At 65.7% G+C, this 180,381-nt stretch carries 148 protein-coding genes (1 of these 148 only partly in view); 85 read left to right on the forward strand and 63 right to left on the reverse strand.

The window, feature by feature from the left end:
* The 3 genes from ACQR03_RS20660 to waaF all read right to left on the reverse strand — a co-directional run.
* Positions 1 to 359, reverse strand: the 5' portion of a protein-coding gene (locus ACQR03_RS20660; RefSeq protein WP_315753279.1) for a D-glycero-alpha-D-manno-heptose-1,7-bisphosphate 7-phosphatase. 169 nt of this gene lie to the left of the window's left edge; 359 of the gene's 528 nt are visible here — the first part of the coding sequence; the start codon lies at positions 357 to 359; the stop codon falls past the left edge of the window.
* Positions 360 to 899: a D-sedoheptulose 7-phosphate isomerase gene (locus ACQR03_RS20665; protein ID WP_409998677.1), complete on the reverse strand. Its 540-nt coding sequence runs from the start codon at positions 897 to 899 to the stop codon at positions 360 to 362.
* Between the two features lie 63 nt (positions 900 to 962).
* Positions 963 to 2,075, reverse strand: coding sequence for a lipopolysaccharide heptosyltransferase II (gene waaF / locus ACQR03_RS20670; RefSeq protein ID WP_315753276.1), 1,113 nt, complete (start codon positions 2,073 to 2,075; stop codon positions 963 to 965).
* Between the two features lie 148 nt (positions 2,076 to 2,223).
* Here waaF and rfaD point away from each other — a divergent pair, with 148 nt between their 5' ends.
* The 4 genes from rfaD to ACQR03_RS20690 are packed head-to-tail and all read left to right on the forward strand — an operon-like array spanning position 2,224 to position 7,905.
* Positions 2,224 to 3,204 (forward strand): ADP-glyceromanno-heptose 6-epimerase, encoded by a 981-nt coding sequence (gene rfaD, locus ACQR03_RS20675; RefSeq protein ID WP_315753274.1) that lies wholly within the window; start codon positions 2,224 to 2,226, stop codon positions 3,202 to 3,204.
* A gap of 38 nt (positions 3,205 to 3,242) precedes the next feature.
* Positions 3,243 to 4,715 carry a D-glycero-beta-D-manno-heptose-7-phosphate kinase gene (gene rfaE1, locus ACQR03_RS20680; protein WP_315753272.1) on the forward strand — a complete coding sequence of 491 codons (1,473 nt, stop codon included), beginning with the start codon at positions 3,243 to 3,245 and terminating at the stop codon, positions 4,713 to 4,715.
* Positions 4,712 to 5,995, forward strand: a complete 1,284-nt coding sequence (locus ACQR03_RS20685; RefSeq protein ID WP_316201826.1) for an O-antigen ligase family protein — start codon at positions 4,712 to 4,714, stop codon at positions 5,993 to 5,995. The genes rfaE1 and ACQR03_RS20685 overlap by 4 nt, the downstream gene beginning before the upstream one ends.
* Positions 5,992 to 7,905: a polysaccharide biosynthesis protein gene (locus ACQR03_RS20690; protein ID WP_315825085.1), complete on the forward strand. Its 1,914-nt coding sequence runs from the start codon at positions 5,992 to 5,994 to the stop codon at positions 7,903 to 7,905. The genes ACQR03_RS20685 and ACQR03_RS20690 overlap by 4 nt, the downstream gene beginning before the upstream one ends.
* Before the next feature lie 4 nt (positions 7,906 to 7,909).
* On the opposite strand, the gene ACQR03_RS20695 is transcribed toward ACQR03_RS20690, so the two are convergent.
* From ACQR03_RS20695 to ACQR03_RS20745, 11 genes are all read right to left on the reverse strand, one after another.
* On the reverse strand, positions 7,910 to 8,911 hold the full coding sequence (locus ACQR03_RS20695; RefSeq protein WP_316201827.1) for a glycosyl transferase: 1,002 nt from the start codon (positions 8,909 to 8,911) through the stop codon (positions 7,910 to 7,912).
* Entirely contained in the window at positions 8,908 to 10,065 is a 1,158-nt protein-coding gene (locus ACQR03_RS20700; RefSeq protein WP_315768705.1) for a glycosyltransferase family 4 protein, read from the reverse strand. The genes ACQR03_RS20695 and ACQR03_RS20700 overlap by 4 nt, the downstream gene beginning before the upstream one ends.
* A gap of 150 nt (positions 10,066 to 10,215) precedes the next feature.
* Positions 10,216 to 13,089, reverse strand: a complete 2,874-nt coding sequence (locus tag ACQR03_RS20705) for an NF038122 family metalloprotease (protein ID WP_434841817.1) — start codon at positions 13,087 to 13,089, stop codon at positions 10,216 to 10,218.
* Between the two features lie 192 nt (positions 13,090 to 13,281).
* Entirely contained in the window at positions 13,282 to 15,390 is a 2,109-nt protein-coding gene (locus ACQR03_RS20710) for a TIGR04372 family glycosyltransferase (protein WP_434841818.1), read from the reverse strand.
* Complete coding sequence (locus tag ACQR03_RS20715) at positions 15,387 to 16,454, reverse strand: glycosyltransferase family 2 protein (RefSeq protein ID WP_434841819.1); 1,068 nt, start codon at positions 16,452 to 16,454, stop codon at positions 15,387 to 15,389. The genes ACQR03_RS20710 and ACQR03_RS20715 overlap by 4 nt, the downstream gene beginning before the upstream one ends.
* Before the next feature lie 42 nt (positions 16,455 to 16,496).
* Entirely contained in the window at positions 16,497 to 17,246 is a 750-nt protein-coding gene (locus ACQR03_RS20720; RefSeq protein ID WP_315712834.1) for an ABC transporter ATP-binding protein, read from the reverse strand.
* 32 nt (positions 17,247 to 17,278) lie between these two features.
* Complete coding sequence (locus tag ACQR03_RS20725; protein ID WP_315712833.1) at positions 17,279 to 18,121, reverse strand: ABC transporter permease; 843 nt, start codon at positions 18,119 to 18,121, stop codon at positions 17,279 to 17,281.
* A 145-nt stretch (positions 18,122 to 18,266) separates the two neighbouring features.
* On the reverse strand, positions 18,267 to 19,532 hold the full coding sequence (locus tag ACQR03_RS20730; protein ID WP_434841820.1) for a methyltransferase domain-containing protein: 1,266 nt from the start codon (positions 19,530 to 19,532) through the stop codon (positions 18,267 to 18,269).
* A gap of 69 nt (positions 19,533 to 19,601) precedes the next feature.
* Entirely contained in the window at positions 19,602 to 20,342 is a 741-nt protein-coding gene (locus tag ACQR03_RS20735) for an SDR family NAD(P)-dependent oxidoreductase (protein WP_315712830.1), read from the reverse strand.
* Positions 20,339 to 20,875 carry a WbuC family cupin fold metalloprotein gene (locus ACQR03_RS20740; RefSeq protein WP_434841821.1) on the reverse strand — a complete coding sequence of 179 codons (537 nt, stop codon included), beginning with the start codon at positions 20,873 to 20,875 and terminating at the stop codon, positions 20,339 to 20,341. Before ACQR03_RS20740 ends, ACQR03_RS20735 begins: the two co-directional genes overlap by 4 nt.
* Complete coding sequence (locus ACQR03_RS20745) at positions 20,872 to 22,083, reverse strand: methyltransferase domain-containing protein (protein WP_315753253.1); 1,212 nt, start codon at positions 22,081 to 22,083, stop codon at positions 20,872 to 20,874. Before ACQR03_RS20745 ends, ACQR03_RS20740 begins: the two co-directional genes overlap by 4 nt.
* A gap of 380 nt (positions 22,084 to 22,463) precedes the next feature.
* Here ACQR03_RS20745 and ACQR03_RS20750 point away from each other — a divergent pair, with 380 nt between their 5' ends.
* Both ACQR03_RS20750 and ACQR03_RS20755 read left to right on the forward strand, forming a co-directional pair.
* Positions 22,464 to 22,733 (forward strand): hypothetical protein, encoded by a 270-nt coding sequence (locus tag ACQR03_RS20750; RefSeq protein WP_315753252.1) that lies wholly within the window; start codon positions 22,464 to 22,466, stop codon positions 22,731 to 22,733.
* 153 nt (positions 22,734 to 22,886) lie between these two features.
* On the forward strand, positions 22,887 to 24,935 hold the full coding sequence (locus ACQR03_RS20755; RefSeq protein WP_316172940.1) for a TIGR04372 family glycosyltransferase: 2,049 nt from the start codon (positions 22,887 to 22,889) through the stop codon (positions 24,933 to 24,935).
* 150 nt (positions 24,936 to 25,085) lie between these two features.
* On the opposite strand, the gene ACQR03_RS20760 is transcribed toward ACQR03_RS20755, so the two are convergent.
* Positions 25,086 to 27,224 carry a TIGR04372 family glycosyltransferase gene (locus tag ACQR03_RS20760; RefSeq protein ID WP_316172939.1) on the reverse strand — a complete coding sequence of 713 codons (2,139 nt, stop codon included), beginning with the start codon at positions 27,222 to 27,224 and terminating at the stop codon, positions 25,086 to 25,088.
* Positions 27,225 to 27,764: 540 nt separating this feature from the next.
* On the opposite strand from ACQR03_RS20760, the gene ACQR03_RS20765 reads away from it, so the two are divergent.
* The 3 genes from ACQR03_RS20765 to ACQR03_RS20775 all read left to right on the forward strand — a co-directional run bounded on the left by ACQR03_RS20765 (position 27,765) and on the right by ACQR03_RS20775 (position 32,798).
* Positions 27,765 to 29,726 carry an acyltransferase family protein gene (locus tag ACQR03_RS20765; protein ID WP_315753246.1) on the forward strand — a complete coding sequence of 654 codons (1,962 nt, stop codon included), beginning with the start codon at positions 27,765 to 27,767 and terminating at the stop codon, positions 29,724 to 29,726.
* A 71-nt stretch (positions 29,727 to 29,797) separates the two neighbouring features.
* Positions 29,798 to 30,841: a hypothetical protein gene (locus ACQR03_RS20770; protein ID WP_315753244.1), complete on the forward strand. Its 1,044-nt coding sequence runs from the start codon at positions 29,798 to 29,800 to the stop codon at positions 30,839 to 30,841.
* Positions 30,819 to 32,798: an acyltransferase family protein gene (locus ACQR03_RS20775; protein WP_315753242.1), complete on the forward strand. Its 1,980-nt coding sequence runs from the start codon at positions 30,819 to 30,821 to the stop codon at positions 32,796 to 32,798. The genes ACQR03_RS20770 and ACQR03_RS20775 overlap by 23 nt, the downstream gene beginning before the upstream one ends.
* 5 nt (positions 32,799 to 32,803) lie before the next feature.
* Here ACQR03_RS20775 and ACQR03_RS20780 read toward each other — a convergent pair whose 3' ends face one another.
* Positions 32,804 to 33,772: a TylF/MycF/NovP-related O-methyltransferase gene (locus ACQR03_RS20780; protein WP_315753240.1), complete on the reverse strand. Its 969-nt coding sequence runs from the start codon at positions 33,770 to 33,772 to the stop codon at positions 32,804 to 32,806.
* Between the two features lie 538 nt (positions 33,773 to 34,310).
* On the opposite strand from ACQR03_RS20780, the gene ACQR03_RS20785 reads away from it, so the two are divergent.
* On the forward strand, positions 34,311 to 35,216 hold the full coding sequence (locus ACQR03_RS20785) for a TylF/MycF/NovP-related O-methyltransferase (RefSeq protein WP_315753238.1): 906 nt from the start codon (positions 34,311 to 34,313) through the stop codon (positions 35,214 to 35,216).
* A gap of 59 nt (positions 35,217 to 35,275) precedes the next feature.
* On the opposite strand, the gene ACQR03_RS20790 is transcribed toward ACQR03_RS20785, so the two are convergent.
* The 18 genes from ACQR03_RS20790 to ACQR03_RS20875 form a co-directional block, all read right to left on the reverse strand.
* The gene (locus tag ACQR03_RS20790; RefSeq protein WP_315753236.1) at positions 35,276 to 36,250 is read right to left on the reverse strand and encodes a hypothetical protein; all 975 of its coding nucleotides are present in this window, start codon (positions 36,248 to 36,250) and stop codon (positions 35,276 to 35,278) included.
* Positions 36,251 to 36,257: 7 nt separating this feature from the next.
* Complete coding sequence (locus ACQR03_RS20795; protein ID WP_315753234.1) at positions 36,258 to 37,151, reverse strand: hypothetical protein; 894 nt, start codon at positions 37,149 to 37,151, stop codon at positions 36,258 to 36,260.
* A 50-nt stretch (positions 37,152 to 37,201) separates the two neighbouring features.
* Positions 37,202 to 38,290, reverse strand: coding sequence for a GSCFA domain-containing protein (locus ACQR03_RS20800; RefSeq protein ID WP_315753233.1), 1,089 nt, complete (start codon positions 38,288 to 38,290; stop codon positions 37,202 to 37,204).
* A gap of 57 nt (positions 38,291 to 38,347) precedes the next feature.
* The gene (locus tag ACQR03_RS20805) at positions 38,348 to 39,292 is read right to left on the reverse strand and encodes a TylF/MycF/NovP-related O-methyltransferase (RefSeq protein ID WP_315712808.1); all 945 of its coding nucleotides are present in this window, start codon (positions 39,290 to 39,292) and stop codon (positions 38,348 to 38,350) included.
* Between the two features lie 679 nt (positions 39,293 to 39,971).
* Entirely contained in the window at positions 39,972 to 40,634 is a 663-nt protein-coding gene (locus tag ACQR03_RS20810) for a class I SAM-dependent methyltransferase (protein WP_315712807.1), read from the reverse strand.
* A 27-nt stretch (positions 40,635 to 40,661) separates the two neighbouring features.
* Positions 40,662 to 41,699, reverse strand: coding sequence for an aminoglycoside phosphotransferase family protein (locus tag ACQR03_RS20815; protein WP_316192918.1), 1,038 nt, complete (start codon positions 41,697 to 41,699; stop codon positions 40,662 to 40,664).
* Entirely contained in the window at positions 41,686 to 42,303 is a 618-nt protein-coding gene (locus ACQR03_RS20820) for a hypothetical protein (protein ID WP_434841822.1), read from the reverse strand. Before ACQR03_RS20820 ends, ACQR03_RS20815 begins: the two co-directional genes overlap by 14 nt.
* Positions 42,304 to 42,327: 24 nt before the next feature.
* Positions 42,328 to 43,365: a zinc-binding dehydrogenase gene (locus ACQR03_RS20825; RefSeq protein WP_434841823.1), complete on the reverse strand. Its 1,038-nt coding sequence runs from the start codon at positions 43,363 to 43,365 to the stop codon at positions 42,328 to 42,330.
* A gap of 8 nt (positions 43,366 to 43,373) precedes the next feature.
* Positions 43,374 to 44,297, reverse strand: a complete 924-nt coding sequence (locus tag ACQR03_RS20830) for a transketolase family protein (RefSeq protein ID WP_434841824.1) — start codon at positions 44,295 to 44,297, stop codon at positions 43,374 to 43,376.
* On the reverse strand, positions 44,294 to 45,142 hold the full coding sequence (locus ACQR03_RS20835) for a transketolase (protein ID WP_434841825.1): 849 nt from the start codon (positions 45,140 to 45,142) through the stop codon (positions 44,294 to 44,296). The genes ACQR03_RS20830 and ACQR03_RS20835 overlap by 4 nt, the downstream gene beginning before the upstream one ends.
* A 44-nt stretch (positions 45,143 to 45,186) precedes the next feature.
* Positions 45,187 to 46,185 (reverse strand): NAD-dependent epimerase/dehydratase family protein, encoded by a 999-nt coding sequence (locus ACQR03_RS20840; protein WP_315753227.1) that lies wholly within the window; start codon positions 46,183 to 46,185, stop codon positions 45,187 to 45,189.
* A gap of 12 nt (positions 46,186 to 46,197) precedes the next feature.
* Entirely contained in the window at positions 46,198 to 46,806 is a 609-nt protein-coding gene (locus ACQR03_RS20845) for an SIS domain-containing protein (protein ID WP_315712798.1), read from the reverse strand.
* Entirely contained in the window at positions 46,803 to 47,741 is a 939-nt protein-coding gene (locus ACQR03_RS20850; protein ID WP_315712796.1) for an NAD-dependent epimerase/dehydratase family protein, read from the reverse strand. The genes ACQR03_RS20845 and ACQR03_RS20850 overlap by 4 nt, the downstream gene beginning before the upstream one ends.
* 108 nt (positions 47,742 to 47,849) lie before the next feature.
* Positions 47,850 to 48,572: a nucleotidyltransferase family protein gene (locus ACQR03_RS20855; protein ID WP_315753226.1), complete on the reverse strand. Its 723-nt coding sequence runs from the start codon at positions 48,570 to 48,572 to the stop codon at positions 47,850 to 47,852.
* A 9-nt stretch (positions 48,573 to 48,581) separates the two neighbouring features.
* Positions 48,582 to 50,069, reverse strand: a complete 1,488-nt coding sequence (locus ACQR03_RS20860) for a PfkB family carbohydrate kinase (protein ID WP_409977946.1) — start codon at positions 50,067 to 50,069, stop codon at positions 48,582 to 48,584.
* A 481-nt stretch (positions 50,070 to 50,550) separates the two neighbouring features.
* Positions 50,551 to 51,684 carry a hypothetical protein gene (locus tag ACQR03_RS20865; RefSeq protein WP_315753225.1) on the reverse strand — a complete coding sequence of 378 codons (1,134 nt, stop codon included), beginning with the start codon at positions 51,682 to 51,684 and terminating at the stop codon, positions 50,551 to 50,553.
* A 133-nt stretch (positions 51,685 to 51,817) separates the two neighbouring features.
* On the reverse strand, positions 51,818 to 52,954 hold the full coding sequence (locus ACQR03_RS20870; protein WP_315753224.1) for a hydrolase: 1,137 nt from the start codon (positions 52,952 to 52,954) through the stop codon (positions 51,818 to 51,820).
* A gap of 67 nt (positions 52,955 to 53,021) precedes the next feature.
* Positions 53,022 to 54,524, reverse strand: coding sequence for an MBOAT family O-acyltransferase (locus tag ACQR03_RS20875; RefSeq protein ID WP_315753223.1), 1,503 nt, complete (start codon positions 54,522 to 54,524; stop codon positions 53,022 to 53,024).
* A gap of 453 nt (positions 54,525 to 54,977) precedes the next feature.
* On the opposite strand from ACQR03_RS20875, the gene ACQR03_RS20880 reads away from it, so the two are divergent.
* The 3 genes from ACQR03_RS20880 to asnB all read left to right on the forward strand — a co-directional run bounded on the left by ACQR03_RS20880 (position 54,978) and on the right by asnB (position 60,421).
* Complete coding sequence (locus tag ACQR03_RS20880) at positions 54,978 to 56,039, forward strand: hypothetical protein (RefSeq protein ID WP_316172938.1); 1,062 nt, start codon at positions 54,978 to 54,980, stop codon at positions 56,037 to 56,039.
* A gap of 417 nt (positions 56,040 to 56,456) precedes the next feature.
* Positions 56,457 to 58,412, forward strand: coding sequence for a TIGR04372 family glycosyltransferase (locus ACQR03_RS20885; RefSeq protein WP_316172937.1), 1,956 nt, complete (start codon positions 56,457 to 56,459; stop codon positions 58,410 to 58,412).
* A gap of 38 nt (positions 58,413 to 58,450) precedes the next feature.
* The gene (gene asnB, locus ACQR03_RS20890; RefSeq protein ID WP_316192919.1) at positions 58,451 to 60,421 is read left to right on the forward strand and encodes an asparagine synthase (glutamine-hydrolyzing); all 1,971 of its coding nucleotides are present in this window, start codon (positions 58,451 to 58,453) and stop codon (positions 60,419 to 60,421) included.
* 105 nt (positions 60,422 to 60,526) lie between these two features.
* On the opposite strand, the gene ACQR03_RS20895 is transcribed toward asnB, so the two are convergent.
* Positions 60,527 to 61,489 (reverse strand): lysylphosphatidylglycerol synthase transmembrane domain-containing protein, encoded by a 963-nt coding sequence (locus ACQR03_RS20895; protein ID WP_315712786.1) that lies wholly within the window; start codon positions 61,487 to 61,489, stop codon positions 60,527 to 60,529.
* 187 nt (positions 61,490 to 61,676) lie between these two features.
* Here ACQR03_RS20895 and ACQR03_RS20900 point away from each other — a divergent pair, with 187 nt between their 5' ends.
* The 6 genes from ACQR03_RS20900 (at position 61,677) to ACQR03_RS20925 (ending at position 72,303) form a co-directional block, all read left to right on the forward strand.
* Positions 61,677 to 62,960, forward strand: a complete 1,284-nt coding sequence (locus ACQR03_RS20900) for a nucleotide sugar dehydrogenase (RefSeq protein ID WP_315753219.1) — start codon at positions 61,677 to 61,679, stop codon at positions 62,958 to 62,960.
* A gap of 10 nt (positions 62,961 to 62,970) precedes the next feature.
* The gene (locus ACQR03_RS20905) at positions 62,971 to 63,987 is read left to right on the forward strand and encodes an NAD-dependent epimerase (protein WP_315753218.1); all 1,017 of its coding nucleotides are present in this window, start codon (positions 62,971 to 62,973) and stop codon (positions 63,985 to 63,987) included.
* Positions 63,988 to 63,998: 11 nt separating this feature from the next.
* Positions 63,999 to 65,411, forward strand: coding sequence for a mannose-1-phosphate guanylyltransferase/mannose-6-phosphate isomerase (locus tag ACQR03_RS20910; RefSeq protein WP_434841826.1), 1,413 nt, complete (start codon positions 63,999 to 64,001; stop codon positions 65,409 to 65,411).
* Between the two features lie 70 nt (positions 65,412 to 65,481).
* Entirely contained in the window at positions 65,482 to 67,704 is a 2,223-nt protein-coding gene (locus ACQR03_RS20915; RefSeq protein ID WP_434841827.1) for a tetratricopeptide repeat protein, read from the forward strand.
* An 81-nt stretch (positions 67,705 to 67,785) separates the two neighbouring features.
* Positions 67,786 to 69,999 (forward strand): tetratricopeptide repeat protein, encoded by a 2,214-nt coding sequence (locus tag ACQR03_RS20920; RefSeq protein WP_434841828.1) that lies wholly within the window; start codon positions 67,786 to 67,788, stop codon positions 69,997 to 69,999.
* A gap of 84 nt (positions 70,000 to 70,083) precedes the next feature.
* The gene (locus ACQR03_RS20925) at positions 70,084 to 72,303 is read left to right on the forward strand and encodes a tetratricopeptide repeat protein (protein WP_434841852.1); all 2,220 of its coding nucleotides are present in this window, start codon (positions 70,084 to 70,086) and stop codon (positions 72,301 to 72,303) included.
* Positions 72,304 to 72,310: 7 nt separating this feature from the next.
* Here ACQR03_RS20925 and ACQR03_RS20930 read toward each other — a convergent pair whose 3' ends face one another.
* Positions 72,311 to 73,021 (reverse strand): DUF1223 domain-containing protein, encoded by a 711-nt coding sequence (locus tag ACQR03_RS20930; protein ID WP_315753213.1) that lies wholly within the window; start codon positions 73,019 to 73,021, stop codon positions 72,311 to 72,313.
* A gap of 360 nt (positions 73,022 to 73,381) precedes the next feature.
* Between ACQR03_RS20930 and ACQR03_RS20935 the strand changes: the two genes are divergently transcribed.
* From ACQR03_RS20935 to ACQR03_RS20975, 9 genes are all read left to right on the forward strand, one after another.
* Positions 73,382 to 74,389: a Gfo/Idh/MocA family protein gene (locus tag ACQR03_RS20935; RefSeq protein WP_315712777.1), complete on the forward strand. Its 1,008-nt coding sequence runs from the start codon at positions 73,382 to 73,384 to the stop codon at positions 74,387 to 74,389.
* A 55-nt stretch (positions 74,390 to 74,444) separates the two neighbouring features.
* Positions 74,445 to 75,596: a DegT/DnrJ/EryC1/StrS family aminotransferase gene (locus ACQR03_RS20940; RefSeq protein ID WP_434841829.1), complete on the forward strand. Its 1,152-nt coding sequence runs from the start codon at positions 74,445 to 74,447 to the stop codon at positions 75,594 to 75,596.
* Between the two features lie 1,328 nt (positions 75,597 to 76,924).
* The gene (locus ACQR03_RS20945) at positions 76,925 to 77,167 is read left to right on the forward strand and encodes a hypothetical protein (RefSeq protein ID WP_316201839.1); all 243 of its coding nucleotides are present in this window, start codon (positions 76,925 to 76,927) and stop codon (positions 77,165 to 77,167) included.
* A complete protein-coding gene (locus ACQR03_RS20950) occupies positions 77,164 to 77,889 on the forward strand; it encodes a hypothetical protein (RefSeq protein ID WP_316201840.1) in 726 nt (241 codons plus the stop codon). Before ACQR03_RS20945 ends, ACQR03_RS20950 begins: the two co-directional genes overlap by 4 nt.
* A gap of 76 nt (positions 77,890 to 77,965) precedes the next feature.
* Positions 77,966 to 79,003 (forward strand): trypsin-like peptidase domain-containing protein, encoded by a 1,038-nt coding sequence (locus ACQR03_RS20955; protein ID WP_434841830.1) that lies wholly within the window; start codon positions 77,966 to 77,968, stop codon positions 79,001 to 79,003.
* Positions 79,004 to 79,271: 268 nt separating this feature from the next.
* Entirely contained in the window at positions 79,272 to 80,801 is a 1,530-nt protein-coding gene (gene murJ, locus ACQR03_RS20960) for a murein biosynthesis integral membrane protein MurJ (protein ID WP_315753210.1), read from the forward strand.
* Positions 80,802 to 80,953: 152 nt separating this feature from the next.
* Positions 80,954 to 83,263 carry a xanthine dehydrogenase family protein molybdopterin-binding subunit gene (locus tag ACQR03_RS20965; protein ID WP_316201842.1) on the forward strand — a complete coding sequence of 770 codons (2,310 nt, stop codon included), beginning with the start codon at positions 80,954 to 80,956 and terminating at the stop codon, positions 83,261 to 83,263.
* Between the two features lie 129 nt (positions 83,264 to 83,392).
* The gene (locus ACQR03_RS20970) at positions 83,393 to 83,842 is read left to right on the forward strand and encodes a c-type cytochrome (protein WP_315753208.1); all 450 of its coding nucleotides are present in this window, start codon (positions 83,393 to 83,395) and stop codon (positions 83,840 to 83,842) included.
* Positions 83,843 to 83,990: 148 nt separating this feature from the next.
* Entirely contained in the window at positions 83,991 to 84,911 is a 921-nt protein-coding gene (locus ACQR03_RS20975) for a cytochrome c (RefSeq protein WP_316201843.1), read from the forward strand.
* A gap of 27 nt (positions 84,912 to 84,938) precedes the next feature.
* Here the strand turns inward: ACQR03_RS20975 and ACQR03_RS20980 are convergent, their stop codons facing one another.
* Positions 84,939 to 86,099, reverse strand: a complete 1,161-nt coding sequence (locus tag ACQR03_RS20980) for an ABC transporter substrate-binding protein (RefSeq protein ID WP_315753207.1) — start codon at positions 86,097 to 86,099, stop codon at positions 84,939 to 84,941.
* A gap of 236 nt (positions 86,100 to 86,335) precedes the next feature.
* Between ACQR03_RS20980 and ACQR03_RS20985 the strand changes: the two genes are divergently transcribed.
* The gene (locus tag ACQR03_RS20985; RefSeq protein WP_315753206.1) at positions 86,336 to 88,858 is read left to right on the forward strand and encodes a bifunctional diguanylate cyclase/phosphodiesterase; all 2,523 of its coding nucleotides are present in this window, start codon (positions 86,336 to 86,338) and stop codon (positions 88,856 to 88,858) included.
* Here the strand turns inward: ACQR03_RS20985 and ACQR03_RS20990 are convergent.
* A complete protein-coding gene (locus ACQR03_RS20990) occupies positions 88,812 to 89,876 on the reverse strand; it encodes a helix-turn-helix domain-containing protein (protein ID WP_315753295.1) in 1,065 nt (354 codons plus the stop codon). The two genes, ACQR03_RS20985 and ACQR03_RS20990, sit on opposite strands and share 47 nt — an antisense overlap.
* Positions 89,877 to 90,257: 381 nt before the next feature.
* A complete protein-coding gene (locus ACQR03_RS20995; protein ID WP_315712762.1) occupies positions 90,258 to 90,503 on the reverse strand; it encodes an Lrp/AsnC ligand binding domain-containing protein in 246 nt (81 codons plus the stop codon).
* 122 nt (positions 90,504 to 90,625) lie between these two features.
* Here ACQR03_RS20995 and thiD point away from each other — a divergent pair, with 122 nt between their 5' ends.
* Positions 90,626 to 91,426 carry a bifunctional hydroxymethylpyrimidine kinase/phosphomethylpyrimidine kinase gene (gene thiD, locus ACQR03_RS21000; protein ID WP_315753205.1) on the forward strand — a complete coding sequence of 267 codons (801 nt, stop codon included), beginning with the start codon at positions 90,626 to 90,628 and terminating at the stop codon, positions 91,424 to 91,426.
* Positions 91,427 to 91,540: 114 nt separating this feature from the next.
* On the forward strand, positions 91,541 to 91,996 hold the full coding sequence (locus ACQR03_RS21005; RefSeq protein WP_409977945.1) for a nuclear transport factor 2 family protein: 456 nt from the start codon (positions 91,541 to 91,543) through the stop codon (positions 91,994 to 91,996).
* Positions 91,997 to 92,029: 33 nt separating this feature from the next.
* Here the strand turns inward: ACQR03_RS21005 and ACQR03_RS21010 are convergent, their stop codons facing one another.
* Positions 92,030 to 93,079, reverse strand: coding sequence for an AraC family transcriptional regulator (locus ACQR03_RS21010; protein ID WP_315753204.1), 1,050 nt, complete (start codon positions 93,077 to 93,079; stop codon positions 92,030 to 92,032).
* A gap of 140 nt (positions 93,080 to 93,219) precedes the next feature.
* Between ACQR03_RS21010 and ACQR03_RS21015 the strand changes: the two genes are divergently transcribed.
* The 11 genes from ACQR03_RS21015 to ACQR03_RS21065 all read left to right on the forward strand — a co-directional run bounded on the left by ACQR03_RS21015 (position 93,220) and on the right by ACQR03_RS21065 (position 104,084).
* Positions 93,220 to 94,044: an alpha/beta fold hydrolase gene (locus tag ACQR03_RS21015; protein ID WP_315753203.1), complete on the forward strand. Its 825-nt coding sequence runs from the start codon at positions 93,220 to 93,222 to the stop codon at positions 94,042 to 94,044.
* Between the two features lie 15 nt (positions 94,045 to 94,059).
* Complete coding sequence (locus ACQR03_RS21020) at positions 94,060 to 94,572, forward strand: hypothetical protein (RefSeq protein WP_315753202.1); 513 nt, start codon at positions 94,060 to 94,062, stop codon at positions 94,570 to 94,572.
* A gap of 27 nt (positions 94,573 to 94,599) precedes the next feature.
* Complete coding sequence (locus ACQR03_RS21025) at positions 94,600 to 95,244, forward strand: hydrolase (protein WP_315712755.1); 645 nt, start codon at positions 94,600 to 94,602, stop codon at positions 95,242 to 95,244.
* Between the two features lie 14 nt (positions 95,245 to 95,258).
* Positions 95,259 to 95,546 (forward strand): XapX domain-containing protein, encoded by a 288-nt coding sequence (locus ACQR03_RS21030; protein WP_315738868.1) that lies wholly within the window; start codon positions 95,259 to 95,261, stop codon positions 95,544 to 95,546.
* A complete protein-coding gene (locus tag ACQR03_RS21035) occupies positions 95,543 to 97,420 on the forward strand; it encodes an amidohydrolase (RefSeq protein WP_315753201.1) in 1,878 nt (625 codons plus the stop codon). The genes ACQR03_RS21030 and ACQR03_RS21035 overlap by 4 nt, the downstream gene beginning before the upstream one ends.
* A 1-nt stretch (position 97,421) precedes the next feature.
* The gene (locus ACQR03_RS21040) at positions 97,422 to 97,847 is read left to right on the forward strand and encodes a DoxX family protein (protein ID WP_315753200.1); all 426 of its coding nucleotides are present in this window, start codon (positions 97,422 to 97,424) and stop codon (positions 97,845 to 97,847) included.
* Between the two features lie 26 nt (positions 97,848 to 97,873).
* Positions 97,874 to 98,764 carry a glyoxalase gene (locus tag ACQR03_RS21045; RefSeq protein ID WP_315753199.1) on the forward strand — a complete coding sequence of 297 codons (891 nt, stop codon included), beginning with the start codon at positions 97,874 to 97,876 and terminating at the stop codon, positions 98,762 to 98,764.
* A 30-nt stretch (positions 98,765 to 98,794) separates the two neighbouring features.
* Positions 98,795 to 100,198: an alginate export family protein gene (locus ACQR03_RS21050; protein WP_315753198.1), complete on the forward strand. Its 1,404-nt coding sequence runs from the start codon at positions 98,795 to 98,797 to the stop codon at positions 100,196 to 100,198.
* Positions 100,199 to 100,217: 19 nt separating this feature from the next.
* Entirely contained in the window at positions 100,218 to 100,910 is a 693-nt protein-coding gene (locus ACQR03_RS21055) for a YoaK family protein (protein WP_315753197.1), read from the forward strand.
* Positions 100,911 to 101,222: 312 nt separating this feature from the next.
* Positions 101,223 to 102,488, forward strand: coding sequence for an HlyD family secretion protein (locus ACQR03_RS21060; protein WP_315753196.1), 1,266 nt, complete (start codon positions 101,223 to 101,225; stop codon positions 102,486 to 102,488).
* 12 nt (positions 102,489 to 102,500) lie between these two features.
* Complete coding sequence (locus ACQR03_RS21065; protein WP_315753195.1) at positions 102,501 to 104,084, forward strand: DHA2 family efflux MFS transporter permease subunit; 1,584 nt, start codon at positions 102,501 to 102,503, stop codon at positions 104,082 to 104,084.
* A 122-nt stretch (positions 104,085 to 104,206) separates the two neighbouring features.
* On the opposite strand, the gene ACQR03_RS21070 is transcribed toward ACQR03_RS21065, so the two are convergent.
* The 4 genes from ACQR03_RS21070 to ACQR03_RS21085 are packed head-to-tail and all read right to left on the reverse strand — an operon-like array spanning position 104,207 to position 108,899.
* A complete protein-coding gene (locus tag ACQR03_RS21070; RefSeq protein WP_315753194.1) occupies positions 104,207 to 105,058 on the reverse strand; it encodes a fumarylacetoacetate hydrolase family protein in 852 nt (283 codons plus the stop codon).
* A 9-nt stretch (positions 105,059 to 105,067) separates the two neighbouring features.
* Positions 105,068 to 106,390, reverse strand: coding sequence for an MFS transporter (locus ACQR03_RS21075; RefSeq protein ID WP_316167151.1), 1,323 nt, complete (start codon positions 106,388 to 106,390; stop codon positions 105,068 to 105,070).
* Between the two features lie 27 nt (positions 106,391 to 106,417).
* The gene (locus ACQR03_RS21080) at positions 106,418 to 107,974 is read right to left on the reverse strand and encodes a bifunctional 3-(3-hydroxy-phenyl)propionate/3-hydroxycinnamic acid hydroxylase (protein WP_434841831.1); all 1,557 of its coding nucleotides are present in this window, start codon (positions 107,972 to 107,974) and stop codon (positions 106,418 to 106,420) included.
* Positions 107,975 to 108,005: 31 nt separating this feature from the next.
* Positions 108,006 to 108,899, reverse strand: a complete 894-nt coding sequence (locus tag ACQR03_RS21085) for a VOC family protein (RefSeq protein WP_434841832.1) — start codon at positions 108,897 to 108,899, stop codon at positions 108,006 to 108,008.
* 174 nt (positions 108,900 to 109,073) lie between these two features.
* Between ACQR03_RS21085 and ACQR03_RS21090 the strand changes: the two genes are divergently transcribed.
* A complete protein-coding gene (locus ACQR03_RS21090) occupies positions 109,074 to 109,790 on the forward strand; it encodes a GntR family transcriptional regulator (protein ID WP_315828184.1) in 717 nt (238 codons plus the stop codon).
* A 2-nt stretch (positions 109,791 to 109,792) separates the two neighbouring features.
* Here the strand turns inward: ACQR03_RS21090 and ACQR03_RS21095 are convergent, their stop codons facing one another.
* Positions 109,793 to 110,449 carry a TetR/AcrR family transcriptional regulator gene (locus ACQR03_RS21095; protein WP_315753189.1) on the reverse strand — a complete coding sequence of 219 codons (657 nt, stop codon included), beginning with the start codon at positions 110,447 to 110,449 and terminating at the stop codon, positions 109,793 to 109,795.
* Between the two features lie 189 nt (positions 110,450 to 110,638).
* Here ACQR03_RS21095 and ACQR03_RS21100 point away from each other — a divergent pair, with 189 nt between their 5' ends.
* Positions 110,639 to 111,067, forward strand: coding sequence for a CHRD domain-containing protein (locus tag ACQR03_RS21100; RefSeq protein WP_434841833.1), 429 nt, complete (start codon positions 110,639 to 110,641; stop codon positions 111,065 to 111,067).
* Positions 111,068 to 111,097: 30 nt separating this feature from the next.
* Here ACQR03_RS21100 and ACQR03_RS21105 read toward each other — a convergent pair whose 3' ends face one another.
* The 5 genes from ACQR03_RS21105 to ACQR03_RS21125 form a co-directional block, all read right to left on the reverse strand.
* Positions 111,098 to 112,672 carry an EAL domain-containing protein gene (locus tag ACQR03_RS21105; RefSeq protein ID WP_434841834.1) on the reverse strand — a complete coding sequence of 525 codons (1,575 nt, stop codon included), beginning with the start codon at positions 112,670 to 112,672 and terminating at the stop codon, positions 111,098 to 111,100.
* A gap of 162 nt (positions 112,673 to 112,834) precedes the next feature.
* Positions 112,835 to 114,022 (reverse strand): MFS transporter, encoded by a 1,188-nt coding sequence (locus tag ACQR03_RS21110; RefSeq protein WP_316167148.1) that lies wholly within the window; start codon positions 114,020 to 114,022, stop codon positions 112,835 to 112,837.
* 27 nt (positions 114,023 to 114,049) lie between these two features.
* Positions 114,050 to 115,414: an NAD(P)-binding domain-containing protein gene (locus ACQR03_RS21115; protein ID WP_434841835.1), complete on the reverse strand. Its 1,365-nt coding sequence runs from the start codon at positions 115,412 to 115,414 to the stop codon at positions 114,050 to 114,052.
* A gap of 48 nt (positions 115,415 to 115,462) precedes the next feature.
* Positions 115,463 to 115,780, reverse strand: a complete 318-nt coding sequence (locus tag ACQR03_RS21120) for an ArsR/SmtB family transcription factor (protein ID WP_315712726.1) — start codon at positions 115,778 to 115,780, stop codon at positions 115,463 to 115,465.
* A 103-nt stretch (positions 115,781 to 115,883) separates the two neighbouring features.
* The gene (locus tag ACQR03_RS21125; RefSeq protein ID WP_316169667.1) at positions 115,884 to 116,363 is read right to left on the reverse strand and encodes a hypothetical protein; all 480 of its coding nucleotides are present in this window, start codon (positions 116,361 to 116,363) and stop codon (positions 115,884 to 115,886) included.
* 78 nt (positions 116,364 to 116,441) lie between these two features.
* Between ACQR03_RS21125 and ACQR03_RS21130 the strand changes: the two genes are divergently transcribed.
* The 4 genes from ACQR03_RS21130 (at position 116,442) to arsB (ending at position 119,100) form a co-directional block, all read left to right on the forward strand.
* Positions 116,442 to 117,092, forward strand: a complete 651-nt coding sequence (locus ACQR03_RS21130; protein ID WP_434841836.1) for a Crp/Fnr family transcriptional regulator — start codon at positions 116,442 to 116,444, stop codon at positions 117,090 to 117,092.
* 92 nt (positions 117,093 to 117,184) lie between these two features.
* Positions 117,185 to 117,547 carry an ArsR/SmtB family transcription factor gene (locus ACQR03_RS21135; protein WP_315712722.1) on the forward strand — a complete coding sequence of 121 codons (363 nt, stop codon included), beginning with the start codon at positions 117,185 to 117,187 and terminating at the stop codon, positions 117,545 to 117,547.
* A complete protein-coding gene (locus tag ACQR03_RS21140; protein ID WP_434841837.1) occupies positions 117,540 to 118,067 on the forward strand; it encodes an arsenate reductase ArsC in 528 nt (175 codons plus the stop codon). The genes ACQR03_RS21135 and ACQR03_RS21140 overlap by 8 nt, the downstream gene beginning before the upstream one ends.
* A gap of 4 nt (positions 118,068 to 118,071) precedes the next feature.
* Positions 118,072 to 119,100 (forward strand): ACR3 family arsenite efflux transporter, encoded by a 1,029-nt coding sequence (gene arsB, locus ACQR03_RS21145; RefSeq protein ID WP_434841838.1) that lies wholly within the window; start codon positions 118,072 to 118,074, stop codon positions 119,098 to 119,100.
* A 33-nt stretch (positions 119,101 to 119,133) separates the two neighbouring features.
* On the opposite strand, the gene ACQR03_RS21150 is transcribed toward arsB, so the two are convergent.
* Positions 119,134 to 119,391 carry a hypothetical protein gene (locus ACQR03_RS21150; RefSeq protein WP_434841839.1) on the reverse strand — a complete coding sequence of 86 codons (258 nt, stop codon included), beginning with the start codon at positions 119,389 to 119,391 and terminating at the stop codon, positions 119,134 to 119,136.
* A gap of 360 nt (positions 119,392 to 119,751) precedes the next feature.
* Here ACQR03_RS21150 and ACQR03_RS21155 point away from each other — a divergent pair, with 360 nt between their 5' ends.
* From ACQR03_RS21155 to glgX, 8 genes are all read left to right on the forward strand, one after another.
* Positions 119,752 to 120,057, forward strand: a complete 306-nt coding sequence (locus ACQR03_RS21155; RefSeq protein WP_315712717.1) for a PepSY domain-containing protein — start codon at positions 119,752 to 119,754, stop codon at positions 120,055 to 120,057.
* A complete protein-coding gene (locus ACQR03_RS21160) occupies positions 120,058 to 120,723 on the forward strand; it encodes a response regulator transcription factor (RefSeq protein WP_315712715.1) in 666 nt (221 codons plus the stop codon). It abuts the gene before it with no gap.
* On the forward strand, positions 120,720 to 122,138 hold the full coding sequence (locus ACQR03_RS21165; RefSeq protein ID WP_315712714.1) for a sensor histidine kinase: 1,419 nt from the start codon (positions 120,720 to 120,722) through the stop codon (positions 122,136 to 122,138). Before ACQR03_RS21160 ends, ACQR03_RS21165 begins: the two co-directional genes overlap by 4 nt.
* Positions 122,139 to 122,246: 108 nt before the next feature.
* The gene (locus tag ACQR03_RS21170; RefSeq protein WP_316192936.1) at positions 122,247 to 122,795 is read left to right on the forward strand and encodes a cytochrome b; all 549 of its coding nucleotides are present in this window, start codon (positions 122,247 to 122,249) and stop codon (positions 122,793 to 122,795) included.
* A 60-nt stretch (positions 122,796 to 122,855) separates the two neighbouring features.
* Positions 122,856 to 123,551: a VIT1/CCC1 transporter family protein gene (locus ACQR03_RS21175; protein WP_316192937.1), complete on the forward strand. Its 696-nt coding sequence runs from the start codon at positions 122,856 to 122,858 to the stop codon at positions 123,549 to 123,551.
* 970 nt (positions 123,552 to 124,521) lie between these two features.
* Complete coding sequence (locus ACQR03_RS21180; RefSeq protein WP_410052185.1) at positions 124,522 to 124,770, forward strand: DUF3551 domain-containing protein; 249 nt, start codon at positions 124,522 to 124,524, stop codon at positions 124,768 to 124,770.
* Positions 124,771 to 125,424: 654 nt separating this feature from the next.
* On the forward strand, positions 125,425 to 125,697 hold the full coding sequence (locus ACQR03_RS21185; RefSeq protein ID WP_315712707.1) for a DUF3606 domain-containing protein: 273 nt from the start codon (positions 125,425 to 125,427) through the stop codon (positions 125,695 to 125,697).
* 65 nt (positions 125,698 to 125,762) lie between these two features.
* A complete protein-coding gene (glgX, locus tag ACQR03_RS21190) occupies positions 125,763 to 127,997 on the forward strand; it encodes a glycogen debranching protein GlgX (protein WP_316167136.1) in 2,235 nt (744 codons plus the stop codon).
* Between the two features lie 21 nt (positions 127,998 to 128,018).
* Here glgX and ACQR03_RS21195 read toward each other — a convergent pair whose 3' ends face one another.
* The gene (locus ACQR03_RS21195) at positions 128,019 to 128,936 is read right to left on the reverse strand and encodes a LysR family transcriptional regulator (protein WP_315828172.1); all 918 of its coding nucleotides are present in this window, start codon (positions 128,934 to 128,936) and stop codon (positions 128,019 to 128,021) included.
* Between the two features lie 129 nt (positions 128,937 to 129,065).
* Here ACQR03_RS21195 and ACQR03_RS21200 point away from each other — a divergent pair, with 129 nt between their 5' ends.
* The 5 genes from ACQR03_RS21200 (at position 129,066) to ACQR03_RS21220 (ending at position 135,072) form a co-directional block, all read left to right on the forward strand.
* Complete coding sequence (locus tag ACQR03_RS21200) at positions 129,066 to 130,361, forward strand: D-galactonate transporter (protein WP_434841840.1); 1,296 nt, start codon at positions 129,066 to 129,068, stop codon at positions 130,359 to 130,361.
* 21 nt (positions 130,362 to 130,382) lie between these two features.
* Entirely contained in the window at positions 130,383 to 131,456 is a 1,074-nt protein-coding gene (locus ACQR03_RS21205) for a tartrate dehydrogenase (RefSeq protein ID WP_315753175.1), read from the forward strand.
* A gap of 155 nt (positions 131,457 to 131,611) precedes the next feature.
* Positions 131,612 to 133,030 (forward strand): pyruvate kinase, encoded by a 1,419-nt coding sequence (pyk, locus tag ACQR03_RS21210; protein ID WP_315753174.1) that lies wholly within the window; start codon positions 131,612 to 131,614, stop codon positions 133,028 to 133,030.
* 192 nt (positions 133,031 to 133,222) lie between these two features.
* Positions 133,223 to 134,035, forward strand: coding sequence for a UDP-2,3-diacylglucosamine diphosphatase (locus ACQR03_RS21215; protein ID WP_315828168.1), 813 nt, complete (start codon positions 133,223 to 133,225; stop codon positions 134,033 to 134,035).
* A 47-nt stretch (positions 134,036 to 134,082) separates the two neighbouring features.
* A complete protein-coding gene (locus ACQR03_RS21220) occupies positions 134,083 to 135,072 on the forward strand; it encodes a threonine ammonia-lyase (protein WP_315753172.1) in 990 nt (329 codons plus the stop codon).
* A 10-nt stretch (positions 135,073 to 135,082) separates the two neighbouring features.
* Here ACQR03_RS21220 and ACQR03_RS21225 read toward each other — a convergent pair whose 3' ends face one another.
* Together ACQR03_RS21225 and ACQR03_RS21230 are read right to left on the reverse strand one after the other, a co-directional pair.
* On the reverse strand, positions 135,083 to 136,762 hold the full coding sequence (locus ACQR03_RS21225) for a caspase family protein (protein WP_434841841.1): 1,680 nt from the start codon (positions 136,760 to 136,762) through the stop codon (positions 135,083 to 135,085).
* Between the two features lie 205 nt (positions 136,763 to 136,967).
* Positions 136,968 to 138,578, reverse strand: a complete 1,611-nt coding sequence (locus tag ACQR03_RS21230) for a hypothetical protein (RefSeq protein WP_434841842.1) — start codon at positions 138,576 to 138,578, stop codon at positions 136,968 to 136,970.
* Between the two features lie 75 nt (positions 138,579 to 138,653).
* On the opposite strand from ACQR03_RS21230, the gene ACQR03_RS21235 reads away from it, so the two are divergent.
* The gene (locus ACQR03_RS21235; RefSeq protein ID WP_434841843.1) at positions 138,654 to 139,841 is read left to right on the forward strand and encodes an MFS transporter; all 1,188 of its coding nucleotides are present in this window, start codon (positions 138,654 to 138,656) and stop codon (positions 139,839 to 139,841) included.
* Here the strand turns inward: ACQR03_RS21235 and dgcA are convergent.
* Entirely contained in the window at positions 139,823 to 140,818 is a 996-nt protein-coding gene (dgcA, locus tag ACQR03_RS21240) for an N-acetyl-D-Glu racemase DgcA (RefSeq protein WP_316169656.1), read from the reverse strand. The two genes, ACQR03_RS21235 and dgcA, sit on opposite strands and share 19 nt — an antisense overlap.
* A gap of 158 nt (positions 140,819 to 140,976) precedes the next feature.
* On the opposite strand from dgcA, the gene ACQR03_RS21245 reads away from it, so the two are divergent.
* From ACQR03_RS21245 to ACQR03_RS21255, 3 genes are all read left to right on the forward strand, one after another.
* Positions 140,977 to 142,110, forward strand: coding sequence for an ABC transporter permease (locus tag ACQR03_RS21245; protein ID WP_315713623.1), 1,134 nt, complete (start codon positions 140,977 to 140,979; stop codon positions 142,108 to 142,110).
* Between the two features lie 6 nt (positions 142,111 to 142,116).
* Complete coding sequence (locus tag ACQR03_RS21250) at positions 142,117 to 142,887, forward strand: ABC transporter ATP-binding protein (RefSeq protein WP_315753168.1); 771 nt, start codon at positions 142,117 to 142,119, stop codon at positions 142,885 to 142,887.
* A gap of 151 nt (positions 142,888 to 143,038) precedes the next feature.
* On the forward strand, positions 143,039 to 143,911 hold the full coding sequence (locus ACQR03_RS21255) for an MlaD family protein (RefSeq protein WP_315753167.1): 873 nt from the start codon (positions 143,039 to 143,041) through the stop codon (positions 143,909 to 143,911).
* A 283-nt stretch (positions 143,912 to 144,194) separates the two neighbouring features.
* On the opposite strand, the gene ACQR03_RS21260 is transcribed toward ACQR03_RS21255, so the two are convergent.
* The gene (locus ACQR03_RS21260; RefSeq protein ID WP_315753166.1) at positions 144,195 to 149,807 is read right to left on the reverse strand and encodes a methyl-accepting chemotaxis protein; all 5,613 of its coding nucleotides are present in this window, start codon (positions 149,805 to 149,807) and stop codon (positions 144,195 to 144,197) included.
* A 411-nt stretch (positions 149,808 to 150,218) separates the two neighbouring features.
* Here ACQR03_RS21260 and ACQR03_RS21265 point away from each other — a divergent pair, with 411 nt between their 5' ends.
* Both ACQR03_RS21265 and ACQR03_RS21270 read left to right on the forward strand, forming a co-directional pair.
* Positions 150,219 to 150,563, forward strand: coding sequence for an Hpt domain-containing protein (locus ACQR03_RS21265; protein ID WP_315804330.1), 345 nt, complete (start codon positions 150,219 to 150,221; stop codon positions 150,561 to 150,563).
* Between the two features lie 83 nt (positions 150,564 to 150,646).
* On the forward strand, positions 150,647 to 150,967 hold the full coding sequence (locus tag ACQR03_RS21270) for a 2Fe-2S iron-sulfur cluster-binding protein (protein ID WP_172115065.1): 321 nt from the start codon (positions 150,647 to 150,649) through the stop codon (positions 150,965 to 150,967).
* 50 nt (positions 150,968 to 151,017) lie between these two features.
* Here the strand turns inward: ACQR03_RS21270 and ACQR03_RS21275 are convergent, their stop codons facing one another.
* On the reverse strand, positions 151,018 to 151,482 hold the full coding sequence (locus ACQR03_RS21275) for an acyl-CoA thioesterase (RefSeq protein WP_316186962.1): 465 nt from the start codon (positions 151,480 to 151,482) through the stop codon (positions 151,018 to 151,020).
* Positions 151,483 to 151,656: 174 nt separating this feature from the next.
* Between ACQR03_RS21275 and ACQR03_RS21280 the strand changes: the two genes are divergently transcribed.
* The 3 genes from ACQR03_RS21280 (at position 151,657) to ACQR03_RS21290 (ending at position 153,924) form a co-directional block, all read left to right on the forward strand.
* Positions 151,657 to 152,685, forward strand: coding sequence for an NAD(P)/FAD-dependent oxidoreductase (locus ACQR03_RS21280; protein ID WP_434841844.1), 1,029 nt, complete (start codon positions 151,657 to 151,659; stop codon positions 152,683 to 152,685).
* A 172-nt stretch (positions 152,686 to 152,857) separates the two neighbouring features.
* Positions 152,858 to 153,466, forward strand: coding sequence for a DUF2147 domain-containing protein (locus ACQR03_RS21285; protein WP_316167239.1), 609 nt, complete (start codon positions 152,858 to 152,860; stop codon positions 153,464 to 153,466).
* Positions 153,467 to 153,543: 77 nt separating this feature from the next.
* A complete protein-coding gene (locus ACQR03_RS21290) occupies positions 153,544 to 153,924 on the forward strand; it encodes a DUF3551 domain-containing protein (RefSeq protein ID WP_316167123.1) in 381 nt (126 codons plus the stop codon).
* Between the two features lie 203 nt (positions 153,925 to 154,127).
* On the opposite strand, the gene ACQR03_RS21295 is transcribed toward ACQR03_RS21290, so the two are convergent.
* The gene (locus ACQR03_RS21295; protein WP_316192941.1) at positions 154,128 to 156,074 is read right to left on the reverse strand and encodes a hypothetical protein; all 1,947 of its coding nucleotides are present in this window, start codon (positions 156,072 to 156,074) and stop codon (positions 154,128 to 154,130) included.
* 103 nt (positions 156,075 to 156,177) lie between these two features.
* Positions 156,178 to 157,269, reverse strand: a complete 1,092-nt coding sequence (locus ACQR03_RS21300) for a lysylphosphatidylglycerol synthase transmembrane domain-containing protein (protein WP_315712684.1) — start codon at positions 157,267 to 157,269, stop codon at positions 156,178 to 156,180.
* A gap of 371 nt (positions 157,270 to 157,640) precedes the next feature.
* On the opposite strand from ACQR03_RS21300, the gene ACQR03_RS21305 reads away from it, so the two are divergent.
* Positions 157,641 to 158,147, forward strand: coding sequence for a ferritin-like domain-containing protein (locus ACQR03_RS21305; RefSeq protein WP_315753160.1), 507 nt, complete (start codon positions 157,641 to 157,643; stop codon positions 158,145 to 158,147).
* Between the two features lie 76 nt (positions 158,148 to 158,223).
* On the opposite strand, the gene ACQR03_RS21310 is transcribed toward ACQR03_RS21305, so the two are convergent.
* A complete protein-coding gene (locus tag ACQR03_RS21310) occupies positions 158,224 to 158,658 on the reverse strand; it encodes a hypothetical protein (protein ID WP_315738812.1) in 435 nt (144 codons plus the stop codon).
* A gap of 48 nt (positions 158,659 to 158,706) precedes the next feature.
* Between ACQR03_RS21310 and ACQR03_RS21315 the strand changes: the two genes are divergently transcribed.
* Both ACQR03_RS21315 and ACQR03_RS21320 read left to right on the forward strand, forming a co-directional pair.
* Entirely contained in the window at positions 158,707 to 159,297 is a 591-nt protein-coding gene (locus ACQR03_RS21315) for a hypothetical protein (RefSeq protein ID WP_434841853.1), read from the forward strand.
* A gap of 89 nt (positions 159,298 to 159,386) precedes the next feature.
* Positions 159,387 to 159,974, forward strand: a complete 588-nt coding sequence (locus tag ACQR03_RS21320) for a YdcF family protein (protein WP_315753158.1) — start codon at positions 159,387 to 159,389, stop codon at positions 159,972 to 159,974.
* Positions 159,975 to 160,148: 174 nt separating this feature from the next.
* Here ACQR03_RS21320 and ACQR03_RS21325 read toward each other — a convergent pair whose 3' ends face one another.
* From ACQR03_RS21325 to ACQR03_RS21335, 3 genes are all read right to left on the reverse strand, one after another.
* On the reverse strand, positions 160,149 to 160,508 hold the full coding sequence (locus ACQR03_RS21325) for a DUF6404 family protein (protein WP_316167237.1): 360 nt from the start codon (positions 160,506 to 160,508) through the stop codon (positions 160,149 to 160,151).
* Positions 160,509 to 160,624: 116 nt separating this feature from the next.
* Positions 160,625 to 161,050, reverse strand: coding sequence for a universal stress protein (locus ACQR03_RS21330; RefSeq protein WP_315712676.1), 426 nt, complete (start codon positions 161,048 to 161,050; stop codon positions 160,625 to 160,627).
* A 51-nt stretch (positions 161,051 to 161,101) separates the two neighbouring features.
* Positions 161,102 to 161,644, reverse strand: coding sequence for a SixA phosphatase family protein (locus tag ACQR03_RS21335; RefSeq protein WP_315753157.1), 543 nt, complete (start codon positions 161,642 to 161,644; stop codon positions 161,102 to 161,104).
* A gap of 105 nt (positions 161,645 to 161,749) precedes the next feature.
* Between ACQR03_RS21335 and ACQR03_RS21340 the strand changes: the two genes are divergently transcribed.
* From ACQR03_RS21340 to ACQR03_RS21395, 12 genes are all read left to right on the forward strand, one after another.
* Positions 161,750 to 163,177: an NAD(P)/FAD-dependent oxidoreductase gene (locus ACQR03_RS21340; protein WP_434841845.1), complete on the forward strand. Its 1,428-nt coding sequence runs from the start codon at positions 161,750 to 161,752 to the stop codon at positions 163,175 to 163,177.
* A 97-nt stretch (positions 163,178 to 163,274) separates the two neighbouring features.
* The gene (gene msrB, locus ACQR03_RS21345; protein ID WP_315712673.1) at positions 163,275 to 163,778 is read left to right on the forward strand and encodes a peptide-methionine (R)-S-oxide reductase MsrB; all 504 of its coding nucleotides are present in this window, start codon (positions 163,275 to 163,277) and stop codon (positions 163,776 to 163,778) included.
* A gap of 295 nt (positions 163,779 to 164,073) precedes the next feature.
* Entirely contained in the window at positions 164,074 to 165,876 is a 1,803-nt protein-coding gene (locus tag ACQR03_RS21350; RefSeq protein ID WP_315712671.1) for a flagellar hook-basal body complex protein, read from the forward strand.
* Positions 165,877 to 165,920: 44 nt separating this feature from the next.
* Complete coding sequence (gene flgK / locus ACQR03_RS21355; RefSeq protein ID WP_434841846.1) at positions 165,921 to 167,783, forward strand: flagellar hook-associated protein FlgK; 1,863 nt, start codon at positions 165,921 to 165,923, stop codon at positions 167,781 to 167,783.
* A 15-nt stretch (positions 167,784 to 167,798) separates the two neighbouring features.
* Positions 167,799 to 169,670, forward strand: a complete 1,872-nt coding sequence (locus tag ACQR03_RS21360; RefSeq protein WP_434841847.1) for a flagellar protein — start codon at positions 167,799 to 167,801, stop codon at positions 169,668 to 169,670.
* A 92-nt stretch (positions 169,671 to 169,762) separates the two neighbouring features.
* Positions 169,763 to 170,569 carry a hypothetical protein gene (locus ACQR03_RS21365; RefSeq protein WP_434841848.1) on the forward strand — a complete coding sequence of 269 codons (807 nt, stop codon included), beginning with the start codon at positions 169,763 to 169,765 and terminating at the stop codon, positions 170,567 to 170,569.
* 11 nt (positions 170,570 to 170,580) lie between these two features.
* Complete coding sequence (locus tag ACQR03_RS21370) at positions 170,581 to 172,209, forward strand: hypothetical protein (protein ID WP_434841849.1); 1,629 nt, start codon at positions 170,581 to 170,583, stop codon at positions 172,207 to 172,209.
* A gap of 52 nt (positions 172,210 to 172,261) precedes the next feature.
* The gene (locus tag ACQR03_RS21375; protein WP_315753289.1) at positions 172,262 to 173,452 is read left to right on the forward strand and encodes an ATP-grasp domain-containing protein; all 1,191 of its coding nucleotides are present in this window, start codon (positions 172,262 to 172,264) and stop codon (positions 173,450 to 173,452) included.
* A 68-nt stretch (positions 173,453 to 173,520) separates the two neighbouring features.
* Positions 173,521 to 174,957, forward strand: a complete 1,437-nt coding sequence (locus tag ACQR03_RS21380; RefSeq protein WP_315713620.1) for a pyridoxal phosphate-dependent decarboxylase family protein — start codon at positions 173,521 to 173,523, stop codon at positions 174,955 to 174,957.
* A gap of 345 nt (positions 174,958 to 175,302) precedes the next feature.
* Positions 175,303 to 176,853: a flagellin gene (locus ACQR03_RS21385; RefSeq protein WP_315729343.1), complete on the forward strand. Its 1,551-nt coding sequence runs from the start codon at positions 175,303 to 175,305 to the stop codon at positions 176,851 to 176,853.
* A gap of 216 nt (positions 176,854 to 177,069) precedes the next feature.
* Positions 177,070 to 177,465 (forward strand): flagellar biosynthesis repressor FlbT, encoded by a 396-nt coding sequence (flbT, locus tag ACQR03_RS21390; protein WP_315716969.1) that lies wholly within the window; start codon positions 177,070 to 177,072, stop codon positions 177,463 to 177,465.
* Positions 177,466 to 177,721: 256 nt separating this feature from the next.
* Positions 177,722 to 180,381: hybrid sensor histidine kinase/response regulator (locus ACQR03_RS21395; RefSeq protein ID WP_434848915.1), on the forward strand; the 2,660-nt coding region annotated here is incomplete at its 3' end.

Here is a 180,381-nt window from a genome sequence, read left to right on the forward strand (position 1 = left end):
AGGATCATGCCGGGCGCCGGCTTGCGCCAGGGATGCTCGCGCAGATAGCGCTCGACCGAGCCTTCGGTGTGGTAGGGGCAATAGCGGACGTCGTCGATCACAGCCCCCTGCGCCGCGAGCTCGGCCCGCATCCAGTCGTGCAGGTCCGTGACGTCATCCTCCGAGAACAGCCCGCGCGCCACGCCGGACTGGTTGGTGAACAGGAAGACGTGATAGCCGGAGTCATTGAGCCGCCGGATCGCCTGCGCCACGTTCGGCATCCAGCGGATGCGCTCCGGTGAGCCGATGTAGTTGTCGTCGTGATTGATGACGCCGTCGCGGTCGAGAAACGCCGCCGGCTTGAGCTGAGCGGTCGTCATCTAGCCCTCGTCCTGCATCAGCGCCGCCTCGATCATCTCGCAGATGCCATGCGCCGTCGCGAGATGGATCTGCTGGATCAGCGGCGTGTCGTCGCTCGGCGCCACCAGCAGCTCGTCGCACAATTCGCCCATCGGGAGGCCCTTGGCGCCGGTGAAGCCGACCGTGACCAGTCCGCGCTCGCGCGCCTTGCGCAGCGCGTTGAGGATGCTCGGCGAGCGGCCGGAGGTCGAGATCGCCAGCAGCACGTCGCCCGGTGTACCGAGCCCTTCGACCTGGCGGGCGAAGACGTGATCGAAGCCGTAGTCGTTGCCGATCGCCGTCAGCGCCGAGGTATCGGTCGTCAGCGCGATCGCGGCATAGGCGGGCCGCTCCTGCCTGTAGCGGCCGACGATCTCGGCGGCGATGTGCTGCGCGTCCGCCGCGCTGCCGCCATTGCCGACGATCAGCAGCTTGTGGCCGCGACGCAGCGCAGAGATGATTTTCGTTGCGATCCGCCCGGCGCTGGCGAGCATCGCGGCATCGTCGGCCGCGCGTTCCATGGCGGCGCGGGAGCGGGTGAGATGGTTGGCGATCGGGTTGAGGGCGCGGGTCACGCGGGCGGCTCAGGTTACGTCAGGGCCGGTGTATGGGGCGCGGTGTCGCTTCGCAAGCTGGTGCACGACCGGTATTGCCGCGTCGGCAAGGACCTGCTGGGCGATGGCGGCGACATCGGTCGCCGGAATGTCGCGCATGCAGCGGTGGTCGTTCATCCGGCAGACCGGCCGGTGGCAGGGCTGGCAGGGGACCTGTGTCCTGGTCTGGACCGTCGCCGCGAGGCCGTTCAGCGGCGCCCAATGGTATGGGCTGGTCGGACCGAAGATGCCCATGGTCGGCGTCCCCAGCGCCGCGGCGATGTGCATGAGCCCCGAATCATTGGAGATGGCGACGCTGGCCGCCGCCATGGCCAGGATGCCGTTGCGCAGGTCGGTTCCGGTGAGGTCGCGGACGTCCGGGCCGCCAGCGGTGACGATCTCGGCGGCGAGCGCCTTCTCGCCGGGGCCGCCGACCACCCAGACGTCGAGGCCGGCCTCGCGCAGCAGCCGGGCCGCCTCGCCGTAATAGGGCCAGCGCTTGGCGGCACCCACCGATCCCGGTGCCAGCGCCACGGCCGGGCGGTTCCCCAGGCCATTGGCCTCGCGCCAGTGCGCGACGTCCTCAGGCGGCACCCGCAGCTGCGGGAGCGGCCATTCCGGCGGCAGCGGCGCCCCGTCGGGCAGCGCCAGCGCGGCATTCTTGTCGATGAAGCGGGGCAGCGCCTTCTCGCCCCAGCGCCAGCGGTTGAGCAGGCCGAAGCGGATCTCGCCGACGAAGCCCACCCGCTCGGGGATGCCGGCCAGCGCCGGTGCCAGCGCCGATTTCCAGGTCCGCGGCATCACCAGGGCGGTCCGATAGCGACGTTCGCGCAACATCGCGGCGAGCTGCCATTGTCGGCCGAGCGCCAGCCGGCTGCGCGGCAGGTCCCAGACGATGCCGGAGCGGACCCCGGGCATGTAATCGACCAGCGGCGCGCACAGCGACGTCACCAGCAGGTCGACCGGCCGATTCGGCCAGCGCTCCTTGAGCACCCGCACCACGGTGTGGCCGCGCACGAAATCGCCGATCCACATATAGGGAATGATCAGGATCGGGCTGGTGTCCGCCGCGTCCACCTCGACCTTGGCCGAATTCGAATTCATTCTTTGTCTGCCTAGCTCAGGCGCGCTGGTAGCCGCTCGGCCGCCGCAGGTAAAGTGGGCCGAGCGGGCCGTCACCAAAGCGCTTACACTTTGCCGCCGCATGCGCTACGCGAGGGCCGGGGTTTTCGGGATCAGGACGGGTTGCGGAATGTTGCTGGTGACCGGCGGCGCCGGGTTTATCGGATCGAATCTGGTCGCGGCGCTGAACGACGCCGGCCGGACCGATGTCGTGGTCTGTGACACGCTCGGCAGCGAGGGCAAGTGGCGCAACCTGGCCAAGCGGCAGCTGGCCGACGTCGTGCCGCCTTCCGATCTGGACGCCTGGCTGAAGGGTCGCCGGCTCGAGGCCGTCCTGCACATGGGCGCGATCTCCGCGACCACGGTGGTCGACGGCGATCTCGTGATGGAGCGCAACTTCCGCAGTTCCTTGCGCCTGCTCGACTGGTGTACGGCCAACACCACGCCGTTCATCTACGCCTCGTCGGCGGCGACCTATGGCGACGGCGCGCAGGGCTTCGTCGATGAGCCGTCGCTGGCGGCGCTGAAGACGTTGCGGCCGATGAATCTCTATGGATGGAGCAAGCATCTGTTCGACATGGCGGTGGCTGCGCGCGCCGAGCGCGGCGAGAGGCTGCCGCCGCAATATGCCGGGTTGAAGTTCTTCAACGTGTTCGGTCCCAACGAGTACCACAAGGGATCGATGATGAGCGTGCTGACCCGCCGCTTCGACGACATCAAGGCCGGACACACCCTGCAACTGTTCAAGTCGCACCGCGAAGGCATCGCCGACGGCGACCAGCGCCGCGACTTCATCCATGTCGACGACGTCGTCCGCGTGATGCTGTGGCTGTTGGCCTCTCCCTCCGTCTCGGGCCTGTTCAACGTCGGCACGGGCCAGGCGCGCAGCTTCAAGGACATGATGCTGGCGGCCTATGCTACGCTCGGTGCGACGCCGCGGATCGAGTACATCGACATGCCCGAAGCGATTCGCGGCAGCTACCAGTATTTCACCCAGAGCAAGGTCGACCGGCTGTTGGCGGCCGGCTACAACGGCGGCTTCACGTCGCTCGAGGATGCGGTCGCTGGCTATATCCGGAACTATCTCGATTCCGCCGACCGCTTCCGCTAGACGATCTGGTTCCGACCATTGCACCGAGACTGCCGCTGATGTTCGACTTTGACGATCTCTCGCAAGCGATCGCCCGCCAGACGGTGCTGTGCATCGGCGACCTGATGCTGGACGAGTTCGTCTATGGCGAGGTGTCGCGGATTTCCCCCGAGGCGCCGGCGCCGGTCATCGCGGTCCAGCGAAGCGAGACCAATATCGGCGGTGCCGGCAACGTCGCGCGCAACATCGCCGCGCTCGGCGCCCGCTGCATCTTCGTCGGTCTCGTCGGGCAGGATGCGGTCGGCGACCAGCTGGAGGCCGAGCTCGCCAAGGAGGGCGGCATCGAGAGCGTGCTTGTCCGTGATCCTTCGCGGCCGACGACGCGCAAGGTGCGCTTCGTCTCCGAGCATTTCTCCACCCACATGCTCCGCGCCGACTGGGAGCGCGCCGCACCGGCGGCCGGCGAGATCGAGCAGAAGCTGATCGAGGCCATCCTGCCGCTGATCGCGCGGGCCGATATCGTGCTGCTGTCGGACTACGCCAAGGGCGTGCTCACGGCGCGCGTGTTGCGCAACGTGATCGACGCGACGCGCAAGGCCGGCAAGCGCGTCATCGTCGATCCCAAGAGCGCGAATCTCGCGATCTATCGCGGCGCGAGCGTGCTGACGCCGAACCGCAAGGAGTTTTCGGAAGCGACCCGCAGCCGCGCCGAGACCGAACAGGAGATCGCCGCGGCCGCGCAGGACGCGATCTATCTCGCGGACTGCGAGGCGATCCTGGTGACGCAGAGCGAGCGCGGCATGACGTTGGTCCCGCGCGAGGGTGATCCGATTCACGTGCCGGCCTATCCCGTGAAGGTGCGCGACGTCTCCGGCGCCGGCGACACGGTTGTTGCCGTGCTTGCCGCGACGCTCGCGGCCGGCGCCGCCTGGGCGGATGCGTTGCGGATGGCGAGCGCCGCGGCGGCGGTGGCCGTCAGCAAGCACGGCACCGCCAGCGTGACATCGGCCGAGCTGCGCCGAAAGATCCTGCCGCATGCCTATCGTGCCGCTGAGGAGAAGATCATCGAGAGCGATGACGAGCTCGCCGCCCGCGTCGAGGTCTGGCGGGGAGAGGGCCTGCGCGTGGGCTTTACCAATGGCTGCTTCGACATTCTGCATCCCGGCCACGTCAAGGTGCTGACCGCGGCGCGCGCCGCCTGCGACCGGCTCGTGGTCGGGCTGAACAGCGATGCCTCCGTCAAGCGGCTGAAGGGCGAAAGCCGGCCCGTGCAGGACGAGCGCGCGCGCGCCGAGGTCCTGGCCGCGCTCGAGGCGGTGGACCTCGTCGCCATCTTCGCCGAGGACACGCCGCTCCGCTTGATCGAGCTGGTCCGGCCGAGCGTCCTGGTCAAGGGCGGCGACTATACGCGCGAGCAGGTGGTGGGGCATGAGGTCGTCGAGGCCGGCGGCGGCGAGGTGATCCTGATCGACATCCTGAAAGGGCACAGCACGACCGCGCTGGTCGATCGCGCCCGGAGCGAGGCGCGATGAGCGCGCTGGCAGGTCATCCCGGCCCGGCGCTGCTGGCGCGCCGCTGGCGCGATCCGGCGGCGTGGCGGACGACGGTCGATGTCGTGGCGATTCTGCTGGCGGCCTCGCTGCCGTGGTCGACCTCGCTGGTGTCGATCCTCGGCGTCGTCATGCTGATCACGATGGTGCCGTTTCTCGATGTCGAGCGTCTGCTGCAGGTCCTGAAGCGGCCGATCTCGCTGGCGCCGATCGCGCTGTTCCTGCTGGCACTGGTGGGAACGCTGTGGTCGGACGTGGCATGGGGCTCGCGGTTCTACGCGGTGGGACCTGCGGCCAAGCTTCTGGTGCTGCCCGCGCTGCTCTACCATTTCCAGCGGTCGGAGCGCGGCCTGTGGGTCTTCACCGCGTTTCTCGCCTCCTGCGTGCTGATGGTCGTGGTGTCGACCGCGGTCGCGTTCAATCCTGCGCTCGCGCTCAAGGCCAATGCCGATCGCGGCATCTTCGTGAAGAACTACATCGACCAGGGCCAGGAGTTCTCGCTCTGCGCCGTGGCGCTGGCCTATCCGATCGCCCAGTTGCTGCGCGCCCGCCGCTTCCTTCCGGCCGGCCTGCTCACTGCGATCATGATCGCGTTCCTCGCCAACATGATCTTCATCGTTGTCTCGCGTACCGCGCTGGTGACGATCCCGATCCTGCTTGCGGTGTTCGGGCTGATCCACTTGAAATGGCGTGCCAACCTGCTGATCGCGGCCGTTGCCCTTGCGCTGGGCCTCGCGGCATGGACTGTGTCCCCGCAATTGCAGGGCAAGGTGGCGACGTTCACGAGCCAATATCAGGACTACAGGAACGATCGCGCGGTGACGTCGATCGGCGAGCGGCTCGAGTTCTGGCGCAAGTCGTTGCGGTTCCTGGCCGACGCGCCGCTGATCGGACACGGCTCGGGCTCGACGCGTCATCTGTTCGAGCTGGCCGCGAGCGGGTCGCGCGACCTCTCCTCGAGCCAGGTCGTCAGCAATCCGCACAATCAGACACTCTACGTGGCGGTCCAATGGGGGGCGCTCGGGATCGTGATTCTCTACGCGATGTGGGCCGTGCACCTTCTGTTGTTCCGCGGCGACGGGCTGGTGCCCTGGATCGGGCTGCTCGTCGTCGTGCAGAACATCTTCACATCGCTGTTCAATTCCCACATCTTCGATTTCCACGAGGGGTGGATGTACGTGATCGGCGTCGGCGTGGCCGGCGGAATGGTGTGGCGATCGCGGACGCCGCCTGATGCTGGGCAGGGGACGCTCGAACCATGACGCGTCCGTCTCAACTGACCTACCGGAATATGCTGATTGCCGCGCATGACCTCCTGGTCAGCGTCGTCGCGCTGTTCGCGGCGTTCTATATCCGCTTCGAAGGCGCCAGCACCTTCTGGGAGCGGGTGCCGCTGCTCTTACAGATCCTGCCGTACTTCATCGCCTTCAGCTTCGTCGTCTTCTACTTCTCGAGCCTTCTGACGACGAAGTGGCGGTTCATCTCGCTGCCGGACGCGCTGAACATCGTCCGCGTCGCGACCGTGCTGACGCTGGCGCTGCTGGTTCTCGACTACATCATCGTTGCGCCGAACGTCCGCGGCACCTTCTTCTTCGGCAAGCTCACGATCATTCTCTATTGGTTCCTGGAGATCTTTGCGTTGAGCGCGCTGCGTTTCGCCTATCGCTACTTCCGCTACACGCGGGTGCGACGGCACGCGCGGTCCGAGGACGCTGCCCCCGCGCTCCTGATCGGCCGTGCTGCCGACGCCGAGGTCGTGCTGCGCGGCATCGAGAGCGGCGCGGTCAAGCGGATCTGGCCGATCGGCATTCTCTCGCCATCGGCCGCCGACCGGGGGCAGTTGATCCGCGGCGTGCCGGTGCTGGGCGGCATCGACGATGTCGAGGATGTCGCGGCCGACTTCGCCCGCCGCGACCGGCCGATCGCGCGCGCCCTGATGATGCCGACGGCGTTCGATCCGGACTGTCATCCTGAAACCTTCCTGATGCGGGCGCGCCGGTTGCGCCTGATCGTGAGCCGCCTGCCGTCGCTGGAGAGCGGCGATGCGCCGAGGCTCGCGCCGGTCGCGGTCGAGGACCTCCTGCTGCGGCCGAGCGAGAAGATCGATTACGGACGTCTCGAAGCGCTGGTGCGTGGCAAGGCGGTGGTCGTCACCGGCGGCGGCGGCTCGATCGGGGCCGAGATCTGCCAGCGCGTCGTGGCATTCGGCGCGGCGCGGCTGCTCATTCTGGAGAATTCCGAGCCGGCGCTCTACGCGATCACCGAGGTGCTCGCGGCCGATCCCGAGGCTGCCGTCGCCGTCGAGGGGCGCATCGCCGACATCCGCGATCGCGACCGGGTGTTCGCGCTGATCGGCGAGTTCAAGCCGGATCTGGTCTTCCATGCCGCCGCCCTGAAGCATGTGCCGATCCTCGAGCGCGACTGGAGCGAGGGCGTCAAGACCAACATCTTCGGCTCGATCAACGTGGCCGATGCCGCGGTGGCCTCAGGGGCCGAGGCCATGGTGATGATCTCGACCGACAAGGCGATCGAGCCGGTGTCGATGCTCGGCCTCACCAAGCGCTTCGCCGAAATGTACTGCCAGGCGCTCGATCGCCAGCTCGCCGACCGGCCGGTGGGACGGCCGCCGATGCGGCTGATCTCGGTGCGCTTCGGCAACGTTTTGGCGTCGAACGGCTCGGTGGTGCCGAAGTTCAAGGCCCAGATCGAGGCGGGCGGTCCTGTCACGGTGACGCACCCGGACATGGTGCGCTATTTCATGACCATCCGCGAGGCCTGCGATCTCGTGATCACCGCGGCCTCGCATGCGCTGGCGCCGCAGCGCCCGGACGTCTCGGTCTATGTGCTGAACATGGGCCAGCCGGTCCGCATCGTCGAACTGGCCGAGCGCATGATTCGCCTGTCCGGCCTGCAGCCGGGCTACGACGTCGAGATCGTGTTCACGGGCATCCGGCCCGGCGAGCGCCTCAACGAAATCCTGTTTGCGAGCGAGGAGCCGCCGGTCGAGATCGGTGTCGCCGGCATCATGGCCGCCAACCCGAACGAGCCGCCGATGCCGACGCTGAAGGCCTGGATCGCGGCGCTCGATCAGGCGATCGCGCGCAATGATCCAGTGACGATCAAGTCGGTGCTGAAGGATGCGGTGCCGGAATTCGGCTCGAGCGCGGCCTGAGTCTTCAATGGCGCCGCCGCGAGAAGCGGCTCAGCACCCAGGTGACGGCGCCGAGACCGAAGATGAGCAGGATGGCGTCGGCCGTCATGGAACGCTGCGCGACCGAGATGGCTGCGAGCGTCGCAAGCACGACGTTGAGGATGAACACCTCGCTGACGACGCGCGAGACGGTGAAGCCGTTATCGGTGGCCTGTTGATAGAAATGCGTGCGGTGCGCCGCCCAGAATGGCTCGCGCTGCGCCATCCGCCGCAACAGGGTGAAAGTGGCGTCGATCAGATAATACAGCGGCAGCAGCAGCGCCGCTGCGACGTCGCCCTGCCAGGCAAGATGGAGCAGGCCCCAGCCGAGCAGCAGCCCGATCGGCAGGCTGCCGACATCACCGAGAAAGACCTTTGCGACGGGACGGTTGAAGGGCGCAAAGCCGAGCATGGCGCCACCCAGCGCCGCAGTGATGGTGGTCGCCGGCCAGGGCAGTTCACCGGAGAGGCCAAACAGGACGAGCGCCGCCGTGATCGGCACCGCCTCGGCCACGGTCATCAAATCGAGCCCGTCCATGAAGTTGACGAGGTTGACGAACCACAGGCCGGCGATCAGCAGCAGCGCGCGCTCGACCGCCAGCGGGATCGGAAACAGCCTGAGATCGTCAGGCGCGGTGAATACGACGAGGCCGACGGCCAATCCCTGCAGGACCAGGCGCGGCAGCACCGGGATCGGCCTGATGTCGTCGATCAGGCCGACCAGCGCCAGCATCGGCACGGCGATGAACAGCATCAGCAGCGGCGCGAAACCGGCCACGGAGGCGAACGCGCCGCCGACAACGATCGTGGCGCCGATCACGGCAATGCCGGCCCCCTGCGGCGTCGGGATCTTGTGCGACGAGCGCGCATTCGGCCGCGCCAGCGCGTAGCGTTGGAGCACTGGACGCAACAGCACGATCAGGATGGCGCACATCGCGGCCGCGAGCACGGCGATGGCGGCAAGGACCGCGGTGGGATCGGCGATCATCCGCGGACCTCTGCGGCCGAGATGAGGCGATCATAGAGCGCCACCACCGAACGGCCAATGATCCTGGCCGAGAGCTTGTCCTCGACCAGTTGACGGGCCGCCGCGCCATAACGTGCGCGCATCTCGGGCGACGCCGCCAGCTGCGCCATCGCCTGCGCGAGCGCCGCCGCATCCTCGACCGGCACGGCGAGTCCGGTCTGGTCGTGGATCGCAATCTCGCGGCAGCCGGGTGCATTGGTGGAGATCAGCGGCCGGGCGCAGGCGGCGGCCTCCAGCAGGCTGACCGGAAGTCCTTCGCGATGCGACGGCAGCACGGCCACGTGGCAGCGGCGCCAGAGCTCGGTGATGTCCTTGATCTGGCCGAGCAGGGTGATGCCGGGTTCCTTCCGCCAGGCCTCGACCTCCTCGGCCGAGACTGAGGCAGGATTGGCCGGATCAGGCGAGCCGGCGATCAGCAACTGGTCGTCGCGGCCCTGCTGGCGCAGCATGCGGTGCGCAGCGACCAGGGCGCGGACGCCCTTGTCGGTCAGCAGCCGTCCTGCGAAGCCGAAGGTGATCGGCCCGTCCGGTTCTGGCAGCGGCTGGAAGCGGTCGGTATCGACGCCCGAGCCCGGGATCAGCGTGATCTTGTCGCCCCGGACGCCCATGGCTTGAAGCGCCTCGCGATCGTCGGGATTCTGGACCAGCACGCAGCTCGGTGTCCGGTTCATGAGCTGCGGCAGCAGCCACAGCAGGCCCTGCTTGAGCAGACGCGAGCGCCAGCTCGCCGATGTGAACACATAGCCGAGGCCGGTCATGGCGTTGACGACCGGAGTGGTGCGTCCAAGCGCGGCGAGCGAGCCGAGCACGCTCGACTGCAATCCGGAATGATGCACCACGTCGGGGCTGATCGCAGCCTCGACGGCGCGGATCGCGCGGATCGTGGGCAGGGCTGATGACGGCGACAGCCCGCCGCGTTGGAACGGGATCGGATGCAGCACGAACCGCTCGGCGGCGATCGCGGCGGCGCCGGCATTGACGTTGGTCGCGACATGCACCTCGTAGCCGGCCTCGCGCGCCGCGCGCGCCATCGGCAGGCGATGCATCAGGAAGGCGTAATCCTCGTTGGCCACGTAGAGCAGGCGGCGCGGCGAAGCGGAGCGGGGCGGGGGCATCAAACTCACGGTGTAGGATGGTCGAAGCGCCGTATAGGGCAAGAGCGGCCCTCGCGCGAGCCGTTATCTGTCCTGCGGCGGGCGGAAACCGCCCGCCGGGCACCCTTCGCCCGCCGAATGGCGGAGACGACGCCTCGAATGCCGCCGGTCTCAGACCAGATGGAAGCTCGACAGATGAGACAGCAGCTCGGCCGTCGACACGTGCTGAATCGTGATGGTGTCGAGTGCCGGATCGGTGATGACGGCGTTGCCCGCGGCGTCGTCATGGATGGCGGCCTGCAGCGTGGACGGGTCCGCGAAGATGCTCTGGCTGAACACGATCTTGTCGGTGCCGACCGCAAAGTCGGCGATGTTCACCTGACCGAAATGCTCGGCGAACACGAAGGTGTCGTGTCCCTGCAGCGACACCGATGAGGATGCCGCGCCGGAGATCGAGGTCCCGGAGATCAGAGTGCCGCCCTGGCCGTCCGCTGCGAAGTGAAAGCTGTCCTGCGACAATGGGCCGACGAAGTGCAGCGACGCGCTGTTGGGCCCGTCGCTCAGCGACAGCATTCCGCTCGTCTCGTCGAAATGCGTCTGAAGCGATGTGAATGCGATGCTCTTGAGATCGATCTGAGCGGCGGTGCTACCGAATCCGATGAGATTGCCGCTGAAATCCGCCGACGCTGTCAGGTTCTGACCGCCGGCAGGCGTTGCCGATTGTGGAGCTGCCAGCAGCGGGCTGTTGGAGGAGGGAACACCGATCGTGCCGTCGCCGTTGAAGTCCTGATGGAATAACGTTTCGAGGTTCTCAGCCGTCGTACTTGTCCCTGATACCCACCCGCTGAGGTTCGCCTTGTAATTACCATCTCCATCTGCGGTTGTGAAGGTGAATTGACCGGTGGTCGGATCTTTCCAGGCAATGTCGTAGCCCGATCCGATCTGAATAGCGCCGATCGGAATCGTGTTGCCGAGTTGGCCGACGACCACCGGCGCGCCGCCGATCTTGATCGTCGGGCCGGACCCACCGGTGTAGAGACCATAATTGTTGTCGATCTGGACCAAGCTGGTCGATCCATCGGTCTGAATGACCATTGGTGCGGATATGCCGATCACACCGTCGCTATTGAAGTCCTGGTGAAAGGTCGTTTCGAATGTTTTGGCCGTCGCGCTCGTTCCCGACACCCATCCGCTGAGGTTGGATGTGTAGTTGCCGTTGCCGTCGGCAGCAGTGAAGGTGAACTCGCCGGTCGTCGCATCCTTCCAGGCAATATCGTAACCGGACCCGACCTGGATGGCGCCGATCGGGGTCGTGTTGCCGAGCTGGCCGACGACCACCGGCGCGCCGCCGATCTTGATCGTCGGGCCAGAGCCGGCAGTGTAGAGTCCGTAGTTGTTGCCGACCTGGACCAGGCTGGTCGATCCGTCGACCTGGATGACCGTAGCGACCGGCCCGATCGTGCCGTCGCCGCTGAAATCCTGACCGAAGACGATTTCTTCGGACATCGCCGTCGCGCTACTCCCGGACACCCATCCGCTGAGATTGGACGTGTAGTTGCCGTTGCCGTCAGCAGCAGTGAAGGTGAACTGGCCGGTGGTCGAATCCTTCCAGACGATGTCGTAGCCGGACGAGGTGTGAATCGCGCCGATCGGGGCGGCATTTCCCAACTGGCCAACAACGACGGGGGCACCGCCAATCTTGATCGATGGACCCGAGCCGTTGACGTACATGAAATATTGGTCGGCGATCTGGAGCAGACTCGTGTCGCCGTTGGCGTGGACAAGCGACGCAGTGACTCCGACGGACCCGTCGTGGTTGAAATCCTGCCCGAAGGTTGTTTCCTGGAGTTCAGAAGTCAAACTATTTCCCGAGACGATGCCGGAAATGTTCGACGTGTAGTTCCCGTTATTGTCGGCGGTCGTGAAGGTGAACTGATTCGTACCTGCGACCTGCCAAGCGATGTTGTATCCGGAGCCCGTCTTGATGGCGCCTACCGGCGCGACGCTGCCGAATTCACCGACCGTGACGGGCGTGCCCCCGTACTTCATTTCAGGGCCGGTTCCGGTCGTCCTGCTGATGAGATAATAGCGGTTTCCCACCAACGTCAGGCTGGTGTCGCCGTTCGTCTGGATCACCGTGCCGGACGAGCCGGTCAGGTGAAACCCGAGTGCATCGAGCTGCTTGAGATCCACCGCCGTCAGCGTCTGCAGCGTGCTGTAGGTGTAGAACTCGTTGAACGGATCGTTGCCGCCCTGCACGCCGCTGTTCAGGAAATCGCTCGGGTCGGACGACTGGCCGTAATCGGCGAGCTTGGTATAGCCGCCGTCGAGGGAGAAATACGCGGTCGACGCCGTGGCGCCGCCGGTCATCAGGCGCGCGCCTGGGCTCGAAAAACGATAGAAGTCGAAAATGTCCGGCTGCGGACCGTAGGGGACGCGGCCGAACGCATGCGTGAGCTCATGCAGGGCCACGCCGACCAGCAGGCTCGAATTGATATCGGTGGCGAACGTCGCGCTGCCGTCGTCGGTGGTGGCATCGTTGGCGCCGAGGCCGCCCCACAGCTTCAGCTGCGAATTCCACACCGCGACGTAGGACTGTCCCTGGATGCTGGATCCCGCCGGCAGGGCATTGAAGGTGGTATCGCCTGGGCTGGCATAGTTGATCAGGTTGGACCTGACGCTCGAATAGCTCATCCACTGGCCGCCGTCAGGACCGGCCGCCGCGCCGCCGCCGACGCCGCTATAGTCGATCTTGATGTTGACGGTGATATGATCCGAGATCATCGAGGTGAGGATCGCGGCGGCCTGCTGAATGCCGGCGCGAAAGCTCGCCGGTGCATTCATCGCCGCCGTGTCGAACAGCAGATTGATTGTCAGTCCGCCGGCGCTCACCGCGGTGACCGCGCCGATCCCGCCGAAGTCGCCCTGCGCGAGCTGGGCCTGGACCGCCTCGTCGGGCAGCTCCACGGGATTCGACGGCGGAGGGACCCCCGCGTCGTACGGAGGTGAGGTCGTGACCGACTGTAAGGTGGACACTCCGGGCATTGCCTCAGTTCCGGCTAATCGCATGAGCGGCGCATGGCTCGACCGTATCGACGCGCTGCCGAGCCGAATCGCGACCATCCCAAGTTACAGGGCATCGATCTTGCTCGGAGGTTAACGGGAGCCCCGAAGCACTGGAAAACGACCCGCGATGGCCGTCGCGGGCGTTGATCGAACCGAGGCCGGGTTACGCGTTCAATGCAGCAGCTCGGGCAGACGGTCCAGGAACGCGGGGACCGGTAGCGCAGCACCAAAATTGTAGGGGTTGCTGCTGAGCGCTGCGCGATAGCGATCAAGCTGCGGGCCGCCCTCACGCAGGGATCTGCCGGTTCCGTCCAGGCAATCGAGCTTGTAGCGGACGGCTGCCGTGATGTCCTGTGCGGTATTGGGGTGGATTTCGAGCCCGTGACGGGCCAGCACGGCGGTGTCGATCAGCAGCGCCTGCAGCGGCTGGCGGTAGGTCTCTCGCAGCGAGAGGTAGCGCCGTCCACGCCGGTCATAGACCGGCCGCACGGTGAAGTCGGTGCGGTCATGCCAGAACTGGCAGTCGTTGGAGATGCAGTTGACCAGCAGCATCGGCGTTCCCAGCGCCTGCACGGCCGTGGTCAGGCCCGATGTCGTGCCGACGAACAGACGAGCTGCGGCGCAGAGATAGAGGTCCATCTCCGCCGATTTGATGTCGCTGTGCGCGTAGTCGAACACGCCGGCCATGCCGCGCAGCGGCGTCATGCTGCGATCGCCGAGCCTGACCACGGCGCCGCCGCGTGAGGTGATTGCGGCGATGGCGTCCAGGTAATCGCCGACATTGGCGGAGCGATGCTGGCGCGTGGTGCCTGGTCCGTCGCCATGATAGCCGCCCTCGCGGATGTGCATCGCGACGAACCAGTCCGCGGTGACACCTGCGGCGCGCAGCCTGGCAGCCCCGGTGTCCATCAGCTCCGGTGGGACCTTCACGATCGGCAGCCGCCGCTGTTCGGCCCAGGCGACCTGCGCGCGCGACGCCGCGTGGGCCCATGGTTCGGCCAGGCCGCCCTTGCCGCGGACGGCGATGAACTGGTCGCCGACCAGCCGCTGATAGGGCAGCAGGTCGTGGACGAGAGCAGGGTCCTCGACGATCGTGACATGCGGCGCGAACAGCCTGAGGAACGGTTGGTTGACCACCTTGCTCGCCGGAGCAAGCAGGACGTAGTTGGCCCGCGGCAGCATGCCGAGCGCGGCCATGCGCAAATGGCAGTCGATGAAGCCGATGTGGCCGATCAGCGTCACCCATTCGTAGCCGAGCAGCCGGACCGGGAGCGCGGGATCGAAGATGCTGCTGGCGCCGGCAATGCGCCGGATCAGCGCGTCGGGAATCGACCATTTGGCCGCCAAGGCGTCCTGATGGTCGAGCGCGGCCTGATAGCAGCGGAACGTGTCCTCGTAGCGGCCCTGGTGATAGAAGTTCTCGCCGAGCTGGATCAGATTGTCGTAGATCAGGAGCTCGCCGGCATGCTCCAGCTCCCAGGCGCTCGGCGTGTAGGTCGACGGATCGTAGCCGCCGGCATAGTTCTGGTGCGCCATCACCGAGCGGGGATCGCGTGCGACCGACGCCTCGAAGCAAGCGGCGGCCTGGACGTGGTCGCCGGCCAGGGCATGGACGGCGCCGAGCTTGCGCAGCGCGTTGCCGTCGCCGGAGGCCGCAGCCGCTGTCAGGAAATGGGCCGCGACCGGCAGATTGCCGCGATACATGTGGGCGACGCCGACCGCGAAATTGATCGCGAAGCTGTCGATCGTCTCCGGCTGCGGCACGTCGCGCACGATCCGGTCATAGGCGCTGCACAGCGCCAGCGTGGTGAAATAGGCCTGCGCGCCCACACCGGCCCGCGCGCGCACGTTGCTGCGGAAGATCAGGTTCAAGATCCGCACCGCACGCAGCGCACTCGGCTTGCGGCTTGCGGCGAGATGAACCTGCGCGGCGGCGGCCAACGTGGTCGAGGTCGTCAGCGCCAGCAAACGGCCGAGGCGCGATCCCCTTGCCAGTTGCCGGTCCATCAGCCGGAGCAGCGTCGCCCCGGCCGGCGCAACGATGAGCCTGCTGTCGACGATGTTCGCGGCGCGAGTGGTCAGCGGAAGCAATTGCCGGCGCCGCGCGCTCAGGAACGCATAGAGACGAAATGCGGAGGCCGTCAGCCACGTCCGCGGCGACCAGCGGCTGCGCGGCGCCTCCGGCGATGGTGGCGCCGTCGGCGTCGCGCGGATCGGCGCAGGCGCCGCCTTCGCACCGAGGCGGCGCCGGAGCGAGCCGAAGGGGGCGCGGACCGTCATGACGCGCGATAGCCGGGCGTGGCGGACAAGATCGCCCGTCGTGTGGCGGTCTGGGCGAGCAGGCGAGACAGCGACATCGGCCGCGTCCGCAACGTGATCCAAGCTAGCGCAGCAAGGCGGCCGCTTGAGCCGAGGCTCAACATCAGCCCAAGCAGGTGCGTATCGAGCGCATTGCCGTCGAGCAAGGCGGATACGCGCGCAGCCTTGGCCGACGCTGCCGTATCGCCGCCCAGTACCATTCGCGCGGCGCCGAAGCGATTGCGCCGGGCGAACACATCCTCATACCCCTTTGGGAACAGCCTGCTTTGCGCAATCAGCGCGCCGATCTCCGCGAGCTTGGCGTTGAGCGAAGCCGGATCGGTTGCGGTCGCCGTCGAATAGTTCTGGCCGTGAATCCGCCAGTAGCCGAGCGCCTCGGCGATGAAGCAGCAGCCATAGGTCAATGCCAGCCGCCGGGCGAGAAACGCGTCCGAGAACGAGCCGAGCTTGACGTCGAATCCGCCGAGCGCCTGCAAGGCCGTGCGGCGGTAGAGCGAGGTGGTGCCCGAAAAGTAGTTGTCGCCAAAGCGCAGCGCGTGGCGAACGTCGGCCGGCGCCAGCATCGCCGATGCGGAAGCCGGCAGCATCACCGGCCGCAGGATCCGTTTTGCGGACGGTCCCTGAGGGCCGATGATCTCGCAGCAGGCGAAGACGAAGCCGGCTTCGGGATGGGTGGCCGCCTGCGCCATCGCCTTTTCGAGATAGGCCGGATGCAGCGCGTCGTCGGCCCCGAGAAAACCGATCCATTCGGTGTCCGCGATCGCCAGCGCCTCGTTCTGACCGCGCACGACGCCCTGGTTGGTCTCGTGGCGGATCAGTCGCCAGCTCGGCCGGCTCGCCACGAAGCGTGAAATGACCGCGATGCTGTCATCCGTCGAGCAGTCGTCGATGATGATGACGCGGTCGGGGGCGCGGGTTTGGTTCGCGATGCTGCCGAGCGACTCGGGCAGGTAGTGGGCGTGGTTGAAGTTCGGGACGACCAGCGTGACGGTCGGGGAGGCAGCGCGGGCGGTCGTCGTGGTCATGGTTCAGCGAGCTTCCTGCCGCATGCTGTCGAGCCCGGCCGCTCAAACCTTGGGCAGCTCTTTCAGAACGTCGTCCAGGGCGCCGAAGGCCCGCACGCGGCCGCCATCGAGATAGAGCCCGAGATTGCAGGTGTCGCGCAGCAGGCCATGATCATGGGTGGCGAGCACGACGATTCCCGAGCGCATCGTGATGTCCTGCAGCCGGCCGTGAGTCTTCTTGCGGAACTGCGCGTCACCGACCGCGATCCACTCGTCCATCAGGATGATGTCGCCGTGAATCGAGGCTGCGATCGAGAACACGAGACGCAGTAGCATGCCCGAGGAATAGGTCCGGATCGGCAGCTCCAGATAGTCGCCGAGCTCGGCAAATTCGGCGATCTCGGGCACGCGCTGCTCGATCTCCTCGGGCGAGAGCCCGAGGATGAGGCCGCGGGTGCGAATGTTCTCGTAGCCCGAGGCCTCTTCGTCCATGCCGAGACCGATGTCGAACATCGGAACGTTACGCCCTACGGTCCGCAGCGAGCCGCGCGTCGGCTCGTAGATGCCGGCGAGCACGCGGATCAGCGTGGTCTTGCCGGCGCCGTTGTGGCCGATCAGGCCGAGCCGGTCGCCCTGCTTCAGGGTGAAGCTGATGTCATCGAGCGCCTGGACGAACTGGAACGAGCCGTCGCTCTTCGAGACCCGGCCGCCGACGCGCGAGGCCGCCTTGATGGCCAGATGCCGGAATGATCGTGCGTTCGGCGGCGCGACCGGAAATTCGATGCCGATTTGCTTGGCTTCAATGAGAGTCATTCGAGGCGGATCCAGAGCTCCCGGCCATGATGTCAGGCCCAATACACGACGCGCGACCGATAGCGCGTGTAGATATAGATCATGGCGGCGGTCAGGACCGCGACCGATCCAATGGCACCGGCCCAGGTCGCAAGGCCGGGAACGTCGCCCATCAGCGGACCGCGCGTGACCGACAAGAGATAGGCGATCGGATTGAGCGTGACGATGAGCTCGCCGCCGCGGATACTCGACGGTTCCCAGATGATCGGAGAGATGAAGAACAGGAGCTGCAGCACCGCCGCCATGACGGGCGGCACGTCGCGATAGCGCACGCAGATCATCGAGACGATCACCGAGGCGCTGACGACGAAGACGTAGACGATCATCAGGCCGAGGATGGCGAGGACCATTCCGAACCCGACCGACCATGGATAGACGAGCCAGATGAACGGGATCACCGCGATGTTGTGCAGGAAGATGATCAGGTTGCGCTGAACCATGCGCATGACATGGATCAGGATCGGCATGTCGACGGCTTTGATCATGCCGCCTGCATTGATCATCGTGTAGCAGGCCTCGCTGAGCGAAGACGAGATGAAGCTCCAGATGGTCATGCTGACCATGAAGTGGGGCAGGTAGGTCTTCATGTCGGCGCCGAGGAAGCGGCCAGCCACCGTGCCCATGATCAGGGCGGTGATCGCGTTGGTGGCCGTGATCCACCACGGGCCCAGCATGGTGCGGCGGTATTTCGATCGGATGTCACCGGCAGCGAGCGCGCGCCAGGTGACGTGACGGGTGATGAAAGGCGCGATGTCCTCGCGGCAGCGCGCCCAGGAGATGCGACGCCGATCCGCAACCACGAACCGCTCGACCTGTCCATCGGTCAGGGTGGTCATCCTTGTACCTCACGAGAGCCGTAAGTGTTTGTCTTACCAGCTGAATGCGGTTGGACGCCCGCCACGCCGGCGGCCAATCGCCGGGGCTTGCTGGACCATGTTACGAGGGCACTGTCAACCGGTCAGCTCAGGCCGCCGCCGCGGCTCAGATCGCGACCGAGCCCGAGGCGTCGACGATCCGCGGCTCCGGCAGCGGCACCAGGAATCGACCGCCTGCGTCCAGGTAGGCCTGGTTGCGCTTCAGGATCGGGTCCGCATAGATCCAGGCGAGGATGACGACGATGTCGGGCTTGCGCGACGCGAGCTCGCTGGAGGGCAGCACGGGGATGTGGGCGCCCGGGCTGAAGCGGCCGTGCTTGAGCTGGTTGTCGTCGACGATGAACTTGATCCGGTTCTCCAGCTCGAAATGGTAGAGCAGGGTGGTGGTGGTGGTCGAGGCGCCGTAGGCCGCGACCAGCTTGCCCGCGGCGATGGCCTCGTCGAGCGTGGCGAGCACCCGGCGCTTGCAGTTTTCGATGGCGACGAACCAGTCACGGTAGATCTGCGGCTTGGTGACGCCGCGCCGTTCCTCCTCGGCGATCAGCGTCGACAGCTCCGCCGAGCGCGGCCGCTTGCCGGTCGATTTCGGCTGCGCAAAGGCGCGGATCGAGCCGCCCTTGGTGCCGGTGCGTTCGACGTGGAACAGCGTCATGTCGTGCCGGTTCAGGAAGGTCTCGAGCGGGATCAGCGCGTGATGCGAGACGTGCTCGTGGTAGATCGTGTCGAACACCATGTTGTCGATCATGTCGACGATGTAGGAGACCTCGAACACGAAGGCGCCGTCGTCGGCGAGCAGGAGGCGGATGCCCTTCACGACGTCGGACATGTTGTCGATATGCGCAAACACGTTGTTGGCGCAGAACAGCTTGGCTTCGCCCTGCTCCGACTTGATGCGGGCCGCCAGCGCGCTGGTGAAGAAATCCGGGATCGTCGGCACGCCTTCCTTGGTGGCGGTCGCCGCGATGTCGCGGGCGGGGTCGATGCCCTGCACGCGCATGCCCTCGTTCTTGAACGCCTTGAGCAGCGAGCCGTCATTGCTGCCCATCTCGGCGACCAGGCTGCCCTTGGGGATGGCGAGCGAGGACACCACCGATTGCGCATAGCGCTTGAAATGCTCGACGAGGCCGAGCGAGACCGAGGTGCGGTAGGTGTAGTCGCGGAACAGGATGTCGGGATCGACGACGTCGAGATTCTGCAGATGGCCGCAGTCGAGGCAAAGATAGCAGTCGAGCGGGTAGAGGTCCTGCTTCTCGCCCAGCCGGTCCGCCGTCACGAACGCGTCGCCGATCGCGGAAGGCCTGATCGGCAGCACGTGATCGAGCGAGGTCGAGCCGCACAGGCGGCAATCGGTCTTGTGCTTGACGTGCTGCATGAGGTGTCGATCCTGGGTTGGCGATCCCGCAGGCGGGACGGTCGGCCGAAGAGGAATTTGCGGCGGGTTTTACAGGCCGGCGAAGCTCTTGGCGACCTCTTCTTGCCAGACTGTGGACACTCCGCCATCCAGAAACAGGCTCTGCCCGTTGATGAACGAAGCGCGCGGGCTGCAGAGGAAGTCGAGGGCGTCGGCGCATTCCTCGGCCGTCCCGAGCCGGCCCAGCGGGACCAGCTTGCGGTAGGTCTCCATCAGCTTCTCGTTCTGCTCATAGAAAATGCGCGATTCGCGCTTCAGATAGGTCAGCGGCATGATCGCGTTGACGCGGATGCCGCGCCGGCCGAGCGTCGCGGCGTAATGCCGGACCATGGCGTTGAGGCCGCCCTTCACGACATGGTAGCCGACCGGCTGCGAACTGCCGACGAATTCGGCATAGACCGAGCTGACCACGCCGATGGCGCGGTCGCCATCGTCAGCGAAATGGCCGGAAAATCCCTCGATCAGGTCGCGCGAGGCGGTCAGGCCGACCTGGATTTCTCCGGCCCAGGGATCGCCCTGGCCGCGAAAGCGCTGGCTCAGGACGAGGTAGCGGACCGGGCCGTTGGCCTCGGCGATCTCACCCCAGAGCCCGGCAAAGCTCTCGCTGCGCTCGAGATCGGCGGAAAAATGCTTCAAGCCGGGCTGATCGGGAAAATCGGCCGGGCGCTGCCGCGACACGACGCTGACGGCGCAGCCGCGCGCCAGGAAGCGTTCGACGACCACGCGGCCGAGGCCGCGGGTGCCGCCGACCACGACGGCATGGCTGGTCATGCGGCAACGCCCTGCCGTGCGGCGACACGCCGGACGAGATCGGCCTGATAGGCCTCGGCCCCGGCGGCGTCGCTGTCCTCGGGCGCGAAGTCGGCGAACACGCTGGCGCCGGGGCGGAACGGGCCGTTGGTGATCTCGTGCACGATCAGCAGGTCGCTGCGGATGATCAGGGTGTGAAAGAATGCATTCGACATGCGATAGTAGAAGGGGCGCGCACCGCCCGGCGGCCCCAATTCGACGACACGCTCGATCTGGCCGTCATCGTCGAACACCACGATATCGACCTCGCCCTCGATGATGTGGAACGCCTCGCTCTTGCCCGGGTGCTTGTGCGGACGGATGTAGGAGCTGGAATCGATCGCGATGATCATTTCATGCAGGCTGTCATCGCCGTCCGGATGGGCGTTGATGCGGGCCCGCCGCTTCGGGCTGGCCTTCACCGCGGCCTTCAGGGTGTCGATCTCGGCCGCGCCCACCGATGAAATGGGGCCCTCGGCCAGGAATACCTCGGGTGATTTTTGAACGAGGCTCATGGAGCGAGGTCCTTCGTGATTGCGTTGTCGAGCGCGGCGTAGATCGAGCGGAATTCCACGCCCCGCGCAGCGAGGGGAGCGAGCTTCTCGCGCACCTTGCCTTCGATGTGAGGTGCCACGGCAAACAGGCAGGTGGTGATCTGCCCATCAGCCAGCAGGCGATCCGATCCTACCACGGGGACGGCGAAACCCGGTGGAAAAAAGCCCGCTTTGTCGGGGTCGTCATCGACGGCAAGCGCGAACATGTCGGCCACGCCGAAGGCGTTGGCGAACATGATGGCGTGATGTCCGATGCCGAACAGAGCGATTCGATCCCCGTCCGGCCCGGCGAGGGTCGTCAGTTTCCCGCGCAACCGCGCCCGGGTGGGAGCAAAATCGTCACGATAGGCTTGGAACAGGCTGGAAGATCCCCGCCGCGGTGAGACCGCTGCCGGAGGACTGCCCGCGGGGGTCAGGACGGCCGCCAGCGCATCCTCCAGGGCCCCCGGATAGCGTAGCAGGGCCAGCACGCGATAGCCGCTCTCCTCGGCCAGACGGCGCAGCGTTTCCTCGACGAAATAGCAGCTGTGCTCTTCCCATAGGAAACAGTAGTCGCGCGCCGCGAGGAATTTGCTGCTGTCGGGGACCTCGATCAGCAGAAGGCCTTGGGGCGAAAGCAGGGTCTTGAGAGCCTGCAAGGCATCGACAGGGGCTGACGTGTGCTCGATGAGATAGCGGCAGGAGACGATGTCGAATGTTCCGAGCGAGGCGGCTGGAGCTGCGAGATCCGCCGCGTTGAGGCGGGCCTGCCAGGTTTCAAGATAGGGATAGCGCCCTCCGCAACCCTTCTCCTCCAGATCGAGCGACTCGATCTGCAGACCTCGCCGAGCCAGGCGGGTGAGAAGCGGCTGCTCGAAGGGGCCTGTGCCCAGCGCGCGCCCCGCAAGGGGTCTGAACGAGACGAGTCGTTCGACCAACGCATCGAGGTGGCCTTCCGGTTCGCGATATCTGATCCACGGCACCGCCGGAGCAACGATCTCGGGAGGCGGAGACTCACGGAGCTGAACAAGTTGGCAAGCTTCGCATTCGACGACGTCGAGCGCCGACGAGTGATCGACGCGGCCGTCACGCGTGAAGCGGTTGCAGACGGGGAGGACGCCGAGCGTGAGAGGCTGCGTCGTGATCGGCTGGCCGCATAACCGGCAGCCGAACGAGGATCTGGTGGGCATTGGTTCGGCTGGACCGCGAAGGGATATTGCCATTCGGAAGGAGCCGCAATAGCAGTGCAGTTGCGAACAATACAACGTAAAATGTTCAGCTTGCAACAGATGCGCGAGGGGCCAACGGTCGCGGATGCCTGGCTCGCGGATGCTTAGCTATTGGCAAACTCCGTGCCGGAGCTTGCTATTGCGGTCGTTTTCTGGATACCAGATTCGGAATCGCGCCCGGATGTATTCATCGTCGAACTGGTCAGAAAGCTGCGAACCTTCCTGATCAATTTGCCTGGTCGTCACGGCGAGATGCTACATGCGATGCTCAGGGGCTCTTGGCGGCTGTTGCTCCGCCATGCGATTTGGGATTGGCAAGAGGGGGCACGTGCGTGAAAAACATGTTTCTGACGCTCCGGACGATCCTGCGGATCGTCTGTGTGAGCACGGTCTACTTCTGTATTTTTCTCGCGCTCGGCGCCGGATTCCTCTACTCCTTACTGGCGGGGCTGACGGCTTTCGTTTTCCTTGCGGTCGGACTGGGACGGATTGTGCTTGAGCAGCTGGCGCTGTGGTCCACAATTCTGTTCGTTGTCGATAAGTCGGGGTTGTTGCCGATCACCCAGTGGCTGCATGGGATCATTGCGATCATCAGTCGCGGGTTGACTTGACGGTCAGACCGAGATGCCGCCTACGCGTGTGGCTATGATTCGGGCGTCTTGGACGTCCTGCGTGATCGCCTTCCTCGATCTGGATTGTTCCCATGCATCCGTGGAACCGCGAATGGGTTTGAGGGGTTCAAGGAGGCGGAGGACGGTTGGCCGATGCAGCGTTTCAAGGCTTCACTAAGTGTGCTGAGTCCGATGCGCAGATCCGGTATGTTCCAGCCGCCGCCCAGGCAACGCGACCTGCTGGCCGGAATTGCACGCCTTCGAGAATTGACTTTGCTCCAGCCGCAGCGTGCGGCGCGCGCCCTCATCGCAGCGGCAGGCCGGATTCTGGGTTTGCTGCCGCCTCGCCTGGCCTTTTTGATCCTGCTGTTTTCGGAGATCGGGCAACTTCGCGGGCGGCGTCTGCTCGAAAGGGCCTATCAGGTCCATGTGGCTGCATTGCGGGCGAAGAATCCGGGCCAGCAATTCTCTGGACGGCTCGGGTGGTACTTTCCGGTCGAGGTCGCGGAACTTCTGCTTCGGATCGGTGCTGATCGCGAAGCCTATGATCTCATCGTTCAGGATGGGCTCGTCAAATATTCGCCCGCGCTGACCAACATGATGATCCGGTCGCTGTTCGAAGTCGGCGAGTTCGACAAGGCGCATTGGCTGGCATCGCGGCGGCCTCTGCGAGCGGAATCGGAAGCGGAGTGTCATCTCGCTTTCTTCAAGGGGGTGCTCGATATCATCGCGGGGGATGAGGCCGGCGCGATTGAAAGCATGTCGATTGCATGCCGCGGCTTCCCCGGCTACATGCGTCCGCATCAAAACATGGCTTCGCGCCCGGCGCTGAGTTACCAGCCCAACCCGCTCGACTTCGCCTGCGGTGCGGCGGGCAGGCTACATGATCTCTGTAATTTCGCCGGCCAGCGAGTCACTCACGTCGGCCGGGGTGATCTCGGGATTGGATTGTTCACTCGCGCGCTCGCCGCGCAGGAAGATTTGCGCGGCCAAGGATCCCCGGCCGTCTCGGCAGAGGTCAGCCATCTGCTTGGCAGGCTGAACATTCCCCTGGATCAATTGCGGATCCTACCCGAGGAGTGGTCGACCCAGATCGGTCATCTCGGGATGCTCGACATCCTGTTTCGAATGCGCGAGCTGGGGTGGTGGTCCGGAAAGCCACTGATGGTCGTGCGTTTGAACCTTGTCGCCAACAAGCCGTTCATCCGGCTGTTCGAGAGATTTGCCGATATCGTCGTCATCGGGGAGACGGTCTCCGAAGCCGTGGGCGAAGAATTGCTATCCCTGCAGCGCTGGTACGGCATGAACTTCAACGTCTTTCGGCTGCCGAACGGTGAGGTGGTGCCGTGGCAGGAGGCCGGCGCGCTTGCAATCACGCAGTGGGAGCTGGAAGGCCGGGGCCATCCGTTGCGAGACGAGTATGATCGGATCTATGGGGCAAAGCTGCAGGTGCAGCACGATTTCTGGCGGATGCGCAAAGCCTGGGGGATGAAGCCGGACGATTGGTATGTATGCCTGCATACGCGTGATGCTTCCCACTATTCAGAGACGGACGGCACCGGCCAGACCCATCGCAATTCGCCGATCGGAACGTATCTCGACGCAATCCGCGCGATCACGTCCAGGGGCGGCTGGGTCATCAGGCTCGGCGGTCCGAACTCGCCGGCGCTGCCATGCCTCGAGCGCGCGATCGACTATCCGCTCAGCCCATTCCGCTCCGAACTGATGGACATTTGTCTCATTCGGAACGCCCGGATGTTCATCGGCACCACCTCCGGGCTGACGAACGCCGCGATCAGTCTGGGCATTCCAACCGCGCTGCTGAACTGCATCACGACGGACCAGCAGTTGTGGAGCAGTGACGTCCGCTTCGCACTGAAGCCGGTGCGTCTTGCCAACGGAACCATCCTGACCCAGGCGCAGCTCACCTCCAGTCCGTGGCGCTGGCGCCTGTTCGATGCCGGTGTTCTGAGCCGCAGCGGAGCTCAGCCGCAGAACAACACGTCGGACGAGATCCAGGCCGTCGCAGAAGAAGTGCTCGATCTTGCCTCCCGATGCCCGAGGAGTCCCGAGCCACAACTTCTGGCGCGCTGGAAGAGACAGCTTTCAGTATCACACTATTATGGCGCGGGCAGCATCAGCGCCTACTACCTTGCCAAGTACGAGAATGAATTTCTGGCGCCGGACAAGGTCTCGAACTGACGGATTTCCGCGAGCGCTCTCGCATCGATATCTTCGATCCCTTGCGGAATCAGGCCGCGCGCTCTCATACAGACGCCGATATCGAGCTCTCAGGCCCACTCATGGTCGTAGCAAGGTGCTGGCCGTCGCGAGATGTCGATCACGTCGAACTCATTCGCCCCTCAGCAGGTCGCTCGCGTACTTCTCCAGAAAATACCGGCTTGGCCGCGAACTGCCGAAGAAGCCCGGCACCTGGACGTGAGGTTCCCAGCTGCCGTCCACGCCAGGAGCGGGTCCTTTCCGCAGGGGATCGGAGATTTCGAGCACCTCGCGCACGGTTTCCAGAATTTCGTCGGAACTGCTCTCGCTCACGACGAGCTCGGCGCGCGCCACGGATTCATGGGTCGGATAGGCCCAACGATACCGTTCCGAGGTCCATTCGCTCAATGACAGCATCCGGCCATCGGCCCTGTGCACGGGCTTCAGCGCAAAGCGGGTGTCCCTCGACCACAACAGCCCGATCGAACTCAACGCATTCACCATGGCGGTCGGAATGCCGAAGCTGCTTGCCACATAGGCAAAGCCGGAGGTGGTCCCGATGAACATGCGCGCACGGCGCATCAAATGAATGTCCATCTCCGGAAATGCATCGTCGCTGCGGGCATAGTCCACCACACGTTCCATTTGCGGGAACGGGGGCACCTTGCCACCGCCCATCCGGATAACCCAGCCGCCGCATCCGGTGATGTGACGGACCGCATCGAGATAGCTCGCCAGCGATGCGTTGCGGATGGATTCGCCGACCCCGTCGGTATCATTCCGGGTCTGGGCGTCCCGCACGTGCAGGCAGACGAACCAGTCGCCGTCCGCCATGCCCCATCTGCGACGGTAGTCCTGGTAGGTCAGCTCGATGCGGTTGTCGGCGAGCAGCCGGCGGTCGTAGATGTCGCGCAGCGGAAAGGTTCGCTGCCGGCTTTCCCACTGCTTGAGCGCCAGTGACCCCGCATCGTTCCAGTACACCGCACGTCCGTCCTCGAAGCGGAATGCCTGGTGGGAATCGCCGATGAAGGGCGTGAGGCTGGCGAGCTCGTGCCACACGCCGGTGCTGACGTTCTCGCCCAGCGTGAGCGTCGGACAGATGTCCGAGAACAGCGACAGGAACGGCTTGTTGGCTATCCGGTCCTTGTAGGCCAGCAGCAGCGGCTGGCCCTGCCACCACCCCATCTCGCGCATCATCAGATGAACGTTGAGGTGGCCATTATGGCCGATCAACGCGCTCCAGTCCGGAGAGAGCAGCTTGACGTCCGACAGATCGGTGTCGAGCTTCTTGAGAAGGGCCTTGAGCTGAGGGCTGGGAGCGGGAAGGTGGCGGCGCAGGCGCTTCTGTGTCTCCGTCAGCTTGGTGTAGACCTGGGGGACGTGGAACCCCTCGCCGCTGTGGTATGTCGTCAGCAGAAGGTTGCGATAGGCGTAGAACAGGTTGATCTCGGACAGCACCTTGCGCTGCGGATGGTCGGCGGGAAACCGTTCCCAATATTGGCCGCGGTCCTCGCGTGCGGCGAGGATATCGTCGTAGCGGGCAAGGTTCAGCTCAGTGACCAGGGTCTCGATCAGTTCCTTGTCGCAGAAATATTCGTGGACGTAACGGTCGAGAGGGGCCTCGAGCGGCACGGGATCGCCGTCTCTGCGAGCATCGTATTGTCGTCCTTCGAAGGACCTCTGTTCATAACGGAAGTTCCGATGCTCCAGCATGACGTTGATCAGTTCGGCAAACCGACGCAGGTCCCGGGGGCGAAGGGCGATCCAATCGATCGTGTGGGCCTGCGCCAGCAACTCCATGAAATAGCCGGACGTCAGCTTGTTCGTCAGCCTGCCAATCGCCTCCATGAACTCATCGTCAACCCGTCCCCAGTCGATGTTGGGAAACAGCTGGAGAGCATGCTTGTCCTTTTCGCACATCAGAAGGAAGAGGATCAGCTCATTGCAGTATTGATCCGAACGGGGACTGGCGAGCACCCATCCCATTTCCTTGTCCAGATCGGGTCCGCAGAAATAGCGAAACTGCCGGTCGAACTCATTTCGATGTGCATAGCGGTGAAAAACGAGTGCGACCATGAATGCCTGGCGGAACGGCAACAGCGCAAAGATCAGGTCCTTGAGGGATTCGGCCCGCTCGCCGACGACGTTCAGGTACCAGCTGATCGCCTTTACGCCACGCTCAGCCAGGCTCGATTTCAGTGATCGGATCATGCCCTGCCGGCGTGGCGCGGGTTGGCCGGCCGGATCTGGATGGATGGACTCGAAGGACATTCTGGAGCCCCATGCCCGACCGCGACGGCTGCGCAGCTCATGACTATACTGCTCTTCGAATATAGTTCTATTCAGCCGGCCGCAAGCCGTTGAGCGAGCGGCGCTCCGGAGGGGTGCGAGAGGCGGGCGGCATGTAGAACAGCCGACTGACCCGAGGTTGTGATCTCGGTTCGTTCGATGTCGTCGCTCTTGTCAACGAACTGGACGACAGATAGCCTTTGTCCGCATTTTCGTGCGTGATTGTCGATCTGGAGGTGTGACGCAGATCGTGGACCTTCGCAATGGCGAGGCCGCCACCCATGCGAGCCGATCGTAAGCGAAGGGGATGGCGAGGGCGCCTTGAAGACCGTCGACGTCCTGTAGACCACCAACGCGAGGCTGGTCCCGTTGTCAGCGCGTTGCGTGCCATCGGACGGCCGGTGAGGTCCGGGAAAAACTTGTGAATATCTCCGAATTTGTCGGCAGCCGGCGGCCTTACTGCTACGTCCTTTGGACGGATTCAGCTTTTCTGCCGAAGCTGTCCTGGAGCGCCCCGAGCCGATGAACTTTGTCCAGCCGAACCTTGCCCGCGACGAGGCCCGCGCGACGCCCCTCGGTTATCGCAAGGATATCGACGGCCTGCGCGCGGTCGCCGTGCTGCCCGTTCTGCTCTATCACGCATTTCCGACCACCGTTCCCGGCGGCTTCTACGGCGTCGACATCTTCTTCGTCATCTCCGGCTACCTGATCACCGGCATCATCCACAAGCAGATGCTGTCGGGCAGGTTCAGCGTCGCCGACTTCTATGCACGCCGCATCCGCCGCATCTTTCCCGCGCTGATCATCGTCGTGCTCGTCACCTTCCTGATCGCATGGTTCGTGCTGCCGCCACGTGAGATGAAGTCGCTCGGCACCAATATCGCGGGCGGCGCGATCTTCATCCAGAACTTCATCCTGCTCGGCCAGGTCGGCTATTTCGACCTCGCCGCGGACAAGAAGCCGCTGCTGCATCTCTGGTCGCTGGCGATCGAGGAGCAGTACTACGTGGCCTGGCCGCTGTTGCTGATGCTGATCGGCGCGTGGCGGCGCAGGAGCTTTGCGATCACAATGGCGCTCGCCGCGGCCTCGTTCGTCGCCTGCGTTGTCGTGCAGCCGCGGGCGCCCGATTACGCGTTCTATCTTCCGGTCACCCGCGCCTGGGAGCTGCTGGTCGGCTCGGCGCTCGCGTTGTGGGTCGGCGGCAGGGGCGCGGCCAATGCGCCGGGACCGGCGGTGCTCATCGGTCGCGAAATCGCCGCCTGGGCTGCGTTGCTGGCGATCGGCGCGGCGTTCTGGCTCTATGATCGCAAGCTGCCGCACCCCGGCTTCCTCACGCTGGTTCCGGTGCTGGCCGCCGCCGTGCTGATCGGGACCAGCGGCACACTCGTCCATCGCCTTGTGCTGGGCGCGGGCGCCAGCGTCTTCGTCGGCCTGATCAGCTATCCGCTCTATCTCTGGCACTATCCGCTGATGGCCTATGCGCGGACCCATTTCGTCGATGGGGTCGCACCTTCGGTGATGTGGGCCATCATGATCGCCAGCGTCGTGCTGGCCTGGCTGACCTATCGCTATATCGAGCGGCCGATCCGGTTCGGGCGGCGGCTGGTGCTGCTCAAGATTGGAGCTCTTGTGGGCGGCATGGCTGCGCTCGGATTGGTCGGACTGTCCGTCGATCGTACCAATGGCTTCCCCGGTCGGATCCCAGAGAGCATTCGCAGCTACATGCTGACCGGTGGGGAGACATCGATCCACTGGCGTCAGGGCAAGTGCCTGCTGCTACCAGACCAGAGCGCGGCCGATTTCGCCGCCGAATGCGCGGGGGAGGGGCGTCATCCGCTCGTGCTTGTTTGGGGTGATTCGTTCGGCGCGTCTCTCTATCCTGGGCTCAGATATCTTGGTGACGAGCGACGGTTCGACGTGGCGGAATACACCGCTTCTTCCTGTCCACCGCTGATTGGCTTTGTTCAGACGGACAGACCGGGCTGCAAGGGAGCGAATGATTTCGTCGCCGACCGGCTCGCTGAGCTCAAGCCCGAGCTGGTGCTTCTGTATTCCACCTGGAGTTATGGGCCAACTGAATCGGTTCGTGACGGGCTCCAACGAACGGTGTTGCGATTGAAAGCCGTCGGCGTTCCCAAGATCGTTCTGCTGGGGCCTCCGGCCTCTTGGTTAGGCGACGGCTTGCCGACCAATCTTCTTGAGTATTACTTCCGAACTCATGACCTGCTGCCGGCGCGGACGTGGTATCGCTCCAACGATAACTGGACACGCGCTCAGGAGGCGTTTCTCGAGAGCGAAGCAAAGACACTGGAGATCCAGTACGTCTCGACCCGCCAGATCATGTGCAACAATGACGGGTGTCTCGCCCGCATCGGGAAGGATGGATCAGAACTCACGAGCTATGACATCGGCCATCTGACTTATCCCGGCGCGATCTTCGTGGCCGGACGGGCGCTGGACGCTGTGCCCGGTTTTGAAAAATAGGCATGTTGGCCGATCGCCCGGGTCACTCGATGAATCGTCGGACAGAGGAAGCGGGTCTTCCAAGCGGGGATGTGGGCCAAGGCGAACCGGGCCGCGCCGGCCGGCGCTATCTGGGTTGCCTGCTCGGACTGACCGTCGCGATGCTGGGCGGCCTGTCGCTTTGGTTCGCCGTCAAGGGCGGCGACCATTTCAGCGCGATCAGCAGGCCGGGCGACGCCGCGTGGTATCGCGACTTCGGTGGCGACGGCGTCACCGAGATCCAGGACCAGGATCTGTTCTTCCACAATATCGGCCGCTCGATCGAGCATGCGCGGCAGGCGGACATCATCATCCTCGGCTCCTCGCTGGTGTCGTTCGCGATCGATGGCAACGTCATTCGCGACCGCCTCGAATGGACCTATGGCCTGAAATTCTACAACATGGCCTTCGTCGGTGTCGCCAGCGGCGAGTTCGCGCGGCAGGTCGCCCTCAAGCATCATCTTCATCCGCGCCTCTGGATCGTGAATGCCGATGACGGTGGCGGCGGCGGCAGCTTCTTCCACCGCAACCTGACCCGCTCCTTCGGTGCCGACGTCCGTCCGATCCCGAGTACGACGCTCAGCCGCTTCGGCGCACGTTACGAGGTGGTCCGGCGCAATCTGCGCTGGCGGTTCGAAGACGCGACGCGCGATGTCCGCCGCGCCTTTGCGGCGCCAAGGGCAAACGCGATTCCGGCGTTCGAGCGCGACGACCGGACCGGTGCGGCCGACATGCGCGGGTTTCCGCGTTTTCTCGCCGATGGAAATCCCGGCGTGAAGATGACGCGCGATCCGGACTGCCACGCCACGCCGGATCTCGTTGCCAATGCGCGCGATCTGGTGCAGTCGCTCGGAGCGCCCGTCGTGCTCACCCTGGTGCCGAATTTCCACGGCTGTCGGACTCAGGTGCGCGAAATCGCTGACGCCGTCGGCATCGAAACGGCGATGCCGGCGCGCACCGACTATTCGAGCTGGGACGGCGGTGGCCATCTCGATCGCAGGGGCGCCGGCGACTTCACCCGCGATCTTATCAGCGCTCTGGAGACGACCAGTGCGTTTCAACGGATGCGCGAGAATGACGATCGTCGGCAGCGTTGACCACCGAACCGACGGCAGCGTCTCGTCGCCGCAGGCGACCACGGCGCATGCGTTGAAGTACTGGCCAGACATCGACGGGCTGCGTGCGATCGCGGTGATCGTCGTGCTCATCTATCACGCCTTCCCGCAGCTGCTGCCCGGCGGCTTTGCCGGCGTCGACGTCTTCTTCGTGATCTCGGGCTATCTGATCACGGGCATGATCGACCAACAGCGCGCGGACAAGAGCTTCAGCTTCGCGACGTTCTACGCCCGCCGCATCCTGCGGATCTTCCCGGCCCTGATCACGGTGGTACTGGCGACCTTCCTGATCGCGTGGTTTGTGTTCCCGGTGGCCCAGATGGAAGCACTCGGGTCCAACATCACGGGTGCTGCAGCGTTCATTGAGAATTTCATGCTGCACGAGCAGATCGTCGGATATTTCGATCCGGGCGCCGAGCGTCTTCCGCTACTGCATCTTTGGTCGCTCGGCATCGAGGAGCAATACTACATCCTGTGGCCGGCTGCCTTCGTGCTGATCGCCCGCAGGCCGTCGCACAAGGTGGCCATCGTTGCAGCGCTGGGCCTTGGCTCGCTTGCGGTCTGCCTGGCGACCCCCGCCGAGCAGGCGGCCTGGGCCTTCTACGCGCCAACCACGCGAGGCTGGGAGCTGTTGGCCGGATCGCTCCTGGCGGTGTGGTTGCCGCAGCGTCCCATCCTTCGAACGACGGCGGCGAGCGGAAGCCTGCTCGCCGCGATCGCGGCGGCAGGTCTTTTCGCGGCATTCTTCAGCTTCAGCGCAGCCTCGCCCTGGCCGGGCGTCCGGACCATCATTGTCGTGATTTCCGCCATGCTCTTGATCGCAACCGGCGACACGCTGGTTCACCGGATGTTGCGCTGGCCTCCGCTGGTCTTCGTCGGTCTCATCAGCTACCCGCTCTATCTCTGGCACTATCCACTCCTCGTCTTCACCAGGCTGCATTTCGCCGGCGCGGCCCCGGAATGGGCGCTGTTCGCTGTGCTTGGGCTCAGCGCCGTGCTGGCCTGGGTCACGTGGCGTTCCATCGAGCGGCCGCTCAGGTTCGGAGCGGCCCCGGTCGCATGGCGGGTCGGGCCGTTGCTGGCCGCCATGACCATGGTGGGGGCGGTCGGCATCACTGCGACCACCACGCGCGGATTGCCGGTTCGGTTCGCCCCGGAGATCAGGGGATTCATGCTCTCGGGCAGCGAGACGACGTCGCACTGGCGCCGTGGCCGCTGTCTGCTGATCCTGCAACCCGCATCCGAGTTCGGCGCCGACTGCGCGGGGCAGGGAGGCCGGCCGCTGTTGCTGATCTGGGGCGACTCCTACGGGGCCGCGCTGTATCCGGGGCTGCTGCACTTCTCGCCGGAGCGCGGCTACGACGTCGCCCAGTACACGGCCTCCGCCTGCCCGCCGCTGATCGGCTACACGCTCGCAGCGCGCCCATTCTGCAAGAGCATCAACGTTGACGTCGTGCAGCGGATTGGTCGCTTGCGTCCCGATGTTGTCATCCTCGATGCGACGTGGGGCCACGGTGAAGCCGAGCTGCGCGAGGATCTACCGCGCACGGTCGAGCAGCTCCGGGCGCAAGGGGTCGGTCGTATCGTCGTGATGGGTCCGCCGCCCGGCTGGCAAGGCGTTGGTCTGTCGCACAACGTGCTGGAGTACTATCGGCAGACCGGGAAGATATTGCCGGAACGAACATGGTTTCGTTCCAACGATGAATGGACGCGCGGGCGCGACGCGCTGCTTCGCGCGCTCACCCGCGAGCTCGGGATCGATTACATCTCGGTGCGTGATGTCTTCTGCAACGACGAGGGATGTCTCAGCCGCATCGGCCCCGGCGGCTCTCAACTGACGGCATTTGATGCCGGGCATCTTACGGTGCCCGGTTCCATCTTCCTGGCGAGCGACACCCTCGACCGCCTGCTCGGTCCGTCCCGGCAGCGGTCTCGTTGAGCCGGCTATTCCGGGTCCGCCGGGATGCCGCGATAGGAGTGGATGATGAAGCGCTTTCCGGCGATGGAGTAGTCGCCGCAGTCACTGGCTTCAATGTCGAACTCTGCGACCAATTCGCGCCAGGCTCGGCGTTCGCCGGTGCTTGGAAGCGCGCGATTGGCATTCCAATCGTCGAACAGAAGCGCCGCCCCCGTCGAGACCATCCCGCGCTGGAACAGCGGCACCAGGGCGTCCATCGTCGACTGATAGAGATCGCCGTCGAAATGGATCAGCGCAAAACGCGTCTCCGGCGGCAGTGTCTTGACCGTGTCTGCAAACCAGCCGTCATAGATCTCGAAACGATGGGGCGGGATGATCCTGCCGATCCGCTCGCGCAGCTCCGGTGCGGCCAGCACTTTGCATCCGCCCTTCGCCCACGCCCCGGAGACCACATGGGGAGATGACAGGTCCACAGGAGACGTGATTTCCGGCAGTCCCTCGAAACTGTCGAACAATCTCAGAACGCGAAAGGGATTCTCGCCGGATGCGCTCTTGCTCAGCGGCTGACGTTGCAGGTCGAAGACCATCGATGTGGCAAGAGCCTTCGCGGTGAAGCCTCCCATGGTGCCGAACTCGGCGACGTCGCCATAGACGTGTGACCCATTGATGTACTGCACGGAAAGCGTCAGCATCTTTGCTATTTCCTGTGCCGCAACGATGAGAACGTCTTCGTAGGTATAGTAGGAGTCTGGCGAAGGAAGCTGGTGAAGCTTGTATCTCTCGAGTGCGATGTCCTGTATCGGCCGACCATCCTCGCTCGGAGCGGGGGCAGCGATCACAGGCGGGGACGACGTGTTCGTTCCAGGCTCCTGATGGGGGCCACCCGGCCAGGGCAATGGGGGCTCGGACATGATTGCGCGCTTGACCGAGCGCAGCCAGTAGAGCGCCGCCGGCGAGAGTGCATTTGCAAGCCCATTCTTCAACGGGGTAAGCATTCGAATATCTCCGACGCGGTGCAGCCCAGGCGCCATGCGACCTCGAAAGAAGCGGTCATCAAGACCGTTTCGGCCCGGCTATCCCGCTTAACGTTCCCGCGATGGCTGTGCAAGGAAAAGGTCGGTCGGCGACGCCGAGCAGTTCCGTGAAGGCGAGCGCATCATCTCCACGGGGAACAGCGTTGGACGTCGATCTATCAGCGGTCACGATCGGCTGCTACACGGTCCGAGCGTTGGACAACGTGTCGGAGACCTGCCACAACTTACAGGTTCTGTGCGTAGATGCTGGGGATGGCAGATGGGACTGGTCACGGCTGGGAAAGGTATCACCAACCAGATGTTACGCTCGGTTGGTTTGCAGTTGGTGCGAACTGAGACGATCGATCGGTTGGTGGCGGCTCAGCGCGCGGCAGCGTCCGCAGCGCCTCCTGCCCGGGGACCGGACCCGGTCCCCGCTGAGGTGCCGGCCGTTGCGGACCCTGTTGCCAAGCAGGTGGAGGCCGCTTTTCGGAGCAGCGTTGAAGCCAACAAGTTTCGCATGGTGCCACGCGATGGTGAGCCGGTAGAGACGGTCAGCCGGGCCTATCTCACGACGCTGCAGCGTGAATCGGCTGCGCTCCGGGTCCAGGGAGACGAGCTGGTGCAGCTACGCCGCACCGTCGAATTGCTGTCGGCCGGGGGAGCGGCCGTGCAGCAGTCACCGCCGCAGTCCGGACAGGAGGCGCCGGCGGGCGACGGCATCTATGTTCCGATCTACGATTTCGATGGACTGCGCAATGATCCCCACGTGATCCACAATCACGACTTCATGCGCGAGCCGCGCTTCGTTGCCGCCTACAAGCGCGCGGTGCAATCGACGGTCATCGACCATCGCTATTACTGGCGTGTTCACGTCGCGCTGTGGTGTGCCAGCCTCGCCCTGCGGCTCGAGGGGGACTTCGTCGAATGCGGTGTCTGGAAGGGTCTGTTGAGCACGGCCATCGCCTCCTATTTCGATTGGAACAGCGTCGGCAGGAAATTCTTCCTGTTCGATACGTTCCGAGGGGTCGACGAAACGCAGTTGGCGGACGAGGAGCTGATCAACATTCCGCATTTCCGGATCGGCTACGGGGAGGATATCTACGACCACGTCGTCAGGAACTTCGCGGAGTTCAAGGATGTCGTGATCACCCGCGGCAGCGTTCCGGAGACGCTGACCAGCGTCGACATCGGCAAGGTTGCCTACCTCTCGATCGACATGAACAATGCGGCCCCCGAGATCGCCGCCGCGAACTACTTCTGGGACAAGCTGTCGCCTGGCGCTCCGATCCTGCTCGATGATTACGGCTTTGTCCGCTACGAGGCCCAGAAGGCAGCGTTCGACGCCTTCGCGGCCGAGCGCGGCGTTGCGATCCTGGCACTGCCCACCGGACAGGGCCTGATGATCAAGCCTGACGCCTTATGAGAGGCGCGAGCGCATCCCAGCCCCTGCCTCCATTCCTGGTGCAAGCGGGCGGCCATGCGTCAATAGAGGCTGGCAGCCCGGCGTCCGTCGGCCAGCGCGTCGTGGACGTCTGCGGTCCGCTCCTTCGGCAGCTTGACGAAGAACGGGTCCGCCGGCCAGTGGTTCATGCCGGCGACCATGATCGTCATCTCCTCGTCGGGCATGCGGGGCATGAATACCAGATCAATCGCGGAGCGTGTCTTGTGCGACGGCGGGCTGCCGCGATGCATGAGGCGGGTTGCGTCGAACACCAGCAGATCACCGGTCTTGCCCAGAACCGTGTGCTCCCGGTAATTGGCGTCGCGATACTGGAAGGGACCGGTCTGCTCGTCGACATCGCAGAGATAGAGCACGCCGCGAATGACGCCGGCGGGACAGTGGTCGCTATGCCATTCCTGGGGGCCGACGCCCTCGGTCACATGCGGCTTCGAGCGCACCAGCCGGACATTGGCGACCTTGGCCGGGCAGCCGAGCACACCGCGGAAGAAGGAATCGAAATCGCCGCCGCTGAACAGCGCGTGCAGATAGTCGACGAGGGCGGCCGACGGCATCCCGGTCTGCAGATCCTGCGTGTAGGAGGCGACGCTGTTGCCGGCCCAGTCCCACGCCGAGTGGCGATTGCTGACGTCGCGATCGAAGCTCTCCGTTTCCCGGAACATGGTCGCCTTTTCCGGATTCGTGCTGATCACCGTGACGCCGTTCTGCTGGAACGCGACGATCTTGTCGGCGAGCTGGCTCGGCGTCTTGTGCGGATCGAACTTCGGCGCATGGGCCGTGCACAGCGGCGGGGCGCTGTTCGCGGCCGGGAGCAGCGTCAGCCGGCGCGGCTGCGCCGTGCCGTTCTTGTCTGCGGGGGCTGCGTCAGGACTGAGATGTCCATTCAGGCGGTCGAGCGTGTCGGCCCGCACCAGGCGGTAGCCGAGAGCGCCGAGCGCCTGGTTGACGCCGCCCTTGAGCCGCTGCTTGGCGGTGCTGATCATCGATCCCAAGGCCATGCTGTCCTCATGCTGCGTTCGGCTTGGTCGGCTGGAACGGGTCCAGGCCGCACGCCATTCGATAATACAGTTCGTATCGCGGATGATTGGCGACGAGGCCGCGGCTGTCGATCGCGTGATCGATGAGCGCCTCGAGCAGGAGACGGGCGCCCTTCGGCGGCAGATGCACCCCGTCGAAATCGAACTCCGGACGCAACAGATCGCCGTCCGTCAGGTCTGACCAGCGGTCGATCATGAACAGGTTCACCGAACGCACCTTCTGCGCCAGCTTCCAGTTGAACGCCTGGACCAGCTTGGTGCGCACCGACACCGGGCAGTCGTAGTTCTGCAGTTCGCGGATGCGCGCTTCCTGCCGGGTCGGAGGAACCACGCTCTGCACGTAGACGCGCTTGAAGCCGGCTTTGACCAGCTGATCGAGCCCGGCGACGAGCGGCCCGAGCCGGGCTTCGATCGCCTCGTCGATGAGATCCCACGGCACCAGCGGCTTGTCGAGCAGAGGCAGCGTCGTGGCGAACGGCGGAACGAAGTCGTGGGTGTCCTTGAGGAGTTGCAGGAGCGGACCGCGAACGTCGATCTCGCCGACGGTGATCATGATCAGCGGCGGCCGCACGGCCTGGCCGACCGCTTTGGCAATGGCGAAATCGACCTCGTCCATCGACAGATGCGTCGCGCGTCCGTTGCGCACCAGGCCTTCATATTCGAGGAAGGCGATGAAGTCGGGATGAAACTCGCCGGTGGCGGGATCGTAGAACTCCCGCGCCGTGGCGCCGGGGATGTACTTGGTGCGGGCCATCACCCAGGCGCCGGTCCAACGCTCGCGGAACACCATGTTCCGATACGGCAGGGAATGGCTGTCGCCGACGATATAGACCGGCAGAACCGCTTCGAGCTCGGTGTCCACGCTGATACTTCCCCTCACATCACAGGCTCGGCCGCAGCCGCCGCTCGTCCTCAGTTGTTACGGCTCGCGGCCAGTGCGCGGTAGAACTCGTCCTCGTCGCAGATGATCTGCGGCGCGGTCGGAGGAGCCGCCGGTTGCATTCGTTCGTCATCACGTGCGGATCGCACCTCTGCGCCAGCGTCCTCGCCGGTGAACTGCGCGAAGAACAGCTTCATCGCGCGCGCGACGCCCTCGGACGTGACCGAGCGCGCATCGTCGGCGAAATACGCTCCCGCGTTCTTCGCATTGGTGATGATCTCGTAGGATGCGAAGTAATGCACGTTGTCGTAGCGCCGGACCATCTCCTCCGCGGCGACGCGCAGCACGCTCTTGGAATAGGCCGTGGCCTGCAGCACGTGGCGCGGCTCCATGGTGGCCGCAAGCGGGACCGGCGAGACCGTCAGGATGATCTGCAGGCGCGGATTGGCTGCCGACATCAGGTTGATCGCCTCGGCAAGATAGCCGGTGGTCTCCATGACCGAGAGATTGTGGAACGCGTATTTGGCATCGTCGAAGTCGCCGGCGCTGCCGCACCCCGGACAGGTCGGATACACCGTGCCGTCGAGCTTGGACACCCAGCTCTCGGTCAGACCGAGCGTGAAGATGAAGATGTCGGTGGTTTCGAAGAGCCGCCGCACCGCCTGCAAATGCTGCTTCAGATCGACTTCGGCCTCGACCATCGAGACGTAGCCGCGCGGCGTGATGCGGGGGCGCAGCAGATCGAACACCCAGCCGTCGCTGTCGGTCCAGAACTGATCGGCCGGTTGGAAAGCTCCGAACGCCCGCTGCAGCAGTTGCAGCAGTTGCAAGGTGCTGTAGACGTTGCCGTAGCGCGCGGAGAACACGCCATAGCCGAAGCGCTCCTCCTGCTCGGGCGTGAGATGCGGCGGTGCGGGCTCGGTGACATGGTAATTGTAGCCCCGCTCCTTCAGGGCGCGCGAGATGTGCTGCGCGAAGCAACTGCCGGCCGAGGCGACGCGCTGATCTGGACCGAAGCGGAGCCGCGCGGTCAGATGAGGATCGAGATCGGATGGGCTGCGCTCGGCAACGGCCTGACGCCAGAAGCTGCTCGCGGGCAGCGTGGTGTAGGGACAACTCATGCATTCACCCTCTGACCGCACGGGGCCGCGACGCAATGAAAGCGAAGCGCATGCTGCTCAAGCCCTCGGCTTCATTCCGAGATAGGAATGAATGATGAACTTGGTACCCTGGATCGAGTAGTCGCCGGAATGGCTGGCGACGATATTGAAGCGGCTGACGAGGTCGGCCCAGGCCTTGCGCTCGCCGGCCTCGGGGTCGGCCTCGTTGCAGTTCCAGTCGTCGAAGCAGAGCACGGCGCCCTTCGAGATGAAGCCGCGTTCGAAGCACGGCACCAGCGCGTCCATGGTTGACGAATACAGGTCGCCGTCGAAATGGATCAGCGCAAAGCGCGTGTCGTCCGGGAGCAGCTTCACCGTGTCGGCGAACCAGCCCTCATAGATCTCGACCCGGCTGGGCGGGATGATGGCCTCGACCATGGTCCGCAGATCCGCGGCGCTGAGAATCCGGCAGCCGCCCTTCGACCAGGTGCCCGATTTCACGTGCTGCGACTCGAGGTCGACCTGCGCCGTGATTTCCGGCAGGCCCTCGAAGCTGTCGAACAGGCGCAGTTTGCGCAGCGGCTGGTTCGGCTGATAGCGCGGGTCGAACACCATCGCGTTCGCCAGGGTGCGTGCGGTGAAACCGCCCATGGTGCCGAATTCGGCGATATCGCCTTTGACGTCGGCGCTGTTGATGTACATCACGCTCAAGGTCAGCGTGCGCGCGATCTCCTTGGCGGGGAGGATAAGGACGTCGTCGATGTCGAAGAACAGGTACGGTGCGCTGATTTTGTGGGCGTCGAGCCGTTCCAGGGCTTCGGTCTGCCGCGTCCGCGGCTCCGACACCGCTTCGACGACCGGCGCGGGGGCCGGTTGAGGCTCGGGCTGGGGCTCTGGCTCCGGAGCAGCCTGCGGCCGTTCCGGGGGCGGCTGCCCCATCAGCGCGCGCTTGATCGAGCGCAGCTTGAACAGCGTCTGGGGGGGGAGGCCTTCGGCAATCGCCACCTTCAATGACTTGGTCATGACAGCCCCGTTCCCCGCCGTTCGCGATGTCCGCCGCCAATTTGTAGATACATTTTGCAAAGATCGCAAAAGCGGCATGCGGGCTCTGCACTCGTTTTGCGTGGGTGTCGGCCGGCGAGGCGCCGCTGATGGTCGAACCGGTCCGGCGTGCGCGTCAAAGACGAATTGGTCCGCATCTTCAGGTGCATCACCCCTGTCCAGTCCTGCCGGGAAAGATATTCTTCTTTCGTTTTATCGGAAAATATGGTTCTCTCGCGTCATCCCGCCTCATGCAGAGGGACGTACGCGTCGTCACGATACGTGGAGGTGGGCTGCGATGGACGTGACGGCTGCGCCAGACGAGCGCAATCGGCGCGGACGGCGAAGTCGTGTGGTCCTGGCCTCTCGACGCTGAGGTCTGCGCAACGCGCCAAAGGCGCGTTGTCGCAAAATGGGGGCAAGAACGCCGATCCCCAGGGAGAGCACGGAGGACACCGTTAAAACCAGTCGCGCGGGGAAGGCCGGGATGTCCCAGCCGAACCTGTGGTACCTGCCGCCTGCACTTCTTTCTGCAGGCGGGCCATGGGGGCGGCAGGCTCCCGGCCTTCCCCGCGCCCTCTCGTTCGAGAGAGCGATCGTCGACTGATAGCTCGGATGCCAATGCGTCGCGAGAGCGCCTGTCGACGCTCTCAGCTCACACTCATTCGAAGAAGATGAATTCGTGGTCGCCGGTGTAGCCGGAGCGCTTGAATTCGAAGGCCCATTCCTCGGGGGTGTGGAAGATGCGGCAGGTGAGCTGCCAGTACATCAGGTTCACCTTCTCGCGCTCGTTGCGGTAGCCCTCGACGCAGAGATACTTGGCGCCGCGGCTGACGCGCTCCATCTCGCGCAGGGCGGCATCGAGATCGTAGTTGTAGAGGTTGTGCAGCGTGTTGATCGAGATGACCAGATCGAAGTGCTTGTCGGGGTAGGGCAGCTTGGCCGCGGTGCCGACCTGGCAGAACGGCTTCACGCTCTCCATCGTGTGCTCGATGCCGTAGGAGGAGACGTCGATGCCGGCGACCTCGAGATCCGGGATGGCTTCGCGGAAATCGTGCAGGATGAAGCCCTTGCCGGAACCGACGTCGAGCACGCGCATGCCGGGCTTGATGCCGTAGGTCGCGATCATCGCATCGGCGACCTTGCGCCAGCGGCCGTCATATTTGTAGCCGCCATAGCCGGTCTCGCGGCTGCCGTCCCAGTAGTCGTAGTCGTACTTGATCGCCATCTCCGCGACATCGGCCTTGTCGCGCTGGGTAACGCGCGCGAGATAGTCGCGCTTGGTCGATTTGTGGACGAGACTGACGAACTCGCGATAGGCCATGAAGATCTCCGGGCGTTACGATGTCGGTTAGTCGGATGTGGCGCCGATGAGGTCGAGCTTGGCGTCGGCCTTGGCGAGCTGCGCGGCGCAACGCTGCGCCCAGGCGCCTGTGTCGGCGAAGGCGCGCCTGGTGGCGCCGAGCGGCAGGAAGTCGTTCAGGATGATGCAGGTCCACTTGACCTGGTAGGCGTCGAGCAGGAGCCGGCAGCGCGCGACGCTGGCCGCGTCCAGTCCGAGGCCGTCCGTGAGCCGGTCGATGAAATGCTCGTGCACCGCCAGCGGCACCGGCACCTCCGGCTGGCAGAAGAAGTCGGAGACGAGCTTGGCCGGATCGTCGCGGCCGGCATATTCGAAGTCGAGGAAGGTGAGCTTGCCCTGGTCGTCGATCAGTGCGTTGTGGAAGCCGAAATCGGACGGCGACAGGCAGACCTGATCGGCGGGGATGGCGGTCTCGAAGGCGAGCCCTTCGGCCGCGGCGCCGCGCAGAATGGTCGCCTTCACCTCTGCCCAGGCCGGCTGCAGCCGTGCGGTCACGAACTGTCGGGCGTCGGCCACATGGGGCACGTCGCCATCGAGCGTCGCCAGCCGCGCCACCCGGCGCTCGACGGTGGCGAGGTGCTCGGCGAGGGAGAAGCAGGCCTCGGATCCGGCCGCCAGCGCCGGGCGGGGCGGAGCATTCACGGCGAGCACGAAGTCGATCGCGGCATCGACATGAACGGGCGCCAGCTCCGCGACCGTCAGCTTGCGTCCCTCGACGAAGCTGTACAGGCCAGCCTGTTCGGCGCGGTCGCAGGCCAGGGGCTCCGGCACGACACGGACCCCGTGCGACCAGGCATGGCTGACAAAACTCCATTCGGCGCCGAGCCGGTCGCGGGTGTCGCGAGCGTCGGTGAAGTAGCGCTTGAGGACCAGCGGGCCGTCGGCCGTGTCGAGACGGAAGACCTGGTTGTTGCGACCGCCGGCCAGCCGCGTCAGTCCCGTAGGGCTGGCCTTGCCGGCCTGCGCGGCGAGGCGCTGGGCGAGCGCCAGCAGGGCGGCGTCGGCGTTGGCCTCAGCCGCGGTCACGGACGACATCCGCCGCGATCTCGGCCCACGAGGCGCGGCGCTCGTAAGGGACGGCCGTGGTCGCGAACTGGTTCTCCGGGTCGAACAGCACCTTGCGCATCCCTTGCGGGAATCCGGTCATGCCCAGGATCTCCGGCAGGTCGTCGACGAACACCTCGCAGGCCAGCGCATGGGCGCGGGCGACCTTCTCGTCCTTGGTCAGCTCGAAGAACACCCTATCAGGCGCGATCTGGCTGGCGGCCGATCCCATCAGACCGCGGTCGGTCAGGAAGCCGCGCGCCGCGGCATGCATGTCGTGCTTCGGCCCGAGAATGGGGTGCTTGGTCTTATGGCTGACGATGAACAGGTCATGGCCGGCGGCGCGGGCCGCGGCGACGAACTCCGCGAAGCCGGGGTAGGGCGACACCAGGTCCATGCGGGCGCCGTAGACGTAGCCCTGCAGCTCGGTGAAATCGTCCTTGCGTCCGGAGCCGTTGAGATGGTCGCGGACGCTGTTCTTGTCGCGGCCGAGGTCGGCCGGGATCAGGCCGCGCTCGAGCGCGGCCGCATGAAACACGCCGTCATAGCAGGCGATCGTGTTGTCGAAGTCGATCCCGATCCGCATGGCTTGTACTTAAATGGCCTGGGCTTAACGCAAGGACATGTCGATCAGCGGACGGCCGACCTTGCCGGCGGCGAGATCCTGCAGCGCCTGGTCGGCCTGGGCGAGGCTGTAGGGCTTCGACAGGAGGTCCCGCACCGGGAAACGGCCCGAGCTCAAGAGCCGCCCGTAGCGCCCGTAATCGCGATCCGGGACGCTGTCGCCACCCCAGGTGCCGAGCAGGCTCTTGCCCTGGTTGAAGACGCCGGGATTCAGCGTGAGCGCCGCACCGTGCTTGGCATTGCCGATGACGACCGCGCGGCCGCCCTGCTGGCGGGTGGAATTGATCGCCTGATCCATGACGCCGGGAATGCCGGAGGATTCGACCGCGAGATCAACGCCCTGCGGCACGATCTTCTTGATCTCCGCCAGCACGTCGCCGGCCGCGTCGATGACGTGGGTGGCGCCGTAGATCTGCGCGAGCGCGCGTCGGGTCGGGTTGGGATCGATGCCGATCACCGGCATGGCGCCAGCGAGGCTTGCCGCCATCAGCGCATTGAGGCCGATGCCGCCGGTGCCGAACACGGCGACCGCATCGCCCGGCTGCACCTTCAGCACATTGTAGACCGCGCCCATGCCGGTCGGGGCGGCGCAGCCGAGCAGCACCGCGACATCCATCGGCAGGTCGGGCGGCAGCAGGGTCAGGCGATTCTCGCTGACGACGGCATGGCGCTGGAAGGTGGTGACGCCGCCGGCGTTGACCTTCTTGCCGTCCCAATCATAGACGGCGCCGCCGGCCTCGATGCCGGTGCCCTTGATCCAGGACAGCACGACCTTGTCGCCGACCTTGACCTTGGTGACGGCGCTGCCGGCCTCGATCACGGTGCCGGTGCCCTCATGGCCGAGGCAGTGCGGGACCCATTTGTCCTCGCCCTTGTCGCCGCGCCACTCCATCACCTGCGTGCCGCAGGCGCCGGAATAGGCGATCTCGACCAGGACCTGCCCGGGCTTCAGGGCCGGGGTCTCGATCTCGGCCAGGACGAGCGGCTGGCCGGTCTGGACCAGGAGGGCAGCTTGGGTCTTCATGTGATGTCTCAGCTCAACGCGTGGATGATCTTGTCCGCGATCTGGTGGCCGGTCAGTCCCAGCACCTCGCGGGCATATTCCTGTTCGCCTGACTTCTTGAAGAAGGCATCCGGCGTGCCGAAGCGCAGAAACTTCTGGTGCTTCGTCTCGGTATCGGCGAGCCATTCGGACACGGCGGAGCCGAAGCCGCCGATCAGCGAATGCTCCTCGATGGTCGCGACCAGCTTGAAGCGGCTGAAGGCCTGCTTGAGCTTGTCCTCATCCAGCGGCTTCACGGTGTGGAAGCTGACGACCTCGGCGGAGATGCCCTTCTCCTTCAATCTATGTGCGGCTTCAATGACTTCGGGCAGCATGTTGCCGGTCGAGAGCAGGCAGACGTCGCTGCCTTCTTCGATCGTGATCGCCTTGCCTATCGTGAAATCCGTGAGGGGGCCCTTGTGAACGACCGGCTCACCCTTCTTGCCCATGCGGATGTAGACCGGACGGTCCTGCTGCATCGCCGCGCGCAGCGCGCCGCGTACCTCGAAGGCGTCGCCCGGGCAGATCACGACCATGTTCGGGATCGAGCGCAGGAACGAGATGTCCTCGCAGGCGTGATGGGTCGGGCCGAGGCCGGAATAGGCCAAGCCAGCGCCGACCGCGACGATCGTCACGGGCGCCTCGTGATAGCAGACGTCGGTGCGGATCTGCTCCAGGCAGCGCGTCGTCACGAAGGGGGTGATGGTGTAGGCGACCGGGCGCAGGCCGTTCATGGCCATGCCGGCGGCGACGCCCATCATGTTGGCCTCGGCGACGCCGCAGTTGAAGAAGCGGCTCGGGTGCTTGTCCTTGAACTTGTCGAACAGGCGGTTGCCGATGTCGCCCGACAGCATGACGACGCGGGCGTCCTCGTTGCCGAGCTTGGTCAGTTCGTCAGCGAAAGCGTTTCTCATGACAGGCCGAGCTCCTTGAACGCCTTCGTGACTTCGTCTGCAGTGGGGGCGCGATAGTGCCAGTTGTTGTCGTCCTCCATGAACGACACGCCCTTGCCCTTCACGGTGTGGGCGATCAGCGCCACCGGCTTGCCCGAGCCGTTCGGAATGTTCTGCATGGCTTCCGCCAGCGCGCCGACGTCGTGGCCGTCGATCTCGTGCGCATCCCAGCCGAAGGCGGCCCATTTGTCGCGCAGCGGCGCCAGCATCAGGGTCTCGTTGGAGCGCGCGGTCGCCTGCCACTTGTTGTAGTCGACGATGACGCAGACATTTTCGAGCTTCTGGGCGGCCGCGAACATCGCCGCTTCCCACACCGAGCCCTCGTTGTTCTCGCCGTCGGAGAGCAGGGCGAACACGCGGTAATTCTCGCCCTTGATGCGGCCGGCCAGCGCCATGCCGCAGCCGAGCGGCAGGCCGTGGCCGAGCGAGCCGGTGGCGGCCTCGACGCCGGGCAAGAGGTTCGCCGGCGGATGCTCGGCGAGCCGGCCGCCGTCCTGGCAGTAGGTCTCGAGCTCCTCGATCGGGAAGTAGCCCTTCATCGCCAGGGTCGCGAACAGCGCCGCGGCGGCGTGGCCCTTCGACAGGATGAAGCGGTCGCGCAGCGGATCCGTCGGGTTCGCCGGGTCGATATTCAGCACGTGCCAATAGGCTGCGGTCATCGCATCGGCGCAGGACAGCGACGAGGCGAGATGGGCGGCCTGGGCCTTGTGCGACATCTCGATGATCTTGCCGCGCAGCTTTGCCGCCTGCGCCTTCAGGGCGGCGGCGTCAGGCTTGGCCGCTGGGCTCCGGACTGCCACGTTCATCGTGCTCTCCAGTCGCGCTCCCCCGGGGAAGCGCAGGGTCTCGATCAGGGTTTATGTTCGTACTTGGTCGGCAGCTTGGCCATGACATCCTCGAAGCGTCGCGCCCAGGCGATGACGTCGTCGATGCCCTGTTCCAGCGAGAACGTATCGCGCCAGCCGAGCTCAGTGCGCAGCTTGAAGCTGTCGAGCGTATAGGCGGTATCCTTGCCGGGACGCTCGGGTCCGATCTCGACGCAATCCTCGAACGACTTGCCGAGCCTGGCCAGGATCATCTCGACCAGGGTGCGGATCGAGACCAGCTCATAGCCCGAGATGTGATAGGTCTCGCCGAGCTTGCCGCTGCGCCCGATCTTCACCGTCGCGTCCGAGACGTCGGTCATGTGGATGAAGACGCGGATCGACTTGCCGCCGCCGTCGAGCCGGAGCTTCTGCCCGGTCATCGCGGCCACGATGGTGCGCGGCACGATGCGGTAGAGCTGCTGACCCGGACCGTACACGTTGGCGGCGCGCGTGAAGACCACCGGGAACTGGTAGTTGGCGAAATAGGTCCGCAGGCTCATGTCGCCAGCCGCGCGCGACACCGCGTAGGGCGTCGACGGATTGAACGGCGCGTCCTCACGGACCCAGCCCTCGGTCGAGCCGTAGACCTCGGGCGTCGTGACGTGGACGTAGCGGTCGAGGCCGTCATAGTTGCGCAGGATGTCGTGCAGCCGGACCGCGGAGACGACGTTGGTCATCATCCAGTGGTCCGGATGCAGCCAGCTCTCGCCGACCATGCTCTGCGCAGCGAAGTTCACGACGTGGGTCGGCCGCTCGGCTGCCAGCAGCGCCTTCAGCGCATCGAGATCGTGGTTGAGGTCGACGCGCTGGAAGCGGACCTTGCCGGCCCGCTTCTGCCATTTGTACGGCAGGAACGCGTCATGCGGCTCGTCCGAGCGGCTGGTCGCGATCACGTCGTGACCGGCCGCAGCCAGGAAGTCGACGAAGGTTGCGCCCGAAAACGAGTTCGAGCCGAGGATCAGGTACTTTTCGTTCGCAGCCATCGTCCTTGCCCGTCAGACCTCGCGCGTCGTGATGATGTCGCCGCGCTGGGCGTACAGCCACTGCATGATCATGTGGCCGATCACCATCTGCGCGTCCTCGGCGATCTGCATGTCGTCGACCGCGAAGTGGATCGGAACGTCGGCGAGCGCCTTGGCCTTGCCGCCGGAGAAGCCCAGCACGGCATAGCTGGTCATGCCGATCTTCTTGCCTTCTTCCAGCGCCTTCAGGATGTTCGGCGAGTTGCCGGAGCCGGAGAAGGTGATCAGCACGTCGCCCTTGCGCGCGAGCACCGCGAGCTGCAGCGAGAACACCTGGTCATAGCCTTCGTCATTGGCGAGGCAGGTGATCACGGACGGGTTCGACGACAGCGAATGCACGCGCAGGCCGGAGCCGGGCGTCTTCGACAGCGCGTAGAGGAAGTCGTTGGCGAGGTGGTTGGCGTTGCCGCCGCTGCCGCCATTGCCGCAGAAGAACACCTGCCGGCCGGTCTGCCAGCAGTCGCGCAGATCATAGGCGAGCTTCTCGACGGGGCTCCAGTCGAAATCCTTCAGCACGGTGCTGAAGCGGCTGGTGTAGTCGGCGAACAGGCTGCCGGGGGTCTTGAAGGCCAGGACGTTCATTTCACGACCTCCTTCTCCATCCATTTCAGATTGTACCAGCGGTCGTCGTTCTTGAGCTGGCCTTGCGAGTACATGCCGATGATTTCCTTGATCGCGTCCTCCACCGTCTTCTTCGGCCGGAAGCCGGTCGCGAGCAGGCGATCGGAGTTGACGCGATAGCTGCGCGGGTCGTTCGAGGGCGTCACGATGACCTCGGCCGGCACGTGCTTGGTGACGAGCCTGGCGATGTCGAGGATCGAGATGTTCTCGAAGCCGGCATTGTAGATCCCGGTGTGCTCAGGATGATCGAGCAGGAAGAGATACAGATCGGTGATGTCGTCGATGTGAATGTTCGGGCGAGTCTGGTCGCCGCCGAACACGGTGATGCGGCCGTTCATCAGCGCCTGCATCGTCAGCATGTTGACGGAGACGTCGAGCCGCTGGCGCGGAGAGTAGCCGCAGACGGTCGCGGGGCGCACGATCTGCACCACCATGTCGTCCTTGTAGGACAGCACGATGCGCTCGCCGCACATCTTGGTCTTGTTGTACTCGGAGATCGGCAGCAGCTCGAGATCCTCGGTGACCTGCTCCTCTTCCTTGACGCCGTAGACGCTGCCGGAGGAGGCGTAGATGAAGCGCTTGATGCCGTGGCGATAGGCGCGATCGGCGAGCTGCATCGTGGCGAGGCAGGAGATCTCCCAGGTCAGCTTTGGGTCGAGATCGCCGCAGGGATCATTGGCGACGCTGGAGAGATGAATGATGGCGTCGACCCCGGTCAGGTCGATGGCGTCGGGATTGCGGACGTCGCCCTGGACGACGGTGAGATCCGGATGCGGCTCGAGAAAGTTGCCGAACCACATGATGTCGAATGCAACGACCTTATGGCCGGCCTTCAAGAGCTTCGGCACGAGCACGCTGCCCTTGTAGCCGCACGCTCCGGTCACGAATATCTTCATCTGAGCAATCCCCGTGGCTCGCCTGTCGTGTCGCCGGCTGGCGCGTCGCGCGCACCTTTATACAAATTGGCAGAAGAAGGTGACCAGCCCGGCGGCGAAACCCGCCCGTCAAGCGTCCCCGCCACGGCGTGGTTCGTGATTAAACTCCAAATGGGCCCGGCGCAAGCTTTCCGGGTTGCCGATGTCCCGATGATAACCGCTGGTTTCCACGCAGAAAATGCGTCCCAAATAGTTGGGGATGATTTCCGTGGAGAGATCGACGATCGGCTTTCCCAGCGCGGCGATGTCGGCGATGACGGCGGGATCGAATACATAGACCGCGCCATTGGCGAGGTTCCCGGGCGGATTCTTGACCTTCTCGTGGAAGGCGATGACCCTGTGCTGATCGTCGAGCTCGAGAATCCCGCACGAGCTCGGATCATCGGTGCGGAATGCGAGCATCGTCATGATGCAGCCGGGCGGGCGGTTGCGATGGGCGGCGAGCAGCCCCGCGACGTCGAAATCCGTCAGATTGTCGGCGTGAGCCACGAGGAAGGGCTGGTCGCCGAACCAGGCGCGGTTGGCAAGCACGGTGCCGCCCGTCCCGAGCAGTTCATCTTCGTGAACAAGATCGATGCGGTCCCGCCAGCGCGATTGCGCCACGTGGGCGCGCACCTGTTCGGCGAGCCAGTGTGTGTTGAGCAGCGCGCGCTCGATGCCGCCTTCGAACACGAGATCGAGCCAGTAGTCCAGCAATGGACGGTCGTGCACACGCACCAGGCATTTCGGCGTCGTATTGGTCAGCGGGCGCAGCCGGCTTCCGATCCCCGCCGCGAGCAGGAGGGCACGCATGACGACATCCTACTCCTGGCTGAATCCGGTCTCGTCGATTTCCCGCACCAATTCCGCCGTCGTCAACGGCAGATTGCCGACGCGGGAAACCTGGAGGGCAGCCGCCAGCGATCCGAGATAGGAGGCCTGCCAGATATCGGCGCCCGCGCGCAGGCCCATCGAGCAGGCCATGAAGAAGCTGTCGCCGGCACCGGACACGTCCTTCGGGGATGGATTGAACGCCGGCAGGCGGTCCGAGGTGAAGGTGCCGTCCGCCATGGTGTTGATCAGCGCGCCCTCGGCGCCGAGCGTGATCACGAGATTCTTGGTGCGGGCCCGTTCGACCAGCCGCTCGCTGATCACGGCGAGACCCGAAATGAAGTCGTTCAGTGCGACGCGCGCCTCCCGCTCGGTCGGCGTCAGCAGGGTCATGCCCTTGAAGCGGGAGACGTCGCCGGTCTGCGACGACACCTGGCTGTCGGCCGCCATCATCACGCCCTGGGCGCGGGCGCGATCGGCGATCGCGTCGACCAGATCCTGCGGCAGGCAGCCGTAGTTGAAGCAGGAGAACAGCAGCAGATCGCAGGTCTTCAAGGCGCGCTCGACCGAGGTCAGCATCTGCCGCTGCAGGTCGGCATCCGACGCGTGCTGGCGCAGATGATTGACGCGCAACAGCGTCTTGTTGAGCGCGCGAAAACGCTGCTTGCGCGTGGTCGGCCGGCTCTGGTCGGTGAAGGCGTTGAAGTTGACGCCATGCTGTTCGAGCGTGTTGCGGGCGAACCGCGCCGCTTCGTCGTCGCCGACCAGGGTGAAGAATTTCACGTCGGCGCCGAGCCCGTGCGCATGCGCCGCAACCGCACCCGCGCCGCCGACGAAGGTGCGGGTCATCAGCGGCGTCACGACGATGGTCGGGTCCTCCTGGGACATGCCGACCGCATCGCAGGTGACATATTCGTCGACGATCAGGTCGCCGATGACGGCGACCCGCATGCCGGACAGCTTGCGGAGCAGATCCTTCAGATTCGCGATCTCGAAGCCGTGGCGCCTGGGAAATTCCTGCGGCTTGCGGACCGTGGAGATGTCGATGTTGGCGTCGCGTTCCAGCAGCGACAGCGACGCAAAGCGCAATTCACCGGACGAGAAGATCAGCCGTCCGCCATAGGCGTCCACGGCCTCCTGCTCGGGATTGGCGCGATCCTCGAACTCCTTGCCCTTGACGACGACCGTCGGCTTCAGATGCGCGATGAAGTCGGACGCCGATGTTTCCAAGCGCACGACATGGTGCACAAAGGCGATGGAACGCACATTTTCGAGGCGCATGTCCTGCGCCAGGGTCACGCCAGGCGTCGAATCGGGATTGACGCCCACGACCAGCACGTCGGCCTGCTCGGCGGCGAACTTCAAAAGCCGTAAATGTCCGGGGTGCACGACGTTGAAGTTGCCGGACACGAACGCAATCGTCTGCCCGGAGTCGCAGGAGGCGCGAACAGTCTGACAGGCCAGATCCATCTCACTCATATCGATCACCTGATCCAAGGAATTCGCCTCCGGTTCGATCGGGCTGAGGTCGGATAATCGGCCACCGTGTCATTCGCGGGCCGAGGAACTCCGATGCAAAGCGTCGCTGTCGCCCGGCACATCTGCACCGCGAATCCCGTTCCGATCTGCATCTTTCATGCTCGACATTGATTTCGTTGCGAAAAAACAAGCACGGTCCCCCGATCGGAGCGATGGAGGGGCCGGCGGCGGTCATTTCCAGCGGTCTCTTTATCAGGTGTGCGCAGCAGCACAAACAGTCCTGTTAGCTTACGGTTGTGTGGTCGCGTTGGAATGCGGCTTCCGGAGAGCTCATCATCCTTTCTCCGCGATGCTCAGCATCTTTGCTGACGAATCAGGCGGAGGATGGATCCGAGGATGCTCCGACGAGAGACGAACTGCTTCGCTGGTGGGCGGGCCAATCGGAAAAGCCTCGGAGGACGCAAGTCTCTCGCAGCATGCCTCAGTGATAGAGATCGAACTGTTCACCCTGTCCCTTTTCGAGATCGGCTGCCAAGGCGCTGCGGTCGATCCGCGGAAACAGCTTGCTGAACTCGGTCCGGTCCAGCAGGGCGAGGTAGGTCTTGAGCATGCCCCTTTCCGAGGGATGCGCGGGATCGAAGAAGTTGCCGGAATCGCGCGATATCTCGGTGCGGCTCATATCGAAGAACTGGATGCCAAGCTGCGCAAATCTTTCGACGGTCTGTGGACTCCTGATCTCGCGCCAGTGACCAGAATAGGGCCGGTAGGCTTCATCGGTATCGAGGAAGGCTGCCGCGCTTTCCAGGAACGGATATTGGATCGCAACCACCGAAAAGCCTCGTTCGCGAGACAGTCGGGCCAAGCGATCGACTTCCAGGAACTGCCTTTCGCTGAGGTGGGATGTACCCCAGAACGACAGGATGTATTGAGCGCCTCTAGACATCGTCTCGGCCCATGCGCTTCGATAGGGTGGGGCAACTATGACCGAGCCGTCCTTGCGGAATCCGAACTTCCCGCGAATCGCCTCTGGACCGACCAGTTTGTTGTTGTCCACAGGATCGAACTGCGGAATCAAGAGCGCGGACCGGATTGCTTCGATGTTTCCCCCAGTCCGGATCACGAACTCTACCACGCTGTGCAACTCTCGCCGGTGTGCATCGAGCCCCTGTGCGAAGTCCATCGTGCGTTCCTTTGTCCAGGCATCGGCAAGGGAATCGTCGAACAGGAAGTAATCCAGCGCCACGACGACGACGCGCGGTTTCGCAGCTTTGGTCGCGCGATCGACGAAATCTACGACGTGCGCGAGAGGCCAAGCCGTCAGGCAGGCGTTATAGCTGCGATAGGGGCGAAACATCTGTTCGCGGGCTTGGCCGCAGCGGGAACTTCCCACCAGCAAGATCTCAGGGCGAGTTCGCCTAATTCGCTCCAGCTTGTAAGCGGCATAGTCCTTGAACGTCCCAAGCCAGACGAGCCGGTCGCTTTGTGACTGCTCCGCCGCGATCACTGAAAGCGGAACCGTGGCGCCCAATTGCCAGCCCGCCCATTCCAACATCGCCAGCAGCGGCACGAACGCGGCAGCGAACAGCGTTATGACTATCGCGATATACCGGGTCACGGGCTTGTATCCATTCCGTCTCCTGCCGCAAAGCTCGGCCATCTTGGCCCCCAACAAGCAACATTCGGACGTTGACTGTCCACGTGTCGAGCTGACGACTCAGAGGTGCTGGCCAAAGAGCGTTGTATGGTGCTCAGGTTTGCGGTGAAGAAGCGAGTGATCGCCGGATCTCTGAGGGGTCGATCCTCGGAAACTCAGCTCCAAAATCCGGATCATTCAGCAAATGCAGCATCGTTCGGGCGGCGCCGGCCTCCGCCAAATGGTAGGCGTCCACGAAACTGGCCGTCTCATGCTCCATCGTTAGGCGCGCCAAATCGAAGAAGCGGATTCCCATCTCCTGCATCCAGTCCCGAGTTTGCTTGCTCGCGAACTCTCGCCAAGCACCGAACCTCTGAGGACCGTCCTGTTCGCGATCTAGAAGATCAACGCCAGCCCGAATGAACGGCAACTGAACGCCAATGAGCTTTACCTTGCGAGATTTCGCGATTTCCGCGAGTCGAGCGATCGGCTGTTTCAGCCGTGACGACACGCCTGGCGCGCGAGGAAGGCTCCCGGCGAGCGTTTCGGCATTCAAGTAACGTGAGCGCGCATCGGCAATATGTGCCGGTGAATAGAGGTAGGATCCGTCACTGCGGAAGCCTTCCCCATGAAGGATGGACTGGGTGCCGACGAAGGCCGTCGGCGAGCTGGCGTAGTTCCGGAATGGCGCCGGATTGCGCGCTGCCGTCCGCGCGAAATCCAAAAGGCTTGATCTCACATAGGTGAGCGCGAGATCGTAACGCATCTTTCGTGGAAGAGCGAACCATTCTTCCCAACGCTCGGCAAACAAGAAGTGATCCAGTGAGAGAATGGCGACCCGGGGAGGCGCGAACCGTGTGGCGCGCTCGAACAGATCGACCATCTGGTCAGTCGTCCAAGCCGTGAACGAGAGATTGTAGAAGCTGTATGGAACAAAATGGGCGGAACGAAACGACCCTGCGCGCGATGAACTGATCCAGATGACTTCGGGACGCTCCTGCTCGAGCCTCGCCAACTTGAACGCTGCATTGTAGCGCAGATCAAAGGGAAGCACGATTTGCCCGGGGTTCTTTCGCTGGGACTCAGCCAGATCCTGCAGAGTTTTCGTAGCGCCGAATGGCCGGGCTAGTTGAAAAAGAGTCGCGGGAAGCAGGTAGCCGGCCAGCGCGGAGGTCGCCAGAACCGTCGTGACGTAACGCCGCGTGCAATCCATCGACTGCACTGAAAGCGGTGGCCGCGGTTGATCATCCATGCAGCGGTCGTCTGAAACCATGCTCATTAACATCAGCGCAAAGCACTGCGGTGCACGCGGTGATAGCTTAGAACTGGAAGTAGAGGAACTGGGAGGTGTCTCCGGCGATGATGTTCATCAGAACCGCCGCCACCAGCGCGATCGAAGTTCCGATGGCCCACGGCAGGGACGGTCGCCACTTCAGGTTCAGAATGCTCCAGGGACGAGGGTTGTGGTAGGTGTCCAGTCCGACCTTCCAGCGCTCGAACATCGTGTTCACGTTGGGCAGGGTGAAACAGGCGACATAGCCTGCCAGGATTGCGATCATGAGGCGCGGATCGACGAGGTTCGTTGCCGTGATCTTCTCCGGGTTGGACAGGGCGAGCATCCCCTTGATGAGCCTGACCGCGGCATTCGGATTGTCGGCCCGGAAGAAAACCCACGCCAGAACCACGACGAACTGTGTCAACAAGAGCGCCGCCACCGCATACCAGGCGGTCGCCGACAGGCGGGTGAGGGCCGGTCGCTGTGCGACGAATTTGCCCCAGCGATGATTGACGATCAGAAACAGCCCGTGCAGCGCTCCCCATATGATAAAGGTGAAGCCTGCTCCGTGCCAGAGACCGCCGAGCAGCATGGTGGCGAAGAGGTTGGCGTTTCTCCGGTGCTCGCCGTAGCGATTGCCGCCAAGCGGGATGTAGAGATAGTCGCGGAGGAAGCGCGACAGCGAGATGTGCCAACGGCGCCAGAACTCGACGATGCTCAGCGATTTGTAGGGGGAATCGAAGTTGAAGGGCAGCCGGATCCCGAACATGATCGAAATGCCGATCGCCATGTCGGAGTAGCCCGAGAAATCGAAGTAGATCTGCAGCGAGTAGGCGAGCGCGCCGCCCCAGGCGTCCATCAGGTGAAGGTGGCTCGAATTGGCGGCGTGGAACACGGGATTCGCGATCAGGCCGAACCCGTCCGCGATGAACGACTTCTTGAAAAGTCCGATGGTCAGAATCGTAAGGCCGACCGCGACCTTCTCGATGGAAATCCGTCGGCTCTCCTCCGAGCCGAATTGCGGCATCATCTCGCGGTGATGGAGAATCGGGCCGGCGACCAGATGCGGAAAATACGTGACGAACAGGCCGTACTTCACAAAGCTTCGTTCATCGGAATACCCGCCATAGACGTCGGCGAGGTAGGCGATCTGGGTGAAGGTGAAAAACGAAATGCCAAGCGGGAGAACGATCGCAAGCGAGGGGTGCTTCGACGCGGTGATCGCATTGAGGATCTGGATGCCGAAATTCGTATATTTGTAGAACGCGAGCGCGGCCAGGTTGAGCGTGATGGCAGCGGAAAACAGGCCGGTGCGGAGCTTTCCGGTCTGTCCGGCAATCAGCAGACCCATCGTATAGTTGAAGGCGATGGAGATTAGGATGATCGGGACGAAGTGGATGTCCCAATAGCTGTAGAAGGTGAGCGACGCCGCGGCGAGCCAGCTGAGGCGCACGACAGGGGCGGCGAAAAAGCGAGCCAGCAGAAAATAACCGACCAGAGTCACCGGCAGGAACAGGAACAGAAACTCAAACTGCGTGAAGAGCATAACAAGTTTCTTGATGTTGCTGCATATTGCGCTGCTTTATCAATGATTGAGGGCGCTGCCAAGTTGCGTGCGCCTCTCCAACTGCGAATTTCGGGGGATGCCGCCTGCTGACGGTGGCGACGTGCGGCCGGCCTCTCGAACAGGGCGGACCCTTTTCGATCAATGATTCTTCTGCTATGGCAGCTCAAAATTCGACCCAACGACGCCAATCCAACGCCGCCGTGACGGGGGGCGCGCAATCACTCTTGCCGACGACCGCAGCGGCGAAGAAACCCCTCGATGGATCATGCAGATGACATCCCGATAGGTCTGCGCTCCCGCGCAAAGCAAACTTGGGAGGAGTGGGAAGCCCTCTGTTCCACCGGCTGACGTCGTGTCTAGACTCTCGTCGTCGGAGCCGAAAGCAGCTGCCACGACACCCACCGAGACAACCTATCGAGCGGAAATTGCGTCATGTCGACAGTCGGCCGGTCTGCACCGGAAAAGTCAGCTGAACCGGCCGGATTCGGGCGCTATCTCATCGCAGTCGGAATTGTCGGCCTGGCGGCCGCGTTCGCGTTTTCGCTCGGCTTGTCGCTCTTCTCATTCGACGCGTGGACGTTGCGCGATGGGCTGTTGCAGATTCCGCGCCAAAGCGACACCAACTGGTATCGTGATTTTGGAGGCCGCAGCATTCCGCAGATCCAGGACCAGGATATCTTCTACAGCAATCTGGGAGGATCGGTCGGAGCCGCCGAGCAGTCTGACATTGTCTTTCTCGGTCCGTCCTTCGTCAGCTATGCCGTAGACCGGCAGACGCTCGCGCAATCGCCGGTGCTCGGTCGATTGGGGATCTACAACATGGCCTTCGTGGGCATTCGCGGCGGTGAGTTCTCGCGGCTCGTGATCCAACGCTGGAAAATCCGTCCGCGTCTGTGGATCATCAATGCCGACGATCAGTTCGTGCACTTCTTCAGCAACGACCTCAACGTCACTCTTGGTCCGCAGAAGCAGCCCATTGCCGCCGTCCAGCGCAACCGACTACGGGGGTACCTGACGGTGGTCGGCCGCAATCTGCACTGGCGTATCGAGGACTTGATTGCGGCGTATCAGAACGGCCATTTCTCGCCCACCGGCCTCTATCGCAACATCGCTGATGGTGACATGGGGCTGGATGACAATCCGGGCTATGTCGCCTTGGGCAACAAGCCGATGCTGTCGGCCCGCGATCCCGACTGCCATACGACCCCCGCGATTGTCGACTATGCGAAGAGATTTCTCCAGGAAGTGGGCGGAGAGGCCGTGCTCACATTGGTCCCGCATAGCCAGTCCTGCGTCCAGCAGGCCGCAGAACTGGCGAAGGAATTGAACATCGAACTGATCGCGCCGCCATTCGATGGCCTGACGACGATCGACGGCGGCGGCCATTTGGACAGGCACGGAGCGCAGATCTTTACGAGCTATCTCGCTCGCGAGATCGTCAAGACGGCGGCTTTCAAGCGGGCATTTCCCGTTGGAGTTGGCGACGGCAAATGATGCCGATTTTGCTGAATTCCAACCAAGGAGGAGCCGCCGCCTCCACGCGGGGTCGTCCGACACGCTTCGTCCGAGCCCTCGCTCATCAGGTGGGACTCCCCGAGACCAATCGGCGCCGGGCTTAAGATTCTGAATCCTCATTTCATCCGGTTTTGCTCGCGTTCATCCCCATGTTCGGCTTGGAAAATTCCCGGGACCTCTGTTATAGCTGCGATCCAATCGGCTCAATCCTTGGTTGGCATTTGCGGCGGCGATGTCTCCACGGGGAATTCTCCCATTGGACCCGGCGAGCGTATTGTCCTTATCCTGAGACGTGATCCTTGGCGCGCAGGCGACTTGAATGGCCGGTCGTCCAGGCTCCGCCTTGATCCGAACGCGCGGAATCCGGGATTTCAAGGTTGTGTGGAACTTGGTCGTATGAAACTGCAAAAGCAAAGGCCGATGCGCGGCGGCCGCCGACGGTTTGTCTACCAGGTCTTCGTCATAGTCGGAGCGACCCTCAATCTGCTGCCGCGACGCGCGGTGTTCCTTGGTCTGGTCATCGCTTTCGCCGCGAGACTTCCACTCCGGCGGCGCCTTGCTCAGGCCTATTTTCCCTATGCGACGTCGCATCTTGCAGCTCGGCCGGAGTTTCGTTTTTCGACGGCTCTCAGCCGATATTTCCCCGGCGCTTCGATTCAAGCCCTGAGCAGCATCGGTGCCTATCGCGAGGCGGCCGGGACTGTCGGCCGCGAAACCTTGGCGTTCGATGATGCGGACACCAGATACGCGCTGGTTCGATCCTTGTTCGAACTGGGCGAGTTTTCGGAAGCGCGCGATGCCGCGGCGGGAGCGAAGCCCGAACAGCTCGAAGCGATGGTCGATCTCGCCTTCTACAAGGCCATGGTCGACGTGATCGAAGGGGATGAGGCGGCGGCGCTCGACGCGATGTTCTGGGCGGGTCGGAGCAGCCTGCATTTTTTCCGTCCCCACCAGAACATCGCAGCTCGGAATTCACCGCGCTATGTTCCCAACAGCCTCGATTTCCTCTGCGGCGCTCCCGGCCGGCTGTTCGACCTGTGCAACTTCACGGGCCAGCGCGTGATGCATGTCGGTCGCGGCGAGATTGCAATTCGGTTGTATGAGCGCGCCTTGGATGCGCAGCGGGAACTGCGGGCATCGCCGCCACCGCTTTCTGATGAGTTGAAGCGTCTGCTCGACCGGCTCGGCCTCACCTTCGATACGCTGCGGCTCGTTCCTGAGGAATGGGCGACGCAGATCGGCCATCTCGGCATGCTCGACATTCTGTTTCGGATGCGAGAGCTGGGCTGGTGGTCAGGCGAAGCCGTGATCGTCGTCCGTCCCGATAGCATCGCCAACGCGGTCTTCTTCAAGCTGTTTGAAGGTTTCGGCAAGGTCGTGGTGATCGGCGAAACCGTATCGGAGCGACTGGGTGAGGAGCTGCTGTCCTTGCAGCGCTGGTGCGGGTTGAACTTCAACGCGTTCAGGCTGCCGGATGGGCGGGTCGTGCCCTGGCAGGACGCGGGTGCGATCGCCATCGAGCAATGGGAGCGTGAGGGCAGAGGGCATCCGTTGCGTGATGCCTACGACCGGAGTGCGGCCGCCGCTGCGGCTCGCTTCGATGCGTTCCGTTCCAGGTACGGCATGAAGCCCGACGACTGGTATGTGTGCCTGCACACCCGGGACGCAGCGCATTATTTCGAGTTCATGGGCACAGGGCAGACCCACCGCAATGCGCCGATCGAGACGTCTTTGGACGCCATTCGTCTGATCGCCTCCCGTGGCGGATGGGTCATCAAGCTCGGTGGTCCGAACTCGCCGAGGCTTCCGCCGATGGCTCGCACGATCGATTACGCGCTGAGCGAATTCAGATCGGAGCCGATGGACATCCACCTGATCCGCCACGCCCACGCCTTCATCGGGACGACGTCCGGGTTGACGAATGTCGCTGTCAGTTTCGGCATTCCTTGTGCGATCGTGAATGCGATCACGACCGACGCCCAGCTATGGAACAGCAACGTCCGTTTTGCCCTCAAGCCCGTCAGACTGGCAGACGGCACCGTGCTGACGCAGCACCAACTGACGACGTCGCCCTGGCGCTGGCGCGTGTTCGATGCGGCCGTGCTGGGCCGGAGCGGCGCGCATCCGGAGACCAACTCGGCGGACGACATCCGCCACACGGCGGATGAGGTCCTGGCCATCGCCGACGGTCGGTTGGCTGAATTCGAAGGCGATCACGATGGCGCACGACTGCTGTCGCGCTGGAGGCGTGCGCTGGGGCTGCCCTATTACTACGGCACCAGCCGTCCGAGCCTCGGTTTCCTGGCCAATCATGAGACGGAATTGCTGCACGACGCTGGTGAGGGTCACTGAGCCATGCAGATGGGGGACGAAGCGGCGGAGAGGGGACCATGTGCGGCATAGCCGGCCTGTTTCGCCTCGGCGGAGCCGACCAGGCCCAACTGGCCGGGATCGTCGAACGGATGACGGCAGCGCTGGCGCATCGCGGCCCCGATGCGTCCGGCAGTTGGATCAGTGCTGCGAAGGGGCTTGCCTTCGGACATCGCCGTCTGGCGATCCTCGATCTCTCCGAGGCCGGGGCGCAGCCGATGCACAGTGCCTGCGGACGCTACACCGTCACCTTCAACGGCGAGATCTACAACCATCTCGATGTCCGTGCAGAGCTGGAGGCCGCCGGCGCCGCGCCGAATTGGCGCGGTCATTCCGACACCGAAACGCTGCTCGCCGCGATCAGCCGATGGGGCGTTGAGCCGGCGCTTCAGCGCCTGATCGGCATGTTCGTCTTCGGGCTCTGGGACGCCGAAACTCGGCAGTTGATCCTGGCGCGCGACCGCTTCGGCGAAAAGCCGCTGTTCTACGGCTGGAGCGGCGCCGATCTGGTGTTCGGCTCCGAGCTCAAGGCGCTGGCGGCGCATCCCTCCTGGGCGCCGTCGCTCGACCGCGCGGCGCTCACGGCGTTCATGCGCTATTCCTACGTGCCTGCGCCTGCCACGATCTGGACCGGCATCCGCAAGCTGCCACCGGCGTCGTTCGTGAGCTTCGCCTTGGATGCGGCTCCCGGCGGCTGGCCACTGCCGCAACCCTATTGGTCGCTGCGCGATCGCGTCGCTGCCGCCCAGGAGGATCGCATCGCCGACGAGCGCGAGGCCGTCGATCGGCTGGAGCAGTTGCTGTCGGTCGCCGTGAAGCGGCAGTGCCTGTCGGACGTGCCGCTCGGCGCGTTCCTGTCCGGGGGCGTCGACTCATCGACCATCGTGGCCTTGATGCAGGCGGGGGCGAGCCAGCCGGTCCGCACCTTCAGCATCGGCTTTGCCGAAGGTGGCTACAACGAGGCCGAGGACGCCCGCAGGGTTGCCCAGCATCTCGGCACGGATCATACCGAGCTGTACGTCGATGCGCGGACCGCGATGGACGTGGTGCCGAAGCTGCCGCGGATCTATGACGAACCGTTCGCCGACTCCTCGCAGATCCCCACGCATCTGGTCGCGCAGCTCGCGCGCCGGCATGTGACCGTCGCATTGTCAGGTGACGCGGGCGACGAGCTGTTCGGCGGCTACAACAGGCATGTCTGGGGCGGCGCGCTGCAGGCGCGTCTTGGTCGCGTGCCGATGCCGCTGCGGCGTGCCATTGGCGCCGTTCTCGGCGCGATCGCCCCAGAGCCGGCCGAGACGGTTCTCAGGGCGCTGCAGCCGGTGTTGCCGGCCCGATTGAAGGTTCGGCATGCCGGCGATCAGGTGGCCAAGCTCGGCCGCGTCATTGCCGCCGACGGCTTTGATGGCCTCTACCGGGCGCTGTGCTCGATCGATCAGGATCCGGCCGGGACGGTGGTGGGTGGCACGGAGCAGGAGAGTTGGGCGGGGAGCGAGATGCGGCAGCTCGCGGCGCGGCTCGATCCGCTCGACCGCATGACCCTGGCGGATTCCCTCAGCTATCTCAGCGACGACATCCTGCAGAAGGTCGATCGCGCGGCGATGGCGGTTGCGCTGGAGACGCGTGTGCCGTTCCTCGACAAGGACGTCGTCGAGTTCTCCGCCAAGGTGCCCGCCGGCATGAAGGTGCGGGACGGCCGCGGCAAATGGCTGGTGCGGCAGGTGCTGTATCGCCACGTACCGGCCGAGATGATCGATCGGCCGAAGACGGGCTTCAGCATTCCGCTCGACGCGTGGCTGCGTGGGCCGTTGAAATCCTGGGCCTCGGACCTGCTGTCGCCGGAGCGGCTGAGGCGGCAGGGCCTGTTCGATCCGGTGCGGGTGACGCGCATGTTCGACGAGCATCTCAGCCGCCGCCACAATCATTCCTACTGGCTGTGGAACGTGCTGATGGCGCAGGCCTGGCACGACGAATGGGCGCGCGCCGCTTAGAGCATGATGATCCGGAAAAGTGGAAACCGGTTTTCCGAAAAGATCATGCTCAAACAAAGAGATGAGATCATGATGCGATTCCGTGGAATCGCATCATGATCCAGGTCAGTCTTCGACCGTCGCGGGAACGGCGAGGCGGCCGGCGCCTTTTTCGGCGCTGAGAATCCACACCAGCCCGCCCATGCCGCCGACGATGAAGTAGACCGCGCCGAACAGGATCGAGACCACGGTGCCGTCCGCCGGCGCCAGGCCGGCATAGCCGAAAGCCACCATCATCGTCGCCTCGCGCACGCCCCAGCCGGCGATCGAGATCGGCAGCATCGTGATCAGCATGATCGGCGGGGTCAGCAGGAACAGTTGTTCGAATGCGGCTGGCGCCGCGATGGAGCGCACCGCGCACCAGGCAATGACGACGGCCAGCACGTGAATTGACAGTGACAGCGCGGCGATCTTCGCAGCCGTGGTTCGGCCGAAGATCACCTTGTTCGCGATCACCGAGCAGGCATAGACGTGACGCGTCGGCCACCACGCCTTCATCCACGCCGCCGGCAGATGGCCGATGGTGAGGAAGCCGACGCCGGCCGCCAGCGCGGCGGCGTCGACCAGCACCAGGGCCAGCCGCCCGTGCTCGTCGGCGATCATGCCATAGCTCCACGGCAGGCTCGAGACGATGATCAGCGCCAGCGCAATGAAGCCGACGGCGCGGTCGGTCAGGATCGAGTAGCTGGCCGCGCGCCAGCCGGCGCCGGTGCGCCCGATCAGCCAGAGACGCACGGCATCGCCGCCGATCGAGGACGGCAGGGTCTGGTTGAAGAAGGCGCCGATCATGTTGTAGCGGAACGCCTGCAGGTCCGTCAGCGGCGCGCCGCACAGCGCGGAGATCTCGCGCCACCGCAGGGCGCCGATGAAGATCTGCACCAGCGTGATGGCTACCGCCAGCCCGATCCAGCCGATGTTGATCTGGCTGAGCCGTTCGCGGATCGCCGCAAAGTTGATCCCGCGCAACGCGAGATACAGCAGGGCCAGCGACACCACGATCCGGAGGAGAAGAATCAAAAACGCACGCATGCCAGGCTGGCTTCGCTCTTGGTTGAAACGGTCCAAGCCGAGTGCGATACGCGCAACTCCCGTCCTGGCAAGGCCGGACCCCGGTCGAGGGGGAGCCTTAGCCGCCCCTTGCGGTCCTGATGCACCGGTGGCTAAACAGTCGCAGGGGTGGCGTCAATGGCCTCCGAAACGACCGGAATATCAATTTATGTCTCATGGCCGGAAGATTGCGGTGATAGGCCTTGGCTATGTCGGCCTGCCGGTCGCGGCTGCGTTCGCGCGGACAGGCTGCCCGACGATCGGGTTCGATATCGATGCGGTCCGGGTCGCGGAGCTGAAGGATGCAAGGGACCGGACCTGCGAGGTCGATGCGGCCGACCTGCGCCGGCCAGGCCTGCGCTTCACCAGCGAGCCGGATGATATCGCGACTGCCGATTTTTTCATCGTCACCGTTCCGACCCCGATCGATAGCGCGCGGCGGCCCGATCTCGGCGCCATGCTGGCCGCGACGCGCACGGTGGGGGCCGTTCTGAAACGCGGCGACATCGTCGTCTATGAGTCGACCGTGTACCCGGGCGCCGTCGAAGAAGACTGCGTCCCGTTGCTGGAGAGCTGCTCGGGACTGAAGGCGGGGACGGATTTCAACGTCGGCTATTCGCCGGAGCGCATCAATCCCGGCGACAAGACGCATCGCTTCGAGACCATCACCAAGGTGGTCTCGGCACAGAATCCGCAGACGCTCGCGATCGTCGCCGCCGTCTACGGCTCGGTCGTCACCGCTGGCATCCATCGCGCGCCATCGATCAAGGTCGCCGAGGCGGCCAAGGTGATCGAGAACACCCAGCGCGATCTCAACATCGCCTTCATGAACGAGTTGTCGCTGATCTTCCAGGCACTGGAGATCGATACCGGCGACGTGCTCGCGGCTGCCGCGACCAAGTGGAACTTCCTGCCGTTCACCCCCGGCCTGGTCGGCGGCCACTGCATCGGCGTCGATCCCTATTACCTCACCTACCGCGCCGAGAAGGCGGGCTACCATCCCGAGGTGATCCTGGCGGGCCGCCGCATCAATGACGAGATGGGCCGGCGCATCGCGCGCGAATGCATCCGCGGATTGCTGCGGCGGAAGGGCCGGGGGGGCGTCGTCACCATTCTCGGCATGACGTTCAAGGAGAACGTGCCGGACATCCGCAATTCGCGGGTGATCGACATCATCAGCGAATTGCAGTCGTTCGGCGTCGAGGTGCAGATCGCCGATCCCCTCGCCGATGCAGCGGCGGTGCACGAGGAGTATGGCATCGGCCTGACGGCGATCGAGGCGCTGCGCCCAGCCGACGCGGTGGTGTTGGCCGTGTCGCACGATCAGTATCTCGCCGGAGGCTGGGCTCTCGTGCAGGGCCTGCTGCGCGAGGAGAGCGGCCTCGTGCTCGACGTGAAGATGAAGCTCGACCGCGCGAGCAAACCCGCCGCCATCGAACTGTGGCGACCCTGACGGAGCGACCATGGCAGATCATCCCATCCTCGTGACCGGCGCCGCCGGCTTCATCGGATTCCACCTGTCGCAGCGGCTGCTTGCGGAGGGGCGCCGGGTCATCGGCATCGATAACGTCAACGCCTATTACGATCCGAAGCTGAAGGAGGCGCGCCTCGAGATCCTGAAGGCGCAGCCGGGTTTCGTTTTTCATAAGCTCGATCTCGTCGACCGCGCCGGCATCAAGGCGCTGTTCGCCCAGCATCGCTTTCCGGTCGTGGTGCATCTCGCCGCTCAGGCCGGCGTGCGCTACTCGCTGGAAAATCCGCACGCCTATGTCGACGCCAATCTCGAAGGCTTCATCAACGTCCTCGAAGGCTGCCGCCATCATGGCTGCGAGCATCTGCTGTTCGCCTCGTCCTCATCGGTCTATGGCGCCAACACCAAGCTGCCGTTCTCGGTCAAGGACAATGTCGATCATCCGATCAGCCTCTATGCGGCGAGCAAGAAGGCCAACGAACTGATGGCGCATTCCTACAGCCATCTCTACCGCCTGCCGGCCACCGGGCTGCGCTTCTTCACCGTCTACGGCCCCTGGGGCCGTCCCGACATGGCGATGTTCATCTTTGCGAAGGCCATCCTCGCCGGGCAGCCGGTCAAGCTGTTCAATCAGGGCCGGATGCGGCGTGATTTTACCTATGTCGACGACATCGTGCAGGCCATCGTCCGCCTGATCGGCCGCCCGCCCCAGGGAAACCCGGATTGGGATGGAAACAGGCCCGATCCGTCGAGCAGCCGGGCGCCATGGCGGATTTACAATATCGGCAACAATCATCCCGAACAGCTGATGGACGTGATAACGTTGTTGGAGAAGGAATTTGGGCGGCCGGCCATCAGGGAAATGCTGCCGATGCAGCCCGGCGACGTCGAGGCGACCTATGCTGATGTCAGCGACCTCGAACGCGACATCGGCTTCCGGCCGGCGACGTCGATCGCCGACGGCATCGGACGTTTTGCGAAATGGTACCGCGACTATCACCGAATTTAACGGGTTGATTCATGACCGGACGCATCATTCCTCTCATCATGTGCGGCGGCGCCGGGACCCGGCTCTGGCCGGCCTCGCGGGAGGTTCGCCCGAAGCAGTTCCTGCCGCTGTTCGGCGCCCGTTCCACGTTCCAGGACACGCTGCTGCGCGTATCCGATGCCGACTTGTTCGAACGGCCGATCATCATCACCAATCTGGCCTATCGCTTCATGGTGCTGGAGCAACTGGCCGAGATCGGCATCGAGGCGGACGTGCTGCTGGAGCCGATGCGGCGCGATTCGGGCCCGGCCATCGCCGCCGGAGCGGCGTTCGCCCAGTCGCGCCATCAGGACGCTGTCGTGCTGGCACTCGCGGCCGATCACGTCGTCCGTGACACCCCCGCTTTTCTCGCGGCGTGCCGGCAGGGGCTCGCGGCCGCCGAGGCCGGCCGCATCGTCACCTTCGGCGTCAATCCGGAGCGCGCGGCCACCGAATATGGCTATATCAGCCCGGGTGCATCGGTATCCGGGGAAGTGCGGGCCGTCGCGAAGTTCGTCGAGAAGCCGGATCAGCCGACCGCCGAGCGCTACATTCGCGAAGGCTATCTCTGGAACAGCGGCAACTTCATGTTCCGCGCGTCGGTCCTGCTCGATGAATACCGCAAGTTCGATGCGGGCAGCGTGCAGACGGTGATCGACGCTGTCTCCAAGGCCGGCCGCGACCTCGGCTTCATCATCCTGGACTCCGATGCCTTCGCGGCGGCCAAGCCGATCTCGATCGACTATGCCGTGATGGAAAAGACCGAACGTGCCGCCGTGGTGGCGGTGTCGTGCGGTTGGTCTGATGTCGGCTCCTGGCATGCGGTCTGGGAACTGTCCGACAAGGACGAGCAGGGCAATGCCGCGCGCGGCACCGCCGTGTTCGAGGATTCCCGCAACTGCAACGTGGTCACCGACAAGGCGCTGGTCGCGCTCGAGGGCGTCGACGATCTCGTCGTGGTGGCGGCGCAGGATGCCGTGCTGGTGTCGCGCCAGCGCGATGCCAACGGGTTGAAGCGGCTGGTCGCCAAGCTCAAGACCGTCGCGCCCGAAGTGACCGAGGCGCACATCAAGGTGCATCGGCCCTGGGGCAGCTATCAGTCGGTCGACAATGGCGAGCGTCATCAGGTCAAGCGCATCATCGTCAAGCCCGGCCAGCGGCTGTCGCTGCAGAAGCACTATCACCGCTCCGAGCACTGGATCGTAGTGCGCGGCGCGGCGCGGGTCACCGTGAACGAGACCGTCAAGACCGTGCACGAGAACGAATCGATCTACATTCCGATGGGCGCGGTGCACCGGCTGGAGAACCCGGGCAAGATCCTCTTGGAACTGATCGAGGTCCAGACCGGGTCCTATCTCGGCGAGGACGACATCATCCGCATCGAGGACGATTACCGCCGCGAGTAGGGCGGGGTCTCGCCGCGAATCACGCGAGCCGTGCTAGACAGCCCCGGACGTCGTCCGCCGGAGAGCTTCCTTGCAAAGCACGATCGGATCGCGCGCGTTCCAGAACGCGCGCCTGCAGAAGAAGAACCGCAAGCAGGCCGACGGCCTGCTGCCGAAGGCCGTCGAGGCCTACCGGGCGGGCCGGCATGCCGATGCCCAGGCCATCTGCGGTCAGGCGCTGGCCCTCGTGCCCGATCATTTCGACGCTCTTCACCTTCTCGGCGCTTCCGCGCTCGACAGCGGTCGGCTCGACCTCGCCGAGCAGGCCCTGACCCGCGCCGTCGCGGTGGAGCCGCGCAATGCCGAGGCCCTGGCCAATCTCGGCCTCGTGCTGTTCAGCATGAAGCGCTACGAGGAGGCGCGCGCGGTGCAGGAGCGCGCCGTCACGCTCAAGCCCAATTTCGCCACGGCGTTGACGAGCCTCGGCAACACCCTGATGAACATGCAGCTGTTCGCGCAGGCGATCGAGGTGCATGACCGCGCCATCGCGCTGAAGCCCGACTTCGCCGACGCCTACTGCAATCGCGGCATGGCGCAACTGCTCCTGCTGCGCAACGAAGAGGCGAGACAGAGCTTCGACCGCGCCTTGGCGCTGGCGCCGCGGCACATGCAGGCGACCTTCGGCAAGGGGTTGGTCAGCGTCAATCTGCGGCACCTCGAGCAGGCGCTCGCCGCCTTCAACGCCGCGCTTGCCATGAAGCCGGGCACGGCGGCTGTCATCGCGCAGCGTGGCCGCCTCTATGTGCAGATGGGACGGTTCGCCGAGGCCGAGGCCGATTTCGATGCCGCGCTGGCGACCGACCCCGGGCTCGAGGCGGCGCTGCTCGGCAAGGCGCATGTCTGCGTGCTCACCGAGCGGATCGCTCCGGCGATGCTCGCCTGCAAGCGGGTGCTGGAGCAGAATCCGGCGTCGGAGGTCGCGCTGATCTGGCTCGGCACGTGCCTGGCGAAGCAGGGCGACACGGCCGGCGCCATCCAGCACTTCGACCGCGCCCTCGAGATCAAGCCGGATTTCGAGGATGCAATGATGAAGAAGATCTTCGCGCTCGATTTCTATCCCGGCGCCGACGTCGCCGTGCATCAGGCCGTCCGCCGCGAATGGTGGGAGCGGATCGGCGCGCACATCCCGCAGCGCCAGCTCGCCGCCGTCGACCGCGATCCGGATCGCCGCATCACGGTCGGTTACGTGTCGTCCGACTTCCGCAGCCATTCGGCCGCGCTGACCTTCCTTCCGGTGCTGCGCCATCACGACCACGCGGCGTTCAAGGTCATCTGCTACTCGTGCTCGCCGCTGGTCGATTCGGTCACCGAGCAGTGCAAGGCGGCGGCCGACGGCTGGGTCGACGGATCTCAGCTCTCCGACGATGAGTTGGCCGATCGCATCCAGGCCGACCAGGTCGACATTCTCGTCGACCTCTCCGGTCATTCGGCCGGCAACCGGCTCACCGTGTTCGCCCGCAAGCCCGCGCCGATCCAGGTCACCGCATGGGGCAATGCGACCGGCACGGGATTGCCCACGATGGACTACTTCTTTGCCGATCCGGTGACTGTGCCATCGGCGGTGCGGCCGCTGTTCGCCGAGCAGGTCTACGATCTTCCGGCGCTGATCACCACGGATCCGCTGCCGGACGCGCAGCCGACGCCGCTGCCGATGCTGCGCAACGGCTACGTCACCTTCGGTGTCTTCAACCGCGTCGACAAGATCTCCGACGAGGTGCTGAGGGTGTGGTCGGCGCTGCTCCAAGCGTTGCCGGACGCCCGCGTCGTCATCAAGAACGGCGCGCTGGAGGATGCATTCCTGCGCGACACGCTGATCGCCCGCTTCGCCGCGCACGGCGTCGGCGAGAGCCGCCTCACCTGTCTCGGCGCTTCGATGCGCCATGAGCACATCGCGGCGTTCGCCAACATCGACATCTCGCTCGATCCGTTCCCGCAGAATGGCGGCGTCAGCACCTGGGAATCGCTGCAGGCCGGCGTTCCCGTGGTTGCCAAGCTCGGCAACAGTGCAGCGTCGCGGGCCGGCGGCGCGATCGTCAAGGCGATCGGGCTCGACGACTGGGTGGCCGAGGACGACGAGGGGTACATTGCGATCGCCCTGAAGCACGCGGCGCGGCCGGCCGAGCTCGCTCAGCTCCGTGCGGAGCTGCCGATGCGGGTGGCCAACTCGGCCGCCGGCAACGTCGAGACCTACACGCGCAAGGTCGAGGGGGGGTATCGCCAGTTCTGGCGCCGCTATTGCGCTACTGGCGGCTGAGGCCCATCCGTCGCGGCCTGAAGCAAGGTCGCGCGTGAACAAGCCCGATATGTAGATCCACGCGTTATTCGGAGGCCGTCTTTGGCAAGCGATGTCGGTTCCCGTGCGTTTCAGAATGCGAGGCTGCAGAAGAAACACCGCAAGCAGGCCGACGCGATGATGCCCACGGCCGTCGCCGCCTATCGCGGTGGTCGGCGGGCCGAGGCCCAGGCGATCTGCGGCGAGATCCTGGCGTTGCTGCCGGACCATTTCGATGCCCTGCATCTGCTCGGTGTGACGGCGCTCGACGGTGGCCAGATCGATCTCGCCGAGCAGGCCCTGACCAGGGCCGTGGAGATCGAGCCGCGGCATGCCGAGGCGCTCTCCAATCTCGGTCTCGCGCTGTTCAACCGCAAGCGCTTCGAGGAGGCGCGCAAATGCCAGGAGCGCGCCGTCGCGCTGAAACCGAATCTGCTCGTGGCGCTCACGGGCCTCGGCAACACGCTGATGCGCCTGGGCCGGCCGGAGGAGGCGATCGCGGCGCATGACCGCGCGATCGCGCTCAAGCCCGACTATGCCGACGCCTATTGCAACCGCGGCATGGCGCTGCTTCCGCTCAGTCGCAACGCGGAGGCCAACGAGAGCTTCGACCGCGCGCTGTCGCTCAATCCGCGCCACATGGAGGCGATGTTCGGCAAGGGGCTCGCCAGCATCAATCTGCGTCACGTGACCGATGCGCTCGCGGCCTTCGATGCGGCGCTCGCCATCAAGCCCGGTGCACCGCAAGTGCTCGCCCAGCGCGGCCGGCTGCATCAGATGGCCGGGCGTTTCGACCAGGCGAAGGCGGACTACGAGGCGGCGCTGGCGCGTGATCCGATGCTGGAGATGGCGTTGCTCGGCAAGGCCCAGCTCGGCCATTTCAAGGACGTCGCCCAATCCGTCGACGCCTGCCGCAAGGTGCTGGAGCAGAATCCGCGCTCCGAGGAGGCCTGGCTGTGGCTCGGCGTCTGCTATGGCAAGCAGGGCGAGGTCGCCTCGGCCGTCGCACATTTCGATCGCGCCCTCGAGATCAGGCCCGATTTCGCCGAGGCGATGACCGCCAAGATCTTCACGCTCGAGTTCATGCCGGAGGCCGATTTCGCGCTCCAGCAGGCGGCGCGGCGCGAATGGTGGCAGCGGATCGGCGCCCACATCCCGCGCCGGCCGGCGGCCAAGCGCGATCTCGACCCGGAACGGCGCCTGACGATCGGGTACGTCTCGTCCGACTTCCGCAATCATTCGGCCGCGCTGACATTCCTGCCGGTACTCAGGCATCGGGATCCGCAGAATTTCGCGATCGTCTGCTACGCCTGCTCGCCGGTGCAGGACGGTGTGACCGCGCAATTCCGTGCCTGCGCCGATCTCTGGGTCGACGCCGTGCAGATGTCGGACGACGAACTCGCCGACCGCATCACGGCCGATGGCGTCGATATCCTGGTCGATCTCTCCGGCCACTCCGCCGGCAACCGGCTGCCGCTGTTTGCCCGCAAGCCCGCACCTGTCCAGGTCACGGCCTGGGGCAGCGGCACTGGCACCGGCCTGCCGACCATCGACTATTTCCTGGCCGATCCGGTGACGGTGCCCGACGCCGTGCGTCATCTGTTCGCCGAGCAGGTCTACGACCTGCCGGCGGTGATCACCACCGAAGCGTTGCCTGACATCGCGCCGACACCGCTGCCGATGCTCAATAACGGCTTTGTCAGCTTCGGCGTGTTCAATCGGCTCGACAAGATCTCCGACGCTGCGCTGATCGTCTGGACCCGCATCATGCAGCAGCTGCCGGACTCGCGCATCGTGATCAAGAGCAGCTCGCTCGATGATCCCTTGTTGCGCGATCGTCTCCTGGCGCGCTTCGCCGCCCATGGTGTCGTGCCGGAGCGCGTCGTCTGTCTCGGCTGGTCGACGCGCGAGCAGCAGATCGCGCAGTTTGCCGAGGTCGACATCTCGCTCGATCCGTTTCCGCAGAATGGCGGGGTCAGCACCTGGGAATCGCTGCAGGCCGGCGTGCCGGTCATCGCCAGGCTCGGCTGCAGCGCGGCGTCGCGCGCCGCAGCCGCGATCGTCACGGCGGTCGGGCTCGGCGAGTTCGTCGCCGAGGACGACGAGGGGTATGTTGCGCTCGCCGCGAAGTGGGCCTCTCAGCCGGCGGAGCTCGCCAAGCTGCGGGCTGCTCTGCCGGCGATGGTGGCAAGCTCGGCCGCGGGCAATGTCGAGACCTACGCGCGCAAGGTCGAGGAGGGCTACCGCCTGTTCTGGCGCCGCCATTGCGCCGGATAGTTCTTGTGTCGCGGCATCCGCTCGTGCCGCATGTGAGTTCACCGCGTTCCCGCGATCTGCACGCTCCTCATGGAGGCAAGTCTTTTGGCAAGCAATGTCGGCTCTCGCGCCTTCCAGAATGCGAGATTGCAGAAGAAGCATCGCAAGCAGGCCGATGAGCTCATGCCGCGCGCCGTGGCGGCGTATCGTGCCGGCCGTCACGCCGAGACGCAGGCGATCTGCGGCCAGATTCTGGCGCTGCTTCCCGACCATTTCGATGCGCTGCACCTGCTCGGCGTCACGGCGCTCGACGGCGGCCAGCTCGACCTCGCCGAGCAGGCCCTGACCAGGGCCGTGGAGATCGAGCCGCGGCATGCCGAGGCGCTCTCCAATCTCGGTCTCGCGCTGTTCAACCGCAAGCGCTTCGACGAGGCGCGCAAATGCCAGGAGCGCGCGATCGCGCTGAAACCGAATCTGCTCGTGGCGCTCACGGGCCTCGGCAACACGCTGATGCGCCTGGGCCGGCCCGAGGAGGCGATCGCCGCGCATGACCGGGCGATCGCGCTCAAGCCCGACTATGCCGACGCCTATTGCAATCGCGGCATGGCGCTGCTTCCGCTCGCCCGCAATGCGGAGGCCAATCAGAGCTTCGATCGCGCGTTGTCGCTCAACCCGCGTCACATGGAGGCGATGTTCGGCAAGGGACTCGCCAGCATCAATCTGCGCCATTCCGACGAGGCGCTCGCGGCATTCGACGCCGCGCTTGCGATCAAACCCAACGCCGCGCAGGTGCTGGCGCAGCGCGGCCGGCTGCATCAGCAGGCCGGACGTTTCGACAAGGCGATGCCCGATTTCGAGGCCGCGCTGGCGCTCGATCCGCGGCTGGACGTCGCGCTCCTGGGCTTCGCGCAGCTCAGCGCCATCAAGGACAATATCGCGCCGGCGATGGATGCCTGCCGCAAGGTGCTGGAGCAGAACCCGCAGTCGGAGGTTGCCTGGACCTGGCTCGGAGAATGCTTCTGCAAGCAGGGCGATCTCGCGACGGCCTTGCAGCACTTCGAGCGTGCGCTCGAGATCAAGCCGGATTTCGGTGATGCGATTACCGCGAAGATCTTCCTGCTCGACTTCATGCCGGATACCGATTTCGCTCAGCATCAGGCGGTACGCCGGGAATGGTGGACCAGGATCGGCAGCAAGATCACGCGCCGGCCGCCGCCGGTCCGCGACCGCGATCCGGAGCGGCGGCTCACCATCGGCTACGTCTCGTCCGATTTCAGGAATCACTCGGCTGCCCTGGTGTTCCTGCCGGTCCTGCGCCACCACGACCATCAGGCGTTCAGGGTCGTCTGCTATTCCTGCTCGCCGCTGCAGGATGGCATGACCGAGCGATGCCGTTCCGCCGCCGACCTCTGGGTCGACGCCTGGCAGATGTCCGATGAGGAACTGAGCGATCGCATCGAGGCCGATCAGGTCGATATCCTCGTCGACCTCTCCGGCCATTCCGCCGGCAACCGGCTGCCGGTGTTCGCGCGCAAGCCGGCGCCGGTGCAGGTCACGGCGTGGGGCAGCGGCACCGGCACGGGGCTTCCGACCATCGACTACTTCTTCGCCGATCCGGTGACGGTGCCGGAGGCTGTGCGTCCGCTGTTTGCCGAGCAGGTCTATGATCTGCCGGCCGTGATCACCACCGATCCGTTGCCGGGATGGCAGCCGACGCCACTGCCGATGCTGCGCAACGGCACCGTCACGTTCGGCGTCTTCAACCGGATCGACAAGATCTCCGAGCCTGCGCTCGCGCTCTGGTCCCGCCTGATGGGCGCGCTGCCGGGCTCGCGGATCGTCATCAAGAACGGCGCGCTCGATGAGCCCTTGCTGCGCGACGGCCTCGTCGCGCGGTTCGTGGCGCATGGCATCGCGCAGGAGCGCATCACCTGCCTCGGCCTGTCGACGCGCGACCAGCACATCGCGCAGTTCGCAGGCATCGACGTGTCGCTCGACCCGTTCCCGCAGAATGGCGGCGTCAGCACCTGGGAGTCGCTGCAGGCCGGCGTCCCCGTCATCGCCAAGCTCGGCCACGGCGCGGCGGCGCGCGCGGCGGCGGCGATCAACACGGCGGTCGGGCTCGGCGACTTCGTGGCCTCCGACGATGACGGCTACATCGCCATCGCGCTGAAATATGCTGCCGCACCCGCGACGCTGGCGAAGCTGCGTGCTGAACTGCCGGCCATGGTTGCCAACTCGGCCGCCGGCAATGTCGAGACCTACACGCGCAAGGTGGAGGAGGGCTACCGCCAGTTCTGGCACCGGTACTGCGCCTCCTCCTGACCGCATACTACAATCGCGCCGCGCCGACGATGCGCCCGTCCGCCGCTTCGAGAATCACGGCGGCATCCTCGCCCTCCGGCATGGGTTCGGTGAGGCGCAGCGCGGTGCCGCTCCAATCCCCGAGCGGACGCACCGAGCGCACCACGTTGAGCTCCTCCAGCGTGCGGCCGCCATTCTCGCCGCGGCGGATCGCCGTTTCATGCCGATGATCGAAGCCGACCAGGAGGAGGCGTCCGCGTCCTTCGCCGCCGTCGACCTCGACCGTGAGCCTGTCGCCATCGCGCGCGAGCTTGAGCCGCGCCGCCGTCGCGCTCGCGCCCCTGGCGCGATCGATCGCGGCTCCCACCTCGGCCCTGTTGGAGCCGACATGACCCGTCACCCCGTCGACGACGATCTCCGGCGTGTAGGAGCCGTCGCCGAAGCGGCTGCCGTAGCGGGCCTGGCGATCGGTGGCGGCCGGCAACGAGAACGGATCCTTCCAGCCGAGCCGGTCCCAATAGGTGACGTGAAAGGCGAGCGGCAGCACGTCGCGGCGCTGCCGCACCAGCTCGTTCAGATAGGCATTTGCAGGCGGGCAGGAGGAGCAGCCCTGCGAGGTGAAGAGCTCGATGACGACAGGCCGATCCACCGCGGCCACCGACGGCGACCACGGAGCAAGCGAGGCGAGCAGCACGGCGAAGGATGAGGCGTAGCGGAGCGAGGCAAGGCTGAGGGTCATGGGTGTTCTCCCGCGATGTGACGTGATCTCCTTCGCCGGCGGGATCCACCGTGTTACCTCCCGCCGTAGCCAACACGCAGGCGTGAAGACGCATCGACCGTTACCTTCGCGGCCTGTCGTGACGCGTGAGCAGGGCGCTCGCCACACGTGAAGGGCATCGTGCACGCCGTTCAAAAGACAGCGCTTTTCGTCCGCACCCGATGTAACTTTCTGAATCAAATCGTGTCCTGAAAAGGGTTTCCGCATTCGCCTCGCTTCAAGCGGCATGCTAGGAGAGCTTCGACCGGTGATTTGCCGTTCGTTAACCGTTGCGGCCAATCCGTGACGTCGCAATCCGGGGACATTGATGGGGTCGATGACATGAGTTCCAAGGGGGCGGGCCACAAGGCCGAGCTGAGGCAGGCGCTGCGAGTCGGCGTGATCGGAGCCGGCGTGATGGGCAGCAATCATGCCCGCGTGCTCGCCGGTCTGCCCGACGTGCACCTCGTCGGCGTCGTCGATCCGCTGCCGGCGCATCGCAGCCGCGTCACCGAGCTTGCGAACTGCCCGACCTTCGAGACGCTCGATGAGCTCGTCGCCGAGGGCGTCGACGCCGTGACGATCGCCGCTCCCACCCATCTGCATCACGAGCTCGCGCTCGCCTGCATCGCCCGCAAGGTGCATCTGCTCGTCGAGAAGCCGATCGCCTCCACGGTCGAGGAAGGCAAGGAGATCGTCTCGGCCGCGCACCGCGCCGGCGTCACCCTGATGATCGGCCATGTCGAGCGCTTCAATCCGGCGGTTGCCGCGATCAAGAAGGCGATCGCCGGCGAGGACATCCTGTCGATCGCGATCACCCGCGTCGGCCCGTTCCCGCCGCGCATGTCCAATGTCGGCGTCGTCATCGACCTCGCCGTGCACGACATCGACCTGATCCGCTGGTTCACCGAGTCCGACATCATCGAGGTGCAGCCGCAGCTCTCCAGCGCGGTCGCCGAGCGCGAGGACATCGCGCTTCTGCAGTTCCGCACCGCCTCGGGCGTGCTGGCCCACATCAACACCAACTGGTTGACGCCGTTCAAGGCGCGCAACGTCACCGTGGCGACGCGCGGCAAGTACATCATGGGCGACCTGCTCACCCGCCAGGTCACCGAATGCTTCGGCTTCAAGCCGGACGGCAGCTACTCGATGCGGCATCTCCCGGTCGGCCATGACGAGCCTCTCCGCGCCGAGCTGATCGCGTTCCTGCATGCGGTGCGCTCGGGCACGTCGCCCGCCGTCACCGGCGACGAGGGCGTCGCGAGTCTGGCGATCGCCACGCAGTGCCTGGAAACCTCGAGCCATCGTCCGGCCGAGGCCGCCGCCACCAAGCTGCGTGCGGCCGGCTAGCCGGCCCGGCCTTCGCTTCATCCTCATTTCCGTTTGCGAACATGTGTCAGAGCTCATGAACCAGCACCTGCGTCATCAGCCCATTCCGTTCATCGACACCGCCGCGCAGCGCCAGCGGCTCGGCAAGTCGCTCGATGACGCCGTCGCCCGCGTGCTGGCGCATTGCCAGTTTCTCGGCGGCCCCGAAATCATCCAGCTCGAGAAGGAGCTGGCTGAATTCTGCGGCGCCAAATACGCCGTGAGCTGCTCCAGCGGCACCGACGCGCTGCTGATGGTGCTGATGGCCCAGGGCATTGGCCCCGGCGACGCGGTGCTGTGCCCGTCCTTCACCTTCTGCGCCACCGGCGAAGCGGTGGCGCTGACCGGCGCCACGCCGGTGTTCGTCGACGTGCTGGAGGACACCTTCAACATCGATCCGGCCTCGCTCCGCCGCGGCATCGCCACCGCGAAGCGGCTTGGCCTGAAGCCGAAGGCCGTCATCCCAGTCGACCTGTTCGGGCAGAGCGCCGACCACGATGCGGTCGCCGCGATCGCGGGGGACGAATGCCTGTTCGTGCTCGACGACGCAGCCCAAGGTTTTGGCGCCAGCTACAAGGGCCGCCGCATCGGCACCTTCGGCCTCGCCACCGCCACCAGCTTCTATCCGGCCAAGCCGCTCGGCTGCTTCGGCGACGGCGGCGCCATCCTCACCGACGATGCCGGCCTCTTGGAGCGCCTGCGCAGCGTGCGCGCCCATGGTGGCGGCAGCGACAAATACGACAATGTCCGCCTCGGCCTCACCGCGCGGCTCGACACCATCCAGGCTGCGGTGCTGATCGAGAAGCTCAAGATCTTCGAGGACGAGATCGCCGCGCGCAACGCGGTGGCCGAGCGCTACACCGCGGCGCTGGCCGACGTCGTGAAGGTGCCGCGCCTCGCCGAGGGCTGCACCTCGGTCTGGGCGCAATACACCATCCGCCTGCCCAAGGGCGTCGACCGCGACACCTTCGCTGCCGCGCTGAAGGCGCAGGGCATTCCGACCGCGATCTACTATCCGAAATCGATGCATCAGCAGACCGCCTACCGCATCTTCCCGAGCGCCGATGGCGGCCTGCCGGTCAGCGAGCAGCTGTCCAGCGATGTCATCAGCCTGCCGATGCACGCCTATCTCGACGAGCCGACGCAAGGGCGCATCATCGACGTCGTCCGCGGCGCCGTCCGCGCCTGAGGCCTTACGCATCCTTGACGTCACGCCGCTTGCTGCGGCGCGGCTCACAGCGCCGCGGGCGATCTGCCCCGTTGGCAGCCCCAAATCACACTGTCGTCCCGGCGAACGCCGGGACCCATACCGCGTGATCTCTGAAACGGGCAGGCGGCCCGATCCACGCGCCCCATCGGCCGCACGGCGTATGGATCCCGGATCAGCGCCCGCCGCCGCTTTGCGTCGGCCGGCTTGTCCGGGATGATAGCGGAGTGCTTGGCACGCATCTCGCTCCTTCTCCGGTGTTGTTCGTGCTGACGCCGCATCGACACACTCATCGTCATTGCGAGCGAAGCGACTTGTCCGCCATAGCCCGAAGGGCGACGGCGGAAGCAATCCAGAGCCCCGGGTGGGACTCTGGATTGCTTCGTCGCTTCGCTCCTCGCAATGACGGCGGTGAGACATAACTCCGCTCTCTCGCGGCGCTGATCGCGTCCGAGCTTTGCTGTTCGTCCTGCCCTCTCCTCGAAGAGGGCACGGGGAATGCCGGGCGCTGGCCGCACCCATGGCCCGCCTGCGAAAAAAATGCAGGCGGCAGGAACCACAGGTTCAGCCGAGACATCCCGGCATTCCCCGCGCGATGGATGGAACGGCTGCTTCGCGTTCTCCCCGGTGCTCCGGGCTTTTTGGCCACCGTCATCGGCACTGCGCTTTGCGCATCAGCACCAACTTGGCATCAGCGTCGGGATGCCAGGACCACGCGACTTGACCGTGCGCATCGACGTCGTTCGTCGGCATGGAGAACCACGCTGCAATATCGACACGCCCACCGCATCCCGCCTCAACGTCCGTGACGACCGCGAAGCGCCCCTCTGATCGAGACGGGACGGCGACATACAATCATGATTTCTGATAAAAAGAAAGCGGAATATTCTTCCGGCACGGGGCGGATCGGGGGATGCGCTTGAAGTGGTTCGCGAAATGAGTTTTTTGGCGCGCGCGATTTGGACGACGCAACGCGGGTTCAGCAGGCGGGGCGATAGACCGCATCGCACTATCAACCGAGTTGGCTGGAAAGCTGGTCCCCTGCTTTGGCTTTCCTCGTGTTAGCCCGCTGACTGACCTGCCTCCAGCCTCGATCAGCATGTCACTCAGGCTGCCATCTGAATTCCGGCGGGACAGATCCGGTCCGCTAGTTCACCCCTGCGTGCTGAGACGCCCCATGCCGGAGCGAAAGCCGCACGCTCGGCGCTAAGGATGGATCGGACGGGCCGTCGAGCCTGCATTGGGCGAATATTGGACTCCAAAGCGGCATCTCATGCTACCTTAGGATGATGGTCGCAGAGGAGGGACGCATGCCGTGGAAGCTCACGACAGTCGCTGATACCCAGGTGCCCAATGGGCAGATCCTGCCTGGCTTCAACCTCCAGCAAGAGCGAAAATCCCCGTCCGTAAGGCCACACTTCGAGGATACGACGAAGGCGAGCAAGGCTCGCGACCTGATGCAACAGATTCTCGATAGCGAAATCGCTCAACGCTTCCGCGGCCTGAAGTCCTCGAGTGACGTCTCTCTCGTCCGGATGCCGGTGCAGCTATGAAATTTCCCACGAAGTGGCTTACCTACAAGCAGCGTATCCAGGCAGACGTGCGAGAGGCGCTCACTCAACATGGGGCCGACGACTTCTTCGATCATTCGTTCGTAGAAGCCATTGCTGGACAGGTAAAGCAGCAGGAGGAATGGCTTCTAAAGCTGTTCGCGCTGCAAGCTGCCGTCATCGCCTTTTTAATTGTAGGCTTCGTGTCTCCGGATGCCAAGAGCTCGCTCTTCAGCGTTGAATTGAAAAGCATCCAAGGAATTCGTGAAGTACTCTTGGCGGTCTCTTCCACCGCGGCTGTCTTCATGGCTGCACTGACTTACTCGCGAGATGCTGCGCTACATGTCGCTTCAGCGGTAGCCGAAGGAACCGTAGCATCCGAACTAAAGCACTTCGGCGTGTTTATCATCCCAACCGCGTTCAACGTGAGGATCTACATTCCGCGCGAGCACGACCGCTGGCAATTTGGATTATGGCACGGAAAAGCGTTTGTCATTGTTGCTGCGCTTCTCATAGTTGTAATGGTTTGCATCGCGATCGCAGCTTCCTTCGCGGTTCATTGGGCTCTCATCTATGACATTTGGCAGCATCCATCCCTTGGACGTTGGTCCACAGTGGCACTGATTTATGTGTTATTGACCTACGTCTTCAATCTCGTTCTCATGCTCCGGATGACGTTACCCTTCCCGTACGTCGACAAGGGGGCGCTGAAAGCGAGGCGCTGATGCTCGCAGCGAGTAGGGCGGATGGCAATTCGCCCTACGGGCTACTCCAGTGTCTTGCTGCGGCGATGGGGATCGCATGAAAATCTTGAAACTCTTCTGGCGGCAGCAGCAAGACGGCGCATACGCCATTGTGGATATGAAAGGGCTGGATCTCTTGGGACCAGAACGATCTGGACAGGAGTTTTTTGCTGTTCGTGACGACGTTGTCTTAACCCAAACACCCCCTGTCGGCGGAACGATCAGGTCCGCCTTAGGCGAAAGCATTGTGCCGGTCGTCGCCGTCGCCAATGGCGAACGTAGAGTACGATGCGTAGGCACTGCGTTCTTCATTAGTTGCTCAGGGTTGTTGGTCACCGCAGCGCATGTCATCACCGATCCGATTGATCGACGGTATGGAAATGTGCGCGAGGCTGAGGGGCAAGTCATTGAGACGCAAGGACTCGCTTTCGGCGTGCTCGTGCCGAACAATCCGCTGTTCCAAGCCCCAGGCTTCGCGTTCTATCCCTTCGAGTGGTCGATGCTCATGGCGCAGTCTCGCGACGCGCCATTCTCGTTCAGAGGTGTTGATGTCAAAATCACTTATGACATTGCGATATGTAAGGTGCCGGCGCGGACAAACACGAATTATCCGCACCAGCCTTTGACGCTCGTGCAGTCGGGCGTGATCGGCGTAGGCATGCGCGAAGGATCGGAAGCGCATGCGCTTGGTTATGCAGACATGTCGGATTTCGAACTCAACGTGAATGCTGCAGGGCAGATTTTCATCTCACAGCCACAGTTCGATCTGCATGGCTCGGTGGGCAAAATCATTCAGTTCTTTCCGGACAATTTGATCAAGCGGGATGTATCGACGCCGGGGCCATGCTTCTCATTCGGCGCCAAAATTCCAGGTGGCATGAGCGGTGGCCCAATTTTCGATAAGGAAGGCGTTTATGTCTATGGAGTAATTAGCAAGGGCTGGGAAAATCAAGAAGGGCCTGAGAATTTCAGCTTCGGGTCGATGCTGCGCCCCTCGATGGGTATCCCAATTGCGAGAATGGGCGGGAAGAGCCTCGACGCAATGCAGATGGCTCAGGCGGAAGGGATAGCCGTCCTGCGTGGGGCAGGTATGTAGTGTTGTACGGACTTGAGCTGGCTGAAAAGAGGCCGCCGGGGCTGAAGCGAGGGGCAGCCATACCTCGTTTCATGATATGCGATTGTCCTGCCGCGAGCGGGGAAGGTTTTGGGCCGACGCCCTCGCAGGTGGGAGATGATCTTAACCAGCCTTGGGCTCGCAAGCGGGCAGAGGGGGCCAGCTGCCGTGTCGCCACACTTTGGCCCCAAGCGGCCATCGCCCACGTTCTCCGCTTCAAACTCTCCCCCCAATGCTCTAGAAGCCCCCCATGCTTGGACGTATCTTCACCGTCGGCGGCTATACGCTGCTGTCGCGCCTCACCGGCTTTGCCCGCGACATCATGCTGGCGGCGATTCTCGGCGCTGGGCCGGTGGCGGATGCGTTCTTCATTGCGTTCCGGCTGCCTAATCATTTCCGGGCGATCTTCGCCGAGGGGGCGTTCAACGCGGCCTTCGTGCCGGCCTATGCGCATGTCCATGGCGAAAAGGGGCCGGCCTCGGCGAGCCTGTTTGCCGACCGCATCTTCACCCTGCTGCTGGCCTCGCAAATCGTGCTGCTGGTCCTCGCCTGGGTGTTCATGCCGCAGGCGATGACGATCCTGGCGCCCGGCTTCACCGACGATCCGGCGCAGCGGGACCTGGCGATCACGCTGACCCGGATCACCTTTCCGTACCTGCTGTTGATCACGCTGGTGACGCTGTATGGCGGCATGCTCAACGTGATGCAGCGTTTCGCCAGCGCTGCGGCGGCGTCGATCTTCCTCAATCTCGCGATGATGGGGACCTTGGCGCTGGCGGCGTTCTTCCCCGGCGTCGGTCATGCCGCGGCCTGGGGCGTGCTGATCTCGGGCTTCCTGCAATATTTCCTGCTCGCCGGCGATCTCGCCCGTCACGGCGGGCTGCCGCGCTTCGCGCCGCTCAAGCTCGACGACGACATCCGCGCCTTCTTCAAGGCGCTGGGGCCGGCCACGCTCGGCTCGATGGGCACGCAGGTGGCGATGTTCGCCGACACCATCATCGCGACGTTCCTCCCCGCGGGCGCGATCTCGGCGCTGTATTATGCCGACCGTCTCAACCAATTGCCGATCGGCGTGATCGGCATCGCCATCGGCACCGTGCTGCTGCCGGAAATGTCGCGGCGGCTGACGGCGAACGATCATGAAGGGGCCATGGAGCAGCAGCGCCGCGCCTTCGAGTTCACGCTGCTGTTCTCGGTGCCGTTCGTCGCCGCCTTCCTCGCGGTGCCCGACGTCATCACGCGGGCGATGTTCGCGCGCGGCGCCTTCACCAAGGGCGATGCGGCGGCGGCGGGTGCGACGCTTGCCGCCTATGCCGTCGGCCTCATTCCGTTCGTGATGATCCGCAGCGCGGTCTCGACCTTCTACGCTCGGAAGGACACGGCCACGCCGGTGAAGGCCTCGCTCACCGGGCTGACCGCCAACGTCGTGCTGAAGGTGCTGCTGATGGGCTCGCTGGCCCAGGTCGGCCTCGCGCTGGCGACGGCCGTCGGCGCCTGGATCAACCTGCTGCTCGTGCTCGGCTTCGCCGTGCACAAGGGCTATCTGCGCTTCGATCGGCGGCTCACCATGTCGCTGCTGAAATTTGCCGGAACCGGCGTGGTGCTCGCGGCGGCGCTGTGGGCGACGGCGTTGGTGGCATCGGCCCATCTCGCTTCGCTCGGCCGCTTGCAGGACGAAGCCGTTCTCGGCCTGTTGATCGTGGTGGGGGCCGTCATTTATGCCGGCGCCATTCTGGTGCTGTTCGGCCCGCGCTGGCTCAAGGCCCTCGTGCGGCGCTGATGTTTGCGCTGCAGCATCGAGCTGGTGGCATGCCTGCGGAGAGTTGACCGCACGTGGGTCCAGGGGCGGCCATATGGCGTTTGCGCGAGTCTTCGTTCCGCTGCAATATGCCGTCCAATATTTGCGACAATGCAAGCGGGAAGTGAAACCAGATGGCAGCTCCTATCAAGTTCGGCGTCGGACAAAGCGTTCTCCGGAAAGAGGACGACGCGCTGATTCGCGGCAAGGGCCGCTATACCGATGATCTGGCGCCGGCTGCCGCCTTGCATGCGCTGGTGCTGCGCTCGCCGCATGCCCATGCCAAGTTCACCATCGATGTCACCCAGGCGCGGCTCTTGCCGGGCGTGGCGCTGATCCTGACCGCCGCCGACACCGCGGAGCTCGGTGGGCTGCCCTGCCTGTTCAATCTCGAGACCGATCCCTTCACCGCGCCGCCTTATCCGATCCTCGCCAAGAACGAGGTGCGCCACGTCGGTGACGCCATCGCCTTCGTCGTCGCCGATACGCTGGATCACGCGCGCGACGCGCTGGAGGCGATCAAGGTCGAGTGGACGACCTTGCCGGCCGTGACCGGCGTCGTGAACGCGATCAAGCCGGATGCGCCGCAGGTGTGGGCCGAACACAAGGGCAATGTGCTGTTCGACGTTTCGATCGGTGACAAGTCCGCGACCGAGGCGGCCTTCGCGAAAGCGCATGCGGTGGCCGAGATCCGCATCGTCAATCCGCGCGTGGTGGCGAGCTTCATGGAGACGCGCGCCGCGGTCTGCGAATACGACACCAAGCGCGATCATCTGACCCTGACGGCGGGCAGCCAGGGCAGCCACCGGCTGCGCGACATCCTCTGCCAGAACGTGCTGAAGATCCCGACCGAGAAGATGCGGGTGATCTGCCCCGACGTCGGCGGCGGCTTCGGCACAAAATTGTTTCCCTACCGGGAGTATGCGCTGCTCGCGGTCGCCGCGCAGCGGCTGCGCAAGTCGGTGCGCTGGGCCGCCGACCGCTCCGAGCATTTCATGGGCGACGCGCAGGGCCGCGACAACGTCACCACGGCGAAGATGGCGCTGGCCGAGGACGGCAAGTTCCTCGCCATGGACGTCGACCTGATGGGCGACATGGGCGCCTATCTCTCGACCTTCGCGCCGTACATCCCGCATGGCGGCGCCGGCATGCTGCCGGGCCTCTACGACATCCAGGCGTTCCACTGCCGGGTGCGCACGATCTTCACCCACACCGTTCCGGTCGACGCCTATCGCGGCGCGGGCCGCCCCGAGGCAGCGTACGTCATCGAGCGCCTGGTCGATGCCTGCGCGCGCAAGCTCGACATGAGCGTCGATGCGATCAGGCGCAAGAACTTCATTCCGCCGCGCGCGCTGCCCTACAAGACCGCGACCGGCAAGGTCTATGATTCCGGCGACTTCAATGCGCATCTCAAGCGCGCGATGGAGATCGCGCAGTGGAAGGAGTTTCCGAAGCGCGCCAAGGCTGCGAAGAAGCACGGGCTGATCCGCGGCATCGGGCTCGCGAGCTATGTCGAGGTCTGCGGCACCATGGGCGAGGAGACCGCGAACGTGCGGCTCGATCCCAACGGCGACGTCACCATCCTGATCGGCACGCAGTCGAGCGGGCAGGGCCACCAGACCGCCTACGCCCAGATCGTCGCCGAGCAGTTCGGCCTGCCGCCGGAGCGCGTGCACATCCACCAGGGCGACACGGCCGAAATCGCGACCGGCCTCGGCACCGGTGGCTCGGCCTCGATTCCCTCCGGCGGCGTCAGCGTGCAGCGCGCCACCCATGAGCTCGGCGACAAGCTCAAGCAGATCGCGGCGGAAGCACTCGAGGCCGGCCTCGGCGATCTCGAGATCGCCGACGGCGTGATCCGCGTCGCCGGCACCGACCGCGCGATCTCGTTCGCCGATCTCGCCAAGCGTCCGGGCACAGATCCCGCCAAGCTCAACGGCAGCGCCACCTTCGCCAGCGCCGATGGCACCTATCCGAACGGCACGCATGTGGCCGAGGTCGAGATCGATCCGGCGACCGGCATCATCAAGATCGTCAACTACGTCATCGTCGACGATTTCGGCGTGACGCTGAATCCGCTGCTGCTGGCCGGCCAGGTGCATGGCGGTGCGGTGCAGGGCATCGGCCAGGCGCTGATGGAGCAGGTGGTCTACAGCAACTCCGACGCTCAGCTCGTCACCGGCAGCTTCATGGACTACGCGCTGCCGCGCGCCGCCGACGCGCCGTCCTTCACCTTCGAGACCCACAACGTGCCCTGCAAGACCAATCCGATGGGCGTCAAGGGCGCCGGCGAAGCGGGCGCGATTGGCTCCTGTCCGGCCGTCGTCAATGCGATCGTCGAAGCCCTCTGGCGCGAGTACAAGATTGATCACATCGACATGCCGGCGACCCCGGAGCGCGTCTGGATCGCGATCCGGGAGCAGCATCGCCGTCATAGTCTCTGAGTACTCTCCCTCCGGATCTCCTCCGATATCCGCCTCAATTCCGGAATAACCCGCCGGCTGAGGGGTTGACCACCCAAGCGACCCGTCCAGGTGGGCTGGACGGGATTGTGACAACAAAGGAGCGAATTGATGAAGCGGACTGTCGTGGCTGTCGCAGCTTTGCTGCTAGGGGCCGGCGCCGTGATGGCACAGCAGGATCTGGTCAAGCATAGCCAGGACACGATGAAGGCCAACGCCAAGAACCTCGGCGGTGTCCTGATCGCGATGGTCAAGGGCGAGAAGCCGTATGATCAGGCCGCCGTCAATGCCGCTCTGGCGCAGCTCGAGGAGACCGCCAAGAAGCTGCCGACGATGTATCCGGCGAGCCTGAAGGGCGCCAAGTTCGAAGGCGACTACGGTCCGTCGCCGAAGATCTGGGAAGACCAGGCCGGCTTCAAGGCCAAGATCGAGACCTTCGGCAAGGTCGTCACCGAGGCCAAGGCCAAGATCAAGGATCTCGACAGCCTGAAGGCGACCGCGCCGGGCATCGGCAAGGAATGTGGCGGTTGTCACGAGACCTTCCGTCTCAAGAACAGTTGATCTGACCAGCCATCAACGGGGGCGGACGCGACATGGCGTCCGCCCCCGTTTGTTTGCGCCGCGCGGGCGTCCTGACGTATCACGGCGCCGCCGAGCTCCGGTGATGATCGCCGGGCCGACGATATCCTCCTGCTGTGACGGAGCCACCATGCTACGCCGCCTCCTGCTTGCTCTCTGCGTGCTCGGCGCCGCCGGCATGGCGGTGTTCTGGTGGCTGACCCAGCCGTCGACGATCACGCTCGCAGCGGCGACGCGCGCGCCGGATCTCGCCAACGGGCAGGAGATGTTCAACATCGGTGGCTGCGCGTCCTGTCACGCGGTGCCGAACCAGCCGGATCGACTGAAGCTCGGCGGCGGTCTGCCGCTGAGCTCGCCGTTCGGCACCTTCTATGCGCCCAACATCTCGCCCGACCCCACTGACGGTATCGGGCGCTGGAGCGAGGCCGAGTTCGTCAATGCGGTGGTGAGCGGCGTGTCGCCGGACGGCAGCCACTACTACCCGGCGTTTCCCTATCCCTCCTACGCGGCGGCGAAGATCGACGACGTCCGCGATCTCTTCGCCTACATGAAGACGCTGCCGCCGGTCGCCGGCGCCTCGCGCGCGCACGACATGCCATTCCCGTTCAACATCCGTCGCACCGTTGGGGTCTGGAAGCTGCTGTTCTTCGACGACAGGCCGTTTGCCGCCAACGCCGCGCGCCCGGCGGAGTGGAATCGCGGCGCCTATCTGGTCAATACGCTCGGCCATTGCGCCGAGTGCCACAGCCCGCGCAACGCGCTCGGCGGCATCGTTTCGGCGCAGCGTCTGGCGGGTGGGCCGGATCCGGAAGGTCAGGGCTTCGTGCCGAACATCACCCAGAAGGGCCTGGCGGACTGGAGCGAGAGCGACATCAGCTATTTCCTCGAGACCGGACAGCTGCCCGACGGCGACAGCGCCGGCGGCTCGATGGCGCGGGTGATCCGCAACACCTCGCAGCTCACGCCCGAGGATCGCAAGGCGATGGCGGTCTATCTGAAATCGCTGCCGCCGGCGGAAGGCCCGCCGAAGCCGAAGAAGCCGGCAAGCTGATCAGTTCGGCGAGCGCGCGCACGCAGGTCAGATCGGCTTGAAGCTGCCGTCGCTCTGGATCACCGTCAGCGATACCGGCGGTGGATTCTCCTTGCGCGCGTTGCCGAAGCTGACCACCAGTCCGCCGATGTCGAACTGGCCGACCTCGTTGATGATGCGGAGCAGCTCGGCGCGGGTCGGGTTCGGCCCGGTCATCGCCAGGGCGCGGGCCACCAGGCGGCCGGTGATGTAGCCCTCGAGCCCGATGAAATCCGGCGTCTGGCTCGGATCGAGCGTCTTCATCGCGGCCTGGTAGTCGGCGACGACGCGGAGGTCGGTGTCCCACGGAAACGGGACCACCTCGGAGACGATGACGCCGCGTCCCTCCGGACCGAGCTCCTTTGCAAGGGCATTGCCACCGACAAAGGACACCGCCGAGAACGTCGGGTTGAAGCCGCTGCGATGCGCCATCTTGATGAACTCGGCGCACGGGCCGTAGGTGCCGACCAGGATCACCGCTTCCGGCTCCGCGCGCCGGATGACCTTGAGCGCCGCGCCGACCGCGCGCGTGTTGCGCTCGAACGTGCCTTCGGCCGCGAGCTCGAGGCCGCGGCGATCGAGATGCGTCTTCACGCCGGCCAGCACGTCGCGGCCGAACGAGTCATCCTGATAGAAGATGGCGATGCGGGTGAGGTGAAGCTCTTCGGTGAGATGCTTGATCGTGGCTTCGGCCTCGGCCGCGTAGCTTGCGCGGATGTTCACGACGTTCTGGAATTCGGGCGCCCGCAGGAATTCGGCGCCCGAGATCGGCCCGATGAAGGGGACGTCGTTCGACGCCGCGATCGGCGCGGTGGCCATCGCGGTCGGGGTGCCGACGGCGCCGATCAGCGCGAACACCTTGTCCTCGTAGATCAGCTTGATGGTCTCGACCACCGAGCGATCGGGGTCGTAGCCGTCATTGCGGCTCGCCAGCTTCAGCCTGCGGCCGTAGACGCCGCCCTTGGCGTTGAGCTCGTTGAAGGCCGCCAGCAATCCCTGGCGCGCCGCCTGGCCCAGCGCGGCCGACGGGCCCTCCAGCGCCGCCACCTGGCCGAACATGATGGAGTCGTTGGTGACGCCGAGCTCGTCGGCGCGCGCAGACCCGGGCGGGAGCACGCCGGCGATCAGGGCGAGAACGATGGAGATCCGAAGGCTTGAAAACCAGTTCATTGCGATCTTCGATGCACGAGTACGCTTGATGACAACTCAGTCTAGGCGTGTTGAATGAAGACCTCGCTAAAGACGTGGCCCGCGCTTGATCGCGTTTTGGGCGGCCCTCAACAGTCAGCCGTTAACCAAGCCCGGTTTCTGGTACGCCACGACGGATCATCTTTGACCGTCCTTAACTTACCGCGGCCAGCATCGGCCGCATCGTGGTGAGGGGCAGCCGTTTGGCGGGGGCCATATTGCAGGTTGAAGAGTACAGCGCACCGACGCTGCAGGAAAAGGATGATGCTCGCAGCGGTAGCGGGCGCGAGAGGCTGCGCGCGTCGCTATCGCGATACCGGCTTTATCGCCCTGCGATCATCGCGGCATGCGTCGGCGTCGTGCTGTCGGTCGTCGGGACGGTTGCCGTGGGACGCTGGGAAAACCGGCTGGCGCGCACCGATTTCGAAGGCGTGGCCGAAGCTCAGGCGATCCTGGTCCAGAACGGCGTCAACGAATATGTCAGCCGGCTGACCGCGCTGCGCACCCGCTTCGAATCCGCCAACGACGACATCACCCGCAGCGAGTACCAGACCTTCAGCGCGCGCCTGTTCGAGGCGCATCGCGGCATGCTGCGCCTGGCGTGGCTGCCGCGGATCAAGCGCAAGGAGCGCGGCGAATACGAGGCGGCGGCGATCACCGATGGTGTTCCCGCCTTTCGCATCAAGTCCTACCCCGACGGCACCGTGGCGCCGGAGAGCGACGAATATTATCCGGTCTACTTCTCCACCGAGGCGAAGACCTCGCCGGTCTACGGTCTCGATTATTGGAGCATTCCCGACCATCGCGCCGTGCTGGAACAGTCGCGCGACTACGACGTGATCGGCGCATTGCGCACGCGTCAGAACCTGATCAATCAGAACGAGCGCAACAACGCCGTGATGATCGGCATCCCCGTCTACGCCAAGGGGACGTCGCGCACGACGGTCGCCGACCGCCGCCGCAATCTCAGCGGCTTCATCATCGGCGTATTCGACCTGCCGACGCTGTTGCAGTCGGTGCGCGCGAACAATCCCAACAGCCCGGCGCTCGCGATCAACCTTCTGCCGCCCGAGCGCGTGATCAACGCCTCCGGCGTGGACCCGCAGCGCTGGCCCGCGGACCCCAGCATCTGGTCGACGACCTTGCGCATCGGCGATGCCGACTGGGTGTTCCAGGCGGCGCCCGCCGGTGGCAGCCTGATGGCGAGCCACAACCGCGCGCTGGCGCTGTATGCGGCCGGCATGGCGACGACGATCTTCCTCGCCGTGTATCTCGCGCTGTCGAGCCGCAACGCCCTGCAGCTCGCGCTCGCCAATCGCCGCGTGCTCGAGCTGGCGCAGACCGACGCGCTGACGGGCCTTGCGAACCGCGCCTTCTTCCTCGAGGAAATGGAGCGCATCAACGACGAGAAGAGCGGCCGCTTCACCGTCTTCCTGCTCGACCTCGACCGCTTCAAGAACGTCAACGACTCGCTCGGCCATGGCGCCGGCGACGAACTGCTGGTGCAGGTCGCTCAGCGGCTGAGATCGCAGCTGCGCGACGAGGACGTGCTGGCCCGGCTCGGCGGCGACGAGTTCGCCCTGATCCAGGCCGGATCCGCCGACCAGCGCGCCGCCGCGATCGAGCTTGCGCAGCGCATCACCAAGCTGATCGCCGAGCCGTTCCAGCTCGGCGGGCAACGGGTCGAGATCGGCACCAGCATCGGCATCTCGCTCGCGCCCCAGCACGGCCGCGACCAGGAGCACCTGCTCAAGAAGGCCGACCTCGCGCTCTATCGCTCGAAATCCGCCGGCCGCAGCTGCTACACGCTCTATGACGATGCGATGTCGGCCGAGCTCGAGGCGCGCAACACGCTCGAGGGTGATCTGCGCGACGCCATCGCGCAGTGCCAGTTCGAGGTGCACTATCAGCCGTTCTACGACGCCGAGACGCGCGAGCGCCGCGGCGTCGAGGCGCTGGTGCGCTGGCGTCATCCGGTCAAGGGGCTGGTGCCGCCGGACAAGTTCATCCCGCTTGCGGAGTCGACCGGCCTGATCGTGCCGCTCGGCGAATGGATCATCGGGCGCGCCTGCGACGACGCCACCGCATGGCCGGACGACGTCAAGATCGCCGTGAACCTGTCGCCCGTCCAGTTCAAGCAGGCCGAACTGTTCGACGTCATCCAGTCGGCGCTCGCGAGGTCCGGCCTCGATCCGAAGCGTCTCGAGATCGAGATCACGGAGTCGGTGCTGCTGGAGCGCGCGGCCGAGAACGAGAGCTTCATCGACCGGCTGAAGGGCCTCGGCATCTCGCTGGCGCTCGACGATTTCGGCACCGGCTATTCGTCGCTGCGTTCGCTGACGGCGTTCCCGTTCAACAAGATCAAGATCGACAAGTCCTTCGTCGCCAATCTGAGCGTGCGCGACGAAAGTGCCGCCGTCATCTCCTCGGTCGTGACGCTGGCGCGGGGGCTTGGCATCCAGATCACCGCCGAAGGCGTCGAGACCGAAGAGCAGCTGGTGCAACTTCGCGCGCTCGGCGTCAACTTTGCGCAGGGCTATCTGCTGGGCCGGCCGATGCCGGTCGAGCAGCTCGAGCAGCATCTGGAGATCGCGCGCGCTGCGTCCGATGCCGACGAGCCGCAGCCGGCCGAAGACGCATCTGAGGACGACGCATCCGGGGACGACGACCCGCACTCGGCGGCCGTCGTCGCGCTCATTCCCCGGTCCGGGGCGCTGCTATCCCTCGCATCCAACGGCTGAGCGGCGAGGCGGTTTCGGCGTCCGCGTCGACCGGCAGGCGTGGCGAGCCCAGCATGGCGGCCTCGCGCGCGGCGCTCGGCGTGATGCCGTAGGCGGCCTTGAACAGCCGCGTGAAATGCGCATCGGTCCCGAGCTGCCAGCGCCGCGCGACCTCGCTGATGCGCTGCGTCCGCGATCCCGTCCCGGCGAGATCGAAGAATGCGCGGTGCAGGCGGCGGCTGCGGATGTAGTCGGCGATGCCGCCGATCGGCGCGAACAGGCGATAGAGCGACGCGCGAGACATCCCGAAATGCAGCGCCACCGCGTCGGCGCTGAGTTCAGGGCTCGACAGCCGCGCTTCGATATATTGGCGGACGCGGAGCAGCGAGGCGTCCGGCGTCACGCTGCGGTCGGCATCGCGGCGTTCGAGCTCGCCGCGCAGGCACGCCGAGATCAGCGCGATCGTGCCCTCGACCGCGGCCTGGCACTCGTCGAAACTCATGCGCGGCGCACAGTCGAGCAGCGCGCCGAAATGCCGCGCCAACAGCGGCGCCAGCGCGCCGCTGCGCGGCAGCACCAGGCCGTGCAGGTCGTCGACCTGCAGCAGGCGCGCATCGAACATCGGACGCGGCACCACCAACGTGACGTTCTCGAACGGTGTCGCGCGCGTTTCGAGTGTCTGGGCGAGATCGAGCACGCAGAGGTCGCCGGCCTCGACCCGGATCGGCGAGGCGCCCGCGACGCCCTCATAGCTGCCGTTCACGTAGAGCTGCAGGATGATGTGATCCACGCCGCTGCGGGCGACGGTTTCGGCCGATCGCCGGAACCGCTGGCCGCTCGCACGGGCCGATCCCAGCAGCACGGAGCCAAGCGCATAGGACAGCACGTCCGCTCTGAACGGAGCGGCCTCGCCGGCCGCGAGCTGGTCGACCTCGAAGAACGTCGACGTGGCCTCGCGCCACGCCGCAATGTTCGCCTCGGTGTCCATCTGCTCGGCGCAAAAGCCGTAGCTCGGCAGCAGGGACGAAACGGCTTTGATCTCACTCTTCACGCGGCGCCGCAGTCATTCTTGAGTTTTCGTCTCAACTTCTTGATCGACCGTATCGGATCGGCCGCCCGCCTTGACCCGGTGCTCCGCGTACCCGCTATAGAACGCCTGTCGCCAAGTTGCCGAAGGGAAAGCCGGGCCGTTCGACGGTCCCCCCATTGCCCCTCACGATCGAAAGGTCCGGCTTTCCGGCCCACTGGTGCGAATTGGCGGACAACGGTCTCCGGCCGCCACCGTCTTTCATGACGAAACCATGCTTGACCCATTTTCAGGACCTCGGCGCCCGTCGGTCACGACGGGCGCCTTTGTCGTGAGGCAGGTGTTGAGGCAGGCGCCCGACGGGCAGGCCGCGCCGGGTGAGAAAGCGCCTCGTCAGGTGGCGCCGAAGGCCTTGAACGTGATGATGGTGTGGGTGTCCTGAATGCCGGGCAGGATCTGGACCTTCTCATTCACGAAGTGGCCGATGTCGGTGGCATTGTCGACGTAGAACTTCACCAGCAGGTCGTAATTTCCCGCCGTCGAGTAGATCTCGGAGGCGATCTCGGCTTCCGCCAGCGCATTGGCGACCGTGTAGGACTGGCCAAGCTTGCACTTGATCTGGACGAAGAAGGGAACCATTGCGGGCTGTCTCCGGAAGGCATCTTTCGCCTCAATATAGCGTTTTCCGACGAAGTCGATACGCTTTCTCCGGTGGGCCGGCCTGCTTGCCGGGCGCGGCCGGCCCGCGCTAGGAAGGGGGCATGAGCACCCCCGTCGCACTCACCATCGCCGGTTCGGATTCCTCCGGGGGAGCCGGTATCCAGGCCGACCTCAAGACCTTCGCGGCGCTCGGCGTCTATGGCGCCTCGGTGCTGACGGCGCTGACCGCCCAGAACACCAGGGGCGTGACCGGCGTGCATCTGGTGCCGCCCGATTTCGTCGCCGCGCAGATCGATGCGGTGTTCGATGACCTCGCGGTCGGCGCGGTCAAGATCGGCATGGTGGCGCAGGCGCCGATTGCCGACGCCATTGCGGCAAGCCTCGCGCGCTGGCGGCCGCGGCACGTGGTGCTCGATCCGGTGATGGTCGCAACCTCGGGCGCGCGGCTGTTGCCGGAGGATGCGATCGACGCGCTGCGCCGCGGGCTGATCCCGCGGGCGTCGCTGATCACGCCGAACCTGCCCGAGGCGGCCGCGCTGCTCGACGAGCCGGTCGCGACCTCGGACGAGGCGATCGCGGCGCAAGGCCGCCGGCTGCTCGCGCTCGGCTGTCCGGCGGTGCTGATCAAGGGCGGCCACGGGCAGGGCGCTGACAGCACCGATTACCTGATCACATCAGCAACCAGCATCCCATTGCCGTCGCCGCGCATCGACACGAAGAACACCCACGGCACGGGGTGTTCGCTGTCGTCGGCCGTGGCCGCAGGGCTGGCGAAGGGGGAGAGCCTCGAGGCGGCCGTAGGCAACGCCAAGGCCTTCATCTCCGGCGCGATCGCGGCTGCCGATCGCTTCACGGTCGGACACGGCCACGGCCCGGTGCATCATCTCCACCGCTATTATTGAGGTCACTCATCTTTGAGGTCACTTCCCGTGGGAAGTCCGCTTAGCTGGCGACAGCCGAAATAGCTGGGGTGGGCAACGGCTGCATCATATCTGCGCCCCGGGGGAGATGACGGAATGATGACGCGTTTCGCCGCGGTGGCCGCGGTGCTGTTCGCCACGGTCGCAACACCGGTGCTGGCTCAGCGGGCCTATTCGGCCCAGGAGGAGCGCAACAAGGCGATCGTGCTCGACTTCTATGAGCAGGGCCTCAATCGCAAGGATTTCGAGGCGGCGTCGAAATATCTCGGCACCTACATCCAGCACAATCCGAACGCCGAGGACGGCCCGGAGGGATTTCGCAAGTTCATCGAATTTCTGAAGGCCAAATTCCCACAGTCGCACAGCAGGATCACGCAGGTGCATGTCGACGGCGACTTCGTCGTGCTGCGCGTTCACGCCGTCCGCGAGCCCGGCACACGCGGCAACGCCATCGTCGACATCTTCCGTCTCAAGGACGGCAAGATCGAGGAGCATTGGGATTCGGTTCAGCCCGTTCCCGAGCAGTCGGCCAATCCCAACGGGATGTTCTGAAGAACGCGTCTGAAGCCGTCTCCCGCCGGCGGATCATGGTCCGCGCGCGACAGCGACTTCCCGCCGCACGCCCTCCATCAGCCGCGAGCGGTATTCGCCCGGTGATTCGCCGAACCAGCGATTGGATGCGCGGAAGAAGGTGCTCTGGTCGGCATAGCCGAGCAGATAGCCGATGTCGGTGAGCGTCATGCGGAAATCGGCGAGATGGCGCTGGGCGAGCTCGCGCCTGACATCGTCGACGAGATCGCTGAAGGAGAGGCCTTCGTCCGCCAGCCGGCGCTGGAAGGTTCGGTCGCTCAAGCCCAGCTCGGCTGCGATGGCCGAGCGCAGCGGGCTGCCGTCGGGCAGCAGCCTGACGATCGCTGCGCGGGCGCGATACGCAGTGTCGGCCTTGACCAGACGCTCCAGCGCCTCGTCGGCGATCCGATCGTGGATTGCCGAAAGCTCGGGCGCAGAGGTCGTCAGCTTGCAGGCGAGATCCTGATCCGACACCAGGAAGCCGTTGAATGGCGCATCGAATTCGAGTGGGGATTGGAACGCCCTGTTGTAGCACGCGATCGACAGCGGCACCGCATGCGAGAAACGCGTGGCGAGCGGCGTCAGCGGACGATCCAGCATCCACCGGCATAGATTGAGCAGATTGACGACGCCGTAGTCATAGCGCTGCCGCGGAATCGGGCATTCACCGCCGAACACGTCGGTCCGCACCCAACGGCCGCCATTGCCCTGCTCGAGCGTGATGGTCACCGCGTCGCTCACCAGGCACATGTAGCGGATCAGTCGCGTCAGCCCGGCGAGCAGCGTGGGGCTCGACATCATGGCATAGCCGGCGACGCCATAGTTGTCAGGTCGCGGCGCATCGAGCTTTGCCAGCCCGATGTCCGGATTGCCCGAACGCTCGGCCGCCAGCATCCACAACCGGCTCAGCGCCTCGGTCGGCCAGCGGCGATCGCAATCGTCGAGATCGTCGATCGAGAGGCCTACGTCGGCGAACAGCGCGGCCGCATCCAGACCTTGCTCGTTCAGCGTCGTCGCGACGCCGCGCATCCAGGACGACGATGTGGTTCGAATCTGCTGAGCCATCCCTTGGCCTTCTGGGGCCAGTGCTTTGGCCTCCTCGGGTCATTGTGCAGATGCACATGAGATTGCATAGCACCGGGTATTGGCGATCGCGACACGAAATTCGTTGGTGCGACCGCATGGCTGGCGCGCAGGAGAAAATCATGCCCGTTCTGAAAACCAATGACGGCACAGAGATTTACTACAAGGATTGGGGCTCCGGCCAGCCGATCGTGTTCAGCCATGGCTGGCCGCTGTCAGCGGATGATTGGGATGCGCAGATGCTGTTTTTCCTCAATCACGGCTTTCGCGTCATCGCCCATGATCGCCGCGGCCATGGTCGTTCGGCCCAGGTCGCCGACGGTCACGACATGGACCACTATGCCGACGATCTCGCGGCCTTGACCGCGCATCTCGATCTCAAGCGCGCGATCCATGTCGGCCATTCCACGGGCGGCGGCGAGGTGGTGCATTACCTCGCGCGCCATGGCGAGAGCCGCGCGGCCAAGGCTGCCATCATCGCCGCGGTGCCGCCGCTGATGCTGCAGACCGCGGCCAATCCGGGCGGGCTGCCGAAGTCGGTGTTCGACGACTTTCAGACCCAGGTCGCCACGCGCCGCGCGGAATTCTATCGCGACGTCGCCGCTGGGCCGTTCTACGGCTACAACAAGCCTGGCGCCAAGCCGTCCGAGGCCGTGATCCAGAACTGGTGGCGGCAGGGCATGATGGGCAGCGCCAAGGCGCACTACGACGGCGTCGTCGCCTTCTCGCAGACCGATTTCACCGAGGATCTCAAGAAGATCACCTTGCCGGTGCTGGTCATGCACAGCGAGGACGACCAGATCGTGCCTTACGCGGATTCCGCGCCGCTGTCGGCCAGGCTGCTGAAGAACGGCGTGCTGAAGACCTACAAGGGCTTTCCGCACGGCATGCCGACCACGGAAGCCGAGACCATCAACGCCGACCTACTGACCTTCATCAAGGGCTGATCAGAGGAGGCTTGCATGACCTGGGGAATTCCGACGGCCCTGTTTCTTCAGATCCACGTGGTGCTGAGCCTGATCGGAATCGCGACCGGGCTCGTCATGCTCGCCGGCATGCTGGCAGGCCGCCATCTGGCGGCCTGGGCGGCGCTGTTCCTGGTCACGACCTTCCTCACCGGCGTGACCGGCTTTCCGCTGCCGCCGTTCGGTCTCGACCCGCCGCGCATCATCGGCATCATCCTGCTCGCGCTGTTGATTGCGGCCAGCGCCGCACTCTATGCGTTCGCGCTGTCGGGATGGTGGCGACGGGTCTACGTCGTCACCGCGCTGCTCTCGCTCTATCTCAACGTCTTCGTCGCGATCGTGCAGTCGTTCCAGAAGATCGGCGTGCTCAATGTCCTGGCGCCGACGCAGAGCGAGCCGCCGTTCGCCGCAGCTCAGCTCGTCACGCTCGCTCTGTTCATTGCTTTCGGTGTCTTCTCGTGGCGGCGTTTCGCGCCAACCACGCTGGCGCCGCGAGCGTCTCTCACCTGATCGATTCGACCCTTCAAGGAGAACCTCGTGTCCAAGCTCGAAATGCTGACCCCGCAGAACTGCGCCGTGGCGCTGATCGACTATCAGCCCGCGATGTATCAGGGCGTGCAGTCTCATGACCGCCTCGGCGTGTTCAACAACATCCAGATCGTCGCCAAGGCGGCCAAGCTGTTCAAGATTCCGACCGTGCTCACCACAGTCGCCAAGGACTCGTTCTCCGGTCCCTTCATGCCGGAGGTGACCGAGCTGTTTCCAGAGCACGACATCGTCGACCGCACGGCGATGAACTCCTGGCTCGATGCCGGCTTCCGCAAGCAGGTCGCTGCCACCGGTCGCAAGAAGTTCATCATCGCGGGACTCTGGACCGAGGCCTGTGTGCTGTTCCCGACGCTCGACATGCTGCGCGAAGGCTATGAGATCTACATCCCGGCCGATGCCTGCGGCGACCTGTCGCTCGAAGCGCACAACAGGGCGATGGACCGCGCGGTGCAGGCCGGCGCGGTGCCGATCACCTCATGCCAGTTCGCCTTCGAGCTGCAGCAGGACTGGGCGCGTGCCGAGACCTATGACGGCATGATGGAGATCCTGAAGGCGCATTCGCCCTACGGCATCCAGATCCGCTTCTCCAAATGGGCGCTTGGAGAGCACGCCTCGGAGGGCGGGGCCAAGTAGTCCCGGGACGAACGATGAAGATCTATCTGTTTTCGCTCGGGGCAGGGCTGCTGGTCGGCGTGATCTACAGCCTGCTTCAGGTCCGCTCGCCGGCGCCGCCATTGGTGGCGCTGGTCGGCCTGCTCGGCATCCTCGTCGGAGAGCAGGTGATCCCCGTGGGCAAGCAGCTCCTGAACGGGACCACGCTTGCTGCCGCGTGGCAGAAGGCGGCCTGCGCCACGCACATCTTCGGCCTGCTGCCCGGCCACCACGGCCGGGCAGAGACGACCAATTCTACCGCCCAGAATGAGAAGGCCTCATGAGCGATTACCCCGATCTCATCCTCCATCACGGCCTGTTCACGACGCTCGATCGGTCCAATCCCACGGCGAGCGCGGTGGCGATCAAGGACGGCGCCTTCACCGCGGTCGGCCACGAGCAGGACGTGATGAAGCTCGCCGGTCCCCGAACGAAGATCATCGATCTCAAGGGCCGTCGCGTGCTGCCGGGGCTGATCGACAATCACCTGCACATCATCCGCGGCGGGCTCAACTTCAACATGGAGCTGCGCTGGGACGGCGTGCGCTCGCTCGCGGACGCGATGGCGATGCTCAAGGCCCAGGTCGCGATCACGCCGCCGCCGCAATGGGTGCGCGTGGTCGGCGGCTTCACCGAGCACCAGTTCGCCGAGAAGCGGCTGCCGACGATTGACGAGCTCAACGCCGTCGCGCCCGACACGCCCGTGTTCCTGCTGCATCTGTACGACCGCGCCATCCTGAACGGCGCCGCGCTGCGTGCCGTCGGCTACGACAAGGATACGCCGCAGCCGCCAGGCGGCGAGATCGCGCGTGACGCACAGGGCAATCCGACCGGCCTGCTGCTCGCCCAGCCGAACGCCGCGATCCTCTACGCGACGCTGGCCAAGGGTCCAAAGCTGCCGTTCGACTATCAGCTCAACTCGACGCGGCACTTCATGCGCGAGCTGAACCGGCTCGGCGTCACCGGTGCGATCGATGCCGGCGGCGGCTTCCAGAACTATCCGGACGACTACGCCGTGATCCAGAAGCTGGCCGATGACGGCCAGCTCACGATCCGGCTCGCCTACAATCTGTTTACCCAGAAGCCAAAGGGCGAGAGAGACGACTTCCTGCGCTGGACGCAGAGCTCGACCTACAAGCAGGGCAACGACTATTTCCGCCACAACGGCGCCGGCGAGATGCTGGTGTTCTCTGCCGCCGATTTCGAGGATTTTCGCGTACCGCGGCCGGACATGCCGGCCGAGATGGAAGGCGAGCTCGAGGAGGTCGTGCGCATCCTGGTCCAGAACAAGTGGCCGTGGCGGCTGCACGCGACCTATGACGAGACCATCTCGCGCGCGCTCGACGTGTTCGAGAAAGTCAACCAGGATACGCCGCTCGAGGGTCTGCACTGGTTCTTCGACCATGCCGAAACGATCTCGGACCAATCGATCGACCGCATCGCGGCGCTCGGCGGCGGCATCGCCGTGCAGCACCGCATGGCCTATCAGGGCGAGTACTTCGTCGAGCGCTACGGCTTCGGCGCGGCCGAGGCGACGCCGCCGGTGAAGAAGATCCTCGACAAGGGCGTCAAGGTCTCCGCCGGCACCGACGCGACCCGCGTCGCTTCCTATAACCCCTGGGTGTCGCTGTCGTGGCTGGTGACCGGCCGCACCGTCGGTGGCCTGCGGCTGTATCCGCAGCGCAACTGCCTCGATCGCGAGACCGCGCTCAGGATGTGGACCGAGAACGTCACCTGGTTCTCCAACGAAGAAGGCAGGAAGGGCCGCATTGCGGTCGGGCAGTTCGCCGATTTGATCGTGCCGGATCGCGACTTCTTCTCCTGTGCGGAGGCCGAGATCGCCGACATCACCAGCGACCTCACCATGGTCGGCGGCCGCATCGTCTACGCCGCCGCCGCGTTCAAGCCGCTGGACGACGCGGCTCCGCCGCCGGCCATGCCGGAGTGGTCGCCGGTGCGCCGCTTCGGCGGCTACGGCGCCTGGCTGGAGAAGGACGATCACGGCGGCGTCCGCGCCCAGGCGATGCAGATGTGCGGCTGCGCCAGCGCATGCGGCGTGCATGGCCATGACCACGCGCGGGCATGGTCCTCCAGCCTGCCGGTCTCCGATCTCAAGAGCTTCTGGGGTGCGCTCGGCTGCGCCTGCTGGGCGGTCTGAGATGGCGGGGATGTCCGACACGCCACGGCCGATCGCCGCGGTGCTCGACTGGCGCTGGCTGTGGCACGCGGCGCGGGTCGCGCTGGTTTCAGCCTATCTGATCGGCGGCGTCCAGAAGTTCATGGACTTCCCGAGCGCGATTGCCGAGCAGGCGCATTTCGGCCTGGAGCCGGCGGCGCTGTGGGCGGCGGCCGCGATCGCCGTCGAGCTGATCGGCTCGGTGCTCGTCATCGCGAACCGGTTCGTCTGGCTCGGCGCCGGCGCGCTCGGCGTGCTCACGCTCGTTGCGATGCTCGCCGCCAATGATTTCTGGCACATGTCCGGCCATGACCGGTTCATGGCGCTGAACGCCTTCTTCGAGCATCTCGGCCTGATCGCCGGCCTCGTGCTCGTCTCGATCATCTCCTGGCGCACGCACCGCGCTTGATCCACATCTGCTCATTCGAGGTCGTCATGGTCCGTTCCTGTCATCTGCTCGGCGCCGTCATCGCCACCACGCTGCTCGCCGCGCCCGCGTTCGCCAAGGACGCGGCGCCGCTGATCGGCGTGGGCGCGCAATACGACACCACGCATGTCTATGTCGCGCCGGACGACGTCGAGAAGTTCGCCACCAGCTTCCTCGCCACCTTCGGCGGCCAGAGCACCAAGCAGGTGGTTGCGACGGTGACGCCTGCTCCGAGCAGCACGACCTCGCAGCTGTTGCAGACGCCAGTCGGCACGGTCTCGCTGTTCGGCTTCAAGACCGGAATTCCGTATCCGTTCGGGGCCGAACGCACCGGCTATCTGGTCACCGATCTGGACGCGGCGATCGAGGCGGCCAAGGCCGCCGGCGCCGACGTGCTGGTCGCGCCATTCCCCGATCCGATCGGACGTGATGCCGTGATCCAATGGCCGGGCGGCGTCAACATGCAGCTGTACTGGCACACGACCAAGCCGTCCTATCCGGCGTTCGACACCGTTCCGGAGAATCGCGTCTATGTGTCAGCCGACCGCGCCGAGACCTTCACGCGCGCCTTCCTGCGCTTCTCCAAGGGCAAGGTCATCTCCGATGACACCAGGGCGCCGGGCGTCGAGATCGGCCGTCCGAATGATCACTATCGGCGCATCCGCATCGCGTCGGTGTTCGGCCGCATGACCGTGCTCGTCACCGACGGCCATCTGCCGTATCCGTTCGGACGCGAGACGACCGGCTACGAGGTGACTGATCTCAAGGCGACCCTGGACAAGGCAAAAGCAGCGGGCGCCACTGTGCTGGTCGAGCCGTTCAACTCGGACAGGCGCGAGCAGGCGGTGGTGCAGTTTCCCGGCGGCTATGTCGCGGAGATTCATGCGCCATTGAAGTAGGATGCTGCGGCGATTCCTGAGAGGTCATGGATGGCGTGGCTCCTGAGAAAGACCCTGGTCGCGAGTACGCTGCTCAGCGCGCTGTGTGCAGCCACGCCAGCTTTCGCCGAGGACAACGCCTCGCGTCCGGCGATCCGCACCAACCGCTGGCAGGAGGACTGGTCGGTGCTGGCCGATCCGGCGCTGCGCACGGCGCCATCAGATCCGATCAAGTACATCCCGCTGCAGCAGGACCATCCGCAGAGCTACGTCTCGTTCGGCATGAACCTGCGCGAGCGGTTCGAGAGCCTGGATGCCGCGAGCTTCGGCATCGCTGGAACGAAACCCGATCAGCATGTCCTGCAACGGCTGCAGATCCATGCCGACGCACATCTCAACGAGAACTGGCAGTTGTTCGTCCAGCTGGAGGACGACCGTGCCTTCGGCAAGGCCAAGATCACGTCCGTCGACCAGGACCCGCTCGACCTCCGGCTCGCCTTCCTCGCCTATGTCAATACGACGGAGAGCGGCACGTTCAAGGCCCGGGTCGGGCGGCAGGATTTCGACTTCGACCTGCAGCGCTTCGTGTCGTCGCGCGACGGACCGAACGTGCGCCAGTCCTTCGATGCGCTGTGGGCCGACTGGGAAAGCGGCCCATGGCGCTTCATCGGCTTCGTCAGCCAGCCGGTGCAATATAATCTGGTGCGTCCGTTCGACGACACGTCGAACGGATCGTTCCTGTTCCACACCTTCCGCGTCGAGCGCCAGGTGCTCGGCACCAACGAATTGTCGTCGTATTATTCCTACTATCAGCGCGACAATGCGCGTTTCCTCGACGCAGCCGGCCTCGAGCAGCGCCACGTGCTGGACATCCGCTTCGCCGGCAAGCTCGCGGGCTTCGACTGGGATCTCGAGGCGATGGGGCAGGCGGGCTCGGTCGGGGCGAAGCAGATCCGCGCCTGGGGCGCCGGCGCCCGCGCCGGCTACACCTTCGCCGACCTCGCCTGGCAGCCGCGCATCGGCCTTCAGGTCGACGGCGCCTCCGGCGACCGCCATCCCGGCGACAACAGGATCGAGACGTTCAATCCGCTGTTCCCGAACGGCTATTACTTCACGCTGGCCGGCTTCACCGGCTACACCAACCTGATCCATCTCAAGCCGTCGCTGACGGTGAAGCCGACCGCCGCGCTGTCATTCATGGCCGCGATCGGCCTGCAATGGCGCGTGACCGATGCGGACGCGATCTACGTCCAGCCCAATGTCGCGGTCGCCGGCACCGCGGGGCAGGGCAGCTCGTGGTCCGGCGTCTATGCGCAGTTGCGCGCCGACTATCGCTTCAACGCCAACCTCACCGGAGCGTTGGAAGCCGTGCACTATGAGATCGGCCAGACGCTGCGCCGCGCTGGCGGCCATGACTCCGACTACATTGGCATCGAATTGAAATACGCGCTCTGAGCAACGAAAGTAGGACGACATGTCGCAATTCGAGTCCCGCAACGTGGTGCCGCTGCTGCTCAGCGTCAATGCCGGCTATGTCGACACCGCCGGGTTCCTGGCGCTGCAGGGCCTGTTCACGGCGCATGTTACCGGCAACTTCGTGACGTTCGGCGCGGCGCTGGCGCTCGGGACCTCGGGCGCGATAGCCAAGCTGCTGGCGCTGCCGGTGTTCTGCGTGGTCGTGATCGCGACGCGGCTGACCGGCACGTTGCTGTCGCGGCGGTGGTCACGCGCCTTCGAGATCCTGATCGGCGTCAAGCTGGTGCTGCTCGTCCTCGGCGCCGTGCTCGCCATCCATTTCGGCCCGTTCCACAATGGCGACAGCCGCGAGGCAATCATCACCGGCATGGTGCTGGTCGCGGCGATGGCAATCCAGAATGCCGTGCACCGGATCCATCTGCCGAGTTCGCCGCCCTCGACCCTGATGACCGGCACCACCACGCAGGTGATGATCGACCTCGCCGACAGGATCTATGTCGGCGACAAGGGCCAGGCGTCGCCGCCGGCGCGGCTCATGCAGATGGCCATCAACGTGCTCGCCTTTGCGCTCGGCTGCGGCGCCGCCGCGCTGCTGTTCGTGCGGCTGGGCAGCTGGTGCTTCGTCGTGCCGCCGGTCATCGGCGCGCTGGCTCTCGCCGTGCGTCTCGCCGGGCCGGAGCCGGCGCGCTGAGAACGCCGTCAGGGGCCGGTGCCGCGCGCCGGCCGGACGTGCGGTGCCGGCGCCGCCGGCGGCAGCCGTGTGCGCGTGTTGTATTTGCCCGAGTTCATCGAGCCATCGCGATGACGTGAGACTGCAACCGCGGCGGCGGAACGCAGTTGACGTTGCTGACGGCGGACCGCGGTGAAGGCGCAGCGGAACGCGCGCCGGCGGCCTTCAATGACGAAAAGTTTAGCCGTCCGCATCGCGGCTCGCCATTGCGTCCCACCTGCCTTACGCCCAATTATAGAAACGAAACGGTTCCGTTCTATTCAAGGAGACGTGATGACACGGCAAGCTCTGTCGTCGGCCGAGGTCCCATCGGCGGCCAACGACGATCCGGCGGTCTCGGCCCGCGATCGGGCCGTGCAGCAATGGCGCGGGCGGGCCTCCGGCGAGCCTCGGCAGCAGGTCGAGGCCAAGATGCCGGCGGCGGAGCCCGGCCCGCCGCCGACGGAGCACGGGGAGCGCCAGGAGGGGTCCCGGAGGAGCCTGATCCGGCGGCATCCGCTCGGGGCAGCGCTGGGTCTCGTGCTGCTGCTCGCCGTCGGCGCCGGCGGCTACGTCTACTACGATGCGGCCGGTCACTATGAGACCACCGACGACGCCTTCATCGCGGCCCGCCAGTTCTCCATTGCGCCGAAAGTCTCCGGCTACATCACCGCCGTCCCGGTCACCGACAACCAGCACGTCAAGGCCGGCGACGTGATCGCGCGCATCGACGATCGCGACTACAAGACCGCGCTGGCGCAGGCCGATGCGCAGGTGAAGTCGGCGCAGGCGGCGATCCGCAACATCGATGCGCAGATCGACGTGCAGCAGGCGCAGATCACCGCGGGCCAGGCCCAGGTCGAGCAGGCCCAGGCCGGGCTGACCTTCGCAGAGCAGCAGGCCAAGCGCTATCAGGACCTCGCCCGCACCGGCTCCGGCACGGTGCAGAGCGAGCAGCAATACACATCGCAGCTCCAGCAGCAGAAGGCGGCGCTGACCTCGGCGCAGGCCAACCTCTCGGTCGCGCAACGCCAGTTGGAGTCGCTGAAGGCGCAGCACGAGAGCGCCGACGCCAATCTCGCTCAGGCGCAGGCCCAGCGCGACCAGGCCCAGCTCAATCTGTCGTACACGACCGTGACCGCGGCGCAGTCCGGCCGCATTGTCAATCTCAGCGCCGCCGATGGTCAGTTCGCGGCACAAGGGACGGCGCTTTCGATGTTCGTGCCCGATGACGTCTGGGTGACCGCCAATTTCAAGGAAACCCAGCTCGACGAGATGCGACCCGGCCAGCCCGTGACCCTCGAGATCGATGCCTATCCGGAGCGCGAGATCCGCGGCCACGTCGCGAGCGTGCAGTCCGGCTCGGGCCCGGCATTCTCGCTGCTGCCGCCGCAGAATGCGACCGGCAACTACGTCAAGATCGTGCAGCGCGTGCCGGTCAAGATCGACATGGACGATCCGCCGACGGACGTCGCGCTCGGCCCGGGCATGTCGGTGGTGCCGACCGTTCGCGTCGATCCCAAGCCGTCGCTCTATGAGCGGCTGAAGGCCGTGCTGTGAGAGAGGTCGGCCATGAGTGAGGCTGCTCCTCTCGCCGCGTCGCGATCCGCAGGCAGTCCGTGGATCATCGCGGTGCTGGTGGCGCTCGCGACCTTCATGGAGGTGCTGGACACCACCATCGCCAACGTCGCACTGCCCTATATCGCCGGCGGCATGGGCGTCAGCCAGGACGAATCCTCCTGGGTGGTGACGACCTATCTCGTGTCCAACGCGATCATCCTGACCGCCTCGAGCTATCTCGCCAAGCGCTTCGGCCGCAAGACCTTCTTCCTGCTGTGCCTCGGCCTGTTCACCTTGAGCTCGGTGCTGTGCGGCTTCGCCTGGAATCTGCAGGTGCTGCTGCTGTTCCGGATCATGCAGGGCCTCGGCGGCGGCGGCATGGTGCCGGTGGCGCAATCGATCCTCGCCGACTCCTTCCCGCCGGAAAAGCGCGGCCAGGCGTTCGCGCTGTTCGGCGTCGCCGTCGTGGTCGCGCCCGTCGTCGGTCCGACGCTCGGCGGCTATCTCTCCGACAACGTCTCCTGGCACTGGTGCTTCCTGATCAACGGCCCCGTCGGCGTCGCCGCGATGATCCTGATCGGGCTCATCCTCAAGGAGCCAGAAGAGGTCACGGCCGAGCGGCGCAAGCAGGCGCATGGCTTTGACGTGGTCGGCTTCGTGCTGGTCGCGACATTTCTCGGCGCGCTCGAGCTGATGCTGGACCGTGGCCTGGAGGACGACTGGTTCGACTCGCGCTTCATCATGGTGACCGCCGCGGTCTGCGTCGCGGCCTTCATCGCGATGATCCCGTGGGAGATGAACCAGAAAAATCCGACGGTCGATGTCCGCATGCTGGCGTCGCGCCAGTTCGGCGCCAGCTTCCTGGTGATGCTGGCGACCGGCGCGATCCTGCTCGGCACCACGCAGATGCTGCCGCAGATGGTGCAGCAGGATTTCGGCTACACCGCCACCTGGGCCGGCCTCGTGCTGTCGCCGGGCGGCCTCGTCACGATGGCGATGATGTTCGTCGTCGGGCGCCTCTCGGGCAAGGTGCAGCCGAAATACATGATCATGACGGGCGCGGCCGTCGTGGCGTTCGCGATGTACGACCTCACCCGGGTCTACGCCAATGTGGATTTCTGGTTCTTCGCCGAATCCCGCATGCTGATCGGAATTGGCCTGCCGCTGATCTTCCTGTCGATCACGACCGCGTCCTACAACGGCATTCCGCCTGAGAAGACCGACCAGGCCTCGGCGCTGATCAACGCCGCGCGCAACACCGGCGGCTCGATCGGCGTGTCGCTGGCCGCCAACATCCTGGCGCATCGAGGGCAGTTCCACCAGAGCCGGCTGGTGGAGAATGCGATTCCATCCAATCCGGCCTATCAGGACACGCTGCACCAGGTGACCAATTACTTCACCGCGCATGGCAGCTCGCTGGTCCAGGCGCAGCAGCAGGCGCTCGCCTGGATCGGCCAGACCGTGCAGATGCAGTCGTCGCTGCTCGCTTATGTCGACGTCTACTGGGCGCTGATGCTGATCTCGCTGTCGGCGATTCCGCTGGCGCTGACGCTCCGCAAGGTCAAGCTCGGCGGCGGGCCGGCGATGGCGCATTGAGTAGGCACTGTTGTTCGGCTGTCATTCCGGGGCGATGGCAAGCATCGAACCCGGAATCTCGAGATTCCGGGTTCAGCCCTGACGGGCTGCCCCGGAATGACGGTCAAGAACATCAGGGGCGCTTACACCGCCTCGTCGGCGATGCCGTTCCGCAACAGCCCGATGCGGTCGATCTCGACCTCCACCACGTCGCCCGGCTTCATCCACAGCGGCGGTGTTCGGCGCGACCCCACGCCGCCCGGCGTCCCCGTGGCGATCACGTCGCCCGGCTCGAGCCGGGTGAACGACGAGCAGTATTCGATCTGGCGCGGGATATCGAAGATCATCTGGCTGATCGTGGCGTCCTGCACCACCTCGCCGTTCAGTCGGGTCTGCAGCCGCAGCGGACCGAGATCGTCGATCTCGTCCGGCGTGACCAGCCACGGGCCGAACGCGCCGGTCGCGGGAAAATTCTTCCCCGGCGTGAACTGGTGGGTGTGACGCTGGAAGTCGCGCACGCTGCCCTCGTTGTAACAGGCATAGCCGGCGATGTGCTGCCAAGCCTCGCTGCGCGGGATGTAGCGGCCGGGCTTGCCGATGACGATGGCGAGCTCGCCCTCGAAATCGAGATCGGTCGAGACGCGCGGGCGGATGATGTCGGTGAGATGCCCGGTCTGGCTGTTGGCGAAGCGGCCGAACACCGTGGGGTTCTCGACCTCGGAGCGGCCGGTCTCCTTGCGGTGCGTCTCGTAGTTCAGGCCGATGCAGAGGATCTTGTCCGGGTTCGGAATCACCGGCAGGAAGCTGATGGCCGAGAGCGGATACCGCCTTGCGCCCGAGGCCGCTGCAGCCGCTTCCTTCAGCGCGTCCGCTGCGATCGCCGATTTCAGATCCGGGAAGCGGTCGCGCAGGACAGCACCGAGATCGGCGATGTCAGTGCCCTCGACCAGTCCCCAGGTCGGCGCATTGTCGATGGTGAAGCTTGCAAATCTCATCCGATGTCCTCAGGTCGAAACCGCCGCTACGGCGGAGGGAGAAGCCGGTTCTTGCGCCGATTTCGCGAAGCGCGCGATGGTGCGCTCCGGGAAGATCAGCGCGAAGGCCGAGATGGCGCCAACGATCAGCACGCCGGCGGTGAAGGTCATGGCGTGGGCGTAACCAAGCGGCGCGTTGCCGCCGGCCTCGCCGACGATCCAGCCGGTGAGCGCATTCGACACCAGCGCGGATGCCGCGTTGCCGGAATAGATCACGACGATGAGCCGGCCGCGCTGGATCGCCGGCGCCACGGCGCCGAGCGCGACGGGGCCGAAGATCGTGGTGAGGCTCGGTGCGGCGAAGGCGATCGCGATACAGGCGAGCTGCAGCGGGCCCGAGGTGACGATGCTCAACAGCAGTGCGCAGCCGGCGGCGAGCAGCGCGAGACCGGAGGCGTGGCCGAGGCAGGCACGCAAGCTGAAGCCTTTGCGCTGCAGAACTTGCGTCAGCCAGGAGCCGCCGAGCAGCAGCGGCGACTGGAACAGATAGATCCCTGAGATGATCCAGCCGACATCGACCTGCTTGTAGCCGAGCCCGAGCTGCAGATAGGGCGGCAGCCAGGTCGCGGACATGCCGACGATCCAGTACGACGCGGTCGACATGATGATGACGCCGATCACGGTCGGATCGGCCCACAGCACGCGCGCCGGCAACGCCTTGTCCTTGGCCGCCGCAGCCTCCGGCGCATGGGCGGAGTAGGGTCCTTCGCCGCCGATGAAGAACCAGCCGAGCATCCAGGCCAGCCCGAGCAGGCCGCAGAACAGGAAGCCGGTGCGCCAGCCATAGCTCACGATGACATAGGTCAGGATCGGACCGCCGGCCAAGAGGCCGACGCTGATGCCCTGCAGCACCACGGCGCTCGGCACGCTGCGCCGGTCGGCGGGAAACCAGTTGTAGCAGGCGTGCAGCGCGGTCGGCAGCCCAGGCCCTTCGCCGGCGCCGAGGATGATGCGGCAGATCACCAGCACGGCGATCGAGCCGGAGAAGAAGATCGGGATCTGCGTCGCCGACCAGACGCCGGCCATGATCAGGAGCAGCCATTTCACCGGGAAGCGGCCGACGACGAACATGCCGACCGCCATGCCCGACAGCGAGAACAGCAGGAAGAAGCTGCTGCCGATCAGCCCGAACTCCTTCGGGCTCAAGCCCAGCTCCTTCATCATCGGCACGGCCGAGAGGCCGAATACCAGCTTGTCGAAGAAGTTCAGCGTCTGGAACAGGAACAGCATGATGAGGACGGCGATCGCGCGTCCTCCCACATTGGGTCTGGCGGTGTCCGATGTTGTCGTCATGGCGTTTCCCCGTTTGATAGTCTCTTGTTATGATGAGTGCAGTCGTTGGTTCAGCTCGCTCAGCAGCGAGGCGAGCCCTGGCGCGTCCGTCGCGACGCCGTAGACATAATGGTCGGGTCGCACCAGCGCGGCGCCGCAGCCGTGGCGTTCGAACCAGCGTGCGACGACGGCGCTCTCCTCGTGCAGGCCGTGACCGCCGATGGCGATCAGACTGATGCCGGCGTCGCGGGTGGCAGCGTCGATCGCGCTCGAGTTCAGCGTGCCCCGCCCGTCGATGACCAGCCGCCATCCGGTGCCGGCGACGGTATCGAGCAGGGCACGCCCGCCATCACCGACGATCCAGGGCTGCGGAAACAGCGTGCCGTTGGCCGCATTTGCCTTGGTCGCGAGCAGTCCCTGCGTCAGCGGCGGCACGATCTCCTGCCGGGTGATGGTGCGCGGCGCGCCGCCGCCTTCGGCAAGGATACGCGCGTCGCGTGCCGCTGCGGCCTCCGGATCCTGCTCGCAGATGACGCGGCCGATCGCCTTGATGCGCGTGGTCAGCTCGCGCACATGCGTGCTGCGCTCGATCTCGTAGCTGTCGAGCAGCGCCGCGGTCGATTGGCCGCGCAACACGCGCGCGAGCTTCCAACACAGATTGGCTGCATCGCGCAGGCCCTGGCACATGCCCTGGCCGATGAAGGGCGGCTGCTGATGCGCGGCGTCGCCGGCGAGCAGGACGCGCCCCTGGCGCCAGCGGCGTGAGACCAGCGCATGGAAGCGATAGCTGGCCGCGCGCCACAGCGTTGCGTCCTCGGGCCTGAGCCAGGGTGAGAGCAAACGCCAGACCTGCTCCGGCTGCTCCATCGCGTGGCGGTCTTCCCCCGCTCGCAGCATGATCTCGAAGCGGCGATGGTTGCCGGGGCCGATAATGTAGGTGGTCGGACGCGCGGGATCGCAGAATTGGGCCGCGGTGGCCGGAAGCTTGCCGACACCGCCGTCATTTACGAGAAGATCGACCACCAGCCACGGCTCGTCGAAGTCGAGATCGTCGAAGCTGATGTCGAGCTGCTGGCGCACGGTGCTGGAGGCGCCGTCACAGCCGATCACGTAGTCGGCGGTGACCTCGCGAACTGTACCGTCCGCCCGCTGCAGCACAACGGTCGCCGCCGTCGCATCCTGCCGGATCGTGACGAGGGTCGTGCCGAGCTCGACCGTGACGGAAGGACAGCGGCGAGCACGATCGCGCATCACCTGCTCGACCGGCGGCTGGGTGAACACCATGCTCGGCGTGTAGCCGAGGGGATAGGGCTCGCCGACCATGTCGATGCGGCGGATCAACTGCCCTTGGGCGCCGAAATGCTCGGACGCCGGGAACGGCGCGACGTACCGGCTGACTTGTTCGGCGATACCGAGATTGTCGAACAGCCGCATGATCTCGTGATCGAGCGCGATCGCGCGCGGCTTGTCGTAGATCTCGACAGCGCGGTCGATCGCGAGCGTTTTGATGCCCTGCATGCCGAGCAGGCTCGCGGCGATGGCGCCGGTCGGACCGAAGCCGACGATCACGGCCTCGAAATGCTTGTGATCTGACGTGGCGGACATGGATCTGGAAACTCTGGAGTTGGAAAACGAGTCAGGCGGCGTAGCCGACCGCGAGCTGCGCGGACTTGACGTGCTCGGCCTTGGGCGGAGCGATGCCCCATTGATCGGTGCGGCCGGGCGGCCAGACCCAATGCTCCGGGCCGCGCACGACGTAGTCGTCGTCGACCTGCAGCACCTCGGCGGTGTATTCGATCACGGTCCCGACGGGATCGATGAAGTAGGCGAAGACATTGTCGCCGGGGCCGTGGCGTCCGACGCCCCACGCGATCGGATGGCCGGCATCGATCATGCGGCCCGCACCGCGCATCACGCCTTCCCAGGTCGGCATCAGGAAGGCGACATGGTTGAGCCCGTTGACCTTCGCCGCAGCGATCACGACGGCATGGTGGTCCGAATTGCAGCGAACGAAGGCCATCGCCGCGGAGCGGTCGGTCAGGCGGAAGCCGAGCGCCTTCTCGTAGAAGGCCGCCGAACGATCGACATCGGTGCTGTTGAGATTGACGTGGGCGAGCCGCTCCGGGAGCTCGGGCCGCGGCGGCCTGGCGTCGTGCCTGATGTCACCATGCACGAAGCGCAGCACGCCGCCCTCGGGGCCGCGCAGGCTCATGATCACGCCGCCGTCGGGGCCGGGGTTCGGCGCCGGCGCTGCGATCAGCGTCGCGCCTTCATGGATGGCGTTGCGGCTGATGGCATCGAAATCACTGGACTCGGCGAGGCGGAAAGTCACCGCCTGCAGCTCGGTGCGCTCGCTCTGGTGCAGCGCCACGACATGATGGTCGCTGCCGGTCGCGCGGAGGTAGACGATGCCGGGGGCTTCCGCGACGCGCTCCAGCCCCCAGGTCTGTCGATAGAACGCTTCCGAACGCGCGAGATCTGGCGTGCCCAGATCGACGCTGCGCAGAGCCGCGACCGGAAACCGGGTCATGAGCGTGTCCTCCTGCGCGATGCCCGGGTGAGGACGCGCGACGTTTCTGTTCCTGGCCGGCGAAACCGGCTCGCCCCTTTTATTACATAAAAAATCGAAATCAATCAGAATTTATAAATTTTATGTTCTGCAGCCTCGCTCTATACATGTCGTCTGATTCAGAGGAGATCGGGCGTGGATGCGGTTTTGGAGGCCGAGGGGCAAGGCCCGTCGACGCAGGCGAGTCATGTGTATGACCGGCTGCGCGAGGACCTGCTGTCCGGCCGGCTGGCGCCATCGCGCAAGCTGCAGATGCGGTTTTTGACCGAGACCTATCAGACCGGGCAGACACCGCTGCGCGAGGCGCTCAACCGCCTGACTGCCGACGGACTGGTAGAGGTGCGCGAGCAGCGCGGCTTTTACGTCAAGGACATCAGCCGCGCCGAGCTCGCCGAACTGACCAAGACGCGCTGCTGGGTCGAGGCGCTGGCGCTGCGCGAGTCGATGGCGGCGGCGACGCCCGATTGGGAGGAGCAACTGGTGCTGGCGCAGCATCGGCTCAGCCGCGCGCCGCGCTCGCTCAGCGCGACGACGTTCGAGGACAATCCGGAGTGGGAGAGGCTGCACCGGATCTATCATCGGGTCCTGATCTCGAACTGCGGCTCGCAGTCGCTGATCGCGTTCTGCGGCCAGCTTGCCGACCAGCTCTATCGCTACCGCCGGCTGTCGATCCGCAAGGCGTTTCCGTCACGCCCCGTCGGCGACGAGCACGCCGACATCGTGAACGCCGTGCTCGACGCCGACACCGAACGCGCGGTTGCGCTGCTCACCGCGCACTATCAGCGCACCGCGGACGTGATCCTGCAGGACGAGACGATCTTTCCGGAGCTGCGCAAGGACAGAAAGATTTAGGATCACGTCGTCGCGGCGAGGAAGAAGTCGACGCGCTTCTCGACATGCGCCTGGGCTTCCTTCTTCAGGGCGCGCATGTCCTCGCCGAGCAGGCTGCGGATCAACACGGCGAACACGACGAGATCGAGGAAGATCCGTGCGCTGTCCTCGATGCGGTCGGCCGAGAACGCGCCCTTGCCGGCGAGACCTTCGGCGCGCGCGAGCTCGCCGATCGCGTGGCTCACATTGCAGGTGGCGCGCTTGCGCGCCGTGTCCTGGATCTCGAGCGTCAGCTCGGGAAAGCGCGGACTTTCCGCAATCGCGGTGCGCATCAGGCCGATCGTGTCCTCGACGAAGGCGCGCTCGATCAAGGTGAGCCCGAGGCTGATCAGCCGGGCGCGGAAGGTGCGGCCCTGCGGCACCAGGTTCTCATACTGCGTGTTGCGCGCGGCCTGGCGGCCGATGACGGCCGCGAACAGCGCGGCCTTGCTGGGAAATCGCGCGTAGATGGTCGGCTTGCCGGCGCGCGCGGTCTGCGCGATTTCGTCGACGCTCGCGCCTTCGAAGCCGTTTGCGAGGAACACCGTCTTTGCCGCGTCGAGAATGCGCTCCTCAACCTCGCCGGCACGTTCGAGCGGAGGCCGCCCCACCTTGCCGCGCGCCGTCCTGGAAGCAACCATTCGATCCGCCATGGCTTTCTTTCGAGGCCTTTGTGTTCCCGTCCTGTTTGGCACAGGGGTCGGGATTGTTCAATCAACGCGGCCGGGGCCGCTGCTCATGCCTGGGGTGTTAATGCGTTCCACGGAATATCAGCTTGCCCGTGGGGTCTCGAACACTGAGACTGCACATAAGGAATTAGGAGGAAAACCATGGGACGGACATTCGTTCATTTGGCGTTGCTCGCCGTCGCCTGGGTCGCGGCCGCGCCGATGGCTCGCGCCGAAACCGTCATCTTAAAGTCTGAGCTCAAGGCCGCCAACGAGGTGCCGCCGAACGCATCCGCCGCGTCGGGCGCGGCCGAAGCGAGCTTCGACACCGCAACCAAGACGCTAAGCTGGAAGGTTACCTTCTCCGGCCTCAGCGGGCCGCCGATCGGCGCGCATTTCCACGGTCCTAGCGAGCCCGGCAAGAATGCCGGCATCGTGCTGCCGTTCAAGAGCCCGGAGCCGCCGATCACGGGCTCCGCCGTGATCACCGATGCGCAGGCGGCCGATCTGCTGGCCGGCAAATGGTACGCCAACGTCCACACCCAGGCGAATCCGGGCGGCGAGATCCGCGGACAGATGACCCGGCAGTGAGGCGCGTGCCCGACGCGCGCGGGCTCGCCGTCACGCGGCCAGTTCCGGCTCGCCGGCCTGGCCGGGAACGGCCGAGGCCCGGCGCACGTCGAGGAACTGCTTGAAGCGGCCGAGCGACAGCGGCGGCGCGACCAGGTAGCCCTGGCCTTCCTCGACGCCGCAGGCGATCAGCGCATCGACCTGCTCCTGATGCTCGATGCCCTCGGCGACCACGGACATGTCGAGCTCGCGCGCCAGCGCCACCAGCATCTGCACCACCACGATGGCGGACTGGTCGCGGGTGATCGCGTCAACGAAGAACTTGTCGATCTTCAGGATGCGCGCGCCGAGCCGCTGGATATAGGACAGGCCACTATGGCCGATGCCGACGTCGTCGAGCGCGACGCGGAAGCCGAGTTCGCTGAGCTCCCTTACGACATCAGTCGCCTTGGCGAGATCGGCGAGCTCCTCGCGCTCGGTGACCTCGAGCACGACCTGGCGGGTAGAGACCGACGACGACGCGACCGTCTTGCGCAGATCGTCGATGAAGCGGTCGCCGAGCAGATGGCGCGGGGTGATGTTGACGGACAGCTTGAACAGCTTGTCCTGCTTCATCTCCGGCTGCAGTTCGCGCAAGGCGGTCTTGAGAAGCTGCCAGGTCAGCTTCTCGATGCGGCCGGTGGTCTCGGCGAGCGGGATGAAGCTCATCGGCGGGATCAGCCGGCCGTCCGGCTTCTCCCAGCGTGCCAGGATCTCGCAGCCGACGATGTCGCCGGTCTTCAGTCGGAAGGTCGGCTGTACGTAGGGCTTGAACTCGTTGGCCGCGAGCGCGCGGTCGAGCTCGGCGACCGGGTCCACCGGCCGGCTGAGATAGCTCGCCAGCAGCAGGCCGAACATGCCGCCCAGCGTGCCGGCGGCGAGCATGGTCAGGAGATAAGCGAGGTCGCCGCGGGTGCTCAGGCTCTGCGGCCGCACATGGATCGTGGCCTGCAGCGGATAGCGGTCGGACACGGTGGTGAACGCGACGGTCTGCGCCGGAGACTTGGCGGATGCATCGGGATGATAGCCGGCCACCTGCTCGCCATCGGGCAGGGTCAGGGTGACGTTGCTCTCGGCGCGCAGGCCGACCGGCATCACGTCCAGCAGGTTGCCATCGAGGCGCAGGATCGCAGCCAGAGACCGTTGCGCGTCGATGTCGCGCATCACGCCGAACGCGGCGCCGGTGAACTGCTCGACGCGGAACAGCCGCAGCTCTCCGTCGGCGGACTTGAACATCTCGTCGCGCCGCGCCCAGCCATTGTCGAATTCGAGCGTTTCGGAATAGGCCGCACACTCGACCGCGCCGTCGCGGTCGACGGTGCGGATGTCCTTGATGATGGTGCCTTGATAGACGTGAAGGCGCAGCGCCTGCAGCGCGACGGCGCTGCAGTCCATCGGACCTTTCGCGATCAGGCGGTTCAGGATCGATCCGGCCGAGTCGATGGCCGCCTCGGAGCGGCGCAGCGCCACCTTGCTGAGCTCGCTGAGCTGCCGCGCGGTCTGGTTGCCGATCAGCGCGGTCACGGCGAAATCGGCGCCGGCCAGGAAGATCCCGACGCAGGCGGCCACCGCCCCGACGCGAAGCATGTGTTTGCGCTGCAATGCCATCGTGTCGTGAATGACCCCCGTATGACCACGGGTATCCTTCAATCCAACCTTCAACTTTCCGTATATGCGCTCATGGATGCCCGTCCGCAGCGGCACGGTGAGCGGTGGGCGCAGAAAGCTGGTTAAGAAAGGGCTACCGGCTCAAGCCGCCTTGTCGGTGGTGTCGAGCGGCACCGCCGTCTCGGCGCGCTCGGCCGGCAGCAGCATCAGGGCGGCGAGCGCCGACAGGCTGAGGCTCGCCGACACGATCAGCACGCCGCGGCCGAGCCCATCGATCAGCAGGCCGAACAGCAGCGGCGCGAAGGCCTGGCAGATCCGCGACGGGGCCCCGATCAGGCCGAGCCGGTAGGCGTAGTTGACGGGGCCGAAGATGGCGAGCGGCAGGGTGCCGCGAGCGATCGTCAGGATGCCGTTGCCGGAGCCGTGCAGCAGCGCGAACGCCGCCGCGGCGCCCCCGCCGAACAGCCCGATCGTCACGGCGCCGATCGGATGGGTGATGCAGGCGAGCCGCGCCGAGGCGAGCGGATGGAAGCGGCTGAGGAAGCCGGCCTCGAACACGCGCGCCGCGACCTGCGCCGGCCCGATCATCATGCCGGCGAACAAGGCTTGCGCGGGCGTCGCGCCGAACGCCTGCATCAGCCGCGGCAGATGCACCGCCATCGCCGCGGTCACGGTCCAGGCCGCCGCCATCGCGAACGCGATCAGCACCATCGGGCGGTCGAGCGGGATGTTGGGCTTGCCCGTCGGGATATCGCCGGGCGCCATCACGGTCGCCCGCGGCAGCGACAAATTGAGCGGCAGGCCGATGACGAGATGCGCGATCGCCCAGGCGAAGCAGGTCTCGCGCCAGCCGATCGTCGCGAGCCCCCATGTGCTCAGCGGCCAGCCGACGGTCGAGGCGAAGCCCGCGATCAGGGTGATGCCGGTGATCGCGCCGCGCGCGTCCTTGCCGTAGATGCGCCCGAGCGCGCCGAACGCGGCGTCATAGAGGCCGAGCCCCATGCCGACGCCGAGCCACAGCCACGCCAGCGCCATCACCCACAGCGAATGCGACAGGCCGAGCAGTGCGAGCCCGATCGCCAGCACGATGTTGGAGGCGCACAGCACCTGGCGGCCGCCGACGCGGTCGATCTGGCGGCCGATGCGCGGACCCAACAGGCCGGAGATGATCAGCGAGGCGGAAAAGGCGGCGAAGAACCAGTTGTTGGACAGGCCGAGATCCCTGGCGATCGGGTCGGCGAGGATGGCGGGAAGATAGTAGCTCGATCCCCAGGCCAGCGTCTGGGCGGTGCCGAGAGCGATGACCACGCCCAGCCGTCTTGCCTGCATTCCCGTCGACCTCTCCTTGGCTCGGCGTCATGAGCAGCCGCAGCCGCTGCGGCCAGCCAGCTTGGCTTTGGCGTCATCGGCACAGCAACTGTCTACGCCCGATGGCGCCGGTCCGCCACAGCAGCCGGGCAGGGCTGCAATGCTCTCCACTCCGCCGCGGGTGCAGACGCCGGTCTCCGGCAGTTTCAACTCGACACGATGCGCGGCGGCCTTGTCCCCGGCGATGTCGGCGGTGATCGAACGGACCTGCTCATAGCCCGTCATCATCAGGAAGTTCGGCGCGCGGCCATAGCTCTTCATGCCGGCGAGATAGAACCCGGGCTCGTCGGCCTGCGCCAGCTCGCGCGCGCCATGCGGCCGCACCGTGCCGCAGGAATGCTCGTTCGGATCGATCAATGGCGCGAGCGCAACAGGAGCCTCGATCGCGGGATCGAGCCGCAGGCGCAGCTCCGCGAGCAGCGACAGATCGGGGCGGAAGCCGGTGGCGACGATAAGCTCGTCGGCGGTGATGCGGCGGTCGCCGTCCGCGGCGATCCGCAACCGGCCGTCCTCATCGGTGATCCCCGTGACGCCGAAGCCGGGCTCGAGCCGGATGCGGCCCGAACGTACCAGCGCGGCGAAGGCCAGGCCGAGTTCGCCGCGCGCGGCGAGCTGGTCGGCGCTGCCGCCGCCGAACGCCTTCGCGGGATCGTCGCCGCGCAACAGCCAGATCGCCTGCGTGCCCGGCGCGACCTCGGCCAATGCGGCCAGGTCGATCAGGGTGCCGATCGCCGAGTGGCCGGCGCCGAGCACCGCGACCGTCCTGCCAGCATAACGGCTGCGCTGCGCGCCTCGGACGTCCGGCATCGCGTAGGCGATGCGCGCCGCATGCGCGGCTTCGCCGAGCGCGGGCAGTCCGCTATGGCCGGCAGGGTTGGGCGAGAACCAGGCACCGGAGACATCGATAACGGCGTCGGCCTGCAGCGCCGCCTCGCCCTTGCCGTTGTGGATGCGGATCTCGAACGGCGCATCGGCGCGTCCCTTCGACGTGGCCTTGTCGAAGCCGGCCCGGCTGATCGCGGTGATGCGATGCGAGGTCCTGACGACGTCGCGCAGCGCAGTGCGCGTCGCCAGCGGTGCCAGATATGTCTCGATCAGCTCGTGCCCGGTCGGATAGGCCTCGGGCTCGGGCGAATTCCATCCCGTCGCAGCGAGCAGCCGTGCCGCCGCGCTATCGATGTTGTACTTCCACGGCGAGAACAACTGGACGTGCTGCCATTGCCGCACCGCATGCGCGGCTTCCGGACCCGCTTCCAGCACGACCGGGGTCAGGCCGCGCGCCAGCGCATGGGCTGCTGCCGCCAGCCCGACCGGGCCGGCGCCGATGATTGCGACCGTCTTGGCGTCCGTCATGTACTTCCTCCTATATTTCTAGAAGTATCGAATTAAAGGGCGAAATCATCAGGCCGCCGGCCTCGCGGTGCCGCAGTCGCGCTCCTCGACGCAGCATTCGGAAACCAGAAAGCCGAGCAGGGAGCGCATCACGTCATATTCGGCATGGCAGACCAGCGTCGTGCCCTCGCGCATTTGCGAGATCAGCCCGACCGCGACCAGCGTCTTGACGTGGTGCGACAGCGTGGAGGCCGGGACCTTCAGCCGCTCCTGCAGCCGGCCGACCGGCATCCCGGCATGCCCGGCGCGCACCAGCGCGCGGTAGATCTTCAGGCGCGTGGTATTGCCGAGGGCTTCCAGGCGGGCAGCGGCGTCATCGAGCTTCATGGTGTGGAGGATGCGGCATGCGGCCCGCCGGAGTCAAACGATATTTCTAGAATATTGGAAATATCCATGAGTGCGCGCCGCGCGCGGTCGGTTGTCCGGCGCGCTATCGCAGCCGGTAGCCGGCATGGCAGCCGACGCAGGCCGCCATCGTCTCGCCGAGCGCCTTCAGCGCCGGCTTGAGGTCGCCGGTCACACCCGCATTCTGCGCTTCGATGGCGAAGCGGCTCGCCGCTTTGTGCATGGCGGTGCCGGCCTCCTGCATGCCCTGGGGCATGAACCCGGCGACCTCGGCGGCGCCGTGCAGGCGCAGTGAGCTCATGCCCAGGCGTTGCTCGGCGATCTGGCCGGCTTTGTCCGGCTCGCCCGCCGCAAGCGCGTCGTTGATCTGCTGCAGCGCCAGCAGATGGTCGCGCATGTTGGCGAGGGTGTGCTCGGCGAGATCGGGCGGAAACGCCACCCGCTCGCGCTGGTCTGGCGGAAGCGCCCCATGGCTGCCGTGGTCGTGATGGCCGTGGTGCTGCGCCGTGGCGATGCCGGCGGACGCAACAAGGGCCAGCGTGATGGCGGCGAGACGCAGGCGCATGAGGACCTCCCATTCGGGCGAACGCGGTGGCGTCTTCCCTAGACCGCGCAGCCGGGCGGCGCATATGATCCTGATCATATGCCGAGGACCTTCCATCTCTCGCTCGAGGGCACGCGCCCGTCGCTCGACTGGCGCGCTCTTGCACGGCTGTCGCCGTTGCTCGCCGCGCTGCCCGCGGCCGCGCGGTTGCAGGCCCGGCGCATCCAGGTGCCGCGCCAGGGCACGGTGTTCTGCCGGGGGGATCGGCCGCGGGCGATGTTCTTCGTGCTGACCGGCGAGGTGAGGCTGGTGCGCCGCTCGCGCGCCGGCGACGACATCGTCCTGCAGCGGGCCCGCCGGGGCTTTCTCGCCGAGGCCAGCCTCGATCAGTCAACGTATCATTGCGACGCCGTCGCGACACAGGACTCAGCGCTGCTCGCGATCGACCGCGAGGCCTTCGCCGAAGCGTTGCGTCGTCCCGAGATCGGGGACCGATGGTGCGATCATCTCGCCCGCGAGTTGCGCAAGGTCCGGGCGCAGTCGGAGCGGCTCAGCCTGAAGACGGCGCGCGAGCGGATCGTGCATTTCATCGAGACCGAGGGGGAGGGCGGCGAGGTCGAGCTCGGCCGGTCGAAGAAGGACTGGGCCGCCGAGCTCGGCGTCACCCATGAGGCGCTCTATCGTGCGCTGGCACGCATGGAACGGGACGGCGAGCTCACCGTCGATGGCACCCGCCTGCGCTTGCGGTGAGCCTTCGGGCGCCGCGTCTCCCGATCGTCGACACGGACCATTCGAACTCGTCAGCCTTGACGCCGGATCATCATATCGATAGTTCTGGATATATGGAAAACGAGCAAGCCGTTCTGGCCTTGGCGGCGCTGGCGCAGCCGACGCGCCTGCAGGCCTTTCGCACCCTGGTGCAGCACGAGCCCGACGGTCTGCCGGCCGGCGAGCTCGCACGTCTGCTGGAGGTGCCGCAGAACACGCTGTCGGCGCATCTGTCCGTGCTGGCGCGCGCCGGCCTCGTCAGTTCGATCAGGCACAGCCGCTCGATCGTCTACCGGGCCGATCTCACGCAGTTTCAGAAGGTCGCGCTGTTCCTGCTGCAGGACTGCTGCGGCGGCCGGCCGGAGGTCTGCGCGCCCGTCATCGCAAGTCTCACCCCGTGCTGTCCGCCGAAGCGCAAGGAGAAGAGCCGTGTCTGACCGCATCTACAATGTATTGTTCCTCTGCACCGGAAATTCGGCACGCTCGGTGCTGGCCGAGTCGATCCTGCGCAAGGACGGCGCGGGCCGCTTCCACGCTTTTTCCGCCGGCAGCACGCCGAAGGGCGCGGTGCATCCGTTGGCGCTCGAGACGCTCGCGCGCATGGACTATCCGACCGACGATCTGCGCTCGAAGAGCTGGAGCGAGTTCGCCGCCGCCGGCGCGCCGGCAATGGATTTCGTCTTCACGGTCTGCGACAACGCCGCCGGCGAGGCGTGTCCGATCTGGCCGGGGCAGCCGATGACTGCGCATTGGGGCATCGAGGATCCGGCGGCGGCCGAAGGCACGGAGCTGGCGAAGCTCGCGGCGTTCACGACCGCCTTCCGCTATCTGAAGAACCGGATCGACGCCTTCGTCAATCTGCCGCTCGGTCGCATCGATTCGATGTCGCTGGGCACGCGGCTGCGCGAGATCGGGACGGGCGAGGGCGCAACGTCGTTCCGCTCCGACGTGGCCTGATCCGATGACGATCTTCGAGCGCTATCTGACGGTCTGGGTCCTGCTCTGCATCATCGTCGGCATCGGTCTCGGCCATCTCATGCCGGGGCTGTTCGCGGCTGTCGCGTCGGCGGAGTTGGCGCGCGTCAATCTGCCGGTCGCGGCTCTGATCTGGCTGATGATCATTCCGATGCTGCTGAAGATCGATTTCGCCGCGCTCGGCAATGTGAAGGAGCATTGGCGCGGCATCGGCGTCACGCTGGTCGTGAACTGGGCGATCAAGCCGTTTTCGATGGCTCTGCTCGGCAGCGTTTTCATCGGCCACGTGTTCGCGCCGATGCTTCCCGCAGGCCAGTTGTCGTCCTACGTGGCCGGTCTGATCCTGCTGGCGGCGGCGCCGTGCACGGCGATGGTGTTCGTCTGGTCGAATCTGTGCGACGGCGAGCCGCACTACACGCTGAGCCAGGTCGCGCTCAACGACGTCATCATGGTGTTCCTGTTTGCGCCGCTGGTGGGCCTGCTGCTCGGCGTCGCCTCGATCTCGGTGCCCTGGACCACCCTGCTGCTGTCGGTGCTGCTCTATATTGTCGTGCCGGTCATCGTCTCGCAACTCTGGCGCCGGGCGTTGCTGCGTAGCACGGACGGGGCATTGGAGCGCGCCTTGCGGGTGCTGCAACCGGTCTCTCTCGCAGCGCTGCTCGGTACGCTCGTGCTGCTGTTCGGCTTCCAGGGCGAGCAGATCCTCAAGCAGCCGGTCGTCATCGCGATCCTTGCCGTGCCGATCCTGATCCAGGTCTATCTGAACGCGGGGATCGCCTATTGGCTGAGCCGCCGGCTCGGCGTGGCCTGGTGCGTCGCGGCTCCGGCCGCCTTGATCGGCGCCAGCAATTTCTTCGAACTGGCGGTTGCCGCCGCGATCAGCCTGTTCGGGCTCGACTCGGGGGCTGCGCTCGCGACCGTCGTCGGGGTTCTCGTCGAAGTCCCCGTGATGCTCTCGGTCGTGCGCATCGTCAGGGCGACGCGTCGCTGGTACGAAGCGGGACTGCCGGCTTAGCTCCGGTCAGTGCTTCGGCAGAGCCGGTTTGCCTCACCGCCGCGACTCGTCCTGATCGTCGTCGTCGCCTTCGCGCTCCCGGCGGGCCGGCTCGTAGCTCAGCGGCTCGCCTTCGGCCCGCGCATGCAGCGCCGCAAGATGCGGGTAGGCTCCAAGACCAGCTCCAAGACCGCCGTCAACGGCACGGGCCACCGGCACCAGCGTGGGCGCTGCGTTCCGGCTGGCTTGTGACATGGCCAAGAGGCCGCCCAGCCCCGCCAGCACGGCTGCCAATGTCATCGTCTTACGCATTCTCGTCTCCGAACTCACCGCGCCCCCGGCTCGCTCCGTCCGGACGCGATGATGTCGCAACGAGCGTGACAGCATCCTGTCAGGTTGAGTCAGCGAGACGTCAGCTTGTCTCGGGCAGGATGCCGATCCCTTGGAGTTTCCCACCCCCGCATCGGCCTGAGCGCAATTCCGACATCGGAAGTTCAAACTAAAATCCGCACCAGCTCCTTAGCATTTGCGAACGCTCCGCAAGTCGACCCCCGCAAGTCGACCCCCGCAATTCGAACCCAGTGGCGAGAGCGCAACAAATCACGACGAGCTTTGAAGATCAGAGCGTCAGGCCCCGGGAAGATCATGCATTTGCCTCAAATCGGACGGTTCATGCGCATCACGGTATTTGCGATGCTGATCTCGACGGCGGCATCCGCGGCGACGGTGGCGCGCGAGGACGATCGCGAGCGCCGTGACGCCGTGCGCCGCGCCGTCGAGGCGGGCGACGTCCTGCCGCTATCGGAGATCCTGCCGCGATTGCGCGGCCGGGTCGCCGGCGACGTGATGGGAATCGATGTCGACCGCCAGCGGGGCCGCTGGCGCTATGAGTTTCGGGTGATCGGCCGCGATGGCCGCGTGCGCGAGGTCTATGTCGATGCGCGCAGCGGCGAGATCGAACGGATCGAGGAAAAATAGATGCGAGTGCTGCTGGTCGAGGATGATCCGCGGCTGGCGTCCGACCTGGCCCGGACGCTTCAGGCGGCGGGCTATCTGGTCGAAACGTCCGACAACGGCGAGCAGGCCTGGTTTCTCGGCGACACCGAGGACTATGGCGCCGTGATCCTCGATCTCGGCCTCCCCGGCATGGACGGGTTGTCGGTGCTGAAGCGCTGGCGCGGCGCCGGGCGGCACGTGCCGGTGCTGATCCTGACCGCGCGCGCGAGCTGGGCGGAGCGGGTCGATGGCATCGATGCCGGCGCCGATGACTACCTGCCGAAGCCGTTTCGCAATGAAGAGCTGTTGGCGCGGTTGCGCGCGATCGTGAGGCGCTCCGCCGGCCATGCGGCGCCGGTGCTCTCGTCCGGCGATCTGGCGCTCGACGAGCGCCAGATGAAGGTCAGCCTGTCCGGCGTGCCGGTGACGCTGTCGCAGCTCGAATACCGGCTGATCGCCTATCTGCTGCGGCAGAGCGGCCGCGTCGTGCCGCAGCATGAGCTGGAGGAGAACGTCTACGGCCTCGGCCACGAGCACGACTCCAACGCGCTCGAGGTGCTGATCCGGCGCGTCCGCAAGAAGCTCGGCGCCGAGATCATCGAGACCCGCCGCGGCTTCGGCTACATGATCCCGGAGACGGCGGAGTGAGGCTCGGCTCGCTGCGGCTGCGGCTGGTGGCGGCGGGCACCATCGCGCTGCTGGTCGCGCTCGGCGTCGCCGGCTTCGGCATGGTCGTGCTGTTCAAGCGCCACGTCGCGCGGACGCTCGCCTCCGATCTCGACATTCACCTGCGCCAATTGCTGAACGGCCTCGAGGTCGATGCGGAAGGGCGCATCGTGGTCGCGCGGCCGCCAGCCGATCCGCGCTTCGTGGTCCCGCTGTCGGGGCTGTACTGGCAGATCTCGGACGATCACGGCCAGTTGCTGCGCTCGCGCTCGCTGTGGGACACCATCCTGCCGCTGCCGATCGACGAGCCCGGACCGAGCGACGTGCATCAGCATGAGCTCGCCGGGCCGGATGGCGAACACGTGCTGGTCGCCGAGCGCGGCATCCTGATGAATCCGGAAAGCCAGATCCGCGTGCGCGCGGCCGTGGCCTACGACCTCGACGGCGCCACCAGCGCGGTGCGGACCTTCGCCAAGGATCTATCGATCGCGCTCGCCGTGCTGGCCGTCATCCTCGCCGTCGGCACGTCGGTTCAGGTCACGCTTGGCCTGCGTCCGCTCGGCGTGCTGCGCCGTGGCGTCGCCGAGATCCGCAGCGGTCGGCGCCAGCATCTTCCCGTGGACGTGCCGACCGAGGTGGCGCCGCTGGTCGACGAGGTCAACGCGCTGCTTGATGCGCAGAGCCGCGAGATCATGCGCTCGCGCAGCCGTGCGGCCGATCTCGCCCACGGCTTCAAGACGCCGCTCGCCGCACTCGCGGCCGACGCCGCGCGGTTGAGGGAGCTCGGCCAGCTCGAGCTGGCGCGCAATGTCGAGGATGTCGCCGAGGCGATGAGCCGGCAGGTCGATCGCGAGCTGGCGCTGGCGCGGCTGCGCGGCAAGGCCCGCGGCGGGCCGGAGGCCGCGACCGAGCTGGCGCCCCTGGTGAATGCGCTGCTCGGGACCCTCGGCCGCACGCCGGCGGCCGCCCATGTCAGCTTCGATGGCCAGGTGCCCCCAAGCCTGCGCGTCGGCATGGATCGGACGGATCTCGCCGAGGTGCTCGGCAATCTCTTGGAGAACGCCGCGCGTCATGCGGCGAGCACGGTTCGCATCGTCGCCAGTGCGACCCCTCTGATCGTCACTGTCGAGGACGACGGTCCGGGCATTCCGGACGCGAAGATCGGCCGCGTGCTCGAGCGCGGCGGCCGCCTCGACGAGCAGGGGCCGGGCAGCGGGCTGGGGCTCGCGATCGTGCAGGACGTGCTCGAAGCCTATGGCTGGCGGCTGCAGATCGGCCGTTCCCAGCTCGGCGGCGCCAGGATCACGATCGCGCCGGCCATCGTCTCGGCACTCCGCTGGCCGCAGCCTGCGACGTCCCAGGCCACCCCGGCGCCGTCCATTCTGACAGCAGGCTGACATCCCGCGTCAGCGGCGCGACGCCCCCGGTCAGCTATCTCCTCCGGTCCTACCACCCCGCGCTCCGGCTTGCCGGCAGCGGGGCCAAATGGCCGAAGGAAGCTGATCATGCGTATTCGAAACTCCGCCAAGACGTATGGCTCCGTCGCGATCGCACTGCACTGGATCGTCGCCGTGCTGGTGCCGGCGGCCTGGATCTCAGGCCATCTCGGCGACATGCTGCCGCGTCCCTCTCATGATACGGGCCTGTTCATGCACGTCTCGCTCGGGCTGGCGATGCTGGGCTTCGCGCTCGCGCGCCTGGCCTGGCGTCTGGCCGATCCGCCGCCGGCGCCTGAAGCGACCAAATTCGGCCCGTGGACGGTTCATGTCGGCGAGATCACGCATCTGCTGATCTACGGCATCATGTTCGCCATTCCGGTCCTCGGCATCGTCACCCAGTTCGCCCGCGGCTACGGCTTGCCGGTGTTCGGCCTGTTCGAGATCGCCTCACCCTGGGTCGGCGACCGCGGCTTCGCCCACGACATGAAGGAGATGCACGAGGCGCTGGCCAATGGCCTGATGATCCTGATCGGCCTGCACGCGGGCGCTGCCTTGCTGCACCATTACTGGCTGCACGATCGCACCCTGCGGCGGATGGTGCCGGGACTGCGGTGATCGCTCCTGTCATCCGGGCCTGCTAAAAGGCCTCCGTCGATCGCGCCATCGGAGGCCGCCATGCCGGCAACGCCGCATATTGAAAAGCACTTCACCGCGTCGGAGGTCGTCCGCGACGTGGTCATCGGCATGGCCGACGGGCTCACCGTGCCATTCGCGCTCGCCGCTGGTCTTTCGGCGGCGGTCGCCAAGACCGACGTGATCGTCACGGCCGGCCTCGCCGAGGTCGTCGCCGGCGCGATCGCGATGGGGCTCGGCGGCTATCTCGCCGCCCGCTCCGACGCCGAGCATTATGCCGCCGAGGAGACGCGGGAGCACGACGAGATCGAGAAGCTTCGCGGTCGCGAGGTCGAGGAGGTCGCGGCGATCTTTCGCGGCTATGGTCTCGAAGGCCAGGCCTTGACCACCGTGGTCGACGCGATCGCGTCCGATCGCAAGCGGTGGGTCGATTTCATGATGCGCTTCGAGCTCGGCCTCGAACGCCCGGATCCCAAGCGCGCGCCGGTCAGCGCCGTGACCATCGGCGGCTCCTACGTGATCGGCGGCCTGATCCCGCTGATCCCCTACATGTTGGCGCCTGACATCTCGTCCGCGCTCCGGATCTCCGTGATCGCGACCGGCATCGCGCTCCTGATCTTCGGCGCCATCAAGGGCCACTTCACCGGTGTCAACAAGATCAAGTCCGCACTGCAGACGGCGCTCGTCGGTGGCCTTGCCGCCGGCGCGGCGTTCTGGCTGGCGCATCTGTTCGGCTAGGGCGGGCAGGATTGCGGCTGCGACATTCGAGAGCCCGTCACGGGCCTTAGTGGTTCCGCCTGCCATGCGGCGCAACGCCTCCGCACGTTGCTTTGCCCACGGCAGCGGAGATATCTCCCGATGTCAATCCGGGGCATCGCGAAGCGATGAGCCCGGAATCCATAACCACGAACTGCTGAGGAGTGCGCGACGGCGGCGACGAGCTTCTCGGGCCCTACGGCCATCCTGAGTATGGATTCCGGGCTCGCGCAGACGCGCGCCCCGGAATGACGACGAGGAGGGAGTTGCGAAGCGCACTTGCATCCGTGCGTGAAGCACCATTCCACGTAGATCGTCGGTCGAAAGGGGGTGAGGAAGCGTACGCGTCGCATCGCGCCCACCGCGATTCGGGCGGTGGCGATGGTGGGCTTTACCAGCTCGACGCACAGTCACGATTGATGGCGCGCTGGATCAACGAGGGACCGTAGGGTGGGCAAAGGCGCGCCGGCGTACGGCCTTGTCGGGCGAGCTTTCGCGCGCGCCGTGCCCACCGCCCGCACCCAGCGCCACCGATGGTGGGCACGCGCCGCCTTTGGGACGAGCAAGCTCTCGCGATCGCTCATGATCTCGAATGGCGAGTCATCGAGAACTACGAGATCACGACCCATCATGAATCGCGGCATTGCCGAAGCGCTGGAGACATATTGGTACGAACGAGCGGCGAAATCTCGATAGCCCTGACTTCTTCTGCTTTGGGCCAAAATCTGCCCTCTAGCGGTCGAGGAAGGCCGGTCGGTTTCACCCAGGTGGCAGACATCGGCGGAGGCCCCCGATCAGCTTCGGGCCATCGGCGGGCTTGTGCACCGGAGCAAGAGATGGTCACCCGACGACGCGAATACCGAAACCCGCCGCGCCTGCCGATCAAGCCCGCGTGGACGTGGCCGCGGCACACCCTTTCGGATTGGTCAGCCTCATGCCATGATGTGTGATGATGCGCGCGCTTCTCCTCATGACTTCGATCATCGTGCTTGCAACCGCTCCAGCCGCAGCTCAACGGTTCGATGGCAATGATCCGGTGTGCCTCCAGACATGGGAATGGGGCGGGTCCAGCACAATCTCGTGCCAGTATCGGTCGTGGGAGGCGTGTAGAGCGGGGGCTGCGGGCCTTTCGGCCATGTGCTTGCCGAACCCCTATGCACAACGCCCGTCTGAGCCAAGCCGCCGTCGGCCTCCCCGGTAGGCGCCCATTGCGATCTGACAACACCCCAAGCTTCAACGGAGCTGGCACGTGCCATCCGATGTTTGCTCGGGCTGATTGGATCCGGTCTTCGTTCTGAGAAAAATAAATCGATTGCTATTTTTCAGAATACATGCTTGATTGTCGCCGTCCCGTGCTCCTCGAGAGGGGCGCTTCGCGATCGTCACGGAACGTTGGGCGCGGGATGCGATGGCTGCAGGATGCCGCAGCGTGGGGCGACCCGCGCGGACGAACGGCAGCTTGCGGACGCGAAGTCGCGTGGTCCTGGCGCCCCGATGCTGGCGCCAAGTCGTCGGGCGATGATCCCGAGGGCGACGGTGGCTACCAAGCCGGACACCGGGGAGATCGCGAAGTAAGCGTGAAAACCATCGCGCGGGGAATGCCGGGATGTCTCGGCTGAACCTGTGGTGACTGCCGCCTGCTTTTTTTCTGCAGGCGGGCCATGGGGGCGGCCAGCTCCCGGCATTCCCTGCGCCCTCTGCCTGATCAGGGGGCAACACCGATGACATCACTCGGGCGCATGGCGCCGCGAGAGCAGTGACGCACGTCTTCATGGCGATGCCCAGGGGGGGAGGGAGCCGGTCGCGGGAACCAAATTCCGCAGCCAAGGTTAGCTGGCATGCAGGAGGACTCCCGATGCGCCGTCCGAAGATTCAGCCGTCCCGCAACAAGCTCGACATGACCGATCAGGCCCAGGTCCGCGTGGTGACCAAGCGGCTGAAGATGTCGCCCGGGGAATTGACCGAGATGGTCGAACGCATTGGCAACTCCATCGCAGCCATCACCAAGGAAGTCGCGCAGCAGCGGGCCGCGAAGGCTGCGCCGGAAGGAGCTGTGATCGCCTCGGTGACGGTGACCGAGACCAAGGCGGAAGTCATCGTGCCGGACGAGACGCCAGCGGCAACCTAGCCATCGACGCTGATCATCGAGACCCCCGGCAATCGATCTGGGGAATCGGACGAAGGGGGCAAAGGATGGACCAACGCACCGACCTCGGTGACGCTTTGACGCAGGCGGCGTTCAATCTGCGCAAGACCAGGATCAGCGAAGGCCGTCCGTTTCCTCTCGGCGCGACCTGGGACGGGCTCGGCGTCAACTTTGCGATCTTTTCCGCGCATGCGACCAAGGTCGAGCTGTGTCTGTTCGACGACACCGGCGAGACCGAGCTCGAGCGCATCGAGCTGCCCGAATACACCGACGAGGTCTGGCACGGCTACCTGCCGGCCGCGCGGCCCGGCACGGTGTATGGCTATCGCGTGCACGGACCCTACGAGCCGGACGCCGGTCACAGGTTCAATCCCAACAAGCTCGTGATCGACCCCTATGCCAAGCAGCTCGTCGGCAACCTGCGCTGGGGGCCGGAGCTGTTCGGCTATCGGCTCGATCATGCCGACAAGGATCTGTCGTTCGACGACCGAGACAGTGCGCCCTTGATGCTGAAGTGCCGGGTCATCGATCCCGCCTTCACCTGGGGAGGCTCGCGCAAGCCGGAAATTCCGTGGGAGCGGACGATCTTCTACGAGATGCACGTCAAGGGGTTCACCAAGCTGCATCCAATGGTGCCCGAAGCCGACCGCGGCACCTTCGCCGGTCTCGCGCACCAGGACATTCCGGCCTATCTGCGCTCCCTGGGCATCACCTCGGCCGAGCTATTGCCGATCCACGCCTTCATCGATGACAGCTATCTGGTCGAAAAGGGCCTGCGCAACTACTGGGGCTACAATTCGATCGGATTCTTTGCGCCGGAGCCGCGCTATCTGAAGACGCCGTTCGCGACCGAATTCAAGACCATGGTCAACCAGTTCCACGCCAACGGCATCGAGGTGATCCTCGACGTGGTCTACAACCACACCGCCGAAGGCAACGAGCTCGGGCCGACCTTGTCGTTCAAAGGCATTGACAATGCCAGCTACTACCGGCTGATGCCGGACCAGAAACGCTACTACATCAACGACACCGGCACCGGCAATACGGTGAACCTGTCGCACCAGCGCGTGCTGCAGCTCGTCGCGGACTCGCTGCGCTATTGGGCGACCGAGATGCGGGTGGACGGCTTCCGCTTCGACCTCGCCACCATCCTGGCGCGCGAGCCCTATGGCTTCGACGAGGGCGGCAGCTTCCTGGATGCCTGTCGTCAGGACCCGGTGCTGTCCAGCGTCAAGCTGATCGCAGAGCCCTGGGACATCGGTCCGGGCGGCTATCAGGTCGGCCAGTTTCCGCCGGGCTGGGCGGAGTGGAACGACAAGTTCCGCGACACCGCGCGGGCGTTCTGGAAGGGCGACGGCGGCACGCTCGCCGATTTCGCCAAGCGCATCTCGGGCTCGGGCGACCTGTTCAACAAGCGCGGCCGAAGGCCCTGGGCGAGCGTGAACTTCATCACCGCGCATGACGGCTTCAACCTCAACGACCTCGTCTCCTACAACGACAAGCACAACGAGGCCAACGGCGAGGATAATCGCGACGGCCACAGCAACAACCACTCCTGGAATTGCGGCGTCGAAGGACCGACCGACGACCCCGAGATCACCGCGTTGCGGGAGCGGCAGAAGCGCAATCTCCTCGCCACGATGCTGCTGTCGCACGGCACGCCGATGCTGCTTGCCGGCGACGAGTTCGGCCATACCCAGAACGGCACCAACAACGCCTATGCGCAGGACAATGAGACCACCTGGCTCGACTGGATGGGCATCACGCCGCAGGGGCGGGCGTTGCGCGAATTCACGCGCAAGCTGATCGCCATGCGCAAGGCGTTTCCGATCCTCTATCGCAGCCGCTTCCTGATCGGCTCGCACAATGAGGACCTCGGCGTCAACGACGTGACCTGGCTCGACCCGTCGGGCGAGGAGATGACGACGGAGCAGTGGACCGACGATCACGCGCGTTGCTTCGGCATGCTGCTCGACGGCCGCGCCCAGGAGACCGGCGTCAAGCGGCGTGGCTCGGATGCGACGCTCCTGCTGGTCTACAACGCGCATTTCGACGTCGTGAACTTCACGCTTCCGTCCGTGCCCGAAGGCCACAATTGGCTGGCGCTGCTCGACACCAACCAGCCGGATGCTCAGCCGCAGTCGTTCCCGTTCGGCCACGTCTACGCGGTGACCGGGCGATCGCTGCTGGCCTTCGGCCTGTCGTCGGAGCAGCAGCCGATGCGCGGCCTGCGCCATGGCCTCGGCGCGCTGCTCGACGTCGCGGAGGCGCCGCTGGGGTAGGATGTTCGGCGGATTTTGCGGTCAGGCACCGCGGGCGTATTTCGCAAGCCTCGCGTCGAGCACGCCGAGCATGGCCTCGCGCGCCGGATCGCGCGAGCCGCGCAGCCAGACGGCCGCGAGCGGAAGCCGTCCGGCGGTGCTGCCGCGTGTCATCCGCAGCGGCACGAAGCGGACGCCGGAGACCGCGAGCCGCGAGGTCCAGCGCGGCACGATGGCGATGCCGAGCCGCGCGGCGACGAGATGCACGATGGTCTGCTTCTCATCGGCGAACTGCGCGATAGCCGGCGACAGCCCGGCCTGTGCGAACAGCTTCATGGTGAGGTCGTGGCTGTGCGGCCGCGACCGGCGGTCCGGGACGATCAGCGGCTGGTCGGCGATGTCGGCGAGCGAGACCACAGCACGCGAGGCCAGCCGGTGCCGCTGCGGCAGGGCCACCACGGCGCTCTCGCTGAGCAGCGCGCGGAATTCGAGCCTGATATCGGTGCGCTCGGGCGGCCTGACAAAGGCGAGGTCGAGCGCGCCGGACAGGATCCTGGGCAGCAGCCGGATCGTCTTCTCCTCCGTGAGCTGCACCGCGATGTCGGGATGCCGCTCGCGAAAATCGTGCAGCAATTGCGGCAGCAGCCCGGCGGCCGCGCTGTCGATGGCGCCGACGCGCAGCCGCTGCGCCTTTGTGCTTCGGGTACGGCGGCGGAAGCCGGTTTCGACCGCCTCGACCCGGGCCAGGATCGCCCGGGCATCGCGCAGCAAGGTCGTGCCGTGCTCGGTCAGCGACACCGCGCGCGTCGTGCGGGCGAACAGCGGCGTCGCGAGGTCTTCTTCCAGCAGCTTGATCTGGCGTCCGAGCGCCGAGGGCAGCATCTGCAGCCGCTGCGCCGCCTTGCCGAAATGCAGTTCCTCGGCGGCGGCCACGAAGCAGCGGAGCTGATGCAATTCCATGGTGGGGTCCTGAAGAGGCGATGGGCCGGATTATATCATTTTTTTGTATAATGATGCGAGCATTGAAGCCGGCCCGGTTCGCCGCCTACGCTTGTCAGATCAACGACAAGACGGGACAGGGAGGTGACGATGGCCGGAGAGCTGGAAACGCGCGTGCTGCGCAGGGTCACGTTGCGCATCGTGGCCTTCATCATGCTGCTCTATTTCGTAGCCTTCATCGACCGCGTCAACGTCGGCTTCGCAGCGCTGACCATGAACAAGGACATCGGGCTGTCAGCCTCGGCCTATGGGTTCGGCGCCGGCATCTTCTTTTGGGGCTATTTCCTGTTCGAGGTCCCCTCCAACCTTGCGCTGGACAAGTTTGGCGCGCGCATCTGGATCGCGCGGGTCATGATCACCTGGGGCCTCGTCTCCGGCGCGATGGCGTTCGTGCAGGGACCGACGAGCTTCTATGTGCTGCGCTTCCTGCTTGGTGCTGCGGAGGCAGGCTTCTTCCCCGGAATCATCCTCTATCTTTCCTACTGGTTCCCGGCGCGCCAGCGCGCAGCCGTCACCGCGCTGTTCATGGCCGCCGCGCCGCTCTCCACGGTTCTCGGCTCTCCGGTTTCCGGCGCGCTGCTGGAGATGGACGGCATTCTCGGCTTCAAGGGCTGGCAGTGGCTGTTCCTGATCGAGGCGCTGCCGGCGGTGCTGCTCGGCTTCGTCGTGCTCGCCTACATGACCGATCGTCCGGAGCAGGCGCGCTGGCTCGCCGACGACGAGCGCGACTGGCTGGTGCGCACCATGAATGCAGAGGTGGCGAGCAAGGCCGCCACCGCGAGCCACAGCATCTGGCGCGGGCTGGCCGACATCCGCGTGCTGGCGCTCGCGCTGGTCTATTTCGGCACCTCGGCCGGCCTCTACACGCTCGGCGTCTGGGCGCCGCAGATCATCAAGCAGTTCGGCCTGTCGTCCTTCACCGTCGGCTTCCTCAACGCGGTGCCACCGACCGTGGCCGTGGTCGTCATGATCCTGTGGGCGCGCCATTCCGACCGTACCGCCGAGCGCACCTGGCACGTCGTGCTGGCCTGCGTGGCCGCAGCCGTCGGGCTCTGGTTGGCCGGGCTGTCGACCAGTGTCGCCGCCGTCCTCGCTGCGCTCACGCTCGTCAATGTCGGCATCTCCTCCTCGAAGCCGCCGCTGTGGAGCATGCCGACCATGTTCCTGTCCGGCTCGGCCGCCGCGGCGGGCATTGCAACCATCAACTCGATCGGCAATCTCGGCGGCTTCGTCGGTCCCGCGATGATCGGCTGGATCAAGGACCAGACCGGCAGCTTCAATGGCGGGCTCTATTTTGTCGCCGGCCTGCTGGTGGTATCGGCGGTGCTGACCCTGTTGCTGTCACGTTCACAAAGTGCGAAGGCCCAAGCTGCCACGCCGTCCTGACCTCATCAACGGAGCTCTTTCATGCGCACCCATTCCATCGCCGCCATTCCCGCCGACGGCATCGGCCCCGAGGTCATCTCCGAAGGCGTCCGCGTGCTCGAGGCGCTCGCCAAGCGCGCGGGCGACATCAGCTTCAACGTCAAGACCTTCGACTGGGGCTCGGACTACTACAAGAAGCACGGCGTGATGATGCCGGCCGACGGACTCGCGGAGCTGAAAAAGTTCGACGCGATCTATTTCGGCGCGGTCGGCGCTCCCGACGTGCCCGACCACATCACGCTGTGGGGCCTGCGGCTGCCGATCTGCCAGGGATTTGATCAGTACGCCAACGTCCGTCCGACCAAGATCCTGCCCGGTGTGGCCTCGCCCTTGCGCAATGTCGGCGTCGGCGATCTCGACTGGGTGATCGTCCGCGAGAATTCCGAGGGCGAATATGCCGGCATGGGCGGCCGCGCGCATCGCGGCCTGCCGGAGGAGGTCGGCACCGAGGTCGCGGTCTTCACCCGCGTCGGCGTCACCCGCATCATGCGCTACGCGTTCAAGCTGGCGCAGTCGCGCCCGCGCAAGTTCCTCACCGTCGTCACCAAGTCGAATGCGCAGCGCCATGGCATGGTGATGTGGGACGAGATCGCCGCCGAGGTGGCGCGGGAATTCCCCGACGTGACCTGGGACAAGATGCTGGTCGATGCGATGACCGTGCGCATGACGCTGCAGCCGAAGAGCCTCGACACCATCGTGGCGACCAATTTGCATGCCGACATCCTGTCCGATCTCGCCGGCGCGCTGGCCGGCAGCCTCGGCGTGGCGCCGACCGGCAACATCGATCCGGAGCGGCGCTTCCCGTCGATGTTCGAGCCGATCCATGGTTCGGCGTTCGATATCACCGGCAAGGGCATCGCCAACCCGGTCGCGACGTTCTGGACCGGCGCGCAAATGCTCGAGCATCTCGGCGAGACGGACGCGGCCGCGCGGCTGATGGCTGCGGTCGAGAAAGTCTGTGCAGCCGGCATCCTGACCCCCGATGTTGGCGGCACGGCGACGACCAAGCAGGTGACCGACGCCGTCATCGACGCGATCCACGGCTCCAACGCCTGAGGCGTGCTGTTCTCTTGCACAATTCTGGCGTGTTCCGTGTCGCGCTTGCAATGGACGCTGCGGGGCGTATATCAGCGCTTCCGCTGCGTCCGCGCATGCCAATCACATGCGTGTCATAGAGACGCGAGACACGGCTTAAGGAGAAAGGACACATCATGCGTCGTCACCGTCGAGCCAAGATCGTCGCGACTGTCGGTCCCGCGAGCAATTCTCCGGAGATGCTGAAAGCGCTGTTCCTCGCCGGTGTGGACACCTTTCGTCTCAACTTCAGCCACGGCACCCAGGCCGATCACGCCAAGGTCCATGCCGCGGTCCGCGCCCTCGAGAAGGAAGTGCAGCGGCCGATCGGCATCTTGATGGATCTGCAGGGTCCTAAGATTCGCGTCGGCACGCTGCGCGACAAGAAGATCCAGGTCGAAGCCGGCGAGACGATTCGATTTGTTCTCAACGGCACCGAGGGCGACAAGACATCGATTCCGTTGCCGCATCCGGAAATCTTTGCGGCAGTCTCGCCCGGTCACGATCTTCTGATCGATGACGGCCGCGTGCGCGTCCGCGTCACCGGCCTCGGCGACGACTGGATCGAGGCCAAGGTGATCGTCAGCGGCGCGATCTCCAATCACAAGGGCGTCAATCTGCCCGGCACCATTCTGGAGCTATCGCCGCTGACGGCCAAGGACCGTTCTGATCTTGCCTTTGGGCTCGACCTCGGCGTCGACTGGGTGGCGCTGTCGTTCGTGCAGAAGCCGTCCGACGTGCTGGAGGCGAGGGGCCTGATCAATGGCCGCGCCGGCATCATGTCCAAGATCGAGAAACCGGCGGCGCTGGAGCGGATCGACGACATCATCCAGCTCTCTGACGCGATCATGGTTGCGCGCGGCGATCTCGGCGTCGAGATTCCCAACGAGGACGTGCCGGGCAAGCAGAAGGAGCTGGTGCGCGCCTGCCGGCTCGCGGTGAAGCCGGTGATCGTCGCGACGCAGATGCTGGATTCGATGGTCGCGACGCCGACGCCGACGCGCGCCGAGGTCTCCGACGTCGCGACCGCGATCTATGACGGCGCCGACGCGGTGATGCTGTCGGCGGAATCGGCCAGCGGGCAATATCCGCGCGAGGCGGTGGCGATGATGGACAGCATCATCAAGGCCACCGAAGGCCACAAGATGTACCGCTCGATCGTCGAGGCGACGCAGCCGGGCGAGGAGCAGACGCCGCCGCATGCGGTGGCGACCGCGGCGGCCGATCTCGCCTCGGCGATCCACGCCAAGGCGATCGTGGCCTATACGTCGAGCGGCACCTCGGCCTCGCGCGTTGCGCGCAAGCGGCCGAGCCTGCCGATTCTGGCGATCACGCCGAATGAGGACACCTCGCGGCGGATGTGCCTGCTGTGGGGCGCGCACAGCGTGCTGTCGCAGGACGTGCAGAGCTACGAGGAGATGGTCGAGCGCGCGACCTTCTTCGCCGTGCAGGAGGAGTTCGCTGAAGCCGGCGACCTGCTCGTCGTCGTCGCCGGCATTCCGTTCGCGCAGACCGGCACCACCAACAATCTGCGCGTCGTCACCGTGCCGAGATAGGAGGCTGATTTTCCCTGTTCGCGCTGCCCGCCTGTCGCCTGATTGTCGCACCCCGCTGGTATCGCGGGGCAGTGACGAGGGACATCGCGAGTCGTCAAACGAGCGGTGTCCGGTCGCGGTCCGGCAGGATGGGTTCTGCCGGTGCGGCGTTTCGTCATCGCGGTGTCATCAGGGACTGTTAGGTGGGCGCGCATGGGACTTGAGACTGCTGGTGAAGAAAGCCCGGCTCGGCGCTTTCGGACGTTGTTCATCTCGGACGTTCATCTCGGAGCCCGCGGCTCGCAGGCCAATCTCCTCGTCGATTTCCTGCGTCACCATGATGCCGACACGATCTATCTGGTCGGCGACATCATCGACGGCTGGGCGCTCAAATCGAGCTGGCATTGGCCGCAGTCGCATAACGACCTGGTGCAGAAGATGCTGCGCAAGGCCCGCAAGGGCGCCAAGATCGTCTATGTCCCCGGCAATCACGACGAGTTCCTGCGCGGCTATTACGGCACGCATTTCGGCGGCATCGACGTCGTCGAGAACATCTTGCACACCGGCACCGACGGCAAACGCTATCTGGTGATCCACGGCGACATCTTCGATCTGGTCGTGCAGAATGCGCGCTGGCTCGCCCATCTCGGCGACAAGGCCTATGACTTCGCCATCCAGATGAACCGTCTGGTCAACTTCTTCCGTCGCATGTTCGGCGTTCCCTATTGGTCGCTGTCGCAATGGGCCAAGCAGAAGGTCAAGAACGCCGTCAACTACATCGGCGCGTTCGAGACGGCGCTGGCCTCGGAGGCGCGGCGGCATGGCGCTGATGGCGTGATCTGCGGCCACATCCATTGCGCCGTCATCCGCGACCAGGACGGCATTCGCTACATGAATTGCGGCGACTGGGTCGAGAGCTGCACGGCGCTGGTCGAGCACGAGGACGGCCGTTTCGAGATCCTGACCTGGACCGATCCGCAGCGGCAACCCGCGCCGGTTCCGCAGCTGGCCGCCCGCGCCGCCTGACACCGGTTCCCTTGCCTCTCGGCAATCGGGCGCGGTAAAATAGGGGTATGACAGCTCATTCCCCGATCCTGCCCGTGACCGCCGCCGACATCGAGGCGGCGGCACGCGTCCTCGCGCCCGTGGCCGTGCGGACTCCGCTGCTGCCAGCCCCCGTGCTCAACGAGCGGTTCAAAGCGAACGTCTTCGTGAAGCCGGAGGTGCTGCAGCGGACCGGCTCGTTCAAGTTCCGCGGCGCCTACAACAAACTGGCGTCGATCCCGCAAGCAGCGCGCGGCAACGGCGTCGTCGCATTCTCCTCCGGCAATCATGCGCAGGGCGTCGCCCATGCCGCCACATTGCTGGGCATGGACGCCACGATCGTGATGCCCTCGGATGCGCCAGCGGCCAAGCGCGAGCGCACCAAGGCGTTCGGCGCCGACGTCGTGCTCTATGATCGCGATCGCGAGGACCGCGAAGCGATCGCGCGCGATATCGCAGCAAAGCGCGGCTCGACGGTGGTGCCGCCCTATGACGATCCCTACGTCATCGCAGGGCAGGGCACCGTCGGTCGTGAAATCGCCGAAGATCTCGCGGCGCTCGGCCTGTCGCCGGATCTGGTGATCGTCCCGGCTTCGGGCGGTGGACTGCTTGCCGGCGTCTCGACCGCGGTCAAGGCGCGCTTTCCCAACACCCGGATGGTCGTGGCCGAGCCAAAGGGTTTTGACGACCATGCGCGCTCGCTACGGGCCGGCCACCGCGAGGCGCACGACGCAAAGGGCCGGACCATCTGTGACGCGCTGATGGCGGCGATTCCAGGCGAGATCACCTTCGCCATCAACAGCCAACTGCTGTCGGCCGCGGTCGAGGCTTCGGATGAGGAGGTGGGGCGCGCGGTCGGCTTTGCCTTCCGGGAGCTGAAGCTCGTGGTCGAGCCCGGCGGTTCGGTCGGGCTTGCAGCATTGCTGGCCGGCCGGCTGGATGTGGCGGGCAAGACGGTGGTGATCGTTTTGTCCGGCGGCAATGTCGATGCTGAGCTCTACGCCAGGCTGATCGCCTGACGATCAAGCCTCAGTGAAAGCTGAGGCCGCCTTTTGCAAATCCCCCGCCGCCCATCCGCAGTCCGGACTGCGCGACGTGCGGCGTGCTCCGCGCCGGGCCGCCCTGCATCCCGCCTTGGCCACGCGCCATCGACGGATGCGACGCGTTGATGTTCGGCTTGAACGGTCCGGAATTGCCGGGGAAGGGACGCCGCACTTCGCGGGCGTCGAATGGCCGCCCAGGACTGCGCTTCAGTGGATCGCGCTGGATTTTCGTAGCCACGGGCGGATTTGTCGGCGGCACGATCCTGTCGCGCAACTTGGTCTGAGCGATAGGCCCGGGATCGACGACCTTGTTGGGACCCGCGTTGTTGATGGCATTGCCTTTCGTGACCACCGTTGGCGGCAGCGGTCCGTGCGGCACGGTGGCGGCCGGCAGCGTCGGTTGCGGGGCTGGATGGCTCTGGATCTGCGGACCGGGATTGAACGGTCGCGCGATCGGTGCCAGTTGCGGTGGCATCATGAGACGGCTCGGTTGCAGCACGGGGATGGGCCGAGGCTGTCCCTGCAGCCGCAGTGCGACCGGCGCATATGGGCTGTCGGCATAGGATTCACGGAAGCTCTGATAGGCGGCCGGCGAATTCGCCAGCACGGCCTGGTGCCACGCCGCGGCCTGCACGAGGCCGGCGAGCAGTGCGCGGATGCGGTCGGCGAGCGGATCGCGCGGATACAGCTCGATGAACTCGCGATAATATTGCGGACGGTTCTCCGACAGCACGTAGTCATAGGCCTGCCGCACGGAACGGCTCGGCAGGTTGGCCGCCATCTGGATCACCGGCGTATTCTCGGCAGGGCGCGCCGCCGCGACCAGCGTATCCCCGAAGAAGGTGAAATCACTGGTCAACGAGGAGCTTTCCCATGGCGTCTGTCGTCCGTCGGTGCTCTGGTTCACCTGTAGGCGAATGCGCTTGAACAATTGCTCGATCGGCAGGTTCGGCTGCCGCGCCAGGTTCAGGAACGCCTGCGCGTACGGGCTGTGCTCGCCACGCCCGTCGAGCGCCTCCGCGCCAGGCGAGGTCGAGTATCCGAGGATCGAACCGTTCGGCGCGTCGACGATGGCAAGTCCGCGTCCGGCATCGTTGATGGCAGGGAATGGATTGTTGCGGCAGGCGTCCAGCACGACGATCCGCATCCGGCTCGGGATGGCGTCGAGCGTTGCCATCAGGTCCACCAGACGGATGGTCCCCGTCGTCAGGTCGGAGGGCGCTGAGATACGGGCATCGATCGGGATCAGATAGTTCTCGCCCGCGAGCTGAACCCCGTGGCCGGCGTAGTAGACCATTGCCACGGTGTTCGGGCCGTGTGCTGCCACCCGGCTCGAGAAATCCTCGACGACCTTGAGCATCTCGTTCTGCGTCAGGTCGGTCGCCGTGATCACCTCGAAGCCGGCTGAGTTCAACAGCTTGGCAACAGCATGGGCGTCGTTGTCCGGGTTCTCCAGCGGCGGCGCGTTCTGATAGCTCGCATTGCCGATCACGAGCGCGACGCGTGGCTCGGCTCCTTGAGGGATCGCGGCGGGCGTGTTGCTCTCTTTTGCCGGTGAGGGAGCTGCCAGCGCGCGCGGTGGTGTGTGAAGGATGTCGAGCTCACTGCCGGCGGCGAACGCCGAGTCCGGGCCGACCCAGGCCATCAGGCCCAGCAGCGCGGACATGAGCAGGGATTTCCAGGCGGATGTTACAGCGCGAAATTTCGGAACGGACACGGCGTTCTCCTCGAGCATGCGCAAAGCGAATGGCTTGAGGATCAGGCTACGCAGATCACGCAGCAGCGTACGTGATCCGCGTCACCCATCAACGCGGCACCTTTCGGTGCTCAGTGATCGAGGTTCAACAGGAGGCGGCCGAGATGCACTCGCCCTACGAGAAGAATGCGATCTTCTCAGGCTGGGTCATGCGACGGATCGGCGCCAACGAGTCGTTGGCGGGTGCCTGCGGCCGCTGCAGAAGGCCGTTCGACAGCAGCGTCGATCCCAGCGACGGCTCGTAGGCAGGCTTGGGCATCGCGGACGCGCTGGTGCTGTGAGCCGCGGCGGCGGTCGGGCGGACCTGCTGGATCGGCGCAACGTCGGCCTTCGGGGCCGCTGCGGGAGATTGAGCTGCGACCGCAGCCGCCACGGCGGCCAGGGTCTCGATGGTGATCGCCTCCGGAAGCGGTGGCGATACGGGCACGCTGGGGACCGGCGCCGGGGCTGCAGGCGAGGCCATGCGCGGGGGCGCCGCGGGCGGGGCTGGCATCGGAGGGGAAGACATCGGCGGAGCCGACATCGTGGGCGCAGCGGGAGCCGGCGCTGCGCTGGCAACTGGGGCTTCTGCCGTGGTCAGCACGAGATCCGGCTCCGACGGCGCCGTCTCGCTGAAGCTCGCGACGATGTCGTCGTCGACCGAGGTCGGCTCCTCAATATCGAAGCCGAGCGTCCTGGCCCGGCTGAACTCCTCATCGTCGATCGGATCGGGGGCACCCATCTCCGCCGCGACCAATTCCAGGATGGCTTCGTCGTGGGCTTCTGCGGCGACGGCGTCATCCAGGGCCGCCGCGGCGTGCTGCTCGATCTCGAGCAGGGCTTCGTCCACCGACGGCTCGGTCGCAGCTTCCGGGGGCTGCACCACCGCCGAAGCGGCGGTGTCGACCATCCTGGCCTCAACCGCTGCAGCCGCCATGATCACGGCATCAGCGCCGGAGGATGTCTCGACCGATTCGATCGCGGCCACTGCGGCAACGAGCGGAATGGTCATCTCGAGCCCGGCTTGGGCCGCCTCCATCTGTTCCGGCACGGGCTGCGGCTCCGGAGCCACCTGTGGCTCAGCCGAGACCGTCGCCGCCGCAGTCGGACCCGATGCGACATCGGGTGTCGGCGGGGCCGCAGCCTCGGTCGCCGGTTCGATCTCGTCAGCCGCGGGCGGAATGCTTGCTTTCTCCGCGTCGAACTCCTTCAGCCGCGTCTTGATGATCTCGAAGGCCGCAAGCAGCGCGACCTTGGGGTCGGCGCACGCAAGCTGGTCGCAGGCGGCCTCGATCGACGTGACCTGTGAATCGATCAGGTCGCAGATCCGCGAGTCCGCACCGATCTCGCGCCAGCGCCAGGAAATTTCCTTGATGATTCGGATGCCCTTGCGCACCGGCGCCAGGTTCTGCTCGAGGGCCATGCTGTCGACCGCAGTGGCGGCGGCGAGTGCGGCGTCTTCGACCGTGGCGCGGATCGCGGCCAGCGCTTCGGGCAGTGCCTTGCTGTCGGCCTGCTCGAACTCCTGCTGCTGCTGACGCTGTGAGGCCAGCGCATGCTCGATGCGGGCCACCGCGTCGAGCACCATGCTGGTGTCGGCATTGCGGTTGCGCTTGGCGTATTCGCCAAGGAACCAGCGGCCTCGGGACGTCTCCATGAAGGCGTCGCGGATCGCCTCGTAATCGGCCTCGTTCGGCTGAGCCGCACGGGCGGATATCGGCGAGAGGGCGAAGACTTCATCGACCATGGCAAACCTATCGCGCACATTGCTGCGCGTTGGCATAACGATCACCATGATATTGATCGAATCGCAATTGAATTGATGCCACTGTCCCGACAAATCTCCACCACATCGCCGGTATTGTCGCGCCGATTCGCGGACAGGTTGGGGCTGTTCTATGGCGCTGTGTTCGTGCTCTCGGGCACGCATCTGCCGTTCTTTCCCGTATGGCTACGGGCGATCGGCCTGGATGCCGCATGGATTGGGGTCATCGTTGCGGTTCCCGCCGTAACCCGCTTCACCGTCCTGCCGCTGATCACCGCGGTTGCCGAGCGCCGGCAGGCCCTGCGCGCCGCGATGCGGCTGACCACCTTCGCAACGGCATCGGGCTTTGTGGCTCTTGCCTTCCAGCGCGAACCCTGGCTGGTATTCCTGGTCTACGTGGCAACCTGCTGTCTCTGGACACCCGTTGTCCCGCTGACGGACGCTTATGCGCTCCGTGGCGTGATGAGCTATGGCCTGAACTACGGTCGCCTGCGGCTGTGGGGATCGGCCGCATTCATCGCCGGAACGCTGCTGTGCGGCGGGCTGGTCGACCTCGCGCCGTCGTCCGAGCTGATCTGGATCATCGTCTCGGTCGCGCTGTGCGGTGCGGCAAGCAGCCTGCTGCTGCAGGCGCTGCCGCCGCTGCCGCATGGCGCCGGCCTGGCCCGGGACGGGCGCAGTCTGCTGGGCAATCCGAGCTTCCTCTGCATCATCGCCGCTTCGGCGCTGATCCAGGCAAGCCATGCGGCCTACTACACGTTCTCCGCCATCGAGTGGAAGGCGCAGGGCTTCAGCGGGCTGACAATCGCTTGGCTCTGGACCATGGGCGTGCTGGCCGAGATCGTCGTGTTCGCCCTGTCGCCCCGGTTCACGCTGGCGCCCGCGAGCCTGGTCATGATCGGCGCGATGGCGGCCGTGCTGCGCTGGAGCCTCACGGCCCAGGAGCCCCATGCGGGTGGGCTCGCCGCGGTCCAGATCAGTCACGGCTTCACCTTCGGGCTGACCCTGGTTGGAACCATGGGGCTGTTGGTCCGCCAAGTGCCGGCGCAGCTGACGGCGCGCGGGCAGGGCTATTATGCGGCTGCGAGCGGCGTGGTCGGCTCGGCGGCATCGGCCCTCTCGGGGCCGGTCTATGCGGCCTATGGACCCGGTGTCTACTACGTGATGGCCGCGATGGCCGGAGCGGGCGGCGTCCTGATGTGGATCGCGCACCGAAGCCTGTCGTTTCAGCCCCACAACGCCTGATCGGGCGGATAGACCAGGCTGTCCTCGTAGTGCAGGCCGTGCTCGCAATCCTCGGCGAGCAGCAGCGGACCGTCCAGATCGACGAAACGGGCGAAAGGCGTCAGCAGCATGGCCGGTGCCATCGACAGCGATGTCGCCACCATGCAGCCGACCATGATGTCGAAGCCGACCGCGCGCGCGGCTTCGACCATCGCAAGCGCCTCGGTTAGTCCTCCGGTCTTGTCGAGCTTGATGTTGACGGCGTCATAGCGTCCGCGCAGCGCTTCGAGCGAGTCGCGGTCATGCACGCTCTCGTCGGCGCAGACGGTGAGCGGGCGCGCGATCTTTCCGAGCGCTTCGTCTTTCCCTGCGGGCAGCGGCTGCTCGACCAGCGTGACGCCGGCGATGGCGCAGGCTGCGAGATTGGATTCCAAATTCGCTTCGGTCCAGGCCTCGTTGGCGTCGACGATCAGTTGTGACTGCGGCGCCGCCGCTCGCACGGCTGCAATCCGCGCAGGATCGCCGTCGCCGCCGAGCTTGATCTTGAGCAGCGGGCGATGCGCGGCCTTGGCCGCAGCTTTGGCCATCACATCGGGGCTCCCGAGCGAAATCGTGTAGGCCGTGACGCACGGTGCCGGTGCGCGACGTCCGAGCAGGTCCCAGATGCGCCGGCCGCTCCGCTTGGCTTCGAGGTCGAGCAGCGCGCAGTCGAGCGCATTGCGCGCCGCGCCCGGCGGCAACGCCGTCTGCAGGGCGGCGCGGTCGAGACCAGAGGCGACCGCATCGCGCATCGCGAGCAGGGCGCTCAGCGCCGCATCGGGCGTTTCGCCATAACGCGGATAGGGCACGCATTCGCCGCGGCCAACCATCGTCCCGTGTCGCAGCTCCGCGATCACTGTCACGGCTTCGGTCTTGGCGCCGCGGCTGATCGTGAAGCTGCCGGCGATCGGCCAGTGGCCGATCCGGGCGTCCAGTATTGGAAAACCGTTGGAAGTCATTTGAAAGTCTGGCGCTTTGTGAACCGGAATGAGGCGCTTGGGACTTGCGCGATCTGACCGACTATGGCTGTTGATAGTGGTCTCCGGCAAGGTGGTAGCGACGCGGTGGGATTTTTCTCGTCAAGGAGCGGACGTCCAAGGCTCCGAGGATGGCCGTCGTGAAGGGCGGCCCTGATTTGCAGCGCAGTGGCGATGGCAACGCGCTGTCGCTGCGCGCGACCGGCGCCTGGACTGCGCCCTTTGCGCCGTCGCTCGAACGGCTCGTCGCCGATGCCGAAAAGCTCGCCGGCAAGAAGATCGATGTCTCCATCGACGTCTCCCAAGTCTCCAAGCTCGACACGTTCGGTGCCTGGCTGATCGAGCGGCTGCGCCGCAGCTTCACGACCGGAACCGTCGAGGTCCGGATCGATGGGCTCTCTGCGAACTACGCCAGCCTGGTCGACGAGGTTCGACGCGTCAGCACCGCGCCCAATGGCGACGCGACGATGGTGACCATCACCGGCATGCTCGGCCAGATCGGTCTCAGTGTCGCCGGCATCTTCGGCACGATCGCCGCGCTGATCGACATGCTCGGCGCCGTGATCGTCGCCAGCGGCCGGGTCCTCATTCATCCCCGCAGCTTCCGATTGACCTCGACCATCCATCATCTCGAGCAGGTGTGCTGGCGCGCGGTGCCGATCATCGTGCTGATCACCTTCCTGATCGGCTGCATCATCGCTCAGCAGGGCATCTTCCATTTCCGAAGGTTCGGCGCCGACATCTTCGTCGTCGACATGCTCGGCGTGCTGGTGCTGCGCGAGATCGGCGTGCTGCTGGTGGCGATCATGATCGCGGGCCGGTCGGGTAGCGCCTACACGGCCGAGCTCGGCTCGATGAAGATGCGCGAGGAGATCGACGCGCTGCGCACAATGGGCTTCGATCCGATCGAGGTCCTGATCCTGCCGCGCATGCTCGCGCTGGTGATCGCACTGCCGATCCTGGCCTTCCTCGGCGACATCGCCGCGCTCTATGGCGGTGGGCTGGTGGCTTGGTTCTATGGCGGCGTCGATCCCGAGGCCTTCCTGCTGCGCCTGCGCGATGCGATCTCGATCGATCATTTCAAGGTCGGGCTGCTCAAGGCGCCGGTGATGGCGGCGGTGATCGGGATCGTCGCCTGCGTCGAAGGACTGGCAGTGCAGGGCAGTGCCGAGTCGCTGGGGCGCCACACCACTTCGTCGGTGGTGAAGGGCATCTTCTTCGTCATCGTGATGGACGGCGTGTTCGCGATCTTCTTCGCCGCGGTCGGGATGTGAGCTGAGATGACGCAGGAGGTCTCCGATCCGATCATCCGCGTGCGTGACGTTACCGTGCAGTTCGGCAAGACGCGCGTGCTCGACGGGCTCGACCTCGACGTCAAGCGCGGCGAGATCCTGGGCTTCGTCGGTCCATCCGGCGCCGGCAAGTCGGTGCTGACGCGCACCATCATCGGCCTCGTGCCGAAGCTGTCGGGCAACATCGAGGTGTTCGGCGTCGATCTCGACGCCGCCGATCGTGCCGGCCGCCGCGCCGTCGAGCGGCGCTGGGGCGTGCTGTTCCAGCAGGGCGCGTTGTTCTCCTCGCTCACCGTGCGGCAGAACATCCAGTTCCCGGTCCGGGAGTATCTCAAGGTCTCGCAGCGTCTGCTCGACGAGATCATGATCGCAAAGCTGGTGATGGTCGGATTGCGGCCCGATGTTGCTGATCGTTTCCCGAGCGAGCTGTCGGGGGGCATGATCAAGCGCGTGGCGCTGGCACGCGCGCTCGCGCTCGATCCGGAGCTGGTGTTCCTCGATGAGCCGACCTCGGGGCTCGACCCGATCGGCGCCGGCGATTTCGACGAGCTCGTCCGGACCCTGCAGCGCACTTTGGGACTGACGGTTTTCATGGTAACCCATGATCTCGACAGCCTGTATACGGCGTGCGACCGCATCGCCGTGCTGGGCGACGGCAAGATTATCGCCGCGGGATCGATGGCCGACATGCAGGCCTCGGAACATCCGTGGCTCCGACAGTATTTCCACGGCAAGCGTGCCCGAGCCGTGATGGGGTAGCGCGACGCGCCCCAGGGACGATTTTTGTGAGCGGGAGTGGGGACTGCCGCGACAAAGTTGATGGGGTGGGTGCCGCTGTCCGGCGCCAACCGACAGTGCACGGAAGCGGGGGCCGGATGACCACCGCGACGTGCCGGTACCGGAGTTGGTAATGGAAACGCGGGCGAATTACGTCCTGATCGGGTCGTTCACGCTGGCTGTGATTGCCGCGGCGATCGGATTTGTCCTCTGGTTTCAGAGCCTGCACACGACCAAGCAGCGCAGCCCGCTGCGGGTCGTGTTCGAGGGTCCGGCCGCGGGTCTGCGCAACGGCGGCAGCGTCAACTTCAATGGTATCCGGGTCGGTGAGGTCATCTCGGTCAAGCTCGACAATCCGCGCCGCGTCGTCGCGCTGGCGATGGTCGAGAACAACGCACCGATCCGCAAGGACACCCTGGTCGGGCTCGAGTTCCAGGGCCTGACCGGCGTCGCCGCGATCTCGCTGAAGGGCGGCGAGGAGGCTGCGCCGCCGCCGCCGCTCGACGAGGATGGCGTGCCGGTGCTGCGTGCCGATCCGACCCGGCTGCAGGACGTGACCGAAGCGATCCGAGCCACCTTACAGAACATCAACAAGGTGGTCGCGGACAACCAGGACGCCGTGAAGAACTCGATCAAGAATCTCGAGGTGTTCACCCAGTCGCTGGCCCGCAATTCCGAGCGCATCGATGGCGTCATGAGCCGTGTCGACGGCATCATGGGCAAGGCCGATACCCTGATGCTCGGTCTCAACACGCTGGCCGGCGGCAAGGATGGCGGCGAGCTGTTCCTGACGGTGAAATCGATCCGGGAGCTCGCCGAGGATCTGGACAAGCGCTCCGGCGCGCTGATGGCCGATGGACGGCGCACGCTGTCCGACATCAGCCGCGCCGTGAACAATTTCGACCGCAATCCGACCCGGGTCCTGTTCGGGGCCAGCAACGCCAGCCCGAGCAACGCCCAGGCCTCGCAGCCCGCGCCCGCGGCGCCCACCAGCGGGCGGCGGTGAGGGAGGCGGGCGGGCGCAGGGCGTAGCGAGAGGCAGCGCCTCGGTGCCCTCCGCGGCGATGCACCGATTGCTCCACGCTCGGCTTGGCATTGTCCCGTCTCATGCTGACTGGCATCCCGGGCGCCTGCAACGACGGCTGCCGTGCCGGTCGGGCCGGCGACGGGCAAATCCGAAAACGCTTCACTGGACCCCGATAAGCGAAACGGAGGCCTCGCGGCCTCCGTTCTCTATTCTCATCGCGGTCGGCTCCTCGCCATCCGCTAGTCGCTGTTCGCTGCTCCCGTCACGCCAGCCTTCCGGCGGCGTGGGCGAGCAAGGTGTAGACCAGCCCGGTCTCCGAGGTGAGCTGGGCACGCAGCGCCTGCGGATTGCGGTCGTCGCGTGCGACCTCGTCGAGCAGCCGCTCGAACTCGGTGATGTAGCGGTCCACCGTCTGCTTGAAGGTACGGTCGGCGCGGTACTTGCGGGCGACCTCGTCGAACGCCTTCTGGCCGGCCGGGGTGTAGAGACGCTTGGAGAACGCCTTGGTCTCGCCCCGCTGGTAGCGGTCCCACATCTCGGCCGCGAGATTGCGGTCCATCAGCCGTGCGATGTCGAGCGACAGCGACTCCAGCGGATTGCCCGACTGCTGCGCCGGACCGCGGCCACGCGGCGGCTGGGGCTGGCCGGCGGTGCTGTTGTCGGCCCGGTTGAGCAGGTCGGACAGCCAGTTGTCGCTGCGCTGATCGGCGACCGGACCCATCGGCGGCGCCTCGACCCGGCGTGGCTGCGGCGGCGGGGCCGGCGGCTGCATGCCGAGATCCGGCGGCGGCAGGTTGGCGACGCTGGTCGCAGCCGGCTCGCGCAGGCGCATGTCCGGCCGGCCGCCGACGGCTGCGGCGACGATCGGCTCTTCCTGACGGATCACGGCCGCTGGCGCCGCGACCGCGGCGGGACGCGACGCGCTGACCACGTCGAGACCGCGGCCGTGATGCGCGACGATCCGGTTGAGTTCGGCCAGCGCCTCGATCTGGTCGACGATGACCTTGCGCATCTGCGCCGTGCTCTCGGCGGCCTCCTGCGGCATCTCCAGCACGCCGCGGCGCAGCTCGTTGCGCGTCGCCTCGAGCTCGCGATGCATCTCGGCGGTCATCTGCTTCATGCTCGACACCAGCGTGGCGAACTTCTCCGCCGACTGCTTGAACATCGCATCGGCTTCCTGCGTGCTCTGCTGGTAGATCTCCTGCATCTGCGACGTGGTGAGGCGGCGTTCCTCCTCGGCGTTGGCGCGGATGGCCTCGAACTGGCGGCTGAGCGCGGTCGAGCCGGCCCCCGCCGTTTCCGCCACGACCCGGGCGATGTCGCGGGCGCGCTCCTCGGCGGCCGCCAAGGACTCGTCGAGCAGGGTGGTGAAGCGCGTCAGACGCTGGTCGAGATCGGCGGTGCGCAGATCGATGGTGGTGACCAGCGATTCCAGCGTCGTCTTGCGATCCGAGATCGAGACGGTCGCATCGCGGTTGCTCTGCTCGACGATGGCCGCCGCCTCGATCAGCGCCTTGCCATGCGCGTCGAACTGGCCGGACAGCGAGTTTAGATCCTCCAGCGCCCGCGACGTCTTGGAGTTGAACACGTTGAGCTGGTCCTCGAGCGTCTGCGTCGCGGTGCCGTTGCGCGCGGTGACGTCGTTCATCGCGGTGACGAAGTCGGCCACCCGGGTGACCAGCGCCCGCTCCAGCGAGTTGAGGTTGTCGTGGGCGCCGGTCAGGACCTCCTGCAGCAGGATGTTGCCCTCGCGCAGACGTTCGAACAGGGCGACCGTGTCGGTGCGCAGGATCTTGCTCGTCTCCTGCATCTCCGTGACCGCAGCCACCGAGACCTGGCGCGACTGCTCGATCGCCGCGCGCGAGGCCTGCTCCAGCTCCTTGAGCGACTTGGTGATCGCGGTGGTCGCGAGCTCTCCCGCCGAGGTGATGGTGCGGGCGACCTCGGAGCCGTTGCCATTGACGCTCTGGGCGAAGTTCTGGCCGCGGACCTCGATCGCCTTCAGCGCGTCGGTGGTGACGCGATCGATCTCGATCGTGAGCTGGTTGGTCTTCGAGTTGAGTGCCTCCACAAGGGTGCCGCGCTTGCCGTCGAGCATCTGCGACAGCCGCTCGCTCTGCTGCTGCACATAGGTGACGATCTCGTCGGTCTTGCCGGTCATGGCCGAGCCGAACGAGTTGCCGGCGGCGAGCACCGAGCGCTCGATCTCGGTCGAGGTCGACTTGACCCGCGTGGAGACCTCGTTGGAGGCGGCGACGAGCGCGCTCTGCGCATTGAGCGCGCTGCTCTGGATCGCATCGGTGGTGTTCGCCGCGACGGAATTGATGACGCGCTCGATCTCCGACGACATCGCCTTGAGCTGGCCCGCGGTGTCGGTGGAGGTGGCGGTCAGCAGGTTCTGTGCCTCGCGCGCGCCGCCGACGATCACCGCGACCGTCTCGGTCGTGGTCGTCGTCAGCACCGCCTGGGCTTCGCGTGCGCTGCCGACCAGGGTGGCCGCGGTGTCGGCCGACGTGGCGGTCAGCGACATCTGCGCCTGGCGCGCGCTGTTGAGGATCGAGGTCGCGGTATCGGCGCCGACGGACGACAGCGTCCGCTCGACGTCGACGGCCAGCGACTTGACGTGCTCGGTTGCTTCCGTCGAGGCGGTGACGAGCTTCGACTGGACGTCGCGGGCGCTGTCGACGATCGCTGCGGCCGTGCTGGTTCCGACCGCGGCGAGCGTGCGCTCGACGTCGGCCGCCAGCGACTTGACGTGATTGGCCGCTTCGGACGAAGCGCTGATCAGCGTGCTCTGCGCTTCCCGGGCGCCGCCGGTGATCGTTTCCGCGGTGGTCGTCCCCGCGATCGACAGCGAGCGCTGGACGTCGACGGTCAGCGCCTTGACCTGTTCGGCCGCTTCGCTCGATGCCGCGAGCAGGGCATGCTGGGCATCACGGGCGCCCGCCGTGATGGCTTCGGCGGTTTCCGTCCCGGCACTGGTCAGCGAGCGCTGCACGTCGGCTGCGAGCGACTTCACGTGCTCGGCCGCGTTGGAGGAGGCGGACACCAGCGTGTTCTGGACCTCGCGTGCACCGGCGAGGATCGAGGCTGCCGTGGCCGAGCCGGCGGCCGTCAGCGCCTGCTCGACGTCGACGGCGAGCGACTTGACGTGGGTGGCGGCATCGGAGGAGGCGGACACCAGCGTGTTCTGGGCCTCGCGCGCACCGGCGAGGATCGAGGCTGCGGTGGTCGAGCCTGCCGCCGTGAGCGTGCGCTCGACGTCGGCCGACAGCGACTTGATCTGGTCGGCGGTCTCGCCGGAGGCCGCGACCAGCGTGGCCTGGGCCTCCCGTGCACTGGTCAGGACGGCCTCGGCCGCGCTGCTGCCTGCGTTCGACAGGGCACGCTCGACCTCGGCGGAGGTGTTCTTCAACTGCGATCCGACGTCGGTCGAGACGTTGAGCAGCGCCTGCTGTGCCGAGCGGGCCCCGGTCTGGATGGTCTCGCTGGTGTTGACCACGAGGTTGGTCAGCGCCCGCTCCGCATCTTCCACATGCGACTTGATGCTGGCGGACAGCAGCTCGGCGCGCGTCATCAGTTCGTCGCTCGCCTGGCGGCCGCTGCTCTCGATGCGGCCGGCCACGGCCTCGACGCGCGAGCCGAGCAGGTCCTCGAACTGCGACACGCGATGGTCGATGTCCTTGGCGATCGAGCCGACGCGGGTCTCGATGCCCTGATGGATGTCCTGGAAGCGCGCGGTGACGGCTTCGGTCAGCTCGTAGCTGCGGCCGTCGATGATGTTCGACAGGCTGTGGATGCGCTGATCGATCGCTTCGAGCGCCTTGTCGGTGCCGTCAGTCAGCGAGGAGGTCAGTATGTTGAGGCGGGAATCGATCGACTGGATCGCCTGCGCCGAGCCATCGGTCAGCGAGGAGGTCAGCACGGTCAGCCGCGAGTCGATCGCGTGCAGCACCTGGGCAGCGCCGTCGGTCAGCGAGTTGGACAGAGTGCCGAGGCGGCCTTCGATCGTCGAGGTGACCGAGGTCGCGCGGTTGTCGAAGTTCTCCTCGAGCGACTTGAGGCGGCCCTCGACGCTGTCGTCGAAGGTCTTGATCTTCGCATCGAGCGAGGTGTCGAGGGTGGTGATGCGGGCCTGCAGATTGGTCTCGAACTGGTTCAGCCGCTGATCCAGCGTCGCCGTGATCTCACCGCTGTTGGACGACAGCCGCGTATCGAACGTATCGACATAGGACTTGAGATTGTCGGAGATTTCCTGGGTCCGCTGGCCCATGCGCTCGACGATCTCGCCGCCATAGGTCTTCACCGTGCGGTCGAATTCGGTGATGTGCCGGGTGATCAGCGCGCCCAGCGTCGAGCTGTCGCGTGCGAAGCGCTCGGCGAGCTCGGTGCCCTGGTTCTTCACCAGCTCGTCGAAGGCGCTGATCTGGATCGACAGCGTGTCGTGGGTGCTCTCGGTCTGGCTCACGACCTTGGCGACCAGTGAATTGACGGTCGCATCGAGCGACTCGCTCGCCTTCTCGCCTGACGTGACGATGTGGCCGGACATGCGCTGGCTCGCCTCGTCGATCTTGGTGACGAGATCGCCGCTGCGCAGCTCGAGCTCCAGCAGGAGGGACTCGCCGGACGCCTTGAGCTGGTCGTGAACCTGCTCGGTTCGCACCGAGATGCCGTCGACGATGGCCGCCGTGCGCTGCTCGAACTCGCTGGTGATGCGGTCGATGCGCTCGTTGAGCATCTCGTGGACTCGGTCCGACAGGTCGGCGAACTCGTCGTGGACGTGGCCGGTCTTGAAATTGAGGCTGGTGGTGAGCCGCTCCGAGGCGTCGAGCACGGCGCGGGTGGTCTCGGCGCTGGCCTCTTCGAGCCGGTCGAGCAGATCGCCGCCGCGCTCGCCGAGCGCGAGGATCATGTTGTCGCCGGCGTTGCCGAGCGCGGCCGTGATGTGGGCGCCGCGCTCTTCCAGCGCGCCGGTGATGCTCTTGGCGACCTCGTCGACCCGCGAGGCGATCGCGTCCGAGATCAGCGCGATGTCGTGGCGAAGGTCGATCTGGACGCCCGAGATGGCGCTGCGGACCTGCTCGGCCTGGCCCACGAGGTTGTCGCGCTGATGGGCGATGTCCTGGAGCAGGGCGCGGATGCGGACCTCGTTGTCGCTGTAGGCGCGCTCGAGCGCCGCAACCTCGTTGGCGACCAGCATCTCGAGCTCGCCTGCGCGAGCGATCGCGCGCTCGACGCCGTCGCCCATCGCCGCGACCTCGCGGCGGATGGCCTGGCCGACGGTCACGATCGAATCGCTGACGGCGCCTTCCGGCTCGGAGAAGCGGATCGCGACCTGCGCCATCGACTGCGCGATCATGCGCAGCTCCTGGCCGCGCCAAGCGAGGCTCGCGAGGAAATAGAACAGCAGAACCGGGGCAAAGAACACTGCGGCGAGGCCTGCCATGACCAGCACGCCGCCGCTCTGGCCGATCAAGGTCTGCAAAGCGGGCAGGAAGCCGATGGTCAGCAGGACGCAGCCGACGATCCAGATGCCTGCAAAGGCGGTTGCCAGCGTGTAGACGCCGCGTGACGGGCGGCCCTTTTGGATCGCCTGCAGCAATTGGCCGATAGTCTCGCGGTCGTCATTGGCCGGGCGGCGCGCGGCGAGCGGCGGCGGCTCGATCTCGTCAAGGCTGCTGCGGTCGATGCCCGGACGGGAGTCGAACGAATCCAGACTGGACACGCCGTTCGGCATGACGGGCGGAGCCCCGTCAGCGTGGACCGAGCCCTGCGAGTCCGTGGGCGCGGACGAATCGCTGATGTTCAAAGCCTCCTGAATGGCGGACAGCGCAACTTCAGTCGGGTCTTTGACCTTTTTCGGAGTGTTCGCCATGTTGAGTCCGAGCCCTCGTCTTAATTTCGATCCGGCGAGCCGCGTACGAGTGCCCTCTCGTAACGCTCGAACCGGACGTCATCCCTCGCAGGCACCAGGGGTGGCAAATTCCGCCAGGTGACCCACTCCATCCGGGCATCATCCTATTGGCTGTGCCTGTTGAAAGAAATGGCCGTGGTTAAGAGATTCTTAATCATCGTTAACAGCAGCCGCCGTTAACACTCTAGAAGTTCTGCGAATTCCCGTTTCTGCCGTGATTGGGGCAGAGCCGGGCCCAAATCGCGGCAAACCCGCGGCAATTGGGCCGGTAACAATGCATTAACCATTGTCGTGCTTGGCTTACCATAGGCGCGCGAGGCGCGCCCGGACCGGATTGCCGCCATGATTCCCGACCTTTCACGGATCGAATGGATGCCCTCGCCCCCGCTGGTTCCCGATGACGGGCCGATCAGCCTGGACCTGCTGCGCCGGATGACGCTCGGCGACAGCGCGCTCGAGCGCGAGGTGCTCGCCATGTTCTCCAGCCAGGCCGTCCGCCTGCTGGAGCGGTTGCAGGTGATGCCCGAGGATGCCGCCACCGTCGCCCACACGCTGAAGGGCTCGGCCCGCGCCGTCGGCGCGCTCGACGTCGCCGACGCGGCGGAAGGGCTCGAAGCGGCGCTGCGGGCGGGCGATCCGGCCGATGCGCTGGCCTGGCTCGGCACGGCGATCGCGCAGGCCCGCGCGGCGATTTCGGAGATGCTCGGCGCGGCCTGAGCGGCCGGCGGCAGCACTAGCGCGGAGCGGAGCGGTCCGTTATAGGACAGCCCGACCTCATTTCCTGCGCAGCACGAGCACACATGGCCAAGATCACCTTTGTCGACCATACCGGCGAATCCCGAACCGTTGACATCGAAAACGGCGCGACCGTGATGGAAGCGGCGATCCGCAACGCCATTCCCGGCATCGAGGCCGAATGTGGCGGCGCGTGCGCCTGCGCGACTTGCCATGTCTATGTCGACGAAGCCTGGCGCGAGAAGGTCGGCCCGCCGACCCCGATGGAAGAGGACATGCTCGATTTCGGCTACGATGTCCGGCCGAATTCCCGTCTTTCCTGCCAGATCAAGGTCTCCGACGAACTCGACGGCCTCGTCGTCGCCACCCCCGAGCGTCAGGCCTGACCGTTCGCCTCGCGCCCTCATCGCCGCGCTTCGGCTGATCGCCGCCAGGCCTATGCCGGCGGCGCGATCGCCATGCCGCGGCGGACCCAGGGCTGTAGCGCAGCAACGAGATTCGGCGTCAGCGGCGCCGGTTTGCGCGTCACCTCGTCGATCAGGACCATGACCGCGGTGGCCGACGCCACGCAGCGCCCGTCCGAGAACACGACCTGCTCGCAGGTCACCGACGTGCGCCCCAGCCTCACGACCCCCAGTCCCAGTTCGATCGTGCCCGGCCAGCGCAGCTCGGCCCGGAAATGCATGTCCAGCCGCACCATGATCCAGGCCAGCCCGTCCTGGGTCAGGCCATGGCGCGGGTCTTTCATCAAGGTCACCCGGCCGGTCTCGAAGTAGGTCGCGTAGACCGCATTGTTGACGTGCTGGTTGGGATCGAGGTCGCCGAAGCGGACATTGTCCGCGAGGCGGTAGGGAAAGTCCTCCAGGCGTGGCGCGTGGTCGCGGCGGGCCGTCTCTGTCACCGATTGATCTCCATCATTCATGTCCCCTTCAAACCCGGCTAAGGCCACCGCTGCAAGCCGCGCGCGAGCCAGGGGCGGCTTTTGTGCCTTCCCTGCGACCACACCAATGGCTACAAATTCGGAACCGCCATCTGCCGCCATCCGTCGAGCGGCGCCTCCAACGAGAAGAGCGACATGAGCGAAGCGATCAAGACCGATGTGCTGATCATTGGCGCGGGCCCTTGCGGACTGTTTGCCGTTTTTGAACTGGGGCTGCTCGACATCAAGGCGCATCTGATCGACATCCTCGACAAGGTCGGCGGCCAATGCGCCGAGCTGTATCCGGAGAAGCCGATCTACGACATTCCCGGCGTGCCGATGGTGACGGGGCAGGGCCTCACCGATCAATTGATGGAGCAGATCAAGCCGTTCAGTCCGACCTTCCATCTCGGCGAGATGGTCGAGAAGGTCGAAAAGATCGGCGATCCCGGTTTTCGCGTCACCACCGATGCCGGCAAGGTGTTCGAGTGCAAGGTCGTGGTGATCGCGGCCGGGGGCGGCTCGTACCAGCCCAAGCGCCCGCCGGTGCCGGGCATCGAGGCCTATGAAGGCACCTCGGTATTCTATGCCGTGCGCAAGATGGAGCAGTTCCGCGACAAGAATGTCGTCATCGTTGGCGGCGGTGACTCCGCGCTCGACTGGACGCTCAACCTGCACCCCATCGCGAAGCGCATCACGCTCGTTCATCGCCGCGACGACTTCCGTGCCGCGCCCCACAGCGTCGAGCAGATGCGCGCGCTCGTCGCCGGCGGCAAGATGGATCTGCGCATCGGCCAGGTGACGGCGCTCGAAGGCGCCAATGGCCAGCTGTCGGCTGCGACGATCAAGGGCAACGACAACGCGGTCGAGACCGTCCCCTGCGAGATGATGCTGCCATTCTTCGGACTGACGATGAAACTCGGTCCGGTTGCCGAGTGGGGCCTCGCGCTCGAGCACAATCTCATTCCGGTCGAGACCTCTGCCTTCGAGACCTCCGTGCCCGGCATCTTCGCGATCGGCGACATCAACACCTATCCCGGCAAGATCAAGCTGATCCTGTGCGGCTTCCACGAGGGCGCGCTGATGGCGCAGAAGGCGCACCGCTACGTGTATCCGGAGAAGCGGCTGGTGTTCCAGTACACGACGTCGTCGTCGAGCCTGCAGAAGAAGCTCGGCGTCAACTAATTTGTCGGCGGTATGGAACCTTCCGCCGCCGGACCAACTCAAATGTGAAGAAATGTTTCCTGCGCGTGCCGGTTTCACCGGCGCGCCAGACCTGTTATGGGGCTGGAACGATGCATGAAACGGCCGTACTGTGCGGCCATTCATTTTGTGACTTGGTCAAGGTGAGATGATGATGCGCAATGCGTTTCCCCGACTTCGGCTGGTGCCTGGTGTGACGAAGCTCGCGATCGGCGCGCTCGTCGTTGCCGGTGCTCTGCTGACGCGGCCTGCGCTCGCGGCTGAGCCGACCGCGGCCGGTCTGTGGCAGAAGGTCGAGGATGGCAGGCCCGTCGGCTGGTTTCTCTTCATCGACCACGACGGCGTGTTCGAGGGCGTGATCGCCAAGACGTTTCCGCGTCCCGGCGACAATCCGAACGAGGTCTGTTCGAAGTGCAGCGATGACCGCAAGAATGCGCCAGTGCTCGGCATCTCCTTCGTGCGCGACATGAAGCGCGAGGGCCTGAAATACGAAGGCGGCAACGTGCTCAATCCGCGCGACGGCAACATCTGGAAGGCCAATATGCGGGTCAGTCCGGACGGGCAGACGCTGATCCTGCACGGCTATCTCGGCATCTCGCTGTTTGGCAAGGACGAGACCTGGACCCGCCTGCCGGACAGCAACATGGCGCAGATCGATCCTGCGATCCTCGCCAAATATCTGCCCTCGCAGGCGACGACGGCAACCGGCTCCGCCACCAAGCAGGCGCCTCCGATGATGAAGAAGCCGGCTGCAGTCAAGTAGACTGCTTCCGAACTGCGACCGTCCTCGCTCCTGGCCGACAAGGGATCGCGATCTCGGACACCGCGTCGGCGAAAAGCTTGATCCAGATCAACCGCGTGGTCGAGGACAAGGTCTCCATGATCATTCGAGCGTTGCTTGCCGGTGATCGTGCAGGCCATTGGCCGCAGCGGTTGGAATTCGACGAGGGAGCGATACTGATGCTGCGTTGGATCATCGCGGGGAGCGCGGCCATCTCCATGATCCCGATCGCCGCTGCTCAAACCTATGATTCCAATTATCCTGTCTGCCTACAAAGGTGGGAATGGGGTGGTAGCACCTATGTCGAATGCACCTATACGTCCTGGGATCAGTGTCGAAGGGCAGGCCGGGGCCTCGCGGCAATGTGCGGGAACAACCCATATTGGGCACAACGACAATCAGGATCGCTTGGCGGTGGTCGCCGTCGATTTGCGCGCTGAGCGTTGGGACGGCGAGGCCGACACGTTCTTCCAAGGCGGCCCGGCTCTCCATCCGCTCCCAACTCACCATGAGGTCCGCGATCTCGCCGCCCCGCAGCCCTTGTTCCTGAGCGCCCGCTCACGGAGGGGCGTCCCGAAAGACGGTGAGCGGAGCGGAGCGCTTCAGGCCGTTCTTCCTCTGCGATCCCTACCCGAATGGCCGACTACTGCCTCACCACGCCCGCCGGCGGCAGCGGCTGGCTGGTGACGTTGGGCTCGGCCGCATCGAGGTTGAGCACTTGCGCCGCGGCCGGAAAGGCGGCGTCGGCCATCACGGCATGGCCCTCCGCCGTCGGATGCACGGCGCCGCCATAGACCGCGGATAGCACGCCCCAGCTCGCATCGTGGATGTCGGACGGCTGCATCGCCGCCGGCAGCCCTTGCGGATAGGTCATCGCCGAGAAGTAGCTGTCGTTGGCATCGCGGATCCAGCGCGCGCGCGGCAGATAGGGACGATACTCGCTGGCGCCGCGGCCGCACAGCAGCGGCTCGTTGGCGGCGCTGACGATGTTCGGATCGAAGCTGGCGCCGTCGGCCGAAAAGCATTCGCGGTCGAACGGCGGATCCTGCGTCGAGCGGGCGCAGAAGCCGTGATCGGCAAACGCGGCCTGATGCGCATCGACGAAGGTCATGCGGTCGGCCTGCGGATCGCGGCACAGGACTCCCGCGGTACATTGCGCCAGTCCGCGCAGTGACGGCAGGAACTCGTTCTCGACGAAGCCCGCGACCTTGGCGAGCCGCTGCGGATTGGCATTGAACGATGGGTGGACCTCGAAACCGGCCGGACCACCCGGGCAGGGCGTGCCGGGGCCGCTCAGTGCCGGGTTGCCGTAGGAGGTGTAGATGACGTGCGAGAGGTCGCCGACCAGCGGCTTCAGCGCCTCGCGCAGCTTGGCAAAACCCTGCGGCAGGTCGCGTGCCAGCTCGCTGCGCGATTCCTCCACCGAGCCGATCACGCCTGAGCGCTTGAACAGCGTGCGTTCGGTCGGCGTATCGACGATGACGTCGGCGACGAGACCGGAGAAGTTGATGTCGTTGGCGCCGATCGACAGCAGAATCAGATCGAGCTTGCGGTCCGGCTGGCGACGCTTGGCCGCGGTCAGCGCCTCGCGCAGCTCGCCGAGCTGGCCGTTGACGCTGCCGGCGCAGGTGGTCGCGGCGCGGCCCGGCGTGCATTCGCGTGCGCGCTGGCTGCCGAACAGGCCATCGGCGATGGTGGCGCCCGTGCAGGCGAGCGGCAGGTAGGTGACCGCGACATGAGGATAGCGCACCGCGAGCGCCAGCGCCGTGCGGGTCTGGTAGCTGTAGAGCGAGCGGTGGCAGGCGGCGTTGAGCCAGACCGCGCTGTGCTTCTGCCAGTTCTGCAGCGTGTCCGGCGCCTCGCAGGCGCGGCCGCCTTTGAAGCCGGCCCGGCTCGGCCGATAATATTGCGCCGTCGGACCGCCGAGATAGGAGCGGAAGCAGAAGCCGTCGTCGGCGAGCGCGATCGGGCGGTCCGGGTTGCCCTCGCCGGAGGCGATGCTGTCGCCGAGGCCGGCGATCAGGACGTCGCGGACCTGGATTCCGGTCGACACCTGCTGCGTGCCTTCCGGGCTGGCGACATCGACGGATGCGACGGTCTGGCGGCCGTAGCGGACGCGCAGGTTGACCGGTTCGGCGCAGTCGAATGTCGAGGTCTGCGGCCCGTCGCCGTCGTCGAACGACCACGCGCAGGTGGCGCCGACCGGGACCGGGCCGGTCAGGCGCACGGTGATCGGATGGTCGATCGGCGTGAGATAGCTTTCCTTGACGTTGTCGCGCGTGCACGGCTCGTTGATGCGGCCGGCGAGGTCGATGCAGAGCCGGTTGACGACGTTCCGGGCCCAGCCGCGGCCGTCGCTCTGCACCGCCAACGCCTGCTCGGCGGCGAGAATGGAGCGGTCGCGCGTGCTCTCGGTATGCAGCAGGAAGTCGCGCTCCTCCCGGAAGAGACGGAAGCGGTTGCGCACCTCCCAGCTGATCTGCAGCGGCGCTGCGCCGAACTGCGCGGCCGCCTCGGTGGCGGCGAGAGGGGCGAGCAGGCCGGCCAGGACGCAGGCGGCGAGCAGCGGACGAAGGGGCATTCGGGTCATGCGCAAGGATTCACGTCAGGGATGGGGCGGAAATAAGAGGATCGCACGCGAGTTCAACCGGTCGAGGGTCGAACCGTCGCGTCATCCGCGAGACGATTGCTGCTCAGCGCTGGGAGTGGCGCTTGATGCGCTGGGGAACCGCGGCGGGCGCCGTGGCCGCGGCGCGCTTGGCGGCGACCTCGTCCTCGCAGGCTGAGTTCAGCCGGCGCCGCTCCTGCCACGGCTTCACGACGTTCAGCCAGAGTTCCCTGATGCCCATGATGGAGATCGCCGTCGCGAACGGGATCACGAAATACAGCACGCGGAAAACGAGCAGGGTGGCCAGCAACTGCTCGCGCCCGAACTGCGGCAGCGCCACGAGCATCGCGGCATCGAACACGCCGATGCTGCCGGGCGCGTGGCTGGCGAAGCCGAGCAGGGTGGCGAGGATGAACACCACCGACAGCGACAGGAAATCGATCGGCGGAGCGGCGGGGACGAGGAGGTACATCGCCAGCGCGCAGAAGCCGAGGTCGACCACTCCGATCAGGATCTGCACGAGCGTGAGCTGCGCCGAGGGCAGCACCACCTTCCAGCCGTTCTGGCCGAGCTGGCGCCGGTTCTTGCCGGCGGTCAGCCAGCCGAGATAGGCGAAGATCGCCCCCAGGATGCCGATCGCGATCAACTGGTTCACCGCCGGGGGCAACTGGTCCATCGCGGTGGCGGCGGCCGGATGCAAGGTCATACCGATGCCGAGTACGAACAGATTGCCGAGCCAGAAGGTCAGGCCTGACAGGAAGCAGATCTTGGCGACGTCGATCGCGGACAGGCCGTAGTCGGAGTAGATCCGAAACCGGATGGCGCCGCCGGTGAACACGGTGGCGCCGATGTTGTGGCCGATCGAATAGCTGGTGAAGGCGCTCATCGCCGCGATGCGATAGGGCACGTGTTTCTTGCCAATCGTTCGCAGTGCAAAATAGTCATAGAAGGTCAGCGTGCAGAACGCGCCGACCACACACAAGGCCGCGAGGGCGATGTGACCGGGCGGGATTTCGGTGAGCGCGGTCAGGATGACGCCGGCATCGACGCCCTTCAGCGTGCGCACGAGTGTCGTGATCGCGAAGGCGATGATCGCAAGGCTCGCTGCAATCCCCAGCCGCTTCCAGCCGATCCATTTCTTGAAGCCACGCCCAAGCGTGGTCAGCAGGCGCTGCATTCATCCTCCCGGCGGGGCGGTACTAGATCTTGGAAAAGAGGCGAAACCATTGATCGATGGGGCGGGCAATTCGTGACAGCCTGTTCCTTATGCTAAAATGCGCGCCTTGTGCAGTCCTTGACACAGCTCAGCTCCGACCCATGCGGCGCGGGTCTGTCACACTCCGGTCACATAGCTGGCGGCCCGTCCGCCTCAATTCGGTCCAACTGGTCGCCCGCGCGGTTCACGAGAACCCTCGTCCCTGCGACCGGTTCGGCAGGGGCGGTACGCCGGAACAACCGCCGTAGCCGCCGGTTAGCGCACAGCGAACATGGCGACGATCGGTCAGGGGAGGGACCTGCCATGTTCCGAACCGAGAGGACGTGAAACAAATGGGACTGTTCACCAAGGACATCAAGACGATGAACGATCTGTTCGTTCATCAGCTGCAGGACATCTATTACGCCGAGAACCAGCTCGTCAAAGCGCTGCCGAAGATGGCGGACAAGGCGACGGATCAGAAGCTCAAGCAGGGCTTTCTGACCCATCTCGATGAGACGAAGACGCATGTGACGCGTCTCGAACAGGTGTTCAAGATGCACGGCATCGCGGCCAAGGCGGTCGACTGTCCGGCGATCGACGGCATCATCGAGGAGGCCGACGAGGTCGCCGGCGAGGTCGACGACAAGGCGGTGCTGGACGCAGCGCTGATCAACGCCGCCCAGGCGGCCGAGCACTACGAGATCACGCGCTATGGCAGCCTGATCGCCTGGGCCAAGCAGCTCGGCCGCAGCGACTGCGCCGCCGTGCTGCAGAAGACGCTCGACGAGGAGAAGGCGACCGACATGAAGCTGACCAAGCTCGCCGAGAGCGGCGTCAACCTGCGTGCTGCGAGCTGATCGCGTCACCAGAGCCGATGAGACAAAACGCCGCGCGGACATCCCGCGCGGCGTCGTCGCATCCGGATGCCGCGCGTCAGCTCTTACGCAACGCGAAATTGGCGCCGCAGAACGCCATCAGGGCGCCGAGGCAGAGCGCGGCGAGGCCGGCCAGCACACCCGAGGCCGACGGCACCGGGCTCGGGCCGGAGATCGCCTGGCCGATGCCGGCCAGCATCAGCACGCCGACCACGACCAGGAAGTTGCGCATCCGCTGCGGGATCTCGCCCGATACCGCGCTGTGCATGATGTTGGCGATGAAATAGCCCGAGGAGAAGCCGACGGTGGCGATCAGCCACCAGGCGATCGCCGATCCCGCCGGCATGAAGGCGCCGCTCTCGGTCTGCCACAGGCCGCCGAGATCGAGGCCGTAGCGGGCGCCGAGCATGTGCACCGCCAGCGCCAGCAGCACGCCGGCGGCCATCGCCCCGGCCAGGATCAGGTGGCGCGGAAAATAGATCGTTTCGCTCATGCTCCGTTTGTAGGATAAGGCGCGCGCCACACGCAACAGGACCGATCCATTTCCGAGCGCACCACCACGGCCGGCGATGATGCGATCCGCTACGCCTACAAGGCGTCGCTGATCGGGGCCGCGCACCAGTTCGAGCTGACCGGGCAGGGGCTGTCGTGGCGGTTCGCCGGCCGGACCGGCCTGTGGCCGTACGCCGACATCGCCGCGATCCGGCTGTCCTACCGACCGGTGTCGATGCAGGCGAAGCGTTTTCGGGCCGACATCACCCATCGCGATGGCCGCCGCCTCAGCATCATCTCCGTCTCGTGGCAGACGGCGGCCCTGATGGCGCCGCAGAGCGAGGCCTATCGTGCTTTCATCCTCGGCCTGCATGCGCGGCTCGCCTCGAGCGGCAGCAACGCGCGGCTGACTGCGGGCCTCGGCCGCTTCACCTACGGCGCGGCGCTCGCCGCGATTGCGCTGCTCGCCGTGGCGATGGCCGGGCTTCTGGTGCGCGCGCTCGTCATCGCCGAATGGTCGGGCGCGTTGTTCCTGATCGGCTTCGCCGCGCTGTTCGCCTGGTATGTCGGCGGCTTCATCACCCGCAACAGGCCGCGCAGCTACACGTTCACGGAGATTCCGGCCGCGCTGCTGCCGTGATCACGCAACCTCATCGCCGGTCACCGAATGTGATCATGCAGATTTCGCGCGCCATGCCAGACTGAGCGAGTCGCTTTCGGAGAGGACCGATGCAGGATCGCGCGCTGCGCAGACCGGATGACGCCGAGATCGCCGCGGTCAACGCGCGGCATTTCGCCGATACGCCGCTGCGGCCGGCCGATCTCCTGTTCGTGTTCGGGACCCGCGTCGACGAGGAGCTGCGTGCCGAGACGGCGGTGAAGCTGTGGCAGCAGGGCTACTTCCGCCACGCCATCGTCAGCGGCGGGATCACGCCGGGCGCTGATCTTTCGGAGTGTACGCTGATCAAGGCCGCCATGGTGAGGCGCGGCATTCCGGCCGAGCGCATCCTCGAAGAGCACCACGCCACGAATACCGGCGAGAACGTCGCGCTCGCGCTGCCGGTGATCGACGCCGCGCTCGGCCTCGCCAATGTCGGCAGCGTGATCTGCCTCGGCAACAGCTGGACCGCGCGGCGCTACGCGATGACCCTGCAGCGATACTGGCCCGAGGTGGAGAAGATGCTGCTCACGGTCGACGGCTTCGGCATCCCGCGCCATCTCTGGCACACCCATCCCGAATTCCGCCGTCGCGTGCTCAGCGAATGGGACAAGATCGAACCTTATAAGGCGAAGGGCTTCATCGCGGAGTGGCCGTGATCTCAGACGAAGCCGGAATGGCAGCAACAAGCTCCGTCATTGCGAGGAGCGAAGCGACGAAGCAATCCAGAATCTTCGCGGAGCCCTGGATTGCTTCGCTTCGCTCGCAATGACGGTTAGCACCAAATTGAATCCATTAAACCCGACATGCAGAACGTTTGGACGCCTGCACCGTTACGGGCCAGCATTCACTTCAGACCAAAGAGGGAGCTTATATTTGCGAGCGCCGTAACGATAGTAGGCCGCTATGATCAAGCCGAACAGAACCCCGGCAACGACGGCTCCGGTGATCGCCACGACACCGGACCCGCTCACCTTGGACCAAACGAATATCCACATGATGGCTCCCCAGGCGGTGCCAAACCACGCCGCCGTAAAGGCGAAGTTGAAGCCGAAGCTGGCGAAATGCGGTGGTGGCAAGGGCAATCCGAGGCGCCAGAGCAAGCGATAAAGCGGAGGCTCGTAACTGCTTCGCCACATGCCGGTTGCAGCCAGGATGGCCAATGCGGAATCCAGTCTTGACGGGGAGCTCATGGGGTATCTGCACTCGAATTCGCAACCGACCGTTTCATCTGCCGAGCTTAAGGAACCCGTTTGCGTCAGCCAAGTCTTGATATCAGCCAAGTCTTGATATCGAGGGGAGCTGACGCTCAAGGCCTCACCACCAGCACCGAGCACTTGGCGTAGCGCACGACGTGGCCGGCGTTGGAGCCGAGGAAGTAGGTGCGCATCGCCGGGCGGTGCGAGGTCATCACGATCAGGTCGGCGTTGACCTTGGCCGCCTCCTCGAGGATCTCGTGATAGATGCCGCCCTGGCGTACCGTGTAGCTGATGCGCTCGGCCGGGATGCCGGATTCGCGCGCCACGATCGACAGCGCTTCCTCGGCGGTCTCGCGCTGCTGCGCATCGAAATCGGCCGGGACGTATTCGGCGAGCATCACCGGCGTCATCGGCATCACGTTGAGCAGATGCACCGTGCCGCTCCAGGTCTGCGCCAGCGTGGCCGCGGTGGCGATGGCCGGCTTGGCGAGGTCGGTGTCAGCCAGATCGATCGGCACCAGAATCGAGTTGAACATCGAAGGTCCTCCTCTGTCCGCCGGCATTACGCGCCGGACCCGACCTGCCTGTCAATCGACCGAGCCGTGCTTGAGCAGCTTGGGCGTGACGAACCTGAGGAGATGGCCGCGGGTGAAGCTGATGTCGCCCCAATCGTCGGTGTCGAAATCGAGCACCGCGAGTCCCGCGGTCGGCATGTTGCGCATCAGCTCGTGGCGGGCCTCGGAATCGCCCTCGCCGGTCAGTGCCAGCGCCAGCTCGTGCATGCCGGGATTGTGCCCGACGAGCAGGAGCTGCTTCGGATCACGCGCTGCCGCGAGGCGGATGTGATGCAGCATCTGCATCGGCTCGGCGCCGTAGAGCTCGGGAACGGTCTCGACCTGCGGGGGCGGGACGCGGTCCTTCATCGCCGCAAGCGCGAGGTCCCAGGTCTGCTGCGCCCGAACCGCGGTCGAGACCAGCACCAGCTCCGGCACCGGCGGGTGGCTGGCGATGAAATCGCCGATCATGGCGGCATCCTGGTGCCCGCGCTCGTCGAGACGGCGGTCCTGGTCGCGGCCGGTCGGCGCGTCAGTCTCGGTCTTGGCGTGGCGCAGCAGCATCAATCGGCGCATGGAATTCCGTCTCGAATCGTTCAGGCTGGGTCAGCCTGTACCACGTCTCTTTATCGCCATTAAAAGCGTCATGACGTCCGGCGCAGGGTTCGCTAAGAAAACGCCATGAACGAGACTTCCACAAGCGTGAACGATGACGCGGATGCCGCAGGTGCACACGGCCGCACCAGGCTGAATTTCGACCTCGATGTCGACGTCTGCGTCGTCGGGGCGGGATTGGCCGGCTTGACGGTAGCGTTGTGCGCGGCCCGGCAGGGGGCGAGCGTCGCGGTGCTGGAAGGCCGCCAGGTCGGATGGAACGCATCCGGTCACATGATCGGCACGGTCATGCCCGGGTTCGACCTGCCGCTGCCGGATCTGATCGAGCGCGTCGGGCTCGCGCATGCCCGGGCGCTATGGGCGTTGTCCTGGTCCGGTGCCGAGTTCATCCGCGCCCAGGCCACCGCGGCGATGCCGGGCATCGGGCTCAGCGAAGGCGCGCTCGAAGTCTCCAATGTCGACGCCGGCGACGCCTTGATCCGCCGCCTCCAGATGCTGCACGAGGATTTCGACACCGAGGTCGAGGGCTGGCAGGTCGAGCGCGTCAGGACCGAGCTCAAGACCGACCGCTACTTCCATGGCGTCCATTACCCCAAGGCGTTCCAGCTCGACGGCCGCAGGTACGTTCACGCGCTGGCGCGGCTCGCGCACCGGGCCGGGGCAAGGATCTTCGAGGACACGCCGGTGGTCAGCATCGACGCGTCGGGCGTGCGCAAGCGCATCGTGACGCCGTCGGCGCGGATGCGCGCCTCGCACATCGTGCTCGCCGGCAACATCCATCTCGGCGCGCCGCTGCAGAAGCTGTCCGATACGCTGCTGCCGGTGTGGCGCTATGGCGGCGTCACCGCGCCGCTCGGCGAGCGGCTGGCTGATGCGATCGCCTTCCGGGGCTCGGTCAGCGACACCGACGGCATCGATCATTTCCGCGTCGTCCACGGCGACCGGCTGATGTGGGCGAGCCCGGAGACGACCTGGGACGCCCGGCCCAGCGGATTTGCCGCGGCGCTGCAGCGCCGAATCCGCACGGTGTTCCCGCAACTCGGCCGCGTCGAGATCGCCGAGACCTTCGGCGGTGTCACCGGCCAGACCGTGCACGGCATGCCGCAGATCGGCCAGCTCCGCAAAGGCCTGTGGGTTGCGAGCGGCTTCGGCCGGCAGGGCCTCAACACCTCGGCGATGGCCGGGCAGTTGATCGCGCAGGCGATCCTCGCTGGCGACGACCGCTGGAAGCTCTTCTCGCCGTTCGAGCTGGTCTGGGCCGGCGGCGTCAGCGGCCGGGTCGCCGGCCATGTCGTCAATCTCTGGATCCGCGGCCGCGCCGCCGCGGCCGGGACGCTGGCGCGGCACCGCGAGCGCGTCCGCGCGCAGGAGCGTGTGCGCGAGATCAGGGCGGCCGAAGCGCGGCGCCGGGCGGCCGAGCGGCCCGGCTCGCGGCTGCCGCTGCGGCCGCAGCCGTCCGATCTGAACCGCCGTCCCGACGCCGGGGAGGGCTGACACCTCGCAAGAAAGTGAGCCGTCGCGCCCGCGCCCGACGTAACTTCGCGGGATCCCGTCCGTAGATCCGGTAACCCATCGCCGCACGGAGACGTCCATGATCAACCGCCGCATGATGTTCACCACCGCCGCCGGATTGTTCGGCTTCGCCGCCCTGCGCTGGCTCGGCGGTTCCGCGCCGGCCCGCGCCGCCGAGAAGTTCGAGATCGAGAAGACCGAGGCCGAGTGGCGCGCGCAATTGACGCCGCAGCAATACGAGATCCTGCGCGAGGAGGGCACCGAGCGGCCCTGGACCAGCCCGCTGCTGAAGGAGCATCGCAAGGGCACCTTCGCCTGCGCCGGCTGCGACCTGCCGCTGTTCTCCTCCGACACCAAGTTCGACAGCGGCACCGGCTGGCCGAGCTTCTTCAAGCCGCTCGACAATGCCGTGGCGACCCGCCAGGACAAGACCTACGGCATGGTCCGCACCGAGGTGCATTGCCGCCGCTGCGGCGGCCATCTCGGCCATGTGTTCGACGACGGCCCCAAGCCGACCGGCCTGCGCTACTGCATGGACGGGCTCTCGCTCACGTTCCACCCGGCAAATCCGTCGTCGACCTGACAGGAATTTGCGCCAGGATATTCCGGCTCGTCCGTTCAAGGCTCGATGGGGGTCTTCAGGACGCGCCGGCAGCCGTGACGAGTGGTCGTGCCGGAGCGCGATTTGGCGCGTCCGGCCCGGCAAGAACTGCCGGCTCGGCAATTGTTCACCAGTTTTGACGCCGCTTTTTTTACGTTGTTGTTTTCCAACACGCTGATTTCACAGCATTTTCGCATCTGGCACAGCGATTGCGACAGCTCTCCACGAAACGCGGTGCGGGCCGACCCGCCACCGGCATCACAGTGGAGAGATTGGTATGGGTATCTTCGACGCGATGAACACTTCGGTGAGCGGTCTGTCCGCTCAATCATTCGCGCTGCAGAATATTTCCGGTAACATCGCGAACGCGTCGACCGTCGGCTACAAGGGCATCGGCACCAGCTTCGAAGACCTCATTCCCAACGCGACCAACCCGACGCGCCAGAACGCCGGCGGCGTCACCGCCTTCGCCAAGGCCACCATCACCACCCAGGGCACCGTCTCGACGTCCTCGGTCGCCACCAACATGGCGATCAACGGCGACGGCTTCTTCAACGTGCAGAAGGCCTCCTCGGTCGTCGATAACGTGCCGGTCTTCACCGGCGTCACCAACTACACCCGCCGCGGCGACTTCCAGCTCAACGCCAACGGCAACCTGATCAACGGCGCCGGCTATTACCTGATGGGCGTTGCGGTCGATCCGAAGACCGGCAACGCCACCGGCAACGTGCCGACCGTGCTGCAATTCGCCAACAATTTCGTGCCGGCGCAGGCGACCACCGCAATCCAGTACGCGGCCAACCTGCCGACGCAGCCGAAGACCGCCGCGAGCGGCAACGCTGCGACCGGCACGCTGGTCGCGGCCGGCGGCCTCAACTCGGCCGACCTCTCCAACGTGCCGCTGCCGGTCGGCACCAATTTCTACGCCGACTCCACCGTCACCGGCGCCACCGCCGTGAACAAGGTGCCGGCGCAGATCACGACCTCGACATTGTTGAGCGGCGCCAGCGGCGACTCGATCTCGAGCAATTTCACCACCGGCGACACCATCACCATGACCGGCAGCGCCGGCGACGTCGTCACCTTCACCTTCGTCGCCTCCGGCGCCTCGGGTACCCAGATCAATGTCGGCGACTCCGTCGGCACGCTGCTGGCGAAGATCGCGGCCGTCACCGGCGTGCAGCCGACCATCACCGCCGGCAAGATCACGCTGCATTCCGGCAGCGGCGAGGACTGGAACTTGAGCAGTGCCTCGCCGGGTTTCACCGCGCTCGGCCTCACGTCACCCGTGGCACTGACGCGCACGGCGAGTCCCGGCACCGGCATCGTGATCGGCAACGATCTCACCAACTTCAACAACGAGACGATCTCGGGCGGCGCGGTCACGGCCTACAACTCGTCGGGCACGCCGGTGAACGTGCAGCTGCGCTGGGGCAAGGTCGACAGCTCGACGCTCGGCACGGGCCACAAGGACACCTGGAACCTGTTCTACCAGACCAACTCCAGCGCCACTGGCTCGACCGTGGCCTGGCAGAACGTCGGCACCAATTTCACGTTCGCCTCCGACGGCTCGCTGGTGTCGCCGACGACCTCCAACATCTCCATTCCCAACGTCGTGGTCGACGGCACCACGCTCGGCACCGTCAGCCTCAACATCTCCTCGGGCGCGCTGACGCAATATGCGAGCACGATCGGCTCGGCGACGATCAACCAGATCAATCAGAACGGCTTCGCCGCCGGCCAGCTGCAGTCGGTCGCCGTCAACAACAGCGGCGTCGTCACCGGCACCTTCTCCAACGGCCAGACCATCAACCTGGCGCAGGTCACGCTGTCGCATTTCAACGGCACCAACTACCTGAAGGCGCTCGACGGCGGCGCCTACGAGGCGACCGACCAGTCCGGCCAGGCCATCATCGGCGCGACCGGCAAGATCTCGGGCGGCTCGCTGGAAGGCTCCAACACCGACATCGCCGACGAGTTCACCAAGCTGATCGTGACCCAGCAGGCCTATTCGGCCAACACCAAGGTGATCACGACGGCCAATTCGATGGTGCAGGATCTTCTGAACGTGCTGCGCTGATCGCGCTGAGACGTGGCAGTTGAATTGACATAAGGCTACCGAACATGGGTTTGAGTTCTGCCCTCGCCACCGCGATGTCCGGCCTGCGCTCGACGCAGGCCGCGCTCTCGATCATCTCATCGAACGTCGCCAACGCGAACACGCCCGGCTACGTCGCGCAGAACCCGAACCAGATCGAGGTCGCCAGCGGCGGCTTCGGCTCGACGGTGACGACGACGGGCGTCAACCGTCAGCTCGACTTGTTCGTCCAGAACCAGCTCCGCACCGAGACCTCGGGTGGGACCTATGCCAATCAGATGGCCAACATCCTGAGCCAGCTGCAGACCGTGTACGGTACGCCCGGCGGCAGCGGCACGCTCGAGACGGCGCTGAACAATTTCACCACGGCGCTGCAGTCGCTGTCGAACAATCCGAGCAACCAGTCGGCGCAGTCGGTGGCGCTGTCGGCGGCGCAGGGCGTGGCGCTGCAGCTCAACGCGACCACCAAGGGCATCCAGACCCTGCGCACCAATGTCGAGCAGGACATCGGCAATTCGGTCACGCAGGCCAACGCGGCGATCAAGCAGATCGCGACGCTCAACACGCAGCTGCAGGGCCTCGACAGCTCCGACCCGCTGGCGGCGACCCTGCAGGACCAGCGCGACAACGCGATCAACACGCTTGCCAAATATGTCGACATCCGCGTCGTGTCCGACCCGACCAACGGCACGAGCATATTCACCAATTCGGGCATCCAGCTGGTCGGCGCGGGCCTCAGCTCCGAGTTCACCTTCTCGTCGCCGGGGACGCTCGACGCCACCTCGCTCTACAACAGCGATCCGACCAAGACCGGCGTCGGGCAGCTCAACATCAAGCTGTCGAACGGCGTGTCGCTCGACGTCGTGTCGAACAATCTCCTGAACTCGGGTCAGATCGCGGCCGACCTCAAGCTGCGCGACCAGACCCTGGTGCAGGCGCAGACCCAGGTCGACCAGCTCGCGGCGACGATGGCCTCGGCGCTGTCCGACAAGACCACGGCGGGTACCGCGGTGGCGGGACCTCCGGCCGGCTTCGACGTCTCGACCAGCGGGCTGCTGGCGGGCAACACCATCAACCTGACCTACACGGATTCGAGCAACGTCCAGCGCCAGGTCAAGATCGTCAACGTCAACGATCCCGCGGCGCTGCCGCTGAAGAACGCCTCCGGCGCCAACCCGTCCTATGTCGGCGTCGACTTCTCGCTCGGCATGGCCTCGGTGGTGTCGCAGCTCAACAGCGCGCTCGGTGGCGCGCATCTGCAGTTTTCCAATCCCTCCGGCACCACGCTGCGGATCACCGATGACGGCACCAGCCAGGCGGCGGTCAAGGCGGCCTCGGCCACCACCACGGTGCAGACGCTCGCCAGCGGCAACGCCCAACTGCCGGTTTTCACTGACGGCGGCGCGCTCTACACCGGCGCAATCACCTCGACCGGCTCGCAGATGACGGGGCTCGCGGGAAGGCTCAACGTCAACCCGGCATTGCTGAACGATCCGACCAAGCTGTCGACCTATTCGACCTCGCCGCAGACCGCGGCCGGCGACGCGACGCGACCGGACTTCCTGTTCGCGCAGCTCACCTCGGCGACCTTCAGCTACTCGCCAACCACCGGCCTCGGCTCGGCGGCGCAGCCATTCGAGGGCACGGTGTCCGGCTATCTGCAGCAGTTCGTCAGCCAGCAGGGCAGTGCCTCGACGCTGGCGACCCAGCTCAGCCAGGGCCAGGCCGTCGTGGTCAGCACGCTGAAGGAGAAGTTCCAGGGCACGGCGGGGGTCAACATGGACAGCGAGATGTCCAACCTGATCCAGGTCCAGAACACCTATGCGGCCAACGCCCATATCATGTCGGTCGTGCAAAGCATGATGCAGAGCCTGCTCCAGGCATTTTAGTGAGGCGCGTGTAAGATGTCGATCAGCAGTGTCAACTACGGAAATTCTCTGCTCGGCCTGTCCGTGCGGAACATCTCGAACCAGCTCGCGGACCTTTCCACGCAGCTCTCGAGCGGCGTCAAGGCGAACAACTACGCCGGCATGGGCCCCGACGAGGGCTTCGCGATCGCGGCGCGGGCGCAGCTCTCGAACATCTCGGCCTTCACGCTGACGATGACCCACGTCAATACCGTGATCGGCGCGGTCAATACCTCGCTGCAGTCGCTGTCCAAGATTCATGACCAGGTCCAGAGTGGCGCCTCGGCGACGCCGCAGAACCTGACCAGCACCGGCCAGACCACGGGACAATTGACGGCGCTGTCCAACCTGTCGGCCATCACCGGCATCCTCAACACCCAGGTCGGCGATCGCTACATCTTCTCCGGCAGCGCCACCGACCGGCCGGCGATCGCATCGGCCGACGACATCCTGAACGGCACCACGACGCAGGCCGGCCTGAAGCAGGTCATCGCCGAGCGGCAGCAGGCCGATCTCGGGCTCAACGGTCTCGGGCGTCTGAACCTGTCGGCGTCGGCCACGATGCCGATCACGCTGGCGGAGGACGTCGCCGGCTCGCCGTTCGGCTTCAAGCTGAGCGGCGTCACCTCGTCGCTGACCAATGCCACGGTGACCGGACCGTCCGGCTCGCCCGCGGGCATCTCGGTCGATCTCACCGCCGGCAATCCGAATGCGGGCGACCAGATCAGCTTCACCTTCAAGCTGCCCGACGGCACCTCGGAATCGATCAAGCTGACGGCGTCCACCACGACGCCGGCGCCGACCAATACGTTCGCCATCGGCGCGACGCCGGCGGCCACCTCCGCCAATCTCAATGCGGCGCTCAACACGGCGCTGTCGACGCTGGCCAATACCTCGCTGACCGCCGCCTCGGCGGTCGTCGCCGGTGACAACTTCTTCAACACGGCGAGCGCCGTGTCGGGAACGGTGGTCAACAACAAGCTCGCAACGCCGGCGCCGATCACGGGAGCGACGCTGCTGTCGGGCGGGGCGGGCTCCGACTCGATCGCGACCAGCTTTGCGACCGGCGACACCATCACCGTCAACGGGCAGACGCTAACCTTCGTCGCCTCCGGCGCCAGCGGCAACAACCAGATCAATGTCGGCGACAGCGTGCAGACGCTGCTGTCGAAGATCGATACGCTCAGCGGCACGTCGACGCCGTCGACGGTCAGCGGCGGCGTGATCACCTTGCGCACCAACGACGCCGCCGGCTTCTCGGTGTCGAGCTCGAACGCGGGTGCGTTCGGGGCGCTCGGCTTCTCCGGCACCGTGACGGCGCCGACGCCGCCGTTGCGCGTCTCCGGCTCGCCGCTGGGGTCGGCGACCAGCCTCGTCAACGGTTCGGCCAACACCGTCGCCTGGTACACCGGCAACAGCGGTCCCGGCTCGGCGCGGTCGAGCGCGAGCATCCGGATCGACACGGCGCAGAGCATTCAGTTCGGCGCCCAGGGCAACGAGTTCGCGATCCGCAACCTCGTGCAGCAGACCGCGGTCTATGCCGCCGTCAACACGCCGCCCGCGGGAGCAAATGCCCCGCAGCAGATCGGCGCGCTCAGCCAGCGCATCGCCGCCAACCTGACGCCGCAGCTCGGCCAGCAGGCGATCTCGGACATCCAGACCGAGTTCGCCAACGCCCAGACCACGATGAAGGACGCCACGGCGCGCCAGACCCAGGCCAAGGCGGCGATGCAGTCCATGGTCGACCAGACCGAGGGCATCTCGCAGCAGGAGGTGGCGAGCCAGATCCTGCAGCTGCAGACCAACCTCCAGGCGTCCTACCAGACGACGGCGATGCTGGCCCAGCTGACGCTGGTGAAATATCTGTAGCGCCCCGGGGGCGGCGGTTAGGTTTTCGTTAACCACGTCTCTTTAGCTTTTGTTCAGATCTGGGGCGAGAGCCTCTTTGTCTGGAGGCGGACGTGAGTGACGGAACCGACGAGCGCATTCATCTGGTGGTCGCGACACCATGCTTCGGCGGCCAGGTGTCGAGCATCTATGCGAGCTCGATCTTCGCCCTGCAGCGCGAGTTGCGCGCCGCGTCCAACGTCGACCTCACCGTCCACATGCGCGACGGCGATGCGCTGATCACCCGTGCCAGGGCCAATCTCGTCACCCTGTTCCTCAACGATCCCTCGGCTACGCATCTGCTCTTCGTCGATGCCGACATCGGCTTCACGCCGAAGCAGGTGTTCCGGCTGATCGCGTCCGGCGGCGACATGGTCGCCGGCGTCTATCCGGTCAAGAAGATCAACTGGAACAAGGCGCGCCGCGCCATCAATTCCAACCGCATGGACGTGCCGGCGGCATCGCTCGACTACGTGCTGGAGATCGACAATCCGGACCACGTTGCGGTGGTCAACGGCTTCACCCGCGTGCGCTATGCCGGCACCGGCTTCCTGATGGTCCGCCGCCGCGTCATCGAGACGATGATCGCGCATCCGGCCTACGCCCCGCTGCAGTTCTTCCGCGAGCATTCGCAGGATGCGCTGGCCGGCAGTCCGAACCGCTTCGCGCTGTTCGAATGCATGATCGACCCGGCGACCGGGACCTATCTCAGCGAGGATTTCGCGTTCTGCAAGCGATGGACCGATCTCGGCGGCGAGATCTGGGCCGATCTCGACAGCCGGCTCGATCACGTCGGTCCGTCCGTGTTTCACGGCAATGTCGCCTCGCAATTCGCGTCGGCGGTGGCGGTTCCCACCGCCGCCGCGGCCGACGCAGCCTGACGATCCGCGCGATGACCCCGGCGGTAACCCGGTCGCAGATATCCCAATCATCCCGGATCGACCGGCGCGAGCAGGGCCCTGCGACCGGACTGCGCGATCTCTTTGCCTTGCTCGGCGATCTCCTGATCGATGGCGGCGATACCCGCCTGGCGCTCGATCGCCCCTGGGGCCGCAACGTCTATGGCTGCGGGCCGTCGCCCGAACCCGATGTGCTGTGCTTCGCATCGAGCACGGCTTCGCCGATTTCAGAACGCGCCTATGCGCGCGTCGAGCTGGCGCGCGAGCAGCTGATGCATGCGGCGATCTCGCTCGGCCTCGACGCCGCGCTCGACCGGCGCACCGAGGAGATGCGCTGCGAATTGCGCGGATATCTCGGCCTTGCCGACGAGATCGACATCGTGTTCTCGCCGTCCGGCACCGACTCGCAACTGCATGCGCTGGCGCTGGTGCGGGCGGTGCTGGGCGAGGCCGTCACGAGCATCGTCGTCGGCAGCGACCAGACCGGAAGCGGCACCGCCGCGAGCGCCCGGGGACACCATTTCAGCACGCGGACGGCGAACGGTCTGGCGGTGCGGACGAACACGCCGATCGAGGGGCTCTCGGGCGACGCCGTGTCGCTGCCGCTGCTCGACGGCGCATCGATGCAGCCGCGCGTTGCTATCGATGCCGAGATGCTCGACAGCGTCGAGGCGCTGGTGCGAAGGGGCCGTGGCGTCCTGCTGCAGGTCATGGATTCCTCCAAGCTCGGCTGGCGCGCGCCGGACATGGCCTGCCTGGACGAGGTGGCGCGGCGCTGGCCGGGGCGCGTGCAGGTTGTCGTCGATGCCTGCCAGATGCGGCTCGGCGCGGCGCGGCTGCGCGATCATCTCGAACGCGGCCATCTGGTGCTCGTCACGGGCTCGAAGTTCTTCGGCGGCCCCGCCTTCAGCGGCGCGCTGCTGGTGCCCGCGGCCGCATCGGCTGCGCTGCGCCGCGGACATCCGATCGCGCCCGGCCTGTTCGACTATGTCAATCGCAGCGATTGGCCGCTCGCCTGGACGGATCTGCGCGCGCGCACGGCGCCGCGCGCCAATATCGGCCAGTGGCTGCGCTGGGAGGCCGCGCTGGAGGAGATCGCCGCGTATCACGCCGTGCCCGAGACGTTCCGCCGGATGGCGATCCGGCAGCTCGGCGAGTCCATCGAAAGCCTGCTGATGCTGTCGCCGGTGCTGCGTCCGATCGCCGCCCGCGCGCCTGCGCCGGATGGGAGCGATGGCGAGTTCGGCTTTCCCACCATCTTCCCGTTCGCGCTCCAGCGTGACGGCGGCCCGCTCGGCCTCGGTGAGACGCAGGCGGTGTATCGCGCGCTGCAGCGCGATCTCGGCAGCCGCTTCACTGGACGCGCAGCCGAGATTGCCGCGCGCCAGTGCCTGATCGGCCAGCCGGTGCGGATTGAACGCGCGGGCGAGGCGCCGTCGGCCGCGCTGCGGCTGTGCATCGGCGCGCGCCAGGTGACAGACGCATGGTGCGACGACGTCACCGCGGCCCGGGTCAATCTCGAATCCGACATCGACCGCGTCGCCGACATCGTTGCCAAAACAGAGCTGCTCGTATCGGATCTGAGCAGCCAGGATCTCAGGGACATCTGCAATGCCGACTGATTTGCTCGCGCTGGCCGACGCCACCGACGCAGGATGTGCCGACCGGATCGGCATGGCCAAGCTCGCCAAGGCCGCCTTCGACGGCCAGGACCTGAAACCGATGTGGGCCGCCTTGCTCGCCAAGCTGCTCGACGGCCGCGCGGAGCCGGGCGAGGGGCTCGATCTCGCGCTGATCGCGCAGCTCATCGGCGAGAAATCGTCCGGGCTCGCGATCCAGCACGACGTTCTGCAGTCGCAGCAGCTCTACCGCGTTGCCTGCAACAGCGCGACGCCGCGGCTGCGCGTGCTCGCGCTCGCGGCGGCCACCGACATGGGCAGCAACACGCCGATCGAATTCCTGCTCGAGGACACCGACTTCGAGCTGCTGCTGCTCTATGTCGTTCCGGGCGCGGACCTGCTGGCGCCTTTGCCCGCTCATGACGTCGCCATCGTCATCGCGTCCGATTCCGAGGATTGTCAGCACGCGCTGCGCGAGATCGATGCCGTCGCGGCGCGCTGGCCGCGTCCGCTGCTGAATCCGCCGGAGCGGATCTGGCATCTCGATCGCGACAAGCTGCATGCGCGGCTCGCCGGCATCGACGGGCTCACCATTCCGGCGACCATTCCCGTCGACCGCGAGCGCCTGATCGGGATCGCCGACGAGCGCGAATGGATCACGGACGTCGACCACTCGCTCGTCTTCCCGGTCATCGTGCGGCCGCGCGGTTCGCATGCCGGCGTCGGCCTGGAGAAGGTCGACGAGCCGCTCGAGCTGTCGCTCTATCTCGACGAGCGCAGCGAGCAGGAGTTCTTCGTCTCGCGCTTCGTCGACTATGCCAGCGAGGACGGTCAGTTCCGCAAGTACCGCATCGTGTTCGTCGACGGCACGGCCTACGCCTGCCACATGGCGATCGCGCGACGCTGGGACATCTGGTACCTCAACGCCAACATGGCCGGCAGCGAGAGCAAGCGCCTCGAAGAGGCGACCTTCATGCAAACCTTCGACATCGGCTTCGGCCGCCGTCATCGCAGCGTGCTCGATGCGATCGCCGCGCGCGTCGGTCTCGACTATTTCATCATCGACTGCGCCGAGACCAGGGACGGCACGCTGCTGGTGTTCGAGGCCGACAATACGGCCGTCGTCCACAACATGGATTCGCCGGAGGTCTTCCCCTACAAGCCGCCGCAGATGCAGAAGATCTTCGCGGCCTTCGCGGCCATGATCGAGAAGCGCGCCGCGTCGCGGGCGGAGCAGGCGGCGTGACCGCCGGGCTGCGCATCGATCCTGCGTCGCGGACGGCGGAGACGCTCGATCCGCGACATTGGGACGAGATGCGCGCGCTCGGTCATCGCATGCTCGATGACATGATCGACTATGTCGCCGATATCCGCGACCGGCCGGTGTGGCAGCCGATGTCGCCGGCGACACGTCAGAGCTTCCGCAGCGCGCTGCCGCATGCGCCGACCGATCTCGCCGAGGTCTATCGCGATTTCAGCGAGCTCGTCGTTCCCTACGCGACCGGCAACGTGCATCCTGGATTCATGGGCTGGGTGCATGGCGGCGGCACCGTGGTCGGCATGCTCGCCGAGATGCTGGCTGCCGGATTGAACGCCAATCTCGGCGGCCGCGACCACGCGCCGATCGAGGTCGAGCGGCAGGTCGTCGACTGGACGCGTCAGTTGTTCGGCTTTCCGGCAAGCGCCAGCGGCATCTTCGTCACCGGCACCTCGATGGCCAACCTGATGGCGGTGCTGGTCGCTCGCCGCAACGCGCTCGGCGCGGCGGTTCGCTCGGCGGGTCTCGGTGAGGAGGGGCGGCGCTTGCGCGCCTACACGTCGAAGGCGGCGCATGGCTGCATCGCCAAGGCGATGGACATCTGCGGACTGGGCAGCGACGCGCTCGGCTGCATCGCGGTGGATGCCGCACATCGCATCGACGTCGGCGAGCTGCGGACCGCGATCGCGCGCGATCGCGCCGCGGGACTGCATCCGTTTCTCGTCGTCGCCTCGGCGGGCACCGTCGATATCGGCGCCATCGACGACCTCGCTGATATTGCCGAGCTCTGCCGTGCCGAGGGGCTCTGGTTTCACGTCGACGGCGCCTTCGGTGCGCTCGCGATGCTGTCAGCGGAGCTCGCACCGAAGCTCGCCGGCATCGAGCAGGCGGATTCGATTGCGCTGGATTTTCACAAATGGGGGCAGGTGCCCTACGATGCGGGCTTCCTGCTGGTGCGCGATGGCACCAAGCATCGCGACGCCTTCGCCTCGCCGGCCGCCTATCTGCGCCGGGAAACCCGTGGTCTCGCGGCGGGCGCCGAGTGGCCCTGCGATCTCGGTCCTGATCTGTCGCGCGGCTTCCGGGCGCTGAAGACATGGTTCACGCTGAGGACGTTCGGCACGGATGCGCTCGGCGCCGTGATCGCGCGAAGCTGCGAGCTCGCGCGCCATCTCGAGGCGCGGGTGCGCGCCGAGCCCGAGCTCGAGCTGCTGGCGCCGGTCAATCTCAACATCGTCTGCTTCCGCTATCGTGCCGACGATGCCGATGCGCTCAACGGCGAGATCGTCGCCGACATCCACGAATCCGGCCTCGCCGCGCCGTCGACCACGATGCTCGACGGACGGCTGGCGATCCGTGCCGCGATCGTCAATCATCGTACCGGGACGAGCGACATCGGCCGGCTGATTGCGGCGGTCCTCATGTTCGGCCGCCAGCGCGCGGCCGGTCTCACGCCGTTGATCGAGGTCGATGCGCCGCCGCTGGCGCTCTGAGCGCAAACCGCATCTCGGCGTCGTCCGCTGGTCGATGACGACCGCCGGCAGAATGTCGCCGCGCGTCGAAACCTTTCCAAAGGTGGTTGACGCGTTGTGAACGACGGGCGCGTTTGTTGAATCAACGAGCCTTTTCAAAGGGCGTTCTTGCGCGATGACGCGGCAATCAGCAGCGCCGATGCGCCTGTTCCGCTGATTGAGGCGGCTGCGCACCACAACCCTTCAGCGTTTGTTAGCCACTGCCATTCACCGTGACGCCCGTCGTCCGGGGTCGTTCAAATCGACCTGGGCTGCACCCTGATCTCGAAGGGATCGGGGTTTATTTCACACCAGAAGGGTATGAAAATGTCAGGTATCGTCCTCTCGGCGTCGGTGCGCCAGAATCTGCTGTCGCTTCAGTCGACAGCTCAGCTCCTCGCCACCACCCAGAACAATCTCTCCACGGGCAAGAAGGTCAACTCGGCGCTCGATAATCCGACCAACTTCTTCACCGCCCAGGGTCTCGACAACCGCGCTTCCGACATCTCCAATCTGCTCGACGGCATCGGCAACGGCGTGCAGGTGCTGCAGGCCGCCAACACCGGCATCACCTCGCTGCAGAAGCTCGTCGACAGCGCCAAGTCGATCGCCAACCAGGTTCTGCAGAGCGCGGTGGGCTACTCCACCAAGTCGAGCGTGACCTCGGCGGCTCTGACCGGTGCGACCGCCACCGACCTGCTCGGCTCCAGCTCGACGGCTGTGACCGGCTCGGTCGTGAACAACGACAATACCTCGAGCGCGGTGGCGATCACCGGTTCGACCAAGCTGTCGGGCACGGCGGGCACCGCGTCGAACAACCTCGCCTCCGGCATCACCTCCGGTGAGACGCTGGTCGTCAACGGCACCACCTTCACCTTCATCACCGGCACGTCCTCGACGGGCACCAACATCGGCATCGGCGACAGCGTCAGCAACCTGCTGTCGGCGATCCAGACCCAGACCGGCGTGACCGCGTCGATCACCGCGGGTGCGATCACCCTGACGCCGCCGGCAGCGGGATTGACGCTCTCGGGCAGCACCGGCACCTTGGGCAAGCTCGGGCTGACTGCCGTCGGCGATGGCTTGTCAGGTCAGACCTTGACGGTCGGCGCCACAGGAGGCGGCACGGCGACCAGCATCACGTTCGGTCTAGGGACAGGACAGGTCAAGTCGCTGAACGATCTCAACGCGAAGCTCGCAGCCAACAACCTGCAGGCCACGGTCGACTCGTCCACCGGCAAGATCTCGATCACCACGACCAACGACGCGGCTTCGGCCACGATCGGTGCGATCGGCGGTACGTCGGCTGCATCCAGCCAGGCCTTCAACGGTCTGACGGCGGCGGCTCCGGTGGCGGACGCGACCGCGCAGACGCAGCGCGCGAGCCTGGTCTCCCAGTACAACAACGTGCTGGCGCAGATCAACACGACCGCGGCTGACGCTTCGTTCAACGGCATCAACCTGCTGAACGGCGACACGCTGAAGTTGACCTTCAACGAAACGGGCAAGTCGACGCTGTCGATCACCGGTGTCACGTTCAACTCGGCTGGCCTCGGCCTGTCGAACCTGACCTCGGGCACCGACTTCCTCGACAACAACTCGGCGAACAAGGTCATCGGCGTCCTCAACTCGGCGAGCTCCACGCTGCGCAACGAGGCCTCCACGCTGGGTTCGAACCTCTCGGTGGTGCAGGTTCGTCAGGACTTCAACAAGAACCTGATCAACGTGCTGCAGACCGGCTCGTCGAACCTGACGCTGGCCGACACCAACGAGGAAGCGGCCAACAGCCAGGCGCTGTCGACCCGCCAGTCGATCGCGGTGTCCGCGCTGTCGCTCGCCAACCAGTCGCAGGCGAGCGTGCTGCAGCTCCTGCGCTAAGGCGCGGGCGGCACCCACGAATATCGGAGGCGGCGGGGCTTGCCCCGCCGTTTTCGGCTCTAGACTATTCGCAAATTGACGCCGCTCGGCTGCGGCGCCGGATCAGCCGGACAGCGAGCACGAGAGCAACGTCGTGTCGACGCGAATGCAGCCTGCCGACGACGCCGCTCCCGAGAGGAGACTCCCGAGAGGAGCCTTCTGAGAGGAGACTGGGCCATGCCCCTGCGGGTCGAGCTGAAGCCTTTCGAGCGCATCGTGATCGGCGACAGCGTCATCGTTAATTCGAATACGCGCGCCCGCTTCATCGTCGAAGGCGACGCGCCCATCCTCCGCGAGCGTGACACCGTCACTGCCGAGACCGCCGATACGCCGGCCAAGCGCCTCTATCTCTGCGTCCAGACGATGTATCTGAAGAACGACGCGATCCGTTATCGCGCGTCCTATCTCGCCTGTATGAACGAGTTGCGCAGGGCGATTCCGGAAGCCGCCGGCCAAGCCGAGATGGTGGATCGCCATGTCACGGAAGGAGCGCTGTACAAGGCGCTGAAGGAGATCAGGGCGCTGATCGAGCGAGAGGATCGCGCAGTCGCGCCGGCCGAAGCGATGCCTTGACATTCCGGCCGCGGAAGGGGCCGGGCTCGCCGCAGCCTGAGAGGTCGATACTACGTCCGTATTAGCACGGACAATAAAATTAACGGGACGGATAAAAGCCCCACCTAACGATGGCGTGGACGAAAGTCTGTTCAGCCGAGTCGGCGAGGGCCGGGTACCGATCCGCGCTGCTGGTGAAGGCCGGGACCGACCGTCGCTCTGACAGGATCAGCGGTCGCCCCGTGACCGCGGCGCCAATTCTTGGAAGGCCAGTTTCATGGACGATCTGTTGCGTGAGTTCCTGACGGAGACCAGCGAGAGCCTGGATACCGTCGACAATCAATTGGTACGGTTCGAGCAGGAGCCGAACAACGCCAAGATCCTCGATAACATCTTCCGGCTGGTGCACACGATCAAGGGGACCTGCGGTTTCCTCGGCCTGCCGCGGCTCGAGGCGCTGGCGCACGCCGCCGAAACATTGATGGGCAAATTCCGCGACGGCATGCCGGTGACGGGCGAGGCCGTGACGCTGATCCTGACCACGATCGACCGCATCAAGGACATCCTGGGACAGCTCGAGGCCAACGAGGCCGAGCCCGAGGGCGAGGACCGCGACCTCATCAGCGAGCTCGAGGCGATGGTCGAGCGCGGCATGGCGGCCATGGCCGCGGGCGAAGCGGCCCCGCCGCTGGTGCCGGCCGCGCCGCCCGCCCCCGCGGTGACGCACGGCTCCTTGATCGACCAGACGCTGGAGCGTCCGCTGCGTCCGGGCGAAGTGTCGCTCGACGAACTCGAGCGCGCCTTCCGCGAGACCGCGATCGAGTTGCCGCCCGCGCATGAGAAGGCGCCTGAGCCCAAGGCCGCTGCCCCGGCGCCGGTCGCCAAGGCCGGGCCTGCCAAGGCGGAAGCAGAGACCAAGGCCGAGCCGAAGAAGGCGGCGCGGCCGAAGGTCAATGCCGACGGCGAGGTGCACGAGAACGACAAGGTCGCCAACCAGTCGATCCGCGTCAACGTCGACACGCTCGAACATCTGATGACGATGGTCTCGGAGCTGGTGCTGACGCGCAACCAGCTCCTGGAGATCGCCCGCCGCAACGAGGACACCGAGTTCAAGGTGCCGCTGCAGCGGCTGTCCAACGTCACCGCCGAGCTGCAGGAGGGCGTCATGAAGACGCGCATGCAGCCGATCGGCAATGCCTGGCAGAAGCTGCCGCGCATCGTCCGCGACCTCGCCACCGAACTCGGCAAGCAGATCGAGCTCGAGATGCACGGCGCCGACACCGAGCTCGACCGCCAGGTGCTCGACCTGATCAAGGACCCGCTCACCCACATGGTGCGCAACTCCGCCGATCACGGCCTGGAGACGATGGCCGAGCGCGCCGCGGCCGGCAAGGCCGAGCAGGGCACCATCCGGCTGTCCGCCTATCACGAAGGCGGCCATATCATCATCTGCATCGCCGACAACGGCCGCGGCCTCAACACCGAGCGCATCAAGGCCAAGGCCTTGGCGAACGGCCTCGTCACCGAGGCCGAGCTCGAGAAGATGACGGAAGCGCAGATCCACAAGTTCATCTTCGAGCCGGGCTTCTCGACCGCGGCCGCCGTCACCTCGGTCTCGGGCCGCGGCGTCGGCATGGACGTGGTGCGCACCAACATCGACCAGATCGGCGGCACCATCGACATCAAGTCGGTGCTCGGCGAGGGCACCTCGGTCACCATCAAGATCCCGCTGACGCTCGCGATCGTCTCGGCGCTGATCGTCGAAGCCGGCGGCGACCGCTTCGCGATCCCGCAATTGTCGGTCGTCGAGCTGGTGCGTGCGCGCGCCAACTCCGAGCACCGCATCGAGCGCATCAAGGACACCGCGGTGCTGCGCTTGCGCAACAAGCTGCTGCCGCTGATGCATCTGAAGAAGCTCCTGAAGATCGACGACGGCTCGTCGACCGATCCGGAGAATGGCTTCATCGTGGTGACGCAGGTCGGCAACCAGACCTTCGGCATCGTGGTCGACTGCGTGTTCCACACCGAGGAAATCGTGGTCAAGCCGATGTCGACCAAGCTGCGTCACATCGACATGTTCTCGGGCAACACCATCCTGGGCGACGGCGCCGTGATCATGATCATCGATCCGAACGGCATTGCGAAAGCGCTCGGCGCCGCCGGCTCGGCCTCGCAGGCGGTGTCGGACGAGCACGCCGCGCATCACGCCATCGGCGGCGAGCAGCTCACCTCGCTGCTGGTGTTCCGCGCCGGCACGGCGCAGCCCAAGGCGGTGCCGCTGGCGCTGGTCACGCGCCTGGAGGAGATCGCGGCCGACAAGATCGAGATCTCCAACGGCCGCTACATGGTGCAGTACCGCGACCAGCTGATGCCCCTGGTGCAGATGGAAGGCGTGTCGGTGCAGACGTCGGGCTCGCAGCCGATCCTGGTGTTCGCCGACGAGACCCGCGCGATGGGCCTCGTGGTCGACGAGATCATCGACATCGTCGAGGAGCGGCTCAACATCCAGGTCTCCGGCGCCAAGGATGGCATCCTCGGCTCGGCGGTGATCAAGGGCCAGGCGACCGAGGTGATCGACGTCGGCCACTTCCTGCCGATGGCCTTCGCCGACTGGTTCATCCGCAAGGAGATGCACACCGACGCGCAGACGCAGTCGGTGCTGCTGGTCGACGACTCGCCGTTCTTCCGCAACATGCTGGCGCCGGTGTTGAAGTCGGCCGGCTACAAGGTGCGCACGGCGGCCTCGGCGATCGAGGGCCTGGCCACGCTGCGCTCCGGGCACAGCTTCGACATCGTCGTCACCGACATCGAGATGCCGGAGATGAACGGCTTCGAGTTCACCGAGGCGATCCGCGCCGACCAGAACCTGAGCCAGATGCCGGTCATCGCGGTGTCGTCGCTGGTGTCGCCGGCGGCGATCGAGCGCGGCCGCCAGGC

Source organism: Bradyrhizobium sp. HKCCYLS3070 (genome assembly GCF_051167575.1).
Lineage (GTDB): Bacteria > Pseudomonadota > Alphaproteobacteria > Rhizobiales > Xanthobacteraceae > Bradyrhizobium.

What these genes read in the sequence shown, in the direction of transcription:
- ACQR03_RS20665 (WP_409998677.1), bottom strand. Translation starts at nt 899, where the DNA reads ATGGAACGCGCGGCCGACGATGCCGCGATGCTCGCCAGCGCCGGGCGG.
- waaF (WP_315753276.1), bottom strand. Translation starts at nt 2,075, where the DNA reads ATGAATTCGAATTCGGCCAAGGTCGAGGTGGACGCGGCGGACACCAGC.
- rfaD (WP_315753274.1), top strand. Translation starts at nt 2,224, where the DNA reads ATGTTGCTGGTGACCGGCGGCGCCGGGTTTATCGGATCGAATCTGGTC.
- rfaE1 (WP_315753272.1), top strand. Translation starts at nt 3,243, where the DNA reads ATGTTCGACTTTGACGATCTCTCGCAAGCGATCGCCCGCCAGACGGTG.
- ACQR03_RS20685 (WP_316201826.1), top strand. Translation starts at nt 4,712, where the DNA reads ATGAGCGCGCTGGCAGGTCATCCCGGCCCGGCGCTGCTGGCGCGCCGC.
- ACQR03_RS20690 (WP_315825085.1), top strand. Translation starts at nt 5,992, where the DNA reads ATGACGCGTCCGTCTCAACTGACCTACCGGAATATGCTGATTGCCGCG.
- ACQR03_RS20695 (WP_316201827.1), bottom strand. Translation starts at nt 8,911, where the DNA reads ATGATCGCCGATCCCACCGCGGTCCTTGCCGCCATCGCCGTGCTCGCG.
- ACQR03_RS20700 (WP_315768705.1), bottom strand. Translation starts at nt 10,065, where the DNA reads ATGCCCCCGCCCCGCTCCGCTTCGCCGCGCCGCCTGCTCTACGTGGCC.
- ACQR03_RS20705 (WP_434841817.1), bottom strand. Translation starts at nt 13,089, where the DNA reads ATGCCCGGAGTGTCCACCTTACAGTCGGTCACGACCTCACCTCCGTAC.
- ACQR03_RS20710 (WP_434841818.1), bottom strand. Translation starts at nt 15,390, where the DNA reads ATGACGGTCCGCGCCCCCTTCGGCTCGCTCCGGCGCCGCCTCGGTGCG.
- ACQR03_RS20715 (WP_434841819.1), bottom strand. Translation starts at nt 16,454, where the DNA reads ATGACCACGACGACCGCCCGCGCTGCCTCCCCGACCGTCACGCTGGTC.
- ACQR03_RS20720 (WP_315712834.1), bottom strand. Translation starts at nt 17,246, where the DNA reads ATGACTCTCATTGAAGCCAAGCAAATCGGCATCGAATTTCCGGTCGCG.
- ACQR03_RS20725 (WP_315712833.1), bottom strand. Translation starts at nt 18,121, where the DNA reads ATGACCACCCTGACCGATGGACAGGTCGAGCGGTTCGTGGTTGCGGAT.
- ACQR03_RS20730 (WP_434841820.1), bottom strand. Translation starts at nt 19,532, where the DNA reads ATGCAGCACGTCAAGCACAAGACCGATTGCCGCCTGTGCGGCTCGACC.
- ACQR03_RS20735 (WP_315712830.1), bottom strand. Translation starts at nt 20,342, where the DNA reads ATGACCAGCCATGCCGTCGTGGTCGGCGGCACCCGCGGCCTCGGCCGC.
- ACQR03_RS20740 (WP_434841821.1), bottom strand. Translation starts at nt 20,875, where the DNA reads ATGAGCCTCGTTCAAAAATCACCCGAGGTATTCCTGGCCGAGGGCCCC.
- ACQR03_RS20745 (WP_315753253.1), bottom strand. Translation starts at nt 22,083, where the DNA reads ATGCCCACCAGATCCTCGTTCGGCTGCCGGTTATGCGGCCAGCCGATC.
- ACQR03_RS20750 (WP_315753252.1), top strand. Translation starts at nt 22,464, where the DNA reads ATGTTTCTGACGCTCCGGACGATCCTGCGGATCGTCTGTGTGAGCACG.
- ACQR03_RS20755 (WP_316172940.1), top strand. Translation starts at nt 22,887, where the DNA reads ATGCAGCGTTTCAAGGCTTCACTAAGTGTGCTGAGTCCGATGCGCAGA.
- ACQR03_RS20760 (WP_316172939.1), bottom strand. Translation starts at nt 27,224, where the DNA reads ATGTCCTTCGAGTCCATCCATCCAGATCCGGCCGGCCAACCCGCGCCA.
- ACQR03_RS20765 (WP_315753246.1), top strand. Translation starts at nt 27,765, where the DNA reads ATGAACTTTGTCCAGCCGAACCTTGCCCGCGACGAGGCCCGCGCGACG.
- ACQR03_RS20775 (WP_315753242.1), top strand. Translation starts at nt 30,819, where the DNA reads ATGACGATCGTCGGCAGCGTTGACCACCGAACCGACGGCAGCGTCTCG.
- ACQR03_RS20780 (WP_315753240.1), bottom strand. Translation starts at nt 33,772, where the DNA reads ATGCTTACCCCGTTGAAGAATGGGCTTGCAAATGCACTCTCGCCGGCG.
- ACQR03_RS20785 (WP_315753238.1), top strand. Translation starts at nt 34,311, where the DNA reads ATGGTGCCACGCGATGGTGAGCCGGTAGAGACGGTCAGCCGGGCCTAT.
- ACQR03_RS20790 (WP_315753236.1), bottom strand. Translation starts at nt 36,250, where the DNA reads ATGGCCTTGGGATCGATGATCAGCACCGCCAAGCAGCGGCTCAAGGGC.
- ACQR03_RS20800 (WP_315753233.1), bottom strand. Translation starts at nt 38,290, where the DNA reads ATGAGTTGTCCCTACACCACGCTGCCCGCGAGCAGCTTCTGGCGTCAG.
- ACQR03_RS20805 (WP_315712808.1), bottom strand. Translation starts at nt 39,292, where the DNA reads ATGACCAAGTCATTGAAGGTGGCGATTGCCGAAGGCCTCCCCCCCCAG.
- ACQR03_RS20810 (WP_315712807.1), bottom strand. Translation starts at nt 40,634, where the DNA reads ATGGCCTATCGCGAGTTCGTCAGTCTCGTCCACAAATCGACCAAGCGC.
- ACQR03_RS20820 (WP_434841822.1), bottom strand. Translation starts at nt 42,303, where the DNA reads ATGCGGATCGGGATCGACTTCGACAACACGATCGCCTGCTATGACGGC.
- ACQR03_RS20825 (WP_434841823.1), bottom strand. Translation starts at nt 43,365, where the DNA reads ATGAAGACCCAAGCTGCCCTCCTGGTCCAGACCGGCCAGCCGCTCGTC.
- ACQR03_RS20830 (WP_434841824.1), bottom strand. Translation starts at nt 44,297, where the DNA reads ATGAGAAACGCTTTCGCTGACGAACTGACCAAGCTCGGCAACGAGGAC.
- ACQR03_RS20835 (WP_434841825.1), bottom strand. Translation starts at nt 45,142, where the DNA reads ATGAACGTGGCAGTCCGGAGCCCAGCGGCCAAGCCTGACGCCGCCGCC.
- ACQR03_RS20840 (WP_315753227.1), bottom strand. Translation starts at nt 46,185, where the DNA reads ATGGCTGCGAACGAAAAGTACCTGATCCTCGGCTCGAACTCGTTTTCG.
- ACQR03_RS20845 (WP_315712798.1), bottom strand. Translation starts at nt 46,806, where the DNA reads ATGAACGTCCTGGCCTTCAAGACCCCCGGCAGCCTGTTCGCCGACTAC.
- ACQR03_RS20850 (WP_315712796.1), bottom strand. Translation starts at nt 47,741, where the DNA reads ATGAAGATATTCGTGACCGGAGCGTGCGGCTACAAGGGCAGCGTGCTC.
- ACQR03_RS20855 (WP_315753226.1), bottom strand. Translation starts at nt 48,572, where the DNA reads ATGCGTGCCCTCCTGCTCGCGGCGGGGATCGGAAGCCGGCTGCGCCCG.
- ACQR03_RS20860 (WP_409977946.1), bottom strand. Translation starts at nt 50,069, where the DNA reads ATGAGTGAGATGGATCTGGCCTGTCAGACTGTTCGCGCCTCCTGCGAC.
- ACQR03_RS20870 (WP_315753224.1), bottom strand. Translation starts at nt 52,954, where the DNA reads ATGGATGATCAACCGCGGCCACCGCTTTCAGTGCAGTCGATGGATTGC.
- ACQR03_RS20875 (WP_315753223.1), bottom strand. Translation starts at nt 54,524, where the DNA reads ATGCTCTTCACGCAGTTTGAGTTTCTGTTCCTGTTCCTGCCGGTGACT.
- ACQR03_RS20880 (WP_316172938.1), top strand. Translation starts at nt 54,978, where the DNA reads ATGTCGACAGTCGGCCGGTCTGCACCGGAAAAGTCAGCTGAACCGGCC.
- ACQR03_RS20885 (WP_316172937.1), top strand. Translation starts at nt 56,457, where the DNA reads ATGAAACTGCAAAAGCAAAGGCCGATGCGCGGCGGCCGCCGACGGTTT.
- asnB (WP_316192919.1), top strand. Translation starts at nt 58,451, where the DNA reads ATGTGCGGCATAGCCGGCCTGTTTCGCCTCGGCGGAGCCGACCAGGCC.
- ACQR03_RS20895 (WP_315712786.1), bottom strand. Translation starts at nt 61,489, where the DNA reads ATGCGTGCGTTTTTGATTCTTCTCCTCCGGATCGTGGTGTCGCTGGCC.
- ACQR03_RS20900 (WP_315753219.1), top strand. Translation starts at nt 61,677, where the DNA reads ATGTCTCATGGCCGGAAGATTGCGGTGATAGGCCTTGGCTATGTCGGC.
- ACQR03_RS20905 (WP_315753218.1), top strand. Translation starts at nt 62,971, where the DNA reads ATGGCAGATCATCCCATCCTCGTGACCGGCGCCGCCGGCTTCATCGGA.
- ACQR03_RS20910 (WP_434841826.1), top strand. Translation starts at nt 63,999, where the DNA reads ATGACCGGACGCATCATTCCTCTCATCATGTGCGGCGGCGCCGGGACC.
- ACQR03_RS20930 (WP_315753213.1), bottom strand. Translation starts at nt 73,021, where the DNA reads ATGACCCTCAGCCTTGCCTCGCTCCGCTACGCCTCATCCTTCGCCGTG.
- ACQR03_RS20935 (WP_315712777.1), top strand. Translation starts at nt 73,382, where the DNA reads ATGAGTTCCAAGGGGGCGGGCCACAAGGCCGAGCTGAGGCAGGCGCTG.
- ACQR03_RS20940 (WP_434841829.1), top strand. Translation starts at nt 74,445, where the DNA reads ATGAACCAGCACCTGCGTCATCAGCCCATTCCGTTCATCGACACCGCC.
- ACQR03_RS20945 (WP_316201839.1), top strand. Translation starts at nt 76,925, where the DNA reads ATGCCGTGGAAGCTCACGACAGTCGCTGATACCCAGGTGCCCAATGGG.
- ACQR03_RS20950 (WP_316201840.1), top strand. Translation starts at nt 77,164, where the DNA reads ATGAAATTTCCCACGAAGTGGCTTACCTACAAGCAGCGTATCCAGGCA.
- ACQR03_RS20955 (WP_434841830.1), top strand. Translation starts at nt 77,966, where the DNA reads ATGAAAATCTTGAAACTCTTCTGGCGGCAGCAGCAAGACGGCGCATAC.
- murJ (WP_315753210.1), top strand. Translation starts at nt 79,272, where the DNA reads ATGCTTGGACGTATCTTCACCGTCGGCGGCTATACGCTGCTGTCGCGC.
- ACQR03_RS20965 (WP_316201842.1), top strand. Translation starts at nt 80,954, where the DNA reads ATGGCAGCTCCTATCAAGTTCGGCGTCGGACAAAGCGTTCTCCGGAAA.
- ACQR03_RS20970 (WP_315753208.1), top strand. Translation starts at nt 83,393, where the DNA reads ATGAAGCGGACTGTCGTGGCTGTCGCAGCTTTGCTGCTAGGGGCCGGC.
- ACQR03_RS20975 (WP_316201843.1), top strand. Translation starts at nt 83,991, where the DNA reads ATGCTACGCCGCCTCCTGCTTGCTCTCTGCGTGCTCGGCGCCGCCGGC.
- ACQR03_RS20980 (WP_315753207.1), bottom strand. Translation starts at nt 86,099, where the DNA reads ATGAACTGGTTTTCAAGCCTTCGGATCTCCATCGTTCTCGCCCTGATC.
- ACQR03_RS20995 (WP_315712762.1), bottom strand. Translation starts at nt 90,503, where the DNA reads ATGGTTCCCTTCTTCGTCCAGATCAAGTGCAAGCTTGGCCAGTCCTAC.
- thiD (WP_315753205.1), top strand. Translation starts at nt 90,626, where the DNA reads ATGAGCACCCCCGTCGCACTCACCATCGCCGGTTCGGATTCCTCCGGG.
- ACQR03_RS21005 (WP_409977945.1), top strand. Translation starts at nt 91,541, where the DNA reads ATGATGACGCGTTTCGCCGCGGTGGCCGCGGTGCTGTTCGCCACGGTC.
- ACQR03_RS21010 (WP_315753204.1), bottom strand. Translation starts at nt 93,079, where the DNA reads ATGGCTCAGCAGATTCGAACCACATCGTCGTCCTGGATGCGCGGCGTC.
- ACQR03_RS21015 (WP_315753203.1), top strand. Translation starts at nt 93,220, where the DNA reads ATGCCCGTTCTGAAAACCAATGACGGCACAGAGATTTACTACAAGGAT.
- ACQR03_RS21020 (WP_315753202.1), top strand. Translation starts at nt 94,060, where the DNA reads ATGACCTGGGGAATTCCGACGGCCCTGTTTCTTCAGATCCACGTGGTG.
- ACQR03_RS21030 (WP_315738868.1), top strand. Translation starts at nt 95,259, where the DNA reads ATGAAGATCTATCTGTTTTCGCTCGGGGCAGGGCTGCTGGTCGGCGTG.
- ACQR03_RS21035 (WP_315753201.1), top strand. Translation starts at nt 95,543, where the DNA reads ATGAGCGATTACCCCGATCTCATCCTCCATCACGGCCTGTTCACGACG.
- ACQR03_RS21040 (WP_315753200.1), top strand. Translation starts at nt 97,422, where the DNA reads ATGGCGGGGATGTCCGACACGCCACGGCCGATCGCCGCGGTGCTCGAC.
- ACQR03_RS21045 (WP_315753199.1), top strand. Translation starts at nt 97,874, where the DNA reads ATGGTCCGTTCCTGTCATCTGCTCGGCGCCGTCATCGCCACCACGCTG.
- ACQR03_RS21050 (WP_315753198.1), top strand. Translation starts at nt 98,795, where the DNA reads ATGGCGTGGCTCCTGAGAAAGACCCTGGTCGCGAGTACGCTGCTCAGC.
- ACQR03_RS21055 (WP_315753197.1), top strand. Translation starts at nt 100,218, where the DNA reads ATGTCGCAATTCGAGTCCCGCAACGTGGTGCCGCTGCTGCTCAGCGTC.
- ACQR03_RS21060 (WP_315753196.1), top strand. Translation starts at nt 101,223, where the DNA reads ATGACACGGCAAGCTCTGTCGTCGGCCGAGGTCCCATCGGCGGCCAAC.
- ACQR03_RS21065 (WP_315753195.1), top strand. Translation starts at nt 102,501, where the DNA reads ATGAGTGAGGCTGCTCCTCTCGCCGCGTCGCGATCCGCAGGCAGTCCG.
- ACQR03_RS21070 (WP_315753194.1), bottom strand. Translation starts at nt 105,058, where the DNA reads ATGAGATTTGCAAGCTTCACCATCGACAATGCGCCGACCTGGGGACTG.
- ACQR03_RS21075 (WP_316167151.1), bottom strand. Translation starts at nt 106,390, where the DNA reads ATGACGACAACATCGGACACCGCCAGACCCAATGTGGGAGGACGCGCG.
- ACQR03_RS21080 (WP_434841831.1), bottom strand. Translation starts at nt 107,974, where the DNA reads ATGTCCGCCACGTCAGATCACAAGCATTTCGAGGCCGTGATCGTCGGC.
- ACQR03_RS21085 (WP_434841832.1), bottom strand. Translation starts at nt 108,899, where the DNA reads ATGACCCGGTTTCCGGTCGCGGCTCTGCGCAGCGTCGATCTGGGCACG.
- ACQR03_RS21095 (WP_315753189.1), bottom strand. Translation starts at nt 110,449, where the DNA reads ATGGTTGCTTCCAGGACGGCGCGCGGCAAGGTGGGGCGGCCTCCGCTC.
- ACQR03_RS21100 (WP_434841833.1), top strand. Translation starts at nt 110,639, where the DNA reads ATGGGACGGACATTCGTTCATTTGGCGTTGCTCGCCGTCGCCTGGGTC.
- ACQR03_RS21105 (WP_434841834.1), bottom strand. Translation starts at nt 112,672, where the DNA reads ATGCTTCGCGTCGGGGCGGTGGCCGCCTGCGTCGGGATCTTCCTGGCC.
- ACQR03_RS21110 (WP_316167148.1), bottom strand. Translation starts at nt 114,022, where the DNA reads ATGCAGGCAAGACGGCTGGGCGTGGTCATCGCTCTCGGCACCGCCCAG.
- ACQR03_RS21115 (WP_434841835.1), bottom strand. Translation starts at nt 115,414, where the DNA reads ATGACGGACGCCAAGACGGTCGCAATCATCGGCGCCGGCCCGGTCGGG.
- ACQR03_RS21120 (WP_315712726.1), bottom strand. Translation starts at nt 115,780, where the DNA reads ATGAAGCTCGATGACGCCGCTGCCCGCCTGGAAGCCCTCGGCAATACC.
- ACQR03_RS21125 (WP_316169667.1), bottom strand. Translation starts at nt 116,363, where the DNA reads ATGCGCCTGCGTCTCGCCGCCATCACGCTGGCCCTTGTTGCGTCCGCC.
- ACQR03_RS21130 (WP_434841836.1), top strand. Translation starts at nt 116,442, where the DNA reads ATGCCGAGGACCTTCCATCTCTCGCTCGAGGGCACGCGCCCGTCGCTC.
- ACQR03_RS21135 (WP_315712722.1), top strand. Translation starts at nt 117,185, where the DNA reads ATGGAAAACGAGCAAGCCGTTCTGGCCTTGGCGGCGCTGGCGCAGCCG.
- arsB (WP_434841838.1), top strand. Translation starts at nt 118,072, where the DNA reads ATGACGATCTTCGAGCGCTATCTGACGGTCTGGGTCCTGCTCTGCATC.
- ACQR03_RS21150 (WP_434841839.1), bottom strand. Translation starts at nt 119,391, where the DNA reads ATGCGTAAGACGATGACATTGGCAGCCGTGCTGGCGGGGCTGGGCGGC.
- ACQR03_RS21155 (WP_315712717.1), top strand. Translation starts at nt 119,752, where the DNA reads ATGCGCATCACGGTATTTGCGATGCTGATCTCGACGGCGGCATCCGCG.
- ACQR03_RS21160 (WP_315712715.1), top strand. Translation starts at nt 120,058, where the DNA reads ATGCGAGTGCTGCTGGTCGAGGATGATCCGCGGCTGGCGTCCGACCTG.
- ACQR03_RS21170 (WP_316192936.1), top strand. Translation starts at nt 122,247, where the DNA reads ATGCGTATTCGAAACTCCGCCAAGACGTATGGCTCCGTCGCGATCGCA.
- ACQR03_RS21175 (WP_316192937.1), top strand. Translation starts at nt 122,856, where the DNA reads ATGCCGGCAACGCCGCATATTGAAAAGCACTTCACCGCGTCGGAGGTC.
- ACQR03_RS21180 (WP_410052185.1), top strand. Translation starts at nt 124,522, where the DNA reads ATGCGCGCGCTTCTCCTCATGACTTCGATCATCGTGCTTGCAACCGCT.
- ACQR03_RS21185 (WP_315712707.1), top strand. Translation starts at nt 125,425, where the DNA reads ATGCGCCGTCCGAAGATTCAGCCGTCCCGCAACAAGCTCGACATGACC.
- glgX (WP_316167136.1), top strand. Translation starts at nt 125,763, where the DNA reads ATGGACCAACGCACCGACCTCGGTGACGCTTTGACGCAGGCGGCGTTC.
- ACQR03_RS21195 (WP_315828172.1), bottom strand. Translation starts at nt 128,936, where the DNA reads ATGGAATTGCATCAGCTCCGCTGCTTCGTGGCCGCCGCCGAGGAACTG.
- ACQR03_RS21200 (WP_434841840.1), top strand. Translation starts at nt 129,066, where the DNA reads ATGGCCGGAGAGCTGGAAACGCGCGTGCTGCGCAGGGTCACGTTGCGC.
- ACQR03_RS21205 (WP_315753175.1), top strand. Translation starts at nt 130,383, where the DNA reads ATGCGCACCCATTCCATCGCCGCCATTCCCGCCGACGGCATCGGCCCC.
- pyk (WP_315753174.1), top strand. Translation starts at nt 131,612, where the DNA reads ATGCGTCGTCACCGTCGAGCCAAGATCGTCGCGACTGTCGGTCCCGCG.
- ACQR03_RS21215 (WP_315828168.1), top strand. Translation starts at nt 133,223, where the DNA reads ATGGGACTTGAGACTGCTGGTGAAGAAAGCCCGGCTCGGCGCTTTCGG.
- ACQR03_RS21220 (WP_315753172.1), top strand. Translation starts at nt 134,083, where the DNA reads ATGACAGCTCATTCCCCGATCCTGCCCGTGACCGCCGCCGACATCGAG.
- ACQR03_RS21225 (WP_434841841.1), bottom strand. Translation starts at nt 136,762, where the DNA reads ATGTCCGCGCTGCTGGGCCTGATGGCCTGGGTCGGCCCGGACTCGGCG.
- ACQR03_RS21230 (WP_434841842.1), bottom strand. Translation starts at nt 138,578, where the DNA reads ATGGTCGATGAAGTCTTCGCCCTCTCGCCGATATCCGCCCGTGCGGCT.
- ACQR03_RS21235 (WP_434841843.1), top strand. Translation starts at nt 138,654, where the DNA reads ATGCCACTGTCCCGACAAATCTCCACCACATCGCCGGTATTGTCGCGC.
- dgcA (WP_316169656.1), bottom strand. Translation starts at nt 140,818, where the DNA reads ATGACTTCCAACGGTTTTCCAATACTGGACGCCCGGATCGGCCACTGG.
- ACQR03_RS21250 (WP_315753168.1), top strand. Translation starts at nt 142,117, where the DNA reads ATGACGCAGGAGGTCTCCGATCCGATCATCCGCGTGCGTGACGTTACC.
- ACQR03_RS21255 (WP_315753167.1), top strand. Translation starts at nt 143,039, where the DNA reads ATGGAAACGCGGGCGAATTACGTCCTGATCGGGTCGTTCACGCTGGCT.
- ACQR03_RS21260 (WP_315753166.1), bottom strand. Translation starts at nt 149,807, where the DNA reads ATGGCGAACACTCCGAAAAAGGTCAAAGACCCGACTGAAGTTGCGCTG.
- ACQR03_RS21265 (WP_315804330.1), top strand. Translation starts at nt 150,219, where the DNA reads ATGCCCTCGCCCCCGCTGGTTCCCGATGACGGGCCGATCAGCCTGGAC.
- ACQR03_RS21270 (WP_172115065.1), top strand. Translation starts at nt 150,647, where the DNA reads ATGGCCAAGATCACCTTTGTCGACCATACCGGCGAATCCCGAACCGTT.
- ACQR03_RS21280 (WP_434841844.1), top strand. Translation starts at nt 151,657, where the DNA reads ATGAGCGAAGCGATCAAGACCGATGTGCTGATCATTGGCGCGGGCCCT.
- ACQR03_RS21285 (WP_316167239.1), top strand. Translation starts at nt 152,858, where the DNA reads ATGCGCAATGCGTTTCCCCGACTTCGGCTGGTGCCTGGTGTGACGAAG.
- ACQR03_RS21295 (WP_316192941.1), bottom strand. Translation starts at nt 156,074, where the DNA reads ATGACCCGAATGCCCCTTCGTCCGCTGCTCGCCGCCTGCGTCCTGGCC.
- ACQR03_RS21300 (WP_315712684.1), bottom strand. Translation starts at nt 157,269, where the DNA reads ATGCAGCGCCTGCTGACCACGCTTGGGCGTGGCTTCAAGAAATGGATC.
- ACQR03_RS21305 (WP_315753160.1), top strand. Translation starts at nt 157,641, where the DNA reads ATGGGACTGTTCACCAAGGACATCAAGACGATGAACGATCTGTTCGTT.
- ACQR03_RS21310 (WP_315738812.1), bottom strand. Translation starts at nt 158,658, where the DNA reads ATGAGCGAAACGATCTATTTTCCGCGCCACCTGATCCTGGCCGGGGCG.
- ACQR03_RS21320 (WP_315753158.1), top strand. Translation starts at nt 159,387, where the DNA reads ATGCAGGATCGCGCGCTGCGCAGACCGGATGACGCCGAGATCGCCGCG.
- ACQR03_RS21325 (WP_316167237.1), bottom strand. Translation starts at nt 160,508, where the DNA reads ATGAGCTCCCCGTCAAGACTGGATTCCGCATTGGCCATCCTGGCTGCA.
- ACQR03_RS21330 (WP_315712676.1), bottom strand. Translation starts at nt 161,050, where the DNA reads ATGTTCAACTCGATTCTGGTGCCGATCGATCTGGCTGACACCGACCTC.
- ACQR03_RS21335 (WP_315753157.1), bottom strand. Translation starts at nt 161,644, where the DNA reads ATGCGCCGATTGATGCTGCTGCGCCACGCCAAGACCGAGACTGACGCG.
- ACQR03_RS21340 (WP_434841845.1), top strand. Translation starts at nt 161,750, where the DNA reads ATGAACGAGACTTCCACAAGCGTGAACGATGACGCGGATGCCGCAGGT.
- msrB (WP_315712673.1), top strand. Translation starts at nt 163,275, where the DNA reads ATGATCAACCGCCGCATGATGTTCACCACCGCCGCCGGATTGTTCGGC.
- ACQR03_RS21350 (WP_315712671.1), top strand. Translation starts at nt 164,074, where the DNA reads ATGGGTATCTTCGACGCGATGAACACTTCGGTGAGCGGTCTGTCCGCT.
- flgK (WP_434841846.1), top strand. Translation starts at nt 165,921, where the DNA reads ATGGGTTTGAGTTCTGCCCTCGCCACCGCGATGTCCGGCCTGCGCTCG.
- ACQR03_RS21360 (WP_434841847.1), top strand. Translation starts at nt 167,799, where the DNA reads ATGTCGATCAGCAGTGTCAACTACGGAAATTCTCTGCTCGGCCTGTCC.
- ACQR03_RS21370 (WP_434841849.1), top strand. Translation starts at nt 170,581, where the DNA reads ATGACCCCGGCGGTAACCCGGTCGCAGATATCCCAATCATCCCGGATC.
- ACQR03_RS21375 (WP_315753289.1), top strand. Translation starts at nt 172,262, where the DNA reads ATGGCCAAGCTCGCCAAGGCCGCCTTCGACGGCCAGGACCTGAAACCG.
- ACQR03_RS21380 (WP_315713620.1), top strand. Translation starts at nt 173,521, where the DNA reads ATGCGCGCGCTCGGTCATCGCATGCTCGATGACATGATCGACTATGTC.
- ACQR03_RS21385 (WP_315729343.1), top strand. Translation starts at nt 175,303, where the DNA reads ATGTCAGGTATCGTCCTCTCGGCGTCGGTGCGCCAGAATCTGCTGTCG.
- flbT (WP_315716969.1), top strand. Translation starts at nt 177,070, where the DNA reads ATGCCCCTGCGGGTCGAGCTGAAGCCTTTCGAGCGCATCGTGATCGGC.